A 218,637-nucleotide genomic window follows, 5' to 3' on the forward strand; every position below is an offset into this window, starting at 1 on the left:
AGGTAGGTCTTCCACTTGTTGCGCCCGAGTACCGGGTCATCCTTGATCCAGTCGGTGTAATAACTGAACATGCCGCCGATCGGCAGCACCAGGTTGACATTTTTGTCCGCCATGAACTCGCGGGCGTCGCTTTGCGCCTGCCACGAGGCGATGTCGATTCCGCCGCCCGCGCCGCTCAGCAGATACAGGGCCGGCCGTGGCACCGAAGTATCCGCGGGTCGCTGGATCTCGACCGGAAAAGTCTTGTCCATTGCCGCGGAATAAACCTGAAGTCGGATATTGCGATCGTCGATGGACTCGGTGCCGGTTATCCGCGAGCCATCCGGTGCGGTAACCGAGGTGGTTACCAGTTTCGCGTCGGCGGCCGGATCGGCCGTGGCCGTCGATAACCCCAATGTTGTCATAGCGCAGGCGATCAGTCCGGACGCCGCGATGGTGGCTACGGAACGTGATCTGCGGGAGTTGTGCGCTTCTGCGTTTACGCTCCAATTCATAGGACAAGCTTTTAGCACGTCGCTCGCACCGTTCGTGCGGCGACACGATGTAATGTCCGAATTACGTAGAATGGCTTACGAACTGGTCAGTTGACATTCGGCGGTATCGGTTGCCGCCATGCGGCGCAACGATGTTCGACGCGCCAACGCCTCCGGAAGGGTCCGTACGGAAATATTCGGCGCGATCCGCCCATGTCCGATAGGCAAAGCACGCTCGGCAAATGCGGCGTAAACGTGCGCTGACCGGACTCGGTAGGTGGTCTGTCCAATTCCTTGGGTACCATCACCGCCGGGGTATTCAGCCCCGAACATCCGATCGAGCTCTCCGAAGGGTGAATTCATGAAGATGCTCAACCCGCGTTACGCCTTCGCCACTCTCGCCATCAGCGGGATCGCCGCAGGTGCTTCGTTGTTCGGAACGGGAATTGCGTCCGCGGATATGATCGGCGATCTGTCGCCGCTGCTCACCTCGCAGTGCTCCTTCACGCAAATTGACGGCGCGATCCACACGGAACTGCCGGAGATGGCCGCACGTCTGGATGCCTCGCCGATGCAGAAGGGCATGCTGAAGATGGCCTACGAGGTCGCGCCGGAAATGCGGGCGAACACGCTGCAGCAGCTGGTCGGCCAGAAGGTGACCAACGGTCTGGACCAGGCGCTGGGCGAGAGCCCGGACCTCGGCGCCAAGATGAGCCGGGTCGGCACGACCTGCGACTCGTACGCCAAGTAGTTCGGCTCCACCAGTAGTACCGAGCAGCCGCAGGATGACTTAGCACAGGATGACTTAGCGGATGACTTAGCAGGTAGTAGGTGGGCAGGTCGGCGTTCGCGCCTGGCGGGAACGCCACCGGCCCTGCCCTGATCAGCACCTTCCGTGCACAAGATCACCGGACCCTAGGATCGCAGCATGCCCGTTTCCACCACTGCTGCCACGGCCACCGGGTTGTGTGCGTTCATCGATGAGTCGCCCTCGCCCTTCCACGTCTGCCGGACGCTGGCGGCCGAGCTGGACGCGAACGGTTTCACCCGCCTCGACGAATCGGCGCCGTGGCCCTCGGACGGCCCGAGCAAGCATTACGTGGTGCGCGGCGGCTCGTTGATCGCGTGGGCGACGGCCGACGCCGCGGGCGTGACACCGTTCCGGGTGGTCGGCGCGCACACCGACAGCCCGAACCTGCGCGTCAAACAGCATCCCGATCTGGCGTCGGCCGGCTGGCAGCTGGTCGGCCTCGAGCCCTACGGCGGCGCGTGGCTCAATTCCTGGCTCGACCGCGAGCTCGGCATCTCCGGGCGGCTCACCGTGCGTGCCGGAGACACCGTGCGCGAGCAGTTGATTCGCATCGATGAGCCGATTTTGCGCGTGCCGCAGCTGGCCATTCACCTGTCCGATGACCGCAAGGGCGTCACGCTGGATCCGCAGCGGCACGTCAACGCGGTGTGGGGCGTCGGCCGCGAGCCGCGTTCATTCCTGGCCTTCGTCGCCGAGCAGGCGGACCTCGACCCGGCCACGCTGCTCGGCTGGGAACTGATGACGCACGACCTGGCGCCGAGCCGAATCGTCGGCCGCGACCAGGATCTGGTCAGCGCACCCCGGCTGGACAACCAGGGCACCTGCTACGCGGGCCTGCAGGCCTTCCTCGCCGCGGTCGAAGCGCCGGGCGCGGCCATTCCCGTGTTCGCCACGTTCGACCACGAGGAGGTCGGCAGCCAGTCCGATCGCGGCGCCCAGTCCGATCTGCTGCCGACGGTGCTGGAACGGATCGTGCTGTCGCGCGGCGGCGATCGATCCGAATTCTTTGCCGCCCTGGCCGCTTCGGTGTGCGCCTCCGGCGACATGGCGCATGCGACGCACCCCAACTACCCCGAGCGGCACGAGCCCGCACACCGGATCCAGGTGAACGGCGGACCGGTTCTCAAGGTCAACCAGAACCTGCGTTACGCGACCGACGCCGTCGGGGCGGGCGCGTTCGCGCTGGCGTGCGCGCAGGCGGGAGTTCCGTTGCAGCGCTACGTGCATCGCGCCGATCTGCCGTGTGGCTCCACCATCGGCCCGATGACGGCCGCGGGCACCGGCATGACGACGGTCGACGTGGGCGCGGCCCAGCTGGCCATGCATTCGGCGCGCGAAATCATGGGCGCCGCCGATGTTCCGGCTTACGCGGCGGCGCTTGCCGCTTTCCTGACGCCTGCCGTCACGGGGTGATAGGTCGCCACCGCGACGACGAACACCGCGAGGGTGGCGAGCACGTAACTGCTGCCGATGAGCTGCTGCCACCAGGCCCAGCCGAGCTCCTTGTCCTCGGAGTGCGGCAGCAGCCACTGCGGTCCGATGATGAACATGACGGTGAGCGCGCCGACGGAGCCCAGGAACAGCGGGCTGCGTCGGCCGCGCACGATCGCGTCCGCGGTCACCACCAGCGCGGGTGCGATCCACACCCAGTGGTGTGACCAGGAGATCGGCGAAACCAGCAGCACCACCGCGGCATTCACCAGCAGCGCGGCCACGTTCGCGCTCGCGTCGATCAGCCGGTGCATCCAGACGGCGGCCAGTGCGACCGCCACCAGCGACAATGCGATCCAGAGCAGCGTGGCCAGCGAGTCCGAGACGCCGAGCCGGAACACCATGCCCTTGATCGACTGATTGCCCGCGAAGTACGGCGGCCCGATCCGGCCGGTGTCGGCGAGCGTGTGGAACCAGTACTCGGCCGAATCGCTCGGGAACAGCAGGAAACCCAGGCCGATCGCCCCGACCGCGGAGACGACCAGCGTGCCCGCCGCCTTCCAGTCCTTGCGCAGCAGGAAGTACAGCAGGTATCCGCCGGGAATCAGCTTCACCGACACCGCGATGCCGATCAGCATGCCGCGCGGCCAGAAAGGCTTGCGCACCAGGCAGTCCAGCGTGATCGCGGCCATCAGGACCAGGTTGATCTGGCCGAAGCCGAAGGTCTGGCGCAGCGGTTCGAAGGTCTGCAGCAGGGCGACCGCGCCGATGACGATCGTCGCGGTGGTGACCCGGGGCAGCTCGGGCCGGATCCGCGCGAGCACCACCCACAGCGTGGCGCCGAGGCTGGCCAGCGAGGTCACCACGACCAGCACCTCGGCCACCGGCAACGAGATCAGCGCGAGCGGCGCGAAGAACAGCGCGGCGAGCGGGGGATAGGTGAACGGCAACCCGATTCCGGCGACCGGCGGCATCGGCCCGTAGAGCTCGCCGTCGTCGAGCCAGACCCGGGCGCCGTTGCGGTACACCTGCAGATCGATGTAGCCGGACCACCAGTGCACCAGTAGCGACAGCGCCGCGGACGCGGCGAACAGGCCGATCGCGGCCAGCAGCCAGCGCCACTGCTCGCGCGACAACGGCACCCGCGCGGGGCTGGTCGGCTCGGCGGACGCACCGGCGTTCAGGTTCTTCGAGGCAACCGGCTCAGCGGAATCCGCAACCCCCGATCGTTCGTTCACGGGCACAGAGTATCTGTGACCGGTGGTGTGACCCCCGTCGGCGCGCGCGGTCCCGGTTGCGGCGAGTGACCTGGCGCACAGGAAAACGGCGAACCGGGCGTGAGGCCGATGCGCCACGCTGCCCACCGAAGGTCACGGCTAAACTCCGAGGCGAATCCCCAGCTTCGCGCTCCCGGCCCGAAAGGACCCCTGACATGGTCGGGTCAAGCGCGGAGGCGGTAGCGCAGCGTAACCACGCAGCGCGCCCGATCATGTCGAAAGGACGCTGTATCCCGTGACTTCGCAGGTCGACACCGTCAGCGCAGCCGCAGCAACTCCCGACGTGCCGCAACCCTATAAAGAGCTGGGTCTGAAGGACGACGAGTACGCCCGCATCAAGGAAATTCTCGGCCGCCGGCCGACCGACGCCGAACTGGCGATGTACTCGGTGATGTGGAGCGAGCACTGCTCCTACAAGTCGTCGAAGGTGCACCTGCGCTACTTCGGCCAGACCACGACCGACGAGATGCGGGCCTCGATGCTCGCGGGCATCGGTGAGAACGCGGGCGTCGTCGACATCGGCGACGGCTGGGCGGTCACCTTCAAGGTGGAAAGCCACAACCACCCGTCCTATGTCGAGCCGTATCAGGGCGCGGCGACCGGCGTCGGCGGCATCGTGCGCGACATCATGGCGATGGGCGCCCGGCCGATCGCGGTGATGGACCAGCTGCGCTTCGGCGCGGCGGACGCGGCCGATACCCGGCGCGTGGTCGACGGTGTGGTGCGCGGCGTCGGCGGTTACGGCAACTCGCTCGGCCTGCCGAATATCGGCGGTGAGACCGTGTTCGACCCGTCCTACCAGGGCAATCCGCTGGTGAACGCGCTGTGCGCGGGCGTGATGCGGGTCGAGGACCTGCACCTGGCCTTCGCCTCCGGTACCGGTAACAAGATCATTCTGTTCGGCGCGCGCACCGGCCTCGACGGCATCGGCGGCGTCTCCGTGCTGGCCTCGGACACCTTCTCGGGTGACGAGTCGGGCACCGGCCGCAAGAAGCTGCCCAGCGTGCAGGTGGGCGACCCGTTCACCGAGAAGGTGCTCATCGAGTGCTGTCTCGAGCTGTACGCGGCCAAGCTGGTGGTCGGCATCCAGGACCTCGGCGGCGCCGGGTTGTCCTGTGCCACTTCCGAACTCGCGGCGGCCGGGGACGGTGGCATGCACATCGACCTGGAACAGGTGCCGATGCGCGCGACCGGCATGTCGCCGGCCGAGGTGCTCTCCAGCGAATCGCAGGAGCGCATGTGCGCGGTGGTCACCCCGGAGAACGTGGACGCGTTCATGGCGGTGTGCCGCAAGTGGGACACCCTCGCCACGGTGATCGGCGAGGTCACCGACGGTGACCGGCTGGTCATCACCTGGCACGGCGAGACCGTGGTCGACGTGCCGCCGCGCACCGTCGCGCACGAGGGCCCGGTGTACGAGCGCCCGGTGCGGCGGCCGGACGAGCAGGACGCGCTGATCGCGGACAGCACCGACAAGCTGACCCGCCCGAAGACCGGCGACGAACTGCGCGCGACGTTGCTGCGGATGCTGGCCAGCCCGCAGCTGTGCAGCCGCAAGTGGATCACCGAGCAGTACGACCGCTACGTGCGCGGCAACACCGTGCTCGCCGAACACGCCGACGCGGGCGTCATCCGGATCGATGAGGAGACCGGCCTCGGCATCGCGCTGGCCACCGACGCGTCCGGCCGCTACACCAAGCTGGACCCGTACACCGGCGCGCAGCTCGCGCTGGCCGAGGCCTACCGCAATGTCGCCACCACCGGCGCCACCCCGAAGGCCGTCACCAACTGCCTCAACTTCGGCTCACCCGAGGATCCCGGCGTGATGTGGCAGTTCCAGCAGGCCGTCCGCGGCCTCGCGGACGGCTGTGTGGCCCTTGGCATTCCGGTCACCGGCGGCAACGTCAGCTTCTACAACCAGACCGGGCAGACCGCGATCCTGCCGACCCCGGTGGTCGGCGTGCTCGGCGTCATCGACGACGTGCACCGGCGCATCCCGACCGGGCTGGGCCTGGAGCCGGGCGAGACGCTGATCCTGCTCGGCGACACCCGCGACGAGTTCGGCGGCTCCATCTGGTCCCAGGTCGTGCACGATCACCTCGGTGGCGTGCCGCCGGTGGTCGACTTCGCGCGCGAGCAGCTGCTCGCCGAGGTGCTCACCGCGGGTTCGCGCGACGGCATGATCAGTGCCGCGCACGATCTTTCGGAGGGCGGGCTGATCCAGACCGTCGTCGAGGCCGCGCTGGCCGGCGAAACCGGTTGCCGCGTGCTGCTTCCCGAGGATGCCGACCCGTTCGTCACGCTGTTCTCCGAGTCCGCCGGTCGCGTGCTCGTCGCGGTGCCGCGCTCGGAGGAGACCCGGTTCACCAAGATGTGCACCGCCCGCGGCCTGCCGTGGACGCGCATCGGCGTGGTCGACCAGGGCACCGATTCCGTTGAGGTACAAGGGCAGTTCTCCGTCCCCATGGACGAGCTGCGTGCCGCGCACGAGGGCACGCTGCCGAAGTTGTTCGGGGCAAGCGCAGTCTGATGACGCCTGAGGCTGAAGCGGTCTCACTGCGTCTGGCCGGTGGTGCCGGCGACATCGTCGGCACCGTCGAGCGTTTCTTCCGCCCGAACTATGTCGGGCTGGTCGTTGCCACGCTGTTCTTCTCGTTGTCGCTGACTCCGTCGCTGTTGCCGCGGGATTGGCTGTTCGAGGGACTCATCGGCGGGGTGAACGCGGCCATCGGGTACGGCGTCGGCTGCCTGCTGGAGTGGGCGTTCCGGAGCTGGGTCCGGCCGCGGCTACCTGCTTCCGTGACAAAGGTTTTCGCTGATCTGCCCACGTGGGTTCCGGGTGTGGTCAAGGCGGTCGTGGTGGTCGCCTGCGTGGTCGTCGCGATCGTGATGTTGATCCAGTCGGCACGCTGGCAGCGCGAGATCACCGAGTTGATGAACATGAAGGACACCACGACCACCGGGTTCCTGCGCACCGGTGCGCTCAGCGCCGCGGTGATCGCGCTGGTGATCGGGGTGTTCCGCGCCGTGCGCTGGCTGGTGCGCTGGGTGGCGGGCGAGCTGACCGAGTGGGTGCACATCCCGCGAAAGTTCGCGCTGCCCATCGGTTTTCTGATCGTCACCATCCTCGCGGTCACGCTGTTCAACGGCGTGCTGGCCAAAGGCTTTTTCGCGGTGGCGAATTCGGCGTTCAGCGTGCGCAACAGCCACACCTCGCCCAATGCCATCCAGCCGCAGCTGGCGGAACGCTCCGGCAGCCCGAACTCGCTGGCCAAGTGGGAGACGCTCGGCTCGGAGGGCCGCTGGTTCGTCTCCTATGTGCCGACCGCCGACGATATCGCCAGGGTCACCGGCAAACCCGCGCGCGAGCCCATCCGCGTGTACACCGGTTTGCAATCGGCGGACGGCCCGGAGGCCCAGGCCGAACTGGCCGCCGCCGAGCTCGAACGCACCGGCGCCTTCGAGCGCAAAGCCCTGGTCGTGGTGACCACGACGGGCACCGGCTGGGTCGACTCGACCAGCGCCGAATCCGTCGAGATGATGTACGGCGGCGACACCGCGATCGTCGCCACCCAGTACTCGTATCTGCCCAGCGTGCTGTCGTTCCTCTCGGACAAGGCGAAGGCGACGCGGATGGGAAAGCTGGTGTTCGACAAGGTGTATGAGCACTGGTCCGCGCGTCCGGCGCAGTCGCGGCCGAAGCTGCTCGTCTATGGCGAGAGCCTCGGCTCGCAAGGCTCGGAGGGCGCGTTCAACGGCCTGACCGACCTGCGCACCAAGGCCGACGGGGTGCTGTGGGTCGGGCCGCCCAACTCGAACCGGCTGTGGGGCGAATTCGTCGCGCGCCGCGATCCCGGCTCGCCCGAGGTGCTGCCGACCTACGCCGATGGTCTGGTGGTGCGGTTCGCCGACGGCCGCGGCGACCTGTGGCAGCCGTCGGGCGCCTGGCTCACCCCGCGCATCGCCTACCTGCAGCACGCGTCCGATCCGGTGGTCTGGTGGTCGCCGGATCTGCTGTTCACCGAACCGGATTGGCTACGCGAGCCGCGCGGATCGGACGTGTCGCCGACCATGGCGTGGTATCCGATCGTCACGTTCTGGCAGGTCGCCGCGGATCTGCCCAATGCGCAGGGCGTCACCGACGGGCACGGCCACCGCTACGGCACGCTGGTGCTCGATGCGTGGGCCGCGCTGGCCGAACCGCCGGACTGGTCGGCGGATCTGTCGGATCGGATCCGAAACTACTTGGAGGCGTCCGCGGTTCGGGAGCGTTCTCTCAAGTAGGACGCGGACCTGGGCGGACCAGGACCCCTCGTGTGCGAGGCCCGCCCAGGTGCGTCAGGACACGGTGTTGAACGGATCGTGCTCTGCGAGCAGCTTTTCCAACCGTGCCTGATCGATGCGACCGTGTACGGTCGCGGCCTCGTACTGGTCACGCACCACCTTCGCCAGGGTGAAGGTGCTGGTCACCAGGAACAGCAGGGACATCGCGAGGAAGCCGCGCTGCCACATGTCCAGGGGGAGATAGCAGATGCCGACGCCGACCCCGAAGAAGCTGATGCCGAACGCGATCGCGGCCTGCGCGATGAAGGCCGAAGTGGTTTTCGACTGGGCGTTGGGAGTGCTCATGGGTAAGAATTTTGCCGACACGCGCACGCGCACAACCGTGTACAACTACTCGAGTGGTCTGCGTAGTTGCCGGTCACAGCCCGATTCGCGCGGCCCGGCCGCATCCCGTGTTGCCGACTGTGATCTGCGTCGATGTGGCGCGTGGCGGCCCGGGCTACGGCCCGCAGGCCCTACCGGCCCGCCATACTGTTCGGGTGCTCGAGTCCGCCTCCACCCTGACGAAGCTGCGTGCGCGCGGCGTCGTCATCGTGCGGCGCGCGGAGGACATCATCGATCTGAACTATGTGGGACTGGTCTTCGCGACCGTGTTCTTCGCGCTGTCGGTGACGCCGTCACTGCTGCCACGTGACTGGCTGTTCCAGGGCCTGATCAGCGGGATCAACGCCGCGCTCGGTTACGGTGTCGGCTGTGTGCTGGAGTGGTTGTTCCGGCTGTGGGTGCGCCCGCGGCTGACCAAGATTCCGCCGCCGCCCACCTGGGTGCGCTACGCGGTGAAGTCCGCGATCCTGATCACCGCGGCGCTCGGTGCGGCGCTGATGCTGGTCCAGTCGGCGCGCTGGCAGCGGGAGATCACCGCGCTGATGGGTATGGAGGGCACCACGACGCCCGCCTACCTGCGCACCGGACTGCTGAGTTTGTCCGTCGGCATGGCGGTGGTCGCGGTGTACCGGACGGTGCGCGAGATCATCCGGTTCCTGGCCCGCGTGCTCAACAAATGGGTGCGGGTACCGCGCGAATTGGCGCCCGCCGCAGGGTTCCTGGTGCTGGTCGTGCTGGCCGTGACCATCTTCAACGGTGTCGCCTCGCGGGCCTTCTTCGCCGTCGCGAACTCGGCGTTCAGCGTGCGCAACGACCACACCTCGGCGAACGCGATCCCGCCGGTGCAGCCGGAACGCTCCGGCAGCCCGGCCTCGCTGGCCAAGTGGGAGACCCTCGGCTACGAGGGGCGCTGGTTCGTGTCGCACGGGCCGACCGCGAGCAAGATCGGCGAGGTGACCGGCAAGCAGGCCCGCGAGCCGATCCGCGCCTACGTGGGGCTGGAATCGGCTGCGGCCGAGCAGGATCCGGCGGAACTGGCCGCCGCGGAGCTGGAGCGCACTGGCGCCTTCGACCGGAAGGTGCTGGTGGTGGTGACCACCACCGGGACCGGCTGGGTGAACGGCATGGCCGCCGCTGCGCTCGAGTACATGTACGGCGGCGACAGCGCGATCGTCGCCTCGCAGTATTCGTATCTGCCCAGCGTGCTGTCGTTCCTCGCGGACCGCGGTAAGGCGACGACCGCGGGCCGGGCCATGTTCGACGCGGTCTACCGGCACTGGAGCGCGCGGCCGGCCGGGCAGCGGCCGAAGCTGCTGGTGTACGGGGAGAGTCTGGGCTCGCAGGGTTCCGAGGCCGCCTTCGACGGGCTGGCCGACCTGCGGACCAAGGTGGACGGCGCGCTGTGGGTCGGGCCGCCGAACTCGAATCGACTATGGGAACAGTTCGTTTCGCGGCGCGATCCCGGCTCGCGGGAGATCGAGCCGGTGTACGCCGACGGTCTGGTCGTGCGATTCGCCTCGGACAGTGCCGATCTCGCGCGCCCGTCCACCGAGTGGCGGCCGCCGCGGATCGCCTATCTGCAGCACGCGTCCGACCCGATCGTCTGGTGGTCGACGGATCTCATTTTCTCGCAACCGGATTGGCTGTCCGAGCCGCGCGGCGCGGATGTGTCCTCGCAGATGCGCTGGTGGCCGTTCGTCACCTTCTGGCAGGTCGCCGCCGACCTCACCAACGCGCAGGGCGTCACTGATGGACATGGGCACCGCTACGGGAGTCTCGTGCTCGACGGGTGGGCGGCCATCGCCGCGCCGCCGGATTGGAGCGCGGAGATGTCGGACCGGATCAGGGCCGAGATCGAGGCCGCCGAGGATTTCGAGCGGAAGACGAAATGAGTAGGGTCCCGGAAACCGTTGCCGCCATTGGTATTCCATTGGCTTGGGGTAACTTGGTGTTGCCGGGGCTCGGGCTCGGTGTTCGCGGCAGGACTGCCGCCAATGCGGGATTTGCCACTGCTTACGCCGTAGCTTTCCATGGAGTGCCGAATTGGCGCTCTGCAAAGGGATTTCGGTACGGCGCTGTCTCGGCCTCGCTCGTTGCCGCCGGTTATGGTGTGGCCCTGGCTATTCCGTCGGTGCGCAAGAGGTTGCACGAGCTCGACGATCGCGGTCCTGGGGTAGCTACGGCCGAATGGGTCGCGGTGCATATCCCGATCGGCACCGTCTACAGCGAAGAGATGATCTTCCGCGCCACCCTGGACCCGTTGCTGGACAACATGTTCGGCTCCCGCATCGGATCGGCGCTCGGCGCACTGACCTTCGGCCTCTGGCACATCCACCCGGCTCGCGCCGCGGGCGACAGTGTCCCGGTTGCGATCGCCGCCACGGCCGCGGGCGGCGTCGCACTCGGCCGGCTGCGCCGTCGCACCGGAAGTGTCACGGCCCCGGCCCTGCTCCACTTGGCCGTCAATGTGGGTGGCGCTCTCGCGCCTCGGGTCGCCCGGCTCGTCGGGACTGCCTGAAGGCAGACCGGGCTCGGTCCGGCCCCGGTGTCATTCCGTGCCGTCCGCACAGACCTGCGGTAGTCCAATTTTCGCGTAGCAACGTATCCAGCTTCGTCGGTACCGCGCGCTGAAAGCGCATCCCATCAGGCAAAACAGGTAAGTACGCCATGCACACTTGCGCACAGCGTTCCGTTGTGCGTACAGTGTTCGCAACAGGAGAACGGCGTTCGCGCCGAGAGATCGAGATCGGGAGAAGACCATGTCGAACAACGTGAGCTGGAGCGCCAAGGGTGACTGGAAGGTGCAGGGCCAGTGGGGCAGCGCCGACTCGGCCGGGCGGAAATTCTCGCCCGCGCACTGGCAGCAGCGGCTCGACGAACTCCGCGCCGCCCACCACGTGCCGGGCGCGTCGCTGGCGATCCTGGTCGACGGCAAGGTCTACGAGATCGCCAGCGGTGTACTGCATCGCGGCACCGGCGTTCCGGTCACCACCGACTCGGTGTTCCTGTGCGGCTCGATCGCCAAGGTCTACACCGCGACGATGATCATGCGGCTGGTCGACCAGGGCAAGCTCGACCTCGACGCGCCCGTCGTCGACGTGCTGCCCGAGTTCGCGACGCCGGACGAGGAAGCCACCAAGGTGATCACGATCCGCCAGCTGCTCAGCCACACCGGCGGCGTGACCAACGACTTCAACTTCGACGGCGGCCGCGGCGACGACTGCCTGGCCGAATATGTCCGCGCCGCACGGGAAGTCGCGCTGGACTGCAAACCGGGCACGGCGATGTCCTACGGCGGCCTCGGCTACATCGTGCTCGGCCGCGTGATCGAGGTGCTGACCGGCACCACCTGGGACCAGGCCGTGCAGGACCTGCTGGCCACCCCGCTCGGCCTCGACCAGCTGGTGACGCTGCCCGAGCAGGCGCTGAAGTTCCGCACCGCGATGAGCCACCTCGGCGAGCCGGGACAGTACCCGGATCCGGCACCGGAGTGGGACATCATGCCGCGCTCGGTCGCGCCCGCCGCGCGGGTCATCACGACGGCCGGTGACATGGTGCGGTTCGCCCGGATGCACCTCGAGGCCGGCCGCGCCGCCGACGGAACCGCGGTCCTTTCGCCGGAAACCGTTGCGGCGATGCAGCATCGGGAGATCGACGTGCCGGACAAGTGGAGCGTCAGCGCGGACGGCTGGGGCCTGGGCTGGACCACCTACGACTGGAACGGCATCAAGGGCTTCGGTCACGACGGTGCCGCGATCGGCCAGTACGCCTACCTGCGGGCGGTTCCCGAGGCCGGGGTCGCCGTCGCGCTGCTCACCAATGGTGGTGGCGCGCGCCAGCTTTACGCGGCGCTGTTCCGTGAGTTGCTCGCCGAGCTGGCCGGCGTGCAGATGCCGGAGGCGTTCGCTCCCGCCGAACCGCCGGTCCAGGTGGCCATCGATCCGTTCGTCGGCACCTACCGCCGCGCGGGCGTCGTGATCACGGTCAGCAAGCACGACGACGGCTCGGCCCACATGCTGTACGAATTCGTCGACGACATGAAGGACATGTCCCCGCCGCTGAGCATGGACCTGACCCCGGTCTCGGCGACCGTCTTCGCCGCCTCCGGCGCCGGCCCCTCCTTCAGCGAGGACTACATGCCCGTCGTGTTCGCCACCCTCGCCGACGGCACCGAAGCCTGCTACGTAGGTATGCGCGCCACGCCGAAGGACGCCGCACCCGCCAACTGATCCACGAAAGCCACAGGGCCGGGCCACAACCCGGCCCTTTCGGCATGCGTGGCCGGTGTCGATGGCCGAACGGGTGGCCGACGGCCTGTTCGGGGCCGGTAATCTCGGCGAGGTGGCGCGACAATCGGTGAGTCCGGCCGAGCTCCGGTCGGCGGTGGCTGCGGTCAGTGCATGGGTGCTGGACGAGACAGTGAACGCCCCTGGGCGTACCGAGCTCGCGGCGGCGGTCCGTGCCACCGCGCGCACGCTGGCGGCCTCGGCCCCCGGGCATTCGGTGGAGGTGCGGGTGCCGCCGTTCGTCGCGGTGCAGTGCATCGAGGGCCCGCGGCACACCAGGGGCACCCCGCCCAATGTGGTCGAGACCGACCCGCGCACCTGGCTGCTGCTGGCCACCGGCCTGCTGGATTTCGCCACCGCCCTCGACTCCGGCGCCCTCACCGCGTCGGGCAGCCGCGCGGCCGAGGTCGCCCACTGGCTGCCGATCGCGCGCGCCGCAGCGAGCTGAGCCGATGCCCGCGCGATCGCGCGGCGGTTGCCGAAATCGAAACCGGAACCGGACCGTCCGTTATGAAGCGGAGGTCGGATGTTCAGGCGGTGGACAACCGGCGGGACGAGGATAGGCCCCGAGCGGATTTTCGGCTACCGCTCGAGCATTGGGGGCCGACCATGGAAGACACTGACGGACAGCACAAGTACACGATGCGGATCAGTCGACTCACCATCGACAAACTCGGTATCCGCCTCTACGACCGCGTTTCCGCGGTCCTCGCCGAATTGATCGCCAACTCCTACGACGCCGACGCCACCACGGTGGAGGTGTCGCTGCCCTGGGGCGTGATGCTGGCGGGCACCTTGCATTCGGCCGAACACGAGCCGTACCGAATCGTGGTGCGGGACAACGGTCATGGCATGACGGCCGCCGAGATCAACGAACACTATCTGCGGGTCGGCTCGGATCGCCGGATGCGGGTCGGCTCCGATCTGTCCCGCCTGCTGGAGCGACCGGTGATGGGGCGCAAGGGCATCGGCAAACTCGCCCCGTTCGGCATCTGCCGCACCATCGAGGTGATCTCGGTGGGCGGCGCGGACAGCGAACGCACGCCCGAGGGCTGGCCGGTGGCGAACATCGTGATGAGCCTCGACGATATGGTGTCCGACACCGAACGCGACTATCACCCGCGTCCCGGCCCGCGCGACGGCACCTTCGGCACGGTGCGCGGCACCACCGTGATCCTGCGCGACTTCCTGCGCAAGCGGGTCGGCACCGGACCCGAACTCAGCCGCCAGCTCGCCGCCCGGTTCGGGCTCGAGCGCAGCGACTGGCAGGTGCAGGTGCACAACAGCATCGCCGAACGCGGTGTGCCGCAACGGTTCGTGCTGCGCGACCTGCCCATCGACCTGCTGGCGGAGACCAAGATCGACGTGGCCAAGCGTCCGGTCCGGCTCGGCGACCGCTTCCTGCCGGTCACCGGCTGGGCGGCCTACTCAAAGCAGCCCTATCGGGACGACGCGATGGCGGGCGTACGGATCTACGCGCGCGGCAAGCTGGTCGCGCAGACCCGCGACTTCGGCATCACCGAGGGCTTCACCGGGGAATACAAGCTGCGCTCCTACCTGGTCGGCGCGGTGCACGTGGATTGGCTGGACGACGAGGAGGATCTGGTTCGCTCCGATCGCCAGGACATCCTGTGGAATTCCGAACGCGGCGAGGCGCTTTCGGTGTGGGGCCGCAACCTGGTGCGCGAACTCGGCAGGCTCGGCGAGCATTCGGTGAAGCGCCGGGTGTGGGAGGAGTTCGTGGAGAAGTCCGGCATTCACGCGACACTGCAGGCGATCGCGCCGCAGGACCGGCTGTTCCGCAAGTCGGTGATGGACGCGGCGCGAATCCTGGTGAACAACAAGGACCGTGCCGCGCTGGAGGACAGGGCGCACATCGACAGCATTGTGCGGCTTGCCCTTTCGCTCGGCCCGCAGCGCAGCCTGCTGGAGACGCTGAAGGAGGTCGCCGAGGACACCGACAATCAGCTCGATGTGGTTGTCGCACTGTTCGAAACGGCCAGGGTGGCCGAGGTCTACTCGCTCGGCCAGATCGCCTCCGAGCGGGTCGCGGTGGTGCACCGGCTGCAGACCCTGATCGACGACCGGCATTCGCTGGAGCGGCCGTTCCAGGAGCTGATCGAGCGGGCGCCCTGGCTGCTCGCGCCGGAGTGGACCCCGCTCGGCATGAACGAATCGCTCAAGCGGGTCCGGGCCAGCTTCGAGCGGTGGTACCGGCAGAAGTTCGGCGCCACCCTGCTCACCACCGCGATCGGCAGCGAGAAGCGCGAGCCGGATTTCGTGCTGCTGCACGACGCGGGGGAGCTGTGGATCGTCGAGATCAAGCGGATGGACTATCACCTCACCGACGAGGAGTACAACCGCGCGATCAACTACCTGTACTCGCTCGACACCTTCCTGAACGAAAACCCGCGTATCGGTGAGCAATTTCCGCGGCGCAGGTTGACCTTCATCGTCGATCACGTCGACCGGTTACGCCCAACCTCACTGTCCTCGCTGGCCGGCGACCGCCGCGTCGACCGCCGCACCTGGCGCGAGCTGCTCGACTCCACGCTGCGCGCGCACCGTGATTTCCTGGACCGCGTCTACGCCATGCGGGTCGGCGAGCAGCCGGAGGCCGACGTCAGCGCCGGGTGATTCAGGCGGCGACGGGCTTGTTGTCGCTGCTGCGGTGCAGCCCCTTGTGGTCGTAGAAGCGGGTGATCACGGCACCGAAGATCAGGCCGATGGCGAGGCCGAGGATGGCCATCCACACGCCGCGGGACAGGCCCGCTTCGAAGCTGGCGTCGAAGTAGAGGATGGCGCGAATGCCGAGGAACACCTGGTGCATCGGTTCGAAGGAGGCGAGCCAGCCGAAGTACTGCGGGGTCGCCTCGATCGGGACGGTGCCGCCGGAGGAGGGCAGGCCGAGAATGATGAACAGGATCAGGTTCACCAGCAGGCCGGCCGACCCGATGGCGGCCAGCGTGGACAGGCCGGTGACGCCGACGGCGATGATGGCCAGCGCGCTGTAGAGGAACAGCGCCAGCGGATGGTCGATCGGCATATCCAGGATTGTGCCGACGGTGAGGAAGACCGCCGAGACGATGTTGGCGGTCACCACCATGACGCCCCACTTGATCAGCAGGGTGTGGAAGCGGGAGATCGGCGTCGGCGGGTAGTGCACGAACCACGGCCCGTATTCGGTGGGGATGAAACCGAGCTGGGCGTCGATCATCGTGTGGATGACCATGGCGCCGACCACCCCGGCCAGCAGCAACAGCAAGGCGTAGAAGAACGCGCTGAGCCCTTGACCGGTGCCGTCGGGCAACGGGTGATATTGCTGGACAACAACTTTCACCGGATCGGCGAGCGCGACCCGCGCCGCGCCGGACAGTTCGGGCGCGGGCGGCGCACCGGGTTGCGGTTTCAGCTGCTCGGTCACCTGGTCGGTGAGCTGCTTGCCGACCTGCTTGTTCACCTCGGTCAGCGCCTGATTGGCAACCCGCAGCACGATCTGGGTGCCGAACGCGCCGGTGCGCGGATTGGTCTGCACGGTGATGATCGGGCGTTCCATCTCACCGGGGATCACGCTGCCGACGCCGAGGATGCCGAGGCGCTTACTGAAGTCGCCCGGAATGACGATCGAGCCGTAGACCTCGCCGGACTGCAGCTGCCGCTCGGCCTCGCTGATGCTGATCACCCGCAGGTCGACCTTGTCCGACGGCACGCCCTTGGCCAGCGCGTCGGTGATCTGGTTCCCGAAGTTCACCTGCTGCTGGCGGTCGGCCGTTTTGATGACATCGCCCACATCTTGGTTCACCAGCGCGATCGGGAAATCGTGCAGATTCTTCTCCGGATCGACGACGTAATCCAGATACATGATGCCGAGCAGTGCCGTCAGCAGCGTGAGCACCGCGATGGGAAACAGCACCATGCGTGCCCACGGCCTGCGCGGCGGTGGCGTCGCCCCGGTGGTCGATCCCGCCCCGCTGCCTGAATCCGCGCTGTCGGTAGTCGTCACGGCTCGCACCGTAACAGCTGCCGAGTCCGAATTCCCCGGCCCGCGCGCCACGCCGATTGCTGCTCGTAAGCGGTGGGGGTGATCGTTATCGAACATTCACCCGTAGACTGGACCGTGCCCCCAGCCCGCCCGAACAGGGAGCAAACGGTGACCAAGGCCGAACTGCCGGTTGACGCTCTTTCCGCCACCCCCGATCAGGTCGAGAACGAGCCACGCGAAGAGTGTGGCGTGTTCGGAGTCTGGGCGCCGAGCGAGGACGTGGCGAAGCTCACGTACTACGGCTTGTACGCGCTGCAACACCGCGGGCAGGAGGCGGCGGGCATCGCGGTATCCGACGGTTCACAGATTCTGGTCTTCAAGGATCTCGGCCTGGTCAGTCAGGTATTCGACGAACAGACCCTCGCGGCCATGCCGGGCCACATCGCCGTCGGCCACTGCCGCTACTCCACCACCGGCGGCGTGACCTGGGAAAATGCCCAGCCCATCTTCCGGACCACCTCGGTCGGCTCCGGACTTGCCTTGGGCCACAACGGCAATCTGGTCAACACCGCCGAATTGGCGGGACGGGCAAGGGAATTCGGGCTGATCGGCGCGACGGTGGCCAACGGCCGCCCGCAGCCGATCGCCGCGACCTCCGACTCCGACGTGATCACCGCGCTGCTGGCGCACGCCTCCGCCGACTCCAGCATCGAGCAGGCGGCGATGGAGCTGCTGCCGACCTTGCGGGGCGCGTTCTGCCTGACCTTCATGGACGAGCACACCCTCTACGCCGCGCGTGACCCGCACGGGGTGCGCCCGCTGTGCCTCGGCAGGCTGGACCGCGGCTGGGTTGTTGCCAGCGAAACCGCAGCACTGGATATCGTCGGCGCCGCGTTCGTCCGGGAGATCGAGCCCGGCGAACTGCTGGCGATCGATGCCGACGGCGTGCGCTCGATGCGCTTCGCCAACCCCGAGCCCAAGGGCTGCGTCTTCGAATTCGTCTACCTGGCCAGGCCGGACAGCACCATCTCCGGCCGCTCGGTGCATGCCACCCGGGTGGAGATCGGCCGCCTGCTGGCCAAGGAACATCCGGTCGACGCGGATCTGGTTATCCCGGTGCCGGAATCGGGCACCCCGGCCGCCGTCGGCTACGCGCAAGGCTCCGGCGTGCCCTACGGCCAGGGCCTGATGAAGAACGCCTACGTCGGGCGCACCTTCATCCAGCCGAGCCAGACCATCCGCCAGCTGGGCATCCGGCTCAAGCTCAACCCGCTGCGCGAGGTCATCCGCGGCAAGCGGCTCATCGTGGTGGACGACTCGATCGTGCGCGGCAACACCCAGCGCGCGCTCATCCGGATGCTGCGCGAGGCCGGTGCGCTGGAGATCCACGTCCGGATCGCCTCGCCGCCGGTGAAGTGGCCCTGCTTCTACGGCATCGACTTCGCCTCGCCGGCCGAGCTGATCGCCAACGGATCCGGGGCGGAAGGCAGCTTCGAGGAGATGGTGGAGGGCGTGCGCCGCTCGATCGGCGCCGACACCCTCGGCTACATCTCCACCGAGGGCATGATCGCCGCCACCGAACAGCCGCGCTCGCGGCTGTGCTGCGCCTGCTTCGACGGCACCTATCCGATCGAGCTGCCCTCCGAGGCGGCCATCGGCAAGAACGTGCTCGAGGGCATGCTCAGCGGGCAGCCGGAGTCCTTGCTGTTGGGCGAGAACGCGAATGCGAGCGCGCTGAGTCGTCCGTGATCCAGCGGGCGGTCGTGCTGCCGCCCGTCTTATGCCGGTAATCCCGACACATCGCTGTCGCGATTCCCAGCACATCGCCGTCGCGTTTTCGAGCACATCGCTGTCTCGATTTCGACCGCTTTTTCTCTCCTCGGTGACCACCGGTCAGTGCCATGAGCCATGCCCAAAACATGGCGTGCGCACGGCGGGTCGATCACGCGCGTCGCGAGTGCCCGACCGATTTTGTCCGCTGGTGCGCCGTGACGTCTTCGAGACATCGAAATCGCCGATGTAGCACGTTCCTGGACATTCGTCCGGTGATCTGGCCCGTGCGGTGCGCTATGCGCAACGCGGGCTAACACCCCGGCAATTTTTTCTGTGAAAACGCAACGTGCCGGAAATGGTTCGTGGGTACGGTGCCCGTCAGATCGGAAGTTCATTGCGTCCGCACCAGTCCTGCGATCCAGGACAACGCGGTGCGACGCTCGAGAAGTGGGGCCCTGATGTTGGTTTCTAGAACACCTGGGGGCCGGACCCGGACGCGAACCATCGCGGCCGTCGGCCTGGCGACGCTGGTTGCGTCTGCCTTGGCCGGCTGCGGTTCCGGCCGGACCGGTGATGCTGGTGGCGGTGGTGGCTTGGTAGCCGGCACCACAGACAAAATCTTCTCGCTCGACCCGGCGGCCGCCTACGACAACGGCTCCCTGGTCGCGGAAACGCAGTTTTACCAGTACGTGCTCAACACCGCGCCCGGCGACACCACGCCGAAGCCGGACGCTGCGGAGAAGTGCGACTTCACCTCCCCCACGGTGTACAGCTGCACCATGAAGGCGGGCCTGAAGTTCGCCAACGGCAACCCGTTGACCGCCAAGAGCGTGAAGTTCTCGTTCGACCGGATGCTCAAGATCAACGACCCGAACGGTCCCGCCTCGCTGCTCGGCAACCTGGAGAAGACCGACGCGCCGGACGACCGCACGGTCAACTTCACCCTGAAGGTCGCCAACGACCAGACCTTCCCGGCGATCCTGCCGACCCAGGCCGGCCCGATCGTCGACGAGAAGGTCTACGCGCCGGACAAGGTGATGGCCGACGAGGACGTGGTGAAGAACAAGGGCTACTCCGGCCCGTACACCATCGCCAGCTACGACAAGAACAAGCTGGTCGAATACACGGCGAACCCGGACTACAACGGGGTCCTCGGCACGCCGAAGACCAAGACGGTGTCGACCAAGTACTACGCGACCACCGACAACATGAAGCTCGACCTGCAGAACGGGTCGCTCGACGTCGGCTACCGCTCCTTCACGCCGACCGACATCGGCTCGCTGCGCGGCGACAGCAAGGTCGCGGTGCACGAGGGCCCCGGCGGTGAACTGCGCTACATCGTGTTCAACATGAACACCATGCCGGGCGGCACGCCGGAGCAGAAGCTGGCCGTGCGCAAGGCGCTCGCGTCCACCGTCGACCGCGCCGCGCTGGCCGAAGGCGTCTACAAGGGCACCTACACGCCCGCGTATTCGTCGGTGCCGCAAGGCGTGCTGAGCGCGTCCGAGCCGTACAAGGACATCTACGGCGCGGGCCCGAGCAAGGACAAGGCGACGAAGTTCCTCGCCGACGCCGGCGTCGCGACCCCGGTCGAGCTGAACCTGCAGTACAACCCCGACCACTACGGTTCGAGCAGCTCCGAGGAATACGCGGCGATCAAGTCGCAGCTCGAGGCCAGCGGCCTGTTCCGGGTGAACCTGCAGTCCACCGAATGGGTGAGTTACCAGCGTGAGCGCGCCCGCGACTCGTACCCGCTCTACCAATTCGGCTGGTTCCCGGACTTTCCGGACCCGGACAACTACCTGACCCCGTTCTTCGCGCCGAACAACTTCCTGCAGTCGCACTTCGAGAACCCGGGCATCACCGCCCAGCTGCTCGCGGAGACCACCACGACCGACAAGGACAAGCGGCTCCAGATCCTCAAGGGCCTGCAGACGGACCTGGCACAGAACTTCGTGCCGATCCTTCCGCTGTTGTCCGGCAAGCAGATCGCCGTCTCCGGCAAGAACGTGCAGGGCGTTGACCAGACTCTCGACGCGTCCTTCAAGTTCCGTTACACGGTGCTGAGCAAGTGACATCCGGCGAAGCCGGGCCCGGGACGATAGCTGCTCCAGAAACGAAGCCAGCGCCGGCCCGGGCCCGGCGCTTCGGCGTGCCAGGACTACGGAAGGGCGGCGGCGATTCGCGTCAGCTCGCACTGCTGCGCTATCTGGGCGTGCGACTGCTGCTGATCCCGGTGACCGCCTGGATCCTGGCCACCGTCGTGTTCTTCCTGATGCGCGTGGCGGGCGACCCGATCAGTGCGGCCATGGGTGGGCGAATGACCCAGGAGCAGATCGAGATTCGCAAAACGGCGGCGGGACTGAACCGGCCGATCCTGTCCCAGTACTGGGACTACATCTCCGGCCTGCTGCGCGGCGATTTCGGTAAATCACAGGACAACCGGCAGATCAGCGACGTGATCACCACCTACGGTGCCGCGTCGGCGGAGCTGATGTTCTGGGCGCTCATCGTGGCCTTCGCGATCGGCATTCCGCTGGGCAGGTACGCGGCGACGCACCGGGATTCGCTGTCGGACACCGGCCTTCGGTTGTTCGCGATCCTGGCCTACGCGGCGCCGGTGTTCTTCGTCGGCCTGCTGCTCAAGCTGGTCTTCGCGGTGAAGCTGGGCTGGCTGCCGGTGGCGGGCCGGGCCAGCACCAATGTCGAACTGGCACTGCAGCATGTCTCGCCGAAGACCAACGTCATGTTGATCGACGGATTCCTCTACGGCGACACCGGTTACATCGTCGATGTGCTGAAACACGCTGTGCTGCCTGCGATCGCGCTCGGGCTGCTCACCGCGGGCATCTTCCTGCGGCTGGTGCGGATCAACCTGATCCAGACGCTGCGTTCGGATTACGTGGACGCCGCGCGGGCTCGCGGGCTGTCCCAGCGGGTGGTCACCGGACGACACGCGTTCCGCAACGCGATGATTCCGATCGTCACCGTGATGGGCATGCAGATCGCCATGATGCTCGGCGGCGCGGTGCTCACCGAGACCACCTTCGAGTGGAAGGGCCTGGGCTATCAGCTCGCCCAGTATTTCTCGGCCCGTGACTTCGTCGCGGTGCAGGGCATCGTCGCGTTCATCGCGATCTTCGTCGCGCTGATGAGCTTCCTGGTGGATGCCCTGGTGGCACTGATCGACCCGAGGGTGAGGTTCTGATGACCGCACCGGAATTGTTGAACGAGCCCGTGACCACGCCGGTGGTACCCCCGTCGGCGAAGCGCGGCATACCCGGCCTGCGGCTGTTCTCGATGACCGCCGGATTGCAGCGGGCGACCCTGATCCTGGGTTTGAGCCTGGTCGCGCTGTTCGCCCTCGCGGCGATCTTCGCGCCGCTGCTCGCGCCCTACGGTTTCGCGCAAAGCGCCGCCGACGGCGTCGATTTCGTGCGCCAGCAGGCACCGTCGGCCGACCACTGGTTCGGTACCTCGGTGCGCGGCGAGGACGTGTTCTCCCGGGTGATCTGGGGCGCGCGCACCGCGCTGTTCGTCATCGTGATCTCGCTGGTGCTCTCGCTGTTCGTCGGCGTGCCGCTCGGCCTGCTGTCCGGCTACCTGGGTCGCTGGTTCGACCGGGTGCTGGTGCTGTTCATGGACGCGATGTACGCCTTCCCCACGCTGCTGCTGGCGATCGTGGTGTCCATCGTGGTCGCGGGCGGCCGGTCCACCAGCCTGGGCGGCGTGCTCTCCGCGGCGGTGGCCATCACGGCCGTCTTTGTGCCGCAATACTTCCGGGTGGTGCGCAACGCGACCGTCTCGGTGAAGAACGAGCCGTACGTGGATGCCGCCCGGGTCACCGGCGCGTCCACCGCGCGAATCCTGTTCCGGCACATCTTCGCCAACGTCACCCAGTCGCTGCCGGTGATCGTCACCCTCAACGGGTCCGAGGCCATCCTGACCCTCGCCGGGCTCGGCTTCCTCGGGTTCGGCATCGAGCCGACCCAGGCCGCCGAGTGGGGCTACGACCTGAACAAGGCGTTGTCCGATGTCTCCAACGGCATTTGGTGGACCGGCATCTTCCCCGGTGTCGCCATCGTGCTGGTGGTGCTCGGCATGACGCTGGTGGGTGAGAGCCTCAACGAGGTGCTCAACCCGGTGCTGCGTACCCGCCGGGCGGTCGCCGCGGCGCCGGGCGATGCGATCACCGTCGCGGGCGTCGAGGTCGCCGACCCGAACGAACTCGAAAGTACGAGCGACACAGCCGAAGTCGAGACCGACGGCGCGAAAGCCGTTGGCGACGACGTCGATCTGGTCAAGGACCGCACCGCCGGGAAGGAGACACCATGAGTAACGCACCAGTGGTCACCGACCGCAGCAAACCGGCGCTGTCCATCGAATCGCTGTCGGTCACCTTCGCCACCGACGCCGGACCCGTCTACGCGGTCACCGACGTCTCCTACGAGGTGTTCCCCGGTGAGGTGCTCGCCATCGTCGGCGAGTCCGGCTCCGGCAAGTCCGTGAGTTCGCGCACCGCGATGGGCCTGCTGCCGCTGACCGCGCGGGTGCGCGGGCTGGTCACCCTCGGCACCGAGGCCATCACCTCGATGAACGAGCGGCAGCTCACCGCGCTGCGTGGCGGCGCCATCTCGATGGTGTTCCAGGAGCCGGGCCTCGCGCTCGACCCGCTGTTCACCGTCGGCTTCCAGATCGGCGAGGCGCTGCGCGCGCATTCGAAGATGAGCAAGAAGGACGCGAAGGCGCGGGCGGTAGAACTCCTGCGCATGGTCGGCCTGCCCGACCCGGAGCATCGGGTGGACTACTACCCGCACCAGCTCTCCGGCGGCCAGAAGCAGCGCGTGGTGATCGCCATCGCCATCGCCTGCGAGCCGAAGGTGATCATCGCCGACGAGCCGACCACGGCGCTCGACGTGACGGTGCAGGCGGAAATCCTGGAGCTGCTGCGTGATCTGCGCGACCGGATCGGCAGTGCCATCGTGTTGATCACGCACAACATGGGCGTGGTGGCCGACCTGGCCGACCGCGTCGTGGTGATGCGCAACGGCAAGGTGGTCGAGCAGGCTCCGGTGGACGAGCTGTTCGCCAGTCCCAAGGAGGACTACACCAGGGCGCTGCTCGCGGCCGTGCCACACCTCGGCACCGAGCAGCTGGCGCACGGTCCGGCCGAAGAGATCGCGCCGACCGCCGAGCCGGTGCTCGAGGTGTGCGATCTTGTCGTCGAGTTCCCCGGTTCGTTCGGGCGGCCCGCGTTCCGCGCGGTCGACGATGTGAATCTCTGCATCGGGCCCGGCGAAACCCTCGGCCTGGTCGGCGAATCCGGCTCGGGCAAGTCGACCATCGGCCGCTGCGTCGCCGCGCTGCAACGCCCGACCTCGGGCGTGGTGAAGATCCGCGGGCAGGACATCGCGGGCATGTCCGGGCGCAAGATGAAGCCGATCCGGCGGCGCTTCGGGTTCGTCTTCCAGGACCCGGCCAGCTCGCTGAATCCGCGGCTCACCGTCGGCGAGTGCGTGGCCGAGCCGCTGCTCGTGCACAAGATGGGCAGCGCGGCGGAGATCAAGGCGCGGGCGCGCAAACTGCTCGACGATGTGCAACTGCCCGCCGGCACCGAGCGGCGGTATCCGCACGAGCTGTCCGGTGGTCAGCGTCAGCGCGCGAGCCTGGCCAGGGCCCTGGTCCTCGACCCGGATCTGCTGGTCGCCGACGAGCCGACCAGCGCGCTCGACGTCTCCGTGCAGGCGGCGGTGCTGGAGCTGTTCGGGCAGCTGCAACGCGAATGTGGTTGGGCCTGCCTGTTCATCAGCCACGATCTCGCGGTGGTCGACCAGCTGGCCGACCGGATCGTGGTGCTGCGCAACGGCGCGGTGGTCGAGCAGGGTGATCGTGATCGCATTCTGCGGGCGCCGACCGAGGAGTATACGCAGCGCCTGGTGGCCGCGGTACCGGTGCCGGATCCGGTGGAGCAGCGCAGACGCCGCGCGGAGACCGCGGCGTTGTTCGCGACACAGGTCGGATGACGCGACAAGTTATTTCGTGAGTACATGGGTAACTCGTCGGGTACGCCCAGAACCCGACGAGCAACCTACGGCCGGTCCGGTTGTCAAGTCCCGCGACGCTTTCGACCGGCAAAATACCCGGAGAGGCGGATTAGCGGCGGGACAGCTGCAACGTCGTTATCGGGTTCCGGTAGCGTGAGCAGGCATCTATCCGCCGATTCGGTTTGGAGCTCTCCCCGAAAATGACTGAACAGACCCCCAGTGGTGGTGCCTCTTACGCCGCGGCAGGCGTGGATATCGAGGCAGGTGACCGCGCAGTCGAGTTGTTCGGGCCATTGGCGAAGAAGGCGAGCCGACCCGAGGTTCAGGGCGGCCTCGGCGGGTTCGCCGGGCTGTTCGCGCTGAAGGGCGGCTACCGCGAACCACTACTCGCCGCGTCCACCGACGGGGTCGGCACCAAGATCGCGGTCGCACAGGCGATGGACAAGCACGACACCGTCGGCCTCGACCTGGTCGCCATGGTCGTCGACGATCTCGTCGTGTGTGGCGCCGAGCCGCTGTTCCTGCAGGACTACATCGCCATCGGCAAGGTCGTCCCGGAGAAGGTCGCCGAACTGGTCTCCGGCATCGCCGAGGGCTGTGTGCGGGCCGGCTGCGCGCTGCTCGGCGGCGAGACCGCCGAACATCCCGGCCTGATGGACCCCGACGATTACGACCTGTCCGCGACCGGTGTCGGCGTGGTCGAGGCCGACGCGGTGCTCGGCCCGGACCGGGTGCGTCCCGGTGACGTGGTCATCGCGATGGGCTCGTCCGGCCTGCACTCCAACGGCTACAGCCTGGCCCGCAAGGTGCTGCTCGACATCGACCGGATGTCGCTCACCGGGCACATCGAGGAGTTCGGCCGCACGCTCGGCGAGGAACTGCTCGAGCCGACCCGGATCTACGCCAAGGACTGCCTCGCGCTGATCGCCGAGACCGATGTGCGCACCTTCGCGCACGTCACCGGCGGCGGACTGGCCGCCAACCTGGGCCGGGTACTGCCCGCGGGCATGGTGGCCGAGCTGGATCGCGGCACCTGGAACCCGGCGCCGGTGTTCAAGATGATCGCCCAGCGCGGCCGGGTCGAGCGGGTCGAGATGGAGAAGACGTTCAACATGGGCGTCGGCATGGTCGCCATCGTCGCCCCCGAGGACGTCGACCGGGCCCTGGCCGTGCTGACCGCCCGGCACATCGAGTGCTGGACCCTGGGCACCGTCAAGAAGGCCAAGGATTCCGACGCCCTGCGAGCCGTTCTGGTGGGCGAACACCCGCGGTTCTGAGACCAGTACGCAAACGCAAACCAGCGTCCCGCATCGTTTAGATGCGGGACGCTGGTGTGTTGTAAGGCTTTTCGGCGTTATCCGTCAACGCGCGGCAACGCGAGAAAGAGGAGGCACGCTGACCTCCCCTTTCGAACGTTGCTTCGAGTCAGCGGCGCCAGTCGTCGTAGTCGTCCTCTTCAAATTGGGTAGAGGACTTGTCCGCGTCGTGCTCATCGGACAGCACACCACTCCGTTGGGAGTGGGGGCTACCCGAAAGCTCGCGCTGAAGGCTCGCGAAGTCGCTCGGCGGGCTGCTGTACTTCAGCTCGCGTGCGACTTTGGTCTGCTTTGCCTTAGCCCGGCCACGGCCCATGGCTGACCCCCTCGCGTCACTGCGGGGCGGCCTGGGGTTTGGTTGGCGGCCCCGTTCGAATTAATACTCTTCCTGACAGACACTTTAGCGTGTGTCCGGCCGTCCCGCTTCCAGGAGTGGGTGAAGAACCTCCGAAGTGGTTCCGTTTGCCCGTTTGTCGCCCTCGGTCCGTGCGGTCAGAGCACCCCGGGGATGGCCCGGATCACGCCGACCCTGGCCCCGCCGCCGAGCACCGCGGGGGCCGCGAGCGCGGTATGCGCGTCGGTCCAGTCGACGCCGATGCGGCGCAAAATAGCCAGCGTCAGGGGGATTCGAGCACGGTCGCTGCCGTCTTCGATCTTGTATGCGAATGCCGTTCCGTCGGGCAGCGCGCCCGCGTGCACTCCGTCCGCGCCGATCTTGCAGACCAGTCCGGGGGTGGCCTGCATGGTCAGCAGATCGGGTGCGTTGGTGCCGGAAATCACTCGCGGATGGGCCCGGATGGCGTCGGCGACGCGGCGCTCCGGCGCGTCGGAATCGGCGGTCGCCATGGTGGCGAACACCCGGGCCAGGTTCACCAGCGACACCGGAATGATCGGCAGGCCACAGCCATCGATGCCGAGATCGGTCTCGGGTTCGCCGGTGAGGTCGGCGACGGTGGCGATCACCGCCTGCTGCAGCGGATGCGCCTCGTCGAGATAGCCCTCGGCCGGCCAGCCGTTGATCGCACAGGTCGCCAGCATCGCGGCGTGCTTGCCCGAGCAGTTCATGTAGATGCGGCGCGGTTCGTGCGAACCCGAAAGCACGGCCGCGCGCGCCTTGTCGTCGACCGGCAGATCCGGCGGGCATTCGAGCGACTTCTCGTCGAAGCCGAAGCGGTCGAGCAGCCTGCGCACCAGCGCGACATGGTCGGGCTCGCCGTAGTGCGAGGCGGTCGCGATGGCCAGCTCGGCGTCGTCGACCGGCTCGAATCCGTGGCGCAGCAAGGTGATCGCCTGCATCGGCTTGTTGGTCGAGCGGGGGAAGATCGGCAGATGCACCTCGCCGAGGGCGAGCGTCGGCTCGCCGGTCGGGTCGAGGATCACGGCCGAGCCGCGGTGCACGCACTCGCGAAAGCCGGAGCGGACTACTTCGACCAGTTCCACACTCACAGTTGCGCTCCCGTATCGAGTTCGGCGCCACGTCGCGTGGCCTGACTTGCTGGTTCGTCCGCGCGGCGGGCTGCGGCGCGGTCGGCGTTGGCGTGCCTGCGGGCATGGCGTTCGATCTGCCTGCGCGCGTCGTCGGACAGGGTCGGCTCGTCGGCGAGCAGGATCGCGAGCAGGTCCGGGTCGTCACCCGTGAACAGGTCGCGGACGGTGATGCCGTGGTCGGGGACATGCACCACCGACACCGGGTCACCCGCGCCGATCGTGCCTTCGATGAGCACGCGCAGGTAGGCGCCGGTATCGCCCTGCCTGGTGAATCGCTTGACCCACTGGGCTTCTCCGCTCCAGTGCTGGAAGGTGGCGCACGGTACCCGCGGCGCGCTCACCTCGAGCAGCGTGTCGCCGATGGCCCAGCGGGCGCCGAGCACCGCGTCGCTGACCGGCAGGCCCGCGATGCGCAGATTCTCGCCGAACCAGCCGACGGGCAACTCCCGGCCGAGCTCGCTGCCCCAGCGCCGGGCGTCCTCGTCGGCGAAGGCGTAGACGGCCTGGTGCACGCCGCCGTGGTGCGCGGTGTCGCACACGTGATCGCCGTCGAGGCCGAGCGCGCGCACCGGTACCCGGCCCGGCATCGGGCGTTTGTCGATGGCGGTCTTGCCGACCCGGCCCGGGACGTCGAGTTCGGCGTGCACCACACACACGGCCAGCACCTGGCCGGAATCATCAGTTCGCATCGGAGTCACTCCTCTCGTCACGTAGTCGGGCGATGGCCGGAAATTCGGGGGTGGCGGGTGCGTCGCCGAACGCGGGGCATGTGCCCCTTCGGTATTCGATGCGCATGGCCGCTGGTCAGCGTCCGCGGAGCCGATCGACGGCGAGCCTGCCCGCCTGGGGCGCGTCGTCCGAGGGCACCGAGTCCGGGTCGATGGCGGCGGCGGCCGGCCCGGCGGTCAGCGCGGTATCGGCGGGGACGGTGCGTTTGATCAGCGCGAGTGCGATCGGACCGAGTTCGTAGTGGTCGATGACGGTGCCGAGGCGGCCGATCGCGCGGCCGCCCGCGGTGACGTCCGCGCCGATCTCGGGGCGCTCGTCGGCCGAACCGTCCAGGTGCAGCAGCACCAGGTGCCGCGGCGGCTTGCCGAGGTTGTGCACCCGCGCGACGGTCTCCTGACCGCGGTAGCAGCCCTTGTCCAGATGCACGGCGCCGAATTCGGCGACCCCGCCGATCCAGCGGGCCTCGTGCGGAATGGTGCGGTCGTCGGTGTCCAGACCGATCCGCGGTCGCACGGCGGCGACCCGCAACGCCTCGAAGGTCCACATGCCCGCGGGTTCGGCACCGGCCTCGGTCAGGCGGGTCCACCACTCGGCGAGTCGGGCGCGGGGAATGAGCAGATCGAAGGAGTCGGCGGTCGGCCACGGCATCCGGCGCAGGAACCCGCCGCCGGGCAGCGCGACCGCCTCGTAGGTGCCGGGCAGGGTCGCGACGCCGACGGCCGCGATGACCTCGGCGGCCTTCGCGCCGAGCAGGCTGACGACCGCGTAGTCGGCCTCGGTCGGTTGGGCGTCGGCCCAGAAGACCATCTTCTTCAGGAAGTCCAGCAGTGCGGGGCCGCGATCACCCTCGGTGTCGATCCAGACCGTGCTGTCCAGCTCGGTGAGCACGAAGTGGTTCAGCACCCGGCCGTTGAGGTCGAGGTCGAGGTTCTCCGCCGACTGCCCGTCGCCCAAGGCGGCGATGTGCTGGCTGCTGATGGTGTGCAGCCAGGTCAGCCGCTCGGCGCCGGTGATCTGGATGACGAAGCGATGCGACCGATCGATGACTGCCGCGCGGTCTATCGCGGCGCGTTGTTCACCGAGCGGATCGCCGTAGTGCCACGCCACGGCGGCATCGGGGGAACCCGGCGCTCCCGCGACGGCTCCCGAAACAGCGAGGATAGGGCTGGGCGCAACGACCACGGACACGTTTCCACTGTAGGCGGGGTCGGCGCGGGGTGCCGGACCCGGGGCTGCTGGGAGCGCTAGCGAACGCGCCGACCCGAGGCCGCTGGGAGCCGTTCGTGAAGCTGCGCTCGAGTCGTGTTAGTGAACCTGAAGGGGCAGGTTGTAAAAGATGCCGCGAAGTCCGCCGTGACCTAGGCGAGACATTGCAACACCGCCTAGTCTCGACGCATGGTAGATCGGGTTCTTGTCTCTCTCGACGGCGCGGTCCGGGATGCGGACGCGCCGTTGTTGTTTGCGGACGATATCGGCGTATTGCGTGGCGACGGTATTTTCGAAACGGTGCTGGTGCGCGCGGGCAACGCGTGCGCGATCGAATTTCATCTAGGCAGGCTGCGCCGCTCCGCGCAGGCGCTCGAGCTGCCCGAGCCCGAGATCGGGCGCTGGCGCGAGGCCGTCGAGCGGGCCGCTAAGGAGTGGGGCACCGACCGCGAAGGCGTGATGCGGCTGGTGCTCACCCGCGGCCGCGACAGCGAGCTATCCGGCGTGGCCGAGAAGGTGACGAGCGGCGATCTGGCCGCCGCCGTTCCGGTGCCCACCGCGTATGTGCTCGTGCTGCCGGTGCCAGATCGGGTGCAGAAGGCGCGCACCGAGGGGGTCTCGGTGGTGACCCTGTCCCGCGGCATCTCGATCGACCTGGCGCAGGCCGCGCCGTGGCAGCTGCTCGGCGCGAAGACGCTGTCCTATGCGTCGAACATGGCGGCGCTGCGGTTCGCGGCGCGGATGGGCGCCGACGACGCGATCTTCACCAGCACCGAGAACCGGGTGCTGGAAGGCCCGCGCTCCTCGGTGGTGATCGCGCGGGACAAGCAGCTGATCACCCCGCCCGCGAAGAACGGTGTGCTGCCGGGCGTCACCCAGCGTGCGCTGTTCGCCGAGGCGGAGAAGGCCGGGTGGGAGTGCGTCTACAAGTCGCTGTTCACCGCCGACCTGCTCACCTGCGACAGCGTGTGGATGATGTCCAGCATCTCGTTGGCGGCGCGGGTGAATTCGTTGGACGGGCTGCGAATGTCGGCACCGGACAACGCGCAGGAAATCATCGACCTGGTTGATCGCGGTATCGAGCGAGCGGGCGCTATCGGCGATTGGTGACTTGCTCGCGGCGACCGGTGACTGCCCGCACCGGGACGCTGACGGGGGAGTCTGCCGGCGTGATGTGCGTCCTACTCGCACGGCTCCGGGGCTGAGCGAGCTCGGAAAACCGCAGCTGACGGCCGATCGAGCCGGTGTGTCGTGGCGTAGGACTCATTGTTCTGGACCGCCTCCGACGTAGTATTACTACGTCATGTCGTAGACGACGAGGAGGTCGTGGCCGTGAGTGAGCGCAGCGAGCGAACCACAGGCGCAGCCGCCTGGGCGGTCATGGCGGAGCTGAGCGTCAGCGAGGCGCAGTCATGAACGCCCTGGACATCTCTCGATGGCAGTTCGGCATCACGACGGTCTACCACTTCCTGTTGGTGCCGCTGACTATTGGACTCGCTCCGCTGGTCGCCGCCATGCAGACGGCCTGGGTGATCACCGGTAAGGATCACTGGCTTCGACTGACCAAGTTCTTCGGCAAACTTTTTCTGATCAACTTCGCGCTCGGTGTGGCCACCGGCATCGTGCAGGAGTTCCAGTTCGGGATGAACTGGAGCGAGTACTCGCGCTTCGTCGGTGACGTGTTCGGTGCGCCGCTCGCGCTGGAGGGTCTGGTCGCCTTCTTCATGGAGTCGACCTTCCTCGGGCTGTGGATCTTCGGCTGGTCCCGATTGCCGAAACTCGTGCACCTGGCCACGATTTGGATGGTCGCGATCGGCGTGAACGCGTCGGCGTATTTCATCGTCGCCGCGAACTCGTTCATGCAGCATCCGGTCGGGGCGCGGTTCAACCCGGCGACCGGACGGGCCGAGCTCGACAGCATCGTCGCGGTGCTCACGAACAACACACTGCTGGCGGCCTTTCCGCACGTGGTCGCCGGATCCTTGGTCACGGCAGGCACTTTCGTGGCGGGCATCGCGGGCTGGTGGATGGTGCGCAAGGCGCGCAGCGGGGACGCCGCCCAGTTGGCGGAGGCGCGCACCATGTGGCGGCCGGTGGCGCTGGTCGGCATCTGGGTGATGCTGGTGTCGCTGGCCGGGCTGTTCTTCACCGGTGACACCCAGGGCAAGCTGATGTTCGAGCAGCAGCCGATGAAGATGGCCTCGGCGGAATCGTTGTGCCACACCGAAACCGATCCCGACTTCTCCATCCTGACGGTCGGCACGCACAACAACTGCGACAGCGTCACGCACGTGCTCGAGGTGCCGGTGGTGCTGCCGTACCTGGCCAAGGGCGAGTTCAGCGGCGTCACCCTGCCCGGCGTGGGCGACCTGCAGAAGGAATACAACGAGAAGTACGGCGTCGGCGACTACCGGCCGAACCTGTTCGTCACCTACTGGTCGTTCCGCGCCATGATCGGCCTGGCGGCGGGCTCGGCCCTGCTGGCCCTGGCCGGGCTGTGGCTGACCCGCCGCGGCCGGGTGCCGAACCAGCGCTGGTTCTCCTGGCTCAGCCTGCTGATGATTCCGACGCCGTTCCTGGCCAACAGCGCGGGCTGGGTGTTCACCGAAATGGGCCGCCAGCCTTGGGTTGTCGCGCCCAATCCGACCGGTGATCCGAACCTGCGGCTGATGGTGCAGCAGGGCGTCTCGAACCATTCGGCCGGCGTGGTGCTGTTCTCGCTGATCGTCTTCACGCTGCTGTACGGCTCGCTGGCGGTCGTGTGGTTCTACCTGATGCGGCGCTACGTGATCCACGGACCCGATCCGGCGCCGGTGGTCGCCGACGGGCCCGACGACACCGGCGGCCCAGGTAGGCATCGCGTCGAAGAGCCTGCCGTCGAACAACTTTCGTTCGCCTACTAGGAGCCGACGATGAGTCTGCAAGAGTTCTGGTTCGTGCTGATCGGGGTGCTGTTCACCGGGTACTTCGTGCTGGAGGGCTTCGACTTCGGGGTCGGGATGCTGATGCCGATCCTCGGGCGGGGTTCCGATACCCGAAGGCGGGTGGTGCTCAACACGATCGGCCCGGTCTGGGACGGCAACGAGGTGTGGGTGATCACCGCCGGTGGCGCCATGTTCGCGGCGTTCCCCGAGTGGTACGCGAGCATGTTCTCCGGTTTCTATCTGGCCTTGCTGTTGCTGCTCGTCGCGCTGATCCTGCGCATCTGCGCTATCGAATACCGCGGCAAGATCAACGACCCGCGCTGGCGGGCCCGCTGCGACCTCGGCATCGGAATCGGTTCCTGGATACCGGCACTCGCGTGGGGCTGGGTCTTCGCCAATATCGTGCGCGGGGTGCCGCTGAACGAGAAGAAGCAGTTCGCCGGTTCGGTGTGGGACCTGCTCGGCCCGTACGCCCTGCTCGGCGGGCTGACCACCGCGCTGCTGTTCGCCCTGCACGGTGCCGTCTTCCTCGGACTGAAGACCGGCGGCGAGGTACGCGACGACGCGCAGCGCACGGCGAAGCTGCTGCTGGTGCCGACGGTCGTGGTCGTCGGTGCATTCGGATTCTGGACGCAACTGGCCTACGGCACCGGCTGGACCTGGATTCCGTTGGCGCTCGCGGTGATCGGGCTCGCCGCCGCCGCGGTCTCGGTGTTCGCCGACCGCGACGGATGGGCCTTCCTCGGCACCACCGTCACGGTGGCGGCGGCGACCACGCTGCTGTTCGGGTCGCTGTTCCCGAATGTGTTGCCCTCCACCATCGACGCGGCGTTCGACCTGACCATCCACAACGCGTCGTCCACCCCGTACACGCTGAAGGTGATGAGCTGGGCGGCGGTGCTCGTCACGCCGGTCGTGCTGGTCTACCAGGGCTGGACGTACTGGGTGTTCCGCAAGCGGATCACCGTCGACCAGATCCCCGCACCGGTCGGCTTGCCGCTGGGACCCGTGAAGGGCTGAGCTATGGCCCGCCCGCCGATCGATCCGCGCCTGTGGCGGTATGCCCGCTCGGCCCGCCGCTACCTGGCGCTGAGTGTCGCACTGTCCGTGCTGATCACCGGATCGATCGTGGTCGCGGCGGTCATGCTGGCCCGGGTGCTGGCCGGGGTCGTCACCGATCCCGGCCGGCGCACGCTCGGCGCGTGGACAACGGAACTGCTGGTACTCGCGCTGGCCGTCGCCTGCCGGGTGCTTGCCACCTGGCTGCAATCGCGGCTGGCGCATCGGGCCGGCGCGGGCGTGGTGGCGGAACTCGAATCCGCCGTGCTCACCTCGGGGGCTCGGCTGCCACCGCGGGAACTCGAAAGCCGCAGAACCGAACTCGCGGTCGTGGTGGGCACCGGATTGTCCGGGCTGCGCGGATACCTGATCGGATACGTTCCCGCCCTGCTGCTCGCGGTCCTGGTGCCGCCGATCGTGTTGGCGGTCATCGCGATCCACGATCCGGTCTCGGGGCTCATCGTGGTGATTACGTTGCCGTTGATTCCGGTCTTCATGATCCTGATCGGGCTGCTGACCCAGGGGCGGGCCGAGGCGACACTGGCCGCCACCACTCGGCTGTCGGATCAACTGCTCGATCTGTTCGCCGGGATGCCGACGCTGCGGGCGCTCGGACGGGAGCGAGGCGAATCGGTTCCGCATGCACGGGGCAGTGGTGCTGGCAGGAGTTCCGCACCGGGCGAAGATGATTCGCTGGCGACGCATGTCGGCACCATGGCGCATCGCGTGCGCGACCTCGGCGATGCGTTGCGGCAGCGGACCATGCGGGCGCTGCGGATCGCGTTCCTGTCCTCGATGGTGCTGGAGCTGCTCGCGACGTTGAGTGTGGCGCTGATCGCGGTGTCCATCGGCCTACGGCTGGTGTACGGCGAGATGAGCCTGTACGCGGGCCTGGTTGCGCTCGTGCTGGCTCCGGAGGTGTATCTGCCACTGAGGATGGTGGGGGAGCGGTTCCACGCCGCACAGGACGGGATGGCGGCCGCCGGCAAGGCCTTCGCCGTCCTCGAATCCGTGCCGGAATCAACAGATTCCCGCGACCGAACCAGCGAGGCCGCCGAGCCGTGGCGCTGTGCCGGAGTCGTCCGGCTGCGCGACCTCTCCGTCGCGGCGCGCAACGGCTTCGCACCCGAAGGGTTGTCGGCCGAACTGCGCCCCGGCGCGGTGACGGTGCTCGCCGGACCGAACGGCAGCGGGAAGTCGACTGCGGCACAGGCGATCCTCGGCCTGATCGGGCCGGACCGCGGGGCGGTGACCATCGACGGCATCGACCTGCGTGACCTGGATCAGGACGAATGGTGGGCACACGTGGCGTGGCTGCCACAGCGACCGGTCCTGGTGCCGGGCACATTGCGCGAGAACCTGGAACTGTTCGGCGCACCGGCCGAGTCGCCGGCCGCCCACGGACCCACCCGGGTCATCGACGACCTCGAAGCCGCCTGCATGGCAACCGGATTCGACACGGTGCTGGACGAGTTGCCCGACCGCTGGGACACCGTGGTCGGCCCCGGCGGCGTCGGCCTGTCCCTCGGCCAACGCCAGCGACTCGCACTCACCAGGGTCTTGGCCGCCGACCGCCCGATCCTGCTCCTCGACGAGCCGACCGCCCACCTCGACACCGAGAGCGAAACCGCGGTCCTCGCGGCCCTCCGACAGCGCGCCCGAGACGGCGCCACCGTGATCGTGATCGGCCACCGCCCAACGGTTCTCGCCGCGGGCGACCATGTGATTCAGGTGCGCGCAGCCGCCGACGATCTGGCAGAGGTGACGATCCGATGACCGCGATAGGCAATTCGACTGGGCGTACAACCGACCATCCGACGCTGCTCAGCGATCTGCGGCGAATGTGGCGGCTGCTCGACATGTCTCGGTGGCGGGTTGCGGTGGCGATCGGGTGGGGCGTGCTGGCGCTCGGCAGTGGGCTCGGGTTGGCTGCACTGGCGGCGTGGTTGATTGCTCGGGCGTGGCAGATGCCGCCGGTGCTGGATTTGAGTATCGCGGTGGTGACGGTTCGGGCACTGGGGATTTCGCGTGGACTGGCTCGGTATCTGGAACGGCTGGCCACCCACGATGTCGCGCTGCGGGCGATGGCGACGGCGCGCACCACGGTGTATCGGACGCTGGCCGGATCCGGCTTCTGGCTGCGCAGGCCGTCGGGTCGGCGGTCGGCCGCGGGGCGGTCCGGCGATATCGGGCCGCTGCGGCGCGGCGATCTGCTCGTCCGAATCGGCAGCGACATAGACGATCTCGGCGCTGTCGTGGTTCGAGTGTTCGTTCCGGTCGCGGTCGCTGTCGTGTTGTCCGCGATCGCGATCGGTCTGCTCGCCACGATCTCGGTGGGTGCGGCCGCGATTCTGGCGGGGGCACTGGCGCTTTCCGGGATTCTCGCCCCTTGGCTGTCGGCAAAGGCCGCGCGCGACGCGGAACAGGCCGTGCGCGCGGACCGGGCGGAGTTCACCGCGCAGGCCCTCACCGTGCTCGACCACGCGGCCGAATTGCGCGTCGCGGGTCGGCTGGACGCGGCACTCGCGGCCGCTACCGAGGCCACTCGACGAGCGGTCGTGGCGGAGGACAAAGCGGCTGCCCGCAGTGCATGGTCGGCGGCGGCGACTCCGCTCTCGATCGGCGCAAGTGTGCTGGGGGCCTTGCTGATCGGCATCACCCTGTACGGTCCGTCCGGCGGTGCACCGGGTGCGATGACGCCGATGGCGCTCACTGTGCTTGTCCTGCTGCCACTTTCGGCCTTCGAGGCGGTCGGTCCACTACCGGCTGCGGCGCAGTCGCTGACCACCGCTCGGGCTGCTTTGCATCGGCTGATCCGGCTCGACGGCGGCACTGGTGCGAACAGCGAGGGGACCGTCGGCAATCGCGCAGCCGATGATTCGCTCGAAGTGCGACTGTCCCAACAGCTTCCGGAGATCCCCGTCGGCCGCCGGATCGCCGTCGTCGGACCGAGCGGGGCTGGAAAGACCACGCTGCTGATGAATTGGGCAGGCTTGTTCGACTCACCCCGAACCGGCGCCACCTTCTTCGCCGAAGACGCCCACCTGTTCGGCACCTCGGTGCTGGAGAACCTGCGCGTCGCGCGCGGCGACGTCACCGAGGAAGAAGCCGAAACCGCTCTGCGCACAGTAGGTCTCGGCGACTGGTTGGACTCGCTGCCCGAGGGCGTGCACACCGACCTGGTCGGTGGCGCCGCCGCTGTCTCCGGCGGGCAACGCCGCCGCATCCTGCTCGCCCGAGCACTCGTCTCGCCGGCTCGAGTGTTGCTGCTCGACGAACCGACCGAACACCTCGAAGCCGAGGCGGGCGCAAAACTCCTGTGCGACTTGCTCGATATCGACAGCGGATTGGTCGAGCCAGATCGAACTGTGGTCGTCGTCACACATCAACTGCCGCCGGGCAATCGCGCCGGCGTGATCGTCCGAGTCGACGCATCAGCGCAGGTGAAGGCCGATTTCGTGGACCACTCGGTCCCCACTTCCGCCCACCGAGAAATTCCGTTGCCGACCCGCTGACTCGTGACTAGATTCGTTTGTACACAAGGAAGGAGGTGGTTCGACGAATGTATGTTCAAAGGACTCGTGAGGTGGCTGCGCGCTAGCGCCACCGCTGCAGGTGATTCGCCGCGCGAGCGTTAGCGAATTCCACGCAGTCACCCGGCCCCCGAGCCCCCGTTTGAGTCCGAACGGGACCCGTGCACTAACCCCGCACCGGTAAGGCTCGGGGGTCGTTCCTTTTCCGGGACCAGTCAAACTTCGTAGGGGACCGGATTAAACGACTAGCCGATGTAGCGCTGCAGGCGAGCTGACAGGCGGGGCTCCAGAGGGCCGTCGGCCACCACGCGCTCCTCGACGTAAGCCAGGTCGCCGCCCTCGACAATCCCGTACAGGCGCTTCGCGCCGCCGACGACGATGCCGGACTGGCTGCGGATGACCACGTCGGTGGCGAGTTCCCAGGAGGACTGGGTGAGGGCCTGGCCGTAGAACAGCTCGACGATGCCGGTGCTGTGCGTGAGCAGCAGCTCGATGACCTCGTCGTTGCCGTCGATGCCGACCCGCCAGAAGCCGCTCTCGCGCAGATCGGGGCCGTTGTAGGCGCCCTCGCTGTCGAGGACCCAGGAGCGGGACTCCCAGGACAGATAGTCGCCGCCGTCGTGCGCCACGATGATCTGCTGGCCGAACCGGTAGTCGCCGGTCTCCGGGTGATTGCCCTCGCCCTCGCCGCGCCACACGCCGACCATGGGCAGCAGCGCGAGCATGGAGGAACTCAGATCCGGCCCGAGCCGCAGGTTCGCGGTGTCCTCGGGCAGCGGCAGATCGGGCAGCACCGGAATGTTGCGGGCACCGGTCGACTTCGCCCGCTCGACGGCCTCGGACACGGCTTGATCGCCGCTGCGGCGACCAGCCGATTCGGCGGAGCCGTTGCCGTTCAGTTGTTCACTCGCTTGCTCGGCCGGATTGGAACCTTCGCTCGCGAGATCACTCATGATTCGGTGAACAGCCGGTAGAAGACGTACAGGCCGAACCAGCCGATGAGGATGGCGACGGCCACCAGCAGAATCTCGAAGAAGAGGACCACATTTGGAGTCTAACGACAACTACCCCCGGATATGCAGACGACCCCGGTGCTTCCCGTCATAGTTGGGGAAGCCCGGGGCCGTTAGCTGCGAAAGGTCCGCTACTTCGCGACCGCGACGTCTACGGGATGGATACCCGCGCCTTCCGGACGAACCTCCGCCGAGCCGTTACCGGCCGAGGAGAGCGCCCGCAGCGTCCACGCACCCGGCGCGGCGAAGAAGCGGAAGTCGCCGGTGCCGGAGGCGACGACCTCGGCGGTGAAGTCACCGTTGCCGTCGAGCAGGCGCACGAACGCGCCGCCGACCGGCTGACCGTCGGTGCTCAGGACGCGGCCGGTGATGACCGTCTCCTTCTCCACATCGACGCCGGCGGGAATGGCCTGACCCTGGGTAGGTGCTGCGCACATGTTGTTTACGCTCCCAACTCGATCGGTGCACCGACGAGGGAGCCGTATTCGGTCCAGCTCCCGTCGTAGTTCTTGACATTGCTGTGGCCGAGCAGTTCCTGCAGCACGAACCAGGTGTGCGAGGAACGCTCACCGATGCGGCAGTAGGCGATGGTCTCCTTCTCGCCGTCCAAGCCCGCTTCCTGGTAGATCTCGGTGAGCTCGTCGTCGGACTTGAAGGTGCCGTCCTCGTTCGCGGCCTTGCTCCACGGCACGTTGATGGCGGTGGGGATGTGGCCGGGACGCTGGCTCTGCTCCTGAGGCAGGTGCGCGGGCGCCAGGATCTTGCCGGAGAACTCGTCGGGCGAACGGACGTCGACCAGGTTCTTGGTGCCGATGGCGGCGATGACCTCGTCGCGGAACGCGCGGATGGTCACGTCGGGGGCGGCGGCCTTGTACTGGGTGGCCGGGCGGCTGACGCCGTCGGTGGACAGCGGGCGGCCGTCGAGCTCCCACTTCTTGCGGCCACCGTCGAGCAGCTTGACGTTGTTGTGGCCGTACAGCTTGAAGTACCAGTAGGCGTACGCGGCGAACCAGTTGTTGTTGCCGCCGTACAGGACTACCTCGTCGTCGTTCGCGATGCCGCGCGCCGAGAGCAGGTCGGAGAACTGCTCCTGGTTCACGAAGTCACGACGAACTTGATCCTGCAGGTCCTTCTTCCAGTCGAGCCGGACGGCACCTTCGATGTGGCCACCGTCATAGGCGGAGGTGTCCTCGTCGACCTCGACGAAGACGATGCCGGGGGCGTTGAGGTTCTCTTCGGCCCAGTCCACGGAGACCAGGACATCGGAGCGAGCCATGTTGTTCCTTTCAGAGATGACTTGCGGATCAGTTCGGTGCCGGGGACGGGGTAATCCGGCGGAAACGGGCGACCAGGGGATAGATCTGGCAACCCAGGCAGATCCCGAACGCCGCGTTCAAGAACGCGGCGAACAGGGCAAAGCCGGCGAAGACCGCGCCGACAACTGTGGAGCCGAGCGCGAAGCCCAGCAGGCTGACCACGGCGAAGACCAGGCCGAGCAGCTGCGCGAACTTCAGCGGCGGCACGGGTTCGGTCTCGGTGGTCGGGGCCACCCGCGGCGCGACGAATTTCGCGTAGAGGCGGCCGTACGGATGCTTGCGCGGACCGTAGGCGGCGCCGATCGCGAAGACGACGGCCTGGATGGCGATGAGCACCGCGGCGGCGACGGGGGAGAAGATGGCGGCGATCAGCACCAGCACGAGGACGGCGGTGGTGATCCACGCGGCGAAGCGGGGTCCGCGAACATCGACCTGCCCGTTGGCAATTGGCTGATTCTGCGAAGTATTACGGATTTCTGTGGACATTGTGCGTACTCCTGCGCTGGATGCGACTGATGGCTGGAAAATTGCCAGTTCGCCGGGGGATCAACGAGATCACTCGCACGGCGGACACAGGTCGGCGTCAGGAAATCTGAGAAAGCCGACCGCTCAGCGGCACAGGCAGCAACAACCACCGAGGCGGCACAGGTCAACTGTGCGGCGTCGGGTGAGCATCAGCTCGTGGTTGTAAAGCACGAAAGCAGTTTACCTAATCGGGCGGGAGAAAAGGACCCCGGGTTGATCACAGCTTTCCGGGGAACCTGTCAAGGCCGCTAAGCGGCGATGGTCAGCGGCTCCAGCGCGGACCGCAGATCGGTCACCTTCGGCACGCCGGAGATCCGAAAGCGTTCGCGGCCTTCACTATCGAAGACGAACGTGGTCGGCAACGAGAGCACGTTCAGTTCCTTGGCGAGCACCGGCTCGGCGTCGATGTCCACCTCGATGTCCAGCGGCGGCTGCGGCGACTCGGCCAGCTGCCCGGTGACATCGGCGACCACGCGGCGCACCGCGGCACAGGGCCCGCACCAGTCGGCGGAGAAGTGCAGCACGGCCGGACCGGATCCGGTCACCCCGACGGACGCCAGCAGATCGGCCCGCACCGACTGGGTTTCGCCGTCGGAGCGCTTGCGAGTCGCGGATGCGCGAGGCCCATCGGCGGCCCGGACCTTGCCGTCGCGGCCACGCAGCACCAGGCCGACCGCCAGCGCGGCCAGCAACATCACTGCGAGGATTGTGATTTCGATCATGGTTGCTGCAATCGGTCGAGGTCGATCGTCACGTTCACACCCTTGCCCTCCGCCACGATCCACCCGCCGTCGGCACGCACCTTGGTGGGATGGACACCGAACGGCAATTCCTTGATGTCGATAGTACGGGTGAATCGCGCGAGCACCGCGGGACGAATGGCCTCGGGGATGGCCTCCTCCGGGATCGTCTTCTCGTTGCCCGCCTGCGCGCAGAAGCCCGTCGCGACGACCTTCACCTGGTCACCGTCGAGCGACAGGTCGGCCTGCACGAACACCTTGCTACTGCCGTATTGGGTGGTCTGCAATTCCGGCAGGCTGCCGAGCAGGCACAGCGGCTCGTCGCCGGTCGAGGTCATGCCGGACCCGCCGGATCCGCCGGTGCCGTCGGATTTGTCCTGCTGCGGTCCGCGCACCTGCAGGTCGGGGATGGTGAACAGCCTGCCGAGCTCGGTCGGCCCGATCCGCAGCGAGCTCGCGACCTGCTCCGCGGGCACGTTGCGCAGGCTGCCGTCGACCAGATCGTGCAGGGGTATCCGCACGCCGGTCAGATTCGCCTCGAATTCGTACTCCCCGGGCGTATGCGGAAGGTTGCCGCTCGCCCTGATCCAGACGTCGTCGTAGCGTCCGCCGACCGCCTGGCCGAGGAAGGAGACCCCGCGGATGGCCACCGCCGGATCGGCGGGTAGATCGGCGCCCTGGCGTAGCGCGCGCGAGACCCGATATTCCGAATAGGCCGCGACGCTGAAATCAATGACTACTGCCAGTCCCGCGAGAATCAGCAGCCCGATGATGAGCTTGCGCATTGCTGAACCTTATCGGGAGGGCGGGCTACGGTGCATTTCTGGTATCAGACATATCACTCGGCGGGACTCGGCTACCCGGATGGCGAGGTCATCGGGGTTGACGCGCTAATCTTGCATCCGAATTACCTGTGATCAGCGACGTGGCCCCCGGCAGTGCGGCTGTTGTCCAACGGAGCTACGAGATGGGAGGAGAGCTTGTGGAGCTACTCCTGCTGACCTCCGACCCCAATCCTGACGCGGTGTTGCCCTCACTGTCGTTGCTGGCGCACAACGTGCGTCCGGCGCCGACCGAGGTCTCCTCGCTGCTGGAAGCGGGTACCGCGGACGTCGCACTGGTCGACGCGCGCACCGACCTGGCCGCCGCGCGCGGCCTGTGCCGGCTGCTCGGCAGCACCGGGTCGTCGGTGCCGGTGGTCGCCGTGCTCACCGAGGGTGGCCTGGTCGCGGTGAACGCCGACTGGGGACTCGACGACATCTTGCTGCCCGGCACCGGCCCGGCCGAGCTGGACGCCAGGCTGCGGCTGCTCGTCGGCCGCAACGGCGGCGTGGCCAGCCCGGAGAACTCCGGCAAGATCACCCTCGGCGAGTTGGTGATCGACGAGGGCACCTACACCGCCCGCCTGCGCGGGCGCCCGCTCGACCTGACCTACAAGGAATTCGAGCTGCTCAAATACCTCGCGCAGCATGCGGGCCGGGTGTTCACCAGGGCCCAGCTGCTGCAAGAGGTGTGGGGCTACGACTTCTTCGGCGGCACCCGCACCGTCGACGTGCACGTCCGTCGACTGCGCGCCAAGCTCGGCACCGAGTACGAATCGCTCATCGGCACCGTGCGCAACGTCGGCTACAAGGCGGTGCGGCCGTCCAGAACGGCGGCCAAGGGTGACTCGGTCCAGGTTTCGGAGGACGAGCCGGAGGGCACGGACGACGCGCCGCTCGCTCCGGTCAACGGCTCGCTGCAGTGAGCTCGGTGGCCCCGCCGCCCAATCCGAAACACCGACACGTCATTATGTGTTCGCGTCGCGTTCAGCGCGACCGGCACGGTGTTCGACGCGCAGCGACGGGGCCGCATCTCGGCCTGCCGCTGTCGCGAAATGCAGGGCTACGCAATGACGTTGTCCGGGTAGGTATCCCGCTCGGGATGCCGCGCAGCGCGAGGAATGGAGCCCGATGAACGGCGTGGCAACACAGTGGACCGAGCGACTGGATTCGGCTGCGGCCGCTGATGTTCGGCAACTGCTCGAACGCGCGGTCGGCACCGACGGTGTCGCCCCCATCTCCGAGCAGGCGGTCCTGTCGCTGAGCGCGGGCGATGGCCCCACGGTGCGGCACCTGATCGCCATGCGCGACGACGTGATCGCGGGTTACGCGAATCTGATTCCGGGGCACGGCGAACATCCGGCGATGGCCGAAGTCGTCGTCGATCCGCCCGCGCGCGGGCAGGGTATCGGCACCGGCCTGGTCGCCGCGGCACTCGCCGAGGGCGGCGCGGGCACCCGGGTGTGGGCGCACGGAAATCTGCCCGCCGCCAAGGCGGTTTCCGAGCGGCTCGGCCTGGCCACCGCGCGCGAGCTCTGGCAGATGCGCCGCCCTCTGGCAACGCCTGAGCTACCAGAAATTGCGGCGCGTGGCCGAGTGACCATTCGCACCTACGCCGGGCCCGCCGACGACGCCGAATTGCTGCGGGTGAACAACGCCGCTTTCGCCTGGCATCCGGAGCAGGGCGGCTGGACCGAACGCGACATCGAGGCGCGCCGGGCCGAGTCGTGGTTCGACCCGAAGGGGCTGTTCCTCGCGACCGACACCGCCGAGCCCGGCCGCGTCCTCGGATTCCATTGGACCAAGGTGCATTACGACGAGAACCCGGCCGTCGGCGAGGTCTACGTAGTAGGCATCGACCCGGCCGCGCAGGGCCGCGGACTCGGTCGTCTGCTGACCCTGGTCGGCCTGCATCATCTGCGTGATCGCGGTCTCGCCGAAGTGCTGCTCTACACCGAGGCCGACAACACCGCCGCCGTGCACACCTACACCCGGCTCGGGTTCGCTCCCGCGCACGTCGATGTCGCCTATTCGGCGGCCTCAGCTGAATAGCGGGTGCCCCCTCGGGGGTGTCTGAGTAAAACTGCGGCAAATGTCACACATAACGGGCTCAATCGCGCTTGGCTGTTCACTTGTCGTTCACTCAGTTCGGTCCAACTGTCAACCCCGTGACTTTACGTTGATTGGTGGGCAGCCCACGGCTGCCTGGTGCGCAAGTTCCCCGTGAACAGCACCACATCACCCGTCCGGGCCGGTGAGGGACCGGGCGAGTTGGACGCCTTTCCGGAGGAATAGTGAATCTCAAGCGCAGCAGCGCCCTCGTTGGTGTGCTGGCCGTTGGTGCCATGACGCTCGCCGCCTGTGGCAGCGACGACAACACCAGCACCAGCAACAACGGCGGCACCACTGCCAAGTCGGACATCGCCTGCGGTGGCAAGAAGGCGCTCAAGGCGAGCGGCTCCTCCGCGCAGAAGAACGCGATGGACCGCTTCGTCGCGGCCTACGAGGCCAACTGCGGCGGCAACACACTGAACTACACCTCGAGCGGCTCCGGCGCGGGTGTCAACGAGTTCGTCGGCGGCCAGACCGATTTCGGTGGCTCCGACTCGCCGCTGAGCGCGTCGAAGGGCGAGACCACCAAGGCCCAGGATCGCTGCGGCGCCCCGGCCTGGAACCTGCCGACCGTGTTCGGCCCGATCGCGATCACCTACAACATCGACGGCGTCTCCGACCTCGTGCTGGACGGCCCCACCGCCGCCAAGGTGTTCAACGGCGCCATCTCCACCTGGGACGCCCCCGAGATCAAGGCGCTCAACCCGAGCGCCAAGCTCCCGTCGGACAAGATCTCGGTGATCTTCCGCAGCGATGAGTCGGGCACCACCGACAACTTCCAGCTCTACCTGGACGCGGCGTCGGACGGCGCCTGGGGCAAGGGTGCGGGCAAGGCGTTCGCCGGCGGTGTCGGTGAGGGTGCGAAGGGCAACGAGGGCACCTCGGCCGCCATCAAGAGCACCAAGAACGCGATCACCTACAACGAGTGGGCGTTCGCGAAGTCGCAGAACCTGTCCATCGCGCAGATCGTCACCTCGGCGAGCAAGGACCCGGTCAAGCTGACCGCGGCCTCCGCCGGCAAGTCCATCGACGGCGTGAAGGTCAAGGGCGAGGGCAACGACCTGGTGCTCGACACCAGCTCGTTCTACAAGCCCACCGAGGCCGGCGCGTACCCGATCATGCTCGCCACCTACGAGATCGTCTGCTCGAAGTACAGCGATGCCGACGTCGCCAAGGCGGTCAAGGCGTTCCTGACCTCGGCGACCACCAACGGCCAGAAGGGTCTCGACGAGGCCGGGTACGTCCCGATCCCGGACAAGTTCAAGACCCGGCTGACCACCGCGATCAACGCCATCTCCTGATCGCACAAGTCGCAAAGTAATGACCGTGCACCCTGAGGTGACCGCCGCGGGCTCGTCGGATTCGACGGGCCCGCGGACGGCCGGAGACATTGCCCCCATGTCGAGTGATCCGAGCACCGAGCCGGCCAAAAAGGCTCGCCCCGCCCAGAGCAATCGGGCCGAGACCATCTTCCGGTCTCTGGCCACCGCTTCGGGCGCGACCATCGTCGCCGCCATCGCGCTGATCGCGCTATTTCTGCTGATCCGTGCGGTGCCGTCGGTCATGGCGAACGACGCGAACTTCTTCACGAGCGCCGAGTTCAACACCACCAACGCCGATCACCTGCGGTTCGGCATCCGCGACCTGTTCATGGTGACGGTGCTGAGCGCGATCTTCGCACTGGTGATCGCGGTGCCGATCGGCGTCGGCATCGCGCTGTTCCTGACCCACTACGCGCCGAAGGTGCTGGCGCGCCCGTTCGCGATGCTGGTAGACCTGCTCGCCGCGGTGCCGTCGATCGTGTTCGGCCTGTGGGGCTTCCTGGTGCTCGCGCCACAGCTCGAACCGGTGCAGAAGTTCTTGAACGACAAGCTCGGCTGGTTCTTCCTTTTCTCGGACGGCAATGTCTCGATCGCCGGTGGCGGCACCATCTTCACCGCGGGCGTAGTGCTCGCGGTGATGATCTTGCCGATCATCACCTCGGTTTCTCGTGAGGTCTTCAATCTCACTCCGCCCGCGCACATCGAGGCCGCCCACGCACTGGGCGCCACGAAGTGGGAGATGGTGCGGATGACGGTGCTGCCCTATGGTCGCAGCGGTGTGATCGCCGGCTCCATGCTCGGCCTCGGCCGCGCGCTCGGCGAGACCATCGCGGTGCTGGTGGTGCTGCGGACCTCGGCGCAGGCCGGACACTGGTCGGTCTTCGACGGTGGTTACACGTTCGCGTCCAAGATCGCCTCGGCCGCTTCGGAATTCAGCTCGCCGCTGCCGACCGGCGCCTACATCGCGGCAGGCTTCGTGCTGTTCGCGCTGACCTTCGTCGTCAACGCGCTGGCGCGGCTCGCCGCGGGCGGAAGGGTGAACGGGTGATGACAACGACAACGCTCGACAAGCCGATCAAGGCGCCGACGTTCCGTGACGTCAGCACCAGCCGCAAGATCCGCAACAACATCGCGACCGGCGTGGTCTGGCTGTGCTTCGCGATCGCGCTCATCCCGCTGGCCTGGGTGCTCATCATGGTGGTGAGCAAAGGCTTCGAATCGGTTGTCTCCCTTGACTGGTGGCAGAAGTCGCAGAAGGGCATCCTGCCCGATCAGTCCGGTGGCGGTGTGTACCACGCCATCTACGGCACCATCGTGCAGTCGGCGGTCGCCGCGGTGATCGCGGTGCCGCTCGGCATCATGGCCGCCGTCTACCTGGTCGAATACGGCCGCGGCTGGCTGGCCAAGGTCACCACGTTCATGGTCGACATCCTCGCGGGTGTGCCGTCCATCGTCGCCGCGCTGTTCATCTTCGCGCTGTGGATCGCCACCCTCGGCGCACCGCAGAGCGCGTTCGCGGTGTCGCTGGCCCTGGTGCTGCTGATGCTGCCGGTGGTGGTGCGCAGCTCCGAGGAAATGCTGAAGCTGGTGCCGGACGAACTGCGCGAGGCGTCCTACGCGCTCGGCGTCCCGAAGTGGAAGACCATCGCACGGATCGTGGTACCGACCGCGCTGCCGGGCATGATCAGCGGCATCCTGCTCGCCATCGCCAGGGTGATGGGTGAGACCGCGCCGGTGCTCGTGCTCGTCGGCTACAGCAAGTCGATCAACAGCAACCTCTTCGACGGCAACATGGCCTCGCTGCCGCTGCTGATCTACCAGGAGCTGGCCAACCCGGAGCCCGCGGGCCGGGCCAGGGTGTGGGGTGCGGCACTGACGCTGATCCTGCTCATCGCGCTGCTGTACGCGGCGGCCGCGGTCGTCAACAAGCTGCTCACGCGGAATCGATAGGAAATCAGATGGCCAAGCGGATCGACGTCAAAGACCTCAATATCTTCTACGCGAAATTCCACGCGGTAGCCGATGTGGACCTGACCGTGCTGCCGCGCAGCGTCACCGCCTTCATCGGCCCGTCGGGTTGCGGTAAGTCCACCGTGCTGCGGTCGCTCAACCGCATGCACGAGGTGACCCCGAACGCCCGCGTCGAGGGTGCGGTGCTGCTGGACGGCGAGGACATCTACGGCTCGCAGGTCGACCCGGTCGGTGTGCGCCGCACCATCGGCATGGTGTTCCAGCGTCCGAACCCGTTCCCCACCATGTCGATTCGCGACAACGTGGTGGCCGGGCTGAAGCTGCAGGGCGTGCGCAGCAAGAAGGAACTCGACGAGGTCGCCGAGCGCTCGCTGCGCGGCGCCAACCTCTGGAACGAGGTGAAGGACCGCCTGGACAAGCCGGGCGGCGGCCTGTCCGGCGGTCAGCAGCAGCGACTGTGCATCGCCCGCGCGATCGCGGTGTCGCCCGACGTGCTGCTGATGGACGAGCCCTGTTCGGCCCTGGACCCGATCTCCACGCTCGCGATCGAGGACCTGATCACCGAGCTGAAGAAGGAATTCACCATCGTCATCGTCACCCACAACATGCAGCAGGCTGCCCGCGTGAGTGACCAGACCGGCTTCTTCAACCTGGAGGCCCAGGGCAAGCCGGGCCGGCTGATCGAGATCGACGACACCGAGAAGATCTTCTCCAACCCCGGCCAGAAGGCGACGGAAGACTACATCTCCGGCCGCTTCGGGTAATCCGAGATCGGTTGGTACGAACGAACAATGGCCCGCGCAGTGCGCGGGCCATTGTCGTGTACGCGGGGATCACGTTGCGGGTCCGTGTCTGCCTGCCATCTTATTAGGACCGCAGGCAGCTGCCGACTACGACTCGACGTCGGGGTCCGGCGGCAACACGCCGGTGACCAGGAAGATGACGCGGCGGCCGATCTCGACGGCGTGGTCGGCGAAGCGCTCGTAGTAGCGGCCGAGCAGGGTGACGTCGACGGCGGCGGCGACGCCGTACTTCCAGTCGCGGTCCATCAGCAGCGTGAACAGGTGACGGTGCAGGTCGTCCATCGCCTCGTCGTCCTCGTTGAGCTGCGCGGCACGCTCCGGGTCGCGCGTCTCGAGCACCTCTTTGGCGCCGGCGCCCATGTTGACCGCGATGCGGCCCATCTCGGCGAAGTAGCCGTTTACCGCCTCGGGCAGTGCGTGATTGGGGTGACGGCGCCGGGCCACCTTGGCCACGTGCAGCGCGAGCGCGCCCATCCGGTTGACGTCGGCCACGATCTGGATCGCGCTCACCACCTGCCGCAGGTCACCCGCGACCGGCGCCTGCAGCGCGAGCAGCGCGAACGCCCGCTCCTCGGCATCCTGGATCAGCTCGGCGATTCGGTCGGACTCGGTGATCACCTGCTCCGCCAGAGCGAGGTCGGCCTGGAGCAGTGACTGGGTGGCCCGGTCCATGGCCGAACCCGCCAGACCGGCCATCTCACCCAACAGGTGGGCGAGATCGGCCATTTGCTCGTTGTAGATGACACGCATAAAACCAGACATTAGTTCCCAGCGCTGACCATGTCACGAACGGAGGGTGAATGCCCGGTGCCGACCGTTAGCGACAGTGTTGCCGCAGGTCGCGCCTTGCCTACTTACAGGTCTCGTCCGCCGCGTTCACGTGCTCCAGGTCGGACGGCAGGGTGACCGGCGTCGCAGGCGCCATCGCGGGCATGTTCGAGATGGGATCGCCGACCGGCGTCGGCGCTTTCACCGTTCCGTTGAAATCGCCGCCGATGACCACCTCGACGATGCCGCCGAGATCGTTCGCCGATTCCATCAGCGCGCCGGGGATCGCGCTGGCCACCGTGGCCGCAGCGGCCTCCTGCCCGGCCCCGTAGCGAACCTTCGAGGTGACCTCGCTGCCGCCGGAGTAGTTGCCGATATTGAAGATCCCGAAGCCCTGGTTGCCGAGCTTGGTCGCCGCCCGCTGCGCCAGGCCCGAGGTGCCGGAGCCGTTGGAGACCAGCAGCGACACCGTGCTCGGATCGACCGCGGTCAGCTTCGGCGGGGTGGGCGGCGCCGACGGGATGGAGCCGGGGGCCGGGCTGATCTTCTTCTCGCCGGGCAGCGGCTGATCGTCGCGGATCGCCTTGAAGATCGCCTTGATGTCCTGCTCGCGCGGGATCTCGTTGCCGTAGGAGGTGGTGCCCGCGGTCGGGATGGTCAGGAAGGTGACGGTGCCCGCGTCCAGCTTCTGCAGCGAACGGCCGAGCGTGAGCAGGTCCTGGGGCGTGACCCGGTCGACCGAGGTGTGGGTGGTGAACGCGTTGATGAAGCCGTTCAGCTTGCCGGGATCGAAGAGCACCCGGCCGGAGAGCGCGCCGCGCAACAGCGAGGCCATGAAGCGTTGCTGCCGGTTGATCCGGTCGTAGTCGCTGCGCTCCTCGCCGTAGACGTGCCTGGCGCGCACGTAGTTCAGCGCGGTCGCGCCGTTGACCTTCTGCTTGCCCGGGTTCTCCAGCACCGTGCCGAGGATCTCGTCGTTGATCGGCTTCGGCGCGCACACCTCGACGCCGCCGATCTGATCGACCATGGCCTCGAAGCCCGCGAAGTCGACCGCGATGAAGTGATTGATCGCGCTACCGGTCATCCGCTGAATCGTGGTGAACAGGCACTTGGGGCCGCCGAGCGCGTAGACGGCGTTGAGCTTGTCGCCGATCGCGGACGGGAAGGTCTCGCTGGTGTACTGGGCCTTGTCGTTGTCCCAGCCGTTGCACTGCGGCCGGGTGACGTCGAGATCGCGCGGGAACGAGACGACCACCACGCGCGAACGGTTCTTCGGGATGTTCACCAGCATCACGGTGTCCGCGCGGGAACCCTCGGCGTCGTCGAGCGTGCCCGCGCCGACCTGACTGTTCACGCCCGCCCGGGTGTCGGTGCCGACGAGCAGATAGTTCTCGTCACCCAGCTGAGCGTCGGAGTCGACGACGTCGTCGTTGTTGTCGACGATCGCCGAGATCTGGGTGAAGTTGTTGCCGGTGGTCCGCAGGTAGCTCCAGCCGCCGCCGGTGGTGAGCAGACAGAGCACTGCGAACATCGTCAGTGCGCTGCGGCCCGCGAGGCGCAGCCGCTTGTTGCGGCGCTGCTTGCTGGCGGCCAGCCGGGACAGCGGTGCGGCGCCGACGGACTTGGGTTGTGCGGCACCGGTTTCGTCGTTGGCCGGCCACTCGGTTTTCTTGCGCTTGGCGCGGGTGGTCTCCTCGAGCGGCGGCAGGATGTCGGTGACCTCTTCGGGCGTTTCCTTCGCCCGGGCTGGTGCGGCTTTCCTGCTTTCCTCGGCCGGGCCGCGCCGGTTGGGGGTCCGGGCGGCGGGCGTGCCCGCGATGTCCTGGACGACCGGTGAACCGGCCGTGCGCGGTGGTGGGCCGTCGGCGGTGCGCCGTGGGGTCGGCTCGGTCGGGCGGGCCGGTGCTTGGCGGCGTGCGGCCGGATCACCTTGGCGGCGGGCGGCCGGGTCTGGTTGGCGCGGCGCGTCACCCTGGCGGCGGGCGGCGGGATCCGGTTGGCGCGGTGGGTCGCCCTGGCGGCGCGGCGGTTCGGCCTGGCGTCGCTGGGTCGGCTCGGCGGGGCGTTGTTCCGGTCCCGGTTGGCGCGCGCCTCGATTGGGTGCGGCGCTGGTCTCGGGGGGTGCTGCGGCGCGGCGGCCACGGCGGCCGGAGCGCTCATTGTCGACCTTTTGAACCAGGTCCTGCACGGTAAGCGGTGCGTTGCCCGCGTCGGCATCGGTGTGGCGGGATCGCCGGGACGACCGAGAGTCGTCTCGATCGGTGTTGTCCTCCGTGGGATAGCGCTCCCACGGGGCGCGATCTCCGGGCCGAGGCGAACGCCCGTGCCGATCGTCACCCACCAACGAACCTCGCTTTTCGTCTACGTCGCCGCCTCGGGCCGTACTCGACCGGCATGACCGATTCCGCAATGATAACGATTCCGCCACGGCGAGCCACCTGAGTGCGAAATCGAATTGGCCACAGTCTGGTTTGGATACCCGATTCGCGATCGCGTCACTCGGGTATCAGGAGGCCGTGATCGCCCGGTTTTCAGCCGCCGCTGTGCATTACGTCCGCGCCGTGCGGGACCGAGGGATCCTGCGGGTCGTCCAGCCAACCGTGCGGTAACGCGACTTTGCCTGGGGAGCCTTGTCTTCCGCGTGGGCCCTCGGCGTCCCTGGGGAACGGAGCGGTCGGATCAAGCTGTCCGACAAGGTCTTCCAGCTCGGTGAGCCTGGACACCATGGCGAACGAACGCCGCAGGTCGGCGCCGACCGGGAAGCCCATCAGGTACCAGGCCATGTGCTTGCGCAGGTCGCGCATGGCCTTGTCCTCGCCGAGCAGGTCGGACAGCAGCGCGGCGTGCCGGTACAGCACCTCGCCGACCCGGCCGAGGTTCGGCGGTTCGGGCAGCTCCTCGCCGCGCAGCGCCGCCTGGAGTTCGGCGAACAGCCACGGGCGGCCGAGGCAGCCGCGGCCGACCACCACGCCGTCGCAGCCGGTTTCGGCCATCATGCGGACCGCGTCGGCGGCGGAGAAGATATCGCCGTTGCCGAGCACCGGGATCGTGCTGACGGCTTCCTTGAGCCGCGCGATGGCCGACCAGTCGGCCTGCCCGGAGTAGCGCTGCGCGGCGGTCCTGGCGTGTAGCGCAACCGCTTGCGCGCCTTCGGCTTCCGCGATGCGGCCGGCGTCGAGATGAGTCTGGTGTTCGTCGTCGATGCCGATCCGGAACTTCACCGTGATCGGGACGCCCGCCGGTTCGGCGGCGCGCACCATCGCGCGCACGATCTGACTGAACAGCGCCCGCTTGTACGGCAGCGCGGCGCCGCCGCCGAGCCGGGTGACCTTGGGCACCGGGCAGCCGAAGTTCATGTCGATGTGATCGGCCCAGCCCTCGCCGACGATGATCCGCACCGCCTCGCCGAGGGTGGCCGGGTCGACGCCGTAGAGCTGCATCGACCGCGGCGACTCGTCCGCATCGAACGCCATCATGTCGAGGGTTTTCTCGTTGCGCTCGACCACCGCCCGCGCCGTGATCATCTCGCAGACATAGATAGAGGTAGGGCTACCGAACTCACGGCACAGCTTGCGAAACGCCAGATTCGTGATGCCCGCCATCGGCGCGAGCACCACCGCCGGATCGACCGCATACGGCCCGATCCGCAGCCCACTCTTCGCCCCGGTAGTCATCGTCACGCCATCCAGTGTCTCATTGGTGGCGTAGTCGCTGCCGCTTCCCCTCGGAACCGTGGTGTCAAATTGCCACCATGTCGCTATGCTGGAGGCATGACCACCAAGCCGACCACTCCGGTGACTCTTCGCCTGCCGAACGATGTGCATGCGCGTGTGTCCGCATTGGCGGAAGCTGATCACATCAGCCTGAACGCGGCGCTGGTTCAGGCCGCCGAGCTGTGGGCCACCGAGCGGGCACACGGTCAGATTGTCGCGTACGCGGTGGACGACGTGATGACTCGGCGCAGTGAGTTGCTGGCGCGGTTGCGAGACGCATGATCTACCTCACTACCGAGGATGTGATTCGAATCAACGGATTGCAGCTCGGCGGGAGTCCGGCTGTGCGCGATGTCGGCCTGGTCGCCTCCGCGGTGGCGCGTCCAGCGACGGTTGCGTTCGGTGTCGAGGCCTACCCGGCCGTCGACCACAAGGCGGCAGCGCTGTTGCACTCGATTGTGTGCAATCACCCGTTTGTGGATGGCAACAAGCGAACCGGATGGGTGGCGTGCGAAGCCTTCCTGCTTGCGAACGGATACCGCACTTCGCTTTCCGACGAAGATGCTTTCGACTTGGTGATCAGAACTGCCACGACATGTTCGGACATCGAAGTCGGCGATATCGCGGCAGCTCTGCACGTGCTCTGAGGCCGGTAGATCAGCCCAATTCGGGTAGGCGGGTGGCCAGATCGTCGAGATTCCAGGGACCGTCGGTTTCGATGGTCTTGCTGGCGGTCCAGCCGTTCAACGCGGAGATCGCGCCGCCCTGGACGGCGAAGACCTGGCCGGTGATGGGGCATTTTTCCTGGGCCAGGTAGGCGACGATGGGGGAGATGTTTTCGGGGGCGAAGGCGTCGAACTGGCCTGCGGGGACCGCTTCGGCGAACATGGCGCCCATGCCGGGGGTGGCCAGGGTTAGGCGGGTGCGGGCTACGGGGGCGATGGCGTTGGCGCGTACGCCGTATCGCTCCAGTTCGAGGGCGGCGACCTGGGTGAGGGCGGCGATGCCTGCTTTGGCGGCGCCGTAGTTCGCTTGGCCTGGGTTGGGCATGAAGGTGCCGGAGGCGGAGGCGGTGTTGATCACCGAGGCGGCGACCTGCCGGCCGGTCTTCGACTGTGCCTTCCAATACGCGGCAGCGTGGTGCAGGACCGCGAAATGGCCTTTGAGGTGTACCGCGATCACGGCGTCCCACTGCGCCTCGTCCATCGCGGCGATGAACGCGTCGCGCAGGATGCCCGCGTTGTTGACCAGGATGTCCAGCCCGCCGAAGGCGGTGATCGCCTGCTCGACAAGGGCTTTCGCGCCCGACCAGTCGGCGATGTTCGCGGTGTCGGCCACCGCGCGCCCGCCTGCCGCGACGATCTCGTCGACCACCTGCTGGGCCGGTCCGGCGTCGGCGCCGACGCCCTCGTTGTTGCCGCCGAGGTCGTTGACCACGACGGCGGCTCCTTCGGCGGCGAGCAGCAGCGCGTGTGCCCGGCCGATGCCGCGGCCCGCACCGGTGACAATGGCGACGCGTCCGTCCAGCGAACCCATGGTGTTCCTTTCGATTGCGGAGTGCTTGAAGCGCTTGCGAGCGCGGATGCGCGAGGCCGCGCGGTCAGGCGAGCAGACCGGCGAGGTTGCCGAGGGAGGCTTCGAGTTCCTTGGTGGAGGCGCGTTCGATCGCGCCGCCGATCGCGCCGACCATCATCTGACTGATGAACTCCGCGTCGACGGTGACCAGAGAAGCGTTGTCGCCCTTGGCTTGCACGGTGAGCGTGAAGCTGATCTGCGCGCCGGCCAGGCCGACGCCGGAGAACTTCGTCGAGTTCGGGGCGGCGTAGTCGTCCACGGTGAAGGTGATGGTGTTGGCCATCCCCATGATGGTGAGCACCTCGGTCATGGTGGCCCCGGCGGACAGCTGGGCGGGCGGCAGCTCCTTCCACTTGGTGTGCACGGTCAGCCACTCCTCGAAGCGGTTCGGGTCGGACAGCACCGCCCACACCTTCTCCTGCGCGGCGGGAAATTCCTTGGAAACCTTGGCCTGTGCCATGGCGGTTCTCCTCTGCTTCGGTAAAGCGATTGGCGTACTGCCGAATTCAGCGATTCGCGGGTCTATAAGCGGTCACGATGGCGGCACCGCCGAGGCCGATGTTGTGGGCGAGCGCGACTTTCGCCTCGCCGACCTGGCGGGCCTCGGCCTCGCCGCGCAATTGCCAGGTCAGCTCGGCGCACTGAGCCAGGCCGGTGGCGCCGAGTGGATGTCCCTTGGAGATCAGGCCGCCGGACGGATTGACCACCCAGCGCCCGCCGTAGGTGGTGTCCTCGGCGTCGATCAGCTTGTGTCCCTCGCCCACACCGCACAGGCCGAGCGCCTCGTAGGTGAGCAGCTCGTTGGGGGAGAAGCAGTCGTGCAGCTCGATCACGTCGAGGTCGTCGGGGCCGATATCGGCCTGCGCGTACACCTTTCGCGCCGCGGCGGCGGTCATGTCGACGCCGACCAGCGAGCGGGCCGTCTTGTCGGCGAAGGTGGATTCGAGGTCGGTCACCATGGCCTGGCCGACGATCTCCACGGCCCGCTCGCCGAGGCCGTGCTCGTCGACGAAGCGCTCGCTGGCCAGCACCGCCGCGCCCGAACCGTCGGAGGTGGGCGAGCATTGCAGCCGGGTCAGGCCGAGCGGCTCGTAAACCATTTTGGCGCTGGCGATCTCGTCGAGGGTGTACACATCCTGGAACTGCGCGTACGGGTTGTTCGCCGAGTGCCGGTGGTTCTTCTCCGCGATCTTGGCGAAATGCGCACGGGTGGAGCCGTATTGCTCCATGTGCTCGACCCCGGCCGCGCCGAACATCCAGGGCGCCACCGGCATCGCGAACTCGCGCAGCTGGGCCAGCGCCTCGATGTGGCGCAGCAGCGGCTGCTCCCGGTCGGTGTAGCCCGCCGCCAGCGAGCCGGACTGCATCTTCTCGAAGCCGAGCGCCATCGCACAGTCGGCGAGCCCGCCGCGAATCGCCCTGGCAGCCAGGTACAGCGCCGTGGAGCCGGTGGAGCAGTTGTTGTTCACGTTGACTACCGGCAGCCCGGTCAGCCCGAGCTCGTAGATGGCGCGCTGTCCGCTGGTCGAATCGCCGTAGACGTAGCCGACATACCCTTCCTGCACCTGGTCGTAGCGGATGCCCGCGTCGGAGAGCGCGTTGCTGCCGGACTCCTGCGCCATGGCCGGGTAGTCCCAGCCTTCGCGGCGGCCCGGCTTCTCGAACTTCGTCATGCCGACACCGATGACAAAAACCCTGTTACTCATAGTGTTTCCTTGCCGATTGCGGGCTCGAACTCCGCGAGCCCGTCCTGGATGACGAATTGGTCGCTGTCGGACCAGGTTTCGAAGGCGTAGCGGTCGTGCCCGCCGTGACGTCCGGTCGCCCACGCGGCGGTGGTGATGGTCTGCGCCGGGAACGCGGGCGAACTCAACCGCACGGCAAGCCTTTTCAGCCGAGCCGGGTCGTCCGGGCTGATCCGGGTGATCAGCGCGTGCGAAATGAACGCGATGGTGCACAGGCCGTGGATGATGATGCCGGGCAGCCCCATCGCCTTGGCGAACTCGTCGATCAGGTGGATCGGCATCGGATCGCCCGCGGGTTCGGCATAGCGGAAGGTCTGGTCCGCGTCGAAGGTCTGTGGCGCGAGGAAGTCCGGTTCGCGGGCCCGCAGGTTCTCGTCGAACGAGTGCGCCGGACTCGGTTCGCCGCGGGCGCCGTCGAATTGGCCACCGCGGAAGAAGCCGACGAAGTACTGCTCGTTGACGAGGTCGCCGGTATCGACGCTGTAGGTCTCGATGTGCGAGGTGACGACCACCCCCGACGATTTGCCCTCGATCCCGATCGGCCTGGCGCGTACCGCCAGGGTCTCGCCGGGTTCGATCGGCCGGTGGAACCGAAAGTCGTGCTCCCCGTGCAGGATTCGCAGCATCAGAGCGTCGGGCACCACCGACATCGCCGCATCGGCCATCAGCACCGTGATCGGCACCACCGCGAAAACCGGTGGCGCGTATATCCCGGTGCGATGGTGCGGTATCGGATCGTTCGTCGCGGCGGCGTAGGCGATGGTGCGCTCCCGATCCACCTCGAAGGTGGCGCGCGCACCCCAGTTGCCCAGCCGGTCCAGGTTGAAGGTCGTCCCGTCCGGCACTGCCGCCGCACGGGTCGACGCGTCGCTGCTCATACCGCAACGCTAGGAATCGGCGGGCGCGGCCGGGATGACCGCGCGGCGCACGTTCGGTGACCGCCGCGCTCAGCACATCCGGGCTGGTAGGTTCGCGTCGGTGAGGAGGTTGCGGTGACGGCCAGGACGGTGCCGATCGACTTCGTGCGCTCCGCCGTCGCCACCGCCCAGCGGCAAGGCGTCGACATCGAGCAGCTGCTCGGCAGTGTGGGGGTGGCGCCCGAACTGCTCGCCCAGGATCGGGCCAGGGTGACCGTCGATCAGGTGGCCGCGACCATGCGCCAGCTGTGGCGGATCACCGACGACGAACTGTTCGGACTGGGTCCGGCGCCGGTGCCACGCGGGTCGATCCGGCTGGTTGGCTTCGGCTTGGTCGCCTGCCGCGATCTGGGTTCGGCGATCGAACGGTTCGGCGAATACCAGCGACTGCTGCCCGGCCTGCCGCCGATGGCGGTGTCCACCGACGGCGAGCGCACCCGATACACCCTCGACACCAGCGTGCTGGCCGCGGGCGAGGAACTGCTCACCGTCTTCCTGCTCGCGGCGGTGCACCGGATGATCTCCTGGGGCATCGGCCGCCGAGTTCCCTTGCGCCAGGTGGAGTTTCCGTATCCGCAGCCGGGCAATATCGCCGACTACGACCTGGTTTTCGGCGCCCCGCTCGTCTTCGGCGCCGCCACCGCGGCCATCACCTTCGACAGCGAGCTACTGAGCGCGCCGCTCACCCGGTCCGAGGAGGACCTCATCGACTGGGCCCGCAACGCGCCGGTCGACGTGCTGTCCCGGCGCGATTACGGCACCTCGCTCGCCGAACAGGTGCGCAAGATTCTCACGCGTGGCCTACGCGGCGACTGGCCCACCGCGGACGAGGTGGCCAAGCGGCTCGCTATGAGCCCACAGACGGTGCGCCGCAAGCTCGGCGAGGAGGGCACCTCGATCACCCAGATCCGCGAGGACATCCTGCGCGACGCGGCGGTGGCCAGCCTGGTGCGCGGTGACGAGACGGTCGAGGCGCTCTCGGCCCGGCTCGGCTTCTCCGAACCTAGCGCGTTCCGGCGCGCGTTCCGCCGCTGGACCGGCAGCCCGCCCGGCTCCTACCGTGGTTCTCCGCCGGGCTGAATCCCCTTCTGGCGCTTACTGATCGCGCAGGCGACGGTGATACTTCTCCCTGATCTCCGCATCGGGTTGCGCGTAAGCCGTTGTCGCCCCGGTGAATCGCGCGACAACCAGCTGCGCCCGATACGGCAGCAGTTGCGCGGTCTTGATGATCGCGGCCAGCCTGCGCGGCACGGTCACCATCGGCTTTCCCTTGACCACCGTCCGCACGATCGCCTGCGCGACATCCGCCGGGTCCACCGTGGTCATCGGCTCGATCCAGCTCGGCATGTTCGCACCGGCCGACAGCTCGGTGCGCACGATGCCCGGCAGCACCGCCGAGACCCGCACGCCGTGCTCCTTCAGCTCCAGATGCAGCGCCGAGGTGAAGCCGACCACCGCGTGCTTGGTCGCGCAGTAGGTGGCCAGCCCCGGAAAGCCTTGCGTCCCAGCGAGGGACGCGATGTTGATCAGGTGCCCGCTGCCGCGCGCCAGGAAGCGGCTGGTGGCCAGCCGCGACCCGTGGATCACCCCGCGCAGGTTGATGTCGACGATCCGATCGGTCATCGCCTCGTCCTCGTCGGCGAACAGCCCGGTCGGCATAATGCCCGCGTTGTTGACGAGCACGTCCAGCGGCCCGAGCTCCTGTTCCAGCTGATCGAGGAACGCGGCGAACGACGCTCGGTCGGTGACGTTCAGCGGCAGGCCGATGATCTTGGCGGCCGGGTCGGCGCCGAGCTCCACCGCCGTCTTGGCGACCAGCTCCACATCGATGTCGCCGATCGCGACCGCGGCGCCCGCCCCGAGAAACGCCTCGGCCGTGGCCCGGCCGATGCCGCGGGCCCCGCCGGTGATCGCGACGACCTTGCCGGTGAGCGAGCCGTCGCCATTCGGTGCACTGGTCATGTTGTCGGCCTTCCTGATTCGTGATCCGATCGACTACGCACCGGTCGGCGGTCGCCCGATCGACCGGTGCGGCGCGATATCCCCAGTGTCGGCGTTCGGGGACCGATAGTCGGCGGATTCGGCAATCACGAAGCGGCGGAGCGGGTCTGACGCACTCAGAGCCCGCGCGCGATGATTTCCTTCATGATCTCGTTGGTGCCGCCGTAGATCTTCTGGATCCGTGAGTCGGTGAAGATCCGCGCGATCGGATACTCGGCCATGTAACCGTAACCGCCGAACAGCTGCAGACAGCGGTCGGCCAGCACGTTCTGCTGCTCGGAAAGCCACAGTTTGGCTTTGGCCGCCGTCGGGATGTCCAGATCGCCGGTGACGTGCTTCTCGACGCAGTCGTCTAGGAAGCTCCAGCCGACGGTGACTGCCGTATCGCATTCGGCCAGGGTGAATTTGGTGTTCTGGAACGCGAAAAGCGGCTTGCCGAAAGCGGATCGCTCCTTGGTGTAGGCCAGGGTCAGCTCGACCGTCTTCTCCATCGTCGCCATCGCGGTGACGGCGATGATCAGCCGCTCCTGCGCGAGCTGCTGCATCAGCTGGATGAAGCCCATGTTCTCGGCCTCGCCGATCAGGTTCGAGCGCGGCACCCGGACCTCGTCGAAGAACAGCTCGCAGGTGTCCTGCCCGTGCTGGCCGATCTTGTGCAGATTGCGTCCGCGCCGGAAGCCTTCGCGGTTCGTCTCGACCGCGACCAGCGAGAGCCCGCCCGCGCCGCCCTGCTCGTTGGTCTTGGCGACCACCAGCACCAGGTCGGCGAGGAAGCCGTTGGAAATGAACGTCTTCGCGCCGTTGACCACGTACTCGTCGCCCTGCACGGTCGCGGTGGTGCGGATCGCCTGCAGGTCCGATCCGGTGCCCGGCTCGGTCATCGCGATCGCCGCGACGATCTCCCCGGAGGCCAGCTTGGGCAGCCAGGTCTTCTTCTGCTCGTCCGTGCCGTACCCGGCGATGTAGTGCGCGATGATCGTGCTGTGTACCGGCCCGCCGAAGCTGGGCGCCAGCGCGCGCACCTGCTCGATGGCGATCACCGCGTCGTGCCGGAAGTCGCCGCCCCCGCCGCCGAACTCCTCCGGGATGCTGGGGCACAGCAGGCCCAGCTCGCCCGCGCGCAACCAGACCTCGCGGTCGATGTGCTGCTGCTGGCCCCACCGCTCCTCGTTCGGTGCGCACTCCTTGCCGAAGAAGTCGCGCGACAGCTCGGCCAGCGCGTCCATCTCCGCATCCATCCACCGTGAGCGGTGCCTTGCCATGTGTGCCCGTCCCTTCGCCCAGCCGACGCCGTCGTCGTGCCCTCACCGTAGAAATCGCCAGTTCGGGTGGCTAGGACCGCGCCGCCCGAATCCGATGACCGCAGCGCTCTCGCCGGTGGCCGTCTGCGTGCTCGCCGGGTTTCTCTGGTCGGCCCGCAGCGATATCGCCGACCGAAACGCGCGGGCGGCCGACGCGCAGCGGGCCGAGCGGATATCGACCGATTACGCGGTCGGTGCCGCGACACTGACCTACCAGGACATCAATGGCTGGGTGAACCGGCTGAAGACGAATACCACCCCGCAGTTGGCGAACAAGTACGACGCGGTGGGCATCAAGCTCGAACAGATTCTGGTTCCGTTGAAGTGGACCTCGACCGCGACACCGGTCAGCGCGAAGGTCGTTTCCGAACAGGGCGACATCTACAAGGTGAATGTGTTCGTGAACGTGCGCAGTACGACCGCGCAGAATCCGGCAGGCATGCAGACCGTCGCGACCTACAACGTCACGCTGGACAAGAACGCCGACTGGAAGATCTCCGATGTCGGTGGAATCGACGGCGCACTTTCGGTGAAGTAAACGGGCCTATTGCAGTAAGCGCAACGTTTATAGGTTTATTGCGTCGAAGCGATCTTCGACGCAATAAACCTTCGAAAGTCCGTAATAGCTGGACTCGGCGTTAGCCGGACATACGCGAGCCGCCGCCCGGTAATCCGGGCGGCGGCTCGATGTCGATCGGGGCGCGAGCTCAGCTCGCGTTGCTGCTCGCCATCTGGCGTTCGGCCTTGGCGGCCTCGCGGGCGAGCATGCGGTCGCGCTGCTCTTCGAACTTCACGACGTCCTTGCCGAGCTTGTCGAGGTAGGCGGCGAGCCGCTCGCGGCAGGCCTCGCCGCGGCCGGTGAAGTCCTCGCGCTCGAAGATGCTCCACTTCTTGAGCACCGGCTGCACCACTTCTTCCATGTGCTGGCGCAGGTCGTAGATGCCGTGCTTGGCCATCAGCACGCCGTTGCGGCGGAAGTTGGGCATACCGGCGCCGGGCATCTGGAAGTTCTCCAGGATCAGCGTGATGGCCTCGATCGCCTGGTCCGGGGACAGGTCGAGCGCGGCGGCGCACATGTTGCGGTAGAAGATCATGTGCAGGTTCTCGTCCGCGGCGACGCGCTGGAGCATGCGGTCGGCGATCGGGTCGTCACAGACCTTGCCGGTGTTGCGGTGGCTGACGCGGGTGGCCAGCTCCTGGAAGGTCACGTACGCGACGGAGTGCAGGAAGCCGGCGTCGGCCTCGGTCGGCGACGCGAAGCCGTTGGTCATGTGGATCATCCGGGCCTCTTCGAGGGCGACCGGATCGACGCCGCGGGTGACCACCAGGTAGTCCCGCATCACGATGCCGTGCCGGTTCTCCTCGGCGGTCCAGCGACCGACCCAGGTGCCCCACGCGCCGTCCTGCGAGAAATTCTCGGCGATCTCGCGGTGGTAGGAGGGGAGATTGTCCTCGGTAAGCAGGTTGGTGACCATGGCGGCTTTCGCGACCTCGCTCAGCCGGGACTGTTCAGGATCCCAGTCGATGCCCCCGAGTGCGGCGAAATTGCGGCCTTCATCCCACGGGACGTAGTCGTGCGGATGCCATTCCTTTGCCAAGGAGAAGTGCCGGTTGACGTTTTCTGCGGCAACCGGCTCCAACTCCGTAAGAAGCTCGAGTTGAGTCAGATCCCTTGCCATGTATGAACCCTTCAGTCTGTGCGTCCGGTCGTGCAGGTCATCCCCCCAAGGTAGACCGATGCCGTGCGGCCATACCTTACGGCACCGTAGGTGTGATGCGAAACGCATCCGAATGCCTGTTGATGCCCCGTGATGCACGTCATACGCCGTCGTTGGCGTTCGGCGACCAGTGTCGAGTGTATTGCCTCGGCCCGCAGCTAGGGGTCTATCGCTACGGGCCGAGGAGTGTTAGCCCGGCGTGCTGTACTGCACACGCCGCGGCGAATTGCATAGGCCGCCCCGCTCAGCGCTTCCCGCCGAACAGGCCACCGAGCACGTTCCCCAGCGCGCCGCCGGCGTTCTTGGCCAGCGCCTCGCCGATCGCGCCGCCGATGCCGCCGCTCTTGCTGCTGCCGCCGAGCAGTCCGCCGAGCACATCGCCGATGCCGCCGTTGCCCGCCTGCGGCTGGGTCTGCGGCGCGGCGTTGCCGCCGCCACCGGTCAGCTGCTTGGCCAGGTAGGCGAGCACGATCGGCGCGAGGATGGGCATCAACTTGGCGATCAGGTCGTTGCCGCCGGTGCCCTCGGTCGCGCCGAGGGTGCTGATCACCGTGTTCTGCTCTGCGCCGAAGACGTTCTGCACGATCTTCGAGCCGTCCGCCACATCGACCTTGTCGATATCGACCTGACCCTCGCCCTCGACCAGGTCGCCGTGGTTGTCCAGCGCGCCGACCAGGGAGGCCGCGCCTTCCGGCTTGGTCGCGTTCGCCTGCAGCCCGCCGAGGAGAGTGGGCAGCGCCGCTTTGACCGCGTTCGTCGCGGTGCTCTCGTCGACGCCGAGCTTCGCGGCGATCTGGGAGATCGGTACCTGGGAGAGCAAATCATCGAAGGAAGTCATCAGCTCCGCCTTGTCGAGGGATGACCCGGGATCGCCCGTGTCGCGCTCACAGTAGGGGAATGCCCGGATGGAGTGTGGTCTTTCGAACCCGCGCGCCGAGGCGCGTTGTCAGTGTGGCCTCGCGCATCCGCGCTCGCAAGCACTCCCTGTCAACCTGACGGCGGAGCCCGCGACAGTCCTTGTGAAACGAGAGCGGGCGCCCGGTAGGACCGGGCGCCCGATGAGTGCCCCCAGTAGGGCTCGAACCTACGACCTGCGGATTAAAAGTCCGTAGCTCTACCAACTGAGCTATAGGGGCGCGGTGGGCCAGTGTAGTGGGCGCGGCCCGATGACCCAAATGGGGGAGCGGGACGTGTCGAGGAGCCGCGACGGCTCGGAGCGCGAGGGTCGGCGGATAGTGGCAATCTGACGCCGAGACTTGTTGTCGCGCCAAGTAACGCGGGATGTCTGGCACACGATCTTGCCGGTAAACATTTGGTACCCAACTTTGTTCATTGTGCCGAGAATTGGCTACCATCCAATCATGTTGGCTAGCAATGTCTTTGGATTTGCGGGGGGTGAGGGTCCTGAGCGCGGGTGTACCGGCGGGCGGGGTGAGCGGACAGGCATGCTGCCGCCGCCGGGTGTTCCGGGCGGCCGGTCTCCTCGGATGAACGTTGCTGGGACGCTGTCGAATTGGGAGAACGGGTATACGGCGAAGCTTGGTTGCGCAATGTTTGCTGTAACAGTAAACCGAGCCGGTCAGTTACCTGACTCGTCGGTTTGCCGCGTGTCGGATGGGGTTTCCGGGTACGGTGACGACTTGATGAATTCCGGAAGAATCGCCTACTCGTCCGGCGATTCGGAATTCGGCTTATCGTTGATGTGCCCGAACGTGTCGCGAGCGGTCCGGCCGATCGTGGCTTCCCTGAACACAACGCCGCAGGAGGCAGATCCGAGACGAAGAAATACCCGGGTGCGCACCCCCTGCGGCGCACCCGGGCAGGAAAACTATACCAGCTGGTGTGTTTCAGGTTTTTCGCAAGTTTTCGTACCGAAAGTTTGAAACTGGGCGAAAACCCGGTTTGAAGTATTGATAAAACTCATAACTTCGCGCCAAGGGCCCGTTCCTTTGGGGGTGGCTGTTTGGCGGCGAGTAGGCTTCGGAGGCGTTTCGAGCATGGCACGGCAGCAAGAGCGGGCCCGCCGGACACGTGCGGCGATTATCAGGTCCGCCGCCGTTGAGTTCGGGAAGAGCGGCTATGCCGCTGCATCGCTCAACCGCATATTGGAAGGGTCGCGTGCCACCAAGGGCGCCATGTACTTCCATTTCGATTCCAAGGAAGATCTAGCGCGCGCCGTACTGGAGACGGCGGTCGAACGCTATCGCGCATCGGCCGAGCGTTGGCTCGGCCGAACGGATCTCGGACCACTGGACATCATGCACGGCATGATCGACGAGATGGCATTACGGCTCGAACACGACATCATCGTGCAGGCCGAATACCGGTTGATCATCGAACCCGACTTCTATCGGGACGTGCAAACCGGTGGCGGACGAATACTCGGGCGGGCCACCCGCGCGCTCACCGTCCGCGCCATCGACCAAGGACAGCTGCGCCCCGACGCGGACGCCGACCGGTTCACCCGGACACTGACCGCCGCACTGGCCGGCCAGCGCTACATGGTCGACGCACACGCCACCGGCACAGGCATCGATCTGCGCGCCCGCTTCGAGGAAGCGCTCGAGGTGGTCGTCGAATCCATGTCCACCCCCGAGTGGGCCGAAAAGTTCCGCAACGACGGCTGGCGCACCCACGCACGCCTCGAAGAGCTCAGTTTGGGACTCTGAACAGCCGATTTGGGAATCGAGTCCGGTCTGTCATAAGCTAACCGGGCTCCCAACGGACAGCCGTTGAAGCCGGTTCCGGAGAAATCCGGAGGCGAGCCCCCTTCGTCTAGCGGCCTAGGACGCCGCCCTTTCAAGGCGGTAGCGCGGGTTCGAATCCCGTAGGGGGTACGGTCTTCGGACCGTTGGAAGCACGCAAGGCCCTGTGGCGCAGTTGGTTAGCGCGCCGCCCTGTCACGGCGGAGGTCGCGGGTTCGAGTCCCGTCAGGGTCGCAAAAGAGTCGCCGGAGCAATCCGGCGTTTCGCGTATGGCATTCAACTCGGGTGCCTGCGGCCAGGTAGCTCAGTTGGTACGAGCGTCCGCCTGAAAAGCGGAAGGTCGCCGGTTCGATCCCGGCCCTGGCCACTCGGAAGCGGGGAAGCCCTGCATGCAAAGAGCGCATGCTGGAGCTTCCTCGCCTTTTTTGTTTTGTGGGGTGCAACCCCACACCCGCCCGGCGGGCTTCGCCCCCGGACCCCTTTCTTTATGCGCAACCCCCTCGCTCCGTTCGGGACCCCCTCCTTGCATGCGACGGGGTGTCTCGTTGTGACTCCTCCTCGTGTGCAACCTCGGCGGCCTTGAGCCAGGCGACTGGAAAGCCCGGTTCGACAGCTACGTCGCAACCTTCGAACCCCTCGTCGGCCCCAATCCGGCCCTCCCACGGCCTGATCCGTCACGTCCCGATCGCGTTAGGAGCGTGTCGCCGGACCCGATGGGACGTCGGCTGGTCCGCGTTCGCGGCGGCCGTTCACCGGATAACGCTCCCGTAGGCTGGCCGGGTCATGGTGGCCCTTCTCCTAGCGCTCGCGGGTTTCGCGTTTCTGGATTCGTTGGATGTGCTGCTGGTGGGGATTACCACGGCGGTGGTGGCGGACAGTCGGATCGGGCGCCGGTCACCGGTGGCGGGTGGGGTGAGTTTTATCGCGGGGGTTTTCGCGGTTACCACTGCGTTCGGCATCGGTACGGTGCTCGGGCTGAACTTTCTTACCGGGCTGGTGGAGTTCGAACTCACGCCTGCGATGCGGTATTGGGGCGAGTTGGGGTTGGGCGTGGTGTTGATCGCGCTCAGTCGAATTCCGGTGACCGGGAAGGCCGAGCCGCCTGCGTGGGCCGCGGCGGTGCGGCGGCGGCCGTGGTTGTTCGGATTTGTCGGGATGGCGATCGGGCTCGTGCAGGCGCCGACGGCGGTGCCGTATCTGGCGGGGCTGGCGATGATCTCCGCGCAGGATCCGCTGCCGACGTTATGGCCGCTGATCGTGGTTGCCTATTGCGCGCTCGCGCTGTTGCCGCCGTTGCTGGTGCTGCTCCTCTCGCTGCGCCGGACCGCGAGGGCGCGGCGGGTCTATCGTGCGGTCGTGCGGATCCTCACTCGGTACGTGCCGCGCGCATTACGCGTCCTATTCGTGCTATTCGGCACAGTCCTGGTGGTCGATGCCCTCATCCACTTCCGCTTCCTCTGGTAATCCCTGCGTGTTGGGGCACGGCTGCGGCGAATCTCGAGTGGCGTGCGGCACGACCCGGCCGGTGATCTTGGAAATGGGGTTATGGGGGCGGGCGCGGTGGAATGCTGGGGGTATGGCTGAGCGCTGGTACTACTGCTTGAAGCACAAGCGGGCCGAGAAGGGCCGGCAGTGCTGGTTCCAGGATCGGATGGGGCCGTATCCGGATCAGGCGACCGCGGAACGGGCATTGGAGATCGTGAAGGCGCGCAATGCGCAGGCCGACGCGGGGGACGCGGATTGACGCGACGTTGACCGTGACCGGGTATTATCGCGCATGCTCTTGAGGGACAACTGATTTCGTACGAACATGGGTAACTCGTCGGGTACCGGCTGACTGATCCACCGCCTTGCCGCCGGTCGCCAGCGCTGCTAGAGCGCATCCTGAGTCTGGCCCGAGGCCCGGAGAGGCGGGGGAGTCAAGTACGGTTTCTTCGAACTCAGACGAATGCTCTGTGGTCCTGACGTGGGCTGCGAGCTGGACCAGGATCAGCAGGGAGGGCGACCCTTGAGGGTTACCGTTGTTGTGCCGACCTACAACGAGCGGGAGAATCTGCCGGTTGCGGTGGCGCGGCTCACCGCGCTGCCGGTGCCCGACCTGCACGTGCTGGTGGTCGACGACAGTTCGCCGGACGGCACCGGTGAGGTCGCCGACAAGCTGGCCGCTGAGCTGCCGAACGTGGTCGGTGTGCTGCACCGCACCGAGAAGGACGGCCTCGGGCGGGCCTACATCGCCGGGATCACCCGGGCGCTGGACGAAGGCGCCGATGTGGTGATCCAGATGGACGCCGACCTGTCGCACCCGGCCGAGGTGATTCCGGCCATGCTGGAGAAGCTGACGACCACCGACGCCGGCGTGGTGCTCGGCTCGCGCTATGTGCCGGGCGGCTCCACCGCCGACGAGTGGAAGTGGCACCGCAAGGCGCTGTCCGCGTGGGCCAACTTCTACGTGAACCTGATCCTGCGGCTCGGCGTGAAAGACGCCACGGCCGGGTTCAAGGCGTGGAAGGCGGACACGTTGCGCGCGATCGACGTCGCCTCGATCCGCAGCAACGGCTACTCGTTCCAGGTCGAGATGAACTACCGGACGGTCAAGCGGGGCATCGAGATCGCCGAGGTGCCGATCCGTTTCGAGGAGCGCACCCTTGGCGCGTCCAAGATGAGCCTGAAGGTACAGCTGGAATCGGCGCTGATGCCGTGGAAGCTGCTCTTCGGCCGCTCGGTCTAGTACAGACAGCAACAGGGCCCCATATCCGCAACGGATGTGGGGCCCTGCGTCGTTCGTGGGTTCAGTTGTCGGACAGTCCACGGCGCATCGCTTCCAGTCCGACGACGAGCGCCGGTACCAGCACCAGGTGCATCACAGATAGTGCGACCGTGGTCGTGGCGTCGAAGTCCGCGGAAACCGTCAGGCCGATGGTCGCCACGGCGAGTACGCCGCCGACGATCTGGGCGACCCGCAGCACGCCGGCCCACCGGTAGGAGATCAGCGCGGCCAGCGTCAGGCCGACGAGCAGTGGCACCGCGGACGAGGAGATCACCGTGCCCAGCCCGACCTGCGTGGTGGCACCGTTCTTGACGAACTCGAACGAGCCGCCCGCTGCCTCGCCGAGCTGCCAGACGACAAGGTTGACGGCGACGGCGACCGCGACGCTGCCGATGATCGCGATCGGGCGGTTGACGGCGGGGATCCGCAGGGTGGGTGTTGTGGTGTGGGCGATGGTCATGATGTTCTCCTCATCCGAAGCTGTGCTTGGCACTGAGAACAATCCTGAAACCTGAACAATTCTTGAGGTCAATTCGAGGCGGGTATGGCCTGTCTCACTCGGCGGCAACGGAATTCGGTGCGGCAAAGTGGGGTTCGCGCGGATCAGTCAGGCTTCGGCCAGTTCAACAACGTGTCCAGATACAGCTGACGCACCGCCGCTACCTTGTCGTCCATGTCGTTCGGATCCCAGGCGCTGACATCAATGGGGTCGAGAATCGCGACATCCACGGTGCCCGGGCGCGCGACCATCGAGTTGCGCCAGCAGATTTCGCCCGCATTGCGGATCACGATGGGGATGACCGGCACGCCCGCCTGGATGGCGATGTGGAACGCGCCCTTCTTGAACGGCCCGACCTCCGGGGTGTAGGAGCGGGTGCCCTCGGGGGCGACGGCGATCGACAGACCGCCGCGCAGCGTGTCGACCACCGGCGCGAGCGCGGCCTTGGCCTTGTCGGTGCTCGACCGATCGATGAAGGTCACGCCGACGAACCGCATCAGCGGGCCGAAGATCGGGTTCCGGGTCAGCTCCTTCTTCCCGATGCCGGTCACCCCGCCGTGCAGCACCTCCGGGACGATGATGATGTCGAACTGGCTCTGATGGTTGAAGAGGAACACCGCGGGCCGTGGTGCGCGCGCGTTCGCGGCGCCGGTCACCCGAACGTGCACGCCCGCGATACTCAATGTGTTCCCCGCCGCGTGTTCCAGCAGGCCGTCGGCCATCTGCCGGTGGTCCCTGGTCGGTGACTTGGCCGCGACACCGTAGAACGCGCCGCCGAGCAGTCCGGCGAATCCCGCTGTGGTGCGGGCGTAGTCGACCGGACGTGCGGCCTGGCGCGGCCGAAAGCGCAGCGTCGGCCAATCGCGTTCGGCGGCAACGGTGCTGAGCTGTGCGTCGGGATTCACCGCCACCGGATGGCCGACCAGCGACAGCAGCGGTAGATCGGCGGTGCTGTCGGCGTAGGCGTAGCTGCGCGCGAGATCGATGCCGTCGGCGGCGAATTCACGGACTGCCTCGGCCTTACCGTTGCGCCACAACGTTTTCCCGTCCGGGTAGCCGGTGAGGATGCCGTCCTGGGCCGCCATCGGGGTGGTGAGCACGTGCTCTATGCCGAGCTCGGCCGCCGCGGGCGCGACCTGGAAGCGGGTCAGCGAGCTGGTCAGCACCACCGTGTGCCCGGCGGCCTGATGCGTCCGGATCAGTTGCCACGCTTCGGGATACAGGTGCCCATAGACCTTGCGCCGGAAGAGTCGTTCGCCGAGCGCGTCCAGCTCGTCCTCGGTTTTGCCCGCGAGCACCTCGGTGAGCTGGTTCAGCAACCGCCCGTACTCGCCGTCGGTCGTGCCGTTGCGGATGCCGCGGCGCAGCACGTCCTCGGTGCTGCGCCGCCGGAACAGCCGCCGCAACGGGCCCTCTCGCGGGAATCCGTCGACGACGGTACCGCCGAAGTCGAAGACCGCGGCGACCTGCGCCCCCTGCGGCCCGGAGCGGATCGCGGCGAGCGCGCGATCGAGCTCGGCACTCACCGCGTCTCCCGATTGGATGGATCGAGCGCGGCCGCCTGCGAGATGCGGGCACCGATGGTGCGCAGCCGATCCGCGAATTCCACTCGGCGCTCGGTCAGGTCCGCCCTGCGCTTGGCCGAATCATGCGACACCCCTTCGAGCAGTCCGTAGTTGTCGGCGAGTTTCAGTGCGCTGGTGAACAATTCGGTGGAGACCGATTCCGGGCTGTGCAACCGCTGCTGCAGCATCATCTGCTTGCCGACCGCGACGCACTCGGCGATGAACTGCTTGCGGTCGAGCTCGGTCTCGGGATCGCGGGCGGCCAGCCGTTCGGCCACCACCAGCTGCGCATCGAAGAACGAGCGAAGCACGCGGTGCGCCATCATGAATCCGGAGCCGGTCAGCTCGGCCATCACCGCGGAGCCGAGCGTGTTGTCCCTGGTATGGCTGTGCCACTCGGGATCCAGCAGCAGCATCTCGGCCGTCATCTGTTCGGCGAACTCGGCCCGCTCAGGGAAAAAGAACTCGAACTTCAACAGGTCGCGCAGCTGGAACGCCTCGTCCCACCCGGTGGTCAGCTGGTCGGCGCCGTCGCTGTCCAGCGCGGCCAGGATGGACAGTTCGAGGATGGCGCGGTTGACGAACCAGTGCACCGCGCTGTTGCGGTAGAACGCGGCCTCGAGGTGCGCGCCCGCCTCGATCGAGTACACCGGCTCCAGCCCGCCCCGGTAGACGGTGACGACCTTGGCCAGCGAGAGTTGTTCCAGCACAACGGCAAGACCCTGATCGTCGTGCAGCGCGGCCAGCTCACCGTGCGGCAGGCCGCGCTTCTCGATATAGCCGAGCACCGGAGCGAGCACCGTGCGCACCTCGCCCAGGGTGAGGGCGCGCTCGTGCACGCCGAGCAGCGCGAGGGTGACCAGCGCGTTGACCGTCACCGGCGTGACCGCGTTGATGCCGACGGCGATCTCGAACGCCAACCGCTGCACGGCTTTACGTTCCAGCTCGGCGATATCGGGTGCGTCGGGCACACCCTGCCCGGTCTCGGTGAGCCCGGCGGGCGCCGGTTCGGTGCGGTGCAGCGGGATGGTCAGCGGCGGCGTGGTGAGCGGATCGCCGTGCGCCGCGAGCCGGTCGCGCGCCGACAGCGGTGCGCCGAACCGCACGTACACGTGCCCGGCCGAATGCTGTTGGCTCCGTACATAACGCGCGAGCCAGGCCAGCCCCTCCGGCTTCTTCTTGCCGCCGACCTGCTCGGTCGAGATCGCGCCGAGCTCGTTGAGCCGCTCGTAGGTGATCGACACCGGCACCAGCATGACGTCCTCGACCCGGTCCGCACGTACCGCCGCGGCAAGGTAATTCAGCAGTCCGTAGCGCGGCGGGCGCAGCTTGCCGGTGCGCGAACGACCGCCCTCGAAGTACCACTCCAGGTTGAATCGCTTGGCCAGCAGGTACGCGAAGTACTCCTCGACGACCGCCTTGTACACCTCGTCGTCGCCGAAACTGCGCCGGATGAACACGGTTCCGGTGCGCCGGGCGATCGGCCCCATCGGCCAGAAGCTGAGGTTCGCGCCGCCGATCACATGGTTCGGCGGGAAGTCGTTGCGGGCCAGCACATCACCGAGCACGAACGCGTCGACGTAGGAGCGATGCGAGGGCAGGAAGACCAGTGGGTAGCGCCGGTTGAGGTCGCGCAGCGCGGCCAGCCCCGAATCGTCGGAGTCCACCTTCCAGGTCGACGCGTGGATCGGCCGCATCGCCTGGGTGAACAGATCGGAGACCAATCTGCTTTGCGCGGCGACGAGTTCGTTCAACGCCTTCTCCGCGCGGCGGTACACCTCGTGCGGGCCGGCGCCGATCTGGTCGGCGATGAGCTCGAGCCTGCGCACGAAGTCGGGGGAGTCGAGGATCTCCTCGGCCACCAGCCGGGGCACCTTGTAGCGGTCGCCGATGATGGTGCGCTCGGCCCGCTCCAGCGCCACCACCGCGGCGCGCACGATGGCGCGGGCGAACGGCTCGGCCGTGCCCTTGGTGGCCAGCGCGGCGGCCTCCGGGTTGTTCGTACGCAATTCGCTGAGCAGCGCGGGCTGCCCGGCGAGCACCACGTGCCGGTTCGGCCGGCCGGCCAGCTTGCGCTGCGCCAGTCGATTCGGTTTGCGCGGGTTGGTCAGCAACGCCATGTCCGCGAAGGTGATCCGGCGGACGCCGTCGCGCTCCGGCGGCCGCCAGAGCACCCGCAGCGGTACCACGAGCGGATCGTCGTGCCTGCCGACCAGCCGGCCCGCCACCGCGCCGGCGTCCAGATCCAACTGGGTGATCGGCGCGTCGGTGCCGAATTCCTTGGCGATCCCGCCCTCGGTCAGCCAGGTGCCGATGAGTTCGCGCTCCACCGGGGAGGCCGCGTCGACCAGCGCCACCACCGATCCCGGTGCCGGCGCTCGCTCGGTATCCGCGGGCGTTGCGCCACGGTGCTCGATCATGACCTGAGTCCCTCCGACTGACGATCCCCCCATTGAATCCCCTCTGGCCCTTTCGGCGCAGGCACTCGGGCGTGCAAGTTGAACGCGCGGCCATGATCCCGCGTTCCGCCAGTCTGCGAATTACGCTGCGCATATGGATTGGGCCTTACGCGCGTGTGGCTGGCACGGCCACTACACCTACGCACCGGACGAGCCGGACCTGGCCGACCGGCTGCGTGTCGACACTGTGGCCGGGGTGGCCTGGCGCTGCCTGCGCTGCGGGACCTTCGTGCCCGGCGACCCGGTCGGGACCGGTCCGGCCGACCATGCGCCCGAGGTGCCGCGCGGGCGGCTGCTGCGGGATCGCTGGTTGATGCGGGCCCTGGCGATCGAGCGGTTGTTGCGCGGGTTGGTGCTGATCGGTGCGGCGTTCGGCGTGTTGAAGTTCCGGACGTCGCGGGAGACCATGCGGGCCGCGTTCGACCGGGATCTGCCGCTGCTGCGACCGCTGGCCGACCAACTCGGCTGGGATGTCGACCGATCGAAGATCGTGCACCTGGTGGAACAGGCGTTCTCGCTGTCGAATACGACGCTGCTGTGGGTCGCGGTCGGCATCTTCGTTTATGCGGGGCTGCAGGGGATCGAGGCACTCGGGCTGTGGCTGATGAAGCGCTGGGGCGAGTACTTCGCGGTCGTCGCGACGAGTCTGTTTCTGCCGCTGGAGATCTATGAGTTGACCGAGAAGGTGACCGTGCTGCGGATCGGCGCGCTGCTGGTCAACATTGCCGCGGTGGTCTGGCTGCTCTACTCGAAGCGGCTGTTCGGGCTGCGCGGTGGGGCCGCCGCGTACCACGCCGAACACAGCGCGGAGAGTTTGCTGAGCGTCGAGCGTTCGGCACTGGCGGTCCCGTCGAAGTGACCGTTCGCTGGTCGTCCGGTGTGGTTGCGGGCACAGTCTCCATTTAGTCAGGTAATGCTAACCTTACCTCCAAGTTGGGCCGGATTTGAGCTTTGGAGGATCGTTGTCGACCACGGACGAACGCTCGCGGGTGGAATATGTGACCGATCCGGCGGCAGCGATGTCCCGGCTGGCGGGGGCCGATCGGTTCGGTGAGTACGTGATGTACGAGCGGCCGGGCGAGTGGGTGTTCGCGGCCGATCCGATCGGCGGTATCGAGCTGGATGTCGAGGAGCTGCGGATCAGCTGGGCCGGGCAGACCACCGCCACCCGATGGCAGGGCCGCCCGGCGAGCGTGGTCGATCAGGCGCTGCGCGCGCTGCCGCTCGACGGCCGGAATGCCTACGGCTGGCTCGGTTTCGAGTTCTGCGCGTGGGTGTACGAGGCGACCGAGCACCTGGACCCGCGGACCACCTTGGCGCAGTTGATGATTCCGCGCATCGAGGTGCGGATCGGCGAGTACGGGATCCGGGTGTCCGGCGCCACTCCCGGGGAGACGGGCGACATCCACGATCTCATCAGCGGATCGCAGGAAACCGAACTGCCGCAGCCGCATCCGGCGGATGTACGGCTCGATCCGACCGGCTACACGTCCCGGGTAGCCGAAGCGGTGGGCGAGATCCAGGCGAACCGGTATCAAAAGGTCATCCTGTCCCGGAAGGTCGATCTGCCCTTCGTGGTCGACATTCCGGCGACCTATCGGCTCGGGCGCGCGCACAACACCCCGGCGCGGTCGTTCCTGCTGCGGCTCGGCGGGCTCGAAGCCGCCGGGTTCAGCCCGGAGCTGGTCGCCTCGATCGACGAGGACCGGATCGTGACCACCGAACCCGTCGCGGGCACTCGGGCCTTCGGTCGCGGCGCGGACGTCGACGCGGCGGCGCGCATCGACCTGCTCGCCGACCCCAAAGAGATCGTGGAACATGCGATTTCGGTGCAGACCTCGTTCGCCGAGATCACCTCGGTGGCCGACGCGGGCACCGTCGCGGTCACCGACTTCATGGCGGTGCGCGAGCGCGGCAGCGTGCAGCACATCGCCTCCACCGTGCGCGGCACGCTGGCCGCAGGCCGGTCCAGCTGGGACGCGCTCGAGGTGCTGTTCCCCTCGGTCACCGCGTCCGGCATTCCCAAGCAGGCAGGCATCGATTCGGTGTTCCGGCTCGATCTCGACCCGCGCGGGTTGTACTCCGGTGCGGTGGTGACGGTTTCGCCGACCGGCGCGCTGGAGGCGACGCTGGTGCTGCGCGCGATCTATCAGACGACCGAGGGCGCCTGGCTGCGCGCCGGTGCGGGCATCGTCGCGCAGTCCCGTCCGGAGCGGGAATTCGAGGAGACCTGCGAGAAGCTCGGCAGCATTGCGCCTTACGTAGTGCGGGCGCAGTAGCGGCCTGCCGGAAATGATGGGCAGCGCATCGAAAGATGCGCTGCCCATTGCCGTTCCCACGATCAGCGGCTAGCTTTCTACGGCTCGCAGTGCCTTCTTGTCGATCTTTCCGACGGCCGTGATCGGTAGTCGGTCGGCCCGGCGCAGGACGTCGGGGAGCTTGTAGGTCGCGAGACCGCGGGCCGTGAGGAAGGTTTTGATCTCGGCCAGCGTCGGCATCTCGCCGTCGACAACCAGTACGGCGCAGACTCTTTCGCCGAGCGTCGCGTCGGGCAGCCCGACGGCGGCCGCATGCCGGACGGCCGGGTGGGCGAGCAGATGCTCCTCCAACTCGTCGCACGAGACGTTCTCGCCGCCTCGGTTGATGACGTCCTTGATCCGGCCGGACACCACCAGGTGTCCGCTCGGCAGCCTGCGCACCAGATCGCCACTGCGGTAATAGCCGTCGGGGGTGAAGGCGCGGGCGTTGTGTTCGGGGGCGCGGTAGTAGCCGCGAATGGTGTACGGGCCCTTGGTGAGTAGCTCGCCCTCCGCGCCCGGCGCGACATCGTTGCCGTCGGCGTCCACCACCCGGATCTCGTCGGCGGGCGACAGTGCCCGGCCCTGCGTGGTGTGCAGCAGTTCGGCCGCATCGTCGAGCCGGGTGTAGTTGAGCAGCCCCTCGGCCATGCCGAACACCTGCTGCAGGGTGGCGCCGAGCGCGGGTGTCACCTCGCGGGCATTGACCTCGGCCAACCGGGCGCCGCCGACCTGGAGCAGCCGCAGCGAACTCAGCTCGGCCTCCTCCCATTCGGTTGCGGCACACCACAGCTGGGCCAGCGGCGGCACGACGGCGGTGACCGTGACCTGATGCCGCTCGATGGCGGCGAAGGCGCTCTCCGGACTGGGATCGGTGACGAAGGCGACCGCGCCGCCGACGCTCACGGTGCCGAGGATGCCCGGGCAGGCCAGCGGAAAATTGTGTGCCGCGGGCAAAGTCGCGAGATAGACGTCGTCCTCGGTGAGCGCGCAGACCTCGGCGCTCGCGGTGGCGTTGTAGACGTAGTCGTCGTGGGTGCGGGCGATCAGCTTCGGCAGACCCGTGGTGCCGCCGGAGACCAGCATCAGCGCGATATCGCTCGGGTCGATCGCCGGCAGCGAATCACCTTCGCGTGGTACCGAATTCAAGTCCGTACCGACGGTGGCCGCGCCGAGCACCAGCACGTGCCGCAGCGACGGCACCGCCTCCTGCACGGCAGCGGCCAGTTCCCGATAGTCGAAATCGCCGAGCCGGTCGACGACGATGTAGCCGACGGCCTCGGAAAGCGCCGCCAGATGCTCGATTTCGGCCCGCCGGTGCGCGGGCAGCGTCAGCACCGGAATGATCCCCGCCCGCAGCATCCCGAACAGCACGGTCAGGAACTCCGGCACATTCGGCAACTGCACCACCACTCGATCACCGGGCGCGATCCCGAGCGCGAGCAGCCCGTGCGCCATCCGATCGGCCTCCGTGTCCAGCCACGCGTAACTGCGCGCACCCTCGGTCGCGTGCAGCGCGGTCCGGTGCGGATGCCGTCGCGCCGTCTCCCGCAGCAGATCGCCCAGCGCACGCCCGGCCCAATACCCGGCAGCGCGATAACCCACGCCGACCTCGGTGGGGAAGGGCACATAACCATCGCGATGCGAAGTGGATGTCGAAGTCACGGTCTACCTCACGGCTAACCCGAGCGGTGCCCGGTGAACATAGGTAAGGCAACCCTATCTCAATGGGGTGCGCTGAATCGAGCAGCTCGATCCACCGGAATCCGCAGCCGTCTCGAGGCGGCGACCGGCCGTTATCCGACGGTCGCGGCGATGAGTGACGGCGAGGCGCTCGCCCAGGTGTGACGCCATGTCTCGGTTTAAACTCCCCGACATGAGCAGGTGGGATACCTCGAATGTGCCCGATCAGGCCGGCCGCACGTTCATTGTGACCGGCGCGAACAGTGGGTTGGGGGCGGCTACCGTGCGGGCGCTGGGCGGGGCCGGCGCTAACGTTGTGCTCGCGTGCCGGAACCTGGCCAAGGCGGAACAGGTGGCCGGGCCGCTGGGGGATCGCGCGGTGGTGCGGCAGCTGGATCTGGCGGATCTGGCGTCGGTGCGGGCGTTCGCCGAGGCGACCGATCGGGCCGATGTGCTGATCAACAATGCCGGGGTGATGGCGCTGCCGGAGCTGCGGACCGCCGACAGATTCGAAATGCAGGTCGGCACAAATCATCTCGGGCACTTCGCGCTCACCGGGCTGCTGCTGGGCAAGATTTCGGAGCGGATCGTCACGGTGGGCAGCGGGGCGCACATCATCGGGAAGATCGACCTGGACGACCTCAACTGGGAGCGCCGCAAGTACCAGCGCTGGCCGGCCTACGGGCAGGCGAAGCTGGCCAACCTGATGTTCGCCCGCGAGCTGCACCGCAGACTCACCGCGGCGGGCTCGTCGAGGATCTCGGTCGCCGCGCACCCGGGCTACGCCGCGACCGAGCTGATGTCGCACACCGAGTCGATCCAGGACGCGGTGATGTGGCTCGGCAATCTGCTGCTCGCGCAGAGCGCCGAGATGGGCGCGCTGCCAACGCTTTACGCCGCGACGGCGGACGTAGAGCCCGGCGGCTACTACGGGCCGACCGGCTTCCGTGGCCTGCGCGGCTATCCCGGCCGCTCCGGTTCGTCGAAGGCGTCGCACGACGAGGCCGTCGCCCGCGGCCTGTGGGAGCTGTCGGAGAAATTGACCGGCGTCACTTACGATTTCGCGCAGTGATCGACGACGGTCAGCTCAGGATGTGCAGGTCGTAGAACAACTGGTACCGGCTCGGATCGTCCGGCAGGAACCAGTGGAAGCCTTCCAGCAGGAAGATCATCACCAAGTTGATCGCCAGCACCAGGCCCAGGAACCACAGCGCGATCGACCCGATCAGCCGATGCGGCGTCGCCGGGATCGTCCGCGCGGCTGTGCTGTGCGAAAACGCCAGCACCGCACCGACGGTCGCGATCGCGGCGACGAACAAGATCCACGCCCAGACATACAGGTGCAGTCCGAGCACGGGCTCACCGTAGCCGGGGTCGCCCGGCAGAATATGCAGCATGGTCTGTCGCCAGGAGGCGAATCCGCCTGCGACGCAGGCGACTACGGCCAGGCCCCAGCCCATCGCATAGTCGCGGGCGCCGACCGTCCCGGTCATGCCCTTGCGCACGATCACCGCGGCCCCGAGCGCGGCCAGCGCCATGAACATGCGCTGCACCATGCACATCGGGCACGGATACTCCTGGCCGACGAACTGCACGGCCAGCCCGCCACAGATCACACCGGTCCAGCCGACGACGAAAACGACGGCCAGCCAGTACTGCAGCTGTCCCACCGCGGTTCCCAGCGTCCGCGCCGGCACGGTCTCGGTGGCCATCAGTAGGTCAGCCCGAGGCCGAGACCGCCGGTGATGTGATGCGCGAGCAGCAGGACGGTGGCGATCAGCAACACCCACCAGGCGCCGAGCACTACGCGCCGAGAACGCTGTCGGTACAGCACGACCAGAGCCGCGAGCAGTCCGCCGAAGATGAGCGTGTCCATAGCTGTCGGACATTACTTGCGCCCGGGGATGTCGCCCGTGGACACGCCGCGCTCTGAGCTGGGACGATGAATCGAAAGGGGAAGTGACTCAGGTCACCCCACCCATCGATGTCACACCTCGCCGACCCGTGTCGTCCTCTCTGTGAAGACGCAGCACAACCACGAGGAAGGCAACATCATGGACGCCCGCATCAACCTCTTCGGCAACCAGGTCGCCGGCAGCTTCATCAAGCGGCTCAACAACGCGGCCCGGATCGTCAGCGACTCCACCCTGCCCGCCGCCACCCACGAGCTGGTCAAGATCCGGGCCAGCCAGATCAACGGCTGCGGCTACTGCACCGACATGCACACCAAGGACGCCGCGCACAACGGTGAGACCTCGGTCCGGATCAACCTGGTCGCCGCCTGGCGCGAGGCCACCGTGTTCACCGAGGCCGAGCGGGCCGCGCTCGCGCTGACCGAGGAGGCCACCCGGATCGCCGACAGCCACGGCGTCAGCGACGAGGTGTGGCAGGACGTGCGCAAGCACTACGACGACGACCAGATCGCCGCCCTGATCTCCGCCATCGCGATGATCAACGCCTGGAACCGGTTGAACGTGATCGCCCGCACCCCGGCCGGCGACTACCAGCCCGGCCAGTGGGGCTGAGCTCGAGCCGCACCGAACGCCACGCCGGGTGACCGACGTGGCGTTCTCGTCGCGGGCGATATCGAATGAACCGGCCCTGTGGCATGTGGCACGGCCGAGTCGTCCGTCGATCTTTGCCTGGTACAGTCCGTGACGTGCAGCGCGTGTATTTCTGGTTTAGCAAGCCGGCCCCGGGTGGGTTGGTCTGCGGCAACCACTTGCGCTGACGACATTCCACCCCGAGCCGGACAGACCGGCTCGACGGGGTTTTACGTCCGTGGGTCGGCCGAAGAAAAGGAACCCACATGACTACCGCTGTTGACGTCGATCCACGGCATTCCGATCTGGACGACCAACGCACTCTCAGCGTCAGCCCGTTGCGCTCGCCCGCCGAGGTACGCCAGGTACACCAGCTCACCGACGACCTCGCGAACACCGTCCGCAAGGGCCGCGCGGCGACCGTCGACGTGCTGAACGGCGTGGACGACCGGCTGATGGTGATCGTCGGCCCGTGCTCGGTACACGATCCCGCCGCCGCCCTCGACTACGCGCGCCGCCTGGCCGCCAAGGCCGCCGAGCTGGACGACCGGCTGCACGTGGTGATGCGGGTGTACTTCGAGAAGCCGCGCACCACCCTGGGCTGGAAGGGGCTGATCAACGATCCGCACCTGGACGGCTCCTTCGACGTGAACACCGGCCTCGGCATCGGCCGCAAGCTGCTGGTCGACATTTCCGGGCTCGGCCTGCCGGTGGCGTGCGAGTTCCTCGACCCGATCACCCCGCAGTACATCGCCGACCTGGTCTCCTACGGCGCGATCGGCGCCCGCACCGCGGCGAGCCAGGTGCACCGCCAGCTGAGCAGCGCGCTGTCCATGCCGGTCGGCATCAAGAACGGTACCGACGGCGACGTGCAGGTGGCCGTCGACGGCGTCCGCGCCGCCGGGGCCAGCCACGTGTTCCCCGGTACCGACCTGGACGGGCGGGCCGCGCTGATCCGCACCACCGGCAACCCCGACTGCCATGTCATCCTGCGCGGCGGCACCTCTGGCACGAACTACGACGCGGCGTCGGTCGCCGAGGCCTGCCAGCGGCTGGAAAAGGCCGGGCTGCCACAGCGTTTGGTGGTCGATGCCAGCCACGGCAACAGCAACAAGGACCACAACAAGCAGGTCGACGTGGTCACCGACATCGCGGGCCGACTGGCCGCGGGCGAACCCGGCGTGGTCGGCGTGATGCTGGAGAGCTTCCTCGTCGCCGGTCGGCAGGATCTCACCCTCGGGCACGCCGATGAGCTCACCTACGGTCAGTCCATCACCGATGCCTGCCTCGATTGGGACACCACCGCCGGGCAGCTCGACCGGCTGGCCGACGCGGTCGCGCGACGCCGTAATCCCTGACTGCCGAACGGGTTTCAGCTTCCCGCGGCATGATCCGGACGGGAAGCTGACCATCGGTTCGTGGTACGGGACCAGCACCTTTCAAGTGGACCGAGACGCGCCCGCGCCGGTCGGCGAGGATCGACAGCGTGATCGAAATGGCGGCAGTTCTCGGAGTTGCGGCCGTGGCGTTGGGATTGGTACTGACGCCGGGGCCGAACATGATGTATTTGGTTTCCCGGACCGTGTCGCAGGGGCGACGCGCCGGGTTGGTGTCGCTGGGCGGTGTCGCGGCGGGGTTCGGGGTGTATCTGATCGCGGCGACCGTCGGGATCACGGCGGTGTTCGCGGTGGTGCCCGGGTTGTATCTGGCGGTGAAGCTGGCCGGCGCGGCGTATCTGCTGTGGCTGGCCTGGCAGGCGCTGCGACCCGGCGGCACTTCGATTTTCGAGCCGACGACCTTGCCGGAGGATCCGTCGCGAAAGCTGTTCATGATGGGGTTTCTGACGAACCTGCTGAATCCGAAGATCGCGATCCTGTACATGGCGCTGATCCCGCAGTTCGTGGTGCCCGAGCACGGACAGGTCTGGTTGCAGAGCCTGGCGCTCGGCTCGGTGCAGATCGCGGTGGGGCTGAGCATCGACGCGATGATCGTGCTCGGTGCGGCAGGCATCTCGACCTTCCTCACCGGCCGGCCGCTGTGGCTGCGGGCCCAGCGGTACTTCATGGGCACCATGCTCGGGACCATCGCGGTGCTGGTCGCGACCGACCGGGCGCGTCCCATGCCTGCCTGACACCACGCGCCTGGGGCCTGTCGGCGGTGTGCGCGTGGCGGGGTGTGACACGGTGAGCGGCATGGTGGATTTCGGTGCGGCGGTGTCGGCCGCTCACTTCGGGTCGGCGGTCGAAGCGGTGCAGCACGCCGGGGAGTTGTTCGGGGTGTTCGCGTTCGCGAGTTCGGGCGCGCTGCTGGCCGTGCGGCGCGATTTCGACATCTTCGGCATCGTGGTGCTCGCCTGTGCTACCGCGCTCGGCGGCGGCATCATCCGGGATCTGCTGATCGGTCGCACGCCACCCGCGGCGTTCGTCGATCTGAGCTATCTGTGGACCGCCGTGCTCGCCGCCGCGGTGATCTTCTTCTGGCATCCGTCCCGGCGGCTGACCCGAGGCCCGCTCGAGGTCGCCGACGCCTTCGGGCTCGGCCTGTTCTGCGTGACCGGGACGGTCATCGCCTACTCGCGTGGGCTCGGCGCGCCGTCGGCGGCGCTGCTCGGCCTGGTCACCGCGATCGGTGGCGGCGTGATCCGGGACTTGCTCGGTGGGCAGACGCCGAATGTGCTTCGGCCCGACCAGATCTACGCGGTGCCCGCGCTGGCCGGCGCCGTCGCCACGGCGACACTGCTGCACTTCGGCGTCTACCAGGCCTGGACCGGCGCGCTGGCCGCCCTCGGCGCGATTGCCTTCCGCCTGCTCGCGCTCCGCTTCGGCTGGCATGCGCCGCAAGCCCGTCGGTACCCGCGGATCAAGCCGACCGATCCGACACTCCCACACCCGTCCTGATCTCCCGCGGCAGCGGGAGATCAGCGGGTGGTGCTATCGCGCGCCCGAGCGGAGCCTGCGCACGCCTTCGTCGAGCGTCTCGTCGCGCTTGCAGAAGGTGAAGCGCACCAGGTGGTTCCAGGCCGCGGCGTCGTCGGCGAAGACGCTGACCGGGACGGCGGCGACGCCGAGCCGCTTGGGCAGTTCACGGCAGAACGCGAGGCCGTCGGTGGCGCCGAGCGGGGTGATGTCGCCACAGACGAAATAGCCGCCGGGACTGGACTTCACCCCGAACCCTGTGTCGGCCAGTGCGGCGGCGAGCCGAAGCCGTCTGTCGGACAACGTATCCCGCAGGCCGGCCACCCATTCGAGCTCGTGGTTCAACGCGTGCGCGACCGCGGGCTGGAACGGGCCACCCGCGACGAAGGTCAGGAACTGCTTGGCGGCGAGCACGCCGTCGATCAAGTCCGCCGGACCGCACGCCCAGCCGGTCTTCCAGCCGGTGACGCTGAATGTCTTTGCCGCACTGGACACCACGACGGTGCGCTCGGCCATGCCGGGCAGCGTGGCGAGGCTGATGTGCTCGGTGCCGTCGTAGACGAGGTGTTCGTAGACCTCGTCGGTGAGCACCAGAATGTCGTGCTCGCAGGCGATCTCGGCGATGGCCTGCAGATCGGCGCGGCCCAGCACGGTGCCGGTCGGGTTGTGCGGGGAATTGACGACCAGCATCCTGGTCGCCGGGGTGATCGCGGCGCGCAGGCTGTCCAGGTCGAGCACGAAGCGGTCGCCATCGGCGACCAGCCGCGCGGTACGCCGCTGCGCACCGGCCAAAGCGACTGCGGCGGAATAGGAGTCGTAATACGGCTCGATCAGCACCACTTCGGAGCCCGGCTCGACCAGGCCGAGGATGGCGGCGGCGATCGCCTCGGTCGCCCCGACGGTGACCAGCACCTGGGTGTCGGGATCGTAGTGGGTGCCGTAGCGGCGGGCCCGGTCGTCGGCGATGGCGCGGCGCAGCACCGGCATGCCGCGCCCCGGCGGGTACTGGTTGAGGCCGTCGGCGATGGCCTGCCTGGCGACCTCGAGCATGCCCGCGGGGCCGTCGGTGTCGGGGAAGCCCTGGCCTAAATTGACCGCGTCGAACCGGACGGCGAGTTCGGTCATCTCCGCGAAGATCGTGGAGGCGAAGGGACGCAGGCGAGCAACAGTCGCGGGTTGCGGAGGCATAGTCGGAGACTAGCCCAGGATTCTTTGTGAATCCGGCCACGTCGGAGGTCGTCGGATCCGTACCGGGTCTTCCTCGGCACGCCAGGCGCGAAGCGAGGGGTTCTCCGGCTCGGCAACGCCCAGATCACCGGCCCGCCGGGCCGTGACATGCCTCGTCGGCTCAGCCCAGTCGAATGCCGGTCAGCTTTGCAGGATTAGCGAGATCGTATGTGCCCCAGACCAGTCCGTCGCGAATGGTGAAACCGAGGACCCTGGGCGGATGTCCGTAGCCCGCGGTGACCACGAGGCCCAATTGCCCGTTGACCGAAGCGAATTCGTAGTTGTAGGCCGGATCGACGTCGGTGCCGTCCAGTCCGTACTTGCGCACGAGCCCCAAGTAGAAGCGCGCGATCCGGTCCGCACCGCGCAGCACGTTCACCGTGGTGGACGTGGTGCCGTCGGCATCGCCGATGACCACCGAATCCGGGTGCAGCGCAGCGGTAACCGCGCGCACGTCACCGGACCGCAGCGCGGTCAGGAAGCGCTGCACCGCGACCTCGTGCTCGGCATCCGGCACCGGCGGCGGCGTGTCCGCCACGGCCTTACGCGCCCGCACCGCGAGCTGCCGCGCGGCCTCGACCGACACGTCGAGGAGCTCGGCGATCTCGTCGAACGGCACCGAAAGCCCGTCGTGCAGTACGAAAGCCACCCGCTGCGGCGGGGTCAGGCTGTCCAGCACCACCATGGCCGCGAGGCGGTACTCCTGCTTGCGGACCACCACCGTGAGCGGATCCGGCGTGCTCGAAGGTGTGCGATCGGTCACCACCGGCTCGGGCAGCCAGTGCCCCACATAGGTTTCCCGGCGCACCGCGGCACTGCGCAAGCGGTCCAGGCAGATTCGGCTCACCACCGTCGTCAGCCAGGCGCGCGGGTCGTCGATCTCGGACTGGTGGGCACCGGCCAGCCGCAGCCAGCTCTCCTGCACCGCGTCCTCGGCGTCGCCGACGCTGCCCGTCAGCCGATACGCGACCGAGAGCAGATGCGCTCGATGTGATTCGAACAATCCGGCAAGCAGAGCGGCAACCATCAGGGAGATTCTACGATCTCCCGGCCGGTCGGTTTACCGCGGTGCCGCCGTGGCGACGCGCGGGAAACCCGATGCTCGGGCCCGGTGATTCGTGACAACATGACTCGATGGACGCACACGCGCTGTCGAACGGAACGGTCTGGCTGTCGATCCCCACCGCGTCGGACATCGACGCGATCACCCAGTGTTGCCAGGACCCGTCCATCGGCGAGTGGGTGACCATCCCGGTGCCTTACACCCGCGACAACGCCCAGACCTTCGTCGACGACATCGTCCGTCCCGGCTGGGCCGGCCGCAGCCCGACCTGGGCGCTGCGCCTGCACGAGGGCGGCCCGGTGGTCGGCATGATCGGCCTGGGCGAGCGCGACGAGTCCTCGGCTGAGATCGGCTTCTGGCTCGCGCCGAGTGAGCGTTCCCGCGGCCTGATGACCCAGGCGGTAAACCTGGTCTGCGACTACGGCTTCCGGCCCACCGGCCTGGCGTTGCGGCGCATCAGCTGGCGCGCCTTCGTCGGCAATTACCCCTCCGCCGCGGTGGCCCGCCGGGCCGGCTTCTACTACGAGGGCCTGGCCCGCCAGGGCAGCCTGCAGCGCGGTCGGCGTCGCGACCACTGGCTGGCGGCCCGCCTCCCCACCGACCCGCCCGGTCCCGCCGCAGGCTGGCCCGCCGAGTTCGACCGCGCGCTGCAACGAGCACCCGAACCCCGCTGAGTCCGCCGCGACGGACCGCCAATTGTCGTGGTCAGGGGACCGGCCGTGCCGGGCTGTCGGGGGTCTCAGGGAGAATGGTCCGGAATCGATGCGAGGAGGGGCTGTGACGGACGGTCCGCTGATTGTGCAGAGCGACAAGACGCTGCTGTTGGAGGTCGACCACGAGTTGGCCGATGCGGCGCGGCAGGCCATTGCGCCCTTCGCCGAGTTGGAGCGCGCGCCCGAGCATGTGCACACCTATCGAGTGACGCCGTTGGCGCTGTGGAACGCGCGGGCGGCGGGGCACGACGCCGAGCAGGTGGTGGACGCGCTGGTCAGCTTCTCCCGCTACGCGGTGCCGCAGCCGCTGCTGGTGGACATCGTCGACACGATGGCGCGGTACGGGCGGTTGCAGCTGGTCAAGCACCCGGCGCACGGTCTGGTGCTGGTCAGCCTCGATCGCGCGGTGCTCGAGGAAGTGCTGCGGCACAAGAAGCTGGCGCCGATGTTCGGGGCCAGGCTGGACGACGACACGGTGATCGTGCACGGCTCCGAGCGCGGCCGGATCAAGCAGATGCTGCTGAAGATCGGCTGGCCCGCCGAGGACCTGGCCGGGTACGTCGACGGCGAGGCGCATCCGATCGACCTGGACTACACCGACGACAAGTGGCACCTGCGCGACTATCAGCAGCTGGCCGCCGATTCGTTCTGGGCGGGCGGCTCCGGCGTGGTGGTGCTGCCGTGTGGCGCGGGCAAGACGATGGTCGGCGCCGCCGCGATGGCGAAGGCCAAGGCGACCACGCTGATCCTGGTCACCAACACCGTCGCGGGTCGGCAGTGGCGGCGCGAACTGCTGGCGCGCACCTCGCTGACAGAGGAGGAGATCGGTGAATACTCTGGCGAACGCAAGGAGATCCGCCCGGTCACCATCGCGACCTATCAGGTGATCACCCGCCGCACCAAGGGCGAATACAAGCACCTCGAGCTGTTCGACAGTCGCGACTGGGGCCTGGTCATCTACGACGAGGTGCACCTGCTGCCCGCGCCGGTCTTCCGGATGACCGCCGACCTGCAGTCGCGCCGCCGCCTCGGCCTCACCGCGACGCTGGTCCGCGAGGACGGTCGTGAGGGCGACGTGTTCTCGCTGATCGGCCCGAAGCGCTATGACGCGCCGTGGAAGGACATCGAGGCGCAGGGCTGGATCGCCCCCGCCGAGTGCATCGAGGTGCGGGTGACGCTCACCGACGCCGAGCGGATGTCCTACGCGACCGCCGAGCCCGAGGAGCGCTACAAGCTGTGCTCCACCGCGCGCACGAAAATCCCCGTGGTGCAGTCGATCCTGGCCAAGCACGCCGACGCGCCGACCCTGGTGATCGGCGCCTACCTCGACCAGCTGGACGAGCTCGGTGCCGCGCTGAACGCCCCGATCATCCAGGGTTCGACGAAAACCAAAGAGCGCGAAGAACTCTTCGAGGCGTTCCGGCAGGGCGAGATCCCGGTGCTGGTGGTCAGCAAGGTGGCGAACTTCTCTATCGACCTGCCGGAAGCATCGGTCGCGGTGCAGGTTTCGGGTACCTTCGGCTCCCGGCAGGAGGAGGCGCAGCGCCTCGGCAGGCTGTTGCGGCCGAAACATGATGGCGGCCAAGCCCATTTCTACTCGGTGGTGGCCCGGGACACCCTCGACGCGGAATACGCTGCGCACCGTCAGCGTTTTCTGGCCGAACAGGGGTATGCCTACCGCATCATGGACGCCGACGACCTGCTCGGTCCGCCCATCGGATAAGTGGAGGCATCTTCTCCGCAAACTGTGCTAGGAATAGGGACGTGCGACGCTTCGAATTCCCGGTCGACCGCAAGCATGCCCGCGCGGTCAACGAAGTCTTCGCCGACCAGCGTCGACTACGCATCATGGCCATCGCGGCCGCGATCATCGCCGCCGCGGGTGCGGCGTTTTTGATCTACCTCGACCACCCGTGGGCCTACCTGCTCACCATCGCCTTCATCCTCGGCACGGTGGTGGCGCTGTGGGTGGCCATCTGGACCGCGCGGCACGCCAGCATCGACAAGCTCTACACCAACGGCGAGCTCGTGCCCGCGGTGGTCTCGGAGACCTATCCGTCGAGCGTGGTGCTGCTCGCGCTGGTCGATGTGGCCAAGCCGGGCGCCACCGATTCGCGCTACGCGCTGGTGATCCGCCGGGTGCACGCCTTGCCGGGCCACGCAATGGCAACGGGGGAGCGGGTGCCCTCGGTCGCGGTGCGCACCGACCGGGCGCCGCGGCAGGTCGGCGAGCGCTGGCAGTCGGTCAGTGCCATGCCGATCGCGTGGGGCACCACGGACCAGGCGGTCATCGACCGGGCCAGGAACACCATCAGCGATGCCGAATGGCGTTTGCTCACCGACAATCTCGCGCTCACCGACAAGGTCCGGCGCGCGCCCGCCAAGCGACTGCTGCTCGATCCGCACCAACTGCCGGGCGATCTCGGCTCCTGAGACCGGCGGCGATCTTGCCTTATTGGAGTTGCGCCGCCGCTTAGACTCCGGAGATGGTTCCCACGTCAAACCTGCTGGCGTTTCTCGCCGCGGCGACCGTGCTCATCATCGTGCCCGGACCCGGTGTGCTGTTCACCATCGGACGCGCGCTCACGCTCGGCAGGCGGGCCGCGCTGCTGTCGGTGGCCGGGCACTGTGTAGGCGTGTTCGTCGCGCTGCTGCTCGTCGCGGTGGGGCTCGGCACCTTGCTGATGGCCTCGGCGCTCGCGCTCACCGTGGTCAAGTTCGCCGGCGCGCTGTATTTGATGTACATCGGGGTCCAGGCCTTCCGCGAGCGCAAATCACTGCTCGACGCGCTCGGTGCCGAGGTCGAGCCCGCACCGGATGCCAAGGTGCTGCGCCAGAGTGTGCTCGTCGGGTTGACCAACCCGAAGGCGATCATCTTCTTCGCGGCGATCCTGCCGCATTTCGCGGATCCGGCCGCCGGGTCGCTGCCGCTGCAATTCCTGATCCTCGGCTCGATCTTCCTGGCCGTCGCGCTGGTCTCGGACAGCGCGTGGGCGTTGCTCGCGTCCTCGGCGCGCACCTGGTTCGCCCGCTCGCCGCGCAGGCTGGCGGCGGTCGGCGGGGCGGGCGGGATGATGATCTTCGGGCTCGGCGCCTCGGTGGCGCTGACCGGAAGCACCGACTGAACCGACTAGCATCTATCGAGGTCGGTACGGCCGTACCGAAATGTGGGGGGCGAAAAGGGGTGGTTGTCGAATGAGGTTGTCCGGCTGGATGTGTGCCGCGGTGGTCGGCGCGCTGGTCACCGCGACGGGCCCGGCGGCGGCCGACCCGCCGCCCGATCCGTTCACCGGATCGTCCGGGCTCGGCGACCCGTACTACCCGGAGGACGGCAACGGCGGTTACGACGCCCGCCACTACGACGTCACCATCGACTACGACCCCGCCAGCCACCAGCTCGCCGGGACCACCCGCATCGACGCCGTCTCGACCCAGGCGCTGCGCGCGTTCAACCTGGACTTCGCCGGGCCCGCGGTGCGCACGGTGTCGGTGAACAACCTGCCCGCCGGGTTCAACCGCAACGGCGAGCACGAACTCACCGTGACACCGACGCTGCCGCTGCTCCCCGGACTTCCGTTCACGGTCACCGTGGAGTACGCGGGCATCGCGGAGAACACCGAGGGCAACGGCTGGACGTACGCGCCGAGCGGCGGCGCCTTCGCCGCGGGCGAGCCGCACTCCGCAACCAGCTGGTACCCGCTCAACGACACTCCGCTGGACAAGGCGACTTTCGCGTTGCACGCGACGGTCCCTGCGGAATGGGAGGTCGTCTCCAACGGCCTGCGCACCCAGGACGAGGTGCAGGGCGAGCGGCGAACGGTCAGCTGGGCGGCGAATCAACCGGTGATCGGCTACCTGACCACCATCGCGATCGACAAGTTCAGCTTCCTGGACCAGCAGCGCGCCAACGGCACCCCACTGATCAGTGCCTTCGCCCCGCAGGCGGAACGCAACCGGGAGACCGAGCAGCGCCTGCCGGAGATCCTCGACTTCATCGAAAGCCTCTACGGCCCTTACCCGTTCGAGTCGTCCGGCGGCATCTACGTAGACGCCGACATCCTGTTCTCGCTGGAAACCCAGACCCGCCCGATCTACGCGCCGTGGACCGACCTACCGACCGCAGTACACGAGATCACCCACCAGTGGTGGGGCGATTCGGTGTCGGTGCGGCAGTGGTCCGACGTCTGCCTCAACGAATGCTTCGCCAGCTACACCGCCGACTACCTGTGGCCAGAGCACAAGGAAGGCAAGGACGTCGACCAGCAGTACCGGCAAACCATCCAGAAATACCAGGGCACCAGCGAGTTCTGGGAGATCCCACTGGCAAACCCCGGCGCCGGAAACGAATTCACGTCCGTCTACTACCGCGGCCCACTGTTCCTGCACGCCCTACGCAGACAACTCGGCGACGCCATATTCTTCGCAGCAGTAAGAGATTTCAACACAGCCCACGCCTACGGCAACGCATCCATGCCAGAGTTCCGCACCTTCATCCAGTCCAAAACCCCAACAAACCTGACCCCCTTCTTCGACGCCTGGCTCAACCAGAACACCCCACCACCCGACGAATACCTCTACCCCGGCACCCTCCGCGGATAACCGTCGAGTCGAGAGTCATATGGTCGCGAAACGATCTTCACCAGCAACCATATGACTCTGCTCGATCACGCCAACAACCATATGACTCTGCTCGATCATGCCGACGCCAGCGCCCACGTGACTCTCTTCGCTTTCCCGAGCGTCTTTGAACCGGACCACAGCCAGTCCTCACGCTGGAACTTAAGCGTTGCCCATCACAAGCCGCGGAAGAGCAGGTCGGGTACCCCACCTGACGCGCCCAGCACTACTCCGGTCATCCGATGAACCAGTCGAAAACCCCAGGACAGCACACCACCGGAGTTCTCTGTGCGTATACCAACCCGGGCCAGTACACGAAGAGTGAACCGCCCCGACTTTCTGGCCGCTTCCTTCTTTGTGGAGGATGTGGGCTATGCCCAAGCGTTATCCGATCGAGCAGCGTGAGCGTGCGGTGAAGATGGTGCTGGACCGACTCGACGGGTATCGGTCGACCTATGCCGCCTGCCAGGCGCTCGCGCCGAAGCTAGGTGTTCACCCGGAGTCGTTGCGTGTCTGGGTAAAACAGGCCCAGGTCGACACCGGGAAGGCTCCGGGGGTGACTAGTGCCGAGGCGGCGCGGATCAAAGAACTCGAACGAGAAGTGCGAGATCTGAAGGAGGCCAACGAGATTCTGAAAGCGGCCTCGATTTTCTTCGCGCGGGAGATCGACCCGCGCCGCCGGTGATCTGCCAATTCATAGATCAAATGCGTGCACAGGGTTTCCGGGTCGATCCGATCTGTCGCGTGCTCACCGAGCAGGGCGTGCAGGTCGCCGGACGCACCTACAGGAACTGGAAAATTGCCCGACCCTCGCCGCGGACGGTGACTGATGCGTATGTGACCGATGCACTGCGGGCCACCTCTGGCACGCCCGAAGGGATGTATGGGCGTCGCAAGATGACTCCGTATCTGCGCCGTCAGGGCTACCAGGTCGGCATCGGCACCGTCGACCGGCTGATGCGCGATGAAGGCCTGTCCGGGGTGGTCCGCGGTGGCAAGCATCGCACCACGCTTCCGGGGAAGGGTGGCGGTCATTGTCGTGCCCCGGATCTGGTCGATCGTGATTTCATCGCGGTCGAGCCAAATCGTAAGTGGGTCACCGACTTTACCTATGTGCCTACCTGGATCGGGTTCGTGTATGTGGCGTTCGTGATCGACTGTTTCTCTCGTTCGATCGTGGGCTGGCAGGCAGCCTCGGTCAAGGACACCGCGATGGTCACCACGGCGCTGAAGATGGCGTTGTGGCGACGCGACCACGACGGCCATGCCGTGGCCGAAGGGTTGATCCATCACAGCGACGCGGGATCGCAATACACCTCGATCAGATTCGCGGAAACCCTTGTCGCTGAAGGTATCGCGGCGTCGATCGGCAGCGTCGGTGACGCTTATGACAACGCGTTGGCGGAGTCGACGATCGGGTTGTTCAAGACCGAAGCCGTGGCTCGTGAGAGCCCGTTTCTCACCGGGCCGTTACGGTCGATCGAGGATGTCGAGTACGCGACGATGGAATGGGTCGACTGGTACAACAATCGGCGGCTGCACAGCCTGCTCGGGCACGTCCCGCCGGTCGAGTACGAGGCCGCCTACTACGCTCAACAACAGCCATCCCAGCCGGTGATGACTCAACCATGAAGCCGGCCAGAAAGTGGGGGCGGTTCAGAGACCCTCGGAAAGGTGCACTTATCCGGGCAAGTGCTTCTTAGGGACTCCAGGCGATGACCTGTCCAATGAGCTGAAGACCTGATCCCATGTTTTCTTGTGAGTAGTGCTGGGCACGTCAGGTGGGGTACCCGGCTTTAGGTGCGCGTCAGGTGCGCGATGTCGCGTTCCCGAGGTGGTCATCTGGCTGTGGTTGCGTCACAAGCGCTTTGGATAAGAGCGGGGTGGTCGGCGGCGGTTTCGGTGCGCGATCAGACCCGTCAGGTACACCCCTGAGCCGGTATGTCCAGGATCCGCACTCTTACTCGGGATCGGCACTCGGAATAGGGCCCTAATGCCAGTGCAGGTCCCGAGTGAGAGTGCGGATTCCGTTGCCCGCGTGGTGAGTGCGGGGGTCGCGCCAGGTGCGCGTTCTCTGCACGGGGTGCGCGAGTGCGGGTGATCAATCAGCCTGCGAAAGGGGCTCTCCGGCCGGTATGCCCAGGATCTGCACCCTCACTCGGGATGTGCACTGGGAATAGGGCCCTAAAGCCGGTGCAGGTCCCGAGAGGGTGCGCAGATTCTGGGTTCGGCGGGGTGGGGTGGGGTGCTGGGCATTCGTGGCGGGGTGTGCACCCGGTTCGAGCATCGATCCGCACTCTCTCTCGGAATCGGACCGGCGATAGGGCCCTGATCCGGGTGTGCGATCCCGACACAGGGTGCGTATTCCGCTGCCCGCGGGGTGATTTGGAAGCCGCTCACCCTTTGTGTAACCGGCACACCCAGTGTGCTGGGTGTGAGGATTGGACAAAGGGTGAGGAGTTCAGGTTATTCGCCGTCTAGGCGGTCGCGGGCGCGTTCTACCGATCGTTCGGCTCGGTCGAGTTGTTTTTGGGCTGAACGTAATTGGTCTTGGGCTGTGCGGTCGGCTGTGCGGCTGAGCTGGCGTTTTTGTTCGGCCTGGGCGAGTGCTTCTTTCAGTTCGGCGATTCGGGAGTCGATGTCGCTCAGCTGAGCTGCTGCGCCTTTGGCGTTCTCTTGCGCTGAATCCCTTGCTGTACGGGCGGATTCGAGTGTCGCCAACGCGTCGTCCAGGTCCTTGCGGGGGTTGTCCTCGGTGGGGTCGGCGGGCTCGGGTTCGTGGTCTTCGACCGAGGTCAGGCCGGGGCCGGTGGGGCCGAAGCCGTCATAGGTTGCTGCGGTGGTCAATGTTCCCGAGTGCACCTGGTCGGCGACGGCCGGGTCGGCCAGTGCTGCGTTCAACGTTTGCCCGACCTCGCGCAGCACGCCCTCGCTCACCGGGTGGTCGTGCTCGGCTGCCAGCGCGCCCGCCTTCTTGGCCAGTGCGTTGACCGCCTGTTGCCGTTGCCCGGTGAGGGTGCGTAGCTCGGCGCCGGACAGTTTCCGCTGTGCCGAGCGGAGTGCCGCACCCAGTTGCAGCAGCGCTTCGACGTCGTCTGGCGCCTCGCGGGCCAGCAGGTTCACCGTCCATGCGGTGACCGTTGGTTTGCGGAGTTTGGCGATGGCGGCCGCGAGGTCCTTGTCGCCGTCGTCCTTGGCCGCGTCGACCTGGGCCGTGCGGGCAGCGACGAACTCGCGCGGAGCGAGTCCGTACAAGTCGCGGGCAACGTCGTCCAGCGTCATACTGGCCAAGCGTAACGACTCGGTCTGTCGGAGCGAAAGAACCCACGTGTTGGACGAATGTCCACGTTCTGGGTAATACGCGAAAGGCATTGCTAGTGAACTCTTTTGGATTTCAATTGCTCGGCCGTCTGCTTCCGAGCATCCTCGGATACGCCCTCCTCGGCATGTGGAGCACCTGGTAGTCCGCGCTGGCCCCGCAGTTCGATATCACCCGTAGCGCCGATGCGGCCGTACTCGGCGTCCGGGTATCCTCACCGCGTTCGCGAGCGGCGTGAATGTGTTCGGTGAGAGAGGTTTTCAGGTGAAGTTTCCAGGAGCGCGGCTGCTGGCACGCGTGGTGCTTGCCCTCGTAGCGGTGGCGGCGGTGATCGTCACGGTCGTCGGTTGTTCGTCGGCCAAGGAAGACAGCACGTCCGGCTCGGCCAAGGTCGGTGACTGCATCGTCAAGGGTGCCTCGGCCGACGCCAAGACGGAGACGGTCGACTGCTCGTCGGCGCAGGCCGTCTACAAGGTCGCGCAGGCCTCCGACAAGAAGATCGACTGCGCGACGGACTACTCCGGCTACCAGGCCGGCGGCGCCTTCCTGTGCCTGGCGCCCAATTTCAAGCAGGGCAGCTGCTACAACGAGTCCAGCAGCACCGCCGTCAAGAATGTGGACTGCGGTTCCACCGAGGCCACCTTCAAGGTGGTCAAGCGGATCGACGGCCAGGCCGACGAGCTGCTGTGCGGGGCCGACGCGGACAGCTTCCGCCTCATCTCCGAGGCCCCGAAGACCACCTTCTGCCTCGCCAAGCCCAAGGCCTGATCATTCCAGCAGGGCGACCGACGCGATCCGGTGCAGCGTGAAGTGCCGGATCGCGCCCGTCACCGGGTCGAGCGCGTCGAGCTGGCCGTTGCCGACCTTGAGCGGTTCCACTACGCGCTGCGTCGCGACACCGGACGCGTCGACGTAGCCGATATTCACCGCGCGCCGCACCCGCGCCGCCAGTTGCAGCAGGGCCAGGGTCGCCGCGGTATTGGTGCGGGTGCCGTCCATCCGCACCGACTGCCCGGAGCGCGCGCTGGTGGCGCGTTCGGCCGCGCGTAGTTCGGTGACGAGTAGTTCCAGCTGTTCGGTGCTCGGCGGCGTCGGCCGCCACGGCGGCCTGGCATTGGGCCGGGCCGAGATCCGGGCGCCGCGCTGGCGCAGATCGACGATGATGCCCGTCGAATCCTCGCCGGCCGGTGCGAAACCGGCCGCGCGGAGTTGTTCGAGCACCTCGCCGAGCGGTGCCTGGGCGATCGCCACCGTCGGCGCGATGGCCCGCAGCGCCAGCGTCCCCGCCACCGGCGCGGCCAGCACCTGGGCCAGCAGCGCCGGGTCGTCGCTGCGGAGGAACGACTGCGCCATCCCGGCGCGCAGCTGCCCGTGCCTGCGGGCGACGTCGTCGATCAGATAGGTCAGGGCCTGCGGAATCGGGGTCCGCGAGTGCTTCGTGAACAGCGCGTGCAGTTCGGCGGCGGTCAGCCCGGCATCGAGCGCGCGCCGCACCGACGTCTCGCTGATCCGGTAAACCGTTGCCGCACCGGCGGATTCGACATCGGCGACCAGCTCGATCCGCTGCTGCAGATCCGCGATGAGCGGACCGGGGGCGATCACCGTCAGGTCCGCCTGGACCAGCACGTGATCGACCGGCGCGGGCAACGCCGACTCCATCGCCGCCTCGGCATCGGCCGCGCTGGTCGGCGCCCCGTGCAACAGCGCGCGGGCCGGTGAGCCGAGCGCGCCGCGGCCGACGAAGCCGAGCGCCTCGGCCTCGGCGAGCGTCTGTTCCACCGCCTCCAGCCGAAAGTGCCTGCGCCAGCGCGGTTGTCGCCAGGCCAGCACGCGGCCGATATCGGCTGGGGTCAGTGCGTTGCCGGACGGATATTCGGCGAGCAGGCCGAGGATGGCGTGCCGGTCGCGCGGCGCGTGCGGGGTGCGCAGCTCCAGCGAGAGGGCCGCCAGGGGTTTGTCATTCGCGTCGCGCAGGCCGATCATCCATGGCATCCGGTCCAATTCGAGCCACGCCAGGGCCAGCACGGTCCAGCGCCGGGCCAGCGGCGCCTCCAGCCAGGCGTCGATCGCGGGGGTCGGCGCCCAGAAGTCGTCGGTCGAATCGACCTCCGGCGGCGGGTCCGGCAAACCCTTTTCGATGAGTCGCGCGGCCGCCAGCAGTTCGACCAGCAAACCCGCTCGCGGCTCGTCGATGCCGGCCTGTTTGGCGATGCGGCGTAACTCCCGCACACCGAGTCCGCCCGCGCGCAAGGCGGGTGCGGGTGCCTGGCCGAGGATGTCCAGGATCGCGGCGCAGTGCCGCAGCAGTTCGCCCACTTCGCCCGCGGCGACGGCGTTCACGTCGGCGGAGGTCTGTTTCTTCGGCTTCGGGGTGGGCGGGGTCAGCGCGTGCGGATGCGTGACCGGCTCGTTGCGCAGCACCTGACCGACGGTGACGGGCAGTTCCACCGTCTCGTCGTCGATCCGGTTCAACAGCCTGCGGGTAAGTAGCTGCTGGACCGGGCGGTCGGCCGGGGTGCCCGGCGCCGCGTCCCTGGTGCGGCCGCGCGGACCGGTGCTGGCCAGCTTGTCCAGCAGGGCCCGCGCGGCCGAGGTGAGTTCGGGCAGTGCGTCGCGGACCTCGGGCTCGGTGAGCGAGTCCGGGATCTCGGTGGTGCTCCCGATCGGCCACGGCAGCGCCTCGACCGCAGCTGTGATCAGATGCAGCCCATCGTCGCTGGTCCACACCAGCGCGCGGGCGGTCAATCGTTTGATCGCCGCCTCGATCGCGGCGGCAGGCACGCGTTCGTTCAGCTGCACGTGCAACTCGGCGCGGGTCAGCGGAGCCCCGTTGCTTTCGGTGCGCGTCACCCCGTGCACCGCAAGGGTTTCCAGGATCGCGAAATCGAGAGTGTCCAGGTCATCGGTGGCGCGCAGCACGGAAGCGCGCTGCTCGGCCCGCGCGGCTAGAACAGCCATCGACGAGGGCAGCGGCACAGCCAGATCTGGCCGGAGTTCGAGCAGCGTTACCAACTGGGCATCACTGCGTGCACCGAGCCATCCGGCAAGGGAGGTCGCGGTCATCCGATCCAGCCTACGGTCTTGCTCGGGGGCACGCCGGTGCGGAGCCGAGCGCACAGCGGATTCCCAGGTCACGATCGATTTCGAGAGCGCATCGGTAGCTCGTCGAGCACCGGCTCACACACACTCTCGACACCGTCGATTTGCCAACGCAAAGAGTTTGCCGACTAGGCCCAGCCTGACGAGTCAGCGCGGTCGCCAGCCGCTAGCATGTGCTTGTGGTGAACAAATCGAAGAAACCTTATGTCGACAACGGCTGGCCGAAGGTCGCCGAAGGTGATCACGCGGTCACCGAACTCTCGTCGACCCGTTCCGGTGGGCTCTCGCCGTACGGTGAGGACACCGAGTTTCCGGTCCCGGCAGATCAGCTGCCTTACATGCACCCGAACACGGTGATCAACCGCTGATTTCCGGACGGAAAAGTCCGAAGATACGAATAAGGCCCCGCATCCGAGGATGCGGGGCCTTATTCGTGGTTGATCAGGAAGGCAGCAGACCCTTATTCGCCTCGTAGAAGTTCACGATGGCGGGATCGAGCTTGGTGTTGCTCGCCTTGGCGGCGTTGAAGAAGTCGAAGGCTTCCTTGGGCACCTGGACGCCCTGGCTCTGCACGACCTCGAGAGCGCGGTCGACGGCCGTGAAGACCTGCTGGGTGCTGTCCGGCGCGGCCTGAGCGGCCTGCGGCGCGGGAGAGGGGTTCCAGTGTGGGGTCTCGCTGGTGGTGGGCGCGGAGCGCGGGGTGGGCGCGCTGCTCAGACCCAGTTTGGAGGAGCAGCTCGGCCAGGCACCCCAGCCTTGCGAGGCGAGCACCTTCTCGGCCACGGCGATCTGCTGCTCACGGGTGGCCTGGTTGGCGCTGGCCGCGTACTCGCCGCCGCCATGGGCCCTCCAGGTGCTCGGGGAGAACTGCAGTCCACCTTGGAAACTGTTGCCGGTATCGATGCCCCAGTTACCGCCGGCCTCACACTGTGCGAGGCGATCCCAGTCGGAGTCGGGTGCCGCGCTGGCGGTGCCAGCGAGGGCCACACCTGCGGTCCCCATGATCGCACCGGTCACGGCAACCTTGGCTACCGTGCGACCGGTGGAGCTTGGCTTGCGATGGCGTCCACTCATATCGGGTTCGTCTTCCTCTCGACGCACCTACGAGGTCATCGGTATGGGCTGGACTGAGAGGTCGTCATGCCCGCCCTCGCCCCTACGTTTCCGTCGGGTTTCCGGGTCCCGCGGGGCGAGGTTCGGTGCGGCGGGCCGGTGTGTGCCGGTTGTCCCGGCTCGCTAAGAACCGTACGACGATCGCCGGGAAAAATCACCATTTGATAACCGGCGTGTACGAGCGGGTCTCGGTGCGGTCTCGGGCCGGAGGTCGGCCCTTCTGCGCAGCTAGGAGCGGTGCGCTCAGACCAGTGCCCGGTCGTCACCGGCCCGTGACCTCTCCGTTATGTGACGAGGATCACAACCAGGATTTGGTAACGACAGACGCGGGTAACCCGTTCGCAGCGCACCGGTGACCTCCGGGCCAGATCGGCGGTTATCGCCAGATCGGATCCCCGGGTGACGACCGGGTAGCTCAGCGCGAACGCCTACCTGAACGCAACGCGTACAGCACCGCGACCAGGAATCCCAGCGGCGCGAGCATCGCGGCGAAGTAGAGCCACAGCCCCGGTGATCCGTCGGACAGCACCGGGATCAGGAAGATCGCGATGATCGCCAGCAATCCCAGCGCGAACAGGCCGAGCGCGAGCTGTAGCAACCAGTCACCCGGCCTGCGCTGCCCGCCTCCGGTCGACGAGGGCTCGGCATCGTGCGGCGGTGGTGGAGCGGAAGGGTTCGTCACCGGACGACCGTAAAACTGATGTGCTTGCGTTATAGGCACCGGGGTAGACTCGTAGGCAAGCGCGTCCCGCATCACTGCTGGGCGCGTTCTTTTCGCAAACAGACGTGAACCTGTGCGCGGCGTTGTGCCGCACTGGGTTCCGTGGACAGATGTGCTCGGGCCGGTGGGGTTCGAGTTTTTCGATGATGAACAGGTGAGCGCAGTGCCGACCGGCAGGGTGAAGTGGTACGACGTCGAAAAGGGCTTCGGCTTCCTTTCCCAGGACGAGGGTGAGGACGTCTATGTCCGTTCGTCCGCGTTGCCCGAGGGTGTCGAGGGACTCAAGCCGGGCCAGCGCGTCGAATTCGGCATGGCCGCGGGCCGTCGTGGACCGCAGGCGCTGAGCCTGAAGCTGCTCGAGGCTCCGCCGTCGGTGCGACAGGGGCAGGAGCGTCAGGAACGCGAGCGCGTCCGCAAGGAGCCCGTCGCCCGCAAGCACACGCCGGACGAGCTGCACGGGATGGTCGAGGACATGATCACCCTGCTCGAGGCGACGGTGCAGCCGGACCTGCGCAAGGGGCGTTACCCGGATCGCAAGACGGCGCAACGCATTTCAGAGGTTGTCCGCGCAGTCGCGCGTGAACTCGACCACTGAACTGATCGATAGACAACAGCGCATGGGCTCGTTCGCGAGCCCATGCGCTGTTCGTCGTTCGGAGGGTCAGGCCGCGGTGCTGATCGACCAGGCCGCGTGCGGGAGGTAGAACTCCTTGCCGGTGTCCTTGTCCCGCGCCAGGATCGGCAGCTGCAGCTCGACCCCGACCAGGCGCAGGTCCGGTTCCGGATGCGAGTCGATGCTCACCGCCAGCGCGCCCGCCGCGAAGTCGGCGTGGCTGATCACGCGGTCGATCCGGTCGCCGTTGGGCAGCGCGTAGACCAGCTGCGCCAGCCACGGCGCGTCCGCGATCTGCTTCGGCAGCGACAGCTGCAACGGGTAGTCCTTGGGCACGTCCAGCGCGATGGTCTGCCCGTAGCGGCAGTCCTCCATCCGCACCGAGCAGTACACGTACGGCGTCACGTTCACCGTCTTGCCGTGGGAGTAGGCGGTGATCACCGGATCGTGTTCATCCGCGTTGCGGACCAGCACCACCAGCACCCCGACGAACGCGACGGTGACCACTAGCAGTCCGGCAAGGATCAGCGCGACGATCGCGCGAGGGCTGAGCTTGGTCACACCGCCACCCCGTGGCCAGTCGGCTCCGCCGTGAGCACAGCTGCCGTGTCGATGGTTCGCTCGCTCACTGGCTGGGGTCTCCTATTCCTCGTTGGATACGGGTCGTCTCGCCGCCGCTCGTCCCCGGTCGACGGTATGCGTTCGAAGTCTGTTGCATCGGCCGGGTCGACGGCACTTCCTGTTCCGCGTGTTGCGGACGATTTCCGCCGAGGCCGGGCAGCAGCGAATGGCCGCGGTAACTGACGAACGTCTGCACCAGGCCGATCACGAGTATCGCGGTGACCACCGCGAACCCCTTCCAGTAGTCGGTCGGCAGCAGCACTCCCGCCGCGCCGCCGACGACCCAGCTGAGCTGGAGCACGGTCTCCGAACGGCCGAAACCGGACGCGATCGACTCGGGCGGCAGATCGTCCTGGATCGAGGCGTCCAGCGACACCTTCGCCAGTGCGCTGGTGCCCGCCGCGACCAGGGTGGCCAGCGCCGCACCGAGCAGGTTGTTGGCGAAGGTCGCGAACAGCGCGACCAGCGTGCAGGCCGCGGTGCAGCCGAGCACGATCAGCGTCGGCTTGCCGAGCTTGAGCCTGGCGCCGGTCGCATTGCCCGCGAAGTTGCCGATCGCCGCCGCCGCGCCGACCACGCCGAGCATCGCCGCCTGCTGGGCCGGGCGGTGCTCGGTGGCCTTGGCCACGAACGCGACATAGAAGGTGAGGAACCCGGTCAGCACCCGGATGGCGCTGTTGCCCCACAGCGAGGTGACCACCGAGCGGCCGAGCGGCTGCCTGCGTTTGCGCGGCGGCGTCGCGGCTTCCTTATCCGCCGAGAGCGCCTCGGTGGGTGCGTGATAGCTCAGCGTCGCGGGCACCTCGCCCTCGGTGACCTCGACCCAGGACGGGATCCGGAGGCTGAGATACGTTCCGGCGCAGGCGATCACCGTCGCGAAGATCAGTGCGCCGCTGGAGCCGGCGATCGCGGCGGCCAGCGCGGCGATCCCGCCCGCACCGATGGTGCCGCCGACCAGACCGAAGACGGTGAGCCGGGAGTTGGTGCGCACCAGGTCGATATCGGGCGGCAGCACCCGCGGCGTCACCGCGCTCTTGAGCACCGAGAACGATTTACTGCCGATCAGCATGCACAGCGCGAGCGGATACAGTGCCCAGCTGTCGAATTCGAGGATCAGCACCACCGCGACCACCGCGCGCAACGCGAACGAGGTGGCCAGCGCGACCCGGCGCCCGTGCTGCAGCCGGTCGAGCATCGGGCCGATCAGCGGGGCGATCACCGCGAACGGGGCGATCGTGATCAGCAGGTACAGCGCGACTTTCGTCTTGCTCTCCGCGGTGGCGCTGGCGAAGAACAGGGTGTTGGCCAGCGAGACGGCGACCGCGGCGTCGAGGGCGAAGTTCGCCATCGTCGCGTAGGTCAGTGCGGTGAGGCCGGACTTGTCGGCGCCGTCCGCCTTCGCCGCGCGCTGGAAGGTGGCGATGCCCTTTTCGGTCAGCTGGCGGCCGCGCATCGCGGCGACGCGGGTGACCGTGAGTTTGCGTGGAACACGTTGGATGCCAGGCGGAATGGGGGCTTCGTCGGCGGCGTCCGGCTGCTCGGGCAGCGGCGCGGTGGGCGGCGGCAGCGCGGCCTTCGGCTCCGGGTGTGGCGGTTCGGGGTGCCGCGGCGGTTCCGGAAGACGCGGCGGTTCCGGACGATGCGGGAAGACGCGGCGCGGGGTGGTGGCGTCCGCGTCGGGCGCGTGGTCGTCGTCGCGCCGGGCACCCCAGCGCGGCGCGCCGTGGCGCCGGGTCTTGGCGTCCGCCGGATCGGGCGTGGCGTGCCGGCGGGTCTCCGCCTCGGACGGGTCGGGTGACTCGGCGCGCCGGGCCTGCGGGTCCAGCCGGTCGGGGTCGAGCGGTGGCAGCGGCTTGCGGCCGGACGGCGTGTTGGGCGGTGGATATCGATCGAAACCCGGGTGCCGTTCGATCGGTGGGTACTCCGCGCCGTCCCACCGATCACGGTCGGGACCGGAAGGTTCGCGGGGAGTAGTCACGTCTTCAATTCTGTCGTACTTCGGTGCTGGGCGTTCACTCGCTCTCGAAGGTGTCGGCGGAAGGTGACGTTCATCGCGTCGTGGACGGCCGTGCATGTCACCGGACTTCCCCGCACAGCGAATCGCATGCGAATCGTTGTGCGGTAAGTCACGGCGATCAGGCGGGCACGAAGCGGACCTCGAAGGTGGTCGGCCAGTTCTTACCGGCCAGCAGGAACCGGTCGGTGCCGGGAATCTGGGCGATCCCGTTGAGCGTGTCCTCGCCCGTCGGGATGATCGTGCGCGGCAGCAGGCCGCTCGCGTTGATCTGTGCGAGCACCTGGCCGGTGTCGGGGTCGATGCGCAGGATGTGGTCGCTCGGCCAGTCGTTGGCGTAGACCGAACCGTCCTCGGCGCAATCGAGTTCGTTGAGCCGAGCGTTCTGGTGGCTGGTGAGCCGGATCGAGCCGGTCGGCGCGAAGGTGACCGGATCGCGGAAGGTGAGCGTGTCGGAGCCGTTGCTCATCACCAGCTGTCCGCGCCGGGTGCACAGGCCCCAGCCCTCGCCGTCGTAGGACACGCGGCCGACTTCGGCCAGCGTGTGCGGGTCCCTGGCGAACGCCGTGTGGTCCTGCCAGGTCAGTTGCCACAGGATGTCCCCGGCGAGCGTCAGCCCCTCGCCGAAGTAGGGCGCGGGCAGATCGACCCGGGCGAGTTGCTCGCCGGTGTCGCGGTCGGTGGCCCGCACGCTCGACGCGCCCGACAGGCCGGTGCCTTCGTAAAGCACGTTGCCATCGATTTCCAGACCTTGAGTGAATGCGTGCGGATCATGCGACCTGGTGGCCACGACCTCGACATTCATCGCGGGCGACGCATCTGGCGCGGCCCCACACCCGCTGAAGATGACCAGACCGACCAGCACACCGATGGCCAACGTCCGCCGATTGCGTTTCATACGGCAAAATGTAGGCCGTGAGCGCAGTTTCTGTTTCTGAGTCCGGTGTCAGGCCGATTCTGGCCGATGCCGTCGATCTGGCCCGCCGTGCGCTCCTGGAGTTGGAACCAGCCGGAGTCGGGGCGCATCTCGGCGTGGCTACCGAGGACGACAGCGCGGCAACCCACCGCTTCGAGGCCACACTGCCCGGCTATCGCGGCTGGCAGTGGGCGGTCGTGGTGGCGGCCCCACCGGAGGCCGACTATGCGACGGTGAGCGAATCGGCGCTGCTGCCGGGGCCGGACGCCCTGGTCGCACCCGACTTCGTGCCGTGGGACCAGCGGATCAGACCCGGCGATCTGGCACCGGGCGATCTGCTCGCCCCGCCACCGAACGACCCGCGCCTGGTGCCCGGCTACGTCGCCAACGGCGACCCGGCCGTCGACGAGGTCGCCCTGGAGATCGGCCTCGGCCGCACCCAGGTGCTCAGCCTCGAGGGCCGCGAGGAGGCCGCCGAGCGCTGGTACGGCGAGTTCGGTCCCGACGCCGACATGGCCAAGGCGGCCCCGTCCACCTGCGGCCTGTGCGGCTTCTATCTGCCGCTCGCCGGTGCCCTGCAGGCCGCCTTCGGCGTCTGCGGCAACGCCATGGGCGCCGACGGGCACGTCGTGCACGCCGCCTACGGCTGCGGCGCCCACTCCGACACCGTGGCCCCCACCGGCGGCGGTTCGCCGCTGTACGAGGCGTTCGACGACGCGGCCGTGGAAATGATCCCGACCGAAGTGCTGGTCGCACCGGTCGAGGAAACTTCGGCGGCCGATACCGAATCCGCGGAAGCGTCTGTCGCCGAGGCCGAATCGGCTGTCGACGCGACATCGGCAGAGGTCGTGCCGAGTGCCGAGACCGAATCGGCCGATGCGCCGACCGTCGAGACCGCTGCGCCTGTCGCCGAGGCCGAACCGGCTGTCGCGGATGTCGATGCGGCACCCACCGCGGAAGTTCCCGCCGCCGAGATCGATGTGCCGGACGTCGAGGCTGTACCGGATGCCGAAGCCACTATCACCGAGGTCGCGCCGACGGAAGTAAGTGTCGCGCCGACTGCGGAAGCAACCGGCGTCGTCGAATCGGATGCGGATGTCGTCGATGCGCCGAGTGTGGACGTCGCGGTCGCTGAGTCGGACAGTGCGTCCGCGAACGCGGATGTGCAAGCCGGTGACGAAGGTGGCACTGCCACCGCGAGCACCGAGCCTGCTGCGGACGGCGAGGTAACCGCGGATGGTGAGTCCAGCGTCGCGGTTGTAGCCGAGCCGAGTGTGGAAGAGACCGTGCTTGCCGACAGTGGTGACTCCGTTGTGGCTCCGCGTGCGGATGCGCATGTTGGCAACGAAAGTATTTCGGCCACTGCGAGTATCGACTCGCCTCCGGCCGAGGTGAGCGAGGCGGGCACCGACGTCGCGGACAGCTCGACCGACGCCGGTGTGGATGCGGCGCAGGCGACTTCGGGCGACGAGCCGGTTGTCGACGGCGATGGCCGGGCGGTCGAGTCATCGCCGCAGAGCTGACCGAGACGGCCGATCCGTTCGGCACCTCGGCGTTACGGGCGGGAGTTCTTGCCGCATGGCGTGATTCGCCGACTCGATTGCGGGAAGACGCGGCGACCGAGGCGGATCTGATGCGCGCCGGATACCGTGACCGGCTGCTGACCGAACTGGCCCAGAACGCGGCGGACGCCGCCGCCAAGGCCGGTGTCGCGGGTCGGTTGGTGGTGCGGCTCGATGGCGGCACCCTGCATATCGCCAATACCGGTGCGCCACTGGATCTCTCCGGCGTGCATGCGCTCACTGCGCTGCGCGCGTCCGGGAAGTCGGAGGTCACGGCCGTCGGCAGGTTCGGTGTCGGTTTCACCGCGGTGCTCTCGGTCAGTGACGAGATCGAACTGCGTTCGAGCACCGGCTCGCTCGTGTTTTCTCGCGATCTGACCTGGGATGCCCTGCGGCAGCGCGACATCCGCATCCCCGACAGTCCGGCCGACGACACTGTGGACGGGTTCGCGCCGCCGGTGCTGCGGATGGCCTGGCCGTCCGGGACCGCGCCGGTGGCGGGCTTCGACACCGAAGTCGTGCTGCGCCTGCGTCCGGACGTGGACGCCGCCGCACTGCTCGCGGGTATGCACGCGGAAGCCATCGACCTGCTGCTGGAACTGCCCGCACTCCAGCACATCACGATCGAGACCGCGGAATTCACCAGCACCACCACCGATCTCGGCAACGACCTGCAGGAGATCCGCGTCGACGGTCCCGGCGACGCGCACCGGTCCTGGTGGCAGTACCGCGCACCGCACGCCCGCTGGCTCCTCCCGCTCCGCAACGGCAGGCCCACCGCCGCGGCCCCGGATGTGCTGCGCGCGCCGACCCGCTCCGACGAGGAACTGTCCCTGCCCGCGCTGTTGATCGCCGACATCGCCATGCAGCCGGACCGCCGTCGCCTGCTCCCCGGCGCCCGCCTCACCGAATTGGCGCTCGGCTACGCGGATTTCGCCCGCGCCCTGCCGCCCCGCGACCGACTGGTCCTGGTCCCCACTCCCGCCTTCGCCCGCAGCGAGGCCGACGGCCTGCTCCGCGAGGCCCTCGTCCGAGAGCTCCAGACCCACCCCTGGCTGCCGATCGTCGTCACGCATGCGGTGACCGCCGGCGTAGGCCACGAGGCGACTGCGGACGCAACCACGGGCCAATACGGCACAGACCTGTTCGACGCACCGACCGCCAGCTCGGCCGACGTCGCCGTACCGACGCGGGCGAGTGCGCTCACCGGGCTGACCGAGGAATTGGCGCGCCTGCTCGACGATGTGGTCGGCCCGTTGGTGATTCCGGAGTTGTCCGGCCGCGAGCATGCCGAGGCGCTCGGTGTGCTCGATGTGCACCGACTCGGTTTGGCGCGGCTGGCGGAGTTGTCGAGCGGTCTGGAGCGGGCGCCGCACTGGTGGTATTCGCTGTATGAGGCGCTCGAGGTGTTCGTAGTGGATCCGCTGGCCGCCGAAGAGCTTGGGGCGCTTGCGGTTCCGCTGGCGGACGGGCGGTTGGTCACCGGGCCGCGGACGACCGTGCTCGATGATCAGCTCGAGGTCGCCATCCCGGTGCATTGGGCCAGGCTGGTGCATCCGGAGGCCGCGCATCCGCTGCTGGCCAGGCTCGGCGCCCGTTCCGCGACTGCCGAAGATCTTTTGAACGAACCTGATCTGCGCGCTGAGCTGGAAGATCACCCGGACGACGCGGACACCATCGACGCGGTCCTTCGCCTGGCCGTGCTCGCCGAGCCGACCGCGCTGCCGTCCTGGCTCAGCCTGATCGAATTGCCTGACGTCGACGGCGAATTGCGCCCGGCCGACGAGCTGCTGCTGCCCGACGCGCCGCTGCGCGAGCTGCTGATCGAGGATTCACCGTTCACCTCGATCGACCCTGCCGTGGTGGCAGGCTATGGCGCGCAAGCGCTGCGGGCCATCGGCGTCGGCTGGGACTTCACCGTGGTCACCGAGTCCGATCCGACCGGACCGGACCACAATCTGGACGACGAAGACCGCTGGTGGTCGACGCTGTCGGACGATCCGCCGGAATTCGCCGCGATCCGCGACCTCGACCTGGTGGACGACGCCGCATGGCCGGAGGCGTTGTGGCAGTTGGCTTCCGCGCCGCGCACGCGCCGTCTGCTCACCGACCGCGACGGTTACACCGCCTGGTGGTTGCGCACCAACGCACGCATCGACGGCACGCCGCTCGGTCTGCTCCGGCATCCGTCGGACACGGAATTCGCCGAGCTGCTGCCGACTTTCACGGTGCCGGGTCTCGCCGATGACGCGACCGCCATGCGCGCGATATTGGCCGACGCGGCCGTGCTCACCCCCGAGCTGGCCGCGGCCTTGCTCAACGCGCTTGCCGATCCGTCGAAAACGCCTACCCCCGAGGTGGTTTCGCGTACGCACGCGAGGTTGGCCGGTGCCGTCGCCGCGGATCAGCTGGATCTCGGTGATCTCGATCTGCCCGATCGTGTGCGCGCACTGTCTGGTGCTGTCGTCGATCCGGCGCAGGCCTTCATCCTCGATGAGCCGTGGTTCGGCTTCGCTGTCCCGCCAGATCGCTTGGTAGCGGGCGATATCGACACCGCGCCCGCGTTGGCGACCCTGCTCGACCTGCCGCTGGTCTCCGAGTCCGTCACCGCCGAGGTCCTGACCATCGGCCGTCGCACCACCTGGTCCGCGGAGCCACTGGGAGTTGTACTGCGACAACTCTTCTCGTTGCCACCGCAGGCGGGCGATCTGGTGCTGCACGACGATCTGAAGGTGCGCCTGCACGGCGCGGTCGAAGCCACCGCGTCGGTTCCCTGGTGGCGCGAGGGCGACACCGTGCATTTCAGAGTGCAGCGGTAGTTTTCCGGGGAACCGGCGAATCCGACTGTGCCGCAGCTGTTAAGCCGCGTACTCGGCGATCATCTGGCTGAGCAGATCGAGCTGTGAACGCACGCTCTCGCTGTCGTTGTCCACCAGCCAGCGCAGCACGACTCCGTCGATCACATTGAGGGTGAATCGGCTCAACGACTGCAGCGGAACCGACCATTGGTTCGCGGTCGCGTCGCGCGCGTGCTCCAGGATGTCGGCGACGGTGGAGTCGTTGAAGTTGTACTGCTCGCGGGCGATCGCGAGTTTCGCCGGAGTTTGCTCACCCTCGCGCAGTGCGTAAGTGGTGGTTTCGTAAGTGAGCAGCTGACGTTCCGGAGTGGCCTCTATGTTCAGCCACATCAGTTCCAGTCCGGCGCGGATCAATTTTTGAAGTGCTTCTTTTCCACTTCCGACGTCTTGCCAGACTGTTTCATTGGCGTCGACAGAATCACGTAATTCCATCGACAACGCCTTGACCAGCTCGGTCATCAGCGCGTCCTTGTTTTCGAAACAGTAATGCACCACTCCAAGCGAGACTCCTGCCGCTTGGGCGACATCGCGCGTGGTCACGCCCGCAACGCCCTTTTTTTCGGCAAGACCGATAGCGGCCTCGATAAGGTGGGCCCGTCTTTCTTCGACGCTCAATCGGGAGGACACCCCAGGGAGTTAAGCGCCCGGGGAGCGTGCAGTCAATTCGCCGGTAGAAAAATCTCGACTGGACGAGTGACCAGTTGTATGGTTCGCTGCCATCAGGATCGAAGGAGATGCGTATGCCGCTGTCGCGCAGAACCGTTCTTGCCCGAACCGTTGTCGGTTCGGCGACGCTGGCCGCCGCAGCGGCGGTGCCCGCCATGTCCGGCCCGCTCGGCGCACCGGCCGCGGCCGCCCCTGGTTCCGGTGGCTATGAGTTAGGTGTCGGGATTTCCGACATCACCGGCCCCGCCGCGGAATGCGGAATGATGGGTTATTCCCAGCTCGAGCAGCAGACGGCTGGTATTCACCTGCGGCCGCGGGCCCGGGCGTTCATCATCGGCAGCGCCGGACAGCGCGTGGTTTTCGTGGTCGCCGAGAACGGCATGATCTTCCAATCTGTGCACCGCGGCGTGCTCGCGGAGCTGGCCCGCCGGTTCGGCGATCGGTACACCGAGCAGAACCTGGTGCTCACCTCGACGCACTCGCACGCGACCTGCGGCGGCTCCAGTAACGATTACGCATACAACCTGTCCATCTTGGGTTTTCAGCAGCAGGTGTACGACGCGGAGGTCAACGGCATCGTGGAGGCCATCGCGGCCGCCGACGCCGACCTCGGCCCCGGTTCGCTCGCGCTCGGCCACGGCGAACTGCACGACGCGAGCGTCAACCGGTCCCGGGTCGCCTGGGAGCTCAATCCCGTTGCCGACAAACAACACTTTCCCGAGGCCATCGACCCCGCGGTGACGGTGCTGTCCCTTGTCAAGGGCGGTCGGCAGGTCGGCGCAATCACCTGGTTCTCCACCCACTGCACCTCGATGACCAACGAGAACCGGCTGATCAGCGCGGACAACAAGGGTTACGCATCGTTCTCCTACGAGCACCTCGAGCACGGCGTCCGCTACCTCGACGGCGCACCGGATTTCGTGGCCGCCTTCGCGCAGACCAACGCGGGCGACATGTCCCCGAACCTGAACCTGCGCCCCGGCTCCGGCCCCACCGAGAACGAGTTCGACAACACCCGCATCATCGGCGAACGCCAGTATCAGGCGGCGAAAGACGCGCTGGCCCAGGCGCGGTCGATGGGCGGACCGATCGACTCGATGCTCTGTTACATCGACCTGGCCGACATCGCCGTCGACGGCCGATTTACCCCCGACGGGCAGCCGAGGCACACCGCGACGGCGGCAGCGGGCGTCTCGCTCATCGCGGGCAGCGTCGAGGACGGACCGGGCTTCCCCGGCGCACCCGTCCCGGAGGGTGTCCGCAACCCCTTCCTGGACGCGCTCGGCGGCGCCAACACCCCGGCGCCGGCCTGGCTCGCGGACGCCCAGGCGCCCAAGGCCATCGCCGCGCCGCTCGGCCTGATGCCGCCGGTGGCCTGGATTCCGAATGTGTTGCCGATTCAGATCGTTCGGCTCGGCGAGCTCTACTTGGCCGCCGCCGGTGGCGAATTCACCATCACCTCGGGCCTGCGGGTGCGCCGCGCGGTCGCGGACGCGCTCGGCGTGCCGCTGGAGCAGGTGCTGATGCAGGGCTACGCGAACGCGTACCACGAATACGTCACCACCCCTGAGGAATACGACTCGCAGCAGTACGAGGGCGCCTCGACCATGTTCGGCCGCTACACACTCTGCGCCTATCAGCAGGAATTCACCCGGCTGGCAACGGCATTCGCCGCCCGCCAGGTCGTCCCGCGCGGGCCGGCCCCGCGCGACGTGTCCAACCTGCAGCCGAACTTCCAGCCCGGCGCCGGCCCGGACACCACCCCGCCCGGCCGCAACTTCGGCGACGTACTGACCCAGCCCGGGCCGGCCTACGCGCCCGGCACCCAGGCGGCCGCCGAATTCGTTTCCGCCCACCCGAAACACAACACCCGCCGCAACAGCACCTTCCTGGAAGTGCAGCGGCAGCAGGCGTCAGGGGAGTGGGTGCGCGAGGCCAACGAGGGCGAGTGGGCGGTGAAGTTCTTCTGGAGCAAGCGCGGCGCCGCCGAGTCCGTGGCGCGGTTCACCTGGGACATCCCCGCCGACGCGACGCCGGGACGGTATCGGTTCCAGCACTACGCCGACAGCCTGAGCCCCGACGGCGCGCTGCATCCGTTCACCGGTACTACCAACGACTTCGAGGTCGGCTGACGCCGGTGCGAGGTCTACAGCCCCGTCTGCGCACCCTTGTCGCCGCGGCGCGCCCCGCGCCGCTGGATCAGGAAGATCCCGAGGGCGAGCACGCCGACCACCAGGCCCATCAGGCAGACCGGCAGTACCGATGCCCACCGGTCACCGCTGGCCCACACCACCAGGGTGGCCACCAACCACAGCGCGCTGCCGACCGCAAGCACCGGGCGCGGATCTGTCAGCCGCGGCGGGATCTGTGGCACTTTCTCCGTCACGGCACCAGCGTAGCTGCGAGAACGCGCGTCCGACACGCACCCGTCCCGTATCGTTCAGCTCTGTGACAACGCCATCCGATGTTCGAGCCCTCGCCGGTGAGCTCTCACTGGCAGTGGTTCGACTGACGCGTCATCTGCGCGGCCGCCGCGCCGACTCCCAGATTTCGCTGACTCAGCTCTCCGCCCTCGCGACCCTGGCGCGCGACGGCGCGATGACACCAGGGGCGCTGGCCGCCAGGGAACGCGTGCAGCCGCCGTCGATGACGCGGGTGATCGCCTCGCTCACCGACCTGGGCATGGTGGAGCGCAAGCCGCACCCCACCGACGGCCGCCAGATCATCGTCTCGCTGTCCGAGGCGGGCACCGCGCTCATCGCCGACGAGACGCACGCCCGCGAGGCCTGGATGACCGACCAGCTCTCCAACCTCACCGAAGAACAAATCGTGGTGCTCACCCGTGCCGTCGGCATCATGAAGCAGATCGTCGCCGAATCCGAGTAAGGCTGAGTTAACCCACCCCGTCGGCTCCGCCTCCTGCCATCCCCCTAGCGCGTCAGCGCGCCCCGAACGGCTGATCACTGTCCACGATGTCGCGTCCGAGCGGGAACAGTGACAGCGGGATGAGCTTCAAATTGGCCCAGCCGAACGGGATTCCGATGATCGAGACGAACAGCGGAATGCTGGTCAGCAGGTGGCCGAGCGCGAGCCACCAGCCGGCCACGATCACCCAGATGATGTTGCCGACCAGCGATCCCGCGCCCGCACCCGGCTTCTCCACCGTGGTCCGGCCGAACGGCCACAGCGCGTAGGCCGCGATCCGGAACGACGCGATGCCCCACGGGATGGTGATGATCAGGATGCAGCAGATGATCCCGGCCAGGATGTAGCCGAGCGCCATCCATATCCCGACGAAAACCAGCCACAGGACGTTGAGGATCAAACGAATCGGCGCCATGTGAACAGGATGCCAGTCGATGTGAGAATCGGGCATCAGGGTTTCCCCCGAGCCGAGCGGTGATCAGTGCGACATGACCGGCAGCACCTGTCCCACCGGTGGCTCCGAATACGCGCGGGCATCGAACCTTTGACCGGTGAGGCCGGTCACCAGCGGGCCGCGACAGGGCGTTCCGTCCAGCTCGTAGAACATCGCACTCGCCGAGCCGAGGAACTCGTCGCCGCGCACGGTCACCTCGAACCGCACGACGCCCCGGCAGACCGATTCCGGATGCGAGCGGTCGACGGTGAATTCGATGAACGCTCCTGACACCGTCGTGCCGTCCGTATGCCAGGTACCCATGCCATTGCTGTCGCTGGTGTGCCGGTTGCCGTGATCCGGATTCGACTGGAGCATGGTGCCGTCCGCGTGGAACATCATGACGTGGTGCGCGAACGGGGCACCCTCGGCGCGCACCTCCCACACTCCGACGATGCTCATCGTGCCCCGCACAGGTCGGCCAATATCGTTATGCCACGGTCGATCTCGGAGTGGGAGACGTTCGCGAAACTCAGGCGGATGCTGTTGCGTGGTGCGTCCGTCGCGGCGTAGAACATGCTGCCCGGCAGGAAGGCGATGCCGGCGTCCAGCGCCCGGCCGAGCAGCAGCTCGGCGTCGAAATCCGCAGGGCCCTCGACCCATACGAACATTCCGCCCTCGGGTTCGGTCCACGAAAATCCGGACGGCATGTGCCCGCGCAATGCCGCGGTGAGCGCGGCCAGCTTCGCGCCGTAACTCTCGATCGCGCGCGCCACATGTGCGTCGCCCGCCGCGCTGCGCAGGAAGGCCGCGGCGATCGCCTGATTGAAGGTCGAGGTCTGCATATCGATGCCCTGCTTCATCGCGAGCACATGCTCGAGCAGGTGCTCCGGCAGCACCGCGATACCGGTCCGCAATGCGGGCGCAACGGTTTTCGACAGCGACGTGATGTAGACGGTGTGGTGCGGCGCGTAGGACCAGAAGGCGGGCAGCGGGTCGCCCCGATACCTGAGGTCGACATAGACGTCGTCCTCCACCACCGTCACACCGTGTCGCAGTACAACTTCGGCGATCTGCTGACGGCGCACGGCCGACATCGTTCGCCCGGTCGGGTTCTGGAAGGTCGGCATCAGATAGACCATTGCCACCTCCTGCCGTGTCAGAGCGACATCCAGTGCCGCGGGCAGGATTCCGTCTGCATCCGACTCGACACCGGCGACGACCGCGCCGTGACTGCGGAACACCTTCACCGCGGGCCCGTAGGTCGGTGTCTCCACCAGCACCACCGCGCCTGGATCGAGCAGCGCCATGCATGCGCTGTGCAGGGCACCGGAGCCGCCCGTGGCGATATGTGTCAGATCGGCAGGGCTGGTGACCCCCCGTCCCCGCAGCAGCGCCTGCGCCTGGTCGAGCAGCGGCGGAAACCCCCGGGTCATCCCGTACTGCAGGGCCGAAGTCCCGTGCTCGGCAACAACTTCGGCGGCCAGCGCGGCCACCAACTCGCCGGGTAGCAGGGCCGGATCCGGCGCGCCGACGGCGAACGAGATCACCTCCGGACGCAGGGCCAGCGTCGTGAAGATGTCGTCGATCGGCCCGCTGCGCACCGCGGCGGCACCGCGACTGATCACGGCTGTCATAGACCCGCGCCCACCTTCGCGAGATCACGGCGCAGCCGCGCGACCGCGTCCGCGACAGCACCGTCGTGCGCCGGGGTCAGCACCACATCGTCGTTGAACATCGGATCGGTGCGCATCTCCACCGCGACGAGATCCTCAGTCTCACTGAGGTTTACCGCGGCATGCAGCACCCCCTCGGGGATGTACACGAACTCCCCGGGGCCGTGCAGGTGGGGCGTCAGATCCGGACCGACCAACGTCGCCGCGCGGCCGCGCAGGCAGATGACGATGATCTCGCTGTGCGCGTGATAGTGCGCCTTGGACACCTTCCCCGGCGGCATGTTCACGATTCCGGCCGAAATCCCCTGGCTCCCAGCAGTTTCCCGAGTGATATACGGGACGAGATGCTGCCCCTGCCTGCCGATCTCGTTCGCGACGTCGGTTGCGGCGACTACGCGTACGGCTCTCGGAGTGTTCATCATCAGCTACCCCATACTGTTCGGTCGGATGTAGCTGAACTTAAGGGATTAGTACCGATAGAAACTAATCCGGAAGCCGAGTTCATCCGGCATTCTCCGGCGCGTCTTCGCCCGTCGATCTACCCGCTACCGTCGGCCATGGGGCACCGGCGTAGTTGCCCCGAGCAAACGTTCAGAAAAACCAGCCGAGCACAGCGTCGCGTTCGGTGGCGAAGGCCTCGTCGAGGGCGCGAGCCTTGGCGGAATCCTTGGCCTGCAAGCGGTTTGCCGCTGTGAAGACGCGGGCGGGATAGGCGCCGAGGTACATGCTGGCGAGAACGTCGATGCCGAGCTCGACCTCGGCCGGACGGGTGGTCGGCACGCATTCGGCGATGCCGTCGCGGATGGTGAGGGCGAAGGTGCCACCCGCATTGCGGAACGGATCCGCCACCGCGAGTACGACATCCAGGTCGCGCTGGTAAGTACGTGCGGTCAGCGCTGCGGGAATGTCCATGAGCCGCAACCACAGTGCGTCATAGCGCGCGTTGGTCCGGACCAGCCGGACGTCGGTGAGCAGGTAGGGCAGCGGGTCGTTGTCGCTGAGCGCCGCATCGATCCGCTGCACGAGCTCCAGCCCGACCAGCGCCCGCCACAGCGCGGCATGCGCATCGGAGGTTACCGCCCGGATCTCGACCACCTCGGCGACGTTGACGTTCTCGGCACGGCGGTGGCGGTACAGCGCATAGCCGTCCGGGTGCACGAGCGTGAAGAGGTCGGTGCCACCGCCGCGAACCGCCACCGGGTCGGCGAACAGCATCGCCCAGTTGGCCTCCGGACGCACCTGGGCACCGGGCACGATCCGGCGCCACCGGTCGTAGATCGCCCGCACCTGATCGGTCACCTCGGCCAGCGTGGCCAGCTCGACGCCACCCGGATCCGGTGTCGACGGCCGGAATTCGGCGAATCGCCGATCGATGCTCACCGCGTTCTCCCGCACCGTCGGCCCGTAGCCGAACCGTCCGTAGATGGTGCCCTGACTCACCGTGAAGATGGTCAACGCCAACCCGTCCGCCTCGGTGCGCCGATGCTGCTCGGTATACAGCGCCCGCAGGATGCCGCGCCGCCGATGTGTCGGCGCGACACAGACTGCCGCGATCCCGCACGCCTCGACCGCGCGCTCGCCCGGCACCGTCAGCGTCATCCGGGTCGCCTTCGTCGCCCCGACCACCCGGCCGCCGTCGACCGCGACCACGGCGTTCTCGATGGTGAACACCCTGGCCTCCGGCGCCAGCGTCGCCGACGGCGACCGCATGCCGAAGGCGGTATCGGCGAGCAGCGTGATGGCCGCGTCGTCGGCCGCGGTAGCCGACCGAATGGTGATTCCGTTTGGCAGCGTCATGGCACGACCTTCGCACGCCGCCATCCGTGCCGCATTCGATTTTCCGCCGGACTCGACCGAACCGGTAGCGGCGCCACGCGCCTTGCCCAGGCAGGATGTAGCCGTGGCCGAAGTGATCGATATCGACGACCCCGCCGACCCGCGGGTCGATGACTTCCGCGACCTCAACTCCGCCGACCGCCGACCCGATCTGCCAGGACGCAAGGGCCTGGTGATCGCCGAGGGCGTGGTGGTCGTGCAGCGGATGCTGGACTCGCGATTCGCGCCGACCGCGCTGCTCGGCGTGGAGAAGCGGCGACAGGAACTCGCCGACGACCTGACCGGTGTCGAGGTGCCGTACTACCGCGCGTCCGCCGAGGTGATGGCGGAGGTGGTCGGCTTCCATCTGAACCGCGGCGTGCTCGCGGTGGCTCCGCGCCCGGCGGCGCTCACCTTGGACGAGGTGCTCGAACAGGCGCGCACGGTGGCCGTGCTGGAGGGCGTCAACGATCACGAGAACCTCGGTTCGATGTTCCGCAACGCGGCCGGCCTGGGTGCCGAGGCGATCCTGTTCGGTGACCGGTGCGCCGACCCGCTGTACCGGCGCGCGGTGCGGGTGTCCATGGGCCACGTGCTGCGGGTGCCGTTCGCTTCCGTCCCCGATTGGCCGCACGGTCTGGATATACTGCGGCGCAAGGGTTTCCAGATCATCGCGTTAACCCCGAACCCGGCCGCGGTGAATCTGGCCACGGCGATGACGGGTGAGCGGGTGGCATTGTTGCTCGGCGCCGAAGGTCCGGGGTTGAGCGAGGACGCGATGCGAGCCACCGATGTGCGGGCGCGAATTCCGATGTCACCCGGCACCGATTCGCTCAATGTGGCGACCGCGGCCGCGATGGCGTTCTACGAGCGGGTGCGCACGTGAATTACCCGCCGCACCAGGGTCCGACCCCGTGGGGCTCGGGCATCACCGTCGCGACCATGGTCGGGCTGCTCGCCGCGGTCGCGGTGTTCTCGTTCGGCCGGGCGCTCGCCGAGGTGCATCCGCTGCTCGCGGTGGCGGTGAACCTGATCGCCGCCGGTGGTGCGGCGCCGACCGTGTGGCGGTGGCGGTGGACGCCGGTGACCAGGTGGGTGGTCGGCGGCGGCACGGCGGGCGTGCTGCTCGGCTGGGTCGCGCTGCTGATCAACGGGTTTGCGGGTTAAGAGACCCGGTCGTGGCCGCGCAGCCAGCCGAACAGGCCGCGCCTCGGGCGCACGCTGTCCGGCTCCTGCTGCGGCGGCATGCGGGTAGCCGGGTCGGGCGCTTGGCCTTTCGGGTACAGCGTGAACCCGCACACCGCGACGTCGCCGGGCACCAGCGCGCCCTCGGCGGCGGGGGAGCGATAGTGGAAGCCGAGCCATTCGTTGTTGGCGGCGTCGGCGAAATCGGGCGGATCGAACGGCAGCGTCTGCGGGTCGGGCAGCTCGCCCGCGCGCCAGTGGACCGGATGGTCACCCGCCCAATACGGCCGCTCCCACACCAGCGGCAGGCCCTCGTCCTCCAGGATGTTCACCCGGCTCGAACTGAACGCCCTGCGGAATTCGCCGCGCTCCCAATGCGCGAACGCGCCCCAGCCGTGCACGGTGTCGAACGACACCAGATAGGTGTGCTCGGAGGCCAGCGGACGGACCAGCAGTTCCGGGATCTCGGTCGGGTGGATCCGCGCGGCCTGCGCCGAGCACACCACCGTCACGCCCGGGTAGCAACCGATGTACACCTCGTCGAGGTCCGGGCCCGCGCAGCCCGCGAGGGTGCCGACCATGATCGGCAGCACATCCCGGTCGCTGTGCAGCTGCTTCGCCAGCGCCAGTGCGGCATCGGGATCTGGATCATGGTTGGCGCGCAGGACCGTCAACGGATCGGGTGCGTCGACGTACCAGAGCGACGAAGCTTTCGATAGCATTTCCGGCACCTCCCGATGGTTGCACGAATCAGCTCCGCGAACTTCGAGCAACGCACTGTGATATCGAGCGATTCACCGACCCGGTGCTTCGCTCGCCACCTTGCGCGTCGTCGACCACACCCTAAAAATCTACTCTGTTCCGCCTCTCCGCGTATTCAAGCCAGACTTAGGCGCGTTGCGAGTTGCGTTGGCGGCCAGCGGTGATGTGGGTGTGAGCGTTCGCCGGTCCCCGACGAGTTACCCATGTGCTCACGAAATCAGTTGCCACGCTGAGAAGTGCATATTGTCCCGCGGGTAGCGCTGATGTGACCCCGCGCTGCGGCCGAAGCCTTGTGCCGAGCAGCTCCACGACGGGAGCAGCGGACAATCTTCTTAATGCCCCGAGCTACGCACCCCGAGCAGCACGTCCTCCCAGGACGGCATGGGCGCCTTGCCACGCTTGGTGCGGGCGGACTTCGCGGGCGCTTTGCCGTTCGCAGCGGGCTTGGCGGGTTCCTCGGCGGCAGGCTTCGCCGACGCGGCAGGTGCGGCGGGGGCGGTCTCCGCAGGAGTGCTCGGCGTCGTCGGTGCGGGCGTGCTCGGCGCGGGCACCGGGTTTGCCGCGGCAGGCGCCGCAGTCGTTGCGGCGGTGGGGGTTGCGGTCGCGCCCGCCGTGATGGCAGGCGTGTTCGCGCCACCGGCCGCGACGGCCCGCTGTTCGTAGTACTCGTCCAGGGTGGGCTGGCTCTGCTGGCGTGCCGCGGGACGCGCGGGCGGCGCGGCGGGTGCGGGACGCGGTTCGACGGTGGGTTCCGGCGTCGGCGCGGGGGCGGCGACCTCCGGCTCGGCGGGCAGGATCGTCGCGAGGCCGCGCAGCGCGCGGCCGAAGTCGGGATCGATCAGGTCGGAGGCGGGGTCGTCGAGCGGGGAGACCGATCCGCCGTGCGCGTCGGGCTGGTAGCGCCAGTGCGCGGCGATCTCGGAACGCCCGTTCTGCCATTGCAATTGGGCGACCCAGAAGCCCTTTTCGTCCTTCCAGGCGTCCCATTCGGCGCCCTCGATGTTGTGCCCGCGCTCGGTGAAGGCGGCGGTGACGACATCGATGAGGGTTTCCACGGCGGGGCCGTCGGGGCGGACGGGGTGCGCCTTCTGCGCGAGTTCGGCAGCGCGGGCCCGTTCCAGCAGCACGGGGTAGGCGAACCGCTCGACGCGGCTGGCCGGCATGCCGGATTCTTCGGTGACCTGGTCGACGGAGGCGCCGGCACGGATTCGAGCCTGAATATCGCGAGGACGCATAGTTGCTTCCATTTCGATCTCGATCTGGCCGAATCGGGCAAGGTCTCCGCGCGCTGCGGCTCGTAGCTTGTCGTCGGCGGGTAGCCGGTATTTCGCGCCGGACTCGGTGTCGATACACACGATGTGCGTGGAGTCGGGCGTCACCCCGATCACTCGAAGTTCACGCACCGTTACCTCCTTACCGCGTCGACCCGCGACACCGCCCACTTTCCGAAACAGTAGTGCACTTCTGGGATTCGTGGGGCGAGACACGCGGGGCGGAAATCTCCGAAGAGACTCCCGCACCCCGCTAATCTGCTCTGTTCGACTTACCGCAGTTCTCGGCGCGGCGTGTCATCTGTGGCGTGTCGCGCTCGATCCCGGTGTGTCAGCCCAGATTCTGCACGACCCAGTCGATGCTGCGCGTGAGCTGGCTGACGTCTTCGGGGTCGATGGCCGGGAACATGCCGACGCGCAGCTGGTTGCGGCCCAGCTTGCGGTAGGGCTCGGTGTCGACGATTCCGTTGGCGCGCAGCACCTTCGCCACCGCGGCCGCGTCGACCGAGTCGGCGAAGTCGATGGTGCCGACCACCTGCGAGCGGTGTGCCGGGTCGGCGACGTACGGCGTGGCGAATTCGCTCGACTCGGCCCAGTTGTACAGGCGCGACGAGGAATCCAGCGTCCGCTTGACCGCCCAGTCCAGGCCGCCGTTGCCGTTGAGCCACTCGATCTGGTCGGCGAACAGCAGCAGGGTGGCCAGCGCCGGGGTGTTGTAGGTCTGGTCCTTGGTGCTGTTGTCGATCGCGATCGGCAGCGACAGGAACTCCGGCGTCCACCGGCCCGAGGCCTTGATCTCGTCGACCCGGGCCAGCGCGGCGGGGCTCATCAGCGCGACCCACAGGCCACCGTCGGCGGCGAAGCACTTCTGCGGCGCGAAGTAGTAGACGTCGGCGTCGGTGATGTTCACCGGCAGACCGCCCGCGCCCGAGGTGGCGTCGATCGCGATCAGCGCGTGCTCCGAGCCCGCCGGGCGCTGCACCGGAATCGAGACGCCGGTGGAGGTTTCGTTGTGCGCCCAGCCGATCAGGTCGGCGGACGGATCCGACACCGGCTCCGGCGCGCTGCCCGGCTCGGCCGAGATGACGATCGGGTCGCCGATGAACGGGTTGCCCTTGGCCACACTGGCGAACTTCGAGCTGAACTCACCGTTGGTGAGGTGCAGCGAACGCTCCCGGATCAGGCCGAACGCGGCCGCATCCCAGAACGCGGTGGTGCCGCCGTTGCCGAGCACCACCTCGTAACCGTCGGGCAGCCCGAACAGTTCGCGTAGACCCGAGCGCACCCGGGCGACCACATCCTTCACCGGCTTCTGCCGATGACTGGTTCCGAACACCGAGGCACCGACGGTCACCAGGGACTGCAACTGCTCCGGTCGCACCTTGGAGGGGCCACAGCCGAATCGTCCGTCGGCGGGCTTGAGGTCGTCGGGAATCGTCGGGAACGCAGTGGTCATGCGAACAGGGTAAAGCGTGTCGGACCAGCCCGGTTCGTGCGGGTCGGCACCTGTGCTCGAGGCCACGGGCGCCCGCGCGGGCGCGCCACGCCGGATTCGGCACGGTCTACTCGGGTTGCGGTGGTATTGCTGTGTCGCCGAGCACACGCCAGCTAACCTTTGCGCCCATGAACATGGCGTCGGCGAACTCGGGGTGGCGATTGCTCGGACGACGGCCACGGACGTTCGGGCGGCACATCGGCGTGATTTCCGATGGCGCGCGGCGCGAGTTGCTGATGCGTGGCGCGCTGGGCTCGGCGACGATCCTCGGCGTGCGGCCGAGTACCAAAGCGGCGGTGGGCGAACCCGAGGTGAGCGCGGCGCCGGGGCAGGTGTTCTGGGTGCGGGTACTGGTCGACGGCATACCGCCGTACGAGACCAGGGTGCGACAGCGGGTGTCCGAGGCGAATCTGGAATGGATGCAGCCCGGCGATGTGGTGTGCTGCCGCGTCGATCCGGGCGATCGGGATCGATTGGTGCTCTACGTGCCCGATTTCGCGGAGACCGGCCGGGCCAGCATCTCGAAGATCCTCGCCGACGGCCGCCGCGCCGACGCGACCGTGCTCGCCGCGACTCCGGTCGCCGCGGACTACTCCGGTCGCGACGATCCGGTGCTGCGCCTCGACCTCGAACTGCGTGCCTGGGACGAGCCGAAGCCGTGGCTCGTCCGCCTCGTCCAACCGGTGCCGCTGGCCGCGATCGGCCTGGTCGATCTGGGCCAGCACCTGGAGGTCGCCTTCTTCACCGTGGATCACGGCGAATCCGTCGCGGTCGACTGGGCGGCCTCGCTCGGGGAGGACTGACCGCCGTCTCACAGGTGCACGAAGGTAAAACCCATGTCCCGGATGGTCGGCAGGGCGGCGATCATGCCCGCGCCGGTGCCGGACTGCGGGCGGTGCATGTGCGCGAGTGAAATCGCTCCCGGCGCAGCGGCATTCATCGCGGCCTGCACCTTGGCGGCGGTCGCGGTCGCGCCGTAGTCGGCATTGATGCTGAAACCGACCGGGGTTTCCCCTAATTCGTTCACGATGGCGACCGCGACCTCGTCGTAGTGCGCCGTGCCCGCGCGGAAGAACCGCGGTGGCTTGCCGACCAGTCCGGTCAGTCGCTCGTGATTGGCCCAGACCTCGTCGGCCGCCTCCTGCGCTGAGCCGGTGCCGTTGATCCCGTAGGCGGCGCGCCCGTTCACCGACAGCGGCCGGTGTGCCACACCGTGATTCGCCAGTTCGAACAGCGGGCTCATGGCCAGTTGGGCGGCCCGCCCCTGGTTCGCGTCGATCCAGCGCTTGTTCAGGAACAAGGTGGCCGGAATCTCGTGGGCGATCAGAAAGTTCACCAACGATTCATCTATGTCGTTGTTGCCCGGCCCGCCGCACGCGTCGAAGGTCAGTGCCATCTGCTTGCCGGTGGCCGCGAAGGTGCTGAGGATGCCGGTCATCTCGACGCCCCACTGCTTCGGCTGGTCACCGGCGTGCCTGGCGGCCACGGCGGCGGGGGAGTTGGCCGGCGCGGGCGCGGCCTTGTCGACCACCGGGGAATCGCCGACGACCGGGTACCGACTCGTCGAATTCGGCTGCTCGAACGCCGTATCGCTTTGTGCCGTGCCACATCCGGTGGTGGCGAACCCGGCGGCCAGCGCGGCGCCGACGCCGAACATCCGCCGCCGTGACAACCCTCTGTCGAACATCCGTCAACCCCTCTTCCCGAAGTCAGTCACGGATGCTACGCGAGCCGAACGTCCAACTGGTGCAGGACATTCGGCTCGCGGTCATGTCATTCAACTATTGCTATGCGTGCGAGATGGCTGCCCAGCCCGCGACGTCCTCCGGGCGGCGCGGCGCGGGCCCGGTGTAGATGGCCGCCGGACGCACCAGCTTGCCGAGCTGCTTCTGCTCGAGGATGTGCGCACACCAGCCCGCGGTGCGGCCACAGGTGAACATCGCGGGCATCATGTGCGCGGGCACCTCGGCGAAGTCGAGGATCACCGCCGCCCAGAACTCGACGTTGGTCTCGATCGCCCGGTCCGGGCGACGCTCGCGCAGCTCGGCCAAAGCGGCCTGCTCCAGCGCGGCGGCCACCTCGTAGCGCGGCGCGGCGAGTCGCTTGGCGGTGGCGCGCAGCACGCGGGCGCGCGGGTCCTCGGCCCGGTACACCCGGTGCCCGAAGCCCATCAGCTTTTCCTTGCGGTCCAGGATGCCCTTGACCAAACCCCGGGCGTCGCCGGTCTTTTCGACCTCTTCGATCATCGGCAGCACGCGGGCCGGCGCGCCACCGTGCAGCGGGCCGGACATCGCGCCGATCGCGCCGGACAGCGAGGCCGCGACATCGGCACCGGTCGAGGCGATCACCCGCGCGGTGAAGGTGGAGGCGTTCATGCCGTGCTCGGCGGCCGACACCCAGTAGGCGTCGATCGCCTCGGTGTGCTTCGGGTCCGGGTCACCCTTCCAACGGGTCATGAACCGCTCGGTGACCGTGTTGCACTCGTCGATCTTCTTCTGCGGGACCGCGGGCTGGTAGATGCCACGCGCGGACTGCGCGACGTAGGACAGCGCCATCACCGAGGCGCGGGCCAGGTTGTCGCGGGCGGTCTCGTCATCGATGTCGAGCAGCGGCTGGTAGCCCCAGATCGGGGCGAGCATGGCCAGGCCGGCCTGCACGTCGACCCGCACGTCGCCGGTGTGCACCGGCAGCGGGAAGGGCTCGGCGGGCGGCAGGCCGCGACCGAATTCGCCGTCGACCAGCAGGGCCCAGACATCACCGAAGGTCACCTGGCCCTCGACCAGGTTCTCGATATCGACGCCGCGGTAGCGCAGCGCGCCGCCGTCCTTGTCGGGCTCGGCGATGTCGGTGGTGAAAGCCACCACGCCCTCGAGGCCACTGACGAAATCACTGGGTACGGCGGTCTGCCCGGTAGGCACCGCGGGGGTGGTAGTCATGGTGTGACTTCTCCTTGCAACTTCGGGCCGCATGATGCTCGCGTCGATCAGGGGTTGATGAGGCTCGCCGAGCACATGCCGATCACCATCACCTTAGATCCTTGCTACCGCGGAGTAACGTCTGGCCCATGCGTGACCTGGACAATTCACCCGGCGGCCAGGAGACGGCCGATATCCCGCCGAGCACCGATCTCGCGGGCATGCGCGCCGACTACGGCGGCGCCCCCTTCGGCAGCGGCGAAGACGTCGATCTGGACGAAACATGGCTGGCCGGCGGCTGGGAGCCGTTGTTGCGCCACTGGATCGAGCAGGCCACCGCGGTCGGCGTCGCGGAGCCGAACGCCATGGTTCTCGCCACCGTGTCACTGGCCGACGGCACGCCGCGACCGGTCGCCAGGACGGTGCTGTGTAAAGGGCTCTCACCGGAGGGTGTGACTTTTTACACCAACTACGACTCGGCCAAGGGCGGCCAGCTCGCCGCGGTCCCGTTCGCCGCCGTCACCTTCGTCTGGCCCGCGCTCGGCAGGCAGGTGCATGTGCGCGGCGCGATCGAGCGGGTCGCCGCCGAGACCACCGCGGTGTACTGGCGTTCCCGCCCGCGTGATTCGCAGCTCGGCGCGTGGGCCTCGCACCAGTCCCGGCCGATCGGTTCGCGCGCCGAGATGGACCGGCTGATGGCCGAGACCGTCGCGCGGTTCGACACCGTCGACGAGATTCCGGTGCCGCCGCACTGGGGTGGCTTCCTGCTCCGCCCGGACGAGGTGGAGTTCTGGCAGGGGCGTCGCGGCAGGCTGCACAACCGGATCCGGGTGCTCATCGACCAGGGCGAGATGACGGTCCAGCGACTACAGCCCTGAGGTATTCCCGACGCGCGGGTGACAAATATCTATTCGAGTCGAGCGGCGTCGACTGGTTACGCTGCCGCCGGTGAGACTGCTGGCCGACACGGCACCACTGCGACATAATGATTTCCGGCGCCTCTGGACCTCGGGCATCGTCACCGTCATCGGTGCGCAGCTGTCCATCGTCGCGGTGCCGCAGCAGATCTTCCAGATCACCGGCAGCTCGGGTTATGTGGGCTTGGCCGGACTGTTCGGCCTGGTCCCGCTGATCGTGTTCGGCCTGTGGGGCGGCGCGCTCGCGGACGTGATGGACCGGCGCAAGCTGATGCTCATCACCAACGCGGGCACCGGGCTCACCGCGGTGGCGTTCTGGGCGCAGGCCGCGTCGGGCATCGACAACGTGTGGGTGGTGCTCGGCCTGTTCGCGGTGCAGCAGGCGTTCTTCGCGGTGAACCAGCCGACGCGCAGCGCGACCATCCCGCGGCTGCTGCCGGAACACCATCTGGCCGCGGCCAATTCGCTGAGCATGACGGTGATGCAGTTCGGCGCGATCGCCGGACCGGTGCTGGCCGGCGCGCTGATCCCGGTGGTCGGCCTGGCCACGCTGTACCTGATCGACTCCATCGCCCTGCTCGCCACGATCTGGGCGGTGTGGCGGCTGCCCGCGCTGCCGCCGACCGGATCCGCGCGCCGGGCCGGATTCCGCACGGTGCTGGACGGTTTCGGCTACCTGGCCACCCAGCGGATCCTGCTCGCCTCGTTCGCGGTGGACGTGATCGCGATGGTGTTCGGCATGCCGCGCGCACTGTTCCCGCAGATCGCGCACGAGACCTTCGGCGATCCGACCACCGGCGGCGTCGCGCTCGGTCTGCTGTTCGCGTCCATGTCGGCGGGCGCGGTGCTCGGCGGGGTGTTCTCCGGCTGGATACCGCGCATCCGGCGCCAGGGCCTAGCCGTGCTCGTCTGCATCGTGCTGTGGGGCGTGGCCATGGTCGGCTTCGGCCTTGCCGTCGGATTCACCGGACACGGGCTCGGCCTCGGCGTCGGGCTCTGGCTCGCGCTGCTCTGCTCGGCCTTCGGCGGCGCGGTGGACATGATCTCGGCCGCGCTGCGGGTGACCATGCTGCAGCAGGTCGCCACCGACGAGATGCGCGGCAGGCTGCAGGGCGTGTTCATCGTGGTTGTCGCAGGTGGGCCGCGAATCGGTGATGTTGCCCACGGTTTTGCGGCAGCGAGTCTGGGTACCGCCGTCGCCGCGGCGGGTGGTGGCGGACTGGTGGTGATCGGCGTGGTGATCGCCGCCGTCGCATTCCCGGCATTCGTGCGATACCGGGTAGGCCGCGCACATGCGGAAATAGTGGCACCATGAGCTCGGCGAACATTCGGCAACTGTCGTTGGGCGCGTTGTCCGGACCGCACTCGCCCACGAGGTGATTGTGCGGTGCCGCAGGACTACCCTCCTGGTTGTCCGTGTCGGTGAACGTCTAGCGTTGAGACAAGTGCATCGTGCGCCGACCGCGACGATGCCTACGGTTCTAGCCTGAGAGGGATCCTTCCGTGCCCGCTGAGAACATCATCAACGTCGACGAAGACGCCAAGCCGGTGCTTACCTACCCCGGCGGGGAGTTCCCGATGACGGTCGCCAAGGCCGCCGAAGGCAACGACGGAATCGAGCTGGGAAAGCTTCTGGCCAGCACGGGATACGTCACCTACGACCCGGGCTTCATGAACACCGCCCCGACCAAGTCGGCGATCACCTACATCGACGGTGAGGCGGGCATCCTCCGCTACCGCGGTTACCCGATCGACCAGCTCGCGGGCACGTCGACCTTCATCGAGGTCAGCTACCTGCTGATCTACGGCGAGTTGCCCACGCAGACCCAGCTGGACGACTTCACCGACCGGATCCGCAGGCACACGCTGCTGCACGAGGATCTGAAGCGGTTCTTCGACGGCTTCCCGCGCAACGCACACCCGATGCCGGTGCTGTCGTCCGCGGTGAACGCGCTGTCGGCCTACTACCAGGATTCGCTGGACCCGCGCGACCCCGAACAGGTCGAGCTGTCCACCATCCGGTTGCTGGCCAAGCTGCCGACCATCGCGGCCTACTCGTACAAGAAGTCCGTCGGCCAGCCGTTCCTCTACCCGGACAACTCGCTGAGCCTGGTGGAGAACTTCCTCCGGATGACCTTCGGTTTCCCGGCCGAGCCGTACGAGGTCGACCCCGAGGTCGCCGCGGCGCTGGACATGCTGCTCATCCTGCATGCCGACCACGAGCAGAACTGCTCCACCTCGACGGTCCGGCTCGTCGGCTCCTCCGACGCCAACCTGTTCACCTCGGTGTCCGGCGGCATCAACGCCCTGTGGGGCCCGCTGCACGGTGGCGCGAACCAGGCCGTGCTGGAGATGCTCGACGGCATCAAGGCCGACGGCGGCGACGTGAAGGAATTCATCCGCAAGGTCAAGAACAAGGAAGACGGCGTGAAGCTCATGGGCTTCGGGCACCGCGTCTACCGCAACTACGACCCGCGCGCCGCGATCGCCAAGAAGCACGCCGACGCGATCCTGAACAAGCTCGGCAACGACGAGCTGTTCGACATCGCCCAGGCGCTGGAGGAGGCCGCGCTCACCGACGAGTACTTCGTCGAGCGTCGCCTGTACCCGAACGTCGACTTCTACACCGGCGTCATCTACAAGGCGATGGGCTTCCCGACCCGCATGTTCACCGTGCTGTTCGCGATGGGCCGGCTGCCGGGCTGGATCGCGCACTGGCGCGAAATGCACAGCGAGCCATTGAAGATCGGCCGCCCGCGGCAGATCTACACCGGCTACGGTGCGCGCGACTACCGCGAGATCACCAATCGTTAGTTCCACCGTTTCACCCACCATCACCCAATCGAAGGGGATACGCCGAATGACCAAGCCGGAGATCGAGTTCCAGGGCGGCCCCGCGCCGGCCGAGCTGGTGATCAAGGACATCATCGAGGGCGAAGGCAAAGAGGCCGTGCCCGGCGGCAACGTCGAGGTGCACTACGTCGGTGTGGAATTCGATTCCGGCGAAGAATTCGACTCCTCGTGGAACCGCGGCGAGTCCATCAACTTCCCGCTGCGCGGCCTGATCCAGGGCTGGCAGGACGGTATCCCCGGCATGAAGGTCGGCGGCCGCCGTCAGCTCACCATCCCGCCGGAGCTGGCCTACGGCCCGGCCGGTGCCGGCCACCCGCTCGCGGGCAAGACCCTGGTCTTCGTCATCGACCTGCTGGACGCTAGGTAATTTGCCGCGTGGCCGCGGCGTGTTCGCGGCCCCCTGGTGTCTCGTGTCCCAGCTGTCGAGACTCGCGCCTGCGGCGCATGCGCTTCGACAGCTGGGACACGAGACGGGCCGCGAACGGGTCGCTCGTAAGACTCGCTCCGTAGTGGCTGGGTATGTGGTCCGTGTTCCTGATCTCGGGAGCACGGACCATTGTCGTTTATTGCCGCACTACCTCGATGGGGTCGGTCAGGGCTAGGGCCAATGCAGACTGCTGGGCCGAGCTGCGCTGGGGGAGGGCGTCGACGGCCTTGTCGGTCTGCGTGCTCAGGTTGCCGACGATGGTCTGCAGCTGGGTGACGCCGCCGGTGAGTTGGCTGATGGCGCTGACCAATTGGGCCCCGCCCTGGTCGGCCAGCCGGGGCAGGTCCTGGGCCAGCTTCGCGCCTTCGTTCAATTGCGCACTGGCACTGGTCAATCGGTCGACGACGGTGTGCAGCAGGGTGCCGAGATCGGTGTTCGGGTCGACCGCGCCGCCGACCAGCGAGCCGAGGCCGGTGAGCTGAGAACCGGCCTGGCCCGAAATGCCCTGCAGGGCTTCGAGCTTCTTGATGATGTCGGCCAGCGCCGGATCGCCGGCGAAGGGCAGCGCGCGCAACGGCGGCAGGATCTGATCGAGCCCGGAGCTGACCGTGTTCGCCGTCTGTTCCACCTGCGCGATCGTGATACCGGTCGAATCCAGCGCGGCGGCAAGCTGATTCGCCTGTGCGGCGGCGCCGTCGACGGTCGAGTTCAGCAGCGCGATGGCCGAAGTCAGTTGCGCGGAACCCTCTTTGGCGAAGTTCAGGAACCCGAGCAGCTGGTCGGCGCCCGAGCTGAACTGCTCGGTGCCCGCGGCGGCCGCGTTCACCCCGGCCTTCAGCAACTGCGCGGTGAACTGCGCCTGCGTCATCTGGCTGCGCGCCTGCCCGACCGCCGACAGCGCGGCATCCACCCCCGCCGCGCCGACCCGGTGCGTCACCTCGCTGACCGCACCGTTCACCAGGCCGGTATCCGCGCCCTTGCGCGTGTCCACGGTGACCTTGGCCCGGCGCGGCTGCGCACCGGCCAACGTGCCCATGGATTCGGTGAGGTCGGCGGGCAGAGTGATCACCGCAGCGTAGTCATCGGTGCTCGCCTCACCCGGCTTAGCGGCCGTCCACTCGTACCCACCCGCATCCTGCAACGCCTTGACCACCTTCGCCCCAGTCGGCCCGGTATCGGCGTTGACCAGGGCAATACCGGTGGGCCCATGGTCGGATCGACCACACGCGGTGAGCCCAGCGCCAAGCGCGCCAGCACTGATAAGAGCAACGGCGAGAAGACCCCAGCGGGCACGTGTTCCGATCACAACCCCGACCATAGAACCCCGGCATAACCCCAGCGCTGGCGTTTCTATGAGAGTTCGTTAAGGACCCAACCGACCGATCAGGGGGTGGTGGGGGCGGGGAGGTCGAGGACGAGGCGGATGCCGCCCAGTGTGCCGTCGTCGAAATAGGCTTGGCCGCCGTGTAATTGGGCCTGTTGGGCGACCAGGGCGAGGCCGAGGCCGGAGCCGCCCTTGCTCGCCTGGCTGCCGCGGAAGAAGCGATCGAAGACGGCTTGCCGTTCGTGCGGCGGGATGCCGCGGCCGTTGTCGTCGATGCTGATGACGATGTGCCCGTTCGGTGCTCGGTGCGCGGACACCAGGGCCTCGGTGGCGCGGCCGTGCTTGACCGAGTTGGCCAGCGCGTTGTCCACCGCGAGGCGCAGACCCGCGGGCAGGCCGCGGGTGACCAGCTCGGTGTCGCTGTCGATGCGGACCTTCAACCCGGGGAAGTGCCGCATGGCGTCGTGTGCGGCCTGGTCGCACAGGTCGCCGACATCGGTGGCGACATGGTCGCGCTCGTTGGTGAGGTCGCCGGTGGCGAGCCGCTCCAGCGCGGCCAGGGTGGTTTCCACCCGGCCCTGGCTGCGCTGCAGGTCGGCGAGGATCTCCGCGCGCTGCGCCTCGTCCAGGTCGAGGGTGCGCAGTACCTCCAGATCGGTGCGCATGGCGGTGAGCGGCGTGCGCAGCTCGTGCGCGGACACGGCGGCGAAATCGCGCGCGGTTTCCAGCGCGGCGGCCGTCGCCGACTGCGCCTCGTCCACCCGCTGCAGCATCGTATTCACCGCGTCGGCAAGCTTTTCCGCCTCGCGCACGCCCGACCCGTCCACCGGTGTCTGCGGGTTCCGCGGATCGGGCAGGCCGCTGCGCGCGCCGACCTGGCGGGTGAGCCGCACGATCGGACGCACCGCCCGCCCGGCCAGCAGCCAGCCCAGCGCCGCGGCGGCCGCGATGGCGAACAAGGCGCCGCCGAGCACCCAGCGTTGCTGCTCGGCGGTCGCCGCGGCCGACGAGGCGGCGGGCAGGCCCATCGAAACCACCCGGCCCGCAGGCTGATGCTCGGATGTCGAGAGGATGCGGTAGGGCGTGCCGCCGACCGGGACCGTCCGCGAACCCGGTGCCAGATCGGGCAATTGGGTCGGGGTGCTCGCGATGACATTGCCGTCGTCGCGAACGGTGACGGCGATGTCGTTGTCCAGCCCGGGCACCAGGCTGATGAACCGGACCACGATGACCGGCTCGATCAGCACGATGCGCGAGGCGACCTTGAGCTGCTGATCGGATTGCCGCACATTGTTGCGCTCGATCGCGTGGATGCTGATCACGCTGATCACCGAGACGATCACCACCGCACCGGCGGCCGCGGCGCCCGCGACCCGGGTGCGTAGCGAAAAGGCCGGGCGCCGACGGGTTTTCGGTGCGACGTCCGAGGTCATTTGGGCATCCGCAAGACGAACCCGACGCCGCGGATCGTGTGCAGCAACCGGGGCGCGCCGTCCACCTCCAGCTTGCGCCGCAGATAGCCGACGAAGACATCGACCACATTGGTATCGGCCGCGAAGTCGTAGCCCCACACCAGTTCCAGCAGCCGCTCCCGGCTCAGCACCACCCCGGCATTGCGCGCCAGCGTGGACAGCAGCTCGAATTCCCGCTTGGTGAGCTCGATTTCGGTGCCGTTCAGCAGCGCGCGATAGCCCGCGACATCGACCTCCAGCGGGCCGACGGTGATCGCGCCGGGCGTGGCCGGCGACTGGGTATCGGTGCGCCTGCGCAGCAGCGCCTTGATCCGCGCGACGAGCTCGGCCAGCACGAACGGCTTGACCAGATAGTCGTCGGCGCCCGATTCCAGCCCCGAGATCCGGTCGTCCACCGAGGCCCGCGCGCTGAGCACACAGATCGGCACCTCGTTGCCCATCGCGCGCAACGCGGTCACCACCCCGGCGCCATCGAGCACCGGCATGTTCATATCGAGCACGATCGCGTCCGGCGCATGCTCGTTCACACTGCGCAGCGCCTGCCCGCCATCCCTGGCGACCAGCACGTGAAAGCCGGAAAGCCGCAGCCCACGCTCGACCGACGCGAGCACGTCCTCGTCGTCATCGACGACGAGGACGGTCGGAGTCGTAGGTGTCACATCAGTCATTGTGCCGTCATCGAACTGTCCAGCCGGTCAGGTAGGGCACGCCCGCCTGTCAGTAGTTGTGGCACGAATCGGCGACAGCTTGGATTGTTCCGCTCAGCTGGGCGTAGCGCGGGTCGTTCTGGGCCTGGCGCGCCGCGTCCGGGTTCGCGTCGATGGCCCGCTGCAGTTCCGCGCGGCGCTGCTCGACCGGCTGGTCGAACTTGCGCTGCAGTTCGGCCTTCTGGGTCGGATTCGAGTCGAGCATCGAGGCGAGCTGCGGCGCCTTGTCGTGCAGCGCGGCGTCGACCTGGGCGAACGTACAGTCCGAATTGAGCAACGGACCGGCGAGCTCCATCGGACCGGCCGACGCGATCGCCGGGCTGAGGAACACGGCAACGGTGGCCAGCCCGCCTGCGGCGAGTGCGGCGACGGCGGGACGGCCAACTGAACGCTTCATGGGGGTGACTCCAGTTCGTCGAGGGGTGCGTACCTAGCGCCCTCGACGCTAGGCGGCCGCACTGGCACCTGTGTGAACGTTCCCTAAGGAAACTCTGAGCACGCGCCAATCCCTAAGCGGGACGAACGATTTCGCGAGGAAGGTCAGGCAGGTGAGCCCACGTCCGGTGTCGCCACCGGATCCGCGCTGACCGGAGTGCCGCGGTTCGCGGCGTGTATCTGCTCCGCCAACGCCTCTAGCACCGCCGGATCCTCGATCGTCGACGGAATCTCGTACGGCTCACCGGAGGTGATCTGCCGAATCGTCTTCCGCAGGATCTTGCCCGACCTGGTCTTCGGCAGCGCGGTGACGATGACGGCGTCGTGCAGCGTGGCGATCGCGCCGATCTGCGTGCGCACCCGCTCGATCAGCTCGTCACGCAGCTGCGCCGGGTCGACCTCGACGCCCGACTTGAGCACCACATATGCCAGCGGCCGGTGCCCCTTGAGCTCGTCGGGCAGGCCGATCACCGCGCATTCGGCGATCGCCTGGTGACCAGAGATGGCCGCCTCGATGCTGCCCGCGGACAACCGGTGCCCGGCCATATTGATCACATCGTCGCTGCGGCCGAGGACGTAGAGGTAGCCGTCCTCATCGAAGTAGCCGGAGTCGCCGGTGAGGTAGTGGCCGGGGTAGGCGGACAGGTACGAACGCTTGTAGCGCTCGTCGTCGTTCCACAGTCCGGTGAGCGTGCCGGGCGGCAGCGGCAGCCCGATCACGATGTTGCCCTCGATATTCGGCGCCACCGGGTTGCCCTCGGAGTCGAGCACCCGCAGCCGGTAACCGGGCACCGGCACCGACGCCGAACCCGCCTTGATCGGAAGTTGTTGCAGGCCAAGCGGATTCGCGCAGATCGGCCAGCCGGTCTCGGTCTGCCACCAGTGGTCGACCACCGGGCAGTCCGGGCGATCGGCGAGCAGGATCTCGTCGGCCCAGGCGTAGGTCGCCGGATCTAGTCGTTCGCCCGCGCAGAAGAGTGCGCGCAGCGACGACAGGTCGTGGCCGTGCGCCAGTTCGGCCTCCGGATCGGCCTTGCGGATCGCCCGCAGTGCGGTCGGCGCGGTGAACAGTACGCGAACATTGTGTTCGGCCACTACCCGCCAATAGGCGCCCGCGTCGGGCGTGCCGATCGGCTTGCCTTCGTACAGCAGCGTGGTCGCGCCGACCAGCAGCGGCGCGTAGACGATGTAGGAGTGCCCGACGACCCAGCCGACATCGGAGGCGGTCCACATCACCTGGCCGGGGCCGATGTCGTAGATATTGCGCATGGACCAGGCGAGGGCAACCGCATGTCCGCCGTTGTCCCGTACTACCCCTTTGGGTTTCCCGGTGGTGCCCGAGGTGTAGAGGATGTAGAGCGGATCGGTCGCGGCGACCGGGACCGGCTCGGCCGCTGGCGCATCTCGGACAGCGTCGTCCCAATCGAGCCATTGGGCCGCGATGGTCTGTGCGGAACTCGGCAGTGATTCGGTCGCGGCCTGCGGCGCGGAGAAGTGGATCGTCGGGAACTGCGGGCGCTGCTTCACGATCACCGTGCGCGGTGCGGTGGTCTCGGCGAGGTCCAAGGCCCGCAACACAATCGGCGGATATTCGAGCTGTTTGCCCGGTTCCAGGCCGCCCGACGCTGTGATGATCAACACGGGTTCCGCGTCGTCGATCCGCGCCGCGAGCTCGGGTGCGGCGAAGCCGCCGAACACCACCGAGTGCACCGCGCCGATCCGCGCGCAGGCCAGCATGGCGATGACGGCTTCCGGGATCATCGGCAGGTAGATGATGACGCGGTCGCCCGCGACGACCCCGAGCCTGCTCATCGCACCCGCGAATGTGGCTACCTTTTCGAGCAATTCGGCGTAGGTGAAAACGCCTCTGGTGCCGGTCATAGCGGAGTCGTATATTAAGGCGGGCTGATCAGCTAAGCCCCCCTCCGCCGCAGCGCCGCCGTGCACATGCCGGTCGAGGGCGTTGAAGGAGGTGTTGAGGCGAGCGTCGGTGAACCACCTGGCCACCGGACGTGCTGCCGGGTCGAGGATCTGGGTTGGTGGCACCACCCAGTCGATCGCTTCAGCCGCCCCGGCCCAGAACTCGGCGGGGTCGACCAAGCTGGTCTGATAGACCGGTCGGTACTCGTGCCGCACGTTCAAACCCGTGACTCCCTAGCCTCGCCTCGATGCCCGCCTCGATAGATCTGGTTGATTGTGGCAGACTTCACGCGACGCCCGGGTGGGTGTTGTGACCTTTGGTTTTGCCTGGAACGGCCAGGTCAAGGATCGCATGCTTACTCGGAGTCACCCAAGAAGTTATTGATCCGTTAGAATCTGATGTCACTTATTTGGGCCGTCGTAGACGCAATTTCTCGGCCAGCCGCAGTTCTCGGCCAGCTCCGCCTGTCGAGCCAGTATGCGTGTGGAGGTTCGCTGATGGCGCGTGGTTGGGGCCAGTTTGGAAAGTGAGTGGGAGATGCGTGAGGCCGCTAGGTCCGGCAGAAGGCGCTGGGCGCTCGGCAACTGGGACCTGCGCTGGAAGGTGACGGCAGTTCTCGCCGTCCCCCTGGCAGTCGCGGTAGGCCTTGGCGTGTCCAGGATTTCATCGGAGTTCACCAACTCGGGTCGGCTCGCCGACGTCGCGGAGAACGTCCAGGCGATCCCCGCCGTCACCGCGCTCAGCGCGCAGACGGCGACGGTGGTCGGCTCGCAGATGATCGCTGTCGCGGACAACGTGTCCGTGGTGACCGATCAGAACCTCGCCGATCTCGACAAGGCGATTGCCAACGCGGACAAGGCCGCCGACAAGCTCAGTGGTGTGTCGGGCGCCCGCGCGGCGCTGGACAGCATGCTCACCCAGGCGAAAGCCGTGCGTCAGCAAGGCAAGGCCGTGAGTACCGGATCGACCTCCGATGCCATCGGCTTGATCGACCGGGTGCGTAACGACAGCGTCCGGATCGTCGAGACGACGGTCGGGCAGGTCAGCGACACCGCGGTGGACACGGCCAAGTTGCGCCTCGTCGATTCGCTCAACACCCGTGCCACGCTGGTCGGTGAGGTCGCCGCCTTCCCCGCCGTGCTGAAAGATCCGCGCGGTGGCACCCCCGGCTTCCTCACCGCGGCCAACACCGAGCGCTCGCTGCTCGGCGTGCTGGCACACCGGTTTTCCGACGGCGATACATCGATCGCCGATCTGCGCGCAGGCATCGATACCCGAGTAGCGCTGCTCAGCAGCACCGAGGCGCAGGCAGGAAAGATCCCGGTCGGCGATCTGAAGAAATCGCTGACCGACAGCCTCGCGGTGTACGAGCTCGTGGTGAGCAAGGCGACCAAGGACATCGACGGCGCGATGAACTCGCTGGTGTCCACTGCCCAGCGCGACGCGTGGACATACACCGCGGTCGTAGTCGCGACCATCCTCGCCGCGCTGCTGCTCGCCGTGTTCGTTGCGCGCTCGATGATCGTGCCGCTGCACCGATTGCGCCTCGCGGCGTTGCGGGTCGCGGAAAGCGATCTGCCGCACGAGGTGGCCCAGCTTCGTACCGGCGCCTCGCCGGAAGAGGTGCCGCTCGAGCCGATGCCGGTGCGCAGCACCGAGGAGATCGGCCAGCTGGCCCGCGCCGTCGACGACATCCACGGCCAGGCGCTGCGGCTCGCCAGCGACCAGGCGCAGATGCGTTCTCAGGTCAACGACATGTTCGAGACGCTGGCCCGGCGATCCAAGTCGCTGGTCGACCATCAGCTCAGCCTGATCGAGGCGATGGAGTACGACGAGAAGGATCCGCGCCTGCTGGAAAACCTTTTCCGGCTGGACCATCTCGCCGCCCGTATGCGTCGGAACGGCGACAACCTGCTCATCCTCGCCGGCACCAGGCAGCGCCGCGCCAAGTCCGCCCCGGTCGAGATCGCCGACGTACTGCGCGCCGCGATCTCCGAGGTCGAGGACTACGAGCGCGTGAAACTGGGTGCCACACCACGTGGTTCGCTGGTCGAGCCCGCCGCCTCCGACATGGCGCACCTGTTCGCCGAGCTGCTGGACAACGCGCTGCGCGCCTCCCCGCCGGAGACCGACGTGAAGTTCACCTTCGCGCAGGCACACGACCAGGGCATGCTCATCGAGGTGGCCGACCGTGGCATCGGTATGCCGCCGTCGGAGATGGCCGATATCAACCGGCGGCTGGAACAGACCGCCGAGCCGGGGCCCGATACCGCCCGGCACATGGGTCTTTTCGTGGTCGGCAGGCTGGCCGAGCGGCACGGTCTCACCGTGCGGCTGCGGCCGACCTTCGACACCGCCCGCGATCCCGGTGTCACAGTGACCGTGCACGTCCCCGGCGGCCTGATCGTCGCGGGCAAGCCGATCACGGCGCAGCCCGTCACCCCGTCCCCGCAGGCCCCGGAGCGGCCGCGGCCGGCCGGCCCGTCATCGATGCAGATGCGGTCGGTCACCCGTACCCCTACCGGCAATGTCATGGTGACCGTCGATCCCGGCGTCAGCGGACCGATCCCGGTCAGTAATCCGAATGCCGCACCCAGCGGGCCGATTCCGGCCGGTGGTGGCCTGCCGCAGCGGCAGCCGGGCAATTCGATGGCGTCCGGGCTGAATGCGCAGCAGTCCGGTCCGACGCTGCGACCCGCACCGGGTCAGCAGTCCGGCGGACCGCAGCGCGGCAAGCTCGCCGCCGCGAACCTACCCAAGCGCAATCTCAATCCGGGCGGTCCGCCGCCGCGCCAGCCGGGTGGTCCCGCCGAGCCGACCGTGACGGGTCTGCCGCCGCGGGACGCGAATTCGGGCGAACTGCCGAAGCGCCAGCCGGGTAGCAACGGCGTGCCGCAGCCGAGCATCAGTGGGCTCGCGCAGCCGCCGAGCGGTCTGCCGCAGCGGCAGCGTGGCGAGAACGGTCTGCCGCAACGGGATTCCGCGCCCGGCGTGCTGCCGCCGCGTGACCCGAGCGCCGGTGGACTGCCGCAGCGCGACAGCGGTTCCGGCGGCCTGCCGCCACGGCAGACCGGTCCCAACGGTCTGCCGCAGCGTGAAGGCCTGCCCCAGCGTGACCCGAATGCCGGTGGCCTGCCGCAACGCGACCCGAGTGCCGGTGAGCTGCCGCAGCGCGAGTCCGCCTCCGGTGGCTTGCCGCAACGGGAGCCGAGCGCGGGTGGCTTGCCGCAACGCGATTCGACGGCGGGTGGTCTGCCGCGGCGTCAGCGTGGCGAGAACGGTCTGCCGCAACGTGAATCCGCGTCCGGTGGTCTGCCGCAGCGTGAGCCGAGCGCGGGTGGCTTGCCGCAACGCGATTCGAGTCTGCCGCAGCGTGATCCGAGCGCTGGCGGGCTGCCGCAGCGGGAGTCCGCGTCCGGTGGTCTGCCGCAACGCGAGCCGACGGCGGGTGGTCTGCCGCAGCGTGATCCGCTTGCCGGTGGTCTGCCCCAGCGTGATCCGAGCGCGGGTGGCTTGCCGCAACGCGATTCGATTCTGCCGCAGCGTGATCCGAGCGCCGGCGGCCTGCCGCAGCGGCACGCCGCGGCGGCGAACCTGCCGCAGCGGGACGCGACGCCCAGCGGGTTGCCGCAGCGCCAGCCGGGCACCCAGGTGCCGCCGAATCTGCCGCAGCGCGAGCCGGGTGACGGCCTGCCGCAGCGGGACGCATCGCCGGGTCTTGGTCTGTCGCAACGTGGTCGGGGTACGCTGCCCGGCAACGACGAACAGCCGAAGGACGCGGAGGCCGCAGGAGGCGATCCAGGCAGGCACAGTTACCGGGCCAACCCGACCAGGACGGCGTCGTTCTTCCAGACCCGGCTCCAGCCCGCCGTCGAAACCGGTGATTCCGTGATGGGCGGGACACCAATTTTCGCGGAAATGATGTCGGCATGGCTGTCAGACCCGAATATGGACAGGTCCACCGTGGCCGCCTCCTTCGAATCACCGGGTGATGAAGGTTGGCAGGCGGCCCGCGCGGCCAGCGAGGCACAATCCGAAACAAGGACGGCGGCCGGGTTGCCGCAACGCAATCCGGGCGGAAGGCTGGTCCCGGGCGCCGTCAACGGTGCGGTGGAACGAGCACCGAGCCGCGATCCAGAAACGATCAGGTCCAGCCTGAGCCGCCATCAGCAGGGCGTCCGGGACGGCCGCGCAATGAGAGCAATGAACTTAACCGGAGATAAAGGAGACCGATGAACCCCGATCTAGGTGGTACGAATCGTCAGCTGGATTGGCTGGTTTCGAACTTCGCCAACGAGGTTCCTGGCGTAGCCCATGCCGTCCTGGTCTCGGCTGACGGCCTACTCATGGCCGCGAGTGCTCAGCTGCCCGTCGACCGTGCCGAGCAGCTCTCGGCCGTCACCGCCGGACTGGCCAGCCTCTCGGTCGGTGTCTCGAACCTGTTCGAGGGCGGCACCGTGCTGCAGTCCGTCGTCGAGATGGAGCACGGCTACCTGCTACTCATGGCTGTCGGCGACGGCTCGTACCTTGCCGTGTTGACCAATACGTCGTGCGACATCGGTCAGGTCGGCTACGAGATGGCGTTGTTGGTCGAGCGGGTTGGCCAGACAGTCCAGGCCACGCCACGTGTCACGATGGGTTCCTGATGGTGGGATGGACATAGAAGATCACCGCTTGGGGAGCGCCGAGCCCAGTCTCGTTCGCCCATACTCGTTGACCGCAGGCCGAACGAGGCCCGCGGTCGAGTTGGCGTTGGAGGCACTCGTCGCATCGCATCCGGTCGCCCTGGAGCGGCAGTTCGAACTGACCAACATCGAGACGTCAATCGTGGAGTTGTGCAGAGAATCGCCGTCCGTCGCTGAGGTAGCAGCCCGATTGGGTATCCCCATCGGGGTGGCTCGCGTGCTGGTTGCCGACCTGATCGAGGCCGGGCATGTACGCGTTTCGGCGACTTTGAAAGACGATTCCAGCGACGATGAACGTCGCGAGCTGATCGAAAGGGTTCTCAGTGGACTCCGGCGTATTTGATTCGACGGCGCAGGTCGACACCCGCACCAGCAAGCCAACGTCGGCGAAGATCGTTGTCGCGGGTGGCTTCGGTGTCGGCAAGACCACGATGGTCGGTGCTGTCTCGGAGATCGTTCCGCTGCGCACCGAGGCATTGGTAACCAATGCCAGTACCGGAATCGACAATTTGACGGGCATTCCGATGAAGTCGACCACCACCGTGGCGATGGACTTCGGCCGGATCAGCCTCGCCGACGATCTGGTGCTGTACCTCTTCGGTACGCCGGGCCAGTACCGATTCTGGTTCATGTGGGACGACCTGATCCGTGGCGCCATCGGCGCCGTGGTGCTCGTCGACACCCGCAGACTCGAGGACAGCTTCGCGGCCGTCGACTACTTCGAAGCGCGCGGCCTACCATTCCTGGTGGCGCTCAACGAATTCGACGACGCGCCGCGATACCCGATCGAGGACATCCGGCAGGCCCTCGCGGTGCCTGCGGACGTGCCGATCCTGTCCATCGATGCCCGGCGTCGCGAGCCGGCCAAGCAGGCCTTGGTCGCGCTCACCGAGTACGCGCTGCGCAAGGTGATGCAAGGCTACTGAGTGCACGCGCGGCGGCCCGCCCGTCCGAAGACGAGTGGATAAGCTCCCTCGGTGAGGATTTCGGCGCGCGAGCTGCTCGGGCAACTGCTCGACACCGACTCGTATGTCAGCTGGGACCGGCCACCGATCACGGTGGCCGCGAGCCCGCGGTACCGCGAGGCGTTGCACAAGGCTGCGGTCGCGGCGGGCACCGATGAGTCGGTGCTCACCGGCGAAGGGCTGCTGCGTGGCCGTCGGGTGGCCGTAATCGCCTGCGAGTTCGGCTTTTTGGCGGGTTCGATCGGCGTCGCGGCGGCCGAGCGGATCGTCACGGCGGTCGAGCGCGCCACCGAGCTCGGGCTGCCACTGGTCGCTTCGCCGACCTCCGGCGGCACCCGCATGCAGGAGGGCACCGTCGCGTTCGTGCAGATGGTGAAGATCGCCGGTGCCGTCGCCGCGCACAAGGCCGCGGGCCATCCCTATCTCGTCTACCTGCGCAACCCGACCATGGGCGGCGTGTTCGCCTCGTGGGGTTCGTTGGGGCACATGACTTTTGCCGAGCCCGGCGCGCTGATCGGGTTCCTCGGACCGCGCGTCTATCAAGCCCTGTACGGCCAGCCGTTCCCCGAGGGCGTGCAGACGGCCGAAAACCTTTACCGCCGTGGCGTTATCGATGGTGCCGTGCCGGTTTCCATCTTTCGCCGCATCGCGCATCGCGCGCTCAGCGTCTTCGGTGGCCGCCCGGTGCCGGATTCGACTGCGGGCGAACAAGTTCCGCTCCGTGATCAGCAGCAGGCGGCCGAAGCCGTCTCGGCGTGGGAGTCCGTGGTGATTTCCCGGCGGCCGGACCGGCCGGGCATTCGTGACCTGCTTCGCCATGTGACACAACGGGTTCCGCTGAGCGGCACCGGACAGGGCGAATCCGATCGCACCGTGGTGCACGCGCTGGCGCGCTTCCGCGGCCAGCCGTGCGTGGTGTTCGGACACGACCGCGCCGGACAGCAGGGCGGGTACTCCATGGGGCCCGCCGCACTGCGGGAAGCGCGCCGCAGCATGGCGCTTGCTGAAGAGTTGCGGTTGCCCCTCGTCCTGGTGATCGACACGGCGGGCGCGGCCTTGTCGAAGGAGGCCGAGGAGCGCGGATTGGCCCCCGAGATCGCCCGCTGCATCGCGGATTTGGTGACCTTGGACACGCCGACCATCTCGGTGCTGCTCGGCCAGGGCACCGGCGGCGGCGCGCTGGCTCTGTTGCCCGCCGACCGCGTCCTGGCCGCCACCCACGGCTGGCTCGCCCCGCTGCCCCCGGAGGGCGCGAGCGCCATCGTCTACCGCGACACCGCACACGCTGCCGAACTTGCTCAGTCGCAACGCATCCGCGCCGCCGACCTGCTCGCCGACGGCGTGGTCGACCGCATCGTCCCCGAATTCCCCGACGCAGCCGACGAATCGGTCGACTTCGCCCGCCGCATGGGCATAGTCATCGCCGACGAGCTCGCCCGGCTACGCCAGCGACCGGCCACCGAACTGCGCGCGTTGCGTAAGCAGCGCTACCGCCGCCTCGGCCTCCCGAACGCGGTCAACGGCTGAGCGGGATTGATCGTGCGCTGCACGCGCGTAGTGCGACTTACCGAATTGCTTAGCAAGGCTTACCGAGTCGTGACCGTCACTGTCAGTTAACGGAAAAGCGCAGGTCGAACGGTAAACCGAGGCTCAACACGCCAGGGGCCAGCGTTGACGGCTCGCCGCCACACTTCTACCGTCGCAGGGTGACCTTCAGAAGCGAGACCTCCGCTATCCCCTCGATCGTCCTGAACGACGGCAACGTGATCCCGCAACTGGGCTTCGGCGTTTTCCAGGTGCCCGACGACGATGTGACGCCGGTGGTGACCGCAGCCCTGGAGGCCGGCTACCGCAGCATCGATACCGCGGCGATCTACGGGAACGAGGAAGGCACCGGCCGCGCGATCCGCGAATTCGGCCTGCCGCGTGACGAAATCTACGTCACCACCAAGCTGTGGAACTCCGAGCAGGGCTTCGACTCGACGCTGCGCGCGTTCGACACCAGCATGAAGAAGCTCGGCCTGGACTACCTCGATCTGTATCTGATCCACTGGCCGGTGGCCGTGGCCGATCGCTATGTCGACACGTTCCGCGCCTTCCAGGCGCTGAAGACGCAGGGGCGCATCAAGTCGATCGGTGTGTCGAACTTCACCGCCGCCCATCTCGAGCGGCTCATCGGCGAGACCGGGGAAACCCCGGTGGTGAACCAGATCGAGCTACATCCGCGGCTGGCCCAGCGCGAACTACGCGACTTCCACGCGGGTCATGCCATCGCCACCGAGGCGTGGAGCCCGCTCGGCCAGGGCACCCTGCTCGACGACAAGACCATCGCCTCGGTCGCTGCCGCGGTCGGCCGCACCCCGGCCCAGGTGATCATCCGCTGGCACCTGCAGCTCGGCAATATCGTCATCCCGAAGTCGGTCACCCCGTCCCGGATCGCGGAGAACTTCGACGTCTTCGGCTTCGAACTCACCCGCGACCAGATGGACGCGATCAACGCACTCGACACCGGCTCCCGCGTCGGTTTCGACCCGGACACGATGACCGCGGGCTGGACTAACCCAGGCTGAGATAGTCGGTGAGCTCCACGGCCGCCGCCCGCCCCGCGCGGTTCGCGCCGATCGTGCTCGCGGACGGTCCGTAACCGATCAGGTGGATGCGCGGATCGGCGGCCACCTGGGTGGCCAGCCGCCCGGTCATGGTGATGCCGCCGCCGGGCCCGCGTAGTCGCAGCGGCGCCAAATGGTCCAGCGCGCTGCGGAATCCGGTAGCCCACAGAATCACCTCCGCGTGCTGGAACGAGCCGTCCGCCCAGCGCACCCCGTCCGGTTCGATGTGGTCGAACATCGGCAGCCGGTGCAGCACGCCGCGCGCCTTGGCGGCCCGCAGGCGGTCATCGAGCCGCAGTCCGGTCACCGAGACCACCGACCCGGGCGGCAGCCCTCTGCGTACCCGGTCCTCCACCTTGGCGACCGCCGCGCGCCCGTCCTCCGGGCCGAACGACGCGTCGCGGAAGATCGGTTCGGTCCGCGTCACCCAGGTGGTCGAGGTCACCTGGGAGATCTCGTCGAGCAACTGCACCGCGGAGATGCCGCCGCCGACCACCACCACGTGCTTGCCCGCGAACTCCGCCGCGGTGCGGTAGTCGCGGGTGTGCAGCTGGCGTCCGGCGAAGGTCTCCGCGCCGCGATAGCGCGGGATGAAGGGATGTTCCCAGGTACCGGTCCCGTTGATCAGGCCGCGCACCCGGATCGTGCCCGCCGAGTCGGTCTCGGCATTGAGGATCGGGCCGTGCTCGGCAGGGCTGCCGTCCTCGGACCGATCGCACACCACGGTGACCGACACCTGTCGGCGCACCCGCAGGTCGAAGCGCTTTTCGTAGAGCTCGTAGTAGTGCGGCACCGCGGTCGCCGCGGGCGCGGCGTCGGAACCGGGCGGCAAGGTCTCCGCGAACGACATGCCCGGGAGGTCGTGCACCCGATTGACCGTGGTCAAGGTGAGTGACGGCCAGCGGAACTGCCAGGCCCCGCCCGGTCCGGGCGCATGGTCCACGATGAGAAAGTCCTGCTCGGGACGCAGCCCGAGGCGCTGGAGGTGATACCCGGCCGACAGCCCTGCCTGACCAGCGCCGATCACCAGGATAGAGAAGTCTGTCGGCACAGCCGAAGATCGTATCCGCTTCAGCGGTCTATGCCGTCGGCTGTGGCAAAGTGAATGTAACTAGACGGATCGTTCAGTTGGGGAGGTCGCATGCTCGGAGTTAGCCGAGACGGTGACGTGGTGACCATCGAACTGCAGCGGGAGGAACGGCGCAACGCGCTGAACCTCGAGCTCATCACGCTGTTGCGCGAAGCCGTTCTTGCCGCCGTCGCCGACGACGCGCGGGTAATCGTGATAACCGGGCGTGGCCCGATTTTCTGTGCGGGCGCGGATTTGTCCGGCGTCTACTCCGACGAGTTTCTCGCGGGCCTGCAGGACATGCTGCACACCCTCGAGTCGATCCCGGTGCCGGTGATCTCGGCGATCAACGGTGGTGCGCTCGGCGCGGGCGTGCAGGTGGCCATCGCCTCGGACCTGCGGGTCATCTCGCCGGATGCCTACATCGCGATTCCCGCGGCCAAGCTGGGTATCTCGGTGGACCGGTGGACGGTGCGCAGGCTGGCGTCGCTGATCGGCGGCGGCCCGGCCAGGACCATCCTGCTCGGTGCGGAGTCGGTGACGGCGGCCGACGCGTACAGCTTCGGCTTCGCCAACCGGCTCGGCTCGCTGGCCGACGCGCAGGCCTGGGCCAAGCAGATCGCCCAGCTCGCGCCGCTGTCGTTGCGGCACATGAAGTTGGTGCTCAACGACGACGGCACCCGCGAGCCGGACAACGCGCAGCAGCGTGCCGCGCTGGAGGCGGCGTGGACCAGCGCCGACGCACAGGAGGGCCGATTGGCCAGACAAGAGAAGCGCGCCGCGAAATTTGTGGGGCGATGATGAACCTGCGCAGCATTGTCGGCACGGCGGCGGGCGCGCTCGGCCTCACCTGGGTGGTCCGCGCGGCGTGGGGCATCCCGTCCGCGATGGGCGCCTCGATCTCGGCCATTCAGCCGTACGCGACCGGCGCGACCACCTACCGCGACCGGCACTTCCACAACACCGAGCCGAGCAGCCAGCTGGCCGCGGGATCGGCTCCGTCGCTGTTGATTTCGGCGCTCACCAAGCGCAATGCGGGCCGCCCGACCGGGGTGATCCCGTTGCAGACGCCGCAGCTGCCCGAGACCGCCGCCGAGCTGGCCGTCACCTGGTATGGGCACGCCACCGCGCTGGTCGAGATCGACGGCTACCGGGTGCTCACCGATCCGGTGTGGAGCGAACGGGTGTCGCCGTCCGCGCTGGTCGGCCCGAGCCGGATGCATCCGGTGCCGACGCCACTGACCGAGCTGCCCGCGCTCGACGCGGTGCTCATCTCGCACGACCACTACGACCATCTGGACAAGGACACCGTCCGCGAGCTGGTGCTGCGCCAGAACGCGCCGTTCCTGGTCCCGGTCGGCATCGGCGCGCACCTGCGGCACTGGGGCGTGCCGGAGCATCGGATCATCGAATTGGATTGGGGCGGTTCGGTTTCGCTGTCCGCGCTGGGCCGGGCGCACGAGGGCTCGGACCTGGTGCTCACCTGTACCGAGGCGCGGCACTTCTCCGGGCGCGGCCTGGTCCGCAACACCACGCTGTGGGCGTCCTGGTCGATCGTCGGCCCGACCAAGCGGGCGTACTTCGGCGGCGACACCGGATACACCAAGGCGTTCGCGGAAGCCGGTGCGGCACTTGGCCCGTTCGATCTGACGCTGCTGCCGATCGGCGCCTACGACGAGCGCTGGCGCGACGTGCACATGAACCCGGAGGAGGCGGTCCGCGCGCACGCCGATCTGTGCGCGGGCGACCCGGGCCACGGCCTGCTGGTGCCGATCCATTGGGCGACCTTCAATCTGGCGTTCCACGGATGGTCGGAGCCGGTGCGGCGGATGGTGTCCGCGGCCGAAACGGCTGGTACCGCGATCGCGGTACCGATGCCCGGTCAGCGGGTCGACCCCGGTAGTGCACCACCACAAGATTCGTGGTGGGAAGATGTGGGTTGACGACATCCTGCTAGTGGGCTAGAGGAAGGAACGAACGCTATGAGCTTCGCGGATACTCTGAAGGGCCTCGTCGGCAAGGGCAAGGACGCGGCGGCCAAGAACGCCGACAAGATCAACGACGCCATCGACAAGGGCGGCGATTTCATCGATCAGAAGACCCAGGGCAAGTACTCGGACCAGATCGCGAAGGGCAAGGAGGCCGCCAAGAAGGTGGTCCCGCCGGAGGATCAGCCGGGTGCGCCGGGTCAGCCGGGCGGTGCCGGTGCGCCGGGCACCACGCCCGAGTCGCCGAGCGACACCGATACGACGGGTACCGACACGTCAGGCACCGACACGTCGAGCTCGCAGATCTGACGAGCGGCGGGGAACCGGCAACTTGTCGGTCCCCGCCTCTAAAATCGGACACATGGCATCCCGCCGGAGCTTCGGTGGCATCGAGGTTGAACTCAGCAACCTCGACAAAGTGCTGTATCCGGCCACCGGCACCACCAAAGGCGAAGTCATCGCCTATTACTCGGCCATCGCGCCCGCCATGCTCCCGCACATCGCCGGTCGCCCGGTCACCAGGAAGCGCTGGCCCAACGGGGTAGACGAACCGTCCTTCTTCGAAAAGAATCTGCCTGCGCACGCGCCGTCCTGGATCGAACGGCACACCATCCAGCATTCCGACCGCACGGTCACCTACCCGGTGATCGATTCCGAGGCCGGGCTGGCCTGGCTCGGGCAGCAGGCGGCGCTGGAAGCCCATGTGCAGCAGTGGCGTTTCGACGGCGACGCGGTGGGCCCGGCGACCCGGCTGGTGTTCGATCTCGATCCGGGGCCCGGCACCGAACTGGCCGATTGCGCGCGGGTCGCGCTCGCGGTCCGCGACATGATCGAGGACATCGGCCTGCGCGCGTTCCCGGTTACCAGCGGCAGCAAGGGCATTCACATTTATGTGCCGCTGGATCGCGAGGTCAGTTCGAGCGGGGCGTCCACCGTGGCCAAGCAGGTGGCCACGAATCTCGAACGGCTGCACCCGGATCTGGTGACCGCGACCATGTCGAAATCGGTGCGCGGCGGCAAGATCTTCCTCGACTGGAGTCAGAACAACGCGTCGAAGACGACGATCGCGCCGTACTCGCTGCGCGGGCGCGCGCAACCCACTGCGGCGGCGCCACGTTCCTGGAAGGAAATCGAGCACCGGAAGAAGCTGCGGCACTTACGATTCGACGAGGTACTGGCCCGCTGGCAGGACGACGGCGACCTGCTCGCCGAGCTCGATCCGCCACTGCCGAAGGGCGCCACCGGTTCGCCGGAGTCGGGTGCCGACGCGCTGGCCAAGTATCGGTCGATGCGCGACCCGGCGCGCACCCCCGAGCCCGTGCCCGCCGATCGGCCGGAGCCGGGGGCGGGCAATCGCTACGTCGTGCAGGAACACCATGCGCGGCGGCTGCATTGGGATGTGCGGCTGGAGCGCGGCGGGGTGCTGGTGTCCTGGGCGGTGCCGAAGGGCCCGCCGACCAGCACGGACCAGAATCGGCTCGCCGTGCACACCGAGGACCACCCGCTGGAGTATCTGGACTTCCATGGCGACATCCCGAGGGGGCAGTACGGCGCGGGCGAGATGACGATCTGGGATTCCGGCACCTACGACACCGAGAAGTGGCGTGATGACGAGGTGATCGTCGAATTCCACGGCCAGCGGCTCAACGGCCGCTACGCGCTGATCCAGACCAACGGCAACCAGTGGCTGATGCACCTGATGCGCGAGCAGCACAACGACAAAGCGAAAGCGCTCGGCGCGGAGCCGAACACGCCGTCCGGCCGGATCATCCGGGTGCCGAGCGGACCGTCGCCGTTCCCGCGCGGACTCGCGCCCATGCTCGCCACCCCCGGCGATGTCGCCGATCAGGATGCCGGCGAATGGTGCTTCGAGACGAAGTGGGACGGCTTCCGGTTGATCGCCGAAATAGAGTCCGGCACACTGACTTTGCGCAGCCGGGTGGGCAATGTGGTGACGGCGAGGTATCCGGGCATCGCGGCGCTCGCCGACGAATTGGCCGGGCACAGCGTGGTATTGGACGGCGAGGCGGTGGTGTTCGACGATCACGGTGTCGCCAATCTCGGCCTGCTGCAGGCGGATGCGGCGCGCGCGGTGTTCGTCGCCTTCGATGTGCTCTATCTGGACGGCACTTCGCTTGTCCGCAAACGGTATTCGGATCGGCGCCGAGTGCTGGAGGCGCTCGCCGCGACCGCGCCGTCGATGATCGTGCCGCCCCGGCTGGACGGATCCGGCGCCGACGCGGTGCGCTACAGCCAGGAGCACGGCATGGAGGGCGTGGTCGCCAAGCGCAAGGATTCGGTGTACCTACCTGGCAAGCGCGGTCACTCGTGGGTGAAGCAGCGCAACTGGCGCACCCAGGAGGTGGTCGTCGGCGGCTGGCGGCGCAGCGACGCACGCGACTTCAAGTCGCTGCTGGTCGGCATCCCGTACAAGGGCAGGCTGATCTACGTCGGCCGCGTCGGCACCGGATTCAACGAATCGACTATGCAGGACCTGGCCAAGCGCCTCAGCCCGGCAGAGCGCAAGACGAGCCCGTTCGACAACGACCTGACCGCCGAGGAACGCAAGGAGGCGGTCTGGGTGACGCCGAAAATCCATGGCACGGTGCGCTTCATGAACTGGACCGAAACCGGTCGCCTGTGGCACCCGGCCTGGCTGGGCACCTCGGACTGAGCGCGCACCGATGGCGAGCGACTCGGTTCCTCCGCGCCTATTACAGTGATCCCCGGCGGGACCGATCTTGAACGAGGAGTACACGGTGGACTTCAAGAACTTGGCGAACAAGGCGCTCGACCTGGCCCAGCAGAACGCGGACAAGGTAGAGACCGTCATCGACAAGGCAGGCGATCTCATCGACCAGAAGACCGACGGCAAGTTCGCCGGTCAGGTCGACTCCGCCCAGGAAGCCGCCAAGAAGGCGCTCCGCCAGGAGAAGTGACCCGCGCCCAACCGGGACATGGCGGCGGATGGTCCTGGAACTCGACTGCGCGAAGGCCACTTTCGAGCACTCCGGCCGGCCGTCGACGGACACCCGCGGCGATTCGACTGACCATGAATGCCCGCTGCCGGGCTCGCTGATCTGCCAGTACCGTGAGTGCCCCGAGGCCGGAGCGCGTCGGCGGCAGCGTGGCACCCGTCGCATTCCGTCGCGCCTCGCCGGACAGGGGAGGCCTCCATGTGCAGCATCCACGGAGCGGCCGGGGTCGATGGGGTCCCGCTAATCGAACGCGTCGGCCGAATGTGTCGTTCCGGCAACAAATTCGGGGTGTCGGCGAAACGTCGAGCGAGTGCCGACGGGTTCGGCCACCGGCAAGGTAGGTTGCCTGCCATGGCGACTCCGGACGGAATCGGTAGGGGGACATCGCTCCTCGGCAGCACGACAACATCCGGCACGCCGGTCCGGCGGATCGGCGCGGCGCTAGCGCGAGTCGGCTCGTCGGCGGCCGTTGCCGCAGCGTTGGTGCTGGCGTCGTCGCTGATCACGGCACCGGCCGCGCACGCCCAGGTGCCACCGCCCGACGCCGATCCGTTCTACGCCGCGCCCGCCGACCTCGCCGCCTACCCCGAAGGCGCGATCGTGGACTCGCGCCAGACCGCGTTGTTCGGTCTGCCGCTGCCGGTTTCGACGTGGCAGGTGAAATACCGCAGCACCGACGCCAGCGGCGCCGCGGTGGCCGACGTGGCCACCGTCATGGTGCCGATGGTGCCGTGGCTCGGGCCGGGCCCGCGGCCGCTGCTGTCGTATCAGATCGCCGAAGACAGCCTCGGCTCCCGCTGCGCGCCGTCGTACGCGCTGCGCGGCGGCGGCGATCCCGGCGGTACCCAGGCGTTGATCGACACCCCGTTCATGGCCGTCGCGCTGAGCCGCGGCTGGGCCGTGGTGACCAGCGATCATGAAGGCCCGCAATCGCGGTTCCTCGACGGTGTCAATTCCGGACGCGGCGTGCTCGACGGTATCCGGGCCGCCCGCGACCTGCCCGCCGCGGGCCTCGGCCCGGCGACTCCCCTTGCCGCGTGGGGCTATTCGGGCGGCGCCTTCGCCACCCTGTGGGCGGCGCAGATGCAGCCGCAGTACGCGCCGGACATCCACTTCGCGGGCATCGCCGCCGGTGGCGTTCCGTCGAACTGGCCCGCCATCGCCCAGCACGTGGACGGCACCATGCAGGCGGGCTTGGCGATGCTGATCGTCATCGCGGCCACCCGCGACAACCCGGGCGCCGGCATCCTGGACCTGCTCAACGAGCGCGGCCGCGCGATGATCGCCGCCGACAGCGCCGCCTGCGGTCCGGACCTGGTGACGAAGTACGTCAACGCTCGCGTCGACGACTACGCCACCGTCCCGAACCTGTTGGGGCAGCCCGCCTTCCGTGCGGCGACCGACCCGCACGAACTCGGCGCTCCCGCACCGAACGTGCCGATGTACCTGTACCACAGCACCAGCGACGACGTGGTCCCCGTTGCCGGGTTCACCGACCTGCTCGGCCGGTACTGCGCGCAGGGGGCCGCCATCACCTCCGTGCATTCCGTACTGCCCGGCCACAATCCGACCGCCGTCGGCGAGTCGTTCGGCGCGATGGCCTACCTCGCGGACCGAATCGCGGGTGTGCCGGTCGCACCGGGCTGCCACGAGCGCTAGCGCACGGTCCGAGCGGTCGGTATCCCGATTGCCTTGGCGCACAAACAAAGACGCGGCCCGCACCGAGGATTCGGTACGGGCCGCGCTGGTAGGTGTGCGTCAGTTCTTGGAACGGCCGGTCTCGTCCATCCACTTGGTCGTCCCCGGCGCCGCGGTGAGCGTGCTGATCAGGTCGATGCCCGCCACGATCAGCGTCGGACCGCCCGCGACGATGGTGCCGATGATCCCGCCGACGGCCGCCCCCGCCAGCACACTGGCGATCACGGTCGGTCCGCCGAGGATGCCGGTCAGCCCGACCAGGGCGCCGATCGCGGTGCCGATGAAACCGCCGATCGCGGTGGCGATGCCGAACGAGGACAGGAACGCGTCCTGTGCGCGCTGGTTCTCGAACGGCGAGGCGATCGGGGTGGCGGTGACCGGACGCGCCTGCGCGACGTCCTTGACCACGGTCAGTTCCAGCACGCGGCCCGCGTCGCTGACCGCGTGCGGCAGCGGGAACTCCAGCCCGTCCTGCCGGAACGCCAGCGGCATGCTGACCACTGTGTTCCCGGCTTCGTCGCGCACGTCGACGACATTGCCGACCACTTCGAACGATCCGCCGGTCAGCGTGGTGATGATCTTGTCCCCCACCAGTTTTGCCTCATAGCCGATCTCGGGAGTCGACGCCACGGCAGGCTGAGCATAGGCGGTGCCCGCGCCGACCGCGACGGCGGCGACGAGGGGCACGGCGGCCGCGGTGATTTTGCGGAGAATCATTCGGGTGTTCCATTCTTCATCAGGTTTCAAGCATTGGAGAACGCCGCGCACGTCGAATTCCTTCCCCCACTGCGGTGCGCGGTCGAGATGTGATCCAGAGAACAGCTACTCCGCAGATAACTCTACCTGTGAAAAATAGGTTTAGCCCCTGAAATAGGGGGCATGGATCCTCTTCAAAGACCGTGAATCAACTTATAGCAGTTGGCTATTCGGACGAGTTCAGTGCAGCACATTGATCGCGCGCGCGATGACCAGGGCGGCCAGAATCAGCGAGATCGCCGACTGCACCATCATCAACGCCTTCGCCCAGCGCGACATCGGCATCACGTCGGTCGGGCTGAACGCGGTCGCGTTGGTGAACGACAGATACAGGTAGTCCATGAACTGTGGCTCCCACTCCGGGCCGGCCAGTTCCGGGTTCTGCATCTGGACGAACATGAAGTCCGGCAACGGCTTTCGGGCATGCGCCCGGGCCGAGGGGCCGCCGCGATCGAACTCCCAGTAGCCTAGGCCGAACACCACCACGTTGGTCAGCCAGACCGCGCCGCCCGAGCCGAGCAGCCGGGCCGGATCGTCACTGAGCGTCCCGTCGATCAATCCGACCACCAGCCGGTCCGCCGAGTACGCCGTCGCCACCGCGAGCAGCCCGACCAGGCCGAGCCCGAGCCAGCGCAGCCAGGTCTCCTCCCGGTCGACCCGGACCGGGTTCGCGATCACCACGACCACCAAAAGCAGCGCCTCCAGCCCGGGCAGCAACCATCCAGGCTCGGGCAAGAATCGATCCGGCAACATCAACTGCAGCCCGATAATGGCCAGCACCGCGGCGGTCGCCGCCAACCTCGACTCGCCCGCGGTCCGCCGTTGCCAAGCCGGTACTCCGTCGCCGTCGCTCACCTGGCCAGTATCGCCCGTGACGGTCGGCTCGTGCGTCAGGCGGGCCTACAGCAGATACATGCCGAGCGCGAAGGCGCCCGCACACACCGCGACGACGATGACCAGCGCGATGGCATCACTGCGCCCAGGCGAACTGGGGTAGGCGGCGAGTTCGCCGGTGCCGCCGCGCGCGGTGATCGCCTCGCCGAGTTCGCCTGCGCGGCGGGTGGATACGGCCATCGCGGCGGTGAGAATGTCGATGAGCGGGTTCTCGGTGGCCAGGTAGAGCGGGCTGTCCTTGGGGCGCAGCTTGCGGGCCGCGCGCAGCACCCGGATCTCGTCCATCAGCAGCGGCAGGCCGCGCAGGGTCAGCGCGACGACGACGGCCCACTCGTCCACCGGCACCCGCAGCTTGCGCAGCGGCGCGCCGAGTGTGGCCAGCGCGGGCGCGATATCGCTCATCGGCGTCGTCCATGCGACGACGAACGACGCGGCCACCATGATCAGACCGAAGACCACCGTCTGCGCGTAACGCAGCACGGCCGGGGGGCCCACCGGCACGTTGATCGCGCCGGCGAGGAGGAGCAACGCCCAGAACCACCACGGCAGCCGCGGCAGCGTGCCGAGCGGCAGCCGGGCGAGCACCCCGATCAGCACCAGGAACGCGATCATCACGCCGAGCACCGGCCAGGTGGGCAGGAACATCAGCAGGAAGCTGATCAGGAACGCGCTGATCATCTTGGTGCCCGCCCACAGATTGTGGATCGGGCTCGACACCGGCACCCGGCGAAACAGCACCATACTCATGCCTTGCCTCCGCGCTCGAGCCGCCAGGCGGCGTCTCCCGGCTGCCGCAGTGGTGCGGCAGGACGTGAATCATGCTGCTGCGCCGCATCCTTGGGGACGGCGGCGGTGTCGGACGCCGAGTCGGCGGCGAGTAGTCGCCCGGAGCGCAGGTGCACCGTCCGATCGACCACCGCGGCCATGTCCTCCACGTCGTGCGAGATGACGATCAGCGTCAATCCGGAATCGCGCAGCCGCGCAAGCAGTTCCACGATATCCGCGCGACCCCCCGGGTCGAGTCCGGCCAGCGGCTCGTCGAGCACCACCACCTGCGGGTGGCAGGCGACGATCGCGGCGAGCACCACCCGTTTGGCCTGTCCGCCACTGAGTTCCTCGATGGACCGCGCGGCCAGCGAGCGATCCAAGCCGACGGCGTCGAGTGCCCGCCCGACGGCGCCGGACCCGGTGGCCCGCCCGCCCCAGTCCGCGATCTCCGCGCCGACCGTCTGCTTCTGCAGTTGCAGCCGAGAGTGCTGGAACGCCAACTCGACTCGGCCGATCTGCTTGGTGACCGCCTTGCCCGCGAGTTCGCAACGGCCGGAGCTCGGCGCGATCAAACCGGCCATGATCCAGGCCAGGGTGGACTTGCCCGACCCGTTGCCGCCGACGATGAGCAGGGCCTCGCCGCGCCGCACCGTCAGGTCGACCGAGTGCAAAGCGGCTGCCTCCCACGGTGTTCCGCGGTTATAGGTGTATTGGACGTCGCGCAGTTCGAGGATCGTGTCGCCCATCGGCCTGCGCCGCACGTCCCGCACCGGCCGCGGCCAGGCGGCCAGGCGTTCGACCGCGCGGCCCTGGTCCAGATGCACCACCCGGTCCGCCGCGGCCGCATCGGCCTCGTGGTGGGTCACCAGCACGACCGCCATCGAATGTCGTTTCGGCAGTGCGGCAAGCAATTCGACGAGCTCGCGCCGTCCCTCCGGATCGATCATCGAGGTGGCCTCGTCGGCGATGAGCAGCGCGGGTTTCCTGGCGAGCGCCGCGGCGACCGCGAGCCGCTGCTGCTGCCCGCCGGACAGCGTCGCGGTTTCCTTGTCGCCCATGCCGTCCAGGCCCACCTCGCCGAGCAACGCGTCGACGTCGACTGCGGCGGCGAGCTCGGTCGACAGCCCCCACACCACATCGTCGGCGACGAGCACGCCGAGCGTCTGACTCTCCGGCCGCTGCAACACGAGTGCGGTGCCGCCCTGATGCCCGAGTCCCGCCGAGCCGGGCCGCTCGACCGTTCCGGCGGTGGGCGGGAGTCCGGCGAGCAGCCGGGTCAGCGTCGACTTCCCGGAGCCGTTGTGCCCGACCACCGCGACGAATTCGCCGACGTCAACGGTCAGGTCGATCTCGCGCAGCGCGTCGCGCACGGTGCCCGGGTATCGGAAGGCCGCCCCACGCAACGTCACCGGCAGCGGCGCGATCGCGCGATCGTCCGGCGGCGCGTCGAGCCGGTCCTGGCCGGGCAGCCAGGTCAGCCGGTCCAGCACCGAGCCGAGCACGAACCAGGAGAAGATCGCGGTCGCCACCATGCCCGTCGCGACCCCGCCGCCGACCCAGGCCCACCACCAGCGCAGCACCGAATCGGTGAGGTCGGCGGCGGCGCGCCCGAGCGGCTCGAGCTGCTGCTGGCGCGCCGCGAGATCCTGGATGCCGCGCGAGGTGTTGCGCAGGGTGTCGAACAGCAGATTTCGCCCTGCCGAGAACAACTGCAGCAGGCCGACCGCGAACCCGGCCCACACCAGGCCTGCGATGGCGGAAAGGCCGAGCACCGAGACGAATCCGCCGCCGCGCCGTTTCGTGGTCCCGATGATGCCCGCGATCGTGGCCGTCGCCATCAGCCCGGTGGTGGCGAGCAGGCCGGTTGCGACAAAGGTGACCACCGTCGCCGCGACGGCGGCGGTGACCAGCGCGCGCAGCCGGTAGCGCTGCGCGATCAACCCCATCGGCACCGCGGCCACCAGGTTCAGCGCGGCCGCGAACGGCATGACCGAGCCGACGGTGACCAACCCGACGGTGGCACCGCCCAGCACGGCGCCGACGGCCAGCTCGATCGGTCGTAGCGGCCCGTGTTCGGCCGTTCCGTCAGCTATCGGGCGTCCAGTCACGGCACAAGTCTGCCAGTGTGTGCACTCGGCGCGCCGTCAAGCGGCCGGGCGGCCTCCGACATTCGTCCTCGCAAGCGCTGCTAGGTGAGGGTGTAGTCATCCGGGTCGAGCCTGCGGATGCGGCGGCGGTAACTGGTCTGCGAGCCCGGCCAGTTGTTGGTGATGCGGCCCGCGGCGTTGCGGTACCAGCTGGAGCAGAAGTTCCACGGGGTGCGGGCGAGGCGTTGCTGCAGGGCGGCGTTGAATCGTTCTTCCCGATCAGCACGGACCTCGAGGCAGCGCCGTCGGCGTTGCCCGAGCAGTTCGACGGCCTGCCGGATGTAGCGGGTCTGCGATTCGATCATGTAGATGATCGAGCCCGCACTGAGATTGGTGTTGGGCCCATAGACGAGGAATAGATTCGGGAAGTCCGGCACCGAGATGCCGTAGTAGGCATGCGCGCCGTCGGTCCACGCGTCGGACAGCTTGTGGCCCGCGCGGCCGTAAATGTTCATCGGCCACAGGAATTCGGTGCCTTTGAACCCGGTGCCGTAGATGATCACATCCACCGCGTGGACAGTGCCGTCGGCGGTGCGCACGCCCTCGGGCACCACCTCGGTGATCGCAGCGGTCTCCACCCGGACGTTCGGTTGGGTCAACGCGGGGTAGTAGTCGTTGGAGAACAAGGCGCGCTTGCAGCCGATCGGATAGTCGGGGGTCAGCTTGGTCCGCAACGCCGGATCGGCCACCTGCTTGTGCAGATGGCGGTCGGCGATCCGCGCCACCAGCCGGGCGATGGCCGGGAATTCGACGAGGCCGAGCGACACGAAATCCGCGATGGCCCACCAGCCGAAGCGCTCGACCAGCAGCGCGCCGGGCAACCTGGCGAACAGCCGGTGCTGAATCGGCGAGTAGTCGGTATCGAATTTGGGGATCACCCAGGCCGGGGTGCGCTGGAACAGGGTGAGCTCGGCGACCTTCGGCTGGATCTCCGGGATGTACTGGATGGCGCTGGCGCCGGTGCCGATGCAGGCGACGCGCTTACCGCCGAGCTCGACGCCGTGGTCCCAGGTGGCGGAGTGGAACGCTGGGCCCGCGAAGGTATCGAGGCCGGGGATGTTCGGCAGCGCGGGCCGCGACAGCTGGCCGACCGCCGAGATCAGGACGTCCACGGTTCGCGCCGCGCCGTCCGTGGTGCGGATGGTCCAGCGCCCGGCCGCGTCGTCGAATTCGGCATCGGTCACCTCGGCACCGAACCGGATCGCGTCGAGCACGCCGTTGCGTTCCGCGACACCGCGCAGATAGCCGTGGATGGCGTCGCGACCGGAGTAGCGCTGCGGCCAGTCCGGTTTCGGCTCGAACGAGAAGGAGTACAGCGGGGACGGCACGTCGCAGGCGGCGCCCGGATAGGTGTTCTCCCGCCACACCCCGCCGAGGTCGGCGGCCCGCTCCAGGATGGCGATGTCGTGGAAACCGTTGCGGCGCAGTTCGATCGCCATGCCGATGCCGCCGAAGCCCGCACCGATGATGAGGACCGATGGCCGGTTGCCCGCTGTCATGTGACGCTCCTCACAAGACTGAAGATAATTCCACTGTAGGGGGCGTCGGGGCAACCGATCGAGAAATTCGGCCATACTGGGCGGCGTGGAGCGGGTGCAGGATCCGGGAATTCGCGACTGGAACTTTCCGCGCGGGATAGCCAGCGTGGCGCTGATGGTCGGCTACGCGGCCGAGCGCGGCGTGCCGGTCGGGCGGATGCTCGCCGGAACGGGGTTGTCCGAGCCGGTGCTGCGCGACCCGGACGCGCAGATCGACGCACACATCGAACTCACGGTGGTCCGCAATCTGGTGCGGGAACTCCCCGACTGGCCCGCGCTCGGCGTCGAGGTCGGTCGCCGCTATCGGATCACCACCTTCGGCATCTTCGGCTTCGCGTGCGTCAGCAGCCCGACCCTCGGCGAGGCGATCTCGTTCGCGCTGCGGTATCTGGAGTTGAGTTTCACCTTCAGCCTGCCCGTCGCCGAATGGCGCGCGGGGGAGTTCATCGCCTGGGTGCACGACGAGCTGATTCCGGCCGATGTGCGCCAGTTCCTGGTCGAACGCGACGTCACCGCCATGCACCAGGTGATGAGCGATCTGCTCGGCAGGCACCTGCCGCTGGCCAGGGCCGAGTTCCGTTTTCCGGAACCGGATTACGCCGATCGGATCGAAGCGGTCACCGTGGTGCGCCCCCGGTTCGGGCAACCGCGCAACCTGTTCGCGATCGAGCCCGCGGTGCTGGATCAGCCACTGCCGCAGGCGAATGAACAGACCTGGGCCATGTGCCTGGCCCAGTGCCGCGACCTGGTGCACCGCCGCCGCGCCCGCACCGGCATCGCCGCCGAGGTGCGTGAACTGCTGGTGCCCGGCGGCACCGACGGATTCGCCGGGCCGCCCGGAATCGACTCCGTCGCAAGCGATCTCAACATGAGCACCCGCACCCTTCGCCGCCACCTCGATGCCGCGGGCACCAGCTATCGCGCGCTGCTCGACGAGGTGCGCCGCGCCCTGGCCGAGGAAATGCTCTCCGCCACTCCGCTTTCGGTGAGCGACGTGGCGATCCGGCTCGGCTACGCGGAATCCTCGACGTTCATCTACGCGTTCAAGCGCTGGACCGGCGCGACGCCCGCTGCTTATCGCCGCGAACGGGCCGTCCGCCGCTGACCGGCTCAGGTCAGCTCGGCAGTGCGCCGAGCCGGCCGCTCATCGGGACGGTGCGGAAATGCGTTGTCAGGCTGTGCTTCTCATCGATCAGATGCAGCGCGACGGCGGGGTCGGGCGCATAGTCCATCACGTGGTCGGGCAGCTCGAGCTCCCAGACGCCGCCGAGGACCGACGCGGTGCTCGGCGCCACCAGCAGCGGCCGTCCGGCGAATGTCGTTGTCGCCGAGGAATGTGCGTGACCGGTGAGCACCGCGATGATGCGTTTGTCGCCGGCCACCAGTTCTGCGAACTTCTCCGGCTCCTCGAGCGAGATCTCGTCGACGACCGGGCTGAACAGATACGCGGGCGGGTGATGCAGCGCGAGCAGGATCGGCTTGTCGGCCGGGGCGGTGGCGAGCACACCGTGCAGCCAGGTGTACGTCTCGTCGGCGATCCGGCCGCTGTCCGCGCCGGGAATGCTCGAATCCAGCAGTGCGACGGTCAGATCCCCGACGCGGTGGGCGTGGTTGATCGGCGCGGTCGAGGCGGCTTCGCCGAGCAGCGTGCTGCGGAACGTGGCGCGATCGTCGTGATTGCCGGGGATGGCGTACACCGGAATGTCGATGTCGAACGCGAGTCTGGCCTCGGCGTATTGCTCGGCCTTGCCGGAATTGGTGACGTCACCGGTCACCAGGATCGCGTCCGGCTTGCGGCGTAAGCCTGCGAGAAAGGTCATGACCCGCTCGACCCGTTCGGCGTTGCGGGCGCCGAGATCGAAATGTGTGTCGCTGACCTGAGCCACCAGGATCATCGGCATTCGCTTTCTCTGGGGGATCGCTCCGTTGCGTCAGAGTGTGCCCGCCTCCCGTGCGCGACACATACTAAGGCTAGTTGACCTGCGTGTTACGCGTCGCCATGAGGCTCACCACCAGCGAAAACCTGCGCGGCGGTCTGTGTTGGCGCTCACGGGGACTGCTCGCCGACGGTCGCCGACAGCGTCTGCAACGACCGCAGGAAGGCTCGCCGATCCGCCGCGGGCAGCTGCGAGAGCAGGCGATTCTCCTGCTCCTGGATATCGGCCTGCACTCGGTCGCGCAGGGTGCGCCCGGCCTGGGTGATCGACACCAGGTTGACCCGCCGATCCGCCGGATCCGGTGCGCGCTCGATCAGCCCGCCCCGCTGCAGTTCATCGAGCACTCCGATGATCCGGGTCTTGTCGGCATTGATCGACTTGGCCAGCGCTGCCTGCGTATAGACGGGTTCCTTGCCGAGCCCGAGCAGCACGGAATATCCCCACATCGACAGCGCATGCCGTTCGAGCACGGGCAGTTCCGCGGCGATGAGCCCCCGGATGAGCGGGGCCATCATCGCGGCGAGGTCGGGACGAGGAGCTTCGGACATGGCTAGAAAATACCGCTCGACAGATGATAAGCGCATGCCTACGATAGGCTCGTACTTATTATTATGGATTGAGGAGCAGCCGACGATGGCCACCGAACCGAATATCAGCGCTGAACTGCGCACCCTCGACACCTTGCAGAACACCATCGACCTCATCGCGTTCAACGCGCAGGCGGTACGGACGAGCATCGGCCTGGTCGAGCAGTTGACCAGCGCGGACCTGAGCAAGCCGACGCCGTGCGCCGGTTGGACGCTGCACGGGCTGCTGACGCACATGATCGCCCAGCACTACGGATTCGCGGCGGCGGCCCGTGGTGACAGCGACCCCGTCCAGTGGAAACTGCGCCCGCTCGGCGCGGATCCGGTGGCGAGCTATCGCGCCGCCGCCGAGCATGTCATCGAGGCGTTCGCCGAGCCCGGCGTGCTCGACCGGAAGTTCTCGCTTGCGGAGTTCAGCGCCGACTACGAGTTCTCCGGTGCACAGGCGGTGAGCTTCCACTTCATCGACTACGTCGTCCATTCCTGGGATGTGGCAAAGACTTTGGGACTGGCCGTGCACTTCGACGCGGAACTGGTCGAGGCCGCGTTCCCGGTGGCGCAAGCCGTTCCCGGTGGCGATATCCGGCTCGCCCCCGGTGCCGCGTTCGGCCCGGAGGTGCAGTGGTCCACCGAGGATCGGCTCGACCAGATCATCGCGATGCTCGGCCGGTCGCCGGAGTGGCCGCGCTGAGCTAGCGGGTACCGCTCAGCAATTCGCCTGCGCGGCGGAGCAATTCGTCGGTCTCGTCCGGCTCGGCCTGGATCGGACGCCAGAAGTCCGCGTCGGGTGTCGCTGCCAGGGCGAGTTCCGGCGGGGTGCGCCAGTCCGCCGTCAGGCCGAGTCGCCACGAATGCAGGTAGGTTCGCTCGCGCGCGCCCGACTTGTCGAAGAGCGGATCGCCGACGATCGGGTGACCGATCCACGCCAGCTGCACTCGAATCTGGTGGCGGCGCCCGGTGATCGGGCGCAGCGCGAGCACCGCGTACTCGTCCCGGCGCAGCACCGTCACGAAGTCGGTGCGCGACGGATAGTTCTTGGTATCGAGCAGGTCGGCGTCCTCGACGAACCAGCGATCCGCCGCGCGCTGAATGCTCTCCCGCGGCGCCGCGATGCGGACGCGGTTCTTGCGCCCGACGCTCAGCGGCAGGTCGATCAGACCGGCGTCGGGCAGCTCGCTCGACGTGACGATGGCGAGGTACGCCTTCTCCGCGGTCTGCTTGTTGAACTGCCTGGTCAACTGTCCGTGCGCACCGAGTTCCTTGGCGAGCAGCACCAGCCCGGAGGTCACCTTGTCGATCCGGTGCACCGGGTAGAGCGTCTCGCCCGCCGCGGCCGCCAACTCGACGAGATCGGTGTCGTGCCGCTCCCCGGTGACGGAGATCCCGGCGGGCTTGTGCAATGCCAGGATCGCGTCGTCCTCTTCGACGAGGAATCGCGCACGCAGCTCGGACCAGTCCATTTCCACTGGCACGAGCTTAGATCGCGGTAGCGGCCAGGCTGGAGCGCGGTGGCCTCAGTCGTTCTTCTCGTTGCGACGCAGGATGTGCGGGCGCAGGCGATTGAAACCACGGACGCGGACGCTGCGCAGGTTCTTGATGACGAACTCGGGCTCACCCTCGAGCGCGGCGGCGGCCTCGTCATCGACGAGCACCGTGCCGGGCCTGGCGACGCCGGTGAGGCGGGACGCGATGTTCACGACCGAGCCGTACAGGTCGCCGAACCGTTGCAGCACTTCGCCGTACGCGATGGCGACCCGCAGCTCCGGCGTGCCGCCGACCATCATCGTCGACTCCTGGATGGCCAGCGCGATGCGGGCCGCGTTGGCGGCGCTGTTCGCCGCGAACATGACCTCGTCGCCGACGTTCTTGACCACCCAGCCGCCGTTCTCGGTGATCGCGGCGGTGGTGGTGGATTCGAACGACTCCAGCAGCAGCGAGAGCTCGTCGGGGTGCAGGTGCCTGGTCAGCCGGGTGTAGCCGACCATGTCCGCGAAGCCGACCGCCAGCTCGCGGATGGTCTCGCCCGCCGAGGTGCCCGGGTCCAGGGACCGGGACAGCGCGGCGGCGAGGTGCCGCCGCCAGGCGTAGGTGTTGAGCTGTTCGAGCGTCGCGATGGTGCCCTCGGTGGCGGTGCGAATGGTTTCCTCGGGATCGGCGGCCGGGTCGGCGGCGGCGATGCGTTCGCCGATCTCGGCCAGCACCAGGTCGACCTGCCATTCAGCCAGCCGGGCCATGCCCTGGCCGAGGGTGCGCGCGGTCGCCGCCTGCTGCCTGGCATCGGCGGAGGCGAGGATGTTCAGGTCGCGGAAGTTCCGCAGCGCTGAGATATCTGCCTCGGTGTAGTCGATGGCGTCGTCGTCCAGCCCCGCCGGAAAGCCGAGCGCCGTCCACAGCCGCTTGGTCAGCGCCGTGGTCGTGCCCGCCTGCTCGGCTACATCGGTGCGGCTGTATTGCCGGTTCCCGTCCAGCAGATACGACTCGACAATCGACTGCACCAGCTCGGACTTCTCGGTGGGCACCATGCCCGTACCTTACGACGACCACCCCACTACCCGCCGTGAACACCGCCACCATTGGGTGACCTCACAGCGGGCGGCTCACTCCGGCTCGGCGGATTCGCCGACATAGGCCGCAAGGGAATCCCAGGACCAAGTCAGCGTGCCCGCGGCGAGATCGCCGACAACACCGTCGAGCCAGCGCAATTCGGCCTCGGTGACAGCGCGCAGATATTCGTCCTCCAGCATCACCACCCGCGGCAGTTCCATGGCCGCCATTTGCTCGGCATCGGCGTCCATCTCGGTCAGCTGTTCGCGCAAAGTCTTTGCCCGCCGGGCCAATTCGGTGCGGGCGCTATCCGGGCCGAGCAGCATCAGTAATGACAGCGCGGCCGGGAAGTCGGGGTACTCGTTGCGCGGTATCGCGATCATCTCGGCCAGCCAGGTGGTGCAGGCGGCGCGGCCCGCGTCGGTGATCTCGTAGACGGTGCGCTCCGGGTACTGCTGATCGCGTCCGGTCTCGCGGACCGCGACCAGCCCGGCCTCCAGCAGCCTGCCGATCGTCTTGTAGAGCGCGGCGCGCTGGCTGACGTTGACGACCTTGTCCTTGCCCCACTCCTTGATCCGGCGCTGGATGGCGTACGGGTGCATCGGCTCGAGATTCAGGATGCCGAGCACGACCATCGCCAAGGGAGAGCGCTTGAACTGCGCCGATGCCGTCATGTGACTCATTCTAATGGTCGCCGGACAACTAGGTTCCAAAAACTAGTTGCCAAGAAACTAGTTCTTGTGTCACTATTGATTCAGCAGGAGGAACCAACCGAAAGGACTCCCGACATGACCACCAAGACCCAGATCCACGTCGATCACGGCACCACCAAGCGCCTCGGTGACTGGACCGACGCCACCGCCTTCGACGTCACCGTCCGCTACGGCAGCGTCGTCATCGACCTGCGCTCGCCGCAGCTCGCCGGCGACGGCGATATCGAGGTGCACGCCAACCTCGACCACGCCATGGTCAAGCTGCTCGTCCCCGACGACGCCGTCATCGACCAGTCGGCGCTGCAGTGGACCGGCCGCGGCCGGGTGAAGGACTTCGCCCGCCCGCAGCACGCCGCAGGCCGCGTCATCCGGCTCACCGGCACCAGCACCACCAGCGAATTCCGCGTGCACCGCGGCGGCATCGCGGTGCTGTCCGCGATGTTCTCCCGCGAGTTCTTCGAGGACGCCCGGCGCGCCAACCGCGAGGGTCGTACCCCGACCCTCGCCGACCCGGCCAACGCCCCCCGTTGACCGAAAACACAAGAATGCCCCGGACTTTCGAGTCCGGGGCATTCTCGGTTCTAGCGCGATAGCGGATCAGGCGGCGACCGGTGCGGAACCTGTGTTCCGCCAGACGGTTCCGCGACGTTCGTAGGAGATCAGCTGCTCTACGGCGTGCGCGACGCGGGGGCCGAGTTCGCGTTCCAGCAGATACAGCCCGACGTCCAGACCTGAGGTCACGCCGGCGCCGCAGACCAGATCGCCATCGTCGATGACGCGGGCGGGCACCACGATCGCGCCGGTTCGCGCGAGGACTTCCATGCCCAATGGATGCGTGGTCGCCGGACGGCCTGCGAGTAAACCGGCGAACCCGAGCAGTAGTGAGCCGCCACAGACGCTCGCGACGGTCACCCCGGGCCGGTCGACGGCTTCCTTCAGCAGCGCGGGCAGTTCGGTGCCGAGCGCACGGGTGAGGACGGTCAGGACGCTGTCGTCCCCGTGATCGTCCGCGTCCGTCGGCATGCGGCCCATCCCGCCCGGCACGATGACCACGTCCGCGCGGATCGGGTCCAGTTTTCCGGTGGCGCGCAACACAATCGGCGGCACCCCGCTCGGCACCTCGCGCGCCCCCTCGGCGGACACCAGCTCGACCTCGAGCTGGTCGCCGGTGACCGTGCCACCGGCGCCGAGCACCTCGAACGGCGCGATCACATCCAGCGGGTCGAACCCATCGAACAACACGAACTGTGCGAGCATCGAAATCTCCTTCTACCTCGGTGATTACGACGCTAGGTGCCCGGCTGACGATCGAGAAGTAGCTCGATCGTCAGCTTCCAACGGATTCTCGCCAGGATCGGTTGTGGCCGAACCGGTTACCTGACGCGGGCCAGGAAAGTGTCGATGGCGGCCCACATCTGTGGGTTGAGCTGGGTGTGTGTGCCGGTGCCCGTGACGGTGTGGAAGTCGACGCCGTTGGCGGCGAACTGGGCGGCGAGGGTCGCGTGCAGTGGCGACGGGACCGTGGTGTCGGTGACGTTGAGCAGCAACAGGATCGGGGCGTCGTAGCCGGTGGTCGGCACGGTCAGGTACGACTCGTACGCGGTGCGAACCCGGCTGTCGGACAACGGCTTCGACAGCAGCTCCCCGATGCCCATGCCTTCCACGCGCGCCTCGATCTCCGGCTTGCACATGGTGGCGATCTCATCGAGCAACTCGTGCCCCACCGGGCTCAGATACTGGTTGAAATCGACGTCGGTTCGCGCGGCCCGCACTCCGGCGAAGATGGTCGAGATGAAGCCGAGCGTTTCCGCCGTGCCCGGCACCGTCGGAATCGCGGGTCCCGCGATGGGCAGCGCCTTTTCGACATCCGACGCCGGGTCGATCGCGACCGTGCCGCGGTAATCGAGGTCGGGCGCGTAGCTCGACTGCAGGTAGCCGGTGCCGAGCGCCGCGTGCCCGCCTTGCGAGGGGCCGAGCGCGGCCCAGGTGCGCGACAGTTCGGGATGCGCGGAGCGCGCGGCGCGCAGCAGGTCGATGGTCGCCGTCGCCTCGGTCTTCAGCTCGAGGTACGGATGCGGCCCGGTATCGAACAGGCCGAGCCCCAGATAGTCCGGCGCCACCACCGCGAAGCCCTGTTCGATCAGGTGCTGCATGATGCCGTCTTCTTCGGTGTGCCAATGCGAGTTCGGCGCCGTGCTCGGATCGGATTCGCCGCCACACCCGCGCCCGAGCCCGGTCGTGCCGTGGTCGAACGCGATGACCGGCCACCCGCCGGGCGGCGGCGTGCCATTCGGGATGAACAACGCCCCGCTCGCCTGCTTGGGCGAGCCATCCGACCCAGCCATCCAGTAGGTGATCACCGACCCGTTCGGCATCGGCCGCCAGCCGTCGGCCTGCGGAGTAGCCGAGATCAGCATCCCCGGAGTTTCCGCGGCTGCCGGAGCCGCCTGCAACCCGAGCATGACGCTTGCCGAGACCGTGGCCACTGCCACAGAACTCTTCCAACCACGATTAACGCGCATCGAAGACTTCTCCTTGGTGCTGGACGGTCGTCCAGTTGAAGAGCAGCTTAGGACGGGTTGTGTATCTACCACATCGGTCAGTGGCGAATTGTAAGCAAACCCACGCTACCTCGCACCGCGGCAGATAAGGGAAAGGCGAGCAAGTAACTCCGCGCGGTTACTGCGGCACGTCCAGCTCTATCGCGGCAGTCCGGAGTGCTTCGGCGGTCCTGGCCGCCGCCTCGCTGAGCGGGGACGGGAGCCGGGCGAGCACGAGTCGCCGGTGTTCCTGCGGGCCGCCGCGGACCGGGAGGACGCGCACGCCGGGCAGGGCGGCGGGGGCGAGGACGGCGGGGATGGTCGTCAATCCGCAACCGGCGGCGACCAAGTGGAGTTTGGCGAGCCAGTCGCGGGCGGTGTGCGCGATCTCCGGGCGTTCGTCCAGGCCGGGCCAGACGCCCATCAATCGGTCGTCGCTGGTGTTGGGTCCGGCGATCCATTGCCGGCCGTGCAGGTCGGCGACGTCGATGTAGTCGCCGCGCGCGAGCGGGTGAGTAGCGGGCACGGCCACGCACAGGCTGCGTTCGGTGAGGGTGCGCAGGATCAGTGCGGGCGACTCGGTGTCCGGCGGCCGGAACGGCGGCTCGGAGCCGATCAGCGCCAGGTCGATGCTGCCCGCGCGCAGTGCGCGGACCAGCGCGGGTGTGCTGCCTTCCCGGCTCTGGAGATTGATGCCGGGATGGGTCTGCCGCAGCGCCGCGATGGCCTTCGGCAGCAGGGCGGCACCCGCGCTGGGGAACCAACCCACCCGTACCGTCGCGGCCTGGGCGGGCAACCCGGACAACTCGCGGGCGGTCGCGTCGATCTGATCGAGCACGGCGGTGGCCCGCCGCAACACGAGATGCCCTGCCGCCGTGAGCTTTACGCCCTCCCGATGCCGCTCCAGCAGTTCCGTGCCCGCCACCCGTTCGATCGAGGCGATCTGCCGCGATACCGCGGACTGGGTGTAGCCGAGCGTGCCCGCCGCCGCGGTGAAGGTGCCTTGCTCGGCAACGGTGCGGAAGACGCGCAGCGCGGTCAGCGAGACATCGGTGAAGTCCATGAGTAATACGCATACCATGTGTGCCCAATTCTCGTTGGACTCATGGATGGCCACTGCCTAACTTGGAGTCATGAACAACGCACGCATTGCCCTGGTGACCGGGGCGAATCAAGGTCTGGGCCGGGCACTCGCCGAGGGGCTCGCCGCCCGAATGAACCCCACGGATCTGGTGCTGCTGACCGGACGCAACCCGCAGCGGGTGGCCGAGGCCGCGGCCGAGATCGCCGCCGCGCCCGGCACCCGCAGCCAGGTGCAGGGCCGAGTACTCGATGTCGCCGACACCGAAAACATCACCGCCCTCGCCGCCGAACTACGGGAAAGCCACGGCGGAGTGGACATCGTCGTCTCCAACGCCACCACCCGGGTCCTGCCGGATCAGTCCCAGTCCGCGCTGGCGGACGAGTACATCGACGTCGCCAACACCGCGACCCACACGATCCTGCGCTCCTTCGCCCCGATCCTGCGTCCCGGCGGCCGGCTGCTCGTCGTAGCCAGCTCGCTCGGCACCCTCGGCCACCTGCCCGAGCAACTGCAGCCGCTGTTCGACAACGCCACCCTCGACCAGGTCGAGTACGCCGTCGAATCCTGGCGCAGCGCAATCCATTCGAAGACGGCCGAAGAGGCGGGCTGGCCCCGCTGGCTGAACACTCCCTCGAAGGTCGCTCAGGTGGCCGCCGTGCGCGCGGTAGCAGCGGAGCGTCGCGCCGAGGACCTGGCCACCGGCGCGCTGATCGCCTCGGTCTGCCCCGGCATGGTCGACACCGCGACCTCACGCCCGTGGTTCAGCGACTTCAGCGACGCTCAGACGCCCGCCGAAGCCGCCCGCGCCGTAGTCGATCTCGCGCTGACACCGGGCGTCGACCCGGATCAGTACGGCGAACTGATCCAATTCGGCAAGGTCGTGCCCTGGCACTCCGGCACCCCACTGGATGAGCAAGCGCTGCAGCTCATTCCGTGAGTCAGGCGATACCGAAGTCCTTGATCTTCCGATAGATGGTGGCCCGCGACATGCCGAGTGCCGCGGCCGCCTCGGACTTGCTGCCGCCGTTCTCCTGCAGGCTGCGCACGATCGCGTCGCGCTCCAGCGCCTCGAGCTGGCTGAGCCTGCGCCTGGTCAGCGAACGGCATTGCGGCGGCAGCTTATCGGCCTGGATCAGGCCGGATCGTTGCACGGCAATGGTTTCCGCGAGGATCCGGCGCAGTTGGGTGACGTTGCCCGGCCAGGGCAGCTTGCCGAGTTGGCGCATGGCGTCCGGGGCCAGCCGGACGTCGGCGCCCTTGGTGAGCTCGCGCAGCAGGAACGGAACCAGGTCGTCGAGGTCCTCGATGCGATGCCGCAGCGCGGGCACGCCGACGGTGTGCGTGAAGAACGGCAGCAGCAGCGAGTCGACGGCGGGCGCCCTGGTCGCCGAATTCACGGTCGCCGCAATCCATCCGCGACCCGCGCAAGACTGCAGGATCTCGGCCAGCGGCTCGATCACATCGGTGGGCAGCCGCTCCAGATCGGTGAGCACGACATTGAACTCGTTGCTCGCGGTCTCGGTGCTCAAGGCGCTGAGCATGTGCTCGGCGTCGGCGAAATCGGAGGTCCGCAGCACCCGGACCATCTTGTCCGCACTGACGTGGGCGGCGACGGCACGAGCGAGCCGCGTTCGCCCCGAGCCCTTTTCGCCGTCCAGCACCACCCACTCGCGATCGCGACAGCAGCGCTCCACCTGCTGACAGCTGCGCCGCCACGAGCTACTGCGTCCCGCGACGCCGGGCACCGTGAAGGTGGCCTGCCCGATCGTTCGCCGCACGGCGCGGTCGACGGCCAGCTGGACGTGCAGCACGACGCCGCGTACCCCACCGCGCACCAGAATCCGCTCCACGGCCGTGACTTTCGTGGTGTGCCCACTCGGCAACTGCGCGACCAGGGTGTCGACGTTCCCGGCACCACCGGCCAGATCTGCCGAAAGTTCCAGCAGCGCAGCTTGATCGTGCGCGTCCAGCGCATGCCGCAGATACTGGTTCATCAACACCACATCGCCGCCGATCGCGAGCACGCCGAGCGGGTACCGGCGGCATTGGCGCAGATACGTTTCCAGCAGCGCCGTTTCGCTCTCGCTGGCCAACGAGCTGAGCCGATCCTCGATCTGACTGCTCGCGCTCTTGGCGAGGGTGAACAGCAGCGGATCGGATCGGCTTGCCCAGCAGGTCAAGTCGATAACCCCGAGTACCGCCCTGGTCAACGGATGCCGGATGGGCGAGCCCGCACAGGCCAGCCTGCCCAGCGTGCCCAGATAGTGTTCACCGCCGCGAATGAAGGTGGGGCTGGCGGTTTCCAGCGTGGTGCCGATGCCGTTGGTGCCGACGAACATCTCGGCGTAGCTGTAGCCCGGCGCGAGCTGCACGCTGTCCAGCAGGTGCATGATCGTCACCTCGGAGGCGTAGCGTTCCAGCACCAGCCCGTCCGACGAGGTCAAGATGACGCTGACGGTCTGTGCCGCAAGATCATTGGCGAGTCGCTGCAGCACCGGCGCGGCGGCGTTGGTGAGTGGCGAATCCAGATTCGGGTCGCGCACATACGGCAGCTCCACCCGATCCGGATGAACGCGCAGTGCGCGCGAACGACGCCAGGAATCGAGCACCGTGCTGCGCACCGGCAGGGTGTCCACGGGTCCGGCGGTCAGGAACCGTTCCCTGGCTTGCTGCAGGCTGACAACGGCGTCGACATGCGGATCCGACATTGCTCTCACCTCGAAACTGGCCAGCGGTACTCCACGCTAACCGCGTCTCAATGTGCGACGCGTCTCACATTGAGACGTCCAGCGTATCGCTTTCGCTGTGTCATGGGTCACAGGAAACGTGTACCGCAGCCGCAGCAGGAGGAAGACGTTGAGCAGGCAAAGCCTGAGCAAGGCTCATAAGAAGATCACCGAACTGTCGTGGGAACCAACCTTCGCGACGCCGGCCACCCGGTTCGGCACCGATTACACATTCGACAAGGCGCCGAAAAAGGATCCGCTGAAACAGATTCTGCGCTCCTACTTCCCGATGGAGGAGGAGAAGGACAACCGGGTCTTCGGCGCGATGGACGGCGCGATCCGCGGCAATATGTTCCGTCAAGTACAGCAGCGGTGGATGGAATGGCAGAAGCTGTTCCTGTCGATCATCCCGTTCCCGGAGATCTCGGCGGCCCGCGCGATGCCAATGGCCATCGACGCGGTGCCGAACCCGGAGATCCACAACGGGCTCGCGGTCCAGATGATCGACGAGGTGCGGCATTCGACGATTCAGATGAATCTCAAGCGCCTCTACATGAATCACTACATCGATCCGGCCGGCTTCGATATCAGTGAGAAGGCGTTCGCCAACAACTACGCGGGCACCATCGGCCGCCAGTTCGGCGAGGGCTTCATCACCGGCGACGCGATCACCGCGGCGAACATCTACCTGACCGTGGTCGCCGAAACCGCCTTCACCAACACGCTTTTCGTCGCGATGCCCTCGGAGGCGGCAGCCAATGGCGATTACCTGCTGCCGACGGTGTTCCACTCGGTGCAGTCCGACGAGTCGCGGCACATCTCCAACGGCTACTCGATTCTGCTGATGGCGCTGGCCGACGAGGACAACCGGCAGTTGCTCGAGCGCGACCTGCGCTACGCCTGGTGGAACAACCACTGCGTGGTGGACGCCGCGATCGGCACCTTCATCGAGTACGGCACCAAGGACCGGCGCAAGGATCGCGACAGCTACGCCGAGATGTGGCGGCGCTGGATCTACGACGACTACTACCGCAGCTACCTGATCCCGTTGGAGAAGTACGGCCTGACCATCCCGCACGACCTGGTCGAGGAGGCCTGGAACCGGATCGTGAACAAGGGCTACGTGCACGAGGTGGCCCAGTTCTTCTCCACCGGTTGGCCGGTCAACTACTGGCGTATCGATCCGATGACCGATCAGGACTTCGAGTGGTTCGAGGAGAAGTACCCGGGTTGGTACAACAAGTACGGCGTGTGGTGGGAGAACTACAACCGCCTGCGCTACCCGGGTCGCAACAAGCCGATCGCCTTCGAGGACGTCGACTACCAGTACCCGCATCGGTGCTGGACGTGCATGGTGCCGTGCCTGATTCGCGGCGACATGGTGACCGAGAAGGTCGACGGTCAATGGCGCACGTACTGCTCGGAGACCTGTGCGTGGACCGATATCAAGGCGTTCCGTCCGGAGTACGAGGGCAGGCCGACCCCGAACATGGGACGGCTCACCGGCCATCGCGAATGGGAAACCCTGCACCACAACCAGGATCTCGCCGACATCGTGCAAAACCTCGGTTATGTGCGCGACGACGGCAAGACCCTGATCCCGCAGCCGCACCTGGATCTCGACGATCCGAAGAAGCTGTGGACGCTGGATGACCTGCGCGGCATCAACTTCCAGAGCCCGAACGTGCTGCTGAACGAGATGACGGACGCCGAGCGCGAGGCGCACGTCGCCGCGTACACGGCCGGTGGTCCAGGCGGTCGCCCGGCGAAGGTCGGCTGATCCCATCGACGCCCGGTGTCCGTGCACGCGGGCACCGGGCCCCACCCGAGGAGTTTCCCGTGGGGGACACCCATCGCATCCGGTTCGAGCCGGTCGAGCTGGAGATCGAGGTCGACGAGGACGAGACCATTCTCGATGCTGCTTTCCGCCAAGGGGTTTCGCTGATGCACGGCTGCCGCGAGGGGCAGTGCTCGGCGTGCAAGTCGTTCCTGCTCGACGGCGACATCCAGATGGATCGCTACTCCACCTTCGCGCTCGCCGACTACGAGAGCGAGGAAGGGTATGTGCTGCTGTGCAAGTCGCATGCCTACAGCGACTGCGAGATCGAGCTGATCAACTACGACGAGGACGAGTTGCGCAATGCGGTTCCGCTGCAACACCTGCTGACTCGGATCGTCGCGTTGACCGACCTGACGCACGACATCGTCTCGCTGGAAGTGGAGCTGATCGAGCCCGCGGCCTACACCTTCAAGCCGGGTCAGTACTCGGACGTGATGATCCCCGGTACCGAGGAGCACCGGTCGTTCTCGATGGCGACCACGCCGACCGATTCCAGGCGGCTGCAATTCATCATCAAACGCTATCCAGGAGGCCGTTTTTCGGGCCTGCTGGAAGGCGAGCTCGCCGTCGGCGACGAATTGCGGCTGCGCGGCCCGTACGGCTCGTTCACCATCAAGAAGGATTCCGAGCGCGACATCGTCTGTATCGGCGGCGGGGCGGGGATGGCACCGATCCTGTCGCTGCTGCGCCATCTCGTCGAGATCGGCAGTACCAGGCCGGTGCATTACTACTACGGCGCCCGCACCGCCGCCGACCTGTTCTATCTGCCCGAGCTCATCGAGCTCGGCGATCGACTGGCCGACTTCACCTTCGTCCCAGCGCTTTCCGAGCAGACCGACGCGAACTGGGCCGAAATCGGGGTCGCCGAAGGCGATTTCGGCTTCGTCACCGATGTGGTCGACCGGCGCGAGCCCGATCTGGCCGAAGCCGAGATCTACCTCTGCGGACCCCCGCCGATGGTCGACGCGGCGATGCGGATGCTCGACGGCAAAGGGGTTGCGCGCGAACGGATCCACTTCGACAAGTTCACCACGACGATTCCGCAGACCTGAATTCCAGAGAAAGAGAGCAATAATTATGAGCGCACCTGCCGCCGAGCCCGCGACGAAACCGGAGCGCAGTTTTCCCAAGCCGGAATTCACCGACGCCGAAGCGGGCGCCCTGGAGTTCCCGAGCTCGGGTAGCCGGTCCTACAACTACTTCACGCCCGCCAAGCTACGGGCCACCACCTACGAAGACGTCACGTTCGACGTGCAGCCCGACCCGGCGCGTCATCTCAGCCAAGGCTGGATCTACGGCTTCGGCGACGGCCCCGGCGGCTACCCACTCGAGTGGACGGCGCTGAAATCCAGTGACTGGCACAAGTTCCGCGATCCCAACGAGGAGTGGGAACAGACGATCTACCGCAACAACGCCAACGCGGTGCGGCAGATCCAGCAGAACCTGGACAACGCCAAACTGGCCGACGCCTACAACTCGTGGACCCCGGCGTGGACCAAGTTCGTCGAGCGCAACCTCGGCGCCTGGATGCACGCCGAACACGGTCTCGGACTGCACGTCTTCATGGCCGCACAGCGCTCCGCCCCGACCAACATGATCAACAACGCGATGGCGGTTAACTGCGCGCACAAGCTGCGGTTCGCGCAGGATCTCGCGCTCTACAACCTGGACCTCAGCGAATCGCTCAGCGGCTTCGACGGTTCCGCGCATCGGGCGGTGTGGCAGACCGACCCGGTCTGGCAGGGCGTCCGCCGCAACGTCGAATTGCTCACCGCCGCAGGCGATTGGGCCGAGGGACTGTTCGCGACGAACATCGTCTTCGAACAGCTCGTCGGCGTGCTGTTCCGCAGCCACCTGGTCATGCAGATCGCCGCGCGCAATGGCGACTACGTCACGCCGAGCCTGGTCGGGTCCGGCGAGCACGACTACAACCGTGATCTCGGCTACTCCCGCGCGCTGTTCTCTCTACTCACCCGCGACGAGGAGCACGGCGCGGGCAACCGCGAGGTGCTCGGCGGCTGGCTGGCGAAGTGGGTGCCGCTGAGTGTCGCGGCCGCCCGTGAGCTGCAACCGATCTGGTCGCAGCCGCAGGAGCGGACCATCCCGTTCGCCGAATCGTTCGAAGCCGCCAAGTCCGGCCTGCGCAGCGTGCTCGCCGACCTGGATCTCGACCAGCCCGAGGAGCTGAACCGATGAGTACTGCAATGGAATTCGGCACCGGAGTCGGATCGTCGAACATGTGCGGCATCACCCTGATGAACAACCAGAACGGCTACGTCGTCGCGGAAGTGATGGGCCGCAAGGACGGTGTGAAGATCACTGAGTATCCCTCGATGATCCGGGTCGACGGCAACAAGGTGCTGACGTTCGACTTCGCCGAGATCACCGACGCGCTCGGCATGGAATTCACCCTGTCCGACTTCGAGGAGATCATGTCCACCCACTACGGGCGGATGGTGCATTTCGATGACCGGACAATGCTTTTCGCCAATCCCGAGGACGCCGCCGAGTACATCGATTTCGACCTGAAACCGGTGTAATGACCGTCGCGCTCAGCCGCACGCACGCCCCGGCAGGCCTCCAGTCGGTCATCGCCCGACTGGAGGCCGCCGGTTGGCGGATCGACGAGGTGTGGATCAGCCACCGCACCGCCGCCACCAACAGCCCACAGACTCGTTAAGTATCGGAGCACCACCATGTACGAAAAGGACGGCGAGAAGTACTTCATCGTCGACGGCCACATCCACTTCTGGGACGGCGGGCCGAGCAATCAGAAGAACCGGTACGGCAAGGGCTTCACCGGCTGCTTCTACGACTATCACCGCAATCTCTCACCGGCCGATGAGGTGTGGACGCTGGAGAAGTTCGGCAGCTACACCGAGGCCGACCTGATGCACGACCTGTTCGAGGTCGGCTACGTCGACAAGGGCATCTTCCAGCCGACCTATCTCACCGACTTCTACGTCAACGGTTTCAACACCACCGAACGCAACGGCGCGCTCGCCGAGAAGCATCCGGACAAGTTGATCACCAACGGCGCGTGGGATCCCCGCGACGGCGAGGCCGGCCTGGACGAGCTCGAGGCGCTGCACCAACGCTGGAACCTGAAGGGCGTCAAGCTCTATACGGCGGAGTGGAAGGGCGAGTCCAAGGGGTACAAGCTGACCGACCCGTGGAGCTACCGATACCTGGAGAAGTGCGAACAGCTCGGCATCCGGAATATCCATATTCACAAGGGCCCCACCATCTATCCGCTCAATCGCGACGCGTTCGACGTCGCGGACGTCGACGACGTGGCGACCGCGTTCCCCAACCTGAACTTCATCATCGAACACGTCGGCCTGCCGCGACTCGAGGACTTCTGCTGGATCGCGACCCAGGAACCCAACGTCTACGGCGGCCTCGCCGTCGCCATGCCGTTCATCCACACCAGGCCAAGGTATTTCGCTCAGGTCATCGGCGAACTCCTGTACTGGCTCGACGAGAACCGGCTCACCTTCGCCAGCGATTACGCGATCTGGAAGCCCGCCTGGCTGATCGAGAAGTTCGTCGACTTCCAGATCCCCGAGGACCTGCAGTCGGAGTACGGCACGATCAGCACCGAGGCCAAGAAGAAGATCCTCGGCCTGAATCTGGCCCGGCTGTACGGGTTCGAGGTGCCCGGTGAGGTCCAGCCGTCGCAGGACGGTCAGCCCGCCAACCGGGTTCCGGCATGACCACCGTCGCACAGTCGAATACCGTCGCCGAGCGCGTGTGGGCCGCGCTCGACGTGGTGCGGGACCCGGAACTCGACGAGCCGATCACCACCTTGCGGTTCGTCAGCGAGGTACTGGTGACGGACGGGCACGACGTCCGCGTCCGGCTGCGGTTGCCCGCCTACTTCTGCGCGCCGAACTTCGCGTATCTGATGGTCGCGGACGCCCATGACGCCGTCGCGGCGCTGCCGGAGGTCGATGCGGTCACGGTGTTGCTGGAAGACCATTTCGCGTCCGAGCAGATCAATGCCGGTGTCGCGGAGGGCGCGGGATTCACCGGCAGCTTTCCTGGCGAAGCGACGCGCGAACTGGACGAGCTGCGAAAGACGTTCCAGCGCAAGGCGTACATCGCGGCGCTGGAACGGGTCGTGCGCAAACTGTCGGCGGCGGATCGAATGACCGATGCGCCAATGGAATTGACGCTGGGCGACGTACCCGACGGGCGCGAGCGCACCTCACTGGAACGTCGACGTGCCGCCATCGGCCTCGAAACCAGTCCTGGCGCAATACTGCTCGTCGACGAGCACGGAGCCGCGTTGCAGTCCGGCGATCTGGCGATCCGGCTGCGCTACGCCCGTGCGGTGCGGGTCAGCATCGAGGGCAACGCGCACTTCTGCCGCGGCCTGCTCGCCACCCGCTACGGCGAAACATCCAGTACCACAACGTATGAGAACGGAGCAGACCGATGAAGGCCGTGCAACTGGCCGCCTACGACTCGAAGCCGGAACTGGTCGAGGTCGCGGATCCGACGATCGAGTCGCCACTGGACGTGATCGTGAAGATCGGCGGGGCCGGGGTCTGCCGCACCGATCTGCACATCATCGAGGGCCAATGGGAGCAGAAGAGCGGTGTCACGCTGCCGTACACGATCGGCCACGAGAACGCGGGCTGGATCGAGGCGTTCGGCCCTGCCGTGACCGGTTTGCAGGTCGGCGATCCGGTGATCCTGCACCCGCTGATGACCTGCGGTCTCTGTCGCGCCTGCCGGGCCGGTGACGACGTGCATTGCGCCAGTTCGCAATTCCCCGGCATCGACACCGATGGCGGTTACGCCGAATACCTGCGCACGAACGCCCGCGCGGTCGTGAAACTGGATCCGGCACTGGTGCCCGCCGATGTCGCGGCACTCGCCGACGCCGGTCTCACGGCCTATCACGCGGTCGCCAAGGCCGCGCGGGCGCTGCGGCCCGGTGACAAGGCGGTGCTGATCGGCGCGGGTGGCTTGGGGCACATCGGTATTCAGGTCTTCGCGGCACTGTCCGCCGCGGAAATGATTGTGGTGGACCGATCCCCGGCCGCCTTGGCTTTGGCGGAGGAAATCGGCGCACACCACACGGTGCAGGCCGACGGAAACGAGGCCGCCGCCGTCCTCGAGCTCACCGGCGGCAACGGCGCCGAAGCGGTGATCGATTTCGTCGGCGAGGGCGGTGCGATCGAGGCCGGTGTCGCGATGTTGCGGCGGGCGGGCAACTACTACGTCATCGGCTACGGCGGGGTGCTGTCGGTCCCCACCATCGACATCATCTCGACCGAGATCAACTTCATCGGCAATCTCGTCGGCTCCTACAACGACCTCGTCGAGCTGATGGTGCTCGCGGCGCAGAACCGGGTGCGGCTGCACACGACGCGGTACGCGCTCGACGACTTCGCGACCGCGCTCAGCGATCTCGACGCGGCCCGGGTCCGCGGCCGCGCGATTCTCGTGCCGTGACCGGGCTTTTCGACAACTGAACTTCGACCAAAGGTGTATGCGATATGGCCAAGGAACTGCGCTTCGGCGCGAACGCCCGCGGGCTGCTCGAACAGGGCGTCAACGCCGTCGCGGACGCGGTGAAGGTGACGCTCGGGCCCAAGGGCCGCAACGCGGTGCTGGAGAAGCTCACCGGCGCCCCGACCATCACCAACGACGGCGTCACCATCGCGAAGGAGATCCAGCTGCGCGATCCCTTCGCCAACATGGGTGCGCAGCTCGTCAAGGAGGTGGCCACCAAGACCAACGGCGTGGCAGGCGACGGCACGACCACCGCGACCGTGCTCGCCCAGGCGATGGTGCGCGAGGGGCTGCGCGCCGTGGCCGACGGCGCGAATCCGATCCAGCTGAAGCGGGGCATCGAGCATGCGACCGCCGCCGTCGTCGAGCTGCTGCGGGAACGCAGTCGCGGCATCACCGAGGAGGCGGAACTGCGCCACGTCGCGATGCTCTCGGCGAACAACGACAGCGAGATCGGCGACGTGATCGCCGCGGCGCTCGCCAAGGTCGGCGTGAACGGTGTTGTCACCGTGGAGGAATCGCCGCAGCTCGGGCTCGGGCTCGGCTACATCGACGGCCTCGAGTTCGACCACGGGTACCTCTCGCCGTACTTCGTGACCGACAAGGACCGGATGGAGGCGGTGCTCGACAACGCGTACGTGCTGCTCACCAACCAGAAGATCTCCACCGTGCAGACGCTGATGCCGGTGCTCGAGCAGGTGCAGCGCGCCGGGCGTCCGCTGGTGATCCTCTGCGAGAACATGGACGGCCCGGCGCTGAGCATGCTGGTGACCAACAATGTGCACGACACCTTCCGCTCGGTGGTCATCCGCGCGCCCGGGTTCGGACATCGCCGGGTGGCCGAATTGGAGGATCTGGCAACGGTTCTCGGCGGCACCGTGGTGAGTGCCGACTCGGGTGTCGCGCTGGAGAACATCCGGATCGAGCACCTCGGCCGGGCGCGGAAGGTGACCGTCACCGAACGGTCGACCACCCTCGTGGACGGCGCGGGCGCACCCGACGACGCGAAAGCGCGGATCGCTCAGCTCGAGCGCGAACTCGAACGCGCCGAGAACGAACACGATCAGGACAACCTGAAACTGCGCATCGCCAGGCTGTCCGGGTCGGTCGCCGTCGTACACGTCGGCGCGGCCACCGATGTCGAGCTCAAGGAGAAGCTGCACCGGGTGGAGGACTCGCTGTCGGCGACGCGGGCGGCGATGGAGGAGGGCGTGGTCGCCGGCGGCGGCACCGCGCTACTGCAGGCGCAACCGGCGCTCGACCTGCTCGAGCTCACCGGCGACGCCGCCGAGGGGCGGGAGATCGTGCGCCGTGCCGTCGAGGAGCCGTTGCGCTGGATCGCGATCAACGCCGGGTACGACGGGGACGAGGCGGTGGCCACCGTCGCGAAACTGCCGGTCGGGCACGGTTTCAACGCGATGACCGACGCCTACGGCGACATGTTCGAGGCGGGCGTGATCGATCCGCTCAAGGTCACCCACTCGGCCCTGCGCAGTGCCGCGTCCATCGCCGCGCTGCTGCTCACCACCGAGACGCTGATCGTCGAGGAGATCATGGTGAACCCCGGTGCGATCATCGCGCCCGGCTTCGGTGATCTGGCCGAGGGGCTGGTTCGGCCCTCCAACATCTACTGACCGTCCGACAATGGGGTGTTCGTCACGATCGCCGCCCGGCACCAGCGGGAGTCGGGCTGTGTCGCGGCAGCCCGACCCACCGCAGGAGGAGCGCCATGATCTTCATCGTCGTCAAGTTCAAGACCAAGCCGGAATGGACGGACAAGTGGCTCGATCTCGCCGGCCCGTTCACCGCGGCCACCCGCGCTGAGGAGGGCAACCTGTGGTTCGACTGGTCACGCAGCGTCGATGATCCGGCCGAATTCGTTCTGGTAGAAGCGTTTCGCGATGCGGCGGCCGGCGGGGCGCACGTCGGTAGTGACCATTTCAAGGTCGCGATGGCGGACCTGCCGCAGGCGCTCGCGTCCACTCCGAAGATCATCAGTCAAACCATCGACGCGAGCGGCTGGTCCGAGATGGGGGAGATGACAGTCGAGTAAGCCTATTCGGGTGGGCTGACGGCTGCGATGAGATGGGGCGAATGTGCTCGGCGGGCGAGGTCGAGTGCCTGCTGGCGGTGTTCATCGGCGGTGCCTCGGCCCAGGGCGGTGGCGAGTTGGGCGAGGTAGTGGGCGACCGGTTCGAGGGTAATCAGGCCGCTGCCTGCTCCGGCGAATTCTGTTGCGGCGGGGACTAATTGGACGTAGCAGTGGCGCATTGTCGGTTTGTCGCCAAGAGCGAGGGCGGCGCGGGCGAGTAGGCAGGTGCGTAGTTCGAGCAGCAGGTCTCGTGGTGAGTCGGGGGCGGCTTGCAGAGCTGCGGCTGCTTCGTCGCGAAGTCCGTTGTCCAAGAGGATGATCGGGCGGACCCACGGTTCGTAGGGTCCCCACACGGCGGGCGTGTCTTCGGCCGGCATTCCGTGTTGCAGGCGCAGGCAGAGCAATGCGAGGGGGAGCAGGCCTTGCTCGACTCCGGGCATCCCGGCGCCGGTGAGCAGTTTCGCGGCGGCGCGGTAGGCGGTTTCCGCGTCATGAAGGCTGCCGGTGATGGCAGTGCGCAGGGCGGCGTACCAGTGGGTGAATATGCCGACCATCGGTAGTTCGTAGTCGGCGGCGAGTTGGTCTGCTGCGGCGGCGTGGGCCGTTGCCGAGATGAGATTCGCTGTTGCGCAGTCAGATTGAATTCGCACGAGGTTGCCGAGGACCTCGAAGGCAACCAGTCGATGCTGTCTGGCGAGTGCGATGAGTTCGTCGCCGATGCGGGCACGTTCCGCGCTCAGGCCGGTGCGCTGGAACGTGTGCATGAATCGACCGTTGAGGGCGAAGGCTAGCAGCGCGGGATCGTCGAGATCCCTGGCGATCGTCTCGGCTTCCTCGGCCGCGTGGAGTCCGCGGTCGTCGTCTGCGCCACGTAGTTCGAGGGCAATTGTTGTGCACAACCTGGCGCGCAGTTCGTGGTGTTCGGCGGGTAGGGCGGCGAGGGTGTGTTCGGCGGCGGTGACGACGTGGTTTGCCAGGTCGGGATCGTCGTTGGTGGTCCACACAGCGGGGACATCGAACGCGCTGATCACGCGGGCAGTGTGCCCTGGGTCGGCCCATTGCTCGGCCTGTGTGATGGCCAGTCCGCGGTAGTGGCGGGCCTCTGCGAGGGCGCCCGTGACGGCCAACGTCCTGGCGAGTCCGATGGTCGCGTCGAGTTGCGCGGGGCGGTCGGGTTCGGCCATTCGGTCGAAGGCATCGAGGGTTGCGCGCCACTGCCGCACCGCCTCGGTGAGGGCAAATGCTCGTTCGGCCTCGACCGCCGCTGCCCCGGCGTACCGAGCGGCGCTTGCCGCGGTGGCGCGGCTCTGCGCCCGGACGAAATGATGCGCCAGAACGGAAACATCTGTGGTGCTGATCTTTTCGAGTAGTGCACCGATATCGCCGTGCCACTGAGCGCGGCGCGGGCCGCTGATGTCCCCGTACACGGTGTCGCGAACCAGAGTGTGGGTGAAGCGCAATCCACCGGGCATTTCAGTGAAACACCCTGCCGTGAGCGAGATTTCGATGCTGTCCAGTGCACGGCTCTGGTCTCCCGCGAGGTCGGTGAGGACCTCGCGATCGATGTCTTCGCCGAGCACAGCGGCCTGCTGGACCAGGGTCTGCGCGGACTGCGGCAGCATGGCCATGCGATGCCGGATGACCTCACGGACGCCCGGTGGGATGCGGTCCACCGCCGCAGCGCCTTCGTCGCGGAGCAGCCGGGCCAGCTCGCGAACGAAGAAGGGATTCCCGTTGCTACGCCGATGAATTCGCGGACCATTGTGTTCGGTGATATCCGGTCCGGCGATCTCGCGCACCAAGGCGGTGGTATCGGATTCGGATAGACCGCTCAGATACACGCGAACTGGTTCAAAGGGGGCCACCTTGCCCAGCGTGGCGGTGAGTTCGGTGCTGATCTCCGTGCTGCGGTACGTCGCCAGTATCAGCACCGGACCTGCCACGCCTGCGGTAATGAGAGCGGAGAGGAGATCGAGAGTTTCCGCGCCCGCGTTGTGGATATCGTCGAAAACCAGCAGAACAGGCGTGCTTTGGGACAACGACGCCAGATATCCGGCGGCGGCGCGATGAAACAGGAACCGTGCCTCGGCCGGATCTGCGGCCCCGACCTCGGCAGGACCGCGCGCGTCCCCTGGCGGTGCCGCTCCCGCAGCGGTTAGTGCCGCGAGAATCCTGGTCCACGCCCAGCCCGGCGGGACGCCGAGGTCCGCTGGACTGTCGCCACGCGCGGTGATCCAGCCATCAGCGGCCAGAGCGGACGAAATCTCCTCGGCAAGAGCACTTTTCCCGGCACCGGCCTCACCTGCCAGCAACGCCAACCGCACGCGGCGTTGTCGGGCAGCGTCATTGGCAGCGTGCTGTACCGCAACGAATTCCAATCGACGTCCGACGAAACCCCTTCCGGGCGGCGTAGTTCGAGCCGAGGGGAGGAGGCGCGGTGCGTGCGCGAGGATGTCTGCCTCCACACCTCGATGCCCGATGGGCGTAGTTCGAGCCGCAGGGAGAAGGTGTGGAGCGTGCGCGAGGATGTCCGCCTCCACACGCTGGAGCTCGGGAGCAGGGTCGGCACCCAACTCGGTGCGCAAAAGGTGACGGATGCGGCGCAACGCTGCCAGGGCGTCGCTCTGCCTGCCCGATCGGTAGAGGGCGACAGCGAGCAACTGCCACGCGTGTTCACGCAAAGGATGCTCGGCGAGTAGGGAATTCAGCGCTGGTACGGCTTCGGCGGGCCGCGCGAGATCGATCAACGCGGCGGCACGATGCTCGACGGCCAGCAGCCGGAGCCCGTCGAGTCTATCGACTTCCGCACGCACCCAACCCTGTTCGGCAAACTCCGCATACGCCGAGCCTTGCCACAGCGCCGATGCCGCATCGATCGTCGTCAGCGCTCGGTCGAACTGTTCGGCCGCAAGCAGTTCGGCAGTATCGAGCACGGCAGCCTCGAACCGGTCCGCGTCCACCGACCCTGACTCGGTTCGCAGCGCATACCCGGTCGCGACCGTCACCAGCACCTTGGCCGGTGTCCGCGGCGCACGATCGGGTTCCAATACTCGCCGCAAATCGGCGACGAAGGTCTGGATCGCTCCCACCGCACCCCGTGGCGGCCGCTCCCATAGGTCATCGATCAGCTGATCCACCGAGACCATCCGCCCCCGCGCGACGAGCAATCGCGCCAATACCGCCCGATGCCGTGGCCCCTTCAAGGGAAGTGCTTCTCCGGCGCGCTCGGCGCCGATGGGTCCGAGAACACCGAACCGCAGCCGCGTCACGCGCCCACTGCCGCACTCAGTCGCTGCTGACCAGTTGCTGAGTGCGCCCGCAAAGACTGTCTGGCGTCACCCACGAACACCGGAAGGACACCTCATGACACCGAAGATTACCGGATTCACCTACCAGCGAATCCCCGTCGCCGACCAGGTAGAACTCAACGTCGCAGTCGGCGGCACCGGCACCCCTATCGTCCTCCTGCACGGCTTCCCCCAAACCCACCTGATGTGGCGCCACGTCGCCGCCGACCTGGCCGCCGACCACACCGTAATCTGCCCCGACTTACGCGGCTACGGCGACAGCGACAAACCGCTCGAGACCGACGGCAGCACCTACGCCAAGCGCACAATGGCCGCCGACATCATCGCGGCCGCCCGCACCCTCGGCCACAACCAATTCGCACTCGCAGGCCACGACCGCGGCGCCCTCGTCGCCATCCGCGCGGCGCTAGACCACCCCGAAACCATCACCCACCTCGCCTCACTAGACGTCCTACCCACCCTCGACATGTGGGACGTCATGCACGGCGTCACCGCCGCCGTCGGCTTCCACCTCTACCTGATGGCCCAACCCCCGGGCCTCCCCGAACGAATGATCGCAGCGACCCCCAACACCTTCTTCGCCCACTTCCTCGACACCTGGACCCACGACCCCACCGCCATCCCACCCGAAATCCGCACCGCCTACCTCAACGCCAGCGCCGCCGCCATCCCCAGCATCGTCGCCGACTACCGAGCCTCCGCAGGCATCGACCTAGCCCACGACCAAACCGACCGCACCACAGGCAACCAACTACGTATGCCGGTCTCAGTCCTCCAGCAGGATTGGGGTGCCGCCCTCGGCTTCGACGCCGAATCCCTCTGGCGCACGTGGGCTCCCGACCTAAAGCACACCACCGTAACCTGCGGCCACTTCATGGCCGAGGAATCCCCGGCCACCGTCACCCAAGCCCTACGCGACCTCCTGACCCGCTGACACACCGCCCGCCCGCACTGATCCCGCAGTGCGGGCGGCACGTGCCGATAGGCGATGATTCATATACCGATCTTCAGCGCCCTCGTTGGCAAGTGATCGATATATGGATCAGGTCAGGGCTGTCACCTCGGCCGAGTTCGGCCGAGCAGTGCGCCGCGCTCGGGAGCAGCGAGGCCTGCACCAAGCAAATCTTGCAGAGCGGCTCGGAGTCACGAGGATGACTGTGTCGGCAATGGGGAATACCGATCGGGAATTTATTTAGCTTCAGGCGAGTAGGGCCGATCAGCCATGATCGAGATCCGGCATGCGCCGGAGTCCTGGTCGACATCGGAGGCTATGGCCGTGAAGCCAGCGGTCCCGGTGCCGTAATGGGCGAAGCAGTGCACGGTGCTGCCAGTCTTCTTGTGCAGCGGGCCCTCGCAGTCGACTGCGTCGGGTGGGTGCCCGGTGAGGTGGCCGAGTTGATTGAGAGCCTGGGTTTGGAGGGTCTCGGTGCGAAGCCAACCTTGAGGCTGCTGGTATTGAAATGCCCACCAGTAGAACGTCATTGCGGCGAGCCAGAATGCGGTCGTCACCGCCACGGCAAGGATCACGGACCAGACTATTGTTTTCACGCGCGTACCCCCCAATCACGGAGCCCTGAAACCAACTGAACCGCCGGGCCCCTCACAAGCTCACGAACAGGATCGTACGGGCCGCCCCCAGCCCCGCAACCTGGAAGCGCGCGAGAGAACGTGCGCGCGTGCGCGAGACGGGCGTTGGTCGACCGTTCAAATTTGTTGGCCAACAAAGGTTCTCAACGCGCGCCAATGCCGAATGTCGTGCGTTCACCTCGCGAAGGAACGACGGCTAGTAGTGGTATGCGAAGTAGCCCCGAGGCCCACCAGTGCGGCTATTTCTGTCGCGAGACCTGCCATCTGGTGATCTCCCGCAAAACCCCTGGCCGTCGGCGCGATCCATCGCGAACAGCAGCATCTCGTCCCAGCGTCCAAGGATGATCGGAGCTCGATTCTCGGGTTGTGGCTCAATTTCACGATCTTCCGACGCTGTGTCTGTGGTCATGGTCGTGAATCGCGATTGGCAGGGTTCAAGCCAGCACTCTAGTAGTATGCATTTCATTGGTTAATAGCCAACTAAATGCATACTCCCTGAGGAAGGTGGTGCTGGTGCCTGGGCGTCGCAGCACTTTGTTGCCTAGTGAACTCTGGCGAGTACCGCTTCGGACCGTGCGGCCGCAGGACTTGGCCGGTATCTACGCTCAACCGGGGCCTGAGGTGGCGCGGCTCGTCGATCGAGGTGTGTTGCATCGCGTTGCTCACGGCTACTACATCATCGTCCCGCCGGACTACGTTGGCCGAGTCTGGCTGCCTGGCCTCGAGGCGGCCGCCGCAGGTATCGCGTCGTCGATCTATGGAGCGGATCAGGCCATTGTCATGGGCATCAGCGCGGCGCGGATGCTGGGAGCCGTGCCTCGTGCGCTGGCGAACGCTGTGGTTGCGGTTCCGAGTCAGCACCGGCCGATCGCACTGACCGACCGCTCGGCACAGGTTCGTTTTGTCCGTCGTGATACCGGCACACTCGACGCTGAGCGCGTCGAAACGCCACTGGGTCCGGCGTTGGTGACCACTTCGGAACAGACCGTGCTCGATCTTGCTCGCCGTCCAGAGCTTGGCAATGCCGAGGCCGAGGTACGTTCGGCGATCGCGACGCTCTACCGTCGTAGCGATTTGTCGAGACTTACACAGCTCGCTGCAGATCAGCATTTGGGTGCGGCACTTCGACGCGTGGAAGGTTGGGTCGGGCATGAGTTTCGGCGAACGTGACAGTGTCGCAGTGCAATTCGGAGTTGCCCCGGAACAGGTAGAACGCGACCATCTGATCTCCCATCTGCTAGCGGCAATCAGCCGCGGGTTCGGTGACCGGGTGCATTTCATCGGCGGAACTGCTCTTGCCCGTACGCATCTGGTGAACGGCAGGCTCAGTGAAGACATCGATCTGGTTGCGTTGGGCAACCGGACGGTACTGGCAGCCGAACTGGACGCTGCTTTGCCGCGATCGGTCGCGCGGAGCTATGGTCGGCTGGAATGGGCACCGCCGCTGAGCGGCGTCCCGGATACCGGCGCCGCCAATCTTCGCTCTGCATCCGGTGTTTCCGTCAAGATCCAATTGCTGTCGGCCCTAGGCCGAACGGTGTGGCCGACCGAACTCCGCGCGCTCGAGCAGCGATACAGCGACGTGCCACCGGCCGAGCTGTTCGTACCAACTTTGCCGGCCTTTGCGGCAGGCAAGACCACGACATGGCATGACCGGCGCGCATCCCGTGATCTCTGGGATCTTTGGGCGCTGAGCGACATCGGCGCGATCGACGGCGCTGCGGGAGCGCTCTACCGCAAGTACGGTCCGACCAACCGGCTCCCCGCCACGCAACTGTTCGATCGTGCACCAGATGAAAATGACTGGAACGCGCAATTGGCCGGGCAGACACAGTTGGTGATCAGTGCCGAGATAGCGCGGGCCGCGGTTCGAGATGCCTGGGATCGTGTTGCGCAGGAAATGGGCGTAGCCGTGCACCGGGCAGAGAATGTTGAGGCTGATCGCTGACCTGGGCATTGATGGTCCCGATTGTGCCCTCGGCAGGATTCGAACCTGCGACACCCGCTTTAGGAGAGCGGTTTACGCCCGGTTTGTTGCATTTGTGGATACGTGAGCCGTTGGGTGCAACGCCCTGAACTGCGCATACTCGGTTGGCAACGTTGGTCGTATTCAGTCAGCCATGGCGGTGCTGCGTACTCCGTGCGTACCCACCTCCACGTGATTCCCCGGCTTCCGTCCTGCGCTGAGCTACGCCCAACGTTGATGCCTAGGAGTCAATTTCGCCTCGTACGCGGTAGCGGGGGCAGTTGACTCCAAGGGAGGACTGGCCATTTGGCTATCGAAGGCGTTCCGATACGACAAAACTCGCCCATGGACGTGTACGTCACAAACCTCGGCACGCTTGCGCCCCCCCGCCGTTGACGCCTAGGCATCAATCAGCGGCGTGTCATTTAATGCCAAGCATCAAACCGTCCCGATTCCGCCGTCCCGTTTTTTGGTTCCTGCCTGCTGGCCCGACCGATCGTCACGCGCGCTACACGACTTCGACTCCCTCGGCTCGCGTGCCCTGAACCGCCACCTACGCACTCAACCAGACCACCGACGCTCTAAACCGCAGCATCCGCACCTGACGCAACCACCCACCCAACTCTCATTTTTGGTCCCCTCCACCACATCTCAACTCACTACTTCACCTACTGACTTAACCACCTTGGCTCTCGCTCTCACTGTTCCCGATTCTCTATGAACAGCGAAGCCATAGAGAATCGGGAACAGTGAGAGCGAGAGCCCTGCGCCAAAGGCGCAGCTCAGGCCATGTTTCCGAGTGGACATTTTGAACAAGCACGGGACTAAACCTGTTCGGCCTCTGTTCGGCCTTTGTTCGGCCTCTGTGCGGCCCAACTCCCAGGCGGATGGTCAGAGTGTCCAGCCCTCGACTGCACTCAGGGGACACCCAACGTTGGACGCCTACCTGACAACGAATTTCATGAACACATCGCGAGATCGGTTTCCCGGAGCGAGAATTGACGGCATGGCCGAGCTGACGCTTACCGACGAACGTCGGGATCAACTTGCTGCACTACTGGCTGACGAGCACCTCCTGAAGGCGAAGTACCCGAAGGTAGCGGACTACCTCGACACGGCGCCGATGCTCCCTGGGACAGGAGATGATCAAGCAGACGCCGCATTTGACTTGAGATTCGTCCATTACATGACGGGTGGCGAGGCCGAGAGTCGGAATCCCTACTGGGACATCGTCGGGCCATCCATTTCGGTGCGGGACGGTCACCGTTTGATCGACGGAGGGCGGTCACAAGGCAGCGCGCGACTGGGCTACGCCCAAACGATCCTGCAGGCCGTGTATGCCTACGCAGTACCAGCGCCGGAGACCATCGCGTGGATGCGATCCTTCTGCGATGGCCGAGCCGTTGTCGAGCTCGGTGCTGGCCGCGGCTACTGGGCCGCGCAGCTCAAGAAAGCCGGAGTGCATGTCGACGCCTACGACGTAGAGCCGCCGGACCAGGCCGATAACGTTTCGTTTCCAGGTGCGGCCGGCCAACGCGATGTGTGGCACCCGGTCGAGGGGCTCGCCGGAACTGCGGCACGGCTCCGCGGCGCTGCCGACGACGTTCTGTTTTTGTGCTGGCCTCCGGGTTGGGGCAACACGATGGCTTCAGAAACGCTCGAAGAGTACGAGCGCGCCGGAGGAGAACGGATCGTCTTCGTAGGCGAGCCTCAAGGCGGAAAGACGGCCGATGATGCCTTCTTCAGCAGCCTTGCATCGAATTGGCATCTCGCCGCCGAGGATCCCGACTACGTCTCTTGGTGGAACCTGGCTGATGTAGCGCAGGGATGGACCCGCCGATAGGGGCCCTCTACTCCGTACGAGATGGCTTCACGGGTTGCGTGAGTTCCATCCGAAAGACGAACGCGTCGTAGCGATCTCGCGGGTACGAGATGTCTGACAGCATCAGTACCTGATCACCGGGTCCGAGGTACCGCTGGTGGACTGTTTTTACGAGGTCACCGGGCATGGTCCCGAGCCATTTCGCGTGCGCCTCTGTGGGAATGCGGTCCGCGACAGTTTCTTCCAGGGCGGTGGCATGTGAGATGTCTGGAACGTCGATCGGCTGGTAGGTGTCGGAAATTGAGACCGCCCTGCCCCCTTCTGTCGCGCGGGTGACGGTGTGCCGGACCGCCGTGCCGGGGGTGATCGCGAGCGCATCCGCAAGTACTTCCGGTGCCGGAAAGTCGAGGGCTTCGCGTTCGATCCGAACAGTCTCCCCGGACTCGTGCCCGAACGTCTCCTCTGGGTCCTCCATCTGACGTTCGGGCGCAACCCGAACCAGGTTCGGGTGATCAGTTACGAAAGTCCCACGCCTCGGAACTGACCGCACCAGTCCTTGACGCTCTAGCAGCTGCATAGCCTGAATGATCACGATCTTCGAGACTTCATGACGGGCCATCAGCTCCGTAAGACTCCGCAGCTGCGTTCCCGCAGGTAGCGCGCCTGTCCTTATCTGTCTCGCGTAGTCCGCAGCGATCGTGACATAGGCGGGCTCTGTCATAGCGCGTCCACTCTCCCAGTTTTGGCGGGCGTTATTGAAAATCATTTTAGACATGCACAACTGTGTATGCACAATTTCCCGCCGAGTCTTGTGCATATACAGTTGGATATATACAGTTAGGTTGGTCAGGTTGGGGACGTTCAGCCAGGCAACGAAAAACTCCCCGGCGGTTGGAGCCACCGGGGAGCCAGCACCAAAGCAGTTCGTAGCTGCTTCAGCATCCCTCACTTCAGGATTGGAGTCCCGAAGCATGTCCAGTGTAGAACGATCCGACCAGGCTCCGCGTGGATCATCTCGTCGGCAATCTGTGGAGTATTTCGAGTCCGGCGGCCGGTGGTGGGCGACCGACGGTAGCGACATCGCGGTGGCTGCGCCAGCAGAGCTGGAATGCCTCGACACGTGGCGACAGCGCCAGGCCAACGAAACCGGCGAAGTTGTGTATGCCGTCCGGGAAAGCGATGAAGTCCGAAAGGCACAGCGCCGCAGCGAATTCCGTGACGCGATCGAGATCGATGATCGCGGGCTTCCGATCGAGCGTCGCCGGGGCGTGGAGCGCAGCCGATGACCACAACACGAGAAAGCGCGACTACAGCCGGTCCGCGTAAGGACCACAAGACGAAGGCCCGCGCTGCTGGCCTGGAGCGGCGAATCACCGCCATGCGGGGCGAAGGTGCCTCGTATGACCAGATTCGCGAAACACTCGGAATATCCGCGCGCGCAGTGGAATCCGTGCTCGGTGAAGTCGCCGCCCACTACGAACATCGCCACACGTACGCCGATATCGGTGAGTTGGTCGGGCTGCCTCGCACGACGGTACGACGCCTGCTCAGCGACAAACGCGAGACCCAGGTAAACGCACGGGCGAACACGGCGGCGGCGTTGGTGGTGGAGATGTACGGGCTTCAAATCGACTTGCTCGCAGCGTTTCTCGGTATCGACATCACCCACGCCCGGACGTTGGCACGGCAGCTGCGCACCGATCGGATGATGCTGCCCAAGCTGATCCAAGTCCAGCCCGGAGAGAAGTGGCTCGTGCCCACCAGGGAGACGGCGGGCAGCTACCTGGGTTGGATGCCCGCGACGTTGTGGAAGCCACCGGTCAAGGATGCCGAGCACTATCGCGCTGTCGCGCAGGCTCGCGTGCTGCTCGTCGGCGCCGAACCCGGCGTGTGGATCTCCGAGCGACAGCTACGACACGACGCCGGAGTCGCCGCGCGTGAATCCGGTTCTCGCGGTTCACGTTCGATCGGCCACATCCACGACGGCCGGTTCCTGGGCGTGGTGGAAGGCACCTACGGCTGGTGGGCACTCGAAGTCGAACTCACCGCCAAGAGCGCGAAGAACATGGACAAAGCCCTACGCGGCGCGTTGTATGCCGCCCGCGACGCCGAACCCGAACCCATGATCGGGCTGGTCTACCTCACACGCGGTCGCGAGGTCGAACGTGTCCTCGACGCCGCCTGGCAGCGGATACCGGCCGAACTCCGCAAAGCGGTCCCGCTGGTCACCGGAGACCTGGACGAGGAGTGGACCAAACACACCAACACCCGCGCCACCATGCGCGCAGCCACCCGCACCCCGAACCCGAACCACCGGCGACCCCGGCGCGGCACAAACCGGAAGGAGACACCGAAATGACCAGCTCGACCGTCCACGAGCCGCAGCGCGGTGAGGTCCGCACCGACCGGGAGGCCCGCGCGATGTACGCGCTCGTGCAGCAACGAGCCATCCAGGTCGACATCCTCGCCGAGTTGCTCGGCACAGGACGTAACCACGTCTACGAGCTGCGCGACGAGCTCGAATCGGCCGGCCTCGTGCATCCACTGGTGCGGGTCGGGCCCGGCCCGAAGTGGATCGTGCCGACCCGTACCGCGGTGACCCGGTTCTTCGGTACCGCACGTCCGGACTGGCGGCCCTCACCTTTGTGGTCAGTTCGGGGCCGCGCGATCACCCGCACCCGCATCGCCTTGGAAGCCACCACATTCGACGCGTGGGAGTCCGAACGCGAACTCAGCTACCGCGCGCACCACCCACGCCGCTACCCCTACGACGGACGCACCGTGCGCACCGACACCGTCTCACGGGCCGTGCTCGTGCTGGGACACCGAGACACCAGCGGTGCGGACCTGGTGCACCAGATCCACCGAGCAGGCCAGTTCGCAGACGAGGACGGGTGCACAGAACTGCTACTCGTGCACCACCAGCCCGCCGACCTGCCAGCGGTGCGCACCGCCTGTGACAAGGCATCTCTGCCTGTCCCATTGGCTGTCTCGGCTGTCACACTCACCGCGCTCACATGGGACGGACAGGCCGCGATCCGCACTATCCACACTGGTCAGCGACTCAAGTTGGCTGGGTGAACGCGATGAATTCCAGATCACTTACGGCATCCACGCAAGCGGTGCACGACATGGCATGTCCCATGCCGTACACCAGCTCCCACCGGCTCTGTCCCACCGTGCACCACCGAGTGCACCACTCCGACCCGCAGTGCACCACCCCCTGTCACACGTGGTGCACAGGCCGTGACAGCACCCGCACCGGTATGCACCACCCCTGACCCGCAGCGCACCACCCTGCCACCAAGAACTGAGGAAACGATCATGAGCACTGACCGGTATCTGCAAGCAACCGACTGTGAAGAACTCACCGGCATCCCCGCCGCCACCTGGCGGTACTGGGCGCACATCGGCTCGGACATCGGCCGCCGTAGCTTCAAACTCGGCCGCCGCCGCGTCTGGCGGCAAAGCGTCATCGAAGCCTGGATCACCGAGCAGGAAGCCAAGACCCAGACCGGAGGTGCTGCGTAGCCATGCCCGCGCGACGGAATCGCCGATCCGGGGTCGAAGACCTCTGGACCAAGGAACAACGTGATGAGGACGGCACGGTCCGGCGCGTTCCCTCCAAGCTCGACGGCAAGGGAAAGCGTTGGCGTGCCCGCTATGTCGACGGCCAGGGCGGCGAGCACACAAAACGATTCACCCGTAAGAGCGAGGCTCAGGAGTGGCTTGACGGGCAGACCGCAGCGGTCGTTACCGGCGTGCATGCCCCGCCGTCCGCAGGCCGCGTCCTCGTCGAAGTGGTCTCCCAAGCATGGCTTGCCGGTAACCCGGACTGGGAAGAGTCCACGAGATCCCGCTACATGTCCATCGTCCGCAAGCACATTAAGCCGACCTTCGGGCAGGTTCGTCTGTCGGACTTGACGCACGACGACATCCAGAAGTGGGTCACCGATCAGGTTGCACACGGCGTCGCCGGAGGAACGGTACGCAAGAACCTCGGTGTGCTGTCCCAAATATGCGACTACGCAGTGACTTCCAATCGCATCGGGGTCAACCCATGCGGAAAGGTGAAGCGGCCCAAACAGCGTCTCGCCAAACGCCGTTACCTCTCTGGAGTCGAAGTAGAGCGGCTGGCCGAATGCGCGGGGGAGGACTGGCTGGTGGTCATGGTGCTGGCCTACTGCGGACTGCGGTTCGCGGAGCTGGCGGGTCTACAGGCCGCGAACGTGCACATGCTCCGGCGGCGGCTCCAGATCGAACGCACGATCACCGAGGTCGACGGGATCCTCGTCGTCAAGGCACCGAAGGACCACCAACGACGTAGTGTGCCGTTTCCGGCGTTCCTTGCCAAGCCGATGGCGGCGCACCTCGCAGGACAAGTCCCGGACGCTGAGGTATTCACGTCGCGCCGCGGCGCAGTCCTACGCGTCCGGAACATGAGGCGTGCCTGGTGGAACAACGCAGCTGTCGCGGCGGGACTCGACGGGCTCACTCCGCAAGAGATGCGGCATACCGCGGCCTCGTTGGCAGTATCGGAAGGAGCGTCGGTGCTGGGCGTCCAGCGGCTGCTCGGGCACGACAAGCCGAGCACAACGCTGGACTTCTACGCCGACCTGTTCGATGACGACCTCGAGGAACTGGCGAACAGACTCGACTCAGCACGCGCCAATTTCGCTACTGCGTACTCACTGCGTACCGAAGCGGCTTCACGAGTGGTCGACCTTCGAAAGTCAACCCGCTGACCTGCCCAAACTCTGTGCCCTCGGCAGGATTCGAACCTGCGACACCCGCTTTAGGAGAGCGGTGCTCTATCCCCTGAGCTACGAGGGCTGGCCCGGTGGAGACCGGGACGTCGGGGAGTCTACCGGGTCTAGGGGCTGAGGCCGAAACGGATTCGTTGGTCAGGGTTTCTTGGTGCCGATGGCGATGATGTAGTCGGCCCAGGGGCCCCAGAGGGTGAGGGCGGGGCGGCTGAAGGCTAGGCGGAGGGCGGGGTTTACTCGGCGCATGTCTTGGTCGCGGAGGCGTTTGGTGAGGTAGGTGGCGAGGGGGGCGTAGACCTCGCGGCGGATGGAGTAGGTGGTGACGTTGCTGAAGCCGGCGTCGGTGAGGGCTTGGCGGTAGTGGTGGATGTCGAAGAAGTCGCGGTCGTGCAAGGTGCCGGGGAGGTTGCGGACGCCGGGGCGGTCGGCGAGGCGGACGATGGCCTTCGAGGCTCGGTTGGTGCGCGGGACGATGTCGGCTGTGACGAGTTTGCCGCCGGGCTGTAGTACTCGGTAGGCCTCGGCGAAAAACTTTGGGTAGGAAGGGAAATGGAAGGCGGATTCGAGGGCGGTGACCTTGGTGCAGGATTCGTTCTCGCGTGGCAGGTCGATCGCGGAGCCGTATTCGTAGCGGATGCGGTGGTCGAGGCCGAGTTCGGCGGCGCGTCTGCTGGCGATCTGGATCTGTTCGACGGCGATGTTCATGCCGATGATCTGCTTGGGCTTGAATTCTTCGGCCCACAGGAAGTCCTGGTCGCCGTAGCCGAAGCCGACGTCGAGTTGGATGTCGTCGGGGCCGAGTTCGGCCTCGCGGGCCACCAGCCGCGCGAGGTCTTTGCTCGCCTCGTCGAGGGTGGCTGGATTGTCGCGCCAGTAGCCGAGATTGATGAACAGCGAGTCCTCGCCGAAGAGGTTCTGCGGGCCGACTACGTCGTAGACTCGGCCGACTCGCTCGCTGGACGGCAGGAACGGCACTTTCGACCATTCGTAGCATTCCCGAGCCCAGCGCCGCGATCGAGTTCGCAAGTCCTCCACCGGAATATCGGCTGTGGTCAGCGTCATGAGCTCTCCCAGCTTTGCTCTCGACCAGTTGCCGCCAGCCAATCCGGATTCGAGATGCTGACAGTCTCAGACAGTTTCTCCCCGCCGTCAAGAGCCGCTGGTCAGCCAGCGGACCGCGCGGTCGAAGGCGGAGTCGCGCTGCTGGTCGAATTCCTCGTCGGTGAAGACGGGCTCGGTGAACTCGGGTGGGATGCCGGCGCCGTCGAAGGTCCGGCCGTCGGCGGTCAGGAATTCCTCGTTCGGCACGCCGAACCACCAGTCCGCGTGCGCGGCGCCGGGCAGCTTGCGCTCCATCACGTCGGAGAAGACGCCCTGGGTCGGCTGGCCGATTCTTGTGGTGCGCGAAGGACGTTCCAGTAGTGCCTGGGTGAAGGTCTCGCCGGCGCTGACCGTGGAGCCGCCGGTCAGCACCGCGATGGGTCCCGCGAAACCGTTGCGGCCAGGGGCGACCCGCTGCGGCTGGGGTTCGGTGGTGCGAGTCTTCTTGGCGTAGCCGAAATATGGCCGGTCGGTGAGGCGGGCGGCCAATTGCAGGCCGAGGCTGTCCGACCCGCCGCCGTTGATGCGCAGGTCGAGGATCAGTCCGCGCAGCCGGGACAGCCGGTCCGGAGCGAAAATCGCGTCGAGGGCGCGGTCGAGCTCGGCACTGTCGGCGGCGAAGGTCCGCTCGGCGGTGTAGCCGCTGAACGAGGAGACCCGGAGGTAGCCGTAGTCCTGTCCGGGCAGGTTCGCGTAGCCGATGCGGCCGTTGGCGTATTCGGTGAGCGACTGTTGGAGGTCGCGACGCTGGACGAACTCTTTGACCTGCTGGTCGAGTTGCGGGCTCGGGATCGCCGTTCCCGGCCTGCCCACGCCGAAGAATCCGGTGTCACCCGCCGACACGACGACGTGTGCGTCGTGCAGCGGTGCGACCATGTCCCGGAAGGTCGCGAAGATTTCGGCGTCGTCACCGCGCTGCTCGGCAAGGTTGGCGCGATCCCGGAATCGGTCCCGAACCTGTTGCCAGTCAAGGCCTTTCGCCGCGAAGAACGGATAGTTCTCCTGGAACGTCTGCCAGAAGACATCGAAGGCGGTGGGCCGGGTAGTGTCGGTGCATGTTGCCGGCAAGGCAGGAATTCGCCGGAGGGAGCGGTCACCCGGTGATCCGTCGATGTGCAGCGTGGCCCGATCCTGGTCACCAGACCGCAGGGTGAGCACGTCCTTGCCATCCGTGACGTACCTGCCCGGGCTTCCGGAGCGGGCGGCGGTCTCGTCCTTCATGCAGCTGAGCGCGGTGAGCTGGTAGGTCTCCAGTGTGTCAACGTGCACGGACAGCGCACTGCCGTAATCGTCCACCTGCCAGAACCCGGCCGGAAAATCGGCGGCCGCGTTCCCGCACGCCGTGGTGATCGCGCCGACGGCTGCCAAAGCGGCGGCTATAGCGGTTCTCCTGCGCTGCATGATCATTCGTCAACCGTCCAGCACATCAGGGTGCTGCGGCAACCGGGTAGGCAGGTGGGTCAGGGGTGTGGCTAGCCGTACGTCGAACTAGCTCCGCTCAGAAACTGCCGCCATCGAAGCCGCCACCGCTGTCGAACCCGCCACTGTCGAACCCGCCGCCGTCGAACCCGCCACCGTCCCAACCGCCGCCGTCGAATCCGCCTGCGTCACTACCGGAGTCGTATCCGGAGCTGTCACCGGAGCCGCCGACGTCCCCGCTCGCGTCGTACCCACCGTCATTGCTCCCGGCAGCCAACCCGTCCTGATACCCGTCCCCATACCCACTCTCGAACCCTTGCGCGTCGTACCCGACCCCGGACATCCCCGAGAACAGCGACGAAAACAGCAGCGCCGAACCAAGACCCCAGGCACCACCGATCAACGCAGGCTTCCACCACGGCTCGGAGTACCACCCCGCGGGGACCGGGCGACCCGCGACCCGACCGCCGGGGTAGTAGTTCGGCGTCGCGGCAGACGGATCGGGCGAGGCCGCGATCTCCCGGCCATCATGCTCGACGACTCGGTTCTCGGTGACCTTGCCCGCCGCGTTCTGCCCGTCCAGGGCGGGAACTTCGGGGCCGGGATCCATCCCCATCGCACTGCGCGCGGCCCGAATGTAATAGAGCCCTTCCAGCGCGGTCTGCTTCGCCAACCGCGCCTGCGCGGGCGTGCGCGCCTGATCGAGCTGTGATCCGGCGGCGAGCTGCCGCTCGGACGCGTCGACCAGCGCCTGCTTGGCGGCCTCGTTCGAGCCGGTGAGGTTGTAGATCTGTCCGCCGAGCCGCTCGTTGACCTGGCGCGCGTCGGCCAGTGCGTCGGCGAGCTCGTTGGCCGTGCGCTGCTTGCTCTGCCGGGATTGCACCACGATGAGGGCGCCCACCGCCACGATCACCACGACGATCAGTAGCCACAACACCGTGCGTACCTCTTCCATTGCCGGGTCCGGAACAATGCCCAGTTTACTGGGCACTTGCTGAGATTCGGCTGAAAACAGACGGTGCGGTACGAAAGCTAGTGCATTGCGGCCAGTGGCCGTTCAGCCTGCGCCTCGTCGTAGTCGGCCAGGTCGAAAGTCCTTGTCTTCCAACGATAGAGCACGGTCGCGCCCGGCCAGTTGTTGGTGATGCGGCCCGCCGCGTTGCGATACCAGCTGGAACAGAAGTTCCACGGCGTGTCTTTCAGTCGCCGCTGCAGCCAGTCGTCCCACTGCTGTTCGGCGTTCGCGCGGGCGGCGAGCGAGCGGCCCGGTCGGTCGGTGAGGTACTGCACCACCTGCCGGATGTAGCGCGCCTGCGATTCCAGCATGTAGATGATCGAACCGGAGCCGACATTGGTGTTCGGGCCGTACATCATGAACAGATTCGGGAAGTTCGGCACGGACAAGCCCAGGAAGGCGCGTGCCCCCTCGTCGCCCCAGACGTCGGCGAGCTTGCGGCCGCCTACGCCGTAGATATTCATCGGCGCGAGGAACTCGGTGCCCTTGAACCCGGTGCCGTAGACGATGACGTCGACCTCGTGCTCGACGTCGTCGGCGGTGCGGATGCCGGTGGGAGTGATCGCCTCGATCGCGGTGGTTTCCACCGTGACGTTCGGCTGGGCCAAGGCCGGAAAATACTCGTTGGAGAACAGGCCGCGCTTGCAACCGGCCGCATAGTCGGGAGTCAGCTTGTCGCGCAGTTCGGCGTCGGGAACCTGCTTGACCCGATGCCGGTCGGCCAGCGCGATCACCGGCGCCTTCATCGCCGGAATGTCGGTCAGCGCCAGCGCGAGCACCTCGAACAGCGACCAGATCGCGAACCGTTCGGCGAGCCGGGTCGGTGGCAGGTACTTGAACACGGCCTTGTGTGCGGTGCTGTATTCGGTATCGAACTTCGGCAGCACCCACGCCGCCGAGCGCTGGAACAGCGTGAGGTGCGCGGCCTCGGGCTGAATGCGCGGAATGTATTGGATCGCACTGGCTCCGGTGCCGATGCAGGCGACGCGCTTGCCGGTGAGGTCGACCGTGTGATCCCATTCGGCGGAGTGAAACGCGGGGCCGGCGAAGGTGTCGATGCCGGGGATGTTCGGCATGGCAGGGCGTGACAACTGGCCCACCGCGGGCACGAGTACGTCCGCGGTCAGTCGCGCACCATCGGTCGTGCTGACCGTCCACTGCCCGGTGTGCTCGTCGAACTCGGCGTCGGTCGCCTCGGTGCCGAATCGGATGAACCGCTCGAGATCGTGCTTCTCGGCGACACCGCGGATATACGCGTGAATGTCGCGCTGCTCCGAAAACCGCCGTGGCCAATCGGATTTGGGCTCGAACGACCAGGAGTACAGCGGCGACGGCACGTCGCACGCGGCACCGGGATAGGTGTTCTCCCGCCACACGCCGCCCAGATCGGCGGCGCGTTCCAGGATGGTGAACGAGTCGAGCCCGGCCCGCCGCAGCTCGAGCGCCACGCCGAGCCCGGCGAATCCCGCTCCGATGATGATGATGGACGGCGTTGTCATGTTCCGAGCCTAAATGCCGAACCCGCAGGTCCGAAGAGATCCGCGGTCACTGAATCGGCATTTTCGGCCACTATGGGCGGTCAGTTCCCCGCGAGTTGGCGGGCGATGACGAGGCGCTGGATCTGGTTGGTGCCCTCGAAGATCTGCATGACCTTGGCCTCGCGCATGTAGCGCTCGACCGGGAAGTCCTGGGTGTAGCCGTAGCCGCCGAGCACCTGGACGGCGTCGGTGGTGACCTTCATGGCGGCGTCGGTGGCGATGAGCTTCGCGACGCTGGCCTGGCGCGAGTAGGGCAGTCCGGCGTCGCGGCGGCGGGCCGCGTCGAGGTAGGTGGCGCGGGCCGAGTCGACGGCGGCGGCCATGTCGGCGAGCACGAAGCCGAGGCCCTGGTGATCGATGATGTGGCGGCCGAACGCCTCGCGCTCCTTGGCGTAGGCGACGGCGTCGTCGAGCGCGCGCTGCGCCAAACCCGTTGCGACGGCGGCGATGCCGAGGCGGCCGGAGTCGAGGGCGCTGAAGGCGATCGAAAGTCCTTGGCCCTCTTCGCCGATCAGGCGTTCGGTGGGTAGGAACGCGGCGTCGTAGGCGGCGGTGGTGGTCGGCACGGCGCGCAGGCCCATCTTCTCCTCGGGCTTGCCGAAGCTCAGGCCCTCGGTGTCGCGCGGGACCAGGAAGCACGAGATGCCCCGGGAGCCTTCGCCGGTCCGCGCGAACAGGGTGTAGAAATCGGCGCGGCCGCCGTTGGTGATCCACGCCTTCGCGCCGTTGATCCGGTATCCGCCTTCGACTTTCGTCGCCTTGCAACGCAGCGCGGCGGCATCGGAACCGGCGTGTGGCTCGGAAAGGCTGTAAGCGCCGATGGTTTCGCCGGACAGCATGCCTGCAAGCCACCGCTGCTGCTGCTCGCCGGTGCCGAAGGTGAACAGCGGATGGCAGGACAGGCTGTGCACGCTGACCGCCACCGCGACCGCCGCCCAGCGCGCCGCGAGCTCCTCCAGCACCTGCAGGTACACCTCGTAGGGCTGGGCGCCGCCGCCGAACTCCTCGGGATACGGCAGGCTCAGCAGGCCGGCCGCGCCGAGGGCGGGAAAGACGCCGTCGGGGAAGGTTCCGGTCTTCTCGCACTCGACCACCCGCGGCTCGAGCACCTTGTCGGCGATATCGCGGGTCAGCTCGAGCAGGTCCCGAGCCTCGGACGTCGGCAGCATTCGATCCACTGGCATACCCCTACGCTAGCGAGCGGACCCGCGCTGCGGGCGCCGGACCGCTGCCGACCGGACGGGCAAGCCGTGCGGCGGCTGTGATCGATCGCTCATGGTGCGTGGAACCTACTGTGCCCGTTCGTCATCCGGCGGACGGTACATTCGACAGGACCCTCCCGGAAGGAATTCGACGGTGCGCGGTATCCCTCGTGGTCGCCTGACGATCGTCGTGCTCGCGCTGGTGGCGCTGAGCATGCAATTCCTATCGGCTGAACCGGCATCGGCGCAGGTCGCGCCGGTGGTGGAGCGCAGCTTCGCGAACGCGGCGGGTGCGCGGGACTACTACCTGCATGTGCCGCCGGGAGATCCGGCGGGCAAGCCGCTGATGATCTACCTGCACGGCTGCACCGATCCGCAGCGCCAACTCGCCGACACCGGCTTCTCGCTGACCAGGATCGCCGACGAGCTCGGGTTCGTGCTCGCCTATCCGATCCAGACCGAGGCGGCCAACGAGCGGTACTGCTGGAATTGGTTCGACCCGGCGAATCAGCCACGCGGACAAGGGGAGTCGTCGATCCTCGCCGATATCACCACCGCCTTGATCGGCGAGTTCGGGCTGGATCGTTCGCGCGTGTATGTCGGCGGATACTCGGCGGGCGGCGCGATGTCCACGGTGCTGGCCGCGGCCTACCCGGACCTCTACTCGGCCATCGCACCCATGGCGGGCGGGCCGTATCAACTGGATCCGCAGACATTCAGTGCGGATCTGAGCGGCGCATCGATCGTCGCGGCGATGGGCGCACAGGCGCGACCGGTGCCCGGGTTCTTCTTGCAGGACTTGGCCGATCAGACCAGCCTGTATCCGATCGGTCGCGCGAACCTGGTGCAGTGGCTCGGCGCGTACCGGCTCGCGGGCGACGCCGCGGTACCCACGGTGCCGAGCACGATCACGGCGACCGCGGATCCGGTACCGACTACGGTCGAGCGGTACGACGCGGGTAGCTGCGCCCTCGCCGAATTCCGTACGCCGATCGGGCCCGACCACATCGCCGGCGGGTTGCTGATGCAATCTGAACGTGGCATCGGGCTGCAACGCGACATGATGAATTTCCTTCTGGCCCATCGGCTCGGCGGATCACGCCAGGCCTGCGGTTGAGTATTTTGTCGGTAAATCCGACATAGACGACCGGTCGGCCTTCTATAGGCGTGCAAATGTAATTGCATTTCGCGGGCGCGAGCCTTGCTGTGGCGTGGGCGAATTCGCGCTGGTCACGGCGGTAGCCGCTAGTTGTCCGGCCGTGGCCGCGCGGCAGGTTTTGTCTCATTCGGATGTTGTTCGGCAGGTTAGCTGGCGCAGTAGCGCCAAAGCGACTAAGACAGTGATCGGTTCGATGGGGACGGACCGGCATGTCGGCGGCCACGCAGGGGGTGTCGCCGCCATTCCGGTCCGGTGGGGATTTCTTCGGCAATTCGAGGTAGTCATGACCCCTCGGCTGGTCTATTATCTGCGTATGAATGCAGATAGCCAGGAAGGTTGGCCGCCGCTCGCGGAGGATCAGGTGAGCCTGGTTGTCGAGGTTTTCCGGATGCTGGCCGACGCGACCCGGGTCCAGGTGCTGTGGGCACTGGTCGACCACGAACTGTCGGTGAACGACCTCGCGGGCTACATCGGCAAACCCGCGCCCTCGGTCTCCCAGCACCTGGCCAAGCTGCGGATGGCGCGCCTGGTCAGCACTCGCCGCGCCGGCACCACGATCTACTACAGCCTGGAGAACGAGCACGTCCGGCAGCTGGTCGTGGACGCCGTGCACAACGCCGAGCACGCGGGTCCCGGCGTGCCGCCGCATCACCGTGGCGACGCCGTGCGTGAGCTGCCGGCGCAGCGGACCGGAACAGCGGAATGACCTGCACGAAATAGGGGACTGGACAACGGATCTCGGAGCGTGGCGCAGTGCATACGAAGGATAAGAACGGCGACGACCGGAACGGGCATTCCCATGGGCATGGCCCGGAATCCGGGCACGTCCATGGGAATGCGGCGACGCACACGCACGGCGAAAGCCAAAGAAACCATGGAGGTTTCGCGCACCAGCACACGCATGGCGAGCACAGTCACGAGCATCCGACGGGATTGCGCGGAGTCATCCGCGAGATCTTCGTGCCACACAGCCACGACGCGGCCGACAGCGTCGATGACGCGCTGGAGGCCAGCACTGTCGGCATTCGGGCGGTAAAGATCAGCCTGGTGGTGCTCGGCGTGACCGCGGTACTGCAGGTGCTGGTGGTCGCGGCCTCCGGGTCAGTGGCGTTGGCGGCGGACACTATTCACAACTTCTCCGACGCCTTGACCGCAGTGCCGCTGTGGATCGCGTTCGCACTCGGGCGGCGCGCGGCCACCCGGCGCTACACCTACGGGTTCGGTCGCGCCGAGGACCTCGCGGGTCTCTTCGTCGTCGCGATGATCGCGCTGTCCGCCCTGATCGCCGGATACGAGGCCGTTCGCCGACTGATCTCGCCGGTGCCGATCGAGCACCTCGGCTGGGTCGCCGTCGCGGGCGTGATCGGCTTCCTCGGCAACGAGACCGTGGCGCTGTACCGCATCCGGGTCGGCCGGCAGATCGGCTCGGCCGCACTGATCGCCGACGGCCTGCACGCCCGCACCGACGGCTTCGCCTCACTGGCGGTGCTGGTCGGCGCGGCAGGCGTGGCGCTGGGCTTCCCGCTCGCGGACCCGATCGTCGGCCTGCTGATCACCGTGGCCATCCTCGCGGTGCTGCGCACGGCGGCCCGAGATGTGCTGCGCCGCCTGATGGATGCGGTCGAGCCGGGCCTGGTGTCCGCCGCCGAACAGGCCCTCACCGCCGAACCGGACGTGCAGGGCGTGCGCAGCCTGCGGATGCGCTGGATCGGCCACCGGCTGCACGCCGACGTGGAACTGGATGTCGCCCCGACCATCACCCTCGCCGACGCCCACCGCGTCGCCCACCAAGCCGAGCACACCCTCACCCACGTAGTCCCCAAACTGAACACCGCCGTCGTACACGCCTACCCCGCCCACGTTGGCTGAGTCGATGCGCGCCTGACCTGCGGAAAGTGCGGGCGTGTGCCGTCGGATCACTCTCCGGAGAACATTCCTGATCGGGCGACCCCCAGCGGCTTTACTCTTCGGTAGCATTCGCCATGTGATGTGGCTCATGGTTGGTATGTGCTGAACCATGCTGACGCGCGTCCGGAACCTCTCGAAGCTGCCTGACCTGGTGGCCGCATTGGTTCCGCAGTCGCGGCTCGAGCCCCACCTGTCGCTCGGCATGAACTTCGGCTTCGGCTACGGCCCGATGCTCGGCGGCCGGATGGCGAGCCTGTTCGGCCCCGGCCAACGCAGCCTGCGTCCAGCTCATACGCCGACTGATTTCGCTAGGACATCGGTAACTCGCCGGGGACCGGCCAAGTCCGCCCACGGCCCCACCGCCGGCCGCCAACGGAACTACCGTGGCACCCGAATCTGGCCTGAATTCGCGGAGAGGCGGACAGGTCACTGAAGAAAAAGGAGTTCCGATGTTGAGCACTATGCAGGACGAGCCGTTGTCGCTGGCGACGTTGCTGCGCTACGCATCGACGTTTGTCGGCGATTCGACCGTGTCCACCTGGACCGGTACGGGCGTGCGCACCATGACCTATCGCGAAGTCGGCGCGGACGCGGCGCGGCTGGCGAACGCGTTGCGCGAGTTGGGCATCGGCATCGGCGATCGAGTCGGCACCTTCATGTGGAACAACAACGAGCACCTGGTGGCCTATATCGCGGCGCCGGCGATGGGCGCGGTGCTGCACGCGCTCAACATCCGGCTGTTCCCCGATCAGCTGGTCTACGTGGCCAACCATGCCGAGGACAAGGTGGTGCTGGTCGACGGCACGCTGTTGCCGATGTTCGCCCAGTACCTGCCGAACTTGAAGACGGTCCGGCACGTCATCGTGGTCAACGGCGACGCCTCGACGCTGTCCGCCCCCGAGGGCGTGCAGGTGCACTCCTACACCGAATTGCTTGCCGCGCAGCCGGATAGCTACGACTTCCCGGTGATCGACGAACGGTCTGCCGCGGCAATGTGTTACACGTCCGGCACCACCGGCGACCCGAAGGGTGTGGTGTATTCGCACCGCTCGAACTGGTTGCACGCGATGCAGGTGTGCTCGCCGAGCGGCATGGCCTTCACCGGCCGCGACACGATCCTCGCCATCGTCCCGCTGTTCCATGCGAACGCGTGGGGCATCCCGTACGCGGCGCTGATGTCGGGCGCGAATGTGCTGATGCCGGACCGGTTCCTGCAGCCGGGCCCGCTGCTGGAGATGATGGCGGCGGAGCAGCCGACGTTCGCCGCCGCGGTGCCGACCATCTGGGGCGGCGTGCTGGCCGGCCTGGCCGCGCACCCGCAGGACATCACCCACCTGCGTACGGCGGTGGTCGGTGGCTCCGCGGTGCCGCCGTCGATGATGCGCGCCTTCCAGGAAAAGCACGGCGTGCGCATCCTGCACGCGTGGGGCATGACCGAGACGTCGCCGCTCGGCAGCGTCGCGCATCCGCCGACCGGGGTGACCGGCGAGGACGAGTGGGAGTACCGCTACACCCAGGGCCGGTTCCCGGCGAGCGTGCAGGCCAGGCTGGTCGGTGACGACGGCAGCGTGGTGCCGAACGACGGAGAAGCGCTGGGCGAGTTGGAGGTTCGTGGTCCGTGGATCACCGGCTCCTACTACTCGCCGGACGGCACCGAGGTGGACCCGGAGAAGTTCGACGACGGCTGGCTGCGCACCGGTGACGTCGGGAAGATCAGCAAGGACGGCTATCTCACCCTGGTGGACCGGTCCAAGGACGTGATCAAGTCCGGCGGCGAATGGATTTCGTCGGTGGACCTGGAGAACGCCGTGATGGGCCACCCGGCCGTCGCCGAGGCGGCGGTGATCGGTGTGCCGGACGAGAAGTGGGACGAGCGGCCGCTGGTGGCGATCGTGCTCGCCGAGGGCGCCGAGGCGAAGGCCGGCGAGCTGCGTGACTTTCTCGCCGACAAGTTCGCGAAATGGCAACTGCCGGAACGCTGGACGTTCATCGCCGAGGTGCCGAAGACCAGCGTCGGCAAGTTCGACAAGAAGCGCCTGCGCGCCCAGTACGCCGATGGCGACCTGACGGTCACCACACTGTCCTGATCGCGGACTGCCCGGCGCGGCCTGAATTCGCTTGCCGCGCCGGGCTTGTCCGTGCGCCGATCAGCAGTTGCGCAGTTCCGGGCTCTGATTCAGCAGCTGGGCCCTGGTCCCGATGAACGTGCTGTAGGTCTCGCCGCCGACCGCGGAAAGCGGGAAGGCGGCCACCCGATGGCAGTTCTGGAAGGCGAGCTTCACGCCGAAATGCCGCTCCAGCCCACCGCGGATCGCGTCGGAGGCCATGGCGCGCAGCAGCTGCCCACGGGCCACCTCGTCCGGCGGCGCGACCAGGTTGTCGGCGTATTCTTCGCTGCCGGAACGCAGTTCACCGGCGACCCGGCTGACGACTTCGTAGGCGTAGGGCAGTGACTGGCGGACCACCTCGACGAAATCGGCGTCATCGACTTCGCCGCGTTCGGCGCGTTCGAGCAGTGGGGCGGGAACATCGAGGGACATAGCGCTCTCCTCCAAGGTGGATGGCTGATGCGATGCGACTCGATTCTAATCGAAAGTCGTTGTCAACAATCCTGGATTCGCCGCGAAAGTGCCGAGTTCAGTGCGGTTTTCGTGTCGGCCGCCAGCGTGCGGACCAGTTCGCCAGCTGGTAACTCCGGTGCCAGGGTGTGGGTCTGTCCCGCCCAGAGGTTGACGTTGTCCGAGTTGCCCGCGGCCCGTGCCTCGGCTCGCAAAGGCGCGGTGGCGTAATGGATCTCCGGGTACGCGACGGGCGCGGTCGCACTGTGCTCCGCCATGAATCGATTGCGCAGGCCACGGGCCCGGCGGCCGGTGAAGGCGCGGGTCAACATGGTCGGGGTGTCGGCGGCCAGGGCGGCGCGGTGCACCGGATTGGTGCCTGCCTCGGGGCAGCGCAGGAACACCGTGCCGAGTTGCACGGCCGCGGCACCCGCGGCGAGTGCTGCCGCGATGCCCGCACCCGTGCTGATGCCGCCGGTGGCGACCACCGGCTTGTCCGTCGCGGCGGTCAGGAGTTGCAGCAGCGCGAGCACGCTGAGCGGATCGGTGGCGTCGTCCTCGGGTCGATCGACGAAGGTGGCGCGATGCCCGCCCGCCTCCGCGCCCTGTGCGATGAGTACGTCGGCGCCGCGCTCGACCGCGATCCGCGCTTCGGCGACCGAGGTCACGGTCACCCAGCTCTCCGAGCCGACGGCACGCAGCCGCGCGATCTCCTCGGCGGTGGGACAGCCGAAGGTGACGGAGACGACCGCGACCGGATCGGCGACGAGCAGATCCAGCTTGGCGTCCCAGTCGTCGGTGTCGTACTTGGCGTCGCCGAGCGGATGTTCGCGGGCGAGTTCGGCAAGGTAGTCGGCGAATGCTGCGGCTGGGGTGGCCGGGCCGGGCACGAAGAGATTGACGCCGAAGGGGGAGCCGGTCGCGGCGCGAGTGGCGGTGATCCGGGCTGCGGTGTCGGTCGCGCTCAGATAACCGGCGGCCAGCAGGCCGAAGCCACCGGCGTCGGTGACCGCGACAGTCAACTCGGGCGTAGAAGGCCCACCGGCCATCGGGGCGAGCACGATCGGGACTGCCAAGTCATCGATGATCACGGTCCAAGTCTGACCTACTGGACGTGTGACCCGGTATTTACCTGCGTCTTTGCCGCACAAGGTTGCGGAATGGTCACGACGAGGTAGAGTTCCCGTCACAACGGATGCCAAACCGTTACATCGCAGGCTTCACCGGATCGTTACCTGAACCGGTTGGCGACAGGCCCGGCACCGCTGAACCAACTGTTCTTCGGACGCAAGGACGCAGCTGTGTCGCACCATCGGGTAGGCCCCAGTTCCATTACCGTCATGAGCCTCATCGGCGATGATATCTCGGGTCGGCCGACGCGGCATCGCGTCGAGTCGACCGCGACCGAGCGGGTGAAGGTCGCCGCCGGAGTCGCGGTCGCCGCAGGCGCCCTGATCGGCACCGTCTCCCAGATCGCGCCCGCAGTCGCCAGTCCGCTGCTGCCCGGTGCGCACGACGGCGACGAGGCCGACGCTCCGATGACCTTCCGCGGCACCGGCATCCTGCCGGTCGCCCAGGTCAAGGCGGCCACTCCGGCGCCGGCGGTCCTGGCCCCCGAGGTACCGGTCGCCAGTCAGATCGCCGCGCCCGCCCCCGCACCGTTCGGCCTGCAGAACCTGCCGCCGGAGATCGCGGGCCCGCTGGCCCAGGCCGAGCAGATCCTCAAGGGTGTGCAGCAGCAGGCCGCGCCCGCCCCGATGGGCGCGGTGCGCCCGGTCGGCGGCGAGATCAGCTCCGGCTTCGGTAGCCGTTGGGGCGAAATGCATTACGGCCTCGACTTCGCCGACCAGATCGGCGCCCCCATCCATTCGGTGAGCAGCGGCACGGTGATCGAGGCGGGCCCCGCGTCCGGCTTCGGCCTGTGGATGCGCGTGCAGCAGGACGACGGCACCATCGCCGTCTACGGCCACGTCAACGAGATGCTCGCGCACGTCGGCCAGCGGGTGAACGCGGGCGATGTGATCGCCACCGTCGGCAACCGCGGCAACTCCACCGGCCCGCACCTGCACCTGGAGATCTGGGACCAGAACGGCACGAAGATCGACCCGATGCCGTACTTGGCGGCCAAGGGTGTGCCGTTGCAGTGGGGCCCGTCGGCGCACTGATTCCGCTGCCCGGCTTGTTAATCCGTCGATCCCCCCGTCCGCTGGCGGGCAGGATGCCCCATGAGGACCGGTCGGTCGATAGGCTCGGGCCGTGACAGAGCTGGGCGACATCTTCGAGCCTGGATCACCGCACGGGCGCACCTACGCCGTGCTGGTGCATCATCCGCGGTCGAGCCTCGCCGATATCGCGCAGTACCTGGGCGTTTCGGAGGAGACCGCGGCGGCGTCATTGAACGTGCTCGCCGATTTGCGCGCCGCCGTGCGCGTGCCGGCCAGCGAGGGCGCGCCCGCGGTGTGGGACGCCCATGCCCCGGAGTCGTTGTCGGAGGCCGAGGCTCGGCGCAGGCAGCAGCAGATCAACCAGATGCACACGGCCGCAGCGCGGCTCAGCGAGACGTTCCGTTCGGTGCGCCGCTCGCCGCGCAGCAACGGCGCCGTGGTGCCGGTCTTCGAACGCCTGGAAATGCTCGCCGATTTCGAGGAGATGCAGACCAGCGCGCGCACCGGCGTCAAGGTCGTCGAGCGCGGGCCCTACCTCAGCGATATCGAGCGCGAGCGACAGTTGTTCCAGCTCAAGCGGAATCGGCTCGGCGAGGGCATCCGCTACCAAACCCTCTACCAGGACACCATCTATCAGGATCCGGAACGGCTGCGCCACGCGCTGTCCACCAATGCCAGTGGGGCGCAGGCGCGGACGCTGCCGGAGCCGCCGTTCAAAATGATCATCAGCGACGACGAACGCGCTAGCCTGGTGCTGCACGTCGACGAACGCCGCCCGGACCCCATGGGCTTGCGGATCACCGGCTCACCCGCGCTGGACATCCTGATCAAAACGTTCGACGTGCTGTGGTCGCTGGCCGCGCCCATTTCGGTGAACCCGACCGCGGAGGCCCTCGACGAACGCGACCGCGCGATCCTCACCCTGATGGGTCTCGGCGCGACCGACGACACCATCGCGCGACGGCTGGGCATGTCTCGGCGTACTGTGGTCCGCCGGACCGCGCGACTACTGGAGCGGCTCGGCGCGAGCACCCGATTCCAGGCCGGGGTGCAGGCAACCCGGCGTGGTTGGTTGTGAACTAGTTCACCGATCCGGGTACTCCTGCAACGCGACCGGTCCTAGACCGATATAAACCGTGGCATCTGGACAAGACACCGCTTCCATGGGGGTAGCGGCGGATGTGTGATTGAGAACAGGAGCCGAACGAGGGGGGCGCGGACCGCTGTCAGCGGTCTGTACGAATCCAAGACAGCACGCGTGGACACCGATCAGTCCCTTATATGATTGCTCGGAACCGCGCTGGCCCCGGACGATATGCCCTGTATATGGGTAGGGCCGGGTCCTAGCTCGATGCGAGAGGTGAATGCACTCGAATGGAAACTGCCCGTCGTTCCGCTCGTGGTAGCCGTCGCCGCAGGTCGGGCAGCCCGCTGTTCGGGCAGTTGCTGACCGCCGCCGTCGAATCCGAGGCCAATGAGGTCGCCGTTCGCTTCAATCCGTCGGGTCAGCTCGACGACGAACGCCAGCTCACCTACGCCCAACTGGACGCGACCTCCTCGCGGCTGGCCAGGGAACTGATCGAGCGCGGTGTCGGACCGGGCGACGTGGTCGCCATCGGCATCGCCCGCAGCCTGCAGTCGGTGGTCGCCGTGTGGGCCATCGCGAAGACCGGTGCGGCGTACGTGCCGGTGGATCCGGCCTACCCGACCGACCGCATCAACCACATCCTGTCCGACTCCGGCGCCACGGTCGGGCTCACCACCTCGGCCCACCGCCCGGTGCTCGGCACCGGCGTGTACTGGATCGAGCTGGACGACCCGGTGCAGGCCGCGCGGATCGCCGCGCGCCCCGAACATCCGATCTCCTACACCGACCGGGTGCGTCCGCTGGACGAGCGGCACCCGGCCTACGTCATCTACACCTCCGGTTCGACCGGGCGGCCCAAGGGCGTCGTGGTCACCCACACCGGTCTGGCCGGCCTGGTGGCCGCCGAACGCGAGCACTACGGGGTGACCGCGGATTCGCGGGTGCTGCATGTGTGCTCGCCGAACTTCGATGTGTCGATCCTGGAGTTGCTGCTCGCTTTCTCGTCAGGTGCGACGCTGGTGATCGCGCCGCCGTCGGTGTTCGGCGGGTACGAGCTGGCCGATCTGCTGCGCCGCGAACAGGTCACGCACATGCTGATCACGCCGGGCGCGCTGGAGTCGGTCGACCCGACCGGCCTGGACGACCTGCGGGTCGTGGTGGTGGCCGGTGACAAGTTCGGGCCGGAGCTGGTCGGCCGCTGGGCCGCCGATCGCGAGTTCTACAACGGTTACGGACCGACCGAGGCTTCTATTCTCGCGACGAGTTCGGCGCGGATGCTGCCGGACGAGCCGATCACCATCGGCTCGGCGATTCCGGGAGTCGGTGCGTTCGTGCTGGATTCGCGGTTGCGGCCGGTGCCAGCCGGTGTGGTCGGCGAGCTGTACTTGTCCGGACCGGCGCTCGCTCAGGGATATCTCGGCAAGCCGGGGCTCACCGCGGAACGTTTCGTGGCCAGCCCGTTCGGTGCCGACACCGATACGCCCGGAGCGCGGCTGTACCGCACCGGAGACTTGGTGCGCCGCAGCGAATCCGAGGACGGCGGTGCCATCGAGTACCTCGGTCGCTCCGACTTCCAGGTCAAGATCCGTGGCTTCCGTATCGAACTCGGCGAGATCGACAACGCGCTCACCGCGCACCCGGACATCGACTACGCGGCGACGCTCGGCAAGACGCTGCCGTCCGGCGCGACCGCGCTGGTGTCCTATGTGCTGCCGCGGGCCGGAACCGTCGTGGACACCGGCGAACTCGCCGAGTTCATCGGAGAGTCGCTGGCCGCGTACATGATTCCGGCCGCCATCATGGTGCTCGACGAGATCCCGCTGACCCCGGTCGGCAAGCTGGACCGCGCGGCGCTGCCCGCACCGGTGTTCGCCGCCAAGGCTTTCCGCGCCCCGTCCACCCCGGTGGAGGAGATCGTCGCCGACGTGTTCGCGGCGCTGCTGGTGGCGGGCGAGGACGGCCGGGTCGGCGTGGACGACGACTTCTTCGAGCTCGGCGGTAACTCGCTGCTCGCCGCGCAGGCCGCCGCCCGGATCGGGTCGGCGCTGCAGGTGCGGGTGCCGGTGCAGCTGCTGTTCGAGGCGACCACGGTTGCCGCGCTCGCCGAACGGGTCGAGCAGCACGCGGGTTCGGCCGCCGGTCAGGCGTTGCACGCCAGGCCGCGCCCGTCCAAGGTGCCGCTGTCCTACGCGCAGCAGCGGATGTGGTTCCTGAACCGGTTCGATCCGGCCAGTGCCGTCAACAACATTCCGGCCGCCGTGCGCCTGTCCGGTCACCTCGATATCGAGGCGATGCGCGCCGCCGTGCGCGACCTCACGGAGCGGCACGAGGTGCTGCGCACCCTGTACCCCGAGGTCGACGGCGAGGGCTACCAGCGGGTGCTGGCGACCGGAGATCCGCGCTCGGTACCGGAATTCGTGGTCGAGCAGGCCACCGAGGCCGAGCTGCCCGGACTGGTCGCCGCGGTGGTGACCGAGGGCTTCGACGTGACCGCGGCACCGCCCGTGCGGGTGCGGCTGCTCGAGCTGAGCGAGACCGAGCACGTGCTGGTCTGCGTGGTGCATCACATCGCGGGCGACGGCTTCTCGATGGGCCCGTTGACCCGCGACCTGATGGCCGCCTACCTGGACCGGATGCGCGGTGGCGCACCGGAATGGCCGCCGCTCGAGGTGCAGTACGCCGACTACGCGATCTGGCAGCGCGAGATCCTCGGCGCCGAGGACGACCCGGAATCGGTGCTGGCCAAGCAGATCGATTACTGGCGCACCGAATTGGCCGCGCTGCCTGAGCAATTGGAGCTGCCCGCGGACCGGCCGCGACCTGCGGTCGCGTCCAACCGTGGCGCCACCTTGGCCTTCGAGATCGGCCCCGACGTGCACGGCGCGCTGAGTCGCCTTGCGCACGGCCATAATTCGACACTGTTCATGGTCGTGCACGCCGCGCTCGCGGTTCTGCTGGCCCGGCTGTCCGGTACCAGGGACATCGCCGTCGGTACCCCGGTCGCCGGTCGCGGTGAGGCCGCGCTCGACGACCTCATCGGTATGTTCGTCAACACCCTGGTGCTGCGCACGGATATCGACTCCGGTGCGACGTTCGACGAGTTGCTGCGCGAGGTGCGCCGGATCGACGTGGAGGCGTTCGGCCATGCCGACGTGCCGTTCGAGCGGCTGGTGGAACTGCTGGATCCGGCGCGCTCAGCGGCCCGGCATCCGCTGTTCCAGGTGATGCTGACCTTCCAGAACCTGGCGCGAACCGAACTGGAACTGCCCGGCCTGTCCGCCTCGGCGGTGGATCTGGCGATGCCGCTGGCAAAGTTCGACCTGCAGCTCGCGCTGGTGGAGCGGATCGATAGAAACGGTGCGGCAGAGGGCATTTCGGCCGCCTTCACCTACGCCACCGACCTCTTCGACGAAGCGACCGTGCAGGACTTCGCCGACCGCTTCGGCCGGATCCTGGCCGCGGTCGCGGGCGATTCCGACATCACCGTCGGCGATATCGACGTGCTCGCGCCCGGCGAACGCGACCTGGTGCTGCACGAATGGAACAGCCCCGGCGCCGAGGTGCCCGAGGTGACCCTGGTCGATCTCATCGGTGCTCAGGCGCGCAGGCGGCCGGACGCCGGTGCGATCCGCTACGGCGACACAACGCTGACCTTCGGCGAGTTGCAGCGCCGCGCCAACAAGGTGGCGCGGGCACTGATCGCGCAGGGCGTCGGCCCGGAAGCGCTGGTGGCCGTTGCGGTTCCGCGCACCGAGGAGCTGCCGGTCGCGCTGCTCGCGGTGCTCACCGCCGGTGCCGGCTACCTGCCGATCGATACGACCTACCCCGCGCAGCGGTTGGAGTTCATGCTCTCCGACGCCGCTCCGGCGTGCATCCTGACCACCGCGAGCGAGCTGGAATCCGTTCCGGCGGGCGATATTCCGGTCATCCTGCTGGAAGACACGACCGAGTTCGCCGATGCCCCGGTGCGTACGTCCGAGCGGACCGCACCGCTGCGGCCGGACAACCTGGCCTACGTCATCTACACCTCCGGCTCCACCGGTGTGCCCAAGGGCGTCGGCGTCGCGCACCGCAATGTGGTGCAGCTGTTCGCGAACACCCAGGAGGTGTTCGAGTTCGACGAGACCGACGTGTGGACGCTGTTCCACTCGTTCGCCTTCGACTTCTCGGTGTGGGAGCTGTGGTGCGCGCTGGCCAACGGCGGCACCGTCGTGGTGGTCGACTACCTGACCTCCCGGTCACCGGAGCTGTTCCGCGAGTTGCTGATTCGCGAACAGGTCACCGTGCTCAACCAGACCCCGTCGGCGTTCTATCAGCTCGCCGAGGCCGACCGGGCCGCGCAGACCGCCGATCAGGCCAAGTTCGCGCTGCGCTACGTGGTGTTCGGCGGTGAGGCCCTGGACCTGCGCCAGCTGCAGCGCTGGTACGACCGGCACGCGGTGGACGCGCCGTGGCTGGTCAACATGTACGGCATCACCGAAACCACGGTGCACGTGTCGTTCCTGTCGCTGGACGAGCAGATGGTCGACAACGCGGCGAGCGTCATCGGCCGCGCGCTGCCCGGCCTGGACGCCTACGTGCTCGAGGATCGGCTGCACCCGTCGCCGGTCGGCGTGGCGGGCGAGATCTATGTCGCCGGTGCCCAGCTGTCCCGCGGCTACCTGGGGCGCCCCGGCCTCGCCGCGACCAGGTTCGTCGCGAATCCGTTCGGCGCGGCCGGTTCTCGGATGTACCGCACCGGCGACATCGGCCGCTGGGTCGGCTTCGGCGGCCAGGCGACGCTCGAGTACGCCGGTCGCGGCGATCAGCAGGTGCAGTTGCGCGGCTTCCGCATCGAGCTCGGCGAGATCGAGTCGGCGCTGGTGCGCTGCCCCGGCGTGAGCCAAGCGGTGGTGCTGGTGCTCGCGGACGAGAACGCGGGCGACCGGCTCATCGGATATGTCGTGCCGGACATCGGTTCTCAGCTGAATTCGGCCGAATTGCGCAGCCAGGTAGGCGAATTCCTCACCGGCTACATGGTTCCGGACGCGATCGTGGTGCTGGACGTGCTCCCGCTGACGCCGAACGGCAAGCTGGACCGCAAGGCCCTGCCCGCGCCGGAGTTCCTCAGCACCGCCACCTTCCGCGCCCCGAGCTCGCCGGTCGAACAGGCCGTCGCCGAGGTGTTCGCCGGACTGCTCGGCGCCAACGAGATCGGCCTCGACGACGACTTCTTCGGCCTCGGCGGCAACTCGCTGCTGGCCACCAGGGTGGTCGCCCGGATCAACGAGGCGCTCGACGCGAACCTGGTGGTGCGCGAGCTGTTCGAGTCGCCCACCGTCGCCGCGCTCGCCGCCCGCGTCGTGCCCGGCGCGGCCAAGGCGTCCGGTGCGCGGCCGCCGCTGGCCCGGATGCCGCGGACCGATCAGGTGCCGTTGTCGCTTGCGCAGCAACGGATGTGGGTGCTCAACCAGTTCGATCCGGACTCGCCCGCGTACAACATTCCGCTGGCGATCCGCCTGTCCGGTGTGCTCGACGTACCCGCACTGCGCAATGCCGTCGCCGACGTGCTCGAGCGGCACGAGACACTGCGCACCCGCTACCCGTCGGATCCGTCGGGGGTGGCCTACCAGGAGATCCTCTCGGTCCGCGAATCGCTGCCCGGTGGGCTGGAGACCGTCTCCACCGCAGATCCGATCGGCCGCATCACCGAGCTGCTGTCCACCGGATTCGATGTGACGCAACAGGTTCCGGTGCGTGCGCTGCTGCTCGCGGTCGGCCAGGACGAGCACCTGCTCGCGCTGGTCGTGCACCACATCGCCGCCGACGGCGCCTCGATGGCACCGCTGGCGCGGGACCTGGTGACCGCGTATCTGGCTCGGATCGGCGGCAATTCGCCGCGCTGGTCGCCGCTGGAGGTGCAGTACGCCGACTTCGCCAGCTGGCAGCGCACCGTCATCGGTACCGATGACGACGAGAACTCCATCGCCGCACGGCAATTGGCGTACTGGCGGGACCAGCTGAACGGACTGACCGGCGACCTGAACCTGTCGCTGGACCGCCCGCGCCCCGCGGTGCCGTCGATGCGCGGCGCCTCGACCGGTTTCGCCGTCTCGCCGGACGTGCACGCCGCGCTGGTCCGGCTGGCGCGCGAACACAATTCGACGCTGTTCATGGTCGTGCACGCCGCGCTGGCCGTGCTGCTGGCCAGGCAGTCGAACAGCAGCGATATCGCCATCGGCACGCCGATCGCGGGCCGTGGCGAGCGGGCGCTGGACGAGTTGGTCGGCATGTTCGTCAACACGCTCACCCTGCGCACCGCGGTCGAGCCGAGCGTGCGCTTCGCCGAGCTGGTCGATCGGGCCCGCGAGACCGACCTGGCCGCCTTCGCCAACGCCGACATCCCGTTCGAGCGGGTTGCCGAGGTGGTCGCCGCCGGTCACGCGACGGTCTACAACCCGCTGTTCGGCGTGGTGCTGTCGTTCCAGAACAACGAGCAGCCGTCGCTGGAACTGCCCGGCCTGACGATCACCGGACTGGACGGCGGCGAGATCGCGGCCAAGTTCGACCTGCAGGTGAACGTCGACCCGCGGCACCACCCCGACGGTGCGCCGGGCGAGCTGATCACCGCGATCACTTATGCGACAGACCTTTTCGACGAGTCGACGGTGCAGGCGCTGTGCCGCAGGCTGGAGCGGGTGCTGACCGCGGTGGTCGCCGATCCGCAGGTGCGGGTCGGTGACATCGACCTGCTCGACGCGCAGGAGCGCGAGCGGGTGCAATCCGCCGCCGAATCGGCGCAGGAGCCAACGGCTGCGGGCGCGACGGCCACCACCGGAACTGCGCTCACCCAGGCGCTGACCGCCGTGGTCGAGGACGACCCGGACGGGCCCGCGCTGGTCTCCGGCGAGGACGCGGTGTCCTACCAGGAACTCGACGCGCGCTCGTCCCGGCTGGCGCGCGTGCTCGCCGCCCGTGGCTGCGGCCCGGGTGACGGTGTCGCGCTCCGGTTCGACCGCGGCGTCGACGCCGTCGTCGCGACCTGGGCCGTGCTCAAGGCCGGTGCCGCAGTAGTACCGCTCGCCTCGGCCGACGCGCCGATTCCGGCCGGACCGGTCGTCAAGGTCGGGCTCACCAGCGCCCCCGTGCCTGCCGTCGGCGATGTCGACTGGCTCGTGCTCGACGATCCCGCCGTCGCCGCGCAGATAGCGGCGGAATCGCCACGGCCGGTCACCTACGCGCACCGCACGCGAGTGCTGCGCGGCACCGACCCGGCCTTCGTCGGGACGCGCACGCTCGGCTACGACGAGCTGGCGGGCGCGGCGGACCAGTTGCGCACGGGCACCGAGCTGACCTTCGAGTCGCGCACTTTCCAGTTCGGCGGCCCGGCGGAGCTGGCGTTGATCGAGGTGGTGGCGGCGGGTTCCTGCGGTGCCTCCATGGTGCTCGTCCCCGAGGATGCCGACCTGGCCGAGGCGCTGGCCGACGAGTGGGTCAGCCACCTGCTGACCGACCGCGCGGGAGCCAGTACCCTCGATCCGACGGCCCTGGAGGATCTGCGGGCCGTGGTGCTCGCCGACGGCGGCGATGTCAGTAGCGCATGGACGCAGGTGGCGACGGTTGTCGCGCTGTCCGATCTGCTGCGTGCGGGGTAAAACCCAGCTGGTAACGGGTGCAAGCCCCTAAAAACATGACTAGGGTCACTCGGGACCGGTTTGCCGAATCAGGGCGGCCGTTGCAAGGTGTGGCTTCAACGTGTTCGACAGGCAGGATGAGCAGAGTTTCATGGTTCGTGTAGTGGGGGACGTGCGTCTGATGGGCTGGCGGGGCAGCAAGACCCTGGCACTGGTGGGCGCATGACGCGTTCCGCTCGTGTCCGTCCCGCTCGGACCCGGCGTCCCCGGGTCATCACGCTGCCGCAGCTGATGGCGACCGCCGTCGAAGCGAACCCGGAGGGCATCGCCCTCATCTACGCCGACGCCACAGCGACACTGGCGCAACTGAGCTACGCCGAGCTCGACGAGCGGTCGACCCGGTTGGCACGGCTGCTGATCGAGCGCGGCGTCGGCCCGGAAGATCTTGTCGCGATCGGTGTTCCGCGCTCGATCGACTCCGTGGTCGCGGTCTGGGCGGTGGCCAAGTCCGGCGCGGGCTTCGTGCCGGTGGACCCGAACTATCCGGCCGACCGGATCGAACACATGGTGAAGGACTCCGGCGCGGTCTTCGGCCTGACCACCGCGCAGTCCGCCACCCAGCTGCCGGGGCAGGTCGAATGGCTTGTCATCGACAGCGATTCGACGCTGCGTTCGCTCGAACGGCACTCGACCGAGCCGATCACCAATGCCGATCGGGTGCGCCAGCTGCGCGCCGAGCATCCGGCCTGGGTGATCTATACCTCCGGTTCGACGGGCGCGCCGAAGGGCGTCGTCGCCACCCAGGCAGGCATCGCCGGGTTCTGCGAGGAGCAGCGCACCCACTACGGCGTCACGAGTACCGCACGGACCCTGCACTTTTCGTCGCCGTCGTTCGACGCGTCGATGCTGGAGCTGCTGCTCGCCCTCGGCGGCGCGGCGACCATGGTCGTGGTGGCGCCGACGGTGTTCGGCGGCGACGATCTCGCCGAGCTGCTGCGCCGCGAGCGGGTGACCCACGCGTTCATCACGCCCGCCGCGCTGGCCTCGATCGATCCCGCCGGACTGGACGATCTCGGAGTTGTCGCGGTCGGCGGCGAGGCCTGGCCGCCGGATCTGGTGCGGCGCTGGATACTTCCGGTCACCGGCGGCGTTCGCGCGCTGTTCAACGTCTACGGGCCCACTGAGACCACGATCGTGGTGAACATCGGCGAGCCGCTGGTGCTCGACGCCCCGCTGACCATGGGCGGGCCGATCCGCGGCGTCACCGAATACGTGCTGGACGAGCGGCTTTCGCCGGTGCCGGACGGCGTGATCGGCGAGCTGTACATCGCGGGCGCGCAGGTGGCGCGCGGGTACCACGAGCGGCCTGCGCTCACCGCCACCCGTTTCGTGGCGAACCCTTTCGACCCCAACGGCTCTCGGCTGTATCGCTCCGGTGACTTGGTCCGCTGGACGGCAGAAGGCCGACTGGAGTATGCGGGGCGCAACGATTTCCAGGTGAAGGTGCGTGGTTTCCGCATCGAACTCGGTGAGATCGACGCGGTGCTCGCCGCGCACGACAGTGTCGACTTCGCGGTGACCGTCGGTCACCAGCTCGACAGCGGCACAACGATTCTGGCCTCCTATGTGCTGGCCGCTCCCGGCGCGACGGTGGACACCGACGAGTTGATCGCGGCCGCCGAGCAGCGGTTGCCCGCGCACATGGTGCCGACGACGATCACCGTGCTCGACGAGATCCCGCTGTCGCCGACCGGCAAGCTGGACCGGCGCGCACTGCCCTCGCCGCAGCTGCAGACCAAGGAATTCCGCGCGCCGAGTGGCGAACTGGAGCAACTGGTCGCCGATATCTTCGCGGAACTGCTGGACACCGGTGCCGCGATCGGCGCCGACGACGACTTCTTCGAGCTCGGCGGCAACTCGCTGGTCGCCACCAAGGTGGTCGCCAGGATCGGCGCGCAGATCGGCGCGCGGGTGCCCGCGCGCACGGTCTTCGAGGCGCCGACGGTCGCCGGTCTGGCGGCTCGGCTGGCACCGTTCACCGGGGCGGGGGGACGGCAGGCGCTGGCGCCGATGCCGCGGCCCGAACACATTCCGTTGTCGCTGGCGCAGCAGCGGATGTGGTTCCTGAATCAGTTCGATACCGCGTCGGCGGCGAACAACATTCCGTTCGCGATCCGGCTCTCCGGCGCGCTGGACGTGTCCGCGCTGCGGGCGGCGGTCGCCGATCTGGTCGAGCGGCACGAGACGCTGCGCACGGTCTACCCGGCGGTCGACGGCACCGGCTATCAGGTGGTTCTGCCTGCGGCGCAGGCCATTCCGGAGTTGGCGGTGACCGAGGTCGCCGAGTCCGAGCTGCCGAGCAGGCTGGCCGAGTTCATGCTGGCCGGGTTCGATGTGGCGGCCGAGGTGCCGCTGCGGATGGCGTTGCTGCAGTTGGGCGTCGACGACCATGTGCTCGCGGTGGTGGTGCACCACATCGCGGCCGACGGCACCTCAATGGCGCCGATGGTGCAGGACCTGACAGTCGCTTACTTCGCGCGCACTGCGGGTTCCGCGCCCGGCTGGGCACCGTTGCCGGTGCAGTACGCCGACTACGCCCTGTGGCAGCGGGCGATGCTCGGTGCCGAGAACGATCCGAAATCGGTTGCCGCCGAGCAGATCAGTTACTGGCGCACCGCGTTGGCCGGTCTGCCGGGACGGCTCGAGCTGCCGGCAGATCGCCCTCGCCCGGCCTTGGCCTCCGGTCGCGGCGGTGTCTACACGTTCGAGGTGGACGCCCCGACCAGGGCCAAGCTCGATGCGATCGCGCACGAGACCGGTGCCTCGCTGTTCATGGTGGTGCACGCGGCCTTCGCGGCGCTGCTGGCCCGGCTGTCGGGTTCGGCCGATATCGCCATCGGTACGCCGGTGGCAGGTCGCGGCGAGGCGGAGCTGGACGGCCTGATCGGCATGTTCGTCAACATGCTCGTGCTGCGCACCGAGAACGCGCCCGGCGCGTCCTTCCGTGAACTGGTCGAGTCCGCCAAAAAGGTGGATCTCGAAGCGTTTTCGCATGTGGAGCTGCCGTTCGAGCGGCTCGTCGAGGTGCTCGATCCCGCGCGCTCGCAGGCGCACCATCCGCTGTTCCAGGTCGCGCTGTTCTTCCAGAACATGGACAAGCCCGCGTTGGAATTGCCGGGGCTGTCGGCGTCGGCCCTGGATCTGGACGGCGCGGCAGCCAAATTCGACCTGCAGCTGACCGTTACCCCGCACGACGGCGAAAACGCCGGTTTGTCGGCCATGTTCAGCTACGCCACGGACCTGTTCGACGAGGCGACGGTGGCGCGCTTCGCCGCCCGGATGCGCCGACTGCTGCGCGCGGTCACGGCCGATCCCGACCGCGCGGTGGGCGATGCCGACCTGCTGTCGCTGGTCGAGCGGGATCGAATCCTGTTCGAGTGGAACGACACCCGGCAGCGGGTGGCGCCGCATCTGCTGCTCGACGGCTATCGGCAGGCGGTGGCCGCCAACCCGGATGCCGTCGCGGTGGTCTACGAGGGCACCGAGCTCACTTATCGCGAGTTCGATGAGCGGGTCAACAAGCTTGCCCGGTTGTTGATTTCGCAGGGTGTGGGTGCGGAGTCGTTGGTGGGTCTGGCGATTCGGCGTTCGCTGGATCTGGTTGTCGGTATGTACGCGATCGTGACGGCCGGTGGTGCCTATGTGCCGTTGGATCCGGATCATCCGGTTGAGCGGATCGCGCACATCCTCGATACCGCCCAACCCGCCTGTGTCGTGACGACTTCCACCGATGCCGTCGCCCTGCCGGACGGCGTCGCCGCAGTCGCCATCGATGCCGCCGACCTGGCCCAGTTCGACGGCACGCCGATCCGCAAGGACGAGCTGCTCCGCCCGGTCTCGCCGCTGAATCCCGCGTACGTCATCTTCACCTCCGGCTCTACCGGTCGCCCCAAGGGCGTCGCGGTGTCGCACGCGGCGATCAACAATCAGATCGAATGGATGCTGGCGGAGTACCCGCTCAGCGCCGACGACGTGTACCTGCAGAAGACCGCGACCACCTTCGATGTCTCGCTGTGGGGCTTTTTCATGCCGCTGCGGGTGGGCGCCAAGCTGGTGGTGGCGACCCCGGACGGCCATCGTGACCCGGCGTATGTCGCGGAAACCATTGTCGCGCAGTCGGTGACGGTCACCGACTTCGTGCCGTCGATGCTGACGATCTTCGCGGCGCACACCGCCAAGGGCGCCGTGCCGACGCTGGAGCAGATCTTCGTGATCGGCGAAGCGTTGCCGCCGGAGACGGTCACCGCGCTGCACGCGGTGATCGACGCGGATGTGCACAACCTCTACGGACCGACCGAGGCCGCGGTGTCGGTGACCTACTGGCCCGCCGACGGTTCGGATACCCGCTCGGTCCCGATCGGGTTGCCGCAGTGGAACACCCGCGTCTACGTGCTGGATGCCCGACTGCGCCCCGTGCCCGACGGCGTGGCCGGCGAACTGTATCTGGCCGGCGACCAGCTGGCCCGCGGATACGTCAGCAGGCCGGATCTGACGGCGGATCGCTTCGTCGCCAATCCGTTCGGTACCGGTCAGCGGATGTACCGCACCGGCGATCTCGTGGTGTGGCGCAAGGCTTCCGGCGCGGACGCCGACGAGGACATGGTGCTCGACTACATCGGCCGCACCGACTTCCAGGTGAAGTTCCGCGGCCAGCGCATCGAGCTCGGCGAGATCGAAACCGCGCTGCTCGCCCAGCCTTCGGTGAGTCAAGCCGTCGCGCTGGTCAGCCAGTCGACGCTCGGCGATCAGCTGGTCGCCTACGCGGTCGCCGCGCCCGAGGCCAGGATCGAGCCGCAGGAGCTGCGGGCCGCCATCTCGGAAACGCTGCCCACGTACATGGTTCCGGCCGCCATCGTCGCGCTCGACGCGTTCCCGCTGAACCCCAGCGGCAAGCTCGATCGCAGGGCGCTGCCCGAGCCGATGTTCACTGCCCGCGAATTCCGTTCGCCCGCAACACCGGTCGAGGAGATCGTGGCCGGTGTCTTCGGCGAGGTGCTCGGGCTGACCAGGGTCGGCGCGGACGACGATTTCTTCGCGCTCGGCGGCAACTCGCTGGTCGCCACCCAGGTGGTGGCGCGGCTCGGTGCGGCCGTCGGCGGCCGGGTGCCGGTGCGGACGCTGTTCGAGGCGCCCACTGTGGCCGGCCTTGCGGCGGTGATCGATTCGCAGGTGCACAGTCGTCCCGGGGTCGCGCTCGGCAGCATCGCACGACCGGACGAGCTGCCGCTGTCGTTGGCGCAGCGCCGGATGTGGTTCCTCAACCGCTTCGACCAGTCCGACGACCAGGCGACCGGATCGGGTGCCTACAACCTGCCGTTCGCTTTGCGGCTGACCGGTGCGCTGGATGTCGCGGCGCTCGGCGCGGCACTGCACGACGTGGTGGCGCGGCACGAGGTGCTGCGCACGGTCTACCCGGAGACGGCCGCTGGCCCGATCCAGGTTGTCTTGCCGCCCAACGGTGTTGCGCTGGACGTGGCGCCGCGGCTGCTGAGCGAGACCGAGGTGGCGAGTGCGGTGTACGCGCTGGCGTCGAGTGCGTTCGACGTGACCGCCGAGGTCCCGGTGCGGGTTGCCCTGCTGCAGGTCGACGGCCAGGCGGACACGTATGTGCTTGCCGTCGTGGTGCATCACATCGCCGCCGACGGGTCCTCGATGGGACCGCTGGTGCGCGACGTGATGATCGCCTACGCCGCGCGGACCGCGGGCGAAGCGCCGAACTGGGCGCCGCTGCGGGTGCAGTACGCCGATTACGCGCTGTGGCAGCGTGCGGTGCTCGGCGACGAGACCGACGCCGAATCGATTGCCGCGCAGCAGATCAGCTTCTGGCGCTCGCACCTGGCCGAGCTGCCGGACCTGCTGGAGTTGCCGACGGATCGGCCGCGTCCCGCCATCGCGTCGATGGCGGGTGCCCGGGTGGATGTGCAAATCGATGCGGCCACGCACGCCGGTCTCGTGGAACTCGCTCGCGCACATGGCGCGACGTTGTTCATGGTGGTGCACACCGCGCTCGCGGTGCTACTGGCCCGGCTCTCGGGTTCGGTGGACGTCGCCATCGGTACGCCACTGGCCGGTCGTGGCGAGCGTGAGCTCGACGACCTGATCGGCATGTTCGTGAACACGGTGGTGTTCCGGACGCAGTTCGAGTCCGGTGAGTCGTTCGCCGAATTGCTCGGCAGGCAGCGGGAATCCGATCTGCAGGCGTTCGCGCACGCGGACATTCCGTTCGAGCGTTTGGTGGAGGTGCTCAACCCGCCGCGCTCGACGGCGCATCATCCGTTGTTCCAGGTGGGGTTGTCGTTCCAGAACATCGCGCGGGCCGCGCTCGAACTGCCCGGTCTCGCGGTGTCGGGGCTGGACGCGGATCTGGCTGTGTCGCAGTTCGATCTGCATCTGATCGTGGGCGACGGCTACGACGAGTCCGGCGTGCCGACCGGCCTTGGTGGCTTCTTCACCTATGCGACAGACCTTTTCGATGCCGCGACGGTGCAGGGCTTCGCCGACCGGTTCGCGCGGATCCTCGCCGCCGTGGTGGCGGACGCGACGACGCCGGTGGGGGATATCGAGGTACTCGACGCGGACGAGCGCGACGATGTGCTCGGCCGGTGGAACGCTACCGAGCAGCAGGTCGACCAGTCGGCGACATTGGTTTCGCTGTTGGACGCGGCCGTGGCGGCCGATCCGCGATCCGTGGCGCTCGTGGTCGATCTGCCTGCGGGCCGCGAGAAGGTGACCTACGCGGAGCTGGACGCTCGGGTGAACAGCCTTGCCCGGTACCTGATCTCGGTGTCGGTCGGCCCGGAGTCGCGGGTGGCGCTAGCCTTCCGTCGTTCGGTAGACCTGGTCGTGGCGATGTACGCGGTGGCGAAGTCCGGTGGCGCGTATGTGCCGGTGGATCCGGATCAGGGAGCCGAGCGGACGAGTTACATCCTCGAGACCGCCGCCCCGGTGTGTGTGCTGACCAACGCCGAGGCCGAATTCAGCACCGATGTCGCGCCGGTGGTGCGAATCGACGAACTCGATCTCGATGGCCTGGATACGTCTCCGATCACCGATGCCGATCGTGTCGCGCCGTTGCGTTCGGAGAACACTGCGTACGTGATTTTCACGTCGGGTTCGACGGGTCGTCCGAAGGGCGTGGCGGTTTCGCACGCGGCGATCGCGAATCAGTTGCAGTGGAAGGTCACCGAGTTCGGTCTGGACGCCGCTGACGCGATTCTGCTGAAGACTGCTGCTACGTTCGACCTTTCGGTGTGGGAGTTCTGGTCCGCGGCGGTGTGTGGTGGCCGATTGGTCATCGCCGCGCCCGACGGCCATCAGGACCCGGCGTATCTCAACGAGTTGATGGCCCGTGAGTGGGTCACCACGTTGCATGTGGTGCCGTCGATGCTCGACGCGCTCACGGCCGGTGACTTTCCGACCTCGCTGTGGCGGGTGCTGGCGATTGGTGAAGCGCTGCCAGGGGGATTGGCGCAACGCTTCCTGCGCGACTACCCGCGCGTCGAACTGTTCAACCTGTACGGCCCGACCGAGGCCGCCGTGTCCATCACCAGCCACCGGGTCACCCGAAACGATCAGCCGTCGGTGCCCGTTGGCGCGCCGGAGTGGAACAGCCAAGTCTTCGTGCTGGATTCGCGGCTGCGACCCGTTCCGGTGGGCGTTTCCGGGGAGCTCTACCTGGCCGGTGCACAACTCGCGCGTGGCTACTTCGGCCGCGCGGATCTGACGTCGGATCGGTTCGTGGCCAACCCGTTCCAGCCCGGTGCGCGGATGTACCGCACCGGCGACCTGGTGGCGTGGCACGCCTCCGGTGAGCTGGAGTACCGCGGCCGCACCGACTTCCAGGTGAAGATCCGTGGCTTCCGCATCGAGCTCGCCGAGATCGACGCCGCGCTGCTAGCGCTGCCGCAGATCGCCCAGGCTGCGGTCATCGCGAAGTCGGACCCGCGTACCGGTGACCGCTTGGTCGCCTACGTGGTCCCGGCAGATACGAATATCGATGTCGCGGAGGTGAAGTCGGCGCTCGCCGCTGGTTTGCCGTCGTACATGGTGCCTGCGGCGTTCGTCGTTCTCGATGCACTGCCGTTGAACGTGAACGGCAAGCTGGATCGGAAGGCGTTGCCGGAGCCGGAGTTCGAGGCGCAGGCGTTCCGTGCGCCGTCGACGCCGATCGAGGAGATCGTGGCGTCGGTGTATGCCGAGGTGCTCGGTGTCGAGCAGGTCGGTGCGGATG

Annotated in this window: 185 protein-coding genes, 6 tRNA genes and 3 pseudogenes (1 of these 194 only partly in view); 109 read left to right on the forward strand and 85 right to left on the reverse strand. The window is 67.5% G+C overall.

The genetic code is table 11. From position 1 onward, the window contains the following. Nucleotides 1–404, reverse strand: partial view of an alpha/beta hydrolase gene (locus ACFWF1_RS21035; protein ID WP_379282122.1) — the 5' end (the start) only. It extends 592 nt beyond the left edge of the window; only the first 404 of its 996 coding nucleotides appear in the window; its start codon is at nucleotides 402–404; its stop codon lies beyond the left edge, outside the window. A 430-nt stretch (nucleotides 405–834) separates the two neighbouring features. Between ACFWF1_RS21035 and ACFWF1_RS21040 the strand changes: the two genes are divergently transcribed. Together ACFWF1_RS21040 and ACFWF1_RS21045 are read left to right on the forward strand one after the other, a co-directional pair. Next, on the forward strand, nucleotides 835–1,224 hold the full coding sequence (locus tag ACFWF1_RS21040) for a hemophore-related protein (protein ID WP_379282123.1): 390 nt from the start codon (nucleotides 835–837) through the stop codon (nucleotides 1,222–1,224). A 177-nt stretch (nucleotides 1,225–1,401) separates the two neighbouring features. Next, nucleotides 1,402–2,697, forward strand: coding sequence for a M18 family aminopeptidase (locus ACFWF1_RS21045; protein ID WP_379282124.1), 1,296 nt, complete (start codon nucleotides 1,402–1,404; stop codon nucleotides 2,695–2,697). Here the strand turns inward: ACFWF1_RS21045 and ACFWF1_RS21050 are convergent. Beyond that, a complete protein-coding gene (locus ACFWF1_RS21050) occupies nucleotides 2,649–3,953 on the reverse strand; it encodes a glycosyltransferase 87 family protein (RefSeq protein WP_379282126.1) in 1,305 nt (434 codons plus the stop codon). The two genes, ACFWF1_RS21045 and ACFWF1_RS21050, sit on opposite strands and share 49 nt — an antisense overlap. A gap of 274 nt (nucleotides 3,954–4,227) precedes the next feature. Between ACFWF1_RS21050 and purL the strand changes: the two genes are divergently transcribed. Together purL and ACFWF1_RS21060 are read left to right on the forward strand one after the other, a co-directional pair. Beyond that, nucleotides 4,228–6,522: a phosphoribosylformylglycinamidine synthase subunit PurL gene (gene purL, locus ACFWF1_RS21055; RefSeq protein ID WP_379282128.1), complete on the forward strand. Its 2,295-nt coding sequence runs from the start codon at nucleotides 4,228–4,230 to the stop codon at nucleotides 6,520–6,522. Beyond that, entirely contained in the window at nucleotides 6,522–8,276 is a 1,755-nt protein-coding gene (locus ACFWF1_RS21060; protein ID WP_379282129.1) for an alpha/beta hydrolase, read from the forward strand. The genes purL and ACFWF1_RS21060 overlap by 1 nt, the downstream gene beginning before the upstream one ends. A 54-nt stretch (nucleotides 8,277–8,330) precedes the next feature. Here ACFWF1_RS21060 and ACFWF1_RS21065 read toward each other — a convergent pair whose 3' ends face one another. Beyond that, a complete protein-coding gene (locus ACFWF1_RS21065) occupies nucleotides 8,331–8,621 on the reverse strand; it encodes a YiaA/YiaB family inner membrane protein (protein WP_379282130.1) in 291 nt (96 codons plus the stop codon). 194 nt (nucleotides 8,622–8,815) lie between these two features. Here ACFWF1_RS21065 and ACFWF1_RS21070 point away from each other — a divergent pair, with 194 nt between their 5' ends. From ACFWF1_RS21070 to ACFWF1_RS21090, 5 genes are all read left to right on the forward strand, one after another. Next, nucleotides 8,816–10,552, forward strand: coding sequence for an alpha/beta hydrolase (locus tag ACFWF1_RS21070; RefSeq protein ID WP_379282131.1), 1,737 nt, complete (start codon nucleotides 8,816–8,818; stop codon nucleotides 10,550–10,552). 239 nt (nucleotides 10,553–10,791) lie between these two features. Continuing rightward, nucleotides 10,792–11,178 carry a CPBP family intramembrane glutamic endopeptidase gene (locus ACFWF1_RS21075; protein ID WP_379282132.1) on the forward strand — a complete coding sequence of 129 codons (387 nt, stop codon included), beginning with the start codon at nucleotides 10,792–10,794 and terminating at the stop codon, nucleotides 11,176–11,178. Between the two features lie 241 nt (nucleotides 11,179–11,419). Continuing rightward, nucleotides 11,420–12,889, forward strand: coding sequence for a serine hydrolase domain-containing protein (locus ACFWF1_RS21080; protein WP_379282133.1), 1,470 nt, complete (start codon nucleotides 11,420–11,422; stop codon nucleotides 12,887–12,889). A gap of 61 nt (nucleotides 12,890–12,950) precedes the next feature. Then, the gene (locus tag ACFWF1_RS21085) at nucleotides 12,951–13,394 is read left to right on the forward strand and encodes a sterol carrier family protein (RefSeq protein ID WP_379282134.1); all 444 of its coding nucleotides are present in this window, start codon (nucleotides 12,951–12,953) and stop codon (nucleotides 13,392–13,394) included. 161 nt (nucleotides 13,395–13,555) lie between these two features. Continuing rightward, complete coding sequence (locus ACFWF1_RS21090; protein ID WP_379282135.1) at nucleotides 13,556–15,583, forward strand: ATP-binding protein; 2,028 nt, start codon at nucleotides 13,556–13,558, stop codon at nucleotides 15,581–15,583. Between the two features lies 1 nt (nucleotide 15,584). Here the strand turns inward: ACFWF1_RS21090 and ACFWF1_RS21095 are convergent, their stop codons facing one another. Further along, nucleotides 15,585–16,862 carry a DUF3533 domain-containing protein gene (locus ACFWF1_RS21095; RefSeq protein ID WP_379282329.1) on the reverse strand — a complete coding sequence of 426 codons (1,278 nt, stop codon included), beginning with the start codon at nucleotides 16,860–16,862 and terminating at the stop codon, nucleotides 15,585–15,587. Between the two features lie 234 nt (nucleotides 16,863–17,096). On the opposite strand from ACFWF1_RS21095, the gene purF reads away from it, so the two are divergent. From purF to purM, 6 genes and pseudogenes are all read left to right on the forward strand, one after another. Beyond that, the gene (gene purF / locus ACFWF1_RS21100; RefSeq protein ID WP_379282136.1) at nucleotides 17,097–18,677 is read left to right on the forward strand and encodes an amidophosphoribosyltransferase; all 1,581 of its coding nucleotides are present in this window, start codon (nucleotides 17,097–17,099) and stop codon (nucleotides 18,675–18,677) included. A gap of 482 nt (nucleotides 18,678–19,159) precedes the next feature. Continuing rightward, nucleotides 19,160–20,776, forward strand: coding sequence for an ABC transporter substrate-binding protein (locus ACFWF1_RS21105; protein ID WP_379282137.1), 1,617 nt, complete (start codon nucleotides 19,160–19,162; stop codon nucleotides 20,774–20,776). A 122-nt stretch (nucleotides 20,777–20,898) separates the two neighbouring features. Continuing rightward, a complete protein-coding gene (locus tag ACFWF1_RS21110) occupies nucleotides 20,899–21,909 on the forward strand; it encodes an ABC transporter permease (RefSeq protein WP_379282331.1) in 1,011 nt (336 codons plus the stop codon). Between the two features lie 29 nt (nucleotides 21,910–21,938). Then, nucleotides 21,939–22,862, forward strand: a pseudogene (locus ACFWF1_RS21115) (ABC transporter permease); the annotation flags it as partial. Nucleotides 22,863–23,032: 170 nt separating this feature from the next. Next, entirely contained in the window at nucleotides 23,033–24,724 is a 1,692-nt protein-coding gene (locus ACFWF1_RS21120; RefSeq protein WP_379282138.1) for an ABC transporter ATP-binding protein, read from the forward strand. Between the two features lie 221 nt (nucleotides 24,725–24,945). Further along, nucleotides 24,946–26,022, forward strand: coding sequence for a phosphoribosylformylglycinamidine cyclo-ligase (purM, locus tag ACFWF1_RS21125; protein ID WP_150403869.1), 1,077 nt, complete (start codon nucleotides 24,946–24,948; stop codon nucleotides 26,020–26,022). Between the two features lie 148 nt (nucleotides 26,023–26,170). Here purM and ACFWF1_RS21130 read toward each other — a convergent pair whose 3' ends face one another. The 4 genes from ACFWF1_RS21130 to ACFWF1_RS21145 form a co-directional block, all read right to left on the reverse strand. Beyond that, a complete protein-coding gene (locus tag ACFWF1_RS21130) occupies nucleotides 26,171–26,377 on the reverse strand; it encodes a DUF3073 domain-containing protein (protein ID WP_357379521.1) in 207 nt (68 codons plus the stop codon). Nucleotides 26,378–26,553: 176 nt separating this feature from the next. Continuing rightward, nucleotides 26,554–27,507, reverse strand: a complete 954-nt coding sequence (locus ACFWF1_RS21135) for an asparaginase (RefSeq protein WP_379282140.1) — start codon at nucleotides 27,505–27,507, stop codon at nucleotides 26,554–26,556. Next, on the reverse strand, nucleotides 27,504–28,238 hold the full coding sequence (locus tag ACFWF1_RS21140) for an MOSC domain-containing protein (RefSeq protein WP_379282142.1): 735 nt from the start codon (nucleotides 28,236–28,238) through the stop codon (nucleotides 27,504–27,506). Before ACFWF1_RS21140 ends, ACFWF1_RS21135 begins: the two co-directional genes overlap by 4 nt. Before the next feature lie 115 nt (nucleotides 28,239–28,353). Next, on the reverse strand, nucleotides 28,354–29,466 hold the full coding sequence (locus ACFWF1_RS21145; RefSeq protein ID WP_379282143.1) for a YgfZ/GcvT domain-containing protein: 1,113 nt from the start codon (nucleotides 29,464–29,466) through the stop codon (nucleotides 28,354–28,356). Nucleotides 29,467–29,673: 207 nt separating this feature from the next. Between ACFWF1_RS21145 and ACFWF1_RS21150 the strand changes: the two genes are divergently transcribed. The 5 genes from ACFWF1_RS21150 (at nucleotide 29,674) to cydC (ending at nucleotide 36,982) form a co-directional block, all read left to right on the forward strand. Continuing rightward, nucleotides 29,674–30,594, forward strand: a complete 921-nt coding sequence (locus tag ACFWF1_RS21150; RefSeq protein WP_379282145.1) for an aminodeoxychorismate lyase — start codon at nucleotides 29,674–29,676, stop codon at nucleotides 30,592–30,594. A gap of 302 nt (nucleotides 30,595–30,896) precedes the next feature. Then, nucleotides 30,897–32,387 (forward strand): cytochrome ubiquinol oxidase subunit I, encoded by a 1,491-nt coding sequence (locus ACFWF1_RS21155; protein ID WP_379282146.1) that lies wholly within the window; start codon nucleotides 30,897–30,899, stop codon nucleotides 32,385–32,387. A gap of 9 nt (nucleotides 32,388–32,396) precedes the next feature. Beyond that, entirely contained in the window at nucleotides 32,397–33,428 is a 1,032-nt protein-coding gene (gene cydB / locus ACFWF1_RS21160) for a cytochrome d ubiquinol oxidase subunit II (protein WP_379282147.1), read from the forward strand. Between the two features lie 3 nt (nucleotides 33,429–33,431). Continuing rightward, nucleotides 33,432–35,243, forward strand: coding sequence for an ABC transporter ATP-binding protein/permease (locus ACFWF1_RS21165; RefSeq protein WP_379282148.1), 1,812 nt, complete (start codon nucleotides 33,432–33,434; stop codon nucleotides 35,241–35,243). Continuing rightward, on the forward strand, nucleotides 35,240–36,982 hold the full coding sequence (cydC, locus tag ACFWF1_RS21170) for a thiol reductant ABC exporter subunit CydC (protein ID WP_379282149.1): 1,743 nt from the start codon (nucleotides 35,240–35,242) through the stop codon (nucleotides 36,980–36,982). The genes ACFWF1_RS21165 and cydC overlap by 4 nt, the downstream gene beginning before the upstream one ends. A gap of 263 nt (nucleotides 36,983–37,245) precedes the next feature. On the opposite strand, the gene ACFWF1_RS21175 is transcribed toward cydC, so the two are convergent. The 6 genes from ACFWF1_RS21175 to ACFWF1_RS21200 form a co-directional block, all read right to left on the reverse strand. Beyond that, nucleotides 37,246–37,953: an FABP family protein gene (locus ACFWF1_RS21175; protein ID WP_357379507.1), complete on the reverse strand. Its 708-nt coding sequence runs from the start codon at nucleotides 37,951–37,953 to the stop codon at nucleotides 37,246–37,248. Between the two features lie 191 nt (nucleotides 37,954–38,144). After that, a complete protein-coding gene (locus ACFWF1_RS21180) occupies nucleotides 38,145–38,450 on the reverse strand; it encodes a DUF1416 domain-containing protein (RefSeq protein WP_040730884.1) in 306 nt (101 codons plus the stop codon). A gap of 5 nt (nucleotides 38,451–38,455) precedes the next feature. Continuing rightward, nucleotides 38,456–39,289 carry a sulfurtransferase gene (locus tag ACFWF1_RS21185; RefSeq protein WP_379282150.1) on the reverse strand — a complete coding sequence of 278 codons (834 nt, stop codon included), beginning with the start codon at nucleotides 39,287–39,289 and terminating at the stop codon, nucleotides 38,456–38,458. A gap of 28 nt (nucleotides 39,290–39,317) precedes the next feature. After that, the gene (locus ACFWF1_RS21190) at nucleotides 39,318–39,815 is read right to left on the reverse strand and encodes a DUF4395 domain-containing protein (protein WP_379282151.1); all 498 of its coding nucleotides are present in this window, start codon (nucleotides 39,813–39,815) and stop codon (nucleotides 39,318–39,320) included. A 287-nt stretch (nucleotides 39,816–40,102) separates the two neighbouring features. Then, nucleotides 40,103–40,576 carry a thioredoxin family protein gene (locus ACFWF1_RS21195; protein ID WP_379282152.1) on the reverse strand — a complete coding sequence of 158 codons (474 nt, stop codon included), beginning with the start codon at nucleotides 40,574–40,576 and terminating at the stop codon, nucleotides 40,103–40,105. Continuing rightward, nucleotides 40,573–41,379, reverse strand: coding sequence for a DUF2993 domain-containing protein (locus ACFWF1_RS21200; RefSeq protein ID WP_379282154.1), 807 nt, complete (start codon nucleotides 41,377–41,379; stop codon nucleotides 40,573–40,575). The genes ACFWF1_RS21195 and ACFWF1_RS21200 overlap by 4 nt, the downstream gene beginning before the upstream one ends. 197 nt (nucleotides 41,380–41,576) lie before the next feature. Here ACFWF1_RS21200 and ACFWF1_RS21205 point away from each other — a divergent pair, with 197 nt between their 5' ends. The 6 genes from ACFWF1_RS21205 to pstB all read left to right on the forward strand — a co-directional run bounded on the left by ACFWF1_RS21205 (nucleotide 41,577) and on the right by pstB (nucleotide 47,584). Beyond that, nucleotides 41,577–42,341 carry a winged-helix domain-containing protein gene (locus ACFWF1_RS21205; protein WP_379282332.1) on the forward strand — a complete coding sequence of 255 codons (765 nt, stop codon included), beginning with the start codon at nucleotides 41,577–41,579 and terminating at the stop codon, nucleotides 42,339–42,341. 205 nt (nucleotides 42,342–42,546) lie between these two features. Then, complete coding sequence (gene mshD / locus ACFWF1_RS21210) at nucleotides 42,547–43,467, forward strand: mycothiol synthase (protein ID WP_379282155.1); 921 nt, start codon at nucleotides 42,547–42,549, stop codon at nucleotides 43,465–43,467. 242 nt (nucleotides 43,468–43,709) lie between these two features. Further along, nucleotides 43,710–44,828 (forward strand): phosphate ABC transporter substrate-binding protein PstS, encoded by a 1,119-nt coding sequence (pstS, locus tag ACFWF1_RS21215; protein WP_379282156.1) that lies wholly within the window; start codon nucleotides 43,710–43,712, stop codon nucleotides 44,826–44,828. A 97-nt stretch (nucleotides 44,829–44,925) separates the two neighbouring features. After that, complete coding sequence (pstC, locus tag ACFWF1_RS21220; protein ID WP_379282158.1) at nucleotides 44,926–45,897, forward strand: phosphate ABC transporter permease subunit PstC; 972 nt, start codon at nucleotides 44,926–44,928, stop codon at nucleotides 45,895–45,897. After that, the gene (gene pstA, locus ACFWF1_RS21225) at nucleotides 45,897–46,799 is read left to right on the forward strand and encodes a phosphate ABC transporter permease PstA (RefSeq protein WP_379282159.1); all 903 of its coding nucleotides are present in this window, start codon (nucleotides 45,897–45,899) and stop codon (nucleotides 46,797–46,799) included. Before pstC ends, pstA begins: the two co-directional genes overlap by 1 nt. Before the next feature lie 8 nt (nucleotides 46,800–46,807). After that, nucleotides 46,808–47,584, forward strand: coding sequence for a phosphate ABC transporter ATP-binding protein PstB (pstB, locus tag ACFWF1_RS21230; RefSeq protein ID WP_379282160.1), 777 nt, complete (start codon nucleotides 46,808–46,810; stop codon nucleotides 47,582–47,584). Between the two features lie 126 nt (nucleotides 47,585–47,710). Here the strand turns inward: pstB and phoU are convergent, their stop codons facing one another. From phoU to dusB, 3 genes are all read right to left on the reverse strand, one after another. Beyond that, entirely contained in the window at nucleotides 47,711–48,373 is a 663-nt protein-coding gene (gene phoU, locus ACFWF1_RS21235; protein WP_379282161.1) for a phosphate signaling complex protein PhoU, read from the reverse strand. A gap of 100 nt (nucleotides 48,374–48,473) precedes the next feature. Continuing rightward, nucleotides 48,474–50,732: an LCP family protein gene (locus ACFWF1_RS21240; RefSeq protein ID WP_379282162.1), complete on the reverse strand. Its 2,259-nt coding sequence runs from the start codon at nucleotides 50,730–50,732 to the stop codon at nucleotides 48,474–48,476. Between the two features lie 190 nt (nucleotides 50,733–50,922). Continuing rightward, nucleotides 50,923–52,065: a tRNA dihydrouridine synthase DusB gene (dusB, locus tag ACFWF1_RS21245; protein ID WP_379282333.1), complete on the reverse strand. Its 1,143-nt coding sequence runs from the start codon at nucleotides 52,063–52,065 to the stop codon at nucleotides 50,923–50,925. 96 nt (nucleotides 52,066–52,161) lie between these two features. On the opposite strand from dusB, the gene ACFWF1_RS21250 reads away from it, so the two are divergent. Together ACFWF1_RS21250 and ACFWF1_RS21255 are read left to right on the forward strand one after the other, a co-directional pair. Then, entirely contained in the window at nucleotides 52,162–52,386 is a 225-nt protein-coding gene (locus ACFWF1_RS21250; RefSeq protein ID WP_379282163.1) for a toxin-antitoxin system HicB family antitoxin, read from the forward strand. Beyond that, nucleotides 52,383–52,751, forward strand: a complete 369-nt coding sequence (locus tag ACFWF1_RS21255; protein ID WP_379282164.1) for a type II toxin-antitoxin system death-on-curing family toxin — start codon at nucleotides 52,383–52,385, stop codon at nucleotides 52,749–52,751. Before ACFWF1_RS21250 ends, ACFWF1_RS21255 begins: the two co-directional genes overlap by 4 nt. Nucleotides 52,752–52,761: 10 nt before the next feature. Here the strand turns inward: ACFWF1_RS21255 and ACFWF1_RS21260 are convergent, their stop codons facing one another. The 4 genes from ACFWF1_RS21260 to ACFWF1_RS21275 all read right to left on the reverse strand — a co-directional run bounded on the left by ACFWF1_RS21260 (nucleotide 52,762) and on the right by ACFWF1_RS21275 (nucleotide 56,302). After that, complete coding sequence (locus ACFWF1_RS21260) at nucleotides 52,762–53,640, reverse strand: SDR family oxidoreductase (protein ID WP_379282166.1); 879 nt, start codon at nucleotides 53,638–53,640, stop codon at nucleotides 52,762–52,764. 64 nt (nucleotides 53,641–53,704) lie between these two features. Continuing rightward, nucleotides 53,705–54,139 carry an SRPBCC family protein gene (locus ACFWF1_RS21265; protein ID WP_379282167.1) on the reverse strand — a complete coding sequence of 145 codons (435 nt, stop codon included), beginning with the start codon at nucleotides 54,137–54,139 and terminating at the stop codon, nucleotides 53,705–53,707. A gap of 46 nt (nucleotides 54,140–54,185) precedes the next feature. Next, a complete protein-coding gene (locus ACFWF1_RS21270) occupies nucleotides 54,186–55,385 on the reverse strand; it encodes a lipid-transfer protein (RefSeq protein ID WP_379282168.1) in 1,200 nt (399 codons plus the stop codon). Beyond that, a complete protein-coding gene (locus tag ACFWF1_RS21275) occupies nucleotides 55,382–56,302 on the reverse strand; it encodes a MaoC/PaaZ C-terminal domain-containing protein (RefSeq protein ID WP_379282169.1) in 921 nt (306 codons plus the stop codon). Before ACFWF1_RS21275 ends, ACFWF1_RS21270 begins: the two co-directional genes overlap by 4 nt. 114 nt (nucleotides 56,303–56,416) lie before the next feature. Here ACFWF1_RS21275 and ACFWF1_RS21280 point away from each other — a divergent pair, with 114 nt between their 5' ends. Then, nucleotides 56,417–57,421, forward strand: a complete 1,005-nt coding sequence (locus tag ACFWF1_RS21280; protein ID WP_379282170.1) for an AraC family transcriptional regulator — start codon at nucleotides 56,417–56,419, stop codon at nucleotides 57,419–57,421. A gap of 15 nt (nucleotides 57,422–57,436) precedes the next feature. Here ACFWF1_RS21280 and ACFWF1_RS21285 read toward each other — a convergent pair whose 3' ends face one another. Both ACFWF1_RS21285 and ACFWF1_RS21290 read right to left on the reverse strand, forming a co-directional pair. Beyond that, nucleotides 57,437–58,303: an SDR family oxidoreductase gene (locus tag ACFWF1_RS21285; RefSeq protein ID WP_379282171.1), complete on the reverse strand. Its 867-nt coding sequence runs from the start codon at nucleotides 58,301–58,303 to the stop codon at nucleotides 57,437–57,439. A gap of 155 nt (nucleotides 58,304–58,458) precedes the next feature. After that, entirely contained in the window at nucleotides 58,459–59,604 is a 1,146-nt protein-coding gene (locus tag ACFWF1_RS21290) for an acyl-CoA dehydrogenase family protein (RefSeq protein WP_379282172.1), read from the reverse strand. Between the two features lie 94 nt (nucleotides 59,605–59,698). Between ACFWF1_RS21290 and ACFWF1_RS21295 the strand changes: the two genes are divergently transcribed. Continuing rightward, nucleotides 59,699–60,181 (forward strand): hypothetical protein, encoded by a 483-nt coding sequence (locus ACFWF1_RS21295; RefSeq protein WP_379282173.1) that lies wholly within the window; start codon nucleotides 59,699–59,701, stop codon nucleotides 60,179–60,181. A 169-nt stretch (nucleotides 60,182–60,350) separates the two neighbouring features. Here the strand turns inward: ACFWF1_RS21295 and ACFWF1_RS21300 are convergent, their stop codons facing one another. The 3 genes from ACFWF1_RS21300 to ACFWF1_RS21310 all read right to left on the reverse strand — a co-directional run bounded on the left by ACFWF1_RS21300 (nucleotide 60,351) and on the right by ACFWF1_RS21310 (nucleotide 62,497). Next, a complete protein-coding gene (locus tag ACFWF1_RS21300; protein WP_357379467.1) occupies nucleotides 60,351–61,322 on the reverse strand; it encodes an acyl-ACP desaturase in 972 nt (323 codons plus the stop codon). A 283-nt stretch (nucleotides 61,323–61,605) separates the two neighbouring features. Continuing rightward, nucleotides 61,606–62,199 (reverse strand): DUF937 domain-containing protein, encoded by a 594-nt coding sequence (locus ACFWF1_RS21305; protein WP_379282175.1) that lies wholly within the window; start codon nucleotides 62,197–62,199, stop codon nucleotides 61,606–61,608. 225 nt (nucleotides 62,200–62,424) lie between these two features. Beyond that, nucleotides 62,425–62,497 (reverse strand) — tRNA-Lys (locus tag ACFWF1_RS21310). Between the two features lie 861 nt (nucleotides 62,498–63,358). Here ACFWF1_RS21310 and ACFWF1_RS21315 point away from each other — a divergent pair. The 7 genes from ACFWF1_RS21315 to ACFWF1_RS21345 all read left to right on the forward strand — a co-directional run bounded on the left by ACFWF1_RS21315 (nucleotide 63,359) and on the right by ACFWF1_RS21345 (nucleotide 66,794). Beyond that, complete coding sequence (locus tag ACFWF1_RS21315) at nucleotides 63,359–64,030, forward strand: TetR family transcriptional regulator (RefSeq protein WP_379282176.1); 672 nt, start codon at nucleotides 63,359–63,361, stop codon at nucleotides 64,028–64,030. Nucleotides 64,031–64,125: 95 nt separating this feature from the next. Further along, a tRNA-Glu gene (locus ACFWF1_RS21320) sits at nucleotides 64,126–64,198 on the forward strand. 28 nt (nucleotides 64,199–64,226) lie between these two features. After that, a tRNA-Asp gene (locus tag ACFWF1_RS21325) sits at nucleotides 64,227–64,300 on the forward strand. A 59-nt stretch (nucleotides 64,301–64,359) separates the two neighbouring features. Continuing rightward, a tRNA-Phe gene (locus ACFWF1_RS21330) sits at nucleotides 64,360–64,433 on the forward strand. A 416-nt stretch (nucleotides 64,434–64,849) separates the two neighbouring features. After that, nucleotides 64,850–65,530: a GAP family protein gene (locus ACFWF1_RS21335; RefSeq protein WP_379282177.1), complete on the forward strand. Its 681-nt coding sequence runs from the start codon at nucleotides 64,850–64,852 to the stop codon at nucleotides 65,528–65,530. 112 nt (nucleotides 65,531–65,642) lie between these two features. Further along, nucleotides 65,643–65,810 carry a hypothetical protein gene (locus ACFWF1_RS21340; RefSeq protein WP_357379455.1) on the forward strand — a complete coding sequence of 56 codons (168 nt, stop codon included), beginning with the start codon at nucleotides 65,643–65,645 and terminating at the stop codon, nucleotides 65,808–65,810. Between the two features lie 282 nt (nucleotides 65,811–66,092). Next, entirely contained in the window at nucleotides 66,093–66,794 is a 702-nt protein-coding gene (locus tag ACFWF1_RS21345) for a polyprenol monophosphomannose synthase (protein WP_379282334.1), read from the forward strand. Nucleotides 66,795–66,855: 61 nt separating this feature from the next. Here ACFWF1_RS21345 and ACFWF1_RS21350 read toward each other — a convergent pair whose 3' ends face one another. From ACFWF1_RS21350 to ACFWF1_RS21360, 3 genes are all read right to left on the reverse strand, one after another. Next, on the reverse strand, nucleotides 66,856–67,293 hold the full coding sequence (locus tag ACFWF1_RS21350; protein ID WP_379282178.1) for a DUF6069 family protein: 438 nt from the start codon (nucleotides 67,291–67,293) through the stop codon (nucleotides 66,856–66,858). A 143-nt stretch (nucleotides 67,294–67,436) separates the two neighbouring features. Then, a complete protein-coding gene (locus ACFWF1_RS21355; protein ID WP_379282180.1) occupies nucleotides 67,437–68,858 on the reverse strand; it encodes an HAD-IB family hydrolase in 1,422 nt (473 codons plus the stop codon). Beyond that, nucleotides 68,855–71,317, reverse strand: a complete 2,463-nt coding sequence (locus ACFWF1_RS21360) for a glycerol-3-phosphate 1-O-acyltransferase (protein WP_379282181.1) — start codon at nucleotides 71,315–71,317, stop codon at nucleotides 68,855–68,857. The genes ACFWF1_RS21355 and ACFWF1_RS21360 overlap by 4 nt, the downstream gene beginning before the upstream one ends. Nucleotides 71,318–71,450: 133 nt before the next feature. Here ACFWF1_RS21360 and ACFWF1_RS21365 point away from each other — a divergent pair, with 133 nt between their 5' ends. Beyond that, nucleotides 71,451–72,215, forward strand: a complete 765-nt coding sequence (locus tag ACFWF1_RS21365) for a DUF2127 domain-containing protein (RefSeq protein ID WP_379282182.1) — start codon at nucleotides 71,451–71,453, stop codon at nucleotides 72,213–72,215. Between the two features lie 103 nt (nucleotides 72,216–72,318). Beyond that, nucleotides 72,319–73,635, forward strand: a complete 1,317-nt coding sequence (locus ACFWF1_RS21370; RefSeq protein WP_379282183.1) for a salicylate synthase — start codon at nucleotides 72,319–72,321, stop codon at nucleotides 73,633–73,635. Between the two features lie 69 nt (nucleotides 73,636–73,704). Here the strand turns inward: ACFWF1_RS21370 and ACFWF1_RS21375 are convergent, their stop codons facing one another. Continuing rightward, nucleotides 73,705–75,318, reverse strand: a complete 1,614-nt coding sequence (locus tag ACFWF1_RS21375; RefSeq protein WP_379282184.1) for a (2,3-dihydroxybenzoyl)adenylate synthase — start codon at nucleotides 75,316–75,318, stop codon at nucleotides 73,705–73,707. 211 nt (nucleotides 75,319–75,529) lie between these two features. Here ACFWF1_RS21375 and ACFWF1_RS21380 point away from each other — a divergent pair, with 211 nt between their 5' ends. Then, nucleotides 75,530–76,408 carry an oxidoreductase gene (locus ACFWF1_RS21380; protein ID WP_379282185.1) on the forward strand — a complete coding sequence of 293 codons (879 nt, stop codon included), beginning with the start codon at nucleotides 75,530–75,532 and terminating at the stop codon, nucleotides 76,406–76,408. Nucleotides 76,409–76,418: 10 nt separating this feature from the next. Here ACFWF1_RS21380 and ACFWF1_RS21385 read toward each other — a convergent pair whose 3' ends face one another. Both ACFWF1_RS21385 and ACFWF1_RS21390 read right to left on the reverse strand, forming a co-directional pair. After that, entirely contained in the window at nucleotides 76,419–77,048 is a 630-nt protein-coding gene (locus ACFWF1_RS21385; RefSeq protein WP_379282187.1) for a disulfide bond formation protein B, read from the reverse strand. After that, entirely contained in the window at nucleotides 77,048–77,212 is a 165-nt protein-coding gene (locus tag ACFWF1_RS21390) for a DUF5993 family protein (RefSeq protein WP_379282188.1), read from the reverse strand. The genes ACFWF1_RS21385 and ACFWF1_RS21390 overlap by 1 nt, the downstream gene beginning before the upstream one ends. Before the next feature lie 178 nt (nucleotides 77,213–77,390). Between ACFWF1_RS21390 and ACFWF1_RS21395 the strand changes: the two genes are divergently transcribed. The 4 genes from ACFWF1_RS21395 to ACFWF1_RS21410 all read left to right on the forward strand — a co-directional run bounded on the left by ACFWF1_RS21395 (nucleotide 77,391) and on the right by ACFWF1_RS21410 (nucleotide 80,776). Further along, nucleotides 77,391–77,861, forward strand: a complete 471-nt coding sequence (locus ACFWF1_RS21395) for a carboxymuconolactone decarboxylase family protein (RefSeq protein WP_379282335.1) — start codon at nucleotides 77,391–77,393, stop codon at nucleotides 77,859–77,861. Nucleotides 77,862–78,145: 284 nt separating this feature from the next. Further along, complete coding sequence (locus ACFWF1_RS21400) at nucleotides 78,146–79,237, forward strand: 3-deoxy-7-phosphoheptulonate synthase (RefSeq protein WP_379282189.1); 1,092 nt, start codon at nucleotides 78,146–78,148, stop codon at nucleotides 79,235–79,237. A gap of 128 nt (nucleotides 79,238–79,365) precedes the next feature. Further along, nucleotides 79,366–80,010 carry a LysE family translocator gene (locus ACFWF1_RS21405; RefSeq protein WP_379282190.1) on the forward strand — a complete coding sequence of 215 codons (645 nt, stop codon included), beginning with the start codon at nucleotides 79,366–79,368 and terminating at the stop codon, nucleotides 80,008–80,010. Nucleotides 80,011–80,071: 61 nt separating this feature from the next. Next, the gene (locus tag ACFWF1_RS21410; protein ID WP_379282191.1) at nucleotides 80,072–80,776 is read left to right on the forward strand and encodes a trimeric intracellular cation channel family protein; all 705 of its coding nucleotides are present in this window, start codon (nucleotides 80,072–80,074) and stop codon (nucleotides 80,774–80,776) included. A gap of 33 nt (nucleotides 80,777–80,809) precedes the next feature. Here ACFWF1_RS21410 and ACFWF1_RS21415 read toward each other — a convergent pair whose 3' ends face one another. Both ACFWF1_RS21415 and ACFWF1_RS21420 read right to left on the reverse strand, forming a co-directional pair. Further along, the gene (locus tag ACFWF1_RS21415) at nucleotides 80,810–81,982 is read right to left on the reverse strand and encodes a pyridoxal phosphate-dependent aminotransferase (RefSeq protein WP_379282192.1); all 1,173 of its coding nucleotides are present in this window, start codon (nucleotides 81,980–81,982) and stop codon (nucleotides 80,810–80,812) included. A gap of 160 nt (nucleotides 81,983–82,142) precedes the next feature. Further along, nucleotides 82,143–83,048, reverse strand: coding sequence for a sigma-70 family RNA polymerase sigma factor (locus tag ACFWF1_RS21420; protein WP_379282193.1), 906 nt, complete (start codon nucleotides 83,046–83,048; stop codon nucleotides 82,143–82,145). A 107-nt stretch (nucleotides 83,049–83,155) separates the two neighbouring features. On the opposite strand from ACFWF1_RS21420, the gene ACFWF1_RS21425 reads away from it, so the two are divergent. The 6 genes from ACFWF1_RS21425 (at nucleotide 83,156) to ACFWF1_RS21450 (ending at nucleotide 90,046) form a co-directional block, all read left to right on the forward strand. Further along, nucleotides 83,156–83,758, forward strand: a complete 603-nt coding sequence (locus ACFWF1_RS21425) for a GNAT family N-acetyltransferase (protein WP_379282194.1) — start codon at nucleotides 83,156–83,158, stop codon at nucleotides 83,756–83,758. Nucleotides 83,759–83,861: 103 nt separating this feature from the next. After that, nucleotides 83,862–85,520 (forward strand): DNA repair helicase XPB, encoded by a 1,659-nt coding sequence (locus ACFWF1_RS21430; protein ID WP_379282195.1) that lies wholly within the window; start codon nucleotides 83,862–83,864, stop codon nucleotides 85,518–85,520. Nucleotides 85,521–85,561: 41 nt separating this feature from the next. Beyond that, nucleotides 85,562–86,230 carry a DUF3239 domain-containing protein gene (locus ACFWF1_RS21435; RefSeq protein ID WP_379282197.1) on the forward strand — a complete coding sequence of 223 codons (669 nt, stop codon included), beginning with the start codon at nucleotides 85,562–85,564 and terminating at the stop codon, nucleotides 86,228–86,230. Between the two features lie 53 nt (nucleotides 86,231–86,283). Beyond that, nucleotides 86,284–86,922 carry a LysE family translocator gene (locus ACFWF1_RS21440; RefSeq protein WP_379282198.1) on the forward strand — a complete coding sequence of 213 codons (639 nt, stop codon included), beginning with the start codon at nucleotides 86,284–86,286 and terminating at the stop codon, nucleotides 86,920–86,922. A 70-nt stretch (nucleotides 86,923–86,992) separates the two neighbouring features. Continuing rightward, on the forward strand, nucleotides 86,993–88,396 hold the full coding sequence (locus tag ACFWF1_RS21445) for a M1 family metallopeptidase (RefSeq protein WP_379282199.1): 1,404 nt from the start codon (nucleotides 86,993–86,995) through the stop codon (nucleotides 88,394–88,396). Between the two features lie 391 nt (nucleotides 88,397–88,787). After that, nucleotides 88,788–90,046, forward strand: a protein-coding gene (locus ACFWF1_RS21450; protein ID WP_379282200.1) for an IS3 family transposase whose coding sequence is annotated in 2 segments (ribosomal slippage) — nucleotides 88,788–89,061 and nucleotides 89,061–90,046 — 1,260 coding nt in all. Because the reading frame shifts where the segments join, the coding sequence is not laid out codon by codon here. An 834-nt stretch (nucleotides 90,047–90,880) separates the two neighbouring features. Here ACFWF1_RS21450 and ACFWF1_RS21455 read toward each other — a convergent pair. Next, nucleotides 90,881–91,696 carry a hypothetical protein gene (locus tag ACFWF1_RS21455; protein ID WP_379282201.1) on the reverse strand — a complete coding sequence of 272 codons (816 nt, stop codon included), beginning with the start codon at nucleotides 91,694–91,696 and terminating at the stop codon, nucleotides 90,881–90,883. A gap of 301 nt (nucleotides 91,697–91,997) precedes the next feature. Between ACFWF1_RS21455 and ACFWF1_RS21460 the strand changes: the two genes are divergently transcribed. Beyond that, a complete protein-coding gene (locus ACFWF1_RS21460; RefSeq protein ID WP_379282202.1) occupies nucleotides 91,998–92,501 on the forward strand; it encodes a hypothetical protein in 504 nt (167 codons plus the stop codon). Here the strand turns inward: ACFWF1_RS21460 and ACFWF1_RS21465 are convergent, their stop codons facing one another. Beyond that, nucleotides 92,502–94,796, reverse strand: coding sequence for a helicase-associated domain-containing protein (locus ACFWF1_RS21465; protein WP_379282204.1), 2,295 nt, complete (start codon nucleotides 94,794–94,796; stop codon nucleotides 92,502–92,504). 215 nt (nucleotides 94,797–95,011) lie between these two features. Between ACFWF1_RS21465 and ACFWF1_RS21470 the strand changes: the two genes are divergently transcribed. Continuing rightward, complete coding sequence (locus ACFWF1_RS21470) at nucleotides 95,012–95,200, forward strand: hypothetical protein (RefSeq protein ID WP_040731009.1); 189 nt, start codon at nucleotides 95,012–95,014, stop codon at nucleotides 95,198–95,200. Nucleotides 95,201–95,273: 73 nt separating this feature from the next. On the opposite strand, the gene ACFWF1_RS21475 is transcribed toward ACFWF1_RS21470, so the two are convergent. Together ACFWF1_RS21475 and ACFWF1_RS21480 are read right to left on the reverse strand one after the other, a co-directional pair. Further along, the gene (locus ACFWF1_RS21475; RefSeq protein WP_379282205.1) at nucleotides 95,274–95,906 is read right to left on the reverse strand and encodes a resuscitation-promoting factor Rpf1 domain-containing protein; all 633 of its coding nucleotides are present in this window, start codon (nucleotides 95,904–95,906) and stop codon (nucleotides 95,274–95,276) included. Nucleotides 95,907–96,360: 454 nt separating this feature from the next. Then, nucleotides 96,361–96,627 carry a hypothetical protein gene (locus ACFWF1_RS21480; protein WP_357385937.1) on the reverse strand — a complete coding sequence of 89 codons (267 nt, stop codon included), beginning with the start codon at nucleotides 96,625–96,627 and terminating at the stop codon, nucleotides 96,361–96,363. A 202-nt stretch (nucleotides 96,628–96,829) separates the two neighbouring features. Here ACFWF1_RS21480 and ACFWF1_RS21485 point away from each other — a divergent pair, with 202 nt between their 5' ends. Then, entirely contained in the window at nucleotides 96,830–97,261 is a 432-nt protein-coding gene (locus tag ACFWF1_RS21485) for a cold-shock protein (RefSeq protein ID WP_379282337.1), read from the forward strand. Nucleotides 97,262–97,327: 66 nt separating this feature from the next. Here ACFWF1_RS21485 and ACFWF1_RS21490 read toward each other — a convergent pair whose 3' ends face one another. From ACFWF1_RS21490 to ACFWF1_RS21500, 3 genes are all read right to left on the reverse strand, one after another. Then, nucleotides 97,328–97,840 (reverse strand): DUF2771 domain-containing protein, encoded by a 513-nt coding sequence (locus tag ACFWF1_RS21490; protein ID WP_379282206.1) that lies wholly within the window; start codon nucleotides 97,838–97,840, stop codon nucleotides 97,328–97,330. Nucleotides 97,841–97,904: 64 nt separating this feature from the next. Further along, a complete protein-coding gene (locus ACFWF1_RS21495; protein ID WP_379282207.1) occupies nucleotides 97,905–99,878 on the reverse strand; it encodes an MFS transporter in 1,974 nt (657 codons plus the stop codon). A 157-nt stretch (nucleotides 99,879–100,035) separates the two neighbouring features. Continuing rightward, nucleotides 100,036–100,812 (reverse strand): glutaminyl-peptide cyclotransferase, encoded by a 777-nt coding sequence (locus tag ACFWF1_RS21500; RefSeq protein ID WP_379282208.1) that lies wholly within the window; start codon nucleotides 100,810–100,812, stop codon nucleotides 100,036–100,038. A 17-nt stretch (nucleotides 100,813–100,829) separates the two neighbouring features. On the opposite strand from ACFWF1_RS21500, the pseudogene ACFWF1_RS21505 reads away from it, so the two are divergent. Then, nucleotides 100,830–101,675, forward strand: a pseudogene (locus ACFWF1_RS21505) (DUF3027 domain-containing protein); the annotation flags it as partial. A gap of 788 nt (nucleotides 101,676–102,463) precedes the next feature. Further along, nucleotides 102,464–105,211: a sacsin N-terminal ATP-binding-like domain-containing protein gene (locus ACFWF1_RS21510; protein WP_379282209.1), complete on the forward strand. Its 2,748-nt coding sequence runs from the start codon at nucleotides 102,464–102,466 to the stop codon at nucleotides 105,209–105,211. A gap of 39 nt (nucleotides 105,212–105,250) precedes the next feature. Here the strand turns inward: ACFWF1_RS21510 and ACFWF1_RS21515 are convergent, their stop codons facing one another. After that, the gene (locus ACFWF1_RS21515; RefSeq protein WP_357385947.1) at nucleotides 105,251–105,865 is read right to left on the reverse strand and encodes a TetR/AcrR family transcriptional regulator; all 615 of its coding nucleotides are present in this window, start codon (nucleotides 105,863–105,865) and stop codon (nucleotides 105,251–105,253) included. Between the two features lie 125 nt (nucleotides 105,866–105,990). On the opposite strand from ACFWF1_RS21515, the gene ACFWF1_RS21520 reads away from it, so the two are divergent. After that, nucleotides 105,991–108,048: a neutral/alkaline ceramidase gene (locus ACFWF1_RS21520; RefSeq protein ID WP_379282210.1), complete on the forward strand. Its 2,058-nt coding sequence runs from the start codon at nucleotides 105,991–105,993 to the stop codon at nucleotides 108,046–108,048. A gap of 14 nt (nucleotides 108,049–108,062) precedes the next feature. On the opposite strand, the gene ACFWF1_RS21525 is transcribed toward ACFWF1_RS21520, so the two are convergent. Beyond that, entirely contained in the window at nucleotides 108,063–108,302 is a 240-nt protein-coding gene (locus ACFWF1_RS21525) for a DUF2530 domain-containing protein (RefSeq protein WP_357385951.1), read from the reverse strand. Between the two features lie 62 nt (nucleotides 108,303–108,364). Here ACFWF1_RS21525 and ACFWF1_RS21530 point away from each other — a divergent pair, with 62 nt between their 5' ends. After that, nucleotides 108,365–108,802 (forward strand): MarR family winged helix-turn-helix transcriptional regulator, encoded by a 438-nt coding sequence (locus ACFWF1_RS21530; protein ID WP_379282211.1) that lies wholly within the window; start codon nucleotides 108,365–108,367, stop codon nucleotides 108,800–108,802. A gap of 52 nt (nucleotides 108,803–108,854) precedes the next feature. Here the strand turns inward: ACFWF1_RS21530 and ACFWF1_RS21535 are convergent, their stop codons facing one another. The 5 genes from ACFWF1_RS21535 to ACFWF1_RS21555 all read right to left on the reverse strand — a co-directional run bounded on the left by ACFWF1_RS21535 (nucleotide 108,855) and on the right by ACFWF1_RS21555 (nucleotide 112,747). Then, complete coding sequence (locus ACFWF1_RS21535) at nucleotides 108,855–109,256, reverse strand: YccF domain-containing protein (protein ID WP_379282212.1); 402 nt, start codon at nucleotides 109,254–109,256, stop codon at nucleotides 108,855–108,857. 63 nt (nucleotides 109,257–109,319) lie between these two features. After that, the gene (locus ACFWF1_RS21540) at nucleotides 109,320–109,736 is read right to left on the reverse strand and encodes a hypothetical protein (RefSeq protein WP_379282213.1); all 417 of its coding nucleotides are present in this window, start codon (nucleotides 109,734–109,736) and stop codon (nucleotides 109,320–109,322) included. Continuing rightward, nucleotides 109,733–110,911, reverse strand: a complete 1,179-nt coding sequence (locus ACFWF1_RS21545; RefSeq protein ID WP_379282214.1) for a PLP-dependent aminotransferase family protein — start codon at nucleotides 110,909–110,911, stop codon at nucleotides 109,733–109,735. The genes ACFWF1_RS21540 and ACFWF1_RS21545 overlap by 4 nt, the downstream gene beginning before the upstream one ends. Then, nucleotides 110,908–111,369, reverse strand: coding sequence for a cupin domain-containing protein (locus ACFWF1_RS21550; RefSeq protein ID WP_379282215.1), 462 nt, complete (start codon nucleotides 111,367–111,369; stop codon nucleotides 110,908–110,910). Before ACFWF1_RS21550 ends, ACFWF1_RS21545 begins: the two co-directional genes overlap by 4 nt. Nucleotides 111,370–111,541: 172 nt before the next feature. After that, entirely contained in the window at nucleotides 111,542–112,747 is a 1,206-nt protein-coding gene (locus tag ACFWF1_RS21555; RefSeq protein ID WP_379282216.1) for a GNAT family N-acetyltransferase, read from the reverse strand. A gap of 103 nt (nucleotides 112,748–112,850) precedes the next feature. Between ACFWF1_RS21555 and ACFWF1_RS21560 the strand changes: the two genes are divergently transcribed. Further along, nucleotides 112,851–113,651, forward strand: a complete 801-nt coding sequence (locus ACFWF1_RS21560; RefSeq protein WP_379282217.1) for a TrmH family RNA methyltransferase — start codon at nucleotides 112,851–112,853, stop codon at nucleotides 113,649–113,651. Next, the gene (locus ACFWF1_RS21565; RefSeq protein WP_379282218.1) at nucleotides 113,648–113,932 is read left to right on the forward strand and encodes a DUF2537 domain-containing protein; all 285 of its coding nucleotides are present in this window, start codon (nucleotides 113,648–113,650) and stop codon (nucleotides 113,930–113,932) included. Before ACFWF1_RS21560 ends, ACFWF1_RS21565 begins: the two co-directional genes overlap by 4 nt. On the opposite strand, the gene ACFWF1_RS21570 is transcribed toward ACFWF1_RS21565, so the two are convergent. The 3 genes from ACFWF1_RS21570 to serC form a co-directional block, all read right to left on the reverse strand. Further along, a complete protein-coding gene (locus tag ACFWF1_RS21570; protein WP_379282219.1) occupies nucleotides 113,929–114,672 on the reverse strand; it encodes a DUF6928 family protein in 744 nt (247 codons plus the stop codon). The genes ACFWF1_RS21565 and ACFWF1_RS21570 overlap by 4 nt on opposite strands. Nucleotides 114,673–115,044: 372 nt before the next feature. Further along, on the reverse strand, nucleotides 115,045–116,115 hold the full coding sequence (sepH, locus tag ACFWF1_RS21575; protein WP_379282220.1) for a septation protein SepH: 1,071 nt from the start codon (nucleotides 116,113–116,115) through the stop codon (nucleotides 115,045–115,047). Nucleotides 116,116–116,314: 199 nt separating this feature from the next. Further along, nucleotides 116,315–117,439: a phosphoserine transaminase gene (gene serC, locus ACFWF1_RS21580; protein ID WP_379282221.1), complete on the reverse strand. Its 1,125-nt coding sequence runs from the start codon at nucleotides 117,437–117,439 to the stop codon at nucleotides 116,315–116,317. Between the two features lie 167 nt (nucleotides 117,440–117,606). On the opposite strand from serC, the gene ACFWF1_RS21585 reads away from it, so the two are divergent. Continuing rightward, nucleotides 117,607–118,281, forward strand: a complete 675-nt coding sequence (locus ACFWF1_RS21585; RefSeq protein WP_379282222.1) for a hypothetical protein — start codon at nucleotides 117,607–117,609, stop codon at nucleotides 118,279–118,281. Nucleotides 118,282–118,289: 8 nt separating this feature from the next. Here ACFWF1_RS21585 and ACFWF1_RS21590 read toward each other — a convergent pair whose 3' ends face one another. Both ACFWF1_RS21590 and ACFWF1_RS21595 read right to left on the reverse strand, forming a co-directional pair. Next, complete coding sequence (locus tag ACFWF1_RS21590; protein ID WP_379282224.1) at nucleotides 118,290–119,165, reverse strand: polysaccharide deacetylase family protein; 876 nt, start codon at nucleotides 119,163–119,165, stop codon at nucleotides 118,290–118,292. Between the two features lie 100 nt (nucleotides 119,166–119,265). Further along, complete coding sequence (locus tag ACFWF1_RS21595; RefSeq protein ID WP_379282225.1) at nucleotides 119,266–120,414, reverse strand: citrate synthase 2; 1,149 nt, start codon at nucleotides 120,412–120,414, stop codon at nucleotides 119,266–119,268. 128 nt (nucleotides 120,415–120,542) lie between these two features. Between ACFWF1_RS21595 and pdxH the strand changes: the two genes are divergently transcribed. The 4 genes from pdxH (at nucleotide 120,543) to ACFWF1_RS21615 (ending at nucleotide 124,530) form a co-directional block, all read left to right on the forward strand. Beyond that, a complete protein-coding gene (pdxH, locus tag ACFWF1_RS21600) occupies nucleotides 120,543–121,271 on the forward strand; it encodes a pyridoxamine 5'-phosphate oxidase (RefSeq protein WP_379282226.1) in 729 nt (242 codons plus the stop codon). 70 nt (nucleotides 121,272–121,341) lie between these two features. After that, entirely contained in the window at nucleotides 121,342–122,625 is a 1,284-nt protein-coding gene (locus ACFWF1_RS21605) for an MFS transporter (RefSeq protein ID WP_379282227.1), read from the forward strand. Between the two features lie 188 nt (nucleotides 122,626–122,813). Then, nucleotides 122,814–124,124: a citrate synthase gene (locus ACFWF1_RS21610; RefSeq protein ID WP_379282228.1), complete on the forward strand. Its 1,311-nt coding sequence runs from the start codon at nucleotides 122,814–122,816 to the stop codon at nucleotides 124,122–124,124. Nucleotides 124,125–124,170: 46 nt separating this feature from the next. Next, nucleotides 124,171–124,530: an FKBP-type peptidyl-prolyl cis-trans isomerase gene (locus tag ACFWF1_RS21615; protein ID WP_379282229.1), complete on the forward strand. Its 360-nt coding sequence runs from the start codon at nucleotides 124,171–124,173 to the stop codon at nucleotides 124,528–124,530. Nucleotides 124,531–124,726: 196 nt separating this feature from the next. Here the strand turns inward: ACFWF1_RS21615 and ACFWF1_RS21620 are convergent, their stop codons facing one another. The 5 genes from ACFWF1_RS21620 to ACFWF1_RS21640 form a co-directional block, all read right to left on the reverse strand. After that, nucleotides 124,727–125,896, reverse strand: a complete 1,170-nt coding sequence (locus ACFWF1_RS21620; protein WP_379282230.1) for a hypothetical protein — start codon at nucleotides 125,894–125,896, stop codon at nucleotides 124,727–124,729. A 77-nt stretch (nucleotides 125,897–125,973) separates the two neighbouring features. Beyond that, complete coding sequence (locus ACFWF1_RS21625) at nucleotides 125,974–127,347, reverse strand: sensor histidine kinase (protein WP_379282231.1); 1,374 nt, start codon at nucleotides 127,345–127,347, stop codon at nucleotides 125,974–125,976. Continuing rightward, nucleotides 127,344–128,054 (reverse strand): response regulator transcription factor, encoded by a 711-nt coding sequence (locus ACFWF1_RS21630; protein WP_379282232.1) that lies wholly within the window; start codon nucleotides 128,052–128,054, stop codon nucleotides 127,344–127,346. Before ACFWF1_RS21630 ends, ACFWF1_RS21625 begins: the two co-directional genes overlap by 4 nt. 49 nt (nucleotides 128,055–128,103) lie before the next feature. Beyond that, nucleotides 128,104–128,490 carry a hemophore-related protein gene (locus ACFWF1_RS21635; RefSeq protein WP_379282233.1) on the reverse strand — a complete coding sequence of 129 codons (387 nt, stop codon included), beginning with the start codon at nucleotides 128,488–128,490 and terminating at the stop codon, nucleotides 128,104–128,106. Between the two features lie 143 nt (nucleotides 128,491–128,633). After that, the gene (locus tag ACFWF1_RS21640) at nucleotides 128,634–130,670 is read right to left on the reverse strand and encodes an AMP-binding protein (protein WP_379282234.1); all 2,037 of its coding nucleotides are present in this window, start codon (nucleotides 130,668–130,670) and stop codon (nucleotides 128,634–128,636) included. Nucleotides 130,671–130,986: 316 nt separating this feature from the next. On the opposite strand from ACFWF1_RS21640, the gene ACFWF1_RS21645 reads away from it, so the two are divergent. The 6 genes from ACFWF1_RS21645 (at nucleotide 130,987) to ACFWF1_RS21670 (ending at nucleotide 138,669) form a co-directional block, all read left to right on the forward strand. Next, nucleotides 130,987–134,685 (forward strand): ATP-binding protein, encoded by a 3,699-nt coding sequence (locus ACFWF1_RS21645; protein WP_379282235.1) that lies wholly within the window; start codon nucleotides 130,987–130,989, stop codon nucleotides 134,683–134,685. Next, nucleotides 134,682–135,095 carry a roadblock/LC7 domain-containing protein gene (locus tag ACFWF1_RS21650; protein WP_011207200.1) on the forward strand — a complete coding sequence of 138 codons (414 nt, stop codon included), beginning with the start codon at nucleotides 134,682–134,684 and terminating at the stop codon, nucleotides 135,093–135,095. The genes ACFWF1_RS21645 and ACFWF1_RS21650 overlap by 4 nt, the downstream gene beginning before the upstream one ends. 7 nt (nucleotides 135,096–135,102) lie before the next feature. Further along, on the forward strand, nucleotides 135,103–135,477 hold the full coding sequence (locus ACFWF1_RS21655; RefSeq protein WP_040731099.1) for a DUF742 domain-containing protein: 375 nt from the start codon (nucleotides 135,103–135,105) through the stop codon (nucleotides 135,475–135,477). Next, on the forward strand, nucleotides 135,458–136,060 hold the full coding sequence (locus tag ACFWF1_RS21660) for an ATP/GTP-binding protein (protein ID WP_014981574.1): 603 nt from the start codon (nucleotides 135,458–135,460) through the stop codon (nucleotides 136,058–136,060). The genes ACFWF1_RS21655 and ACFWF1_RS21660 overlap by 20 nt, the downstream gene beginning before the upstream one ends. A 51-nt stretch (nucleotides 136,061–136,111) precedes the next feature. Further along, on the forward strand, nucleotides 136,112–137,626 hold the full coding sequence (locus ACFWF1_RS21665) for a carboxyl transferase domain-containing protein (RefSeq protein ID WP_379282236.1): 1,515 nt from the start codon (nucleotides 136,112–136,114) through the stop codon (nucleotides 137,624–137,626). A 179-nt stretch (nucleotides 137,627–137,805) separates the two neighbouring features. Further along, nucleotides 137,806–138,669, forward strand: coding sequence for an aldo/keto reductase (locus tag ACFWF1_RS21670; RefSeq protein ID WP_379282237.1), 864 nt, complete (start codon nucleotides 137,806–137,808; stop codon nucleotides 138,667–138,669). On the opposite strand, the gene ACFWF1_RS21675 is transcribed toward ACFWF1_RS21670, so the two are convergent. Beyond that, complete coding sequence (locus ACFWF1_RS21675) at nucleotides 138,656–139,759, reverse strand: NAD(P)-binding domain-containing protein (protein WP_379282238.1); 1,104 nt, start codon at nucleotides 139,757–139,759, stop codon at nucleotides 138,656–138,658. The two genes, ACFWF1_RS21670 and ACFWF1_RS21675, sit on opposite strands and share 14 nt — an antisense overlap. A 90-nt stretch (nucleotides 139,760–139,849) precedes the next feature. On the opposite strand from ACFWF1_RS21675, the gene ACFWF1_RS21680 reads away from it, so the two are divergent. The 6 genes from ACFWF1_RS21680 to ACFWF1_RS21705 all read left to right on the forward strand — a co-directional run bounded on the left by ACFWF1_RS21680 (nucleotide 139,850) and on the right by ACFWF1_RS21705 (nucleotide 146,402). Beyond that, on the forward strand, nucleotides 139,850–140,578 hold the full coding sequence (locus ACFWF1_RS21680; protein ID WP_379282239.1) for an enoyl-CoA hydratase: 729 nt from the start codon (nucleotides 139,850–139,852) through the stop codon (nucleotides 140,576–140,578). Continuing rightward, nucleotides 140,578–141,720: an MBL fold metallo-hydrolase gene (locus ACFWF1_RS21685; protein ID WP_379282240.1), complete on the forward strand. Its 1,143-nt coding sequence runs from the start codon at nucleotides 140,578–140,580 to the stop codon at nucleotides 141,718–141,720. Before ACFWF1_RS21680 ends, ACFWF1_RS21685 begins: the two co-directional genes overlap by 1 nt. Nucleotides 141,721–141,759: 39 nt before the next feature. Then, nucleotides 141,760–142,074, forward strand: a complete 315-nt coding sequence (locus tag ACFWF1_RS21690) for an antitoxin (RefSeq protein ID WP_379282241.1) — start codon at nucleotides 141,760–141,762, stop codon at nucleotides 142,072–142,074. A gap of 52 nt (nucleotides 142,075–142,126) precedes the next feature. Further along, nucleotides 142,127–144,439, forward strand: a complete 2,313-nt coding sequence (locus ACFWF1_RS21695) for an ATP-dependent DNA ligase (RefSeq protein ID WP_379282242.1) — start codon at nucleotides 142,127–142,129, stop codon at nucleotides 144,437–144,439. Nucleotides 144,440–144,524: 85 nt separating this feature from the next. Continuing rightward, nucleotides 144,525–144,704, forward strand: a complete 180-nt coding sequence (locus ACFWF1_RS21700) for an antitoxin (protein ID WP_357386017.1) — start codon at nucleotides 144,525–144,527, stop codon at nucleotides 144,702–144,704. Between the two features lie 390 nt (nucleotides 144,705–145,094). Then, a complete protein-coding gene (locus ACFWF1_RS21705) occupies nucleotides 145,095–146,402 on the forward strand; it encodes a lipase family protein (RefSeq protein ID WP_379282243.1) in 1,308 nt (435 codons plus the stop codon). Between the two features lie 99 nt (nucleotides 146,403–146,501). Here the strand turns inward: ACFWF1_RS21705 and ACFWF1_RS21710 are convergent, their stop codons facing one another. The 5 genes from ACFWF1_RS21710 to ACFWF1_RS21730 form a co-directional block, all read right to left on the reverse strand. Next, entirely contained in the window at nucleotides 146,502–147,158 is a 657-nt protein-coding gene (locus tag ACFWF1_RS21710) for an ammonium transporter (protein ID WP_379282244.1), read from the reverse strand. Between the two features lie 219 nt (nucleotides 147,159–147,377). After that, a complete protein-coding gene (locus ACFWF1_RS21715) occupies nucleotides 147,378–148,052 on the reverse strand; it encodes a hypothetical protein (protein WP_379282245.1) in 675 nt (224 codons plus the stop codon). A gap of 45 nt (nucleotides 148,053–148,097) precedes the next feature. Continuing rightward, complete coding sequence (locus ACFWF1_RS21720; protein WP_379282246.1) at nucleotides 148,098–148,838, reverse strand: energy-coupling factor transporter transmembrane component T family protein; 741 nt, start codon at nucleotides 148,836–148,838, stop codon at nucleotides 148,098–148,100. Further along, entirely contained in the window at nucleotides 148,835–150,967 is a 2,133-nt protein-coding gene (locus ACFWF1_RS21725; protein ID WP_379282248.1) for an ATP-binding cassette domain-containing protein, read from the reverse strand. Before ACFWF1_RS21725 ends, ACFWF1_RS21720 begins: the two co-directional genes overlap by 4 nt. Before the next feature lie 80 nt (nucleotides 150,968–151,047). Then, nucleotides 151,048–152,505, reverse strand: a complete 1,458-nt coding sequence (locus ACFWF1_RS21730) for a flavin-containing monooxygenase (protein WP_379282250.1) — start codon at nucleotides 152,503–152,505, stop codon at nucleotides 151,048–151,050. Between the two features lie 85 nt (nucleotides 152,506–152,590). Between ACFWF1_RS21730 and ACFWF1_RS21735 the strand changes: the two genes are divergently transcribed. Then, nucleotides 152,591–153,649 (forward strand): AraC family transcriptional regulator, encoded by a 1,059-nt coding sequence (locus ACFWF1_RS21735; protein WP_379282251.1) that lies wholly within the window; start codon nucleotides 152,591–152,593, stop codon nucleotides 153,647–153,649. Between the two features lie 10 nt (nucleotides 153,650–153,659). On the opposite strand, the gene ACFWF1_RS21740 is transcribed toward ACFWF1_RS21735, so the two are convergent. Continuing rightward, nucleotides 153,660–154,445, reverse strand: a complete 786-nt coding sequence (locus ACFWF1_RS21740) for a metallophosphoesterase (protein ID WP_379282252.1) — start codon at nucleotides 154,443–154,445, stop codon at nucleotides 153,660–153,662. Nucleotides 154,446–154,591: 146 nt separating this feature from the next. Then, nucleotides 154,592–155,029 (reverse strand): MarR family winged helix-turn-helix transcriptional regulator, encoded by a 438-nt coding sequence (locus tag ACFWF1_RS21745; protein ID WP_379282254.1) that lies wholly within the window; start codon nucleotides 155,027–155,029, stop codon nucleotides 154,592–154,594. Nucleotides 155,030–155,114: 85 nt separating this feature from the next. Here ACFWF1_RS21745 and ACFWF1_RS21750 point away from each other — a divergent pair, with 85 nt between their 5' ends. Further along, on the forward strand, nucleotides 155,115–155,759 hold the full coding sequence (locus ACFWF1_RS21750; protein ID WP_379282255.1) for a TIGR03086 family metal-binding protein: 645 nt from the start codon (nucleotides 155,115–155,117) through the stop codon (nucleotides 155,757–155,759). 1 nt (nucleotide 155,760) lies between these two features. Here the strand turns inward: ACFWF1_RS21750 and ACFWF1_RS21755 are convergent, their stop codons facing one another. The 3 genes from ACFWF1_RS21755 to ACFWF1_RS21765 form a co-directional block, all read right to left on the reverse strand. Continuing rightward, complete coding sequence (locus ACFWF1_RS21755) at nucleotides 155,761–156,528, reverse strand: pseudouridine synthase family protein (protein WP_379282339.1); 768 nt, start codon at nucleotides 156,526–156,528, stop codon at nucleotides 155,761–155,763. A gap of 54 nt (nucleotides 156,529–156,582) precedes the next feature. Beyond that, on the reverse strand, nucleotides 156,583–157,590 hold the full coding sequence (locus ACFWF1_RS21760; RefSeq protein ID WP_379282257.1) for an adenylate/guanylate cyclase domain-containing protein: 1,008 nt from the start codon (nucleotides 157,588–157,590) through the stop codon (nucleotides 156,583–156,585). A 75-nt stretch (nucleotides 157,591–157,665) separates the two neighbouring features. Continuing rightward, complete coding sequence (locus tag ACFWF1_RS21765; protein ID WP_379282259.1) at nucleotides 157,666–158,286, reverse strand: PadR family transcriptional regulator; 621 nt, start codon at nucleotides 158,284–158,286, stop codon at nucleotides 157,666–157,668. Nucleotides 158,287–158,400: 114 nt separating this feature from the next. Between ACFWF1_RS21765 and ACFWF1_RS21770 the strand changes: the two genes are divergently transcribed. Continuing rightward, nucleotides 158,401–158,856 carry a hypothetical protein gene (locus ACFWF1_RS21770; protein WP_379282261.1) on the forward strand — a complete coding sequence of 152 codons (456 nt, stop codon included), beginning with the start codon at nucleotides 158,401–158,403 and terminating at the stop codon, nucleotides 158,854–158,856. 66 nt (nucleotides 158,857–158,922) lie between these two features. Here the strand turns inward: ACFWF1_RS21770 and ACFWF1_RS21775 are convergent, their stop codons facing one another. The 3 genes from ACFWF1_RS21775 to ACFWF1_RS21785 form a co-directional block, all read right to left on the reverse strand. Further along, nucleotides 158,923–159,582 carry a DJ-1/PfpI family protein gene (locus ACFWF1_RS21775; protein WP_379282262.1) on the reverse strand — a complete coding sequence of 220 codons (660 nt, stop codon included), beginning with the start codon at nucleotides 159,580–159,582 and terminating at the stop codon, nucleotides 158,923–158,925. 116 nt (nucleotides 159,583–159,698) lie between these two features. After that, on the reverse strand, nucleotides 159,699–160,817 hold the full coding sequence (locus ACFWF1_RS21780) for a lipase family protein (RefSeq protein ID WP_379282264.1): 1,119 nt from the start codon (nucleotides 160,815–160,817) through the stop codon (nucleotides 159,699–159,701). 187 nt (nucleotides 160,818–161,004) lie between these two features. Continuing rightward, a complete protein-coding gene (locus tag ACFWF1_RS21785) occupies nucleotides 161,005–161,928 on the reverse strand; it encodes a LysR family transcriptional regulator (RefSeq protein WP_379282265.1) in 924 nt (307 codons plus the stop codon). A gap of 70 nt (nucleotides 161,929–161,998) precedes the next feature. Here ACFWF1_RS21785 and ACFWF1_RS21790 point away from each other — a divergent pair, with 70 nt between their 5' ends. Beyond that, on the forward strand, nucleotides 161,999–162,886 hold the full coding sequence (locus ACFWF1_RS21790) for an SDR family NAD(P)-dependent oxidoreductase (RefSeq protein ID WP_379282266.1): 888 nt from the start codon (nucleotides 161,999–162,001) through the stop codon (nucleotides 162,884–162,886). Between the two features lies 1 nt (nucleotide 162,887). On the opposite strand, the gene ACFWF1_RS21795 is transcribed toward ACFWF1_RS21790, so the two are convergent. Next, nucleotides 162,888–164,657: a sigma-54-dependent Fis family transcriptional regulator gene (locus ACFWF1_RS21795; protein ID WP_379282267.1), complete on the reverse strand. Its 1,770-nt coding sequence runs from the start codon at nucleotides 164,655–164,657 to the stop codon at nucleotides 162,888–162,890. A 148-nt stretch (nucleotides 164,658–164,805) separates the two neighbouring features. Here ACFWF1_RS21795 and ACFWF1_RS21800 point away from each other — a divergent pair, with 148 nt between their 5' ends. The 10 genes from ACFWF1_RS21800 to ACFWF1_RS21845 all read left to right on the forward strand — a co-directional run bounded on the left by ACFWF1_RS21800 (nucleotide 164,806) and on the right by ACFWF1_RS21845 (nucleotide 174,094). Then, complete coding sequence (locus tag ACFWF1_RS21800; protein ID WP_379282268.1) at nucleotides 164,806–166,455, forward strand: methane monooxygenase; 1,650 nt, start codon at nucleotides 164,806–164,808, stop codon at nucleotides 166,453–166,455. Nucleotides 166,456–166,514: 59 nt separating this feature from the next. Further along, a complete protein-coding gene (locus ACFWF1_RS21805) occupies nucleotides 166,515–167,567 on the forward strand; it encodes a 2Fe-2S iron-sulfur cluster-binding protein (RefSeq protein WP_379282269.1) in 1,053 nt (350 codons plus the stop codon). A 25-nt stretch (nucleotides 167,568–167,592) separates the two neighbouring features. Then, the gene (locus ACFWF1_RS21810) at nucleotides 167,593–168,711 is read left to right on the forward strand and encodes an aromatic/alkene monooxygenase hydroxylase subunit beta (RefSeq protein WP_379282270.1); all 1,119 of its coding nucleotides are present in this window, start codon (nucleotides 167,593–167,595) and stop codon (nucleotides 168,709–168,711) included. Further along, entirely contained in the window at nucleotides 168,708–169,055 is a 348-nt protein-coding gene (mimD, locus tag ACFWF1_RS21815) for a propane 2-monooxygenase effector subunit MimD (protein ID WP_379282271.1), read from the forward strand. The genes ACFWF1_RS21810 and mimD overlap by 4 nt, the downstream gene beginning before the upstream one ends. Next, nucleotides 169,055–169,195, forward strand: coding sequence for a hypothetical protein (locus ACFWF1_RS21820; RefSeq protein ID WP_379282273.1), 141 nt, complete (start codon nucleotides 169,055–169,057; stop codon nucleotides 169,193–169,195). The genes mimD and ACFWF1_RS21820 overlap by 1 nt, the downstream gene beginning before the upstream one ends. 16 nt (nucleotides 169,196–169,211) lie before the next feature. After that, nucleotides 169,212–170,231, forward strand: coding sequence for an amidohydrolase family protein (locus tag ACFWF1_RS21825; protein ID WP_379282274.1), 1,020 nt, complete (start codon nucleotides 169,212–169,214; stop codon nucleotides 170,229–170,231). Beyond that, complete coding sequence (locus ACFWF1_RS21830) at nucleotides 170,228–170,959, forward strand: iron-sulfur cluster assembly protein (protein ID WP_379282275.1); 732 nt, start codon at nucleotides 170,228–170,230, stop codon at nucleotides 170,957–170,959. Before ACFWF1_RS21825 ends, ACFWF1_RS21830 begins: the two co-directional genes overlap by 4 nt. Continuing rightward, the gene (locus ACFWF1_RS21835; RefSeq protein ID WP_379282276.1) at nucleotides 170,956–171,981 is read left to right on the forward strand and encodes an NAD(P)-dependent alcohol dehydrogenase; all 1,026 of its coding nucleotides are present in this window, start codon (nucleotides 170,956–170,958) and stop codon (nucleotides 171,979–171,981) included. The genes ACFWF1_RS21830 and ACFWF1_RS21835 overlap by 4 nt, the downstream gene beginning before the upstream one ends. A gap of 44 nt (nucleotides 171,982–172,025) precedes the next feature. Further along, the gene (groL, locus tag ACFWF1_RS21840; RefSeq protein ID WP_379282277.1) at nucleotides 172,026–173,675 is read left to right on the forward strand and encodes a chaperonin GroEL; all 1,650 of its coding nucleotides are present in this window, start codon (nucleotides 172,026–172,028) and stop codon (nucleotides 173,673–173,675) included. A gap of 95 nt (nucleotides 173,676–173,770) precedes the next feature. Beyond that, a complete protein-coding gene (locus ACFWF1_RS21845) occupies nucleotides 173,771–174,094 on the forward strand; it encodes a putative quinol monooxygenase (RefSeq protein ID WP_379282278.1) in 324 nt (107 codons plus the stop codon). Nucleotides 174,095–174,096: 2 nt separating this feature from the next. Here ACFWF1_RS21845 and ACFWF1_RS21850 read toward each other — a convergent pair whose 3' ends face one another. Further along, nucleotides 174,097–177,402, reverse strand: a complete 3,306-nt coding sequence (locus ACFWF1_RS21850) for a BTAD domain-containing putative transcriptional regulator (RefSeq protein WP_379282279.1) — start codon at nucleotides 177,400–177,402, stop codon at nucleotides 174,097–174,099. Nucleotides 177,403–177,496: 94 nt separating this feature from the next. Here ACFWF1_RS21850 and ACFWF1_RS21855 point away from each other — a divergent pair, with 94 nt between their 5' ends. Further along, nucleotides 177,497–178,375 (forward strand): alpha/beta fold hydrolase, encoded by an 879-nt coding sequence (locus ACFWF1_RS21855; RefSeq protein ID WP_379282280.1) that lies wholly within the window; start codon nucleotides 177,497–177,499, stop codon nucleotides 178,373–178,375. Nucleotides 178,376–178,478: 103 nt separating this feature from the next. After that, nucleotides 178,479–178,637, forward strand: a complete 159-nt coding sequence (locus tag ACFWF1_RS21860) for a helix-turn-helix transcriptional regulator (protein ID WP_379282281.1) — start codon at nucleotides 178,479–178,481, stop codon at nucleotides 178,635–178,637. Here ACFWF1_RS21860 and ACFWF1_RS21865 read toward each other — a convergent pair. Then, a complete protein-coding gene (locus ACFWF1_RS21865) occupies nucleotides 178,630–178,968 on the reverse strand; it encodes a hypothetical protein (protein WP_379282282.1) in 339 nt (112 codons plus the stop codon). The genes ACFWF1_RS21860 and ACFWF1_RS21865 overlap by 8 nt on opposite strands. Nucleotides 178,969–179,601: 633 nt before the next feature. Between ACFWF1_RS21865 and ACFWF1_RS21870 the strand changes: the two genes are divergently transcribed. Then, complete coding sequence (locus tag ACFWF1_RS21870; RefSeq protein ID WP_379322205.1) at nucleotides 179,602–180,198, forward strand: type IV toxin-antitoxin system AbiEi family antitoxin; 597 nt, start codon at nucleotides 179,602–179,604, stop codon at nucleotides 180,196–180,198. Then, nucleotides 180,179–180,976 (forward strand): nucleotidyl transferase AbiEii/AbiGii toxin family protein, encoded by a 798-nt coding sequence (locus ACFWF1_RS21875; protein ID WP_379282284.1) that lies wholly within the window; start codon nucleotides 180,179–180,181, stop codon nucleotides 180,974–180,976. Before ACFWF1_RS21870 ends, ACFWF1_RS21875 begins: the two co-directional genes overlap by 20 nt. 24 nt (nucleotides 180,977–181,000) lie before the next feature. Here ACFWF1_RS21875 and ACFWF1_RS21880 read toward each other — a convergent pair. Continuing rightward, nucleotides 181,001–181,084, reverse strand: a tRNA-Ser gene (locus ACFWF1_RS21880). 916 nt (nucleotides 181,085–182,000) lie between these two features. On the opposite strand from ACFWF1_RS21880, the gene ACFWF1_RS21885 reads away from it, so the two are divergent. Then, nucleotides 182,001–182,837: a class I SAM-dependent methyltransferase gene (locus ACFWF1_RS21885; protein WP_379282285.1), complete on the forward strand. Its 837-nt coding sequence runs from the start codon at nucleotides 182,001–182,003 to the stop codon at nucleotides 182,835–182,837. A gap of 7 nt (nucleotides 182,838–182,844) precedes the next feature. Here ACFWF1_RS21885 and ACFWF1_RS21890 read toward each other — a convergent pair whose 3' ends face one another. Next, nucleotides 182,845–183,765, reverse strand: coding sequence for a GntR family transcriptional regulator (locus tag ACFWF1_RS21890; protein ID WP_379282287.1), 921 nt, complete (start codon nucleotides 183,763–183,765; stop codon nucleotides 182,845–182,847). 136 nt (nucleotides 183,766–183,901) lie between these two features. Between ACFWF1_RS21890 and ACFWF1_RS21895 the strand changes: the two genes are divergently transcribed. The 5 genes from ACFWF1_RS21895 to ACFWF1_RS21915 all read left to right on the forward strand — a co-directional run bounded on the left by ACFWF1_RS21895 (nucleotide 183,902) and on the right by ACFWF1_RS21915 (nucleotide 187,561). Then, on the forward strand, nucleotides 183,902–184,102 hold the full coding sequence (locus tag ACFWF1_RS21895; RefSeq protein WP_379282288.1) for a hypothetical protein: 201 nt from the start codon (nucleotides 183,902–183,904) through the stop codon (nucleotides 184,100–184,102). Continuing rightward, on the forward strand, nucleotides 184,099–185,175 hold the full coding sequence (locus tag ACFWF1_RS21900; protein WP_379282289.1) for a hypothetical protein: 1,077 nt from the start codon (nucleotides 184,099–184,101) through the stop codon (nucleotides 185,173–185,175). Before ACFWF1_RS21895 ends, ACFWF1_RS21900 begins: the two co-directional genes overlap by 4 nt. Next, complete coding sequence (locus ACFWF1_RS21905) at nucleotides 185,172–185,897, forward strand: hypothetical protein (protein WP_379282290.1); 726 nt, start codon at nucleotides 185,172–185,174, stop codon at nucleotides 185,895–185,897. The genes ACFWF1_RS21900 and ACFWF1_RS21905 overlap by 4 nt, the downstream gene beginning before the upstream one ends. A gap of 243 nt (nucleotides 185,898–186,140) precedes the next feature. Then, the gene (locus ACFWF1_RS21910; protein WP_135234735.1) at nucleotides 186,141–186,347 is read left to right on the forward strand and encodes an AlpA family transcriptional regulator; all 207 of its coding nucleotides are present in this window, start codon (nucleotides 186,141–186,143) and stop codon (nucleotides 186,345–186,347) included. Nucleotides 186,348–186,349: 2 nt separating this feature from the next. Beyond that, a complete protein-coding gene (locus ACFWF1_RS21915; RefSeq protein ID WP_379282291.1) occupies nucleotides 186,350–187,561 on the forward strand; it encodes a tyrosine-type recombinase/integrase in 1,212 nt (403 codons plus the stop codon). Nucleotides 187,562–187,576: 15 nt separating this feature from the next. On the opposite strand, the gene ACFWF1_RS21920 is transcribed toward ACFWF1_RS21915, so the two are convergent. The 6 genes from ACFWF1_RS21920 to ACFWF1_RS21945 all read right to left on the reverse strand — a co-directional run bounded on the left by ACFWF1_RS21920 (nucleotide 187,577) and on the right by ACFWF1_RS21945 (nucleotide 193,839). Then, a tRNA-Arg gene (locus ACFWF1_RS21920) sits at nucleotides 187,577–187,649 on the reverse strand. Nucleotides 187,650–187,720: 71 nt separating this feature from the next. Continuing rightward, nucleotides 187,721–188,644, reverse strand: coding sequence for a methyltransferase domain-containing protein (locus ACFWF1_RS21925; protein ID WP_379282293.1), 924 nt, complete (start codon nucleotides 188,642–188,644; stop codon nucleotides 187,721–187,723). A gap of 87 nt (nucleotides 188,645–188,731) precedes the next feature. After that, the gene (locus tag ACFWF1_RS21930; protein WP_379282294.1) at nucleotides 188,732–190,084 is read right to left on the reverse strand and encodes a S41 family peptidase; all 1,353 of its coding nucleotides are present in this window, start codon (nucleotides 190,082–190,084) and stop codon (nucleotides 188,732–188,734) included. A 97-nt stretch (nucleotides 190,085–190,181) separates the two neighbouring features. Then, on the reverse strand, nucleotides 190,182–191,057 hold the full coding sequence (locus ACFWF1_RS21935) for a DUF1542 domain-containing protein (RefSeq protein WP_379282340.1): 876 nt from the start codon (nucleotides 191,055–191,057) through the stop codon (nucleotides 190,182–190,184). Between the two features lie 77 nt (nucleotides 191,058–191,134). Continuing rightward, nucleotides 191,135–192,616 carry a flavin-containing monooxygenase gene (locus ACFWF1_RS21940; RefSeq protein WP_379282295.1) on the reverse strand — a complete coding sequence of 494 codons (1,482 nt, stop codon included), beginning with the start codon at nucleotides 192,614–192,616 and terminating at the stop codon, nucleotides 191,135–191,137. 80 nt (nucleotides 192,617–192,696) lie between these two features. After that, nucleotides 192,697–193,839, reverse strand: a complete 1,143-nt coding sequence (locus tag ACFWF1_RS21945) for an acyl-CoA dehydrogenase family protein (RefSeq protein WP_379282297.1) — start codon at nucleotides 193,837–193,839, stop codon at nucleotides 192,697–192,699. A gap of 172 nt (nucleotides 193,840–194,011) precedes the next feature. On the opposite strand from ACFWF1_RS21945, the gene ACFWF1_RS21950 reads away from it, so the two are divergent. The 5 genes from ACFWF1_RS21950 to ACFWF1_RS21970 all read left to right on the forward strand — a co-directional run bounded on the left by ACFWF1_RS21950 (nucleotide 194,012) and on the right by ACFWF1_RS21970 (nucleotide 199,011). Continuing rightward, complete coding sequence (locus ACFWF1_RS21950; RefSeq protein WP_379282298.1) at nucleotides 194,012–194,974, forward strand: alpha/beta hydrolase family esterase; 963 nt, start codon at nucleotides 194,012–194,014, stop codon at nucleotides 194,972–194,974. 355 nt (nucleotides 194,975–195,329) lie between these two features. Continuing rightward, nucleotides 195,330–195,722: an ArsR/SmtB family transcription factor gene (locus tag ACFWF1_RS21955; RefSeq protein ID WP_379282299.1), complete on the forward strand. Its 393-nt coding sequence runs from the start codon at nucleotides 195,330–195,332 to the stop codon at nucleotides 195,720–195,722. A 227-nt stretch (nucleotides 195,723–195,949) separates the two neighbouring features. Then, entirely contained in the window at nucleotides 195,950–196,885 is a 936-nt protein-coding gene (locus ACFWF1_RS21960; protein ID WP_379282341.1) for a cation diffusion facilitator family transporter, read from the forward strand. Between the two features lie 148 nt (nucleotides 196,886–197,033). Continuing rightward, on the forward strand, nucleotides 197,034–197,357 hold the full coding sequence (locus ACFWF1_RS21965) for a hypothetical protein (protein WP_379282300.1): 324 nt from the start codon (nucleotides 197,034–197,036) through the stop codon (nucleotides 197,355–197,357). A 16-nt stretch (nucleotides 197,358–197,373) separates the two neighbouring features. Beyond that, on the forward strand, nucleotides 197,374–199,011 hold the full coding sequence (locus ACFWF1_RS21970) for a long-chain fatty acid--CoA ligase (protein WP_379282301.1): 1,638 nt from the start codon (nucleotides 197,374–197,376) through the stop codon (nucleotides 199,009–199,011). A gap of 60 nt (nucleotides 199,012–199,071) precedes the next feature. Here ACFWF1_RS21970 and ACFWF1_RS21975 read toward each other — a convergent pair whose 3' ends face one another. Together ACFWF1_RS21975 and ACFWF1_RS21980 are read right to left on the reverse strand one after the other, a co-directional pair. Continuing rightward, nucleotides 199,072–199,464 (reverse strand): SCO5389 family protein, encoded by a 393-nt coding sequence (locus ACFWF1_RS21975; RefSeq protein WP_375914966.1) that lies wholly within the window; start codon nucleotides 199,462–199,464, stop codon nucleotides 199,072–199,074. Between the two features lie 62 nt (nucleotides 199,465–199,526). Beyond that, on the reverse strand, nucleotides 199,527–200,573 hold the full coding sequence (locus tag ACFWF1_RS21980; RefSeq protein WP_379282302.1) for a nitronate monooxygenase: 1,047 nt from the start codon (nucleotides 200,571–200,573) through the stop codon (nucleotides 199,527–199,529). Between the two features lie 249 nt (nucleotides 200,574–200,822). On the opposite strand from ACFWF1_RS21980, the gene ACFWF1_RS21985 reads away from it, so the two are divergent. From ACFWF1_RS21985 to ACFWF1_RS22000, 4 genes and pseudogenes are all read left to right on the forward strand, one after another. Continuing rightward, on the forward strand, nucleotides 200,823–201,647 hold the full coding sequence (locus tag ACFWF1_RS21985) for a M23 family metallopeptidase (protein WP_379282303.1): 825 nt from the start codon (nucleotides 200,823–200,825) through the stop codon (nucleotides 201,645–201,647). Nucleotides 201,648–201,738: 91 nt separating this feature from the next. Next, nucleotides 201,739–202,725: a DNA-binding response regulator gene (locus tag ACFWF1_RS21990; protein WP_379282304.1), complete on the forward strand. Its 987-nt coding sequence runs from the start codon at nucleotides 201,739–201,741 to the stop codon at nucleotides 202,723–202,725. A gap of 296 nt (nucleotides 202,726–203,021) precedes the next feature. Then, complete coding sequence (locus tag ACFWF1_RS21995; protein WP_379282305.1) at nucleotides 203,022–210,368, forward strand: amino acid adenylation domain-containing protein; 7,347 nt, start codon at nucleotides 203,022–203,024, stop codon at nucleotides 210,366–210,368. Nucleotides 210,369–210,569: 201 nt separating this feature from the next. After that, nucleotides 210,570–218,637 (forward strand): annotated as a pseudogene (locus ACFWF1_RS22000) (amino acid adenylation domain-containing protein); the annotation flags it as partial.

The sequence above is a fragment of the Nocardia sp. NPDC060255 genome (assembly GCF_042727395.1).
GTDB lineage: Bacteria > Actinomycetota > Actinomycetes > Mycobacteriales > Mycobacteriaceae > Nocardia.

Coding starts and splice junctions, on each gene's coding strand:
- ACFWF1_RS21155 (WP_379282146.1), top strand. CDS start 30,897: ATGAACGCCCTGGACATCTCTCGATGGCAGTTCGGCATCACGACGGTC.
- ACFWF1_RS21615 (WP_379282229.1), top strand. CDS start 124,171: ATGACCAAGCCGGAGATCGAGTTCCAGGGCGGCCCCGCGCCGGCCGAG.
- ACFWF1_RS21085 (WP_379282134.1), top strand. CDS start 12,951: ATGGCCGAACGGGTGGCCGACGGCCTGTTCGGGGCCGGTAATCTCGGC.
- ACFWF1_RS21740 (WP_379282252.1), bottom strand. CDS start 154,445: ATGCCGATGATCCTGGTGGCTCAGGTCAGCGACACACATTTCGATCTC.
- ACFWF1_RS21710 (WP_379282244.1), bottom strand. CDS start 147,158: ATGATTCTCCGCAAAATCACCGCGGCCGCCGTGCCCCTCGTCGCCGCC.
- ACFWF1_RS21425 (WP_379282194.1), top strand. CDS start 83,156: ATGGACGCACACGCGCTGTCGAACGGAACGGTCTGGCTGTCGATCCCC.
- ACFWF1_RS21130 (WP_357379521.1), bottom strand. CDS start 26,377: ATGGGCCGTGGCCGGGCTAAGGCAAAGCAGACCAAAGTCGCACGCGAG.
- ACFWF1_RS21745 (WP_379282254.1), bottom strand. CDS start 155,029: ATGTCCGAAGCTCCTCGTCCCGACCTCGCCGCGATGATGGCCCCGCTC.
- ACFWF1_RS21730 (WP_379282250.1), bottom strand. CDS start 152,505: ATGACAGCGGGCAACCGGCCATCGGTCCTCATCATCGGTGCGGGCTTC.
- ACFWF1_RS21910 (WP_135234735.1), top strand. CDS start 186,141: ATGAGCACTGACCGGTATCTGCAAGCAACCGACTGTGAAGAACTCACC.
- ACFWF1_RS21175 (WP_357379507.1), bottom strand. CDS start 37,953: ATGAGTGATCTCGCGAGCGAAGGTTCCAATCCGGCCGAGCAAGCGAGT.
- ACFWF1_RS21585 (WP_379282222.1), top strand. CDS start 117,607: ATGAACATGGCGTCGGCGAACTCGGGGTGGCGATTGCTCGGACGACGG.
- ACFWF1_RS21275 (WP_379282169.1), bottom strand. CDS start 56,302: ATGAGCAGCGACGCGTCGACCCGTGCGGCGGCAGTGCCGGACGGGACG.
- ACFWF1_RS21250 (WP_379282163.1), top strand. CDS start 52,162: ATGACCACCAAGCCGACCACTCCGGTGACTCTTCGCCTGCCGAACGAT.
- ACFWF1_RS21555 (WP_379282216.1), bottom strand. CDS start 112,747: ATGACGCTGCCAAACGGAATCACCATTCGGTCGGCTACCGCGGCCGAC.
- ACFWF1_RS21630 (WP_379282232.1), bottom strand. CDS start 128,054: ATGACTGATGTGACACCTACGACTCCGACCGTCCTCGTCGTCGATGAC.
- ACFWF1_RS21775 (WP_379282262.1), bottom strand. CDS start 159,582: ATGCTCGCACAGTTCGTGTTGTTCGATGGGTTCGACCCGCTGGATGTG.
- ACFWF1_RS21645 (WP_379282235.1), top strand. CDS start 130,987: ATGCGTGAGGCCGCTAGGTCCGGCAGAAGGCGCTGGGCGCTCGGCAAC.
- ACFWF1_RS21785 (WP_379282265.1), bottom strand. CDS start 161,928: ATGGACTTCACCGATGTCTCGCTGACCGCGCTGCGCGTCTTCCGCACC.
- ACFWF1_RS21305 (WP_379282175.1), bottom strand. CDS start 62,199: ATGACTTCCTTCGATGATTTGCTCTCCCAGGTACCGATCTCCCAGATC.
- ACFWF1_RS21905 (WP_379282290.1), top strand. CDS start 185,172: ATGACCAGCTCGACCGTCCACGAGCCGCAGCGCGGTGAGGTCCGCACC.
- ACFWF1_RS21955 (WP_379282299.1), top strand. CDS start 195,330: ATGAATGCAGATAGCCAGGAAGGTTGGCCGCCGCTCGCGGAGGATCAG.
- ACFWF1_RS21340 (WP_357379455.1), top strand. CDS start 65,643: ATGGCTGAGCGCTGGTACTACTGCTTGAAGCACAAGCGGGCCGAGAAG.
- ACFWF1_RS21770 (WP_379282261.1), top strand. CDS start 158,401: ATGACCACCAAGACCCAGATCCACGTCGATCACGGCACCACCAAGCGC.
- ACFWF1_RS21420 (WP_379282193.1), bottom strand. CDS start 83,048: ATGGTTGCCGCTCTGCTTGCCGGATTGTTCGAATCACATCGAGCGCAT.
- ACFWF1_RS21350 (WP_379282178.1), bottom strand. CDS start 67,293: ATGACCATCGCCCACACCACAACACCCACCCTGCGGATCCCCGCCGTC.
- ACFWF1_RS21625 (WP_379282231.1), bottom strand. CDS start 127,347: ATGACCTCGGACGTCGCACCGAAAACCCGTCGGCGCCCGGCCTTTTCG.
- ACFWF1_RS21410 (WP_379282191.1), top strand. CDS start 80,072: ATGGTGGATTTCGGTGCGGCGGTGTCGGCCGCTCACTTCGGGTCGGCG.
- ACFWF1_RS21570 (WP_379282219.1), bottom strand. CDS start 114,672: ATGCTATCGAAAGCTTCGTCGCTCTGGTACGTCGACGCACCCGATCCG.
- ACFWF1_RS21650 (WP_011207200.1), top strand. CDS start 134,682: ATGAACCCCGATCTAGGTGGTACGAATCGTCAGCTGGATTGGCTGGTT.
- purM (WP_150403869.1), top strand. CDS start 24,946: ATGACTGAACAGACCCCCAGTGGTGGTGCCTCTTACGCCGCGGCAGGC.
- pstB (WP_379282160.1), top strand. CDS start 46,808: ATGGCCAAGCGGATCGACGTCAAAGACCTCAATATCTTCTACGCGAAA.
- ACFWF1_RS21260 (WP_379282166.1), bottom strand. CDS start 53,640: ATGGGTTCGCTGGACGGACGCGTCGCCATTGTCACCGGTGCGGGCCGC.
- ACFWF1_RS21195 (WP_379282152.1), bottom strand. CDS start 40,576: ATGATCGAAATCACAATCCTCGCAGTGATGTTGCTGGCCGCGCTGGCG.
- ACFWF1_RS21535 (WP_379282212.1), bottom strand. CDS start 109,256: ATGGCGCCGATTCGTTTGATCCTCAACGTCCTGTGGCTGGTTTTCGTC.
- pstA (WP_379282159.1), top strand. CDS start 45,897: ATGACAACGACAACGCTCGACAAGCCGATCAAGGCGCCGACGTTCCGT.
- ACFWF1_RS21415 (WP_379282192.1), bottom strand. CDS start 81,982: ATGCCTCCGCAACCCGCGACTGTTGCTCGCCTGCGTCCCTTCGCCTCC.
- mshD (WP_379282155.1), top strand. CDS start 42,547: ATGAACGGCGTGGCAACACAGTGGACCGAGCGACTGGATTCGGCTGCG.
- ACFWF1_RS21200 (WP_379282154.1), bottom strand. CDS start 41,379: ATGCGCAAGCTCATCATCGGGCTGCTGATTCTCGCGGGACTGGCAGTA.
- ACFWF1_RS21090 (WP_379282135.1), top strand. CDS start 13,556: ATGGAAGACACTGACGGACAGCACAAGTACACGATGCGGATCAGTCGA.
- ACFWF1_RS21590 (WP_379282224.1), bottom strand. CDS start 119,165: ATGTTCGACAGAGGGTTGTCACGGCGGCGGATGTTCGGCGTCGGCGCC.
- ACFWF1_RS21290 (WP_379282172.1), bottom strand. CDS start 59,604: ATGGCAAGGCACCGCTCACGGTGGATGGATGCGGAGATGGACGCGCTG.
- ACFWF1_RS21180 (WP_040730884.1), bottom strand. CDS start 38,450: ATGTGCGCAGCACCTACCCAGGGTCAGGCCATTCCCGCCGGCGTCGAT.
- ACFWF1_RS21750 (WP_379282255.1), top strand. CDS start 155,115: ATGGCCACCGAACCGAATATCAGCGCTGAACTGCGCACCCTCGACACC.
- ACFWF1_RS21540 (WP_379282213.1), bottom strand. CDS start 109,736: ATGAGCATCGTCGGAGTGTGGGAGGTGCGCGCCGAGGGTGCCCCGTTC.
- ACFWF1_RS21400 (WP_379282189.1), top strand. CDS start 78,146: ATGACTACCGCTGTTGACGTCGATCCACGGCATTCCGATCTGGACGAC.
- ACFWF1_RS21825 (WP_379282274.1), top strand. CDS start 169,212: ATGTACGAAAAGGACGGCGAGAAGTACTTCATCGTCGACGGCCACATC.
- ACFWF1_RS21390 (WP_379282188.1), bottom strand. CDS start 77,212: ATGGACACGCTCATCTTCGGCGGACTGCTCGCGGCTCTGGTCGTGCTG.
- ACFWF1_RS21095 (WP_379282329.1), bottom strand. CDS start 16,862: ATGGTGCTGTTTCCCATCGCGGTGCTCACGCTGCTGACGGCACTGCTC.
- ACFWF1_RS21795 (WP_379282267.1), bottom strand. CDS start 164,657: ATGTCGGATCCGCATGTCGACGCCGTTGTCAGCCTGCAGCAAGCCAGG.
- ACFWF1_RS21150 (WP_379282145.1), top strand. CDS start 29,674: ATGGTAGATCGGGTTCTTGTCTCTCTCGACGGCGCGGTCCGGGATGCG.
- ACFWF1_RS21915 (WP_379282291.1), top strand. CDS start 186,350: ATGCCCGCGCGACGGAATCGCCGATCCGGGGTCGAAGACCTCTGGACC.
- ACFWF1_RS21995 (WP_379282305.1), top strand. CDS start 203,022: ATGGAAACTGCCCGTCGTTCCGCTCGTGGTAGCCGTCGCCGCAGGTCG.
- ACFWF1_RS21790 (WP_379282266.1), top strand. CDS start 161,999: ATGAACAACGCACGCATTGCCCTGGTGACCGGGGCGAATCAAGGTCTG.
- ACFWF1_RS21550 (WP_379282215.1), bottom strand. CDS start 111,369: ATGAACACTCCGAGAGCCGTACGCGTAGTCGCCGCAACCGACGTCGCG.
- ACFWF1_RS21655 (WP_040731099.1), top strand. CDS start 135,103: ATGGACATAGAAGATCACCGCTTGGGGAGCGCCGAGCCCAGTCTCGTT.
- ACFWF1_RS21165 (WP_379282148.1), top strand. CDS start 33,432: ATGGCCCGCCCGCCGATCGATCCGCGCCTGTGGCGGTATGCCCGCTCG.
- ACFWF1_RS21510 (WP_379282209.1), top strand. CDS start 102,464: ATGCGCGCCGGATACCGTGACCGGCTGCTGACCGAACTGGCCCAGAAC.
- ACFWF1_RS21295 (WP_379282173.1), top strand. CDS start 59,699: ATGACCGCAGCGCTCTCGCCGGTGGCCGTCTGCGTGCTCGCCGGGTTT.
- ACFWF1_RS21445 (WP_379282199.1), top strand. CDS start 86,993: ATGAGGTTGTCCGGCTGGATGTGTGCCGCGGTGGTCGGCGCGCTGGTC.
- ACFWF1_RS21365 (WP_379282182.1), top strand. CDS start 71,451: ATGGATTGGGCCTTACGCGCGTGTGGCTGGCACGGCCACTACACCTAC.
- ACFWF1_RS21255 (WP_379282164.1), top strand. CDS start 52,383: ATGATCTACCTCACTACCGAGGATGTGATTCGAATCAACGGATTGCAG.
- ACFWF1_RS21695 (WP_379282242.1), top strand. CDS start 142,127: ATGGCATCCCGCCGGAGCTTCGGTGGCATCGAGGTTGAACTCAGCAAC.
- ACFWF1_RS21045 (WP_379282124.1), top strand. CDS start 1,402: ATGCCCGTTTCCACCACTGCTGCCACGGCCACCGGGTTGTGTGCGTTC.
- ACFWF1_RS21270 (WP_379282168.1), bottom strand. CDS start 55,385: ATGAGTAACAGGGTTTTTGTCATCGGTGTCGGCATGACGAAGTTCGAG.
- ACFWF1_RS21520 (WP_379282210.1), top strand. CDS start 105,991: ATGCCGCTGTCGCGCAGAACCGTTCTTGCCCGAACCGTTGTCGGTTCG.
- ACFWF1_RS21720 (WP_379282246.1), bottom strand. CDS start 148,838: ATGAGTATGGTGCTGTTTCGCCGGGTGCCGGTGTCGAGCCCGATCCAC.
- ACFWF1_RS21930 (WP_379282294.1), bottom strand. CDS start 190,084: ATGCAGCGCAGGAGAACCGCTATAGCCGCCGCTTTGGCAGCCGTCGGC.
- phoU (WP_379282161.1), bottom strand. CDS start 48,373: ATGCGTGTCATCTACAACGAGCAAATGGCCGATCTCGCCCACCTGTTG.
- ACFWF1_RS21395 (WP_379282335.1), top strand. CDS start 77,391: ATGGACGCCCGCATCAACCTCTTCGGCAACCAGGTCGCCGGCAGCTTC.
- cydC (WP_379282149.1), top strand. CDS start 35,240: ATGACCGCGATAGGCAATTCGACTGGGCGTACAACCGACCATCCGACG.
- ACFWF1_RS21380 (WP_379282185.1), top strand. CDS start 75,530: ATGAGCAGGTGGGATACCTCGAATGTGCCCGATCAGGCCGGCCGCACG.
- ACFWF1_RS21975 (WP_375914966.1), bottom strand. CDS start 199,464: ATGTCCCTCGATGTTCCCGCCCCACTGCTCGAACGCGCCGAACGCGGC.
- ACFWF1_RS21985 (WP_379282303.1), top strand. CDS start 200,823: ATGAGCCTCATCGGCGATGATATCTCGGGTCGGCCGACGCGGCATCGC.
- ACFWF1_RS21285 (WP_379282171.1), bottom strand. CDS start 58,303: ATGACCAGTGCACCGAATGGCGACGGCTCGCTCACCGGCAAGGTCGTC.
- serC (WP_379282221.1), bottom strand. CDS start 117,439: ATGACCACTGCGTTCCCGACGATTCCCGACGACCTCAAGCCCGCCGAC.
- ACFWF1_RS21810 (WP_379282270.1), top strand. CDS start 167,593: ATGAGCGCACCTGCCGCCGAGCCCGCGACGAAACCGGAGCGCAGTTTT.
- ACFWF1_RS21965 (WP_379282300.1), top strand. CDS start 197,034: ATGCTGACGCGCGTCCGGAACCTCTCGAAGCTGCCTGACCTGGTGGCC.
- ACFWF1_RS21860 (WP_379282281.1), top strand. CDS start 178,479: ATGGATCAGGTCAGGGCTGTCACCTCGGCCGAGTTCGGCCGAGCAGTG.
- cydB (WP_379282147.1), top strand. CDS start 32,397: ATGAGTCTGCAAGAGTTCTGGTTCGTGCTGATCGGGGTGCTGTTCACC.
- dusB (WP_379282333.1), bottom strand. CDS start 52,065: ATGACTACCGGGGCGAAGAGTGGGCTGCGGATCGGGCCGTATGCGGTC.
- ACFWF1_RS21705 (WP_379282243.1), top strand. CDS start 145,095: ATGGCGACTCCGGACGGAATCGGTAGGGGGACATCGCTCCTCGGCAGC.
- ACFWF1_RS21690 (WP_379282241.1), top strand. CDS start 141,760: ATGAGCTTCGCGGATACTCTGAAGGGCCTCGTCGGCAAGGGCAAGGAC.
- ACFWF1_RS21945 (WP_379282297.1), bottom strand. CDS start 193,839: ATGCCAGTGGATCGAATGCTGCCGACGTCCGAGGCTCGGGACCTGCTC.
- ACFWF1_RS21925 (WP_379282293.1), bottom strand. CDS start 188,644: ATGACGCTGACCACAGCCGATATTCCGGTGGAGGACTTGCGAACTCGA.
- ACFWF1_RS21300 (WP_357379467.1), bottom strand. CDS start 61,322: ATGGCAAGGGATCTGACTCAACTCGAGCTTCTTACGGAGTTGGAGCCG.
- ACFWF1_RS21755 (WP_379282339.1), bottom strand. CDS start 156,528: ATGGACTGGTCCGAGCTGCGTGCGCGATTCCTCGTCGAAGAGGACGAC.
- ACFWF1_RS21080 (WP_379282133.1), top strand. CDS start 11,420: ATGTCGAACAACGTGAGCTGGAGCGCCAAGGGTGACTGGAAGGTGCAG.
- ACFWF1_RS21885 (WP_379282285.1), top strand. CDS start 182,001: ATGGCCGAGCTGACGCTTACCGACGAACGTCGGGATCAACTTGCTGCA.
- ACFWF1_RS21040 (WP_379282123.1), top strand. CDS start 835: ATGAAGATGCTCAACCCGCGTTACGCCTTCGCCACTCTCGCCATCAGC.
- ACFWF1_RS21360 (WP_379282181.1), bottom strand. CDS start 71,317: ATGATCGAGCACCGTGGCGCAACGCCCGCGGATACCGAGCGAGCGCCG.
- ACFWF1_RS21440 (WP_379282198.1), top strand. CDS start 86,284: ATGGTTCCCACGTCAAACCTGCTGGCGTTTCTCGCCGCGGCGACCGTG.
- ACFWF1_RS21635 (WP_379282233.1), bottom strand. CDS start 128,490: ATGAAGCGTTCAGTTGGCCGTCCCGCCGTCGCCGCACTCGCCGCAGGC.
- ACFWF1_RS21595 (WP_379282225.1), bottom strand. CDS start 120,414: ATGACTACCACCCCCGCGGTGCCTACCGGGCAGACCGCCGTACCCAGT.
- ACFWF1_RS21935 (WP_379282340.1), bottom strand. CDS start 191,057: ATGGAAGAGGTACGCACGGTGTTGTGGCTACTGATCGTCGTGGTGATC.
- ACFWF1_RS21680 (WP_379282239.1), top strand. CDS start 139,850: ATGCTCGGAGTTAGCCGAGACGGTGACGTGGTGACCATCGAACTGCAG.
- ACFWF1_RS21835 (WP_379282276.1), top strand. CDS start 170,956: ATGAAGGCCGTGCAACTGGCCGCCTACGACTCGAAGCCGGAACTGGTC.
- ACFWF1_RS21855 (WP_379282280.1), top strand. CDS start 177,497: ATGACACCGAAGATTACCGGATTCACCTACCAGCGAATCCCCGTCGCC.
- ACFWF1_RS21105 (WP_379282137.1), top strand. CDS start 19,160: ATGTTGGTTTCTAGAACACCTGGGGGCCGGACCCGGACGCGAACCATC.
- ACFWF1_RS21455 (WP_379282201.1), bottom strand. CDS start 91,696: ATGACGCTGGACGACGTTGCCCGCGACTTGTACGGACTCGCTCCGCGC.
- ACFWF1_RS21830 (WP_379282275.1), top strand. CDS start 170,228: ATGACCACCGTCGCACAGTCGAATACCGTCGCCGAGCGCGTGTGGGCC.
- pdxH (WP_379282226.1), top strand. CDS start 120,543: ATGCGTGACCTGGACAATTCACCCGGCGGCCAGGAGACGGCCGATATC.
- ACFWF1_RS21065 (WP_379282130.1), bottom strand. CDS start 8,621: ATGAGCACTCCCAACGCCCAGTCGAAAACCACTTCGGCCTTCATCGCG.
- groL (WP_379282277.1), top strand. CDS start 172,026: ATGGCCAAGGAACTGCGCTTCGGCGCGAACGCCCGCGGGCTGCTCGAA.
- ACFWF1_RS21190 (WP_379282151.1), bottom strand. CDS start 39,815: ATGTCCACAGAAATCCGTAATACTTCGCAGAATCAGCCAATTGCCAAC.
- ACFWF1_RS21545 (WP_379282214.1), bottom strand. CDS start 110,911: ATGACAGCCGTGATCAGTCGCGGTGCCGCCGCGGTGCGCAGCGGGCCG.
- ACFWF1_RS21500 (WP_379282208.1), bottom strand. CDS start 100,812: ATGAAACGCAATCGGCGGACGTTGGCCATCGGTGTGCTGGTCGGTCTG.
- ACFWF1_RS21335 (WP_379282177.1), top strand. CDS start 64,850: ATGGTGGCCCTTCTCCTAGCGCTCGCGGGTTTCGCGTTTCTGGATTCG.
- ACFWF1_RS21265 (WP_379282167.1), bottom strand. CDS start 54,139: ATGGCACAGGCCAAGGTTTCCAAGGAATTTCCCGCCGCGCAGGAGAAG.
- ACFWF1_RS21845 (WP_379282278.1), top strand. CDS start 173,771: ATGATCTTCATCGTCGTCAAGTTCAAGACCAAGCCGGAATGGACGGAC.
- ACFWF1_RS21970 (WP_379282301.1), top strand. CDS start 197,374: ATGTTGAGCACTATGCAGGACGAGCCGTTGTCGCTGGCGACGTTGCTG.
- ACFWF1_RS21185 (WP_379282150.1), bottom strand. CDS start 39,289: ATGGCTCGCTCCGATGTCCTGGTCTCCGTGGACTGGGCCGAAGAGAAC.
- ACFWF1_RS21465 (WP_379282204.1), bottom strand. CDS start 94,796: ATGACCGCGACCTCCCTTGCCGGATGGCTCGGTGCACGCAGTGATGCC.
- ACFWF1_RS21385 (WP_379282187.1), bottom strand. CDS start 77,048: ATGGCCACCGAGACCGTGCCGGCGCGGACGCTGGGAACCGCGGTGGGA.
- ACFWF1_RS21475 (WP_379282205.1), bottom strand. CDS start 95,906: ATGAGTGGACGCCATCGCAAGCCAAGCTCCACCGGTCGCACGGTAGCC.
- ACFWF1_RS21940 (WP_379282295.1), bottom strand. CDS start 192,616: ATGACAACGCCGTCCATCATCATCATCGGAGCGGGATTCGCCGGGCTC.
- ACFWF1_RS21900 (WP_379282289.1), top strand. CDS start 184,099: ATGACCACAACACGAGAAAGCGCGACTACAGCCGGTCCGCGTAAGGAC.
- ACFWF1_RS21120 (WP_379282138.1), top strand. CDS start 23,033: ATGAGTAACGCACCAGTGGTCACCGACCGCAGCAAACCGGCGCTGTCC.
- pstC (WP_379282158.1), top strand. CDS start 44,926: ATGTCGAGTGATCCGAGCACCGAGCCGGCCAAAAAGGCTCGCCCCGCC.
- ACFWF1_RS21140 (WP_379282142.1), bottom strand. CDS start 28,238: ATGCGAACTGATGATTCCGGCCAGGTGCTGGCCGTGTGTGTGGTGCAC.
- mimD (WP_379282271.1), top strand. CDS start 168,708: ATGAGTACTGCAATGGAATTCGGCACCGGAGTCGGATCGTCGAACATG.
- ACFWF1_RS21875 (WP_379282284.1), top strand. CDS start 180,179: ATGAGTTTCGGCGAACGTGACAGTGTCGCAGTGCAATTCGGAGTTGCC.
- ACFWF1_RS21315 (WP_379282176.1), top strand. CDS start 63,359: ATGGCACGGCAGCAAGAGCGGGCCCGCCGGACACGTGCGGCGATTATC.
- ACFWF1_RS21765 (WP_379282259.1), bottom strand. CDS start 158,286: ATGACGGCATCGGCGCAGTTCAAGCGCTCTCCCTTGGCGATGGTCGTG.
- ACFWF1_RS21685 (WP_379282240.1), top strand. CDS start 140,578: ATGAACCTGCGCAGCATTGTCGGCACGGCGGCGGGCGCGCTCGGCCTC.
- ACFWF1_RS21820 (WP_379282273.1), top strand. CDS start 169,055: ATGACCGTCGCGCTCAGCCGCACGCACGCCCCGGCAGGCCTCCAGTCG.
- ACFWF1_RS21060 (WP_379282129.1), top strand. CDS start 6,522: ATGACGCCTGAGGCTGAAGCGGTCTCACTGCGTCTGGCCGGTGGTGCC.
- ACFWF1_RS21760 (WP_379282257.1), bottom strand. CDS start 157,590: ATGGTGCCCACCGAGAAGTCCGAGCTGGTGCAGTCGATTGTCGAGTCG.